We start from the raw sequence: 230686 nt of genomic DNA, 5'->3' as shown, positions 1-230686 counted from the left end.
CGTTCTGTATAATCGAGCGGGACATGAAATAAAAGGTAAAATAGGAGAGCGTGGCAATCGTAAAGACAGCAATGACCGAGAAGATCAGGATCATCTTCACGAACAGATTATTGCTGATGTAGTTGCGATAAATCTTACCCAGCCGCATGAACGTCCTCCTCCCAGCCACTTTTTATAAAAGCAGCACCCTGTCCGCATCCCTCCATCATAACGTGATTGGCGGCATTAAAATAGGTAGAGATTAAAGGAATCCTGTCTAAAATAAGGTTTTCCTTCCCCAGTATTCACTTCTGTGCCCTGCCTTATCCTGACAGTTGTCGGCCTGTCGGCTTGCGGCTCCCTCTGTCGTTTGTCTGCTGATACCTGACGGATTCCGACTGCTGGCTGCCTCTGACGACTCCGTTCGGCTCCCGTCCATTCAGGAAATCTGTTATCATAAACTACATGTCAAGCGGATCACACTCACATATCCACCAGGAAAGGATTTCACGAACCATGAGCGTTTCTCTGACCCACAGGGTCATCAAGTTGTTGTGCGGCCAGATTTCTTACGATAGAGGTAAGGCCTGCTACCGGTCAGGAAAAGTAGTCCTTCATACCTTCAATCCCGAAGAGCCCGTTTATGAGGCTACCGTCAAGGACGGCGGCAGCTGCCACGTTCACATCCGTATCGATGAGGAAGGCGTTGTCCACGCCGCCTGCACCTGTCCCGCTCTGCCTTCCTATGACAAATACTGCCGCCATGTCGCAGCCGTTCTGCTGAACATTCACGATTTGCAGCAGGATGGACGGATTTCCGTTCCGGCATCAATGGCCAGGATTCAGCAATCCGAGAACGGGTTCCCCGATAAACCCGGCCATCTTCTTCCGCGGTACGATGGATCCGCCTCCCGTTCCACGGCAGAAGACAGCAAGCTCGTCAGCAGCATGCTGGGGCTGTTCGGAGACCGTCCGGTGCGTCCCACGGGCACCAGGCCTCTATTCGACACCCGGACCGTACTGCAGGTAACCTTTATCTTCAAGCCTTACGCCTATGGCTACGGCAAGCATATGCCGGGCATCGAAATCAGAACAGGCACCAAGCGGCTATATATTGTACAGCATATAAGAGGATTTCTGGAGTGTATCGACCGCAGGGAAACCTATGTGTTCTCCGGAAATTTCACGTATGATCCGCTTGTTCACTGCTTTCAACCGGCGGATGATGCCGTTCTCCAGCAGCTCATTGGGCTTCTTCATCAAGAGCAGCTCTACCGCGAATCGTCGGATGCTTATTCCAGCCCTACCCGCCCTGCAGGCGGTGATCGCATGCTGTTGATCCCCCCATCCTCCTGGGAGCCGCTTCATCCGCTTCTGGAAGCCGCGCCAGCCGTACAGGTCGAGCAGGAGGGGTTTAGCGTATCCGGGATCAGCCTCTCGGACGATAAGCTTCCCCTCGTCTTCCAATTCGACGAAGCCGGGACAGCCGGGTACCAGCTGAAGGTAGACGGGTTGGATCCGCTTATCGTGATGGAAGCTTATGGGATCGTACTTCTGGAGGGCCGGCTGCTCAAGCTCCCCGCCGAGCAATGCAAACGTCTGTCCGAGCTGAAGCGGATGCTTGATGCCAAGGGTACAACACAGATGCAGATTCTGCCGCAGCAGATGGAGCCCTTCATGGAGAAGGTTATCCCCGGCTTAATAAAGCTCGGTACCGTGCATATTTCGCAAGCCGTTTCCGAGCGTATGGTGCACTCTCCTTTGAAAGCGAGGCTGTACCTGGACCGTGTCAAACACCGCCTGCTTGCCGGGTTGGAGTTTCAATACGGGGATATTGTGATGAATGCCCTGGAAACAGCCGGCCAGCAGCGCGGCGAAGGCCGCATTCTTATGAGGGACGGCGAACGGGAAGGACAGATCCTGGAGCTGATGGAACAAAGCTCCTTCGTTCCAACGGAAGCCGGTTATTTCATGGAGGATGAAGAAGGGGAATATGAATTTCTGTACCACATCGTGCCACAGCTGGAGAAGCTGCTGCAGATCTATGCGACCACGGCCGTCAAAACCAGGCTTCACCAGGGAACGCCTCCCCGAATCAAGGTGGAACTGGAGGAGCGGACGGACTGGTTGGCCTTTACCTTCGAGATGGATGGCATTGCCGAAGCGGAAATTCGCAGTCTGGTGAAGGCGCTCGAGGAGAAAAGCCGATACTACAGGCTGCCGGGCGGAGCGCTTATGCCGCTGGAGACTGCGGAATTCGAGGAGATCCGACGCTTCATTAACGAAACCGGGCTCATCAAGCAGGATCTTACAGGCTACACATTCCGCGTTCCGGTCGTCCACGGCCTCTATATGATGGATCCTGATGCAGCTGGACAAGCCGTCAAGCTGGGCAGGTCCTTCCGCCGTCTTCTGGAAAATATGAGAAATCCCGATCATCTGGATTTCCCGGTGCCGGAACGATTGGAGCCTGTCCTTCGCGATTACCAGAAATATGGATTCCAATGGATGAAAACACTGGCATATTATCATTTCGGCGGTATTCTTGCCGACGATATGGGGCTGGGCAAAACCTTGCAGAGCATCGCATTTCTTGTCTCTGTTCTGCCGGAGATCCGCAGCGGAAAGCAGCCGGCAATCATCGTCTGCCCCTCTTCCCTTGTCTATAACTGGCAGAACGAGCTGAAGAAATTTGCGCCCGAGATTCGCAGCATCATAGCCGACGGTCCCCAGGCAGGGCGCTTCGCGGCGCTGAAGAAAGCTTCCCGCACGGATGTCCTTATCACCTCCTATCCGCTCCTTCGCCGGGATATCGAGGTCTATGCCGCCCAGTCCTTTCACACGCTTATTCTGGATGAGGCGCAGACCTTCAAGAATCATTTCACGCAGACGGCACAGGCCGTAAAAGGGCTTGCCGCCCAGTATCGGTTCGCCTTAACGGGAACGCCGATAGAGAATCACCTGGAGGAGCTGTGGTCAATCTTCGATGTCGTGTTTCCCGGGCTGTTCAAGGGACTTCGGACTTTCCAGGATCTATCTAGGGATACGGTCGCCAAGCGGGTCAGACCTTTCCTGCTGCGGCGGCTGAAGTCGGATGTGCTTAAGGAGCTGCCGGAGAAAATCGAGTCTGTGCAGGCCTCCAAGCTGCTGCCGGAGCAGAAAAAGCTGTATGCCGCTTACCTGGCACAGCTGCAGGAGGAGACTTTGAAGCATCTGAACGATGACAGCTTTCAGAAGCACCGCATCAAAATCCTGGCCGGTCTGACAAGGCTGCGCCAGCTGTGCTGCCATCCTGCCCTTTTCGTCGAAGATTATAAGGGGAGCTCAGCCAAGTTCGAGCAGCTGTTGGACATTATCGAGGAATGCCGCAGCTCCGGGAAACGGATGCTGGTTTTCTCGCAGTTCACCAAGATGCTGGAGCTGATCGGCCGGGAGCTCGGCTATCAGGGAGTGCCCTTCTTCTACCTGGATGGCCAGACCCCGTCATCCGAACGCGTCGACCTGTGCAGCCGGTTTAACGAAGGGGAGCGGGATCTGTTTCTGATCTCGCTGAAAGCGGGGGGAACCGGCCTGAACCTGACAGGGGCCGATACGGTCATTCTCTATGATCTCTGGTGGAATCCGGCTGTGGAACAGCAGGCTGCCGACCGCGCCCACCGGATCGGGCAGAAGAAGGTCGTTCAGGTCATTCGTCTTGTTGCGCAGGGCACCGTCGAGGACAAGATGTTTGAGCTTCAGCAGAAGAAAAAGAATCTCATTGATGAAGTCATCCAGCCCGGCCAGGAGGCGCTGTCCACGCTGACCGAGCAGGATGTACGGGACCTGTTGATGATGAATGGAAACCAATAAAACTCGAAGCCCCGGTCTGCCGAGATATTTTCTCGTGACGCAAGGGCTTTGAGTTTTTTAGTATAGGCCTGGCGGACGCAGACTGCCTGCAGCAAATTGGTTCTTCCAGCTCACACTCCCACGTCCCGCCCGTTTCCCTGCTTCCCTCGGCTGCAGCAAGGTTTTTCCCGCTTACAGCGATTCATCTTCTATCACGCATGCTGCAGCAAGGTTTTTCCTGCTTATAGCGCTTTATCTTCCCTCACGCTTGCTGCAGCAAGGAATTTCCGGCTTACAGCGCCTCTTCTTCCAATACGCTTGCTGCAGCAAGGTTTTTCCGGCTTATAGCCCCATGGGCCGCCTGTTCCGCCGCTTCCACCTGCTGCAGCAAGGAATCCCCGGCTTACAGTGCTTCATCTTCCCTCGCGTATGCTGCAGCAAGGTTTTTCCGGCTTACAGCCCCATGGGCCGCCGTCACCGTGTACGCAATCCCCTCAATATTATCCTTTCACAATAGTCTCTTCCCCCAATAAAAAAACACCGCTTCCGGTTACGAAGCGGTGTCAGGTGAGCCATGAGCGGCTAAAAATTTAACATGGTGTGTAATTACGCAAATCAGTCAGCGATTCATAAAGTAAAGCCAAACCAATTCGGCTTTATAAGCGGATCCTGCAATCTCGATATCCTATTCTGAGATATCAGTCACAGGATGATCCATATCGCTTTTTGCTAGCCTTTTAGCGCTTTGGCCGCAATATCCGTGCGGCTGTGCATGCCGTCGAAATGAATGGCGGATGCCGCCTCATAGGCATGGGCGCGGGCTTCGGCAATATCCTTGCCGCGCCCGACGATGCCAAGCACGCGGCCGCCATTGGTCACAATCTCGCCGTCACGCTCAGCGGTGCCGGCGTGGAAAACAAGTGCTCCTTGTGCTTTGGCGGCATCCAGTCCCGTAATGACGCGGCCTTTTGGATAAGCGGCCGGATAACCCTCGGATGCGGCGATTACACAGACGACCGCCTCATCACTCCAGGTGATGTTAATTTGGTCCAGGCGGCCGTTCAGCGAGGCCAGAATAATATCCAGCAGATCCGTTTCCAGACGCGGCAGCACGACCTGCGTCTCCGGATCGCCCATGCGCGCGTTGAACTCGATTGTTTTGACGCCGCCCTTGGTGATCATCAGACCGGCGAACAAGACACCGCGGAACGGGCAGCCTTCGCTGACCATCGCTTTGGCAGTCGGCTTGATGATGTTCTCAATGGCATCCTCGACAAGCGCCCGGTCGATATGAGGAAGTGGGGTATACGTTCCCATTCCCCCGGTATTCGGACCTTTGTCCCCGTCGAAGACCGGCTTGTGATCCTGGGCCGGCACCATGGCGCGGACATTCTCCCCATCCACAAAAGCCAAAATGGACATTTCCTGCCCCTCCAGGAACTCCTCGATCACGACACGTCCGCCTGATTCGCCGAACACCTTGCCGACCATCATATCATGCAGAGCCTGCTCCGCTTCCGCTAGCGTATAAGCGACCGTAACGCCTTTACCGGCCGCAAGCCCATCCGCTTTGACCACAATAGGTGCCGTCTGCTCGCGAAGATAAGCAAGCGCAGCTGCATGATCGGTGAACGTCTCGTATTTAGCTGTCGGGATGTTGTACTTCTTCAGCAGGTTTTTCATGAAGATTTTGCTGCCTTCAATGGCCGCCGCGTTCTTGCGCGGACCGTAGATCGGAATATTCCGCTCCTCGAAGGCATCGACGATCCCGTCCGCAAGCGGGTCATCCGGTCCGACAACAACCAGATCCACCTCATTGTCGCAGGCGAACTGGATCAAATCTGCAAACCGGTTAACCGTGATTGGAACACATTCCGCCAGTTCTGCAATTCCGGCATTACCCGGAGCGCAATAGATCTTCTTCACTTTATCGCTTTTATTCAGCGCCCAAACGATGGCATGCTCTCGCCCGCCGCCGCCGATAACCATAATCCGCACAGATAACCCTCCCCCAAAGTTAAACCCAATCCAGACCTCTTCTTAATGTTTAAAATGACGGACGCCCGTCACGACCATCGCGATATTATGGGCATTTGCCGCTGCGATGGATTCTTCGTCTTTGATCGAGCCGCCCGGCTGGATAATAGCCGTGATGCCCGCTTTGGCAGCCAGTTCAACGGTATCGCCCATCGGGAAAAACGCATCCGATGCCAGCACCGCTCCCTGCGCTTTTTCGCCTGCCTGTTCAATAGCAATGCGAGCAGCACCTACCCGGTTCATCTGACCCGCGCCTACGCCAACCGTCATGTTATCGGCTGCTAGCAGGATGGCATTGGACTTGACGTGTTTCACGACTTTCCAGCCAAACAGCAGCTGCTTCAGCTCTTCATCCGTCGGCTTGCGGTTGGTAACGACCTTGATATCCTCCGGCGTCAGGCTGTGCACATCGCTCTCCTGAACGAGCATGCCGCCATCTACGCTGGTGACCAGCCATTCCGGCTTGCGCTCCGCGGCCGCCTGCAGCTCACCGAGCTTCATCAGGCGGATATTCTTCTTCTTGGTCAGCACGTCCAGCGCCTCAGGCGTAAAGTCCGGAGCGATAACAATCTCCAGAAAAATCTCGCTGAGCAGCTGTGCGGTTTCCACCCCGATCGTGCGGTTTGCCGCGACGATGCCGCCGAAGATGGAGGTCGGATCGGCCGAATATGCTTTTTGATAGGCTTCGTGAATATCGCTGCCGATGCCCACGCCGCAAGGATTCATGTGCTTGACGGCCACTACGGCCGGCTCATTGAATTCCTTGACAATGGCAAGCGCTGCGTTGGCATCGTTAATGTTGTTGTAGGACAGCTCCTTGCCATGCAGCTGCCGGGCTGTCGTAATATTGCCTTCAGCGGCCAGCGGCTTGCGGTAGAACGCAGCCTGCTGATGCGGATTTTCCCCGTAGCGGAGGTCCTGAACTTTCTCGTACGTCACGGTATAACGCTCCGGAAGCGGCTCGCCGCCCAGCTTGGAGAGATAATCGCCGATCAGCGCGTCATAAGCGCCGGTGTGGCGGAATACTTTGGCCGCGAGGCGTTTGCGTGTTTCAAGCGTGGTGTCGCTTGCCGTCTTGATTTCCTCCAGCACGCCTGCATAATCGGCAGCATCCACGATGACGGTCACAAATGCGTGGTTCTTCGCAGCCGAGCGGAGCATCGTCGGTCCGCCGATATCGATGTTCTCGATAGCATCCTCATACGTAACATCGGGCTTGGCAATCGTAGCCGCGAACGGATAAAGATTGACTACGACCATATCGATATAATCCAATCCCAGGTCTTTCATCGCCTTCTGGTGTTCTTCATCGTCACGGACAGCAAGCAATCCGCTGTGGACAGCGGGGTGCAGCGTTTTGACACGTCCGTCGAGAATTTCCGGAAACCCCGTCACGTCGGAGATCCCGACAACCGGAACGCCTTCCTTCTCCAGCAGGCTGGCGGTGCCACCAGTTGAAATGATTTGCACGCCAAGTCCCGCCAATGCCCGCGAAAACTCCACAATGCCCGTTTTATCCGATACACTAATTAACGCTCTGCGAATAGCCAATAGGGTACCCTCCCAAAAGTATAATTGCGACGCGATATACTAAATCCTGCTTCTCTTCCGTAGAAGCCTTAGACGCCTGCGATGCCTTCCTTAATCCTTCAAAAAGCCTCCATAAAGGCTGCTTATAAAATTAACTCCCCTGCAGTCCTTTAACCGCAACATGCCTGCCATCAAGCGAAACCGCTCCCGCGGCAATACGTCCGACCACCCAAGGGAGCAGCTCTTGCTCCGCCGCGTGAATTCGCGGGGCAAGCGTTGCTTCCGTATCGTCATCGTGCACCGCTACTGTCCGCTGGGCAATAATCGGTCCGCTGTCCATGCCGCCGTCTACATAATGAACCGTGACCCCCGTCACCTTCACGCCGTAGTCCAGCGCCTGCCTGATCCCGTTTACGCCGGGAAAAGCCGGCAGCAGCGCCGGATGCACGTTGATCATCCGTCCATAATAGGGCTCCACAAGCACGGGTGTAATAATACGCATATACCCGGCCAGCACCACAAGCTCAATTCCGCGCCGCTGCAGCTCGTCATGGATTTCCTGCTCATAAGCTTCACGCGAAGAATAATTCCGCGGTTCAAACAGATGCGTCTGAATGCCCGCGCGCCGCGCCCGGCCTACAACCGGCGCCTGGGGCTTATCACAAACAAGAAGCTCGAGGCTTGCGCCCTCGAGCCTTCCTTGTTTGGCCGCATCCGCGAGCGCCTGGAAGTTCGTTCCCTGCCCCGAGGCAAATACGGCCATCCGCAACTCAGCCATTAGACATCCGCTCCTGTAAAGGTCACGATGCGGCTTCCTTCCGTAACGCGTCCAATGCGGTAAGCCTGCTCGCCAAGCTCATTCGCCGCACGCAGCGCTTCTTCTGCCTGATCCGCAGAGACGACCACAATCATTCCGACGCCCATATTAAACGTGGTAAACATATCGCGGTTGGTGATATTGCCTTTCTCCTGCATCAGGTTGAAGATCGGCTGGATCGGCCATGATCCGTATTCCACTTCCACATTCACGCCTTGCGGCAGCACCCGGGGAATATTCTCGATAAATCCTCCGCCGGTAATATGCGCCATGCCTTTAACGCTCACGCGTTTAATCAGCTCAAGCGCCGATTTCACATAGATTCGCGTCGGCTCAATAATAACATCGCCGAGCTTGCGTCCTTCCAGCTCCGGCAGCTCCTGGTCAAGCGAATAGCCGCTCTTCTCAAGCAGCAGCTTGCGCACCAGAGAGAACCCGTTGCTGTGGATACCGCTGGATGCCAGGCCAATTACAACATCCCCGGGCGCAATCGTCGATCCGTCGATGATTTTCTTCTTGTCGACGATACCAACGGTAAACCCGGCGATATCATATTCTTCCCCTTGGTACATGCCCGGCATTTCGGCTGTCTCGCCGCCGATCAGCGCACAGCCGGACTGCACGCAGCCATCGGCGATGCCTTTGACAATCGCTTCGATCTTCTCCGGCTCCACTTTGCCGCAGGCCAGATAATCCAGGAAGAACAGAGGCTCCGCCCCTTGAACCACAATGTCATTTACGCACATCGCGACCGCATCGATACCGATCGTATCATGCTTATCCATGGCAAAGGCGATTTTCAGCTTAGTGCCGACACCGTCGGTTCCCGAGACCAGTACCGGTTCCTCGTACTTGTCTTTATCCAGTCCGAACAGGCCTCCGAAGCCGCCAAGCTCCGTCAGGACTTCCGGGCGAAACGTTTTCTTTACATGCTTCTTCATCCGTTCGACCGCTTCGTTGCCCGCCGCAATGTCAACGCCGGCTTCTTTGTACGCTTCTGCCACCAGAGTCACTCCTTACGCTTAGTCAATTAATCCCGCTTAGGGTTAATTCCATTTATTATACATCCCGTCCATAACCAAACTTATCAAAGCCTCGTGAACCGTCAAATTCATTCATTCGCCGGTTTAGCAGCTGCAGCTTTTCTCCGAGGTTGGATCGACAGGCGTCGGATAATCATTGTCGAAGCAAGCCATGCACATGCCGCGGTTAAATTCTCCGTCATTCCCGCCCACAGCCTCAATAAAGCCTTCATGACTCAAAAAGGTAATCGAATCCGCATTGATGGCCTGCCGGATCTCCTCGACCGTTTTCTGTGAAGCGATCAGCTCCTTGCGGTCAGGCGTATCAATCCCGTAATAACAAGGATTCATAAAAGGCGGCGACGTAATCCGCACATGCACTTCTGTTGCCCCCGCTTCGCGAAGCAGGTTGACGATCCGCAGCGAGGTGGTGCCGCGCACTATGGAATCGTCGATCATGACTACTCGCTTGCCTTCGACCACCTTGCGAACAGCCGACAGCTTCATCTTGACGCCTTTCTCGCGAAGCTCCTGGGAAGGCTGGATGAACGTGCGGCCGGTATATTTATTTTTGATCAGGCCAAGCTCATACGGGATGCCGGTCTGCTCGGCGTAGCCGATCGCGGCGGAAATACTGGAATCCGGTACCCCCGTAACCACATCCGCATCGACAAAGGATTCAAGCGCCAGCTTCTGCCCCATCCGTTTGCGGGCGGAATGAAGGTTAATCCCGTTAATATCGCTGTCCGGCCGGGCAAAATAAATATATTCCATCGCGCAGGTCGCGCGGCGCTCCAGCTTCTCGAAACGATCGAAACGAATGCCGTCGCTGTCCAGTATGATCAGCTCTCCCGGCTGCACATCCCGCTCATAAACAGCTCCGCAGGTCTCCAGCGCGCAGGTCTCGGAAGCGAACACATACCCTTCGCCAAGCTTGCCCATCACCAGCGGTCGCAGTCCATGCGCATCAGATGCCACAAGCAGCTTGCCGTTAGTCATAATCAGAAAAGCGAAACCGCCGATAAGACGCTGCAGCGCATCCTTGGCAGCCGAAACAAAATCCTTGCTGGAGCGGGCAATCAGATGCGCGATCACTTCCGTATCGCTCGTTGTCTGAAAGATGGAGCCCTGCTGCTCCAATTCCTCGCGGATGGAGGGAGCATTGACAATATTGCCATTCGTCGCAACGGCCAGATCGCCGTCCCGGTATTTGAAGATAAGCGGCTGCGCATTGCCCAACTTGCTCTCACCCGCAGTCGAATACCGGACATGCCCGATGACGCGGTCCCCAGGCAGCCCGTCAAGGCGCTCCTGATTGAATACTTCCTTGACCAGCCCCATGCCGCGGTAGTAATTGAATGATCCGCCGTTCCTGGAGTCCACCGTGCACATCCCGGAGCTTTCTTCGCCTCTGTGCTGCAGGGCATGCAGGCCGTAATAGCCAAGAGACGAAGCGTCGGGGATATTGAAAGCCCCGAACACGCCGCATTCCTCGCGCAATTTATCAAAAATGTCGTCCCGTCCTATGCCCTCATTATAATGAGAGCCCGTCCACAGCTGTGAAAGCTGCATTACTTCATCAGACATGGAATCGCATCCTTCCAGACCTTCTCCAGTTGCTCAACCGGCTCATCGATGCCCGGTTTGCCATTGATGTTCAGGGTCAGTCCGCTGCCACGGACAACGCCGATTGCAGCGTTAGGTACGCCTTGCTCCGTCAGATAGGCCGTCAGTTTCGCCGCCTGCTCCGCGCTTGCGGAAAGCAGAATACGCGACTGGGTTTCGCTGAACAAGGCCACATCCGGGCGAAGGTCCGTTGTCAGGTTAACTTCAGCGCCAAGCTTGCCGCTGATGCAGGATTCCGCCAGCGCGACTGCAAGACCGCCTTCTGACAGGTCATGCGCCGAAGCGACAAGTCCCTGCTGGATGGCGCCAAGTACAGCGCCTTGCAGCTTCTTCTCGACCGCCAAATCGATCTGTGGCGGACGGCCTTCGGCTTTGCCATGCAGCACATGCTGAAGCTCACTTCCGCCAAGCTCATTCTTGGTTTCGCCAAGCAAAATGATCGAGTCGCCGGCTTGTTTGAACCCTTGCGTCGTAATATGGTCCACATCATGGATGAGACCGACCATGCCGATTACCGGAGTCGGATAAATCGCGCCTTTGGCATTCTCATTGTACAAGCTGACATTGCCGCCAATGACAGGCGTATCCAAAATCCGGCAGGCTTCCGAAATCCCGTCAGCCGCTTTCTCAATTTGCCAGAACACTTCTGGTTTCTCAGGATTGCCGAAATTCAAATTATCCGTGATGGCGAGCGGCTCAGCGCCGGAGCATACGATATTGCGCGCCGCTTCCGACACAGCAATCTGTCCGCCAACTTCAGGATCAAGGTAAACATAACGACCGTTGCAGTCTGTTGTCATGGCAAGTCCTTTGCGGGTTCCGCGGATGGTCACAACCGCCGCATCGGAGCCAGGCTGTACCGCCGTGCTGGTACGAACCATATAGTCATACTGGTTATATACCCATTCTTTGCTGGCGACAGTCGGCGAAGCCAAAACTTGCTTGAGCGCTCCCGCCAGATCCGTTACTTCCGGATAAGCCGTGGTATCCACGGACGCATTCTCTCCGTAATAAGCCGGCTCCTTTGAAGGTTTGTTGTACACCGGACATTCGTCTACGAGCGCCGTAACCGGCATGTCCGCGACTTCCTGCCCTTGATGGAATAGACGAAGGCGGCCATCATCGGTTACTTTTCCGACCTTGGCGCAAATAATGCCCCAGCGCTCGAAAATCTCTCTCGCCTGCGCTTCATGCTGCGGCTCAACGACGAACAGCATCCGTTCCTGCGATTCCGACAGCATCATTTCATAAGGGGTCATGCCGGATTCCCGCTGAGGCACCTCATCCAGGTACAGCTCCAGGCCGTTGCCAGCCTTGGATGCCATCTCGGCGCTGGAGCAGGTCAAGCCTGCCGCTCCCATGTCCTGAATACCGAGCACGATGCCTGAATCAATCAGCTCGAGCGTCGCTTCCATGACCAGCTTCTCCATGAACGGATCGCCGACCTGAACCGCGGTACGCTTCTCTTCAGACTCCTCGGACAATTCAACGGAAGCGAAGGTCGCGCCGTGAATACCGTCGCGCCCTGTAGCCGGGCCTACATAAAAGACCGGATTGCCGACGCCTTTGGCGACGCCGCGCTGGATTTTGTCATGGTCGATCAAACCGACGCACATCGCGTTAACCAGCGGATTGCCTTCATAGCTGTCGTCGAACACCACTTCTCCGCCGACCGTTGGAATACCGATGCAGTTGCCATAGCCGGCGATGCCGCTGACTACATGCTCAAACAAATATTTCGCGCGCGGATTCTCCAGCTTGCCAAAACGCAGGCTGTTCAGAATCGCAATCGGGCGGGCGCCCATGGAGAAAATATCACGGATAATGCCGCCCACGCCTGTTGCCGCGCCCTGATAAGGCTCCACTGCCGATGGATGGTTATGCGATTCAATCTTGAATACGACAGCCTGATTATCGCCAATATCGACAATCCCTGCTCCTTCGCCAGGTCCCATCAGAACGCGGGGGCCGGTAATCGGGAATTTCTTCAGAATCGGCTTGGAGTTCTTGTAGGAGCAGTGCTCGGACCACATTACGCTGAAAACGCCGATCTCGGTGTAGTTGGGTTTGCGTCCAAGAAAGCCGCAAATCAGCCCGTATTCCTCGTCCGTCACGCCGAATTGCGTATAAATCCGCTGCTCCGCAATTTGCTCCGCTGTCGGTTCTTTAGCTGTTAACTGCTGCGCCATGCTGTTCCCTCCATGCGTTCAAAATCGATGTAAACATCCGTTTGCCGTCCTCCGAACCGAGCAGCTGATCCACCGCGCGCTCCGGATGCGGCATCATGCCGACCACATTGCCGCGCAAATTTCTCACGCCTGCAATATCTTCTGTGGAACCATTCGGATTCGCTCCCGCTTTATAGCGGAATACGATCTGGTTGTTTGCTTTGAGCTGGGCGAGCGTCGCTTCGTCACAGTAATAGTTGCCTTCGCCGTGAGCGATCGGAATATCGATGATCTCGCCTTTGGAATATTGATTGGTAAACGCCGTCTCGTTGTTCACCACTTCAAGCAGTGTCGAGTGACAGCGGAATTTCATGCCGCTGTTGCGCAGCAGCGCTCCCGGAAGCAGACCGGCTTCCGTCAGGATTTGAAACCCGTTGCAAATGCCCAGAATATACTTGCCGGCATCGGCTGCTTTTTTCACTTCATTCATGACAGGGGCAAACTGCGCGATTGCGCCGCAGCGCAGGTAATCGCCATAGGAGAAACCGCCCGGCACCAGAATGGCGTCAAAGCTGGATAAATCCGTAGCCGTATGCCACACATATTCAACCTTCTGGCCGATCGAGTCCTCCACCGCCTTGAAGCAGTCAATGTCACAGTTCGATCCCGGAAAAACGAGTACCGCGAATTTCATCGTTTATCCCTCCAATTCAAAGCGGTAATCTTCGACTACCGTATTCGCCAGCAGCTTCTCGCACATGTCCTTCAAACGGGCTTCCGCTTGGGCGCGATCGTTTGTATCCAGATCAAATTCCAAATACTTGCCAATGCGTACCTTATCGACTTCTTCAAAACCCATAGAATGAAGCGCGCCTTGTACGGCGCTTCCTTGCGGATCCAGTACGTTTTGCTTAATGGTCACATAAACCTTTGCTTTCATGTGGATGATTCGCCTCCTGAACTTGTGGGTCGGCCTTAGTGTAAAAGATAGGCTGCGCATGCGGAAACGTCTTTCGATACTCGCAAGTGTTACAAGCGAAATGCCGCTTGTCACTTGTCGAGATTGCTGTTGTACCTCTGAATTTTTTTAACTTGAATACCTGGTAAATTCAGGGTACAAAGGCGAACGCTTCGCTTCTCCATACTGTTTCCGCCCGCTCCGCCCTACTCCCATTTCACACGGCCTCATTTTGTGATGCCTGGTATTACCGATCGCTTGCCATTCGCCGCTCGCGTTGATGTATAGGGTGCGGGGCATCTTTGCTTGCCCCGCGGGTATTTTAAGATTAAGTTCAAGATCAAGAATGGACCTTATTCAGTCAGATAAGAGCCTGTTAGACGATGGTAGATGTTCAGATAACGGCGCGTCGTTTCATCGACGACATGCTGCGGAAGCGGGGCAGGCTTACTGTTCTTATCCCAGTCGGAATCAAGCAGATACTTGCGGACCGGTTCCTTGTCCATGCTGTCGATTTCAGTATCGTATTCATAGCTTTCTTTAGCCCAAAATCGGGAAGCGTCGGGCGTGAAAATTTCATCGATAAGGATGATCTCGCCATCAATCAATCCGAATTCAAATTTGCAGTCGGCAAGAATAATACTCCGCTCTTCACAGTACGCGCGTGCGAATTCATACAGCCGGATACTGCGGTCGCGAAGCTCGTCGGCAAGCTCAGCGCCAATCATCTCCTGCATACGCGCAAAAGGAATATCCTCGTCGTGGCCAACGTCGTTCTTCGCCGCCGGTGTGAACAACGGCTGCTCCAGCCGTTCATTCTTGCGCAAGCCTTCGCGCAGCTCAATTCCGTTAATCGCGGACGTTTGAACATATTGTCTCCAACCGCCGCCTGTGATATAGCCGCGCACCACACATTCAATATCGATACGCTCCGCTTTGCGGGTGACCATGATCCGGTTTTTCAGAAGCTCCGGCTCCGTTATGATGTCGCCAAGCTTATACACATCGGTGTGCACCACATGGTTGTTCTGGATTGATGCCGTCTGCTCAAACCAGAAGGCGGACAGCCGATTCAGCACATTTCCCTTCTCCGGAACGGCTGGGTCCAGTACATAATCGAACGCGCTGATTCGGTCTGTTACAACGATCAGATAATGCTCGCCCAAATCATAAAGCTCCCGCACTTTTCCTTTATAAACCAGCGGAGCTTTAACGTAATCCACAGCGGTGGACAATGCAGGTGAAGTCATTGTTTATCTCTCCTTATCTACTGCAACCGTCAGCTGCCAATTCTGCAGCTCGGTTGGCAGTAATACTGCAATCGTACTGCTACCGTCAGCTGCTGGGTGCGCAGCTCGGTTGGCAGTGTTAGCTGCGATTTGTGCGGATCGGCTGGCGGTAATACTGCTGCCGTTAGCTGGCGATTTGCGCTGCCCGTTGGGAGGCGGCAGCTGCGAAACCGCACCTCCGTGATACGGTAGCATCGGGCTGCCGTTTTAGATCAGTTCGAGCCGCTTGAAGATAGTATCCACATGCTTCAGATGCCAGGTTGGATTGAACGCGTCTTCGATATCTTCGGGTCCAAGTACCGCTGTGATTTCCGGTGTAGCTTCGATAATTTCGCGGAACTGACGCTGCTCTTCCCAAGCCTGCATGGCCCGGGGCTGTACCGTGTCGTAAGCCTGTTCGCGGCTGAAGCCATTATCGATCAGCTTCGTCATTACGCGGCCGGAGAACGGCACGCCATAAGTGCGCTGCATATTGCGTTTCATATTCTCAGGGAATACGGTCAAGTTTTTGATAATGTTGCCCAGTCGATTAAGCATATAGTTCAGCAGCATCGTCGCGTCCGGTATAATAACCCGTTCGACGGAGGAGTGGCTGATGTCGCGTTCATGCCACAGCGTAACGTTCTCGTACGCGGAAATCATATGGCCGCGGATAACGCGGGCCAGGCCGGAAATATTTTCGCAGCCGATCGGATTGCGTTTATGCGGCATAGCCGAGGAGCCTTTTTGGCCTTTGGCAAATGCCTCTTCCACTTCGCGGACCTCGCTCTTCTGCAAGGCGCGGATTTCCGTCGCGAACTTGTCCAGTGAGGTGGCGATAAGCGCCAAGGTTGCCATATATTCGGCATGGCGGTCGCGCTGCAGCGTCTGCGTGGAGATCGGCGCCGGCGAGATGCCGAGTTTGCGGCAGGTGAATTCCTCTACGAAGGGATCGATATTCGCATAGGTGCCCACAGCTCCAGAGATTTTACCGAACTGCACGCCGTTTGCCGCATGGCGAAAGCGTTCCAGATTCCGTTTCATTTCCTCGTACCAAAGCGCTACCTTCAGACCGAATGTGGTCGGCTCGGCATGAACGCCGTGCGTACGCCCCATCATCGGGGTATCTTTATAAGCAACCGCTTGTCCGCGGAGGATTTCAATAAAATTCGTAATGTCGCGCTCCAATACAGTGTTGGCTTGAAGCAGCAGATAGCCCATCGCGGTATCCACGACATCCGTGGAGGTCAGACCATAATGAACCCATTTGCGCTCCGGACCGACTGTCTCGGATACCGCCCGTGTGAAGGCAATGACATCATGGCGCGTTTCCAGCTCGATTTCGTTGATCCGGTCAATATTGAAGGTTGCTCCCTTGCGGAGCGCCTCCACGTCACCGCGGGGAATAACTCCAAGCTCCACCCAGGCTTCGCAAGCGCAAAGCTCCACTTCCAGCCAGGCTTTAAATTTATTTTCCTCGGTCCAAATGGCTCTCATTTCCGGTCTGCTGTAACGTTCTAACATGAATTTCAAAACCTCCAAATGTTTGTTTCGGCGATCCAGGCAAGCGCCGTATCGACGTCTTTCGCCAACACGTTAACATGCCCCATCTTCCGTTTATGCTTGGCTTCATGCTTTCCATACAAGTGCACCTTCGGCGCGACATTCAGCCGCTCTGCGGCGTCATCAGGCCGGGCCATACGTTCCAATAGCGGCTCCATATGCTCGCCGAGCACATTGACCATGACAACCGGAGTCAATAACGCGGGATCGCCCAAGGGCAAACCGCATACCGCCCGGACATGCTGCTCGAATTGCGAGGTCCGGCAAGCCTCCATTGTGTAGTGGCCGCTATTGTGCGGCCGCGGAGCGAGCTCATTAACGAACAATTCACCTTCCGCGGTGAGAAACAGCTCTACAGCAACCAGTCCGACAACGCCGAGCCCTTCGGCTATCCGCGACGCCAGCTCCTGCGCCTTCCGGCCGACAGCCTCATCCACTCTTGCCGGAACGATTGACAGATGCAAAATGTTGTCCACATGAACATTCTCGGATATCGGGAACGTTCGGATTTCACCCTGCGGGCTTCTTGCGGCAATGACGGACAGCTCTTTGTCGAATGCGATGAATTTCTCCAAAACAAGCTCGGTCCGCGCCAGACTGAGGGTCTCGTAGGCTTCTTCCACTTCCGATTCGCTGCGGATCACCCACTGGCCTTTACCGTCGTAGCCGCCCGTTGCCGTCTTCAGCACGCATGGCAGACCGAATCTGCCCACTGCCGCTCTCAGTTCATCCACGCTTCCAATCTCGGAGTAAGGCGCGACACGCACCCCGGCCGCTTCAATCGCCCGCTTCTCGCGAAGACGGTGCTGCGTTGTATACAGCAGTTCGCTGCCTTGGGGCACATACGAGGTTTTCGCAAGCATCGCCGCTACATCTGCATCCACATTTTCGAACTCGTACGTGATCACATCAGCGCGCTGCGCAAGCTCCGCCGCTGCCGCATGGTCGTCATAGGCGGCTACGATCTGCTCGGCTACCTGGCCGCAAGGCGCATCTGGCGTGGGGTCAAGCGCAACAAACCGGTAGCCCATCGCGCTGCCTGCACCCGCCATCATACGGCCCAATTGGCCGCCCCCGAGAATTCCGATCGTTGATCCAGGCAGAATGACCTGGTGCTTCGGTGAACCGGCAGTGGCTTCTTCAAGGTTCTCCGGTCCGCATCCATCCACCCCGCAGGTGCCAAGGGCGCCTTCTAATTCCGCAAGGTCCAAAGGCTGCAATGCGGGTGGCTGCTTCTCCTGTTCACTCATAAGCTCTCACTGCTTTCCAGCACTTCACGCTGGATACGCTCACGCCTTGCCTGGACACGATCCTGCACATCCGGCTCAAACGCCCCCAGAATCTGCGCGGCCAAAAGCCCCGCATTGGTGCCGCCTGCTGGACCAATCGCAACCGTGGCGACAGGGATGCCGCCAGGCATCTGCACGATGGACAGAAGGGAATCCAGGCCGTTCAAGGTCGAAGACTTAACGGGCACGCCAATAACCGGAAGAATCGTCTTGGCAGCGACCATACCGGGCAGATGTGCGGCACCGCCAGCCCCGGCAATAATGACTTTGAGTCCCCGGGATGCGGCAGTTTCCGCATATTCGAACATGAGATCCGGCGTACGGTGCGCCGATACGACTTTTTTCTCGTAAGCGATTTGAAGTTCGTCCAGAACGTCACAGGCCAGTTTCATCGTCTCCCAATCGGACTTACTGCCCATAATGACGCCTACCTTCGCTGACATACGATTGATAACCACCTTTTATATGAAATGTACTTTCTAAAAGCCTGGAAGAAGAAAAAAAGCCCCTCAGCACTTGTTCCAATTTGGAGGAACGCTTCGGGACATGAACATCCATGAATGAAGAAATTTGTCTTTCCTTTGTGTAATTCCAACCCCCTGCACGGCCATTAAGGGCAAGAAAAGCAGCAGGGATAGGACAGGATAAAGACAACATCAGGCTGCCCCTGATAGGCGGCAACCTGCTTCTTTAATTCCGTGGGCTCATAGTCCGAAAATTATCGGTTTCCGGGTAGGTACTCTTGGGCCATATTCCCAAGGATATACGAGTCTTCATCATTAATCGACAAATCACTTTCAAACCTCTTCTAGTGTAACAATCCCATGTCAGATTGTCAACGTAAAAACACGAACATTAAACTTCAATTGAACTAAATAGTTCGTATTTAACCCATAAAGACCGATTGGTTTTAAGGCCATTCTTCACCCCGATGACACTCATCTGTTCCCGAGTCAATTACAGAACGAACAGCACCGATAAAATGAGCCTCATCAGGAAACACCAGCTGCCTGCGCGAACCGGAAACGGGCAAAAAAAAAAGAAGACAGCGCCGGTCCAGCGTTGTCTTCCTTTTTTGCTCCCCTTTAGCCTGCGCTACCGAAGAAAGCATAGCGGGCAATAATAAGGATCGCTAAAACCCACATCAGCCAGTGGACTTTGTATTTGCTTTCACCTTTGCCGGACAGGTTGGCTACCGTCGCAAGCAGCACATACGAAACGATACCGAACGAAACCCCGTTTGCGATGTTGTAGGTAAAAGGCATCATCGCAATGGTCAGGAATGCCGGGATGGCATAGACCATATCCTTGAAGTCGATATCCTTCACAGACTGCACCATCAGCACTCCGACAATGATCAGCGCTGCCGCTGTTGCCGAGCCTGGAATGAGCGAGATAATCGGCCACAGGAACAACGCAACCAGGAAACCAACGCCGGTCGTTACGGCCGTAAGGCCTGTCCGTCCGCCTTGGGCAATCCCTGCGGAACTTTCGACAAAGGCTGTTACCGTGCTTGTTCCAAGCATTGCGCCGCCGCTTACGCCGATTGCATCGACGAACATCGCTTTACCGACGCGCTTCTTGCCTTCTACCGGATCTTTCATAATGCCTGCGCGGTTCGCCGTACCCACAAGCGTTCCGAAAGTGTCAAACAATTCTACAAACGTAAAGGTGGCGATAACGGAAATCAAACCGGTTTCCCATACGCCTGCGAAGTCAAAATTCCAGAAATTCAGTTCGCTGAAGTTCGGTGCCCACGATTGTCCTTCAAGCGTTGCACTCACGTTCACATCGCCGGTAATGATTGCGATGAGCGTGGTGGCCAGGATTCCCCACAGGATCGCTCCCGGGACGCGAAGGACCATCATTACGGCGATCAGAGCAAGACCAATCAGCGTCAAGTATACGACTGGATTTCCCAGGTTCCCCATATGAATGACCGTTTCGAAGCTGAGAACGTCCGTGAATACGCCTTTTGGAATATCCGTAACCGCATTCTCGACACCGATTGTCAGAAGTCCGCTGTTCTTGAGCCCGATGATGGTAATAAACAACCCGATTCCGACCGTAATCGCATGCTTGAGGCTGTCGGGAACAGCAGTGATCAGCATTTGCCGGATTTGCGTCAGCGTCAGCAGGAGAAAAATAAGACCGGAGATGAATACGGCCGTAAGGGCCATTTCCGGGGTGATCGGCGAGTCCGTAGCTGCGGATGCCAGTACCACGGTTGCAAAATAAGCATTGAGTCCCATCCCTGGAGCCAGAGCGACCGGGAAATTGACAAACAAGCCCATCGCAATCGTAAAAATACCGCCCGCAAGCGCTGTGGCCAGGAAAACGGAATAAGCATTAAGCCCTGCTCCGCCGAGAATTCCCGGGTTGACAGCCAAAATATAAGCCATCGTCATGAAAGTCGTGAGGCCTGCCATAATCTCTGTCCGTACATTTGTTCCGTTTTCCTTCAGACGAAAGAAACCATCCATTTTTTAATAACCCTCCCCAAAAAATGTGTGCAGAACAGCAAGAAACCTGAAAAAATATGCCTTTGATCGGCATGTTCTCCCAGGTTCCGCGCAAAACAGGAAAAAAGGACTTACGGGCTGTCCCATTGAGACAACGCCGCGTAGTTTAGGCAAGGTGGACCGATAACCTTGCTTCCTCTTCCTGCTTTTCGTAGCCAGATCATTTACGGTGACCTCGTAGAGACTCCCAGGCCGATTCCTGAGATTATACGAAAATGTATGCAGTTCTCCATTATTCTATAGAGGGTGGGACAAACCTGTCAACAAGAAATGATAAACAACATTTTACAGGATTGCCTGTCCGCCGTTTAACCGAGCGGTGAAGTCCCTGCGAGGCCAACCCTCTTTGATTCAGGTTATTAAATGAAAAAACAGCCTGTCTCCCTAAGGAGAAGGCTGCATGATTATATCTTATTCCCACTCAATCGTCGCTGGCGGCTTCGATGTGATATCGTAGACGATACGGTTAACGTTATCAACTTCGTTGACGATACGTACCGAGATCTTCTCAAGCACATCCCAGGGGATGCGGGCCCAATCGGCTGTCATGCCATCAATGGAGGTAACGGCGCGGATGCCTACGGTATAGGAATACGTACGCATATCGCCCATAACGCCAACGCTCTTCATATTCGGCAATGCCGTAAAATACTGCCAAATCTCGCGGTCCAGACCCGCCTTGGCGATTTCATCGCGGAGGATCGCATCGGATTCGCGCACGATCGTCAGCTTCTCTTCCGTTACCTCGCCAAGCACGCGGATCGCAAGGCCTGGTCCCGGGAACGGCTGGCGCCATACGATTGCATCCGGCAGGCCGCATTCTTCGCCTACTTTGCGCACTTCGTCCTTGAACAGCGCCTTCAGCGGCTCGACCAGCTTGAATTTGATATCTTCCGGCAGGCCGCCGACATTATGATGCGATTTAATGGTTTGGGCCGTCGCCGTACCGCTCTCCACAATATCCGTATAGAGCGTGCCTTGTGCAAGAAATTCAAAATTCTCGAATTTATCGGATTCCTCCTGGAACACATAAATGAACTCGTTGCCGATGATTTTGCGTTTCCGCTCCGGATCGTCAACGCCCGCCAGCTTGCCGAGGAAACGTTCACGGGCATCGATTTTGACAACCTTCATATCGAATTTGCCCACGAAGGTCTCCATGACGCCGTCCGCTTCGCCTTTGCGCAGCAGCCCGTGATCGATGAACATACACGTCAGCTGATCGCCAATCGCCTTATGCAGCAGAATCGCCACTACCGAGGAATCGACGCCACCTGATAAGGCGCACAGCACCTTGCCGGTGCCCACTTGGGCGCGAATATCGCGGATCGTATCCTCAATAAAGGTTTCCATGCTCCATGTGCCTTCACATTCGCAGACGTTATAAAGGAAGTTGCGGATCATTTCATTGCCGTAAACAGAGTGGCGGACTTCCGGATGGAACTGAACCGCAAACAGCTTGCGCTCCGCGTTGCTCATCGCTGCGATGGGAGCATGCTCCGTACTGGCATCCACGCGGAAGCCTTCAGGCAGCTGCACGACATGGTCGCCGTGGCTCATCCATACCGTTTGCCGGCTTTCGAGACCCTGGATCAGGCCGGCATCCATCACAAAATCCACATCGGCTTTGCCGTACTCGCGTTTGCCCGCGCGTTCAACCTTGCCGTTCAGTTGATGGGACATCAGCTGCATGCCGTAGCAGATGCCGAAGATCGGCAGCCCCAGCTCATAAATGGCGGGGTCCACAAGCGGTGATTTTTCCTCATAGACACTGGCCGGTCCTCCCGAGAACACGATGCCTTTCGGCTGCAGTTCGCGGATCCGCTCCACCGGTGTGTTATAAGGGAGCAGTTCGCTGTAAACGCCCAGATCCCGAATACGCCTTGCGATTAACTGGTTGTATTGTCCCCCGAAATCGAGAACAATGATCATTTCATTTGGCTTGTCCATTGCCGAGCCTCCTATAGGATGTATTGCTATACTTCAGATATCTGATCCTGCGGGCCAAAAAAACATCCCGCTTCGGAAGCATATACGGGAAAATCAATTGTGATCATTATATATAACGTCGTTTGGGACAGTCAAGGCGTGGGGCAGGCGATTCCCCCGGCACCTCATGGAAATGGAACGGGAACGCCTGCCTCCGGGCGGCTTCCGGAACACGCTGTCCTTTTTTTATTGCCTGATTATCCTTCCAAGGCATCCAATCGCGCAAAGCGCTCCCTCTGCTGATGGACAACGCGAGCCAGCTTGTTTCTGAGCGTCGTCAACCAGATAGGTTCACCATTATGCTCCTCCACGTCCAGTACCTGGAGCAGCTCCGCAAAGCAGTAGATCTGATCCATCCTCCTGAACCATTCCAGCTCTTTCAGCAGCTCAGGATCGAGTCTCTTCTCGGACTCATAGCCGGCGAGGAACGCTTGCACACCCGGATGCCGGAGGTCAAGATCGTCCTCGTTCTCGGATAACCCGCCCAGCGCATTGGCAATATCCGCTGCATACCAGTGCCGGCAGCAATCATCGAAGTCCAAAATTCCGATGGCAGTACCATCCCAGCGGTAATTGTCCGGCTCCAAATCATAATGGACAAGGCCATATTGGTCATTGCCGTCAGGAAGCTGCCGGGCCCAGGCCGTTACACGGGCCAGCTCTCGCAAGGCTGCTTGTTCATGAGGGGGCAGGTTGACTGCCGCGGCATTCATGCGGTCTTCCCAACCGGGACGGTTATCCCGCAGGGATTCCGGCATCTTGTGAAAGCCGGCATGCAGCCGTCCGACAGCGCAGCCCCACATCCGGAAATGCGTTTCATCCATTTCGCTGATGTCGGGATGCTCACCCGGCAGCGCTTCAAAAACAACCGCATGGTACATGCCGATGGCAGTCGATGCCGTCTCGACAAAGTTGCCGTTTATGGAGAGTACGGGCTGGGCAATCCGCAGAGACCCATTGTCCAGATGCCGCAATATGGCGATTTCGGATTCAATCTGCTCGACAGAGCGCTCCCCGTCTTCATTAAACCGCAAATAATGAAGCACGCCGCCCCGGCGGCAAACAAATACAAAATTAGCGCTGTTTCGCAGACAGAGCACCGTTCCAGGATCGCAGTTCCATGGCTCGGCGATTTGCTCGGCTACCGGGCTCCACCATTGATCATTGACCGTATCCATTACAGCTTTCATTGTGCTTAATTTCATCATCTTCAGCAAAACCTCCATCAGGAAAGTGTTGCTGCCGTCACTTCTGCGTACGGATTTAATGACAAGGCGAATAGGCGCTCAACCTGGTTATCCTTGGGGCTGGATTGTCAAAGGGCTCGCAATATAAGCGATTCGCGGCGCGTGAAATGTCACGTTTCATGATGGAGGGCAAAACATATACTGGTGCATGATAGGGTACTGAGCGGCAAACGCAGCCCTTAATGCGGCTTCGGGAAGAGAAGGCTTTGGCTTTAACAGCGATACAAGCCATGAAGCGTGGGCAAACTCAGGGGCAAGGCTGTTTTCGTTAAGAAAAGCTCCTCTCGCTCTCGCCCCCCCCTCGTTATTCGATCCAGCCTCACAACAGGTCCATAATTCCCCCATCTTGTTGCTGCAGCAAGGAAAATCCTGCTTGCATTCGCTTTTCCACGGATTTCTGTCTGTAAGAAGGAAATGCCTTGCTGGAGTGCTATCGGGGCTGCCTCTTCATGAATTCCGCCTCTGCAACAAGGAAAATCCCGCTTGCATGCGCTCCCTTTCCGGTTTCCCGTCTGTATGAAGGAAATTCCTTGCTGGAGCCGACACACCCTCCGCGGTCCCGCCCCCTCCATGTTGTGCCAGTACTCCCCCTATTCCACCAAACATCCCCCGTGGACTTATCAAAGATAATATCCTGTATAACCAGTAGAGAAGGCTATAGCCGTCCTAAGGAAGGTGATACGCGCTTTTTTTCCAATAATATAAACATCGTGTAAGCCGGAAAACTTATACGTGCTCATATTAAAAGCCCGGGCGATTATCGCCCGGGCTCAACTATTCTTCGCATCACAAAAGCTCCGACCGTAGAAGTGAGAGGCAACAAAGGGTACATCCATGTAAACTCAGGCTGGCTGCATTCATCATTACGGGTTCTCACTCCCTTCATAAATAGATATTTCCAGTATACGCCTTGAGGCTTGCGTGTCAATAAATTCCTTATTGCGAGGCATTTTCCAGCCACGGCTGTGAAACATTTGGCGCTCTCATGGCTTCTGCGGCTTGGCGGCTGATTCCGGAGCCAGTCTTCGCTGCAGCCCCTCTTGCGCCTGTATGGCTTTAACGAGCGAACCTTGCTGCACAATGCTGATCAGCTGCTCAAGCTGGTCCACAGAAGGCGGCTTTATCCAGTCGTCGTTATACCTGGCCTCTTCATCCCAAGAAACGAAATCGGCGACTAGCCGCGCCTCTTCCGAATGCGGCGGCAGATTCAGCGCCGCCGCATACTCGCGTGCCGTGCGGCCGGCTTCTCTGGCGCCGCAGCCGGCCTGCAGCTCGCGCCAGCAGGCGTCCGCGAGCGCGAGGAAATACGCGCGGGCCGCTATGCGCCGGCCCGCTTCCTGCGCGCGGCCGTACTTGCGCAGCGCGGCGGCCAGCGCATAGCGTTCGCGCCTGCGCCACGCCGCCGCCAGCACCGCGGCAGCGGCAATGGCGCCAGCGGCCAGCGCGGCTGTGGCCCATAGCCGCCCCGCCGCTGCGCTGCGGACCGCTTGCGCGAGGGCAGCCGCCTCGCGCGCCGCGGTATCGGCGGCCCGCATCGCGGCCGCCTGCAGCTGTGCTGCCGCGCGCATGACGCGGCCGGGTGCGCGCGCGCCGCTGTCCGCTGCGGCGGCTTCGCCTGCCGTCGCGGTCATGCCCTGCTTCAGGGCAGCTGCAGAATCGGCCGCCGCTGCCCCTCCGCCCCCGGGGCCGGGTTCGCCCGCCGGCCCCGTGAAACCCGGGGTCGGCTCAAAAGCCACCCAGCCGACCCCCGGGAAGTAGACCTCCACCCAAGCGTGCGCATCGCTCGCAAGTACGGTGTAGCTCTTCAGCTGCGCACCGGTTCCACTCTCGATGCCAGCTGCCGCTGCATCCCCGTTTCCGCCGTGATTACCGCTTCCTGCTCCAGCCGAATTTCCCGTACCAATCCCCTCCGCGCCAGCAGCCCCGCCGTCCGCTTCCCGCTCTGCCTGCTCATCCGCCCTCTGCCCCGCCTCCAATTCCTGCTCTGAAGAGGCGGCAAAACCTTTCACATAACGCGCGGGGATGCCCTGCGTGCGCAGGAGCACCGCCATCGCCGTAGCAAAATGAACGCAGTATCCCTGCTTTTGTTCAAACAGGAAATGATCGACGAAATCCTCTCCTGCGGGGGGAGTCTTCGTATCTTGCAGGGTATAACGGTAATGACTGCGCAAATACGCCTCGACTGCCTGGACAATCTCATATCTTTCGCCGTCGGCTGTAGCTGCGATCCTACCTGCCAGTTCGCCGACGCGCGCGGGCAGGGATGCCGGCAGCTGTGTATAGTCGCGCACAATATCCTCCGGGTCAAGCAGGACGGATCCACTGGCCCCTGCCGATTCGGCCCGTAAATTCGGCAGCTTCGTTTCCACGGTATATTGGCCGATCCGCTGATTGTCCGTTTCAGGGTAAAGAGCCCCGGCAGCCTCGTCTGCCCGGTAACCCCGAGCCGCCGGCGCATCAGACCCAACTGGCTGCAGCGAGATTACTCTGGCGTCGGCGCCTGCGCTGAACAGCGGCCAGCCCGGGGAAGGATATAAGGCGGTGACCGTCTGACGCAGCACCGGGCCGCTGTCTTCAGCGCCATCATCTGTTATACCGGCAGCCCGGACAGCGCTGCCAGCAGCCGCAATCAGAGGGAGAGGCAGCCATTCCAGCCGCTCCCTGCTTTGCGTCCAGCCCTGACCCTCATAGGTATCCTTGCTTTCTCCACGCAAATAAGCGCTCCGGGTCGCGAGCACCTTAAACAGCTCCGTGCGATCCGGACGGATCGACTCGCCCAGGTAGCGGTCGTCGAAGCTATATCCGGTCAGCCCGCTTCCACCTAGCCCCGAGCCTGCCTCCGGGGTTCCTTCTTCCCGGCTGTTCATGGCTGTCTCCGTATTCCTGTCAAGCAGCCGGTTTGTTCCCCAATCTATGGCATCCACCGCCCAAGGTGCCTGCTTGTCGGATGGCTCGGCCCGGTAAGCGGTCCACAATCCGCCGGCCATCAGCAGAACGACTGCCCAGGCAGCAGCGCTCCACCAGCCGGACGGCCAGCCTGCCAGCTGCCTTCCCCGCCCTTTAAAGCTGTCGATGGGGCCAAGCAGCCGCTCCACCCGCGGTACGGTCAGCAGCATCCCCAGCACCAGACCCTCCACACTGGTGCGAATCAGCCCTGGCAGGACGTCAATGCCGAATATTGCGGATAAAGCCAGCAAATACATTCCCGTCAGCAGCGCAAGTCCTGGTCCCCATTGACGCAGCCAGACGAGGGACTGGATCGCGGCCGCCATCATGCCGATCCCCGTGATCAGCATCAGGGTGCGCGTTTCGCCGCTAAGGCTCAGCGTCCCTTCAAGCACCCCGGCCGCATCGTCCCGCAGCGCCGCAACAAGCTGAACGAAAGCATCTGCCAGCGATGGCGTCTGGACGCCGAACAGCAGCAGAACGGTCACCAGGCATACCGCCGAGTTCAGCAGCAGGGAAATCCAAAGAGGCGGCACCAAAAGTCCCACTGCCAAAAAACAGCCGATCGCCGCAATAACCGGACTGATCCGGTAAAGCTCGGTATAGGCCGTCAACTGCCTCAGCGGAAGCAGCCACTCCGTGAACAGACCAAACAACAGCAGGCTGGTCACCAGTCTGCGCGGGCCGCCGGCAAAAAAACCGGCCTCCTTCGCGGCATCCCCCTTGCTGTCTATGCGATTGGCAGATGAATCAGATCCGGGTACCGGCATCGTCAATTCCCCCTTCCCGGATTTCGGGCAGCTTCCGGTATTCTGGCGGAAGCGGCAGCAGTACAGCCCGGCAGCCGCTTTGAATCAGCTTTGCCTGCTGCTGCAGCTCATGGTCTGGCGCAATGCTCGTCGCTGATGCGAGCAGCACCGTTAATCTCCCCCGGCGGGCGGCGGCAAGCCGGGCAGCATAGGCCGCCCAGGACGTTTCTTCCCCATTATCCGTAGCGCTGCCACCGGGACCGGCTGTGCCGGATTCAGCCGCTTTTCCGCGTCTGCCATAGGCTCGGGCAGCCGCCGTTCTGTCTGCAAGCTTCGCACCGCGATTAGCCGGAGCAGCGCTCCCATTCAGACTCTTGCTCCGATCAGCAGCGGTGATACAGACAACGCCAGATCCCCGGGGGACCTTGGACATTATGCCCGCAAGCTGTCCTGCAAGCGGCTTTCTGCCATCCGGCCGCATGCCAAGCAGCTGTTCTTCTGCCGCCTGCAGTCTCTTCCGGTTCTGGGCAGGAACATGGATCGCCACCGTGTCTTGACCGGTGAATAACAAGGTTACGCTGTTGCCTTCATAGACCGCATGGCGCATCGCCAGCGACGCCCGTCCGCAGTTGGCGTCAAACAAGCGCCCATCACCCGCATAAGCGCCCGCGCAGCCATCAAGAATAACGATAAGTCCGCTGGGGACATCATTCTCATCCAGCCGCGTTTGCATGCCAAGGCCTCTTGCCATGGCACGCCAATCAATACGCCACAGCGGATCGCCGGGAATATAACCGCGCGATACTGCCCCCGACCCGGAGCGTGCCCGGACAGCGCTTCCGGTTTTCCCCGCCGAGTCTGCCGGACGGTGCTGATTAGCCATTCTCCCCTCAAGCGATACCGGCATGCTCCCGATCTTCTCTCCCTGAGGCGCTTCCGCTTTCACCTTTACTCCTCCTTGCACAGGGAGCGTAAAGCTGCGTACATTAACACCAAGCAAATCTCCTGCGCTGATTTGTACCGGGAGAAATTTCCATTCACCCCTCTGCAGTCCACTGATGGAATAAGTGAACGTATGGCTGCGCCTGAACCAGGGAATTTCCATTATCCGCCGTTTCACCGATGTCTGGCTATCGCTTTTGTTTACGCCGGATATATTCAACAGTTCCTCGGATACCGTGATCCACATCAGCGGCAGCGGTTTTGAAGTATTCACGGTCAGTTTTATCTGTATTGCGCCACCGTCGACAAGAGGGCCGTCCTCCTGAATGTGCCGCACCGCCGTTATACGGCCAATAGCAGCATAGGGAAGGATAAGGCACCAGACAGCAACAGCACCCATCACACAAACCAGCAGCCACTCAGCAGAGCTGCTCCGGGACTGCAGGGCAAGCAGGCAGAGCAGCGGCAGCATCAAGAGCATCACCCGTGCAACAGGGCGTGCACCCGGTTTGACAGCGTGATGCTCGTCTCCGTTTCGAGCTTCCGGAGGCCGCTTCACATTCCGCTGCGAGCCGCTGCCCAGTCCCGATTCTCCCGGCTGGATATCCCAGACCCCGGCTTCATCCGGGACACCGGAACCTGCACCTGCCCGGTTCATCCGTTTCGGCCTCCTTGCGAGGTGGGAGCCGGGACAGCGGCCTCATCCAGAATCCGTGACAGCAGGCTGGCAGCGGAATGTCCTTGCGCCAGCGCCTCATCCTTTACAATAAGCCGATGGGCGAGGACAGGTCCGGCAGTCGCTTTAATATCCTCCGGTATGACAAAACGCCGCCCCGCCACATAAGCTGTCGCACGCGCGGCACGCATCCAGTCGCGGGTTGCCCGGGGACTTGCTCCCAGCAGCAGCTCCGGTGTGGATCTTGTGGCATGAATGACCATCACCGCATAGGTCAGCAATGCGGTGTGGATATGAACGGATTGCGCATCCTTCTGCATGCGCAGCCATTCTTCCGGAATAATAACCGGTCTGAGCTCCTCTGCCTGCAGCTTTCCTTCTCCGCATTCCAGCATGAACAGCTCGTCTTCCGCAGACGGATAACCGACCGACAGCCTCATCATGAACCGGTCCAACTGCGCTTCCGGAAGCGGATAGGTGCCATCATCACCAAGCGGATTCTGCGTCGCCAGCAGCATAAACGGCTTTGGCAGCCGCATGGTTTCCCCATCGGCCGTCACGCTGCGTTCCTCCATCGCTTCAAGCAGCGCCGATTGGGTACGGGGCGGCGTGCGGTTGATTTCATCGGCCAGCACGATATTGGCCATCAGCGGCCCCCGCCGGAAAACAAGCTCTCCGCGTTTCCCATCCCATACCATACCCCCTACCACGTCAGCAGGCATCATATCGGAGGTGAACTGAATCCGGCGGAAATCCCCGCCCATGACACGCGCCAGCGCCTTGACGAGCAAAGTCTTGCCAACGCCAGGCACATCCTCCAGAAGGATATGGCCTCCGGCAAGCAGTGCTGCCATCACTTGCACGACAACCTCGTTCTTGCCAACAAACACACTGTTGATTCTCGTTATCATCAGTCTCAGAAGGCCGCTTGCGGTCTCCGGCCAGCTCTGTGCATCACCGGGGGACTGGAATACAGAAGTATTCTGCTCATGGGTCGTTTGATTGGGAATCATCACCGATCACGTTCCTTTCATCGCTTTATCGCCGCGATTTGTCTAGTAACTATCATTTCCACATCCTCTCCTGTTTAATCTCATAGTTTGCGAGGGCAGCATAAACTTCATAGCTATCCCCACCGCTCCTTATGCAAAAGGAGCAGCTGTACCAAGACCGCAGACAGAGCAAAAAATCAGACCGCGGTCCATAGGGATTTCAGCCCCCGGCCCATCACGTTCTGCTTGGCCCTTCCCTTAAGATGAGAGTAATCATACTCAAACGGAAAGGGTGTTTCATGAATGAGTCAAATAAGAGGAACGAGTCCGTCAGCCCGTTTATTTGTGGGAGAGAAGTGGCTTGTGTTAACCGGACTGCTGGGTTTTGGACTTGCGGGGATATGCGCGGTCTGGGTCTTGATTTACGGAGGCCATACGTCTCCCGAGGGGGATGTCTCCAAAGCGATTTCCTTTGATGCGGCATTGGGGATTTTTTTATTGTCCACGGCAGCGGTCATCCCTTTATCCGGGATGGGGGCGGCTGGCAGAGCGGTCTTCCGATGGTGCTACATCGCACTTGCGCTGTTCTCTTACTTTGCGGAAACGGTGCAAAACTTCCGCGGCGTCAATCCGAGATTCGTCAAGGGCGGTTCGCAATTCGATGTAACGGTAGGCTCCGTTTTTGCTTTCGTCGCGCTGCTGCTCGTCCTGTTCTATCTCTTCCTGGCCATTCAATATTTCCGCCGCAAAACCCGCAGGCTCCATCCGGAACTGGTGCTTGGCATCCGCTATGCGATGCTGGCTGTCCTACTCTCGTTTGCCGCCGGCATCTGGATTTCTGTCAATCAGGGCCGGTTTACCGGCATGGCCGGCAATATTATCTGGCTTCACGGTCTTGGCTTCCATGCTCTTCAGGCATTGCCGTTCACAGCCTGGCTAACCGGGCGCTCATCGTTAACGGAGATCCAGCGCAGAAGAATGATCCATACCGCTGGAATCGGATATTTTCTCGGATTGGCCGCTCTCGGCTGGCAAACGTATATCGGATCTTCTATTCTGGAACTATCCGTCCTGCCTCTTCTTGCCTTTGGCTGTTTCCTGATTGCCTTGCTGCCAGTAGCCGTGCTGCTGCTCAAAGCCGGATCGCCTGCTAGGAACGAAAGATCTCATGTTCAATAAGAATCAGCGAGCGGTGTTCTTTATCTGAGTGTGAGGCTTATTCCCGTCCTTAAAATAAAAAGAAATGCCGCTCTGCCAGAATCGGCAAATCGGCATTTCTTCCAAACCTATCCCCGTATGCAGTCGACCGCCGGAAGCTGCACCCCGTGAGCACTTAGAGATTCCGCGCAGCTTCCAGCACCTGCTGCACATGGCCCTTCACCCGCACATTGCGCCATTCCCGGGACAGCTTTCCCTTCTCATCAATGAGAAAGGTGGAGCGGACCAATCCCATATATTCCCGGCCGTACAGCTTCTTCAGCTGCCAGACGCCATATAGCTCGCAGACTTCATGCCCGGTATCGGCAAGCAGCTCAAAAGGCAGCTCGTATTTAGCGGCAAACTTCTCATGCTGCTCCGCCGTATCCAGGCTGATCCCCAGCACGACTGTCCCGCTCCTGCCGAATTCGGCATAATGATCTCGATAATCGCAGGCTTCCTGCGTGCAGGCGGGCGTCATATCCTTGGGATAAAAGAACAGCACCACCTTGTGGCCGATATAATCGCTCAGCTTCACCTGGCGACCCTGAGCCGCCATTAAAGTGAAATCCGGAGCTAGTTTGCCTGGGCGCAAAGGCGTTTTTTTTGCCGGCATACTCTTTCTCTCCTTTCCAGGAAGAAACGGCTAATGCCGTCCTTTGCGGCGAGGCAAGTTTCTTCCCTTAGAAATATAAGCATGGTATAGGTGCCAAAGCTGGCATTTGGGCTAGGAGCCCGCCCCGCGGTAACGTTTGACACCGACGTTCCAAACTGTCAGTCCAATCCCCAGGAAAATCACGCCCATAACCGGCGTCAGCAGCGACAGCGCGGACAACCCGTCCTCCTTGCGGTCGAGGAAATAGGAAGCCGGGATCACGCCGACAAAGGCGAAGGGCAGCAGCCAGGTCAGAAGAAACCGGATGGTTTTATTATAGATGCTGACAGGGTAACGTCCATAGTTCTGAAGATTGTACATAAGCGGCAAGATCCCGGTCGGCGCATCCGAGAAGAACGCTATCGCCGTGAGCGAGATATAGATTCCGGCATAGATGAGCACGGCCCCCAGCGTAAACACCACCAGCATCAGCACATCCAGCAGCTCGAACGGAAGACCCAGCTGCGACCAGCTAATCGCCATAATAATAGCGCCGACCAAAGATCCGAACACGGAAGGCGGATCCATATTTTCCAGCAGCACCTGGTACAAATTATAGGCTGGCCGCGTCAGAATGCGGTCCATCTCGCCTTTAACAATATAACGTTCGCTAAATCCCCATAAATTAAAGAAAATCCCGAAAATGCCCGAAGGCACCATAAAGAATCCGTACACAAACACCACTTCAGCCTCAGACCAGCCGCCCAGGGATGCGGTATGCTGGAACACGACCAGTATGAAAATCAGGTTCACGGCCTGAAACAACAAATCCGACAGCACCTCGACCCAGAAGTCCATCCGGTAGGTGAGCCTGGTCTTGGCATAGTTCTTCATATATTCCGCGCATAAGGACCAATAGAATCGCATTTGCTTCACCCTCCCTGGACGAACAGCCGGTAACGCGCCTGCCGCCATACCCATGCGATCGGAAGGATCAGCACGAGAAACCAGATTAATTGGACACCCAGTACCCGGATAATTTCAGTCCCTGCCACTCTGCCGGTAAATACCGAGCTTGGAAGATAGGTAATCGCCTGGAAAGGCAGCCATTTCATCGTGACCGCAAGCCAGCCGGGGAAGAAGGAGATCGGTACGATAACGCCCGAGAACAAATCCACCAGGACGCGTTTCATCCGCAGCATTCCCTGGTTATTTTCCACAAAAAAAGCAAACAGTCCAGTCAGCATATTGATCTGGGTATTAATCAGAAAGCTCAGCACCAGCATAACAAAGTAGATCGCCCACACGCCAGGATCCTTGGGCAGCTGAACCGGGAACAGGAAGCAGGCGATCATAAGCCCCGGAACCATAAACAGCAGCAGCCGGAAGATCCCTTCGCCGAAGCCCTGCATCAGCTTGACGATCAAATAATTATAAGGACGGATAAACTGGATTGCTACGCTGCCGTCCCGGATTTCGTTTGCGATTTCATTATCCAGATTGTTGAAATAAAAGGCTCTGGCCATCCACGATACCGCTACATAAGTCGTCATCTGCCCCAGCGTAAATCCGCCCAGCACCTCTTGATCGCCAAAAATCGCTTCCCAGAGAAAGTAATACGCTCCGATATTAATGGCATAAATAACGATACCGCTGTAATAGTTAACCCGGTAAGCAAGCATCATCAGAAAACGGATCCGAATCAGATCCAGATAGGCGCTAGTCATGATTGCACCGGCTCCTTCTCGCCGGCTTTTGCATCTGCCGCAGCTTGCCCGTCTTTGCCTTCGATGCTTTCCTGCGACTTATCGGCTGGCGTATAGGAGCTCAGCTTGTCCGCCGCCTCTTGCGAAGCCGAACCGGATTTATAAATTTCGCGGACGATCTCATCCGTGTTGGTTTCCATGATTTTAATATCGCGGATATCGGCAGCCCCGCCGACCACACGGGAGAGCGCATCGGACACATTGATTTCATGGGGAAGAAACATCGTTGCCGTCAAATCGCTCGCGACCGACCAGCTTACCCCCTGCAAATCCTCCGTCAGCTTCTTAAGCGTATGGACATCCGGCTGCTCGCCAAACTGGAACTGGATTTCCCGTCCTTTGCTCCAGCGCGACTTCAGCTCATCCAGTCCGCCGTCATAGATAATTCTTCCATCATCGAGCATGATCACCCGGGTACAAAGCGCTTCAATATCCTGCAGGTCATGGGTGGTGAGGAGAATTGTCGTGCCCTGCTCACGGTTGATTTTCTTCAGAAAATCCCTGATTTCGGTCTTCACGACAATATCAAGGCCAATGGTTGGCTCGTCCAGAAAAAGGATGGAAGGATTATGAAGCAGCGAAGCCACCAGCTCGCAGCGCATCCGCTGGCCAAGGCTGAGCTTGCGCACGGGACGGTTCAGCAGCTCACCCAATTGCAGACGCTCCACCAGCTCATTCAGCCGCTGTTTGAATTCCGCCTCCGGAACCCGGTATACTTTGCGCAGCAGCTGGAAGGATTCAATCACTCCGATGTCCCACCACAGCTGGCTTCTCTGGCCGAATACGACTCCGATGCCATTGACAAATTTCTCCCGCTCCTTAAAGGGAACGAAGCCATTGACCTGAATATGCCCGGATGTGGGCACAAGAATACCGGTCAGCATCTTGATCGTTGTGGATTTGCCGGCGCCATTCTCTCCGATATACCCGCAAATTTCACCCTGCGGAATAGAGAATGAGATATCTTTGACCGCTGTAATTTCGTTATATTCACGCTTGAACAGATCCTTCAGCGCTCCTCCAAGCCCTTCACGGTTTTTCTGCACACTGAACTGCTTGCGCAAATCTTTGACATCAATCGCTAGCATTGCAGCAGCTTCCCCTTTTCTCTTCGACATTTCCTGGGAAATGTTCGGCATTATTTTCGATTTCTCTATCTATTTATACGCTCACCAGCCTATCCGTTCAAGCAGGAAAATCAATGATTCTTCTTCCTGCCCGTTTTTTTTGGCGGGAAATGATGCAGCTTTCCACCTATTCTGAAAAAACCTTAATCCTTTTCACCCAAATATTTCCTATATCTAAGCGGGATGATGAGGTAAAATGTAGGGCAGGAAAAGAAGGAATTGTCCGCCGTTGCAAGCTTTCACGCCTGTTTCCAGCACGAAATTAACGGATAAAGAGCTGAGAATCCGATTTAGAAGATAAAACTTGCGTCTATACGATAAAACATTTTATAATTTTATGATGAAGAGCAGCTACAACCGATTTCCCGTTACCAGGGAAGAACTGCCAGGATACGTTCTTTTCGGCGATGCGCGCAATCTTCTTCGATCAGATGCGGCCGGTTGCAGACCAATCTAAGCAATTCTAATAAATAAGGAGGAACTAACAAGGATGCCGCGGCTGAAGGAAAAAAAGAAAAGACCATGGTTAAAACCACTCATTATCGTCTTGTCCGTCCTATTTGTTGTCGTGGGAGGCGTGGGCGCCTACGCTGCTTATCAGGGATATGGTATATATAATTCATTGGATACGCTTCAAAAACCGAAGGAAGAATCCCGGTTTGGCCAGTTTGAGGAGAAGGAAGCCGAGAAACCGGCGGAGTGGGAAGGAACGGAGCGCGTCAACATTCTGCTGATGGGCGGCGACAACCGCGGCCTGGAGAAGAATGAGGCGGCACGGTCAGATTCCATGCTTGTCGCTTCGATTGACCCTGTTACGAAGAAAGCCCATTTATTTTCTGTCCTGCGTGATACCTACGTGCCGATCGAGGGACACGGCGAGGGCCGGGTGAATACGGCGCTTGCGCTGGGAGGGCCGAATCTGGCCATGAAGACGATTGGCGAGATGCTCGGCCTTGATATACAATATTATGTTTATACGGACTTTGAAGGCTTCAAATCGTTGATCGATGCGATCGGCGGCATTGATTTTGATGTCGAGAAGAATATGAACTATGTTGATAATGCCGATGGCAACCGCTACGATATCCATCTCAAAAAAGGCTTCCAGCATCTGGACGGCGAACATGCGCTTATGTATGTCCGTTTCCGCCACGATGCCATGAGCGATTTTACACGCACGGAGCGCCAGCGCAATTTCCTTGATACGGTAGCTGACAAGCTGAAGAACGGCTGGAATTTGCTGCGGATGAAAGAGATTCTGGACAGCGTGAACCCCTATATCGAAACGAATCTGGAAGTATCCGATATGATGAAGCTGGCCCAGCTCGGCGTCAAGACCCATTTGGCCGGCCAGGCCCAGGTACCTCCGATGGATAATATCGGAGACCGGAAGGTTTCAGGCGCTTCCGTTCTTTCGATCCGCAATGAAGAGGAGCTCCTGAGCTATGTGCAGCAAGTTTTGACCGAGGATAATAAAGCTGCGGATCCGGCAGGCGAGCCCGACTCCGGCAGCCCTGCAGCAAACAATAGCGATTCAGAGGCAACAGCGAAAGCAAATAAGTAACACGGCTTATACACAAAAGGGTGAATTCGCGAGCGGATCGCCCTTTTGTTGTGTGATCCTATTAGAAACGCAGGAGGTATGAACCCATGACATTGAATCATAGCCGTTCCGAGGCGCTTTATAGCGATGCACTGGAACATATTGTAGGCGGGGTGAACAGCCCGTCGCGCTCATTCAAGGCGGTTGGCGGCGGCGCGCCCGTATTTATGGAACGGGCCGAAGGGGCTTATTTCTGGGATGTCGACGGCAACCGCTACATCGATTATCTATGCGCATACGGACCCATCATTACGGGCCATGCCCATCCCCATATTACGGAAGCGATCATTCGCGCTGCGCGCAGCGGCACCTTATACGGCACACCGACCGAGCTGGAAATCCAGCTCGCGCGTATGCTGAAGGCTGCCATTCCTTCGATGGACAAGGTGCGTTTTGTCAATTCCGGCACGGAAGCGGTCATGACGACCATCCGGGTGGCGCGCGCGTATACAAAACGCAATAAAATCATCAAGTTCGCCGGCTGCTATCACGGCCATTCCGATCTGGTGCTTGTGGCCGCCGGATCCGGCCCTTCCACGCTCGGTATTCCCGACAGCGCAGGAATTCCTCCCAGCATCGCCAGCGAGGTTATTACGGTTCCTTTTAATGATCTGGACGGACTGCAGCAGGCATTGGCGCGCTGGGGCGATGATGTCGCTGCGGTAATGGTGGAGCCGATTGTCGGCAATTTCGGCATGGTGATGCCGGTTCCGGGTTTTCTGGATGGCTTGTGCCGGATGACGCGGGAAGCAGGCGCACTGGTTATTTATGATGAGGTGATCAGCGGCTTCCGCTTCCATTACGGCAGCGCGCAGACTTACGACGCATTCCCCGATCCGCAGGCGATTGAGCCCGATCTTACGGCGCTCGGCAAAATCATCGGCGGCGGCCTGCCCATTGGCGCTTATGGGGGCCGCAAGGAAGTGATGGCCCAGGTGGCGCCGCTTGGGCCGGCCTATCAGGCGGGGACAATGGCGGGCAACCCGGCATCCATCTCGGCCGGAATTGCGTGTCTGGAGGTTCTTCAGACAGCGGGTATCTATGAGCAGATGGACAAGCTTGCCGTAAAGCTCGGTGCTGGCCTCAAGCGGCTGGCCGATGAGCATGGCATCCCGCTTACCATCAACCGGATCCGCGGGTCGCTTTCCACCCACTTCTGCCCGAGTCCGGTGACGAACTATGAAGAGTCCCAGCTTGCCGACGGCGAACAGTTCGCCCGGTTCTTCCGGCTGATGCTGGAGCAGGGGATCTGCCTGGCCCCCTCCAAGTATGAAGCCTGGTTTCTGACCACGGCCCATACTGAAGCGGATATCGACCAGACCCTTGCCGCAGCGCGGATTGCCTTCCAGGCTATGAGCCGGGATTCGTAGCAGGTTCACTCTTCTAATGTGCATGACCTGCCTGCCAAGGCAAAGCGGCAATCTCCGTCTGCGGTGAGGCAATATATAGGTGAAAAAAGCCTTCCGGCAGCGGAAGGCTTTTTTACGGGGACAATTCAAATGTTGTTATCCGAAAATGGCGGAAATCGTAATGATGATAACAGGAAGCAGCAGAATGCCGCCCAGCACAACCCAACTGACCGGATGCGCCATATTCATGGTCCATCCTACTCCCAGACGTTTATCAACCATTATGGACGGATCGTCGGGATTATAATAGATAATGCCCCCGCCCTTCCAATGATGATCTTCGCTCACAGCAGCCGACGATTGCTGATCGAGACCTTTTTTTCTAAGGACCACCATAAACCCGATGCAGGAGCCAATCAGTACAATTGGCAGAAAGACCGTTATTTTATTAAGCATATCCTCCGACCAGCCATAAAACATAGATGCCTGGATATAACTGAAAAGAACAATTATAAACAAACAAAGAAAGTAGAGAAACTGGGAGTTCGAGCGTCTGAACTTCTGCTGCTTCATCATGGATTCGTCCGGCTTGGCAGGATCCAGCTGCTGTTTGGCGGTACGAATCGTGAAACTTGTAAAGAGAAATAAACCAATCATCAGCAGTTGGATCATATTCAGCATAAACACGGATCCGAAACCTTTTTCAGAGAATCCATCCGCTTCAAAACGGGCATTATAATGAGTGGTTATGATATCGGGAATACTGTCCCAGCGGATAACCGCAGCAACTACGGAGATGACGACGATCAACAGCGGGATCAGATACCAGCGGTTGCTGATCGTCAAGGGCTGCTTGCGGAAGTTCAGGTTGGCCACGCGCTTCGATTGCGGCAGCTGAGCCTCCCAGCCTTTCTCCTGCTTGAAGCGCAGTGCCTTGCGGTATCCTGCTGCATGAGCCAGAACAAAACCGATGATTTGCACAAGCGTTGCGGCAAGCAGGACGGTTTCCGACATCTCTCCCCGCCACCAGCCGACGATCCCGCCGACTGCAGCCGCACACAGCATAACGATAGCCGCCATGGCCAAATAACTGCCGCGCGCTTCTCGAACCGCTTGGTCTTCGCGGTATTGTTCGGGAACATAGACACCAAACAGCAATGAACGGGAGCTTGCAAGCGGTATGAAAATAAACACAGCACCCATGGTTAAAAACATCACAATCGAAAAGATCCAGATCCCCCACATTTGATCCATATGCCTTATTCCCCTTTTTGTTGTAAGTTATTGCTTCGGTAAACCTCTTGAGCAAGCTTCAGGAATTCCGATTCGGTCATTCCCCGGACGATGGCTTCGGCGGACAAGGCCCGAAATTGCTGCCGCAGCTTTGCAGTAAACTCGGCGGTTACGCCGGGCATCGTATCGGGCTGCACGACAACGCCCTGCTTGCGGTGAACCTGGAGAAAACCGTCCTGCTTCAAGGTTTGATACGCTTTATTCACGGTATGCAAATTGATTCCAAGGTCTGACGCCAAACTTCGCACAGACGGTAGCGGTTCACCCGGCTTCAACTGCCCCCTAGCGATGCCTTCAATGAGCTGCTCCGCAATTTGCGTGTAGATTGGCGTTTCCGATTGCAAATCCAACTCAATGAACATCATGGTTAGCCTGCCTCTCTATAAAAACGAAAAAGAACATTCACTCCAACATCTGTTATACAACAACTATAACAGATGACATTCAATCACGCAAGAAGCCCGATAAAAAAACAAAAAAGTGTATTCCCCGAACATCGTCAATCTGTCGGGGAACACACTTTTATGCGCTTACTAAATGATCATTACGCGGCTGTCTTACACTTTGGCCAGCTCGTCTACAAGCTGCTCATGAATCGCTCCATTTGTCGCGATCACATTGCGCACACCCAGGTTGTAAGGATCGCCTTTATAATCGGTCACGCGTCCGCCCGATTCCGAGACAAGCAGGGACCCTGCTGCCAAATCCCAGGAATTCAGGCCAATTTCCCAGAAGCCGGTAAGCCGCCCGCACGCCACATATGCCATATGCAGCGCAGCCGACCCACCGGAGCGGATATTGCGCACCTGAGGGGCCAACGCCTGCAGCCCCTTCATATTGAGCGGCAGCGCAACCTTCTGATCGGCCGGGAAGCCCGTTGCCAGGAGACTTTCGCTGAGCGTGCTTTCCGTTGATGTCCGCATCGGCTTGCCATGGACATAAGCGCCTTTGCCTTTTTCGGCCACAAACAACTCGTCCCGCATGGGATCATACACAACCCCGACGATCACTTCCCCCCTGTACGAAAGCGCAATGGAGACGGAAAAGAACGGGAATCCGTGCACGAAATTTGTGGTTCCGTCGATGGGATCAACCACCCATAAATATTCGGCATCGCGAAAACTGTTGAGCGCTTTGGCTGAAGCCTCCGGACCTGGCTCCACGCCTTCCTCGCCGAGAAACGAATGGTGGGGAAAATGAGTCAGCACCAGATTGCGTATCATCATTTCCGAGCCTTTATCCACCTCGGTCACAAGGTCGGTGGGAGAGTATTTTAACGACAAGCTCGTATAATTTCCAATTTTGGTTTTGATCCATTCGCCCGCTTTGGACGCGCAATTAATGGCCACGGCGGTAAAGCTTTTGCCCCCGATTACAGGCCTGTTATACTCATCGCTCACGGTCTATCACACTACTTTCCTATGAGTTCCTCTATTTGTATACTCTATAAGTATACGTTACCATAACTTCAAAGTTTCGCCTAAGTTCTCTGCGTGCAGGGCTACAGCTTTGCCGCTCCCTCGACCATTAATTCAACCGACAACAGTAGGAGTGTGATCCGCAGCAGCCACATCAGCCCTCTGCCGCTCATGCGGCTGGCAACATGCGCTCCAAGCTTCCCACCGATCCACGCTCCGGGTACTAGCGCGAGCACGATCCATAGATCCACTTCCCCCAACCACAGATGAACGCCGCTGCCCAGGAGGGAGGACAGAAAGATGACAAACATCGAGGTCGCCGCGGCCAGATGAGGCGGAAACCGGAACAGCAGCACCATAACCGGGACAAACAAGGAACCTCCGCCAATCCCGAACAGACCCGAAATCAGTCCCACAAAAAAACCGATGATCAAAGCGGGCGCAACCGCATACCCGTAGGTGTGCTCCATCCCTTCCTGATCGATGTAGCTGCGCTCCACCGGCCATTTGCGCGAGACCGGCTTCAGGAAATCCCTGGCTACCAGGAGTGCAGCCATTAACAGCATAAACAAGCCGAATACAAGCTGAAAGCTGCCATCCTTCAAATAACCGGTCAATGCCGAGCCGATCATCGCCGCGGGTCCGCTCGTCATAAACAGCAGCCACCCGCTTCGGAAATCGACTCTGCCCTTCTTCGCGTACGCCAGTGTTGAAGCAAGCGCTGTCACAATCAGGGCGCACAAGGATGTGCCGACTGCCGTCGTATGGTCGATCTGCGCCCCGGTGAGCTGCGGGCCAAGGAGTACAAGGGCAGGAACGATAATGATCCCTCCGCCCAGTCCGACAATACTGCCGAACATCGCGGCGATCAGTCCCAGAAGCAGGAGCAGCCCAATCTCAAGCATGCCCGATCCACCCCATTTTCCCCTATCATTCGAATCAATTTCATCATTGCATTTTCAGCTTAATCTTTCACAATAGGTTGATTGTATACATCCAACTAAACGACACGCCGTGAAGCTTAAGCGATTTTCCCTAATTATGAAATGGATTCAATTATGTATATATTATACCCTAATTTTTTCACGTCAAGACTTCGGCTGTTTGCTGCCCGTCAGTTTCGATCATGGAGGGGGGCATAACGAATAGCCGGGTACGTAAGAGGATCGATACTGCAATGATCCTCAATCGTATCCCGGCCGGCTTTGTTCACTGCGTGTGTCTCTTTACTTACAAGTTCAGGTATTGGATGGCTACTCCTTCAAGGAGCCGACCATGGCCCCTTTGATGAAGTATTTCTGAAGAAACGGATACACCATCAGAATCGGAGCTGTGGCGAACAAGGTAATCCCGGCCTTCAGCATTTCCGGTGTCAGCAAGCTGACCAGCTCTGTCGTCGTTGCCATCTGGTTGGCCTGTTCTTCCATAATCAGATTGCGCAGCAGCACCTGCAGCGGCAGAAGATCTTTATCGCGAATAAACATTAAGGCGCTAAAGTAAGAATTCCACTGTCCAACGGCATGGAACAACGCAATTGTTGCGAATACCGGACCGGACAACGGAACGGCTACCCGCCATAGAATACCGAGCTCGGAGCAGCCGTCAATCTTGGCTGCCTCGAACATTTCGCTGGCAATGCCCTGAAAGAAGGTTTTCATAATGATGACATTAAAAGCGTTCAAAGCGCTGGGAATCATAAGCGCCCATAACGTATCCATCATCCCCAGCGAGCGAATCAGCAGATAGTTCGGAATTAACGGCGCCGAGAAAATAAAGGTCAGCACAATTCCCCGCTGCACCCATCTGCGGCCTTTCATCTTCGGCCGCGACACGGCATAAGCCAAGGTTGCGGTAAAAACCAGGGCGAATAACGTACCCAGAACCGTTATCGTAATGCTTACACCCATCGCATTCCACATATTTCCCATGCCGAAGATGGTTTTATACACTTCCACATTGAAGCCTTTGGGCCAGAAGCTCACCAGCTTTGCATTCGCATAAACAGGCGAACTGAGCGAGACAGCGAGCAGATGCACGATCGGGGCAATCATGCTCAAGCACAAAATGATGAAGAATATCCCATTGACTGCAGGGAACAACTCTATTTTCTTTCTGCCGGGCATAAGACCGCTCCTTCCTGGGGTTGGAATATGGAATTTAGTAAATGCTCTCCCCCGTCGTTTTGCGGCTCAAGGCATTCAGTCCGACAACCAGAATCAGACCGACAAGCGATTTGAATATCCCGATTGCCGTAGTCAGACTGAATTGCGAGCTGAGCAGCCCTACCCGGTAAACGTAGGTATCGATGACTTCCCCAACGTCGCCAACCAGCGGATTCAACATAATAAGCACCTGCTCCACATTGGAATCGAGCACATGACCGACGCGCAGCAGCAGCAGGACTACGATTGCCGGCATGAGGGAAGGCAGCGTAATGGACCACATCTGACGGAGACGGCCGGCACCATCAACCTTGGCCGCTTCATATAAGCTTGGGTTAATGCCGGATAAGGCCGCCAAATAAATGATCATGCCCCACCCCATCTCCTTCCAGATTCCCATTCCGACAATGATGCTCCGGAAGTATTCCGTCTGCGTCACATAGTCGGTATTGGGAAGTCCTGTCCATCCAAAAAGCATGTGAAGGAATCCGTCCTGCGTCAGCAAATTGATGAAAATGCTCCCCACAATAACCCATGACAGGAAATGTGGCAAATACAGCAAAGTCTGCACCCAGCGTTTGAACCATGTTTTGGCAATCTCATTCAACAGCAACGCAAGAATGAGCGGTGCAGGGAAACCAAACAGGAGCGAATATAAGCCGAGGAGCAGCGTGTTTACAATAATTCGATAGAATTCCGCGTAGGTGAACATGTTCTCGAAATGCTTCCATCCTACCCAGGGGCTGTCCTTGATTCCGGAGAAAATGTTGTAGTCCTGAAAAGCGATCACATTGCCAAACATCGGAACATAGCGGAAGAGGACAAAATGGATAATACCGGGCAGAGCAATCAACCAGAGCAGCAGCAGGTCGTTTGATTTGATTTTGTTCAGCATGATTGAACTCCCCCCGTGCCTTTATTCTTGGTGAAAGTCATTATACCAGGCTGTCGCTTCCTGAATCATTTCGGTGCCGCCGCGCCGTTTCCACTCGGCTACAAAGTTATCGAAAGCGGGATCAATTTCTTCTTTGCCGGTGATGACTTTGGCGAACATATCCAGAAACAAAGTACCTGCATTTGTCCCCGGAACCAGCTCGGGCTTGGTTTTCATACTTTCCAGGATCGGCATATGCAGCGCGTCGTTTTTGACGACATTTTTAGCAGCTGTCTGGATGCCTCCTCTCAAAATTTCGGAGTATGGTGCCACATCCAGCACTCTGTCCATCATTCGGCCGTCTCCGCGCGGGTTAATCGACAGCTGATAGAATACGGCTGCATCATTATCTTTGTTCTCAGGAGCACTGGCATCCCACTTGGCTTTATTGTCGGCTATGGTGTAATTGTAGTCCTTGATGCCCATTGCGAAGAAATCGTCGGCTTCATCCGACCAGGCCCAATTCAGGAACTTGATGGCTTCCACGGCATGATTGTTCCGGGCCGGCATGACCCAAACAAAGTAAATTTGATCGCCTTGCGCCACGAGACCCTTTCCTTTAGGTCCTTGCGGAGATTCAATCATCGATATTTTGACATTCTTCTCATTGGCAAAAAGGTCCGGGTTCCAGTTTGAGCTGAAGTTCGCAACATCATGGAGCCAGGTTCCTCCTTTCCCCTGCTTGATCCCGGCTTCCCAATCGGCCGATTTATTCGTGAACAGATTGGGGTTGATGTAACCTTTATCGTATAAGTTCTTCCAGAACTTCAAAGCGTCCTTGATTTCCGGCTGAATCATTCCCGGCTCCAAATTTCCGTCTTTCAGATACCATATATTTGGATCCGCGCCAAATTCGTTGAAGAACAGGGCGGAGTAGGTCAGGTTCTCCCGGACATAAAGACCATACTCATCGTCCTTATCTCCGTTGCCATTCATATCTTCTTTCTTCACCGCTTCAAAATAGTTCAGATAATCGTCCAGCGTCTTGGGCTGCTGCATGCCAAGCTTGTCCAGCCAGTCTTGGCGGATGTACACCACCCGCGAAGAGGGAAGTGCGGAAAGCGCAGGAATGCCGAATATTTTACCGTCTTTGCTGACCTTTGGGCTTTTCCATGCTTCGGCCGGAATTTTCTTCTTCAGGTTAGGCCCGTATTTCTCAATTAGCGGGGTCAAATCTTCAAATACACCTTGATCGACTGCTCCCGGGTGCATGGTTGATATAATGCTGTCGGTCCGAATCATATCAGCCAAATCCGCTGAAGCGAATCGAACGGTCATTTGCTGGGTGAAGTCATTGGAATGTCCAAGGAACTCGACATCAAGTTTGGTCCCCGATAATCGGGACAACTCTTTCAAATATGGATCATTTTCTTTTGCCTGCATCGCATATTTGCCATTGGAATGGGATAACAGAATGCTCAAGCTTTCTGCGCCCTGCGCCTCGCTTCCAGCCGCGGTATTCTCTTCATTGCTCTTGCCGCAGCCCGCCAGTACACTTGTTGCTGCAATAATAACAGCAAATACACCAGCCATTGTTCTCTTGGACTTATTCATCGAAGCACGCTCCTCTAATCCGGTTGAAAGGGTATCCCCTTCCCTGCCATAACTTTACGTTTTCTCGTTTTTGCGGGCTATTGTCATTTGTTTGGGTGGCTGACAGCATATAATGATAAAGAAAAATACTGGTGAAGATAACGAACATGGGAGGGGAATGCGACAGATATAAACTTTTCAGGTCTAATCGCGTCTCCATTTGCGAAATTCGCCTGGCGGAACGTCAAACCATTGCTTGAACGTCCGGGTAAAATTTTGCACGCTCGAATAACCCAGCTTGCTGGAAATTTCTTTGATCGGAATATCCGTATGCTCCAACCATTGTTTTGCTTTTGCCATTTTCAGGTCCAATATAAACTCGCTATAGGTTTGACCGGTCTCTCCTTTGAATATTTTACTTAGATAAGACACAGAGAGATTGAAATGGTCTGCAACCATTTGCAGCGAAAGCTCATCCTGCATGCGCTCCTGTACAAATTGAACTACCTGTTTCACTGTACGGGCCTGCTTCGAGACCGCTTCCTTCTCCAGCTGCATCTTCACATCCCGGAACAGCTCATCGTTCAACCAATGTTCCAGTTCGGGCAGCGACCGAAGCCGGTACAGCCGTTCATGGACATCTTCCCCGGTCGCCTGCTGAAGGTCGCAACCAGCCTGCTGAAGCAGAAAGTCCAGCTCCCCAAGCATGTAGGAAAATAGACCGCGGACTGTTTCCGGCTTGAGCTGAACCCGCTGGAGCTCTGCTACCAATTGGGAGAGCAAAGAGGCGGATTCATCCAAATTGCCATGCACAACATTGAAAACGATCTGCTTTTGCAGCTCCACCATCTGGCGGCTTGAACGGAGCAGCCTTTCATCCGCATAACCCGCGACAATCGTAATATCGTCTCCCATCACGAGGCGATAACTTAATAAACCGACAGCCTCCTCAAATCCTTTGCTGATCGAGGAGAAGCCCGGCTGGGAATTGCTGATGGCAATGCTGAGCGGAATCCGTAAATATTGCCGCGCGTTGCCGCGCATCTCATCCGCACATTGACGCAGCCGCTCCCGCGTTTCCGGATTGTCCTCGTCGCAGCCGACAATCAGCACAATTTGTCCAATCTTGGATGCAAACCCTGTGCATCCGGGAAAAGAATGAAAGGTTTCCTCCATCATTTTAAGCATCCCGTAATGAATGACTGCCCGGTCATTCTCCCGGTATGTACGAAGAAAGGCAGGGATATCGTCAGCTTCGGCAACGCATACAAATACCTGGGAGCCCTGAAGCCGCATATTCGCTTTGTCCGCAGCACGCAGAAATTTCTGCTCCGTCAGTTCTCCGCTAAGCAGCATCTGAAACACGCCTTGCTTCAAATAAGGGAACTGTTCATTCAGCCGGTCAAGAAGCTTGCTGTTCGCTTCCGCCAGTTCCACCATATAGTTGTCGAGAGCAGCTAATCCGTCGTCTCTGCGCAGCTTTTCACCTTGAAAGGGAGGCATCACCTTATCCGACAGCCGCTGGATCGGGACATACATCCATCCGCTTCCGATTGCGGCAGCCAAAGTCCAGAAAACAGCCAGAAGACCAGCCACAATCCAGGTTGTAAGCTTGATGTGTTCGGATTTCGAAGTAAGCTCCGCCATAGGTGTCATTGCAATGAACGTCCAGTCATTGTGCGATGACTTCTGCGCATGAACTTTATAGGATACCTCATTAATCTTCAACGTTTTCGAGTTGTTTCGTTTGTTATCGAGCAGCAAGGACTGTGGTACGATTGCATCCAGCGTTTTGCCCATTTCATCAAGCTTTGAGCTGATGATAATTTGATTGTTGTTATCGGCTACCAGAATGCGTGTGCCTTGGTTTTGCTCCAACGAACCTACGAACTCAAGAATATTTTCAGGAGCGACTTGCAGAACAAGCACCCCTTCGGTGTAATAAGACGATATGGGTATCGGCCGAAAATGAAGCAAATTGGCTTGGTCATGAAAGGTATGGGCGGGAACAAAAAAGGATTGATTCGATGAGGGCTTCATTTTGTCCAAAATGTTGTAGAGCCCGGTTTGAGCGTAGGAAGTCGGATCGTATTCATCGGAAAAGATAAAATTATTAAACCGCTTATACAAGATGGAAATGTGATACTTGACAGGCGAAGTGCTGCGGATACGCCGGATTGTCTCATTCAGCTCCAGCGTCTCCGCCAAATTCTCGATGCCTGGTCCATTCTTGACGGATTTCTCTACATTGAGGTTCGTCGCAATATAGATCGAGGCCATGTTCAAGCTGTTCGTGAACTGATTCAATTGCACCTGAATTTGACTCAGCATATACCGGTTATGTTTGTCGACTTCCGTCTGGATACTTCGCGAGGCTGTGTAGGAAGAGAAAAGCCCTACTGACAGAACCGGAAATATACTCAGAACAATAGAGTAAAGAAGCAGCTTTCTCTTGAATGAAACGCCTGTCATTCTCACAATCTTTACAAACTGACTTCTTCCCAACATATACTTCCCCCTTTCGATGTCTTAAAAACAGAGTAGGCAGAGGGAGGTTGGATGAATTAGGCTATGAAATGTCCGCAATCCGCTCGGATGACCTATAATTTCACTGTGGCTCCGCTGCGGCGGCTTTGATTCGCGCATTCCAGGAAACGGATGATCTCCAATGTTTCTGCCGGGTCGATATCAGACTGTCCAGAATGAAACATAGACATGATGCGCTCCAGCATCCCTGCGTAGGTTGGCTTTGGATGCGCACCGGCCTCCACAAGACGATTTGTTTTAGAGCGGTGAATCAGTGCTCCAAACTGGTTGTTGCCTTTCCTGTTCCCGCGGACAACGCCAATTCGTCCATCCTCCCAAGTCCCTGTAATCACATCATAATCTTCATTGGTCGTAACGGAAAGAGAAACACAGCCCTTGCCCATAATCCGATACAGGATTTCCACCGAATGAATACCATACCAGAAAAAATCCGGAAGTGCCGATTCAATCGTCATGGGACCGTAACAATCGGCTCCAAGGATTTTATCGTCATCCTTCGCTCCCGAAAGTTCTTCTGTCAAGGCTTCCGCATAACGAAGCGAAGAACAGCTCATGAGGGGAACCTTGTACTGCCTGGCCAAAGCAAATATTTCTTCCGCCTCCCTGCTGCTGACTGCCAGCGGTTTATCAATGAAAACAGGCTTGCCGAACGATACGATCCTCTTGAACAAATCCAGATGTACTCTGCCGTCCACGGAAACAAGCAGCACCGCATCACTCTGCTCTGCAACCGCTTCAGCCGATTCGAGAATGGCCACACCATATTTGCCGCTTAACTCCTCGGTATACTTTCCTATCCGGGAATAGCTTAACTCAAAATCCTGCGAGGGAATCCCGGGATACGCCACTTCGATTCTGCCGCCTGCAACATGGTAAGGATGATCCGGATCATTCAATAGAGCCGCAAATGCGGAAACATGGGAGGTATCCAAGCCGATCATTCCGAGTTTTAATGTTTTTGACATGATGAGTTCTCCTTTTTTAGACGCTTTGGTTAATCTGCGATCATGCTCTGTTCGCTATTTTTCTTTGGCGAGCAATTTCCGTATCCCCTGTAAAGTTAAAGCTGAACCTTCTGCCGCTGTGCCGCCCGGAGGCACGTAGTGGGTCTCAATAGTGAACAGGCCTTCATAACCATCCTGTTCCAACGCCTGCAATTGCCCGATATAATCCACCTGTCCCCGTCCGACCGGGACACACGAAGCTTCTCCGGGTCCGCGGAAGACCGCGTCTTTCAGATGCACATGAGCCAATTGATGCTTTACTGCTTCATAACCATCGGGAAATGCTTTACGGCCCAAATAGACTTCGTTTCCGGGATCCCATAACACTTTGAGCGCTGGAGAAGCCGTTTTTTTCGCTAAACGGCCTACTTCCTCCGCACAGCCTCCGTTGCAGGACGGTTCATTCTCCAGCAGCAGAAGCTTGCCCTGCTTATCGGCCGCTCCGGCTGCCTTCTTCAAATAATGGACAATGCTATCCTCAAACTGTTCCGGCATTTCCTCGCGCCAGAATGAAAATATCCGAATACGTGACGTATCCAGCAGATCGGCAAGCTCAAAGGCCCGCTCGAGCAGACGCAAGTGAGCGTCTGCATCCTCCTCTGCCGATTGCCCGAATGTATCCCCACTGGCAGTTGGACGGTTCCGGTCCAGCGGACACTTAAACACAGGCGAAGCAATGGCGGAAACATACAAATCGTGAGCCTCCACACGCCTTCGCACGCTGATAGCCTCTTCATCCGTCAGGCTCATGATGTTCTTCCCGTCCACCATGCGGATTTCTACATGACGAAGACCTTTTTCCTGTATCCATTGCAGGGCTTCGTTGAAATCAGGCGAAACCTCGTCGGTTATAATTCCTAATCGGTCAAGCATCTCTGGCATCTGCTCCCTGTTACAAAATAATTTCCTTGCCTGCCGCCGCAGAAGCGCCTATTCCTTGAATAAGCTCGACCGCTTGTTTGCCATCCCGGCCGGTGACTCTCATCGGACGATTCTGTTCCAGACTCTGCACAATCTCTTCGAGCTGCATCTTATGATACAGGTGGGAAATATCGAGCGGACTTGCGGAACCGTCACTCTGCAAACCTTCCGTGTCCGCAGGTGCCTCAGCTCCCTCCACAGACCAGTGCACAATCGATTGCCCCTGAATCTTAACGGTGCCCCTCTCCCCATAAATATGAATAAAAGGAGGGAATCCGGGCCGGATACTGGTCGAGGACATGATCGTGCCTAATGCGCCGCTTGCGAACTTCACGATGGCTACACCCATGTCCTCCGCCTCCATCACATGTGTCATCGTTGCCGTTTTCCCATAAACGGAATGCACCGGTCCGCCGAGCCACAGCAGCAAATCAATTTGATGGATACCCTGATTCATGAAAGCTCCCCCATCGCCGGCATGCGTTCCCCGCCAATCCGCTGAATCATAATAGTCCTGGGTACGAAAGTAAGGGGTTCCTGCTTCAATCAACAGAATCTTACCCAGCTTCCCTTCAAGCATGATCTGCTTGAGATGGACGATAGGCGGTTCAAATCTGCGCTGGGAAATAACCGATAAACACAATCCTGAAGCCTCCGCCAAATCAATCAATTTCTGCGCTTGAGCGGCCTGCAACGCAATCGGTTTTTCCATGACCAGATTTTTCCCGGCACGAAGAACCGCCTCGCCAATATGGAAATGACTGCCGCTGCTTGTCGTCACACAAACTAGATCCAGATCTGCACGGTTGATTAACTCATGATAATCGGTGGTCCATTCACAATCCGATGCCTGCGCAAATGATTTCGCCTGTTGTTCCGTCCTGCTGGAGACGCATACCAGCCGGGCGTTCGCGATTTCCCGGATGGCGTCGCGGTGAAATGCCGCAATCCCTCCACAGCCTATAATGCCAAAGTTCCACATTCTCGTCACTGTTGTTTCTCCCCCAAACCAATCGTTTAACCCCGCATCACAGCGCCTTTTTCTGGAACATGCTCCATCCGCCAAGAACCGGAGGATTTCCTTGATCCCCAGCCAGCAGCTCCTCGTAGTTCTCTGCCACTTTGCGGAAAGCTTTCGCATATTGCTCGATCTCATCCTTGCGGAAATGCTTGAACCAAGGGATGACGTACAAACGTGCGGAAACCGCGTTTGTTACGGGCAGGTCAGCATCGAGCAGCCTGACATCACGCGAGCTGTTGGCTATGCGTGTAGGTCTGCCGTGATGGTAGACATCGGCATCTTGAAATAATGGATGGTTATGGAGCGGGATATTGCAGCCAGGCGAACACATCGTCACCCCTTCCGCGCGGACGGCTTCGGCAAACCGGGTCACCGACAGTCCGCCAAGCTCCTCCGGCCGATAATGGCCTCGCGCTGCGTACCAGCCTCCCATACGGCTTCCGGAGTCCTGTTCCGGACGATGCGCACGCAGCCCCGGCACACCCTCCAGCAGATCCCAGAAATAGTTCATTGCCAGGCCGATCTGCTCTTGCCGCGCCTCGTAATGCCGGAGTTGAACACGGCCTACAGCCGCGCTGATCTGATGCATGCGGAATTTATATCCTCCCAGCGGCAGGCCCGCATAGGGCTGCAAGTCTGCCGTCTGGATATCGCCGGTGTAGCGCTCGTAATGCCCCATCGCGACAGCACGCTCATAAATCTCCCGGTCATTGCTGACCAGCATTCCGGCTTCCCCGACCGCTAGCGCCTTGCCCGACATAAGCGACATTCCGCCGACATGACCGATCGTCCCAAGCTTCCGGCCTTTGTAGATGCCGCCATGCGCATGCGAAACATCTTCGATGACTTTCACATTATATTTGGCGGCAATAGCCATGATGGCATCCATATCGGCAGGATAACCAAAATAATGGACAACAACGATCGCTTTCGTCCGCTCGCTGATGCAGCGTTCCAGATCCTTCGGGTCCAGGCACAAGGTATCAGGGTCGATATCCGCGAAGACCACAGTGGCTCCAAGTGTATAAGCGGACGTGCATGAAGCCCAGAAGGTGATGCTCGGACAGATAATTTCATCGCCGACTCCCACCCCGCAGCCAAACATAGCAGCAAGCAATGCATTCGTTCCGTTATTGAAGCCCAGCGCATAGTCCACACCAAGCCAATGGCGAAAATCCGTCTCGAACTTCTCCGTCACGTCCGTTCCGGACATTGCCCCTTTTCGCAGCACATCCAATGCGGCGTCCTCGTCTTCCTTCGTAATAATGGGCCAGGCAAACAGATCCCCCGGATCTGTCGTAACTGCTTTTTCTCCGCCTAACAATGCCAGTTGAGTACTCTTCATCTTGCTCATCCTCTCCGATTTTCGCTAGAGCTCTCTGCCATTTATGGTATAATACAATCAGGCAATCAGCTTGCCAAAACCGAAATTCAACCAGTCATTTTATAACCGGAGGCCAAGAGAATGATCGTTTCTCCACGCTATGAGGATGTCAAAGCCATCATGGAATCCAAAAAAGGGAACCTTCCTCTGTATATAGCCGTACATACCGTCCGCAGAACTACTCTCCATCATCATGGTTTTGTCGAGCTCTCTTATGTCATAGAAAATAGAGGGACAGAAACGATCAACGGCGTCAGCCATCAATTGCAGCCCGGCACGGCCTCCTTCCTGCTTCCCCATCATATCCATGAAATTAAAAGTGAGCCTGACCGGCCGATCGTGAAATATTGCTGTATGTTCGATATCAACATCCTGCTAGGTTCGTCCTACGAATCCGAGCTGGCCAGTCTCATTTTCCAGGTTGGCTCTGCAATCCCTTCCTTTGTTGATTTTTCTCCGGCTATGGCCCAGCGTATGAGCAGCATTTTTGAGCTTTTGCTGGAAGAATACAACCGTCAGGACGGAATTGGACGAAGCAGCCTGATCCGCGCCAAGCTGACAGAGGCCATGCTGATGTTTATCCGGGCTTCAGATGCCAGCCAGCCGCTTGCGCTTCAGGAGGTTGAGCCTGATGAAAAAATAAACTTCTGGAAAATCGTGCAGTACATTCATGTTCATTATGCCGAAAAACTTACGCTAGATTGGCTGTCCCGTCATTTCCGCGCCAGCACCCCCTACATCAGCCGCTCCTTTAAGAAGCATCTTGGCCGCAGCTTTCTCGAATATCTGCATACGCTGCGGGTGGAAAGCGTCGTAAGCATGCTGCTGTCCACCAATATGCCTCTTATCGATATCGCTGCTGAAGCCGGCTTTGAATCGTACCGCAGCTTCTCTCGTGTATTCCGCGAGGTGCACGGGCAATCGCCTAGCGACTACCGCAAGGCTTATAAATCCGTTAATGAAGGCTAATGCTGCCCGAAGTGTGAAGGCTGCTGCCAGAATCAGTAGAGGGCCTTGCAAAACAGTGCGTTTTCTTGCCGGTTGACTCCTATCCCATAACAAAAGAACCAAAAGGATCCCTGCTCGAGCAGCAGGGATCCTTTGGTTCTTCATGAATTTAGTGGTAGGGAAGAGCATGCAGTCAATTCACTTCAATGCTCGCACCGTCGATAATCCGGATGCCCGGTTCCTGCAAAGCCAACTGGCTAAGATCCTCCATCAGCTTGAATAAAGCGGTGTCTTTGCCTTTGGCCTCCAACATAACGTCCAGCCTTGCTGTCGAGCCTGCTGTCTCCTGCAGAAACCTCAGCAGAGGCCCCGCCTCAATGAAGTCTGCATGACTGCGCGGATCGTTCGCGCTTCTGGGACTGGAGGCGTGGATCTTCGGCGGGAGCACAGCAACAACAGCTTGTCCGCCTTCAGACGCCATGCCCGCCTGCCCTGCAGGCACTCCTCCGGACTCAGGCAGCACATCGGCCATACGATTCCATGTCCGCAATACACGGGGCCACAGCTCTCCATACACCGAAGCTTCACTCTCATTCCCGTCATTGACGGCATGATGGTGGATATCCAGCACCATGGGGGCGCCGACCGCTTCTGCCGCTTCAAGCGTTTCGCGGACGGTAAAGGTTTTATCATCATTCTCAAGCGTAATCCGGCTTCGGATCTTTCCTGGAAGACCGCCGAATTGTTTCACGAAACGCTCGGCAGATGCCAGCTTGTCCCCGTAGGCACCGCCCACATGAATATTGCATTTGGCTTCTTCGCCCAGTCCCATCGCTTCCAGCATCTGCAGATGATAAAGTAAATCCGCTTCAGACTTCGCCAGCACCTCGGCACGCGGAGTGCTCAGGACACAGAAATGATCCGGATGGAGCGACACGCGCATTCCTTTCTCCTTCACGAAAGTCCCCACAGCCGCGAACGCCTCCGCAAGCGCCGGCCATGGAGACCAGTCCTGCAGCTGTTCATGCGTAGCTAACGGGATAAGCTTCGAGGACATGCGGTAAACCATAATATCATGGGCATAACTGTGACGCAGCAGACGCAGCGTAGTTCTAATATTCTCTTCGGCGATGCGCTCCAGTCTGCGCAGAGCGGCCTCACGATCCGGCAGTTTCGAGAAATTGGCGTAGGTCATCGTGCGGGAAGGTGAGGCGTTCTCAAGCTGCAGACTCATCGCGACAAAGCCAAAGCGGACAATCATGCATGCTCTCCAAAAAACATCTCATAAGCTAAAGCCGTTTGCACCCGTGCTTCCTCATCTGTCAGCTTGCGGATCAGTTCCATTTCCACCTGCGTTATTTCTTCGCCCTGAAAATTAATTTCCGCAATCGAAACCAGAATGCGTACTATGGCAATAGCTTGATTATTAGGCGTGTACGCAATCACCTTCTGGCCGGTCGGATAAACGCGAAATCCGCTCTTAACCATTTTGCTGCGGCCGTATTCAAGCAGTTCGTTCAGCTCATTGTCATTTTTGAACTTGCAGACCGAATTAAACTCCGACTGGAATCCCATATCCAGTTTCCCCCTCCCGATTATTTGTAGCTGAATCCATAAATGACGCTTCATCCAGGGGCCAAGCCACCCGATCCGGCGATAATCAGACCGGGTCCGCTCCCCCGTACTCAATACGCTGCTTCTCCGCATGGCGCGCTATCGCAAGTCCAATCAGGGTATCCAGCAGCTCCGAATAGGGAACGCCGCTTTCCTTCCACATCAGGGGGTACATGCTGAAAGGCGTGAAGCCCGGCATTGTATTGACCTCGTTGATAAAAATCTGGCCGTCGCTTTTACGCAGGAAGAAGTCCGCACGGGCGAGGCCCGAGCCGTCGATCGACAGAAAAGCGCGCACGGCCATTTCCCGGACGGCCTCCGCCGTTTCCGCCGGGATATTGGCGGGAATATGCATCATCGATTTGCCGTCGATATATTTCGCCTTATAGTCATAAAATTCACTGGAGGAGGTGATCTCTCCTACCACGGATGCGCGGGGTTCGTCATTGCCGAGCACGCTCACTTCAATCTCGCGGGCATCGACAAATTCCTCGACGATGACCTTGCGGTCGAAGCGCAGGGCATAATTGACGGCGGTGATCAGTTCCTCGCGGTTGCGGGCCTTGGAAATGCCTACGCTGGAGCCCAGATTGGCCGGTTTAATGAAGCAAGGATAGCCCAGCGCGACCTCGATTTCCATAATAAAAAAGCCATGATCCTTCTCCCATTGGGTCCGGTTGAAATAACGGTACACACATTGCGGAAGGCCGTCCTGGGCAAATATTTTCTTCATCGTTATCTTGTCCATGCCAACGGCCGATGCCAATACGCCCGCGCCCACGTAAGGGATGTCGGCCATCTCCAGCAGCCCTTGAATGGTGCCGTCTTCGCCGAAGGTTCCATGCAGGAGCGGAAAAACCACATCCATAAAGGGACCCTCCCCCTCACTGGAATCCACAGAAGTGACGACACTCGCTTCCGTGCCGGCCGACAATCCGCCGAATACCGGCATTAGTGCTTCCGTACCGGAAGCGGCCCCGGCGCCGGCAAGACGAAGCGGCTCCAGCTCTTCGGGCGGGGACTGGAGCTTCTGTCCCGCCCGCCATTTGCCCTCTTTTGTAATATAGAAGGGAATAATTTCGTAACGGGTATAATCAAAAGCTTTCATGACTGCCAGCGCAGTCTGCAACGATACCTCATGTTCGCCCGAGCGGCCCCCGTAAACGAGTCCGACGCGCACTTTCTTCGCCATAGCTAATCCTCCGGTTACAAATAATTTCCCATTTCAGAAGCATTATCATACATTAAAGGTTGTATTTGCGACGGCGTTAGACTCAAAGCTCATCGGAAATATGAAAAAAGCGGTATTTCGTTTGTTCTGTCCAGGCATATGAATCCCTGTAATCCCAGTAGCGGTGGCGGCTGGGTACGGTATTGGCATTAACCAGCGGCATTCCGGCGGCATCGAAGGCCGTTACGATCGTGCTGTGCTGGTAACGGTTATCCCCGCTCCAGTCATAAATGATGACATCTCCCAGCTCCAGCTGATCGGCCGAATCCACAACCGTTGCCCGCAGGCCGCTTTGGCGGACTCCCGACAGGAACAGCTGCAGCGCGCCGGCAACAGCCCAGCTGTAGCTCCAATTTTCACGACCGGCGTTCCGCTCCCGATACCACCAGCCCGCTTCCCTTTTACCAGTATAGTTCATCGGCGCGTGGCCTGCAAAGAGGCACTGGGACACATAATTCGTGCAATTCACCTCAAAGGTTTCGTAAGCCGGATTCGGTTCATTCCACCACTGGTCGGCATAAGCCGCCGCCAAATCACGCCGGTAACGAATTCCAGTACGCCCTTGTTTGAACTGAGGCATAACTTCATAATTTATATAAGGCATGGATTTCGGCTTTTCTTCATCTTCCGACAGCTGCCCGGCGGTCAGCTGAGAAACAAATGAATCGGACATACTGTATTTGGGACGCCGCTCCATGACAAGCGGTTCAATGCGTATAATCCGGTAACTGCCGCCATCTTGCGCCAGCCACAGCCTCTCCCGCTCCCGCCTGTCCTCTGTGTAGGTGCGGCCAAGCTGCTGAACCGTGCGCTTGATCTTCAGCTCAATCATCGCTGTGGCTTCCGCCATCGATTCGGATGCGCTCATCCGAAGCAGCTCCGCGCTCGTTTCACTGCGCAGCGGGAGAACGCCCCGCCGCAGCTCTTGCTCGCGAAGACGGGAAAGCCTGCGGCGGTATCGGGACATATGATCCAGATCGGTCACAATTCCATCCGCGTCCGGATCGAAACGGTCAATCTCCGCCTGGTTCAACCATTGGACATAACGATGCACGGATGCCTTCCATCCGCCTGGTTCGGACTTTAAGGGCCTCGGAGCATCCTGCGGTCTCTGTGCCATCCGTTCGCTGCGGACCGCTGCCTTGCCGGGCGCTTGCCCCCCCTTGCGTTTTCGTGCACCCGTCCGCGATCTTGCTTGCGGCATCATGATTCCCTCCTTGCATGATTTGGCTGGCAAAGTTGGTTCATTATATGAGACCCGGGACGATTTCATGTGAGGAAGCGAAACATCCGAAGCCAAAAAAACAGAATGCAGATAAATTCCAGCGGCTTCGGGAGAGATTATACTTTCTAAACGGACAGAAAAACGGTATACTTAAGAAAAGAAGCGATTTTGAAATTGTGTTTTATAGAGTGAAACAAGAAACCGGATTTTCCTTTAAATATCACACGGTCATGCTAATGCCATTATTTGATATTTTTGAGGGGGAGGCGCCTTGCGCGCTTGAAGAGAACGGCATGATTCTCAGAAAACTTGTTTTCACAGCCCAAGAGAGCGTTACGGACCATTCTTCTTGGAAAATCGCCCATTATTCTTCAACTTATCTCACAAGGAGGCGTCATTGAATGACATTAAAGAACGATTATTCGGTTCGCGAGTCGCTTGAAGTCGGAGGTAAACCTTACGTTTATTACCGTTTGCAGGGTCTTCAAGAGCAAGGACTCGGAGATATCTCCAAGCTGCCTTTCTCCATTAAAGTGCTCCTGGAAGCGGCCGTAAGACAGTTTGACGGACGCGCCATTACGCCTGAGCATGTCAAGCAGCTGGCAACCTGGGCGGACGGACGCGAGGATAAAGAGATTCCTTTCATCCCGGCACGTATTGTGCTTCAGGATTTTACCGGGGTACCGGTTGTTGTTGACCTGGCTGCCATGCGTGACACCGTTAAGAAATCCGGCGGCGATCCAAAGCAGATCAACCCGCTTGTGCCCGTCGATCTGGTTATCGACCACTCTGTAATGGTGGATGCTTTCGGTTCGCCGGAAGCCCTTGAGTATAACATGAACATTGAGTTTGAGCGCAACGAAGAGCGTTACCGCTTCCTCCGCTGGGCCCAAACCGCTTTTGACAACTTCCGTGCGGTGCCACCGGGAACCGGTATCGTCCACCAGGTCAACCTGGAGTATCTGGCATCGGTAGCCGCAACCAAAACCAAAGACGGCGAAACTGTCGTTTATCCGGATTCCCTGGTCGGAACGGATTCCCATACGACAATGATCAACGGACTTGGCGTTGTTGGCTGGGGCGTTGGCGGCATCGAGGCGGAAGCCGGCATGCTGGGACAACCGCTTTATTTTGTCACTCCTGAAGTCATCGGCTTCCGTCTGACGGGCAGCCTGTCCGAAGGCGCGACCGCAACCGACCTTGCGCTCACCGTAACGCAAGTGCTCCGTAAAAAAGGCGTTGTCGGCAAGTTTGTCGAGTTCTTCGGCCCGGGCTTGTCCAATATCGGACTGGAAGACCGTGCGACAGTTGCCAATATGGCTCCCGAGTATGGCGCAACCATCGGTTTCTTCCCGGTCGACACTGAAACGCTGCGCTTCCTGCGCAATACCGGGCGCACCGAGGAGCAAATCGAGCTGGTAGAGGCTTATTACAAAGCACAAGGCATGTTCCGCACCGACGATACGCCGGAGCCGGTATTCTCCGATATCGTGGAGCTGGATCTGTCGACGATCGTTCCATCGCTTGCCGGCCCTAAGCGTCCTCAGGACCGCGTCGAGCTGACAGCTATGAAAGAATCCTTCAACGGCATTATCCGTACGCCGATCGACAAAGGCGGTTACGGCCTTTCCGACAGCAAGATCGAGGAAATGGTTGAAGTCAAACATGCGAACGGTTCTGTCAGCAAAATGGGAACAGGCGCCGTCGTTATTGCCGCTATTACCAGCTGTACGAATACGTCCAACCCGAGCGTTATGATGGCCGCCGGTCTGGTCGCCAAAAAAGCGGTGGAGCTTGGCCTCACAAAGCCGGCTTACGTCAAAAGCTCGCTGACACCAGGCTCGCTCGTCGTGACCGATTACCTGGAGAAAGCCAATCTGCTTGCGCCGCTTGAAGCACTCGGATTCTATGTGGCAGGGTATGGCTGCGCGACCTGTATCGGTAACTCCGGCCCGCTGCCGGACGAAGTCAGTCAGGCCATTACGGACAATGACATGACGGTTGCTGCCGTACTTTCCGGTAACCGCAACTTTGAAGGACGCGTTCATGCCCAGGTTAAAGCCAACTACCTGGCATCACCTCCGCTTGTTGTGGCTTACGCGATTGCAGGGACGGTTAATATCGATTTGGCTAATGACCCGATCGGTTATGACGGCAAGAACCAGCCTGTCTACCTGAAGGATATCTGGCCGTCTTCCAAAGAAATTTCCGATGCCATTGGCGTAGCCATGAGCCCGGAAGCCTTCCGCGATAAGTACGCCAATGTCTTCACGCAGAACGAGCGCTGGAATCAAATCGATGTGCCGCAAGGCGAAAGCTACGAGTGGGATGACAAATCGACTTATATTCAAAACCCGCCGTTCTTCGAGAATCTGGGTCCTGAAATAAACGACATTACCGACATCAAAGGCGCAAGCGTCCTTGCCCTGCTTGGCGATTCGGTTACGACCGACCATATCTCTCCTGCCGGCAACATCAAGACGGACAGCCCTGCAGGCGAATACCTGGTCAAGCATGGCGTCGACAAAATCGACTTCAACTCGTATGGCTCCCGTCGCGGAAACCATGAAGTCATGATGCGCGGAACGTTCGCCAACATCCGGATCCGCAACCAGGTTGCTCCGGGAACGGAAGGCGGAGTTACCACTTATCTGCCGACAGACGAGGTTATGTCCATTTATGACGCTTCGATGCTGTATCAGAAGAAAAATAAAAACCTGGTCGTTATCGCAGGTAAAGAATACGGAACAGGCAGCTCGCGCGACTGGGCAGCCAAAGGCACAATGCTGCTGGGCGTGAAAGCTGTTATCGCCGAGAGCTTCGAGCGTATTCACCGTTCGAACTTGGTCGGAATGGGCGTTCTGCCGCTGCAATTCCAGGCCGGTCATGGCTGGAGCACGCTCGGAATCACAGGCCGCGAGACCTTCGATATTGTCGGTGTGAACAATGATGTGAAACCGGGACAGGAAATTCATGTCGTCGTTACCCGCGAAGATGGTACTACGTTTGAATTCCCGGCGATCGTTCGTCTGGATTCCATGGTAGATGTGGATTACTACCGCAATGGCGGTATTCTGCAAGCTGTTCTGCGTCAAATGATTGCCAATCAATAAGAAATGACAACCGGCTGCTTTCCCGGCAGCCGGATGTCAAAAGGGCCGTGTCAGAGCAGTTTTTACTGCTGACACGGCCCTTTCTCTATATGACGAAAAAGAAACAGATCCGGACGCCCTCCGTCCAATCCCCTCTCCGCTCCAGCAAGGAAAAACCTTGCTGGAGCCTCTCCCTTATCTGTCTTCCGTGTTCCAAGAAGGAAAAACCTTACTGCAGAAGTTGTTGAGCTTCCTGCACCGGCGCACAGCTTCCATCGGGTAGCGGGGCGATACGTGTTGGCAGTCGAATCGACTTACCGGCTGCTCCCTTCGCCGCTTCAGCAGTTGATCTCGGACGGCTCCCATAAGGGCCGATTGAGCATATGTGATCATCCATACAATTTACGGCGTCATTCACCAGACCTACCAGATGAGGATCAAGAATTCATTGGCGAGTAAAGGAAGTTCATGCTAATGGAATGCACAAAAAACCGTCTCCTTTTAAATGGCTGGGCGATGCCTCCATTTTACTGAGAAACGGTTTAGAATAAAATTTCTGGTTTACCTGGGGTCAGGCAAGGACGCCCTTTCCAATAAGGCAGCAGCGTTTTCAGCTCCTGGTCGGCATTACTTCAGCATAGATCCGATATGGTTAGCGGCTTCAATAATCGCTGACGCCTGCTGACGCATAATCTCAGGGGTCAGCCGGTTGGCGGGCCCCGAGACGGATAACGCAGCCACAAGCTTGCCTGCGCGGTTGAAGATCGGCGAGGAGACCGCCGCGGCGCCCTGCTCCCGCTCTTCTATGCTTGTCGCGTATCCCAGCTTGCGGATGTTCTCGATCTGCTTGCGGAACTGCACCGTATCGAAGAACCCCGGCCAGGACGGATCATGCAGCAGCTCCTCCCGCATCAGCTGGTCCTCAAATGCGATGAGCACCTTGCTGGAGGCTCCCACATATAGTGGCAGACGCACGCCTACTGGAGCTACTCTGCGCACCGCCTGATTGCTCTGGACAGCCTGAATCCGGATCCGCTCATTGCCATCGCGCAAATACAGGCTTACGGTCTCGCCAAGCATATCCCGAAGGCGCTCCATCTCGGGCAATCCCAGCACTGCCGGGTCGTCCGTACCAGACATATTGGCGGAAAGCTCCCAGATACGCAAGCCCAGCCTGTAGCGCTCGGATGCCAGGTCGCGGATAACAAACCCTTTATCCTCCAGCGTTGCGAGCATCCGGTGAACCGTACTCTTGTGCAGGCCGACACGATCCGCAATTTCCGTCATCGGCCACTCGTTTTTGACTGTGAAACAAAGCAATATATCAAGCGCCCGTTCTACGGCGCGAACGGTCGATTTGCCATCCTCGGGCATAAAGCTTCCACCTCTTTATCAGTTTCATTCAATGAAACTAAGTTACAACTAGTATAACTCATGACTGGCTTAAGCGAAAGCGGGAGGAGATATTTTCTATCTATTTTTACAGTCAGATTACAAGTTACTAACAATACGCCGATAATCATTGACAGGCACTTGTTCCCACCCCTATCATAGGATTAAAGGACCACAACCCGGTGCTTCAAACATGCAATTTGATTCCAGCTGCTCAGCTTGCTCAGCTGAGGATTCGACATCGGACGCCTGCGTCCAATCGGGCGATAGGAACCTTGAATATCAATTATTAAGCGTTTTCATTTTATACTTCTAAGGGGGACTTCATCATGAGCACATCTGCTATTCCGATGCTGCCTGCCGGATTTACGCCGGAAGGCTCACTCCCATCCCCTCGGCATTCGCTTCAGCCTGCAGGCAAGACTATCAGCAGGGCGCGCCGCCGGCATGCCGCGATTGCTGTCGTATCCGCATTTATGGCTCTGCTGCTTGTCGCTATTGTTGCTTTCCATGGCTATGTGGCCTGGATCATCGCCCATCCCTATGTCGCGCCGCTGACCTCTAATCCTCAAATCGCCAAAGGGCTTGATTATAAAGATGCGAATTTTCCCAGCAAGAGCGGCCGCACTACCGTTCACGGCTGGTACATCGGCGCTAACGCCGCCGCAGCGCCGCCTGTTTATAAGACCGCTGCTGCTTCCACCGACCAGAATGGCCAGGTAGACGCCGCGTCGCCAGCCGCCTCCAAACGAACCGTGATCTTCAGCCACGGCTACGGGGCGAACCGCGAAGAAACGTGGGTGCCGATGTATGAGCTTGCCGCTCTGCTGCACCGTCTGCATTATAATGTTCTGATGTTCGATTATGGTTATGCGTCCGAGCAGGACCGTTCGCCGGCGACCGGCGGCATTGAGGAAGCGCAGCAGCTGCTCGCTGCCGTCCAGTACGCCCGCGAGCAAGGGGCCGAGCAAGTGGTGGTATGGGGCTTCTCGATGGGAGCCGGAACCGCCTTGCAGGCAGCCCTGCAAACCGATGATTCGGATAAAATCGATGCGCTGATCCTTGACAGCCTGTTTCTGCCCAGTCCGGAATCCTTATTCAATAATGTCAGGCAGTATCTGGACCTGCCCCGCTTCCCTTCCCTGCCGCTGGTGCAGATGATGCTGCCCTTCTGGACAGGGACCAGCTTCAACCAGATTCCGGCTCAGCAGGTAATGCAGACCTCGTATACGATCCCAACGTTTATTATGCACGGCACGGAGGATCTGAAGGCGCCGATTGCAACCGCGGAACATATCGCATCCAGTCAGGCTAATCCTCTCTCCCGGGAATGGATCGTCCAGGGAGGCAAACATGAGCTGTTGTTCCAAACCCGCCCGAAAGAATATATTCAACGTGCCGCCTTGTTTCTCAGCCAGGTGGACGCGGATTGGAACAGCAATCAGCCCACCTTAACGGCTGATGCGACATAGGATAAGCCGCAGCGGAATACATCTAGATTATGGATGCATTCGGTTATGGCAGTCATGAAGAGCCGTCCGGCTTCCCGGGCGGCTCTTTATTTTGCGCCAAGCATGAGAGCGTGATTATCGCTTCCGTATATTCAACGCTGGCATGCCGCTAGTCCATCGGATGATTAAAGGAGGGACGGATGCTGTGCTGTTTGTTTACAGGAATTATATGCCGCTAAGAGTGCTCGAGGAAATTCAGTTTTGGAAAACGCAGGAGAAGGAGCATACGGTCGTCATCCGGGAAATCACTCCCCTTTTGGAGCCGGCTTATGTACAGCTGCTTCAGGCATGGGAGCCGGTTTTTGCCCGCACGGAAACGATGGCCGAGAAGCTGCTTCTTAAGGCGTTGGAAGATCCGGAGGCCATCCCTCCCGATCTGGTCAAGGCGACCGAGGAGCTGCTGAAGGTATCTGCCGTACAGTCGCGCAAATTCGTTTCCCAGCTAACCGCCTTGCTGGAGAGGAGTCCGGCCGTTGCGGCCAGCCCGTTTGTACGGACGGTCATCCGTCATATCATACGGGAATCGGATTATTTTCTATGCGTTCTGGAATCGCTGCTTGAGCCGCTATCCGTGCAGAAGGAGGAGGGGCATCACCCGGATCATTCTGGTCAATCTGTCATGGAGAACGAACAGGACCTCATTGTGACGATCCCGCAGCATGAAGAGCTGCACAGCAAGAAGAACAGCAGCTCCGCCTCCGTCAAACACCTTGCGGAAAAGGCACATCTGCATGACTGGAGCGACACACGTGGAGCCTCTACGGTTCCTCCAGGCGGCCACACGCTTCCCCCGCTTCCGTATGGATATGATGCCCTGGAGCCTCATATCGATCAAGCAACGATGCAGATTCATCATGATATCCATCACCAAAGCTATGTGGACGGTCTGAATAAAGCAGAGAATGAGCTAAAGGATGCCCGGGAGAAGAATGATTTTGAGCTTGTGAAGCATTGGGAGCGGGAGCTTGCGTTTAACGGGGCTGGGCATTATCTCCACACCTTGTACTGGAACGTCATGTCTCCCCGCGGCGGCGGGGAACCTACCGGTTCGCTCGCCCGGCAAATCCGCAGGGATTTCGGCAGCTATGACGCCTTTAAGAACCATTTCAGCGCTGCAGCCGAGAAAGTAGAAGGCGGGGGCTGGGCGATTCTGGTCTGGAGTCCCCGCAGCAGAAGGCTGGAAATTCTGACTGCCGAGAAGCACCAGAATTTGTCCCAATGGGATGTTGTGCCCGTTCTTCCTCTCGATGTGTGGGAGCATGCTTACTACCTTAAACACCAGAACAAACGCCCGGAGTACATCCAGGCTTGGTGGAACGTTGTGAATTGGCCTTATGCCAGCGGCCGTTTCTCCGAAGCCAGAAAGCTGGTCTGGGAGCCTTTTTGAGAATGCTCCATACCGCAAGGCAGACCGATAACCTTTTGATGATTGTTTCGGGAACAAGGGAACAGCTCATAAACGAAAAAAAGATTGCCGCCCCCTTTGAAGGAACAGCAATCTTTTTTGTTTGCGTTAAGCGTATCGAGGCATCCGCTTCCATGTACATCCATTTTTCGTTTCTATTGCTTTAGCAGCGATAGAAATTCGGAACGCAGTGCCGCGCTTGTACGAAACTCCCCGCGCACGGCAGATGTTACAGTGGTGCTTCCGGTCTTTTTGATACCGCGCGCGCACATGCACATATGCTCGCCCTCCACGACGACCATCACTCCGTGGGGTTGGAGAACTTCCTCCATAATATCCGCGATCTGGGAAGTAACCCGCTCCTGCACCTGCAGACGCTGTGTAATGGCATCTACGAGCCGCGCGAGCTTGCTCAGACCGGCAATCTTGCCACTCGGAATATATCCGATATGCGCTTTACCGAAGAAAGGGGCCATATGGTGCTCACAATGGCTGTAATACACGATATCCTTTACAATAACAAGCTCTTCATGCTGCTCATCGAAGGTTACCCCCAGGACTTCACGCGGATCGACCTCGTAGCCTGAGAAAACTTCCTCGTACATGCGGGTTACCCGCGCAGGTGTTTCGAGCAGTCCTTCCCGCTCGACATCCTCGCCTAAAAGGCCCAATATTTGCTTGATATGATATTCAATCTGTTCACGGTTACCCGAAACGACAGAATTGACGTAATCTTTTTTACCCGCCATTCCCGATCGTTCCCCCTTCCCTGCAAGCGGCGTGCTGATTATCGGCGTCCGCCGCCCGGACGTTGATTTTTCATCATGCTCTGTGCTTTTTGGAGCTGCGATTTGTTCATATTATAACCCATCTGCTTGGCCATCTTCTGCAGCATTTCCGGATCGCTCTGCATCTTCTCAAGCTGCTTGCGCAGATAGAAAACACCGATAAAAAATCCGCCGACCGCGCCCGCCAGAAGCGTCAGAATCGGAATGATGATATTCCACATCTTTGCCAATCACCCAACCTTTGTTATTCGATATTGATATACATATTGCAACTTATCATAGCATGTACTAGTGCCCACCGCAAACCCTTGTTTTCGTCCTGCAATTATCCCATGACCTGCTCGATAAACACAGTATTCTCCTTGGCCAGGTCGATTTCCCGACTGCCGATGGAATCGTCGCCCTCGCGCTCCAGGAGCCGTACGACAGGCCTTCCCGGCAGACCTCGATGCTGTCCGACCACCACACCGGATTCCCGGGTGGAAAGGCGCACCGATACCCCGTTGGGGTAAACCGACACAACCCGCATAAACTGGACGACGACCTCATGGTCCAGCTCTTTACCCGACATCGCCAGCAGCCGCTCGCAGGCAATATGCGGAAGCACGGGTTTGCCGTTATGAACTTCCTGCAGCAGGTTGTCGTAGGTATTGGCTACGGCCACAATCCGCGAATACAGATGAATCTGCTCTCCGGCAAGGCCCCGCGGCTCTCCGCTGCCATCGATATGCTCATGATGCTGCAGCGCCACATGCGCAATGAGCAGGCTGAATTCCCGTTTGGCCTTCAACAGCTGGAAGCCCCTCCAAGTGTGATGCTTGGCCTGCTGTTTATTCTTCGCGGCTTCGTCGTCAACCGGCTCGAAGTCGAACTCGGGCTCATCCTGCGGCTTGCCCAGATCATGCAGCAGCGCGCCGATCGCCAGCTCCTTCTGCTGAACCTGATTGAGATTCATATGAATGCCAAGAAGAGCTGATATCATACAGACATTCATCGCATGGACAAAAGCCGCGTTGTCGCGCGTGCGGATATCATTCAGATGAAGAAGCACATCCTTGTTCCGCAACACATCCTCCAGCATATCCTCGACCGACAGGCTGACCGAGCGCGAATTGAAGTCCTTTCCCGAACGGATCGCATCTAACGTCTCCGACATGCTTCTGATCAGCGAGCGCTTGGTCTCCTCCGAAAGCAGTTCTTCCTCGATCTCGATATCCTGAAACTTCGGATCCGTAATATATAAATTGGTCACCCCGATTCGTTTGAGCGTACTGATCATAAATACGGTAATCTGAACGCCAGCCGTCAGCAGAATAGTTCCGTTTGATGCGTAGATCGTTTTCCCCAGCAAATGGCCGGGCTCAACCGAATCCATATGGATATATCTCATGTGCTCCCCCGATCCCTACTGCCGTTCAAGCTCCAACAGAGAGGTTTTGATGTCCAGCCCGCCCCCATAGCCGACCATTGCGCCTCCCGCTCCGATTATCCGGTGGCAAGGAACAATGAGCGGTACGGGATTGCGGTTATTCGCCCCTCCAACCGCACGGACTGCCTTCGGCTGTTCAATGGCCCCGGCGATGTGCTTGTACGACCGGCTTTCTCCGTAGGGGACTTCCAGCAGCGCCTGCCACACCCTCGTCTGGAAAGGCGTTCCCCGCATGTCCAGCTTGACCGTAAATATTTGAAGCTCTCCGGCAAAATAACGCTTCAGCTGTGCTTCTGCCTCTTTGAGAATCACATGCTCCGCAGGCTGATCCTGCGCGATTCCGGTTCCTTTCGGAAACCAGGAATTGATCCAGTTCCGCAGCTTATCCTCCCGCTGCGCGAACCCGCCGAATTCAATCTTGCAAAGCCCGGAATCCGTTGCCATCAGAACAAGCGGCCCGATCGGAGATGACATTTCAGTCCAATAGATCGTCGGATGCATCATTTACGTCCTCCTTTAAATGGCGGCCTCCCTGCTGCAAACTCCAAATGGTCCGTAGCTTGACGGAAAGAAATGAAGCTTTTATTTATCGTTTAACGCTCTACAAGCCGTCTATAGGCCTCGTAACGATCTCATCAGTAGATTTATGCGGTTGAGCTGTCTTATCCTCCAAAAGCTCTCCAGTGCCTTCCGGATCTCCACTCGCATTCAGAACATCCAGAGCTGCATATATCGCATCAAGGACAACCTCATCACGTTCCTGCTCCAAAGCCGCGGCAAGCGCTTCGCGGGCGGCATTGCCGCCAATACGGCCAAGCGACCAGGCTGCTGTCGCCCTCAGCTCAAACCGGGGATCGCTTTGGAGGACGTCAATTAGTGGCGGAACTCCGCTTGGATCCTTGAAATTGCCCAGCGCGATGACTGCATTGCGCTGGATCGGTTTACGGCCGCGCCATGCCGAGGCAGTAGCCCCGTAGGCTTCCTTGAATTCGCGGTTGCCCATCGACAAGAGCGGAACCAGCAGCGGCTTGGCCTTTTCGTTGTCCGGCTGAAGCTCCGGCTGATGGGTCCAGTTTTTGCCCCGGTTTTTGGGACAGACGGTCTGACAGGTATCGCATCCGTAAAGGCGGTTGCCGATCTTCCGCATAAGCTCGTCCGAGACAAGCCCCTTGGTCTGCGTTACAAATGAAATACACCGCTGTGCATTCAGCTGCCCCGGCGCAACCAGCGCGTCCGTCGGGCATGCATCGATGCAGGCGGTGCATTCGCCGCAGCTCTCTGTTATGGGTTCATCCGGCGGCAGCGGCAGGTTGGTGATCATTTCACCCAAATACACCCATGAGCCCCATTCCGGTGTAATGATCGAACAGTTCTTGGCGCTCCAGCCGATACCGGCGCGTTCGGCGACTGCCCTGTCGGACAGAGCGCCGGTATCGACCATGCTCTCCGCCAGCAGAGTCGGTACACGTCCTTTCAGCCAGGATTCCAGCTTGTGCATCCGGTCTCGCAGCACCCTATGATAATCTTCTCCCCAGGCCGAACGCGACATGATGCCGCGCCGCTTACCAGGCTCGGACTTGGGAGGATTCTTCAGCTTCGCCGGATAGGCGACTGCTATAGCAATAATGGACTGCGGATTCTCCAGCAGCAGCTCCGGGTGCGTCCGCTTGTCCAGATCCGGCTCCTCAAAGCCAGACTCATATCCCAGCTCACGGTGGCGGATCAGGCGCTGTTTCAGCTCCAGGAAGGGACCCGCCGAGGCTATTCCGATCTTATCGATCCCCAGGTCCGCTGCCGCAGCTTTCAATTCATGCTTCAGCTTTTCCCAGGATGTTATATTGTCCACTGCGCAGCCCTCCTTCGAACTTGACTTTCAATCAGCATTTAGAGACTATTTAATTTCGTGATGGGCCACAAAATATAATCGGCGCGGCCCCGAATCATGGTTTCAGGTACCGTACCGAATGAACGGCTGTCTCGGCTCGCCCGCGCATGGCGGTTGTCTCCCATCACAAAATACCGGTCCTTCTCCACAACGAACGGCCCATAATCAATATCTTCAATGACCGTATCCGTAAATCGCTCCACGACCAATTCTCCGTTGCGGTACAGCTGCCCGGTACGAATTTCGATCTTGTCCCCCGGTACCCCAACTATCCGTTTCACCAGATACTCTTTCTTCTCCGAACCTTCGGCAGGATCTTTCAAAATAATCACATCTCCGAGCTGAGGCGATCCGAACCGGTAGGAATATTTGTTCACGAACAGCCATTCCTTCTCGTAAAGCGTCGGTTCCATGGATTGGCCTTCAACAGTGGATAAGTTAAACACAAAGAAATGGAAAAGCAATACGATAGCGACCGCTGCGATAAGCGTGCGGGACCAATCCCACACTTCTTTGACCCAGCCTGATTTTTCCCGGGAAGGCTTTTGCGGCTTGACGGGCTTCCCTGTGTCGATTGATGAGGATTTGGATCGTTTGCGGGAACCGACGGAGGCTTGCTCCGCTTCTTGAAGTGTATCCGAATAATTGTCCATACTTCCTGCACCTCGCCCGCCTATTTATGCATATCTTGAACTTTAGCCGCCTGCTTTTATGTTCGCAGCACTATTATAACATTGACCGGGCATGTTGAACGAGCATCTGATGATAAAAAAAAGCATATCCGAGTGCCAAAATCAATGGCGTTCGAAATATGCTTGTCCTTCATGGTTATTAATTTCATAAAGAGTGCGTATTAACCTGCGACAATACTCAGTTTCTGGAACGACCGGAAGAAATCCGATGCCGCGTAACCAAGCGATTCGTAAAGCGAGAGGATCGGCTCATTATGCTCGTCGGCCGAAATCATAATCTTAGATACATTGCGCTGCTCGAAACGCTGTTTAAGCCCTCGAATCAACGACTTTCCAATTCCTTGACGCTGGTAATCCGGGTGAACCGCAATTCGGTAATAATAACCATTATTATTATCGATTGTTCCAATTACAATGCCGGCTACTTCATCATTAATCGCAGCCACCAGCACCAATTCGCTGTCCCACGATAGCTGACGACCAAAGGCTTCCATCGTCAATTCGTAGCATTCAGCCGACAATACCGTTTCTAGCAGTTGGGTAACAGACCGATAGTCAGATAATTGGAAAGCACGAACGTCCATAACTAAAACCCCTCTATACGCAGTATATAAAATGTAGGTAAAGTTAATAATACGACAAATTCAGCGGAATTCCTTCTAAAAACTTAAAATAACCTTAAAAAATTCACGAAATCTCTGTTTTCCTGTTGAAAGCGCTTTATAGTAAGCGTTTACAACATTTATATTCCATTTCTTGTTTCAATATGAGTCGTTAATAGGCTGGAAGATAATCATCAGCCTCCTCACGAGGTGAGGTATTGTGCTGCATGAAAGGCCGTCGCCCGCTAGGCGGCAGTTCCTAATGCCTGAGGTCAAATTGTCCCCTAGTTGCCACATGTAAAAAAAGCTCCGGATCATCTCCAGAGCTTTCCTATACCATTCCTTCGCTTCGCTAAATCGACATGCCTTTACCTTTAGCCGCAGCTGTCGCATTCAGCTTGTCCCATATTTTGCGGTGCATGCTGAACCGGATGCAGAGTCCTTGCGGCAGGCTGCGGTATCGTTTGCCCAGCTGGTAACCGAACAGCTTCGCTGCCGATTCCGCAAACAAACGGGGCATCCAATGCCATTTGCGCTGCCGGTGCAGAGCGTTCAGTTGCGTCTTAACAAGACGCGAGCCTTCTTTGCCGACGGCCGAATACTGGAACACCCAGTCATTGTTGCGCATCGAAACCCCATTGTCGAAGAAGCGCCGGAATTGCTGGATGAGCGTGTAATCATGGGAATGCACAACACGGGCTTCAGCCGCATAGGCCACCGTGTAGCCCTGAAGGATGCATTTCGCCGCGAAGAACAGGTCCTCATTAAAGATGACCGGCTCCGGGAAACGACCCAGCTCCAGGAAAATATCCTTGCGCACAGCCGCGCATACATTGGAGCAGAAGAAGGTCTTGATTCCCATGCGTGGGATATCGCCTTGATCCTTGACGGAAGACTGCTCCGGATAATTAAAGCCACGCGACAGCCGCTCCAGCACATTCGCATCGGGCCTTGCAAGCTGCCTTCCGTACACGCATGAGATCTTCCCGTCCTGAAACGGCTTCACGAGCTCCTCCAGCATAAAGTCGTTATCGGGAATCGCGTCCTGGGTCATGAAAACCAGTACATCGCCCTCCGCGAGACCCGCCGCATAATTACGGGTCCCGCCGTGATCGAATTCGCTTTGGAGTATGGAGAAAACCCGTACACCGGCACGCTGGGAGCGTTCGGCCGTCCCGTCCGTCGACGAGGAGTCCACCACTATAATCTCATGCGGCGCCAGCGTCTGTTGCTGCAACCGTTCCAGCAGCCCGCCAAAATCCGACCCGGCGTTGTAGGTAGGGATGATGACAGAGACACGAGGTACAACTATTGCAGGTTGGGAATCAATAAGCATTTTTATTAACAAGACCTTTCGTTATCGTCTTCACGATGATTTTGAGATCGAAGAAAAAGGTCCAGTTTTCGATGTAGAACAGATCGTGCATAATACGGTCGTGAATGGAGGTATCGCCGCGCAGCCCGTTGGTTTGTGCCCATCCGGTAATGCCGGGGCGGATATGATGCTTCACCATATATTTCGGGATTTCCTCCTTGAACTGCTCCACAAAGAACGGACGCTCCGGCCTTGGACCCACGACGCTCATATGCCCCACGAGCACATTGAAGAATTGCGGCAGCTCGTCCAGGCTGGTTCTGCGGATAAAGCTGCCAAAACGCGTTCGCCGCGGATCATTCTCCACCGTCCACTGCGTGTCCGATGTGCCGGGGTCAGAGATATGCATCGAGCGGAATTTGTACATATTAAACGTGCGCCGGTCAAGACCCATGCGCTCTTGCTTGAACAGAACAGGTCCTGGAGAAGTAAGCTTGATCCCGATATACACCCCCAGCATGATCGGCGAAACGATAATGATGGCCAGCAGCGAGAAAGCAATATCAAACGCCCGCTTCAGCAGGCGGTTGCTAAGCTCGTCCAGCGGAATGTCCCTCACATTAATCAGCGGAATCCCTGCAAAATTATCGAAGAACGGCCTTGCGGGCAGCATATCGAAGAAATCGGGTATGATCAAGGTCTTCACGCCCGTCTTCTCGCATTGATCGATGATATTCGCGTATTTCTTATGCGCTTTGAGCGGCAGGGCAATAATGACCTCGTCGATCATAAATTTGCTGAGCATTTCATCCAGCTGCTCCGTCGTCCCGATAATGGGCTTGAATCCGCTGTTTGCTGCCGCATGCTCTGTCTGGAAGTCATCCAGAAAGCCGAGGACCTCATAGCCCAGCTCAGGATGCAGCTGCAGACTGTCGTAGAAGCTGCGTCCAACCGATCCTGCCCCGAGAATAAGCACGTACCGTTTGTTGAAGCCTTTGCGGCGGAGCCGGGTGAGGATGGTCTTCACCGTATAGCGGTAAGCGATCATGCCTACGACATTGGCCGCAATGAAGATCGCCAGAAACTCACGGGAAATATGTACTTCTTTGGCTATAAACAGCATGCTCAGCAGGCCAAGGAAACTTAATCCGTGCACCTGGAAGATTTTCAGAATGTCATAGGAGAAGCTCTTGCGCCGTCTGGGCGCGTAGAAACGCACATAGAAGCCGACAAGAATCGCAGCAAACGAATATATGGTTCCCCAGAGGAGATAGCTTTTGAGTGGAAGATTATTATAATGCGCCAATAGCCCGCTGTTGAACTTGAGCCAATACGCGGCCAAGAACATAAGCAGGGTGCATAATAGATCCGATAATACATAGATTTGAGTCAAAAAACGTTGGTTCTGTCGGATCATAGTCTCTCATTCCTTACGATCTAGTATTCGAATGGCGAATCTACCAGTATTGTATCAAAAAAACGAGAGGGAACCAACCCTCTCGTTTTTTATCTTTTCCCTTTTCTCTCAGCAATTCGGTGCTTGAGAGCGGCACGCTGCCTCAGCAGCACTGGAAGCCGGCGGAAAATGTTCGACCAGCAGCGCAATAATCCCCGCTCGAATACAACTATGTACCCGATCTGCAGAATCTCGAGGCCTGCAAGGCGCGGGATCGACAAGATCATTTTCCAACTGGCCGGTTCATTCTTGATGATCGTATAGATCCGGTTCTGGTAGGAATGACGTCTTAAGAACAACGGGATTTGCTTGCGGCTGCGGCGTCCCTCATACTTCCAGCCCCGCTCATGAAGAGCCTTGGCTTCTGCCAGATAATAGGACTTCCACCCCAGCAGTTGGGCGCGCCAAGCCACATCGACATCCTCTTTGTAGGCAAAGTAAGATTCGTCGTAGAATTGACCGTCCATGCTGATGTCCTCAACCATCCTCCGTCTGTAAACGGAAGCGGCTCCAGAAACACCAAAAATATAGCGGGATTGTTCCCATTGGGAAGCCGGTTCGCCTCCACCCAGATCCCAGGCTTTGCGCGTACTACCCATTTCGATGCCCGCACTGTCCATGATGTCCTGATTCGAAGCGAGCACAAGCTGTCCGGTCACGCTGCCAACGTCGGGATGCTGCTCCATGAAATCCACAATGCGGGCCAGATAATCCTCTCCCAGCTCAACATCGGGATTCAACACCAGTGCATAATCGGAATCCGTCAGCCGAATCGCCTGGTTCTGGCCGGCCGCGAAGCCGACATTCACACGGTTAGCGACAAGCATAACCGTTGGTTCCTGAATTCCGCTCACGATCTTGCATGTATCGTCAGTAGAGGCATTATCCACCACCACAATACGCGCAGCCGGAAGCGTCTGCTGCAGGACTGCCTGAATGCATCGCTCAATATCGGAACCGCTGTTGTAAGTCACGATGCACACGCTGGCAGTCGCAGCTTTTTTCATTACTGATCATCCTCTAAATAATGATTGAGCGCCTCCCGCCATGGCCTTAAGTCCGTTAAACCGTTCACGCGGATGGATGAATGATCCATCACCGAGAAGGCGGGTCTTGGAGCCGGGCGCGGGAAGTCACTGGTTGCACAAGGTTCAAGCTTGATGGCGATGCCGCTCTCCTCGAAGATCGCCACGGCGAATTCATACCAGGAGCAGACACCTGTATTCGAGGCATGATAAATGCCGTAACATTCTGTCCGGACAAGCTCTAGCAGGAAAAGAGCAAGATCAAGCGTATAGGTTGGGGAGCCGATCTGATCATGCACGACCTTAAGCTCATCCTTCTCGCGGCCGAGCTTCAGCATCGTTTTCACAAAATTTTGGCCGTATTTACCGTATACCCAAGAGGTACGGACAATAAAATAACGGTCATGCAGAGACGTTACCGCCTGTTCGCCCGCAAGCTTGGACTTGCCATATACCGTCTGCGGGTTCGTGCGGTCGATTTCATTGTAGGGGATCTCACTTGTGCCGTCAAACACATAGTCGGTGCTGATATAACAAAGCTTGGCTCCCACTTCCCTTGAAACGATCGCCAGATTCCGCGTTCCGGCCGCATTAACGCGAAAAGCCTCGTCCCGTTCGGACTCGGCCTTGTCAACGGCAGTATAAGCGGCACAGTGGATCACAGCATCCGGACTGAACTGTGCCATGACCTGCCGGCACTGCCCGAGGTCCGTGATGTCCAGCGCATCACGGCCGTATCCTTGAATCGTATAACCATCTGCAGAGAGATGAACGAGTTCAGCTCCCAATTGACCATTTGCGCCGGTGACGAGGATTTTCAGGTTCGCGCTGCCTGCTGTCATGAGTTTGTTCCCAGCCGGTCGCCATACTGCGTCTTGAAATAATCCTGGTATGCACCAGAAAGGATCTGCTCCATCCACTCGCTGTGCTCCAGATACCAGCGCACCGTTTCCTTGATGCCGTTCTCGTAATCATATTTGGGCTGCCAGCCAAGCTCATTGCGGATCTTGTCGGCATCGATCGCATAACGCCGGTCATGGCCAAGACGGTCGGTTACATATGTGATGAGCGATTCCGGTTTGCCCAGCTCTGCAAGAATGGTACGAACCACTTGAAGATTATTGCGTTCGTTGCGTCCGCCGACATTGTAGACTTCTCCGGAACGTCCCTTATGGAGTACCAGGTCGATCGCACTGCAGTGGTCTTCGACGTACAGCCAGTCACGGACATTCAGGCCGTCGCCGTATACCGGAAGCGGCTTGTCGTTAAGGGCGTTCTGAATCATCAGCGGAATCAGTTTCTCCGGGAACTGGTACGGTCCATAGTTGTTGGAGCAGCGCGTAATATTGACGTTCAGGCCGAACGTTTCGTGATACGCGCGAACCAGCAGATCCGCCCCTGCCTTGCTGGCGGAATACGGACTGTTCGCCGCAAGCGGCGTCTCTTCCGTGAAGAGCCCCGTATCGCCGAGTGTACCGTATACTTCATCGGTGGACACTTGAACAAACTTGGAGATGTTATACTTCTTGGCGAGATCCAGCAGCGTCTGGGTCCCCATAATATTCGTGCGGACGAAGATTTCCGGTTCCAGGATGCTGCGGTCCACATGCGATTCAGCGGCAAAATTCACCACAATATCGACACCGTCCGCAAGCAGCGGTTCCATCGCCGCGCGGTCCGCAATGTCCGCTTTGACAAAGCGGTAGTTCGGATGCTGCTCAACACTGCGCAGATTTTCCAGGTTCCCCGCATAAGTGAGCGCATCGACGTTAATAAGTTGGTAATCGGGGTAGTTCTTTGCCATGTACAGGACAAAGTTGCTTCCAATAAAGCCGGCACCGCCGGTGATTAACAGTTTCATCGCGTTATGACTCACCCTTCATAAACAAAATTCATCTCGGCATCCGCCAGCAGCGGATGCTTGGTGTCTTTATCTGACAAAATCGGATTGGACGTTGGCCAATCGATTCCTAGCGCAGGATCATTCCAGGCGATGCCGCGGTCATGTTCAGGGGAATAGAGGGCATCTACCTTGTATTGTACTTCGCTGTTGGGAACGATGGTGCAGAAACCGTGGGCAAAGCCTTGGGGAACAAGAAGCTGCCGTTTGTTCGCTGCGGTGAGGACGAAGCCTTGCCATTGACCGAATGTCGGAGAACCTTTGCGTATGTCAACGATAACATCATAGATTGCTCCTGCTGTTACACGGACAAGCTTTGTCTGTGCTTTGGGATTTAGTTGATAGTGCAGACCGCGCAGCACGCCTGTCTCTACGGACAAGGAGTGGTTATCTTGAACGAAAGCTTGGCTAATTCCATTGGCTCTGAAGGTGGCTTCATTATAACTTTCCGTGAAAAAGCCCCGGTGATCGCCGAATACAGCCGGTTCAATCAGTTTCACACCAGGAAGCTTTGTATCTATGATTTTCATATGCATCTCACCTGCTTTTTTTCTACAATTTTAGTTTTCCAAATTCTTCTCCAAATATGATATCTTTCGCTAGTTCGTTAGCTTTGGTCAGTGAAGCATGCGTACCCGCATCCGTCCACCATCCTTGCAGAATGTCGTAGGAGAGTTCGTTGCTTTCGATATAAGCATTATTCACATCAGTAATTTCCAATTCTCCACGTCCAGATGGCTTCAACGTCCGCACGATTTCAAACACACGGCTATCATACATATATATTCCCGTTACTGCATAACTGCTTTTAGGTTTCTGCGGTTTTTCTTCAATTGAGAGAATTCTGTCCCCGTCCAATTCCGCCACACCATAACGCTGCGGATCATGAACCTCTTGAATAAGAATCTTTGCGCCCTTGTTTTGTTGACGAAAGTTATCAGCAAAGGTTGCGATACTATCATTGAATACATTGTCTCCTAAGATGACAACCATTTGGTCACCGTTGACGAATTGCTCAGCCAGACCCAATGCTTGGGCGATACCGCCGGCTTCGTCCTGGACTTTGTAGGTGAAGGTCATACCGAACTCATGTCCACTGCCTAATAAATTCACAACATCGCCCATATGATCTTTCCCCGTGACAATAAGTACATCCTGAATATCTGCTTCTTTGAGTTTGGCGATAGAGTGAAAGATCATTGGGTATTTGCCGACTGGCAATAAGTGTTTGTTGGTTACTTTTGTTAGGGGATAAAGACGTGAGCCTGTACCGCCTGCTAGGATTATGCCTTTCATGTCAACCTCCAATTTTATTAATTGATATAAAATTCAACGTTAAAATCTCAATCCGCTGCTATAAATACAACTCCAATCATTATAATACCCATGCCCATCCATTTAGCCAGGGAAACTTCTTCATTAAATATAAATAGCGCCGCAAGAATCCCTAAAACATAAGCAAAACTTTGAATAGGATATGCTAAACTCAATGGCATTCTCGACAAAATAATAAACCAGAGTAGTGTAGCTATTACATACATAACCAAACCTATAATAACCTGCGGTACAAATAATGCCTTCCACGCATTACTTATGTTAACACCACCCATTTGTTCCAGCCCTAATTTAAAAAACACTTGCCCACATGCAAGAAACAAAATATTGATTAACAGCAGCAAGTAATTCATTTATACAAACTCCTAACGAACAAAATCATTGTTCTTACTTTCTAATTGTTCAATTTGATATTTTAGTAAGCCTATCTCCTGTGACATTTCTTTTATTTTTATAGTAGAACGAGACACAGTAGCGGTTAGCGAGAACATAATTAAAATCAAAATAAATGAAACTAATAAAAATAATGCATTAACTGGCATTTCGATTCCCATAACATTTGAGATAAGAACAAAAGCATTTGGGAAGACAGATAGAATAAGTACAACTAGCATTATGAAAAGCCAGAGCATGGAGTACTTTAATTCAAGTCTGTACTTTCTAATTAAATTAACGAGTACAAAGAAGCAAACGATAGATCCTGAAAACAAAAGTATTTGAAGCTTCAATGTTATCATTTATTTTCTCCTATACGATTTGTTTACGCATCTTATCTATTAATATAGCTAGTGAAACTTTAGTCATGTAATAAACAGATTTTAAAGAACTTATGGATGAAACTCCCCCCATTCGGGCTTTCATTTGGACAGGAATTTCCTTGATAATATATTTATTTCTTTTTAAAAACATGATTGACTCTGGTTCTGGATAGTCAACAGGATATCTTTTAGAGAATAACTGTATCACTTTATCGTTGCATGCTCTGAAACCAGATGTTGGATCTGTTATCACCTGGTTCGTTAATAGATGCAACAACTTGGAAAAGTAAATAATGCCTATACGTCTAAGTTTGGTAGATTGAAAGCCTTCTTTGTTAATATATCTTGATCCAATTACCATATCTGCTTCATTGTCAAGTATAGGCCGGATAAGCTCTTTTATATACTCTGGCCTATGTTGCCCATCACCATCAACTTGAATTGCAATCTCATACTTATTTTTCAAAGCAAATTTGTAGCCAGTTTGTACCGCTCCACCAATTCCTAAATTACTTGGCAAATTAATTGTTCTTACTCCTGAATTTTTACAGACAAGTTCAGTGTTATCGGTCGAACAATCATTTATTACTAGTATATCTAAATTAATATCTGCTACCAACTTAATTTCTTTCACCAGATTTTCAATATTATATTCTTCGTTAAAAGCCGGAATAATTATCAGGATCTTGTTCATCAAGCCCTCATCCTTTCACAAACGTTTAATAATTTAAAAAAACTATTGAATTGGTGCATTAGAAATCCAATATCGAATAACCAATATAAACGTTGTTAATAGACACGTGTATATAGCAATTGTTGGGATAAGTTTAAGCAATTTATCTCTGATTGCATTTACAATCTTCAAATGAATTAACTTATTTGAATATAAACATACTAAACCAATTATTGCAAAAGGAATAAAGTAACGGCCTTGAACACCTATCACAATTGAATTTCCGATTCCACCGTTACTCGGAATTGATGTCCATATCAAGTAGAGTGATGTCTCAAGTAGAACTACAATAGTTATCATGATGGCCAAAAACAGTAACTTGGATTTATACAAAATTCTAATATCTTTATCTACATCAATTACAGCGATAACTATCAATAAAAGTGCAAATAATAAAATAAAGATATATGGAAATGGCGTATCTAGCCATCCAAGATTACCTATGAAACTATTTAAATAAAATGAGTATAAATGTTTGAAAGTTCTAAGTATCACTAAAATAAAATCAAATGGATTAGTTATAATGTAATGCAACTGATCTGATATATACTTTGATGAATCTCCTACTGCTGCTACATATAAATTGGTAGTCATAATCCATAATAAATGAGATACGATTCCAGAAAAAAACATATAAACAAACTTAAGGATGTAATCTTTTTTTGTGCTAAATTTATTTTTTGGAATCAAAAAAAATAAAAATAAAATTGGATAATAAATACTTTTCAACTCAATTAATGCAACTGCAAAAAGACATAAAATTATTATTTCTTTTCGACCAATTACTTTAAGATTGTTATCATATGCAAATTTAAAAAATGTTGCAATAAGTAGAATTGAAATGCCAATTACCATACCATCATAACTTACTGAAGCAGCAAGTGTTAGTGTCATCGGCATAATTCCTAACAATAGTATTAAGTTCTTATAAATTGGAGATATACGAATCGCGAAGTAAATACAAGCAATGAAAAAAAGTAAATTTCCTAATCTACCTGCATATAAGTACATACCTGGAGTCATAAGATTATGATCATATATTGTGAGGACCTTTATTATTCCCATCATCAATGATTGAGGTAAATATAATAATGGGTGGGTCTTTGAGGTACTATAAGTAATAAAGGTCTTATCACTATATGACTTCGGTGCGGAAAAGTCAGATAAAAATTTACTATAATTATATTTATTATCCACGCTTCTTATAAGATATGTATTACTATCTTCAAATTCCAGCAGTGAAGATGGATAATAACTTCCAAATTGTCCGTCCTTCATTTCTGGTAGTAATTTTAAATTCGATACCAAATAGGCTTTTTTAAAATGGTTTCCTTCGTCAGCGACTTGAATAGGAGGGATAATAAAGATATATAATAACCCAAAAAGAAGAGATAATTTAAGAAAAAGATACTCCGTTTTATTTGACTCATTCATGTTATAAGGGTCTCCATCCATTCCTAATATTAAATTCTTTAGCTTTTATTAAGTAGTCTTGCATATAATTTCCTCATCAATTCATTACTCCTACCACCTTTTATATAGGATATCGCCTTAATTGCTAAGTGATGTGTTCTTCCTTTAAGTAAGTTATTAAGTTTGTAGGTTCTAGATTTTCCAATCGATTTTCTTGGATGTTCACAATAATCAATTAATGGTAATATTGAATTTTCCCAACTCATTCTATTTACTAGTTCAGAACCACCCTTAATAAATATATCGTTTTGTGAAAACACTTCTTCCACAGCTGTCGCAAATTCATATGGATCCTCCGGAGATATTACCCTCCCTAGATTATTACTGTGAACAAACTCAGATAGTACATCGCCCTTAGTTGTAATAATTGGGAGACCACACCATATGTAATCCAACATTCTTGTCCTATAAGAAAACCTTGTTTCAATATGATTGTAGTGCAAATTCAACCCAATATCTGATTCAAGTAAATAATTATGCCTATCGTTGTATTCCGTCCATTTGTTAAAAAAAACAATGTTATTTGTAAGTCCTAAGGAATCACTTAAATCAAGCGTTTTTTTTACATTCTCCATTATAATTAAATTTGAATTAGGTGGATTAATACCCATGAAGAATAGCTTGATATCAACACGTCTCTTACTTAAAATATCCATTCCTCTAATTGCAGTCAAAGGATCAAGCCAATCCCATATCCCCCCTCCCCAAATAATCACTTTATCATTTTTTTCAATACCTGGAACTATCCCCTTTAATACCAACCTGTTTTTATTAGGTTTAATAGACTCCATTCCAAAGGGGACAACCCCAATCAGATGATTAAACGTCTTATCCAATTTATATTCAATGGGATTGATACGATTAATAGCAGCCAACATACCTAACCAAAAATCCTTTTGTTTCTCAGATGCACAGATAAAGTAGTCTCCAAAATACAATTGATCCATCAATATAGAGAGAGAGGCGCGATGGGCTTGAATATCATCATTAAATATCTCGATATTTTCAAAAATAAAAGGATCGTATAAATCAACAATAATGGATGCATTATAATTTCTAATATAGGAATGATTCCAAAGTGTCATTCCTTGTACGATTATACAAGTAGAATTATTAAGTTCTTCTATCAATTGACTTTTATTAATGTTTTTAATTACGAAATCTGCTTCCAATTCACAATGATTGGGGGTGAACAATACTACTTCAAAATATTGAGACAACACCTTAGCAAAGTTCCAGTACCTTATGCCTGGACCTGCCATATTTTCTCCAATAACATCTGAGGAAACAATTATTATCTTCTTTTTTTCCAGAATAACCACACCTAATCTAATTTACGATTTGTCTTACTGCTTCACCCCATCGGTGTGCAGATACATCTAATGTTCTGTTTGTTTTGGTATACTTATATACATTGTCTGCTAGTCTATCTCGAACATCCTTATTCCTAATCATAAACTCAACAGCCTCAAACCAATGTTCATTATCATTATTAGTTAAATAACCATTCTGGAGATGCCTCACATTCTCTCTATAGATACTTACATCACTATAAATCCCAGGGATCTTGAGAATTCCATAATCCAGCACTTTAATATCGGATTTACATTTAGAGAAACGATTTTCTTCCAGTGGGGCAAGTGCAAAATCCCAATTCACAGTATTCCCCATCCATTTTCTAAATTTAGGATATTCAACATTTCCGGTGGTATTTAAAAGTTTCACGTTTAAATTACCAAACACTTTATTTATATATTGTTGTTCCATAACACCAATAATTTCAAATCTGACATTATCATTCTTTGTTAATACTTCTCTGATAGCTGGCAAAATCATCTTAAGGTCAGCTTCATGAGATGGAGTTCCCATATATCCAAAAACAACCTCATCAGAAGGCTGGTCTTTCCTAACCATTTCGACACCTTGCAGTTTATCATCAATCGCATTCTCTACAACTATAACTTTTTTATTGAATTTATCAAATCTTTCTTTAAGTGGTACTGTTGATACTATTACTCCATCCGCTTCTTTTGCAAATAAGCGAATGATATTTTTTTGCTCATTCGTGGGCCAAATCGCTCCTCCTCGGTTAAATGCCAAGTCCAAAAGGTTATCATCTAAAGTATAAATCAATTTTTTTCTAGCCCTTTTAATTCTTTTTATCAGATTTTCAGCCATATTCAGGTTAATATCTGGTCGCCACAGTCTTTCAACAATATAAACATCAGAAGCAAGATCATCGATGTCTGTCCCTGACGTAACTGTGATTAATTCATTTGATTTGTGTTTAAAGGGCAACAAAAGTCTTATATAACTAGTGCCGTAAGGAACTAAGTCTAATCCGTATTCATACATAATATGCGCCTTCAAAATTTGCCCCCCCAGGGTCTAAGTGATTGTTTCTAAAAATTTGTTAACAACTTTTTCTACCGAAAACTGACATATGTCTTTAATGGCATTCTGTTGCAGTTTTGTTCTAAAATCATAATCATCAACAAGTTTCTTCAATGCCTTTAAACACTCTTCTTTAGATTCAGTATTTACTATTAGTCCATTTACTTGATCTTCAACAAAACTGTTAGTACCACCATTCTGGGGAGTAATGACAGCAGCACCACAAGCCATAGCTTCCATTGCAGTTAACCCCATTGCTTGGAATGAAGATAGATCTATAAAGATATCTATCTCGTTCAGAAGCCACGCTAGTTCCTCACTTGCTAGTACTCCAGCATTAATCCATTTGAAATTATGGGGTAGTTGCTGAAAACCATGATCATCTGTATCACATCCGAACAAGATTACTTCAATCTTATCACCGTGTAATTCTGTAATATTTTCCAATACTTCCATGGTTAGTTTGGGGTTTCTCCGTGGTGTACTAGGTCTTATCATGGCAGCTATTCTTAATGGTCTATTAGGCCATTCCGAACCCACCCGTGTTCTTGGCCTAAACAGATCTAAATTTACGCTGGCACCAATCACAGAAGCACCAACACCAATTTGCTTATTTATTTCTTTCATATTCCATTCTGTTTTAGTGACACGTTGAAGATCAGGGAATAATTGATAGGAGTCCCATGCTTCTTTATAAGGTGGAGAATTAATTTCAAAAAAATATGGTTCAAAATCCTGAATGTAATAAGCTCTCGTGGATTCAACACCATCAAGCCATTTGACAGAATTATAAGATGTAGCCACAACGACATCAAACTTCTCAACAATTGACTTTATGTCTGACTCTTCATCGGCAAATATAATAGGTACCTTATTAAGTAGCATATTGTAACTTTTAGAGAACGTATCCTGATGTCTGGTCAGATTTATTATCCTTACGTCGATCCCCATTTCAAGCATTGCCTTGGATTCCTGAATGATTACATTGGCCCCGCCACTTACTTCAATAATAGGTAGCACAATCGCAATGCTAAGCCCTTCCCATTTCTCTTTACCTTTACTAATAATCTGCTCTCTTTCAAACATTTGCAATACTCTAGCTCTTATTCCTTCAAGAACCCGGTCATGGTGGCATTTATGAACACCCTCAAGAATAACAGAATGCCCATGTTTATTTATTAGTGCAGCATCAGCTTGTTGAGCAAGTATTTTTCTTTTTTCATGTGAGTAACTTTTAGATTGAGCATGGAAAATATAGACATCATCTGCAATTGCGAGCTCCCAACCTTGCTTGCGAACACGGATACAATAATCGTTTTCTTCTCCGTACCCTCTTCCAAATGTTTCCTCATCAAAATAACCTATTCGGTCAATTACCTCACGTTTTATCATTAAACAAAACCCATTTAAAAAAGAAATTCTTGGGTAAGTATGTGCAGAATATCTTTCTATTAATGTTCCCATCTCTGATATCGAAATCTCTGGGGGCAATTCATTATCCGACCAATCTTCATCTTGTTCAATTTTTGGAACAGACTGCCAAGAGGCTGTGTTTGAAAGAGGTCCTACCATTCCAATACTCGAATCAGATTCTGCACACATTACCATTTTATCAATCCAATACTCGGTAACTATAGTGTCACTATTTAATAAAATCACATAATTTGCTTTTGAAGCTTTCAAGCCTTGGTTTGCTGCAAAAGTATACCCTTTAGCTTTGTCATTACGAATCAATGAGGAAATATTTTGAGAGGATAACATTTTTTCCAAGAACTGTTTTGTTTCCGATTCACTCCCATCATCCACCACAATGATTGAGTATGGTTGATGTGTATATTGAATAATAGAGTAGATACATCTTCTTATATCCTCTAGAGCGTTATGAACACAAATAATTATTTCTACAACTTGTGATCGTTCTTTTAGAACGAGCCCCCCGTGCGAGAAACTTCCTACTTTGAAATAGTCAGGTCTTTTCTCTTTAGAATCTACCATGGGACTGATAGCAATATTATCTGTAACGGCTTTATTTATTAAAATTCTATTTTTTATTCCAACAAATCCTTCTTTACGAACCGCATTGACGGTTTTATAAGAAAGGACAAAAGGACCTTTCACGATTCCACCATTTTTCTTTAATAAATGCTTTATAAGTCTCATTTTATTTGATGATGTTCTTTTTTGAGCGGACATCCACCTTAGAACTCGGGTAACTTTCCATGACGTTGTATTAAAGACAGTTACCAACTCATTATTTTTCTCATGTATTAAAGTATCTTTCCAACTGAGTTCTTCGTTTTTTAATTGAATAGCAACACCTTGCTCGTTGAGTTTGATGTTATGTTGCTCAATTGTATTCTCCAGATTCTTAATCTTTTCATCTAGTCCATACTTTTCATTATTAATTAATTCTATAATGGATCCTTCTTTTTCAAGCAACTTTTTATAATTTTCATTTTCAAGTTTTAAAAGGTTACTTTTCTGTTTTATTTCCATTTGTTCAAGTTTTAACTCATTTAAAACAGACTGTATATTACTATTCTCTTCTTGAACAGCATAATAAGCCTCACCTAACTTCATTTCTCGAACATATACTTGCAAACACAATGCTCCAGTAATTTGATCTTCATTCATATATAATTGGCCATATCTATTCTTTTGTGAATAATATAACGATACTCCTGGAGTTTCACTTAACTGCTCTATTGTAATAATGTACTCACTATTATTTGAATCGAATAAAGGAACGAAATCAAAATACAGCCATTCGTTGTCTACTACATGACCAAGCTGGATCGTTCGATTATATATTTCTTTCATTGATTTAGTTTCGTTAATGTTTACCTTTAAGGTTCCAGATATTTTCTCTTGATAGGTAGCACATAAAACACCAATTCTATGCATACTATTGCTGTTACAAAAAAAGGTTTGTTTAATTTTCGTATTTCTTGACATTCTGTCAAGAGTATGCTCCGGATTAGAATAAAACAAATCAAGTTTACTTTTATGTTCATTATCTTTTTTTAGTTGATAGAGATTAAAAACCGATGCAAAGGGCAATTCTATCTTAAGTGATTTTTTCTTCTCGGAGTTTTCAAGAAAATTTCTTTGTAATAATTCATTATTTTGTTTTTTTGAAATAATGAATGTTGATCGATAACCTTCTACCAAGTTCATTTCATCGTCAAAATGAAACTCATTTGTATATGAGTCAAACAATCTTACTGTTTCATGATCTACACCCCTGCTGTAAAGCTCATGCCTGAGCATCATCAAATAGATCCAGTTATCAATACTCCCTGAAAAATAATATTTGTATTTAAATGGATGATCCGCAAGAATATTCTCAACTTCATTAATAGAAGGCAAACCGTATTTAATATGTTCTCCCAGCATTTCATGCTCATGATTTAATGCAGTAACTAAAAACTCATACAACATTTTTTCAGCTGACACTGTTTTAGTTGTATAATGTGGATTGTTTAAGATGACATAGTCATTACTTACTCGAATAAGTTCAATTAAGAAAGTAGCTCTATCAGCAGGAGGAATATGTTCAAATACATCGTTGGATATAACAAAATCAAAATGATCATCCTTAAAAGGAAGATCTCTACCATCCGATTTCATATAATTTTCAGTTACCGCTTCGAAAGTATCGATCACTAAAACCTCGTGATTCTTCAAAAAGTGGACAGCTGGTAACCACGGACTGCCATCTTCGTTAAAAAAGAACCCACCAACATCTAAAATTTTTAATTTTTTGTTCTTGTTCTGAACTTGATTACAATAATCGCGAATAAGTCTCGAGCATATCTCATAGCGCTGATATTGATCAAATGGAATCTCGTATAGATTTTTCACAACATCAAATCCTCTACATTAAAATAACCAATCACAGTTTAATTTTACTATTCCATATTCTTCTCTATTGTTAACAATTGAAAATTTAAATTGTTTATCCCTGTAGTCATAGGGTTCTTTGCATTCATAATCATACGCAGAAACGGTTAAGTAATAAGTCCCTTGCAGCAAAGCTGGTTCTCTTAGTATTACACGCAAATTTTTAGTATCTTCAATAATGTTTATTATTGATCCATCTTGTTTTGAGTTCGGTCCGCTTAAATGGACCCCCTTCTCATCATATAGTGCTAAGCCTATAACTACATTTTCTTCTTTCATTTTGCTTTGGAGTTCTATATTTATACTAATGTCTGACCCTGTATTGAATACGCTTTGAACAATACCCTGCGTGTCAGAGAAATAAACTTTGTTGATTACAAGGCGTTGATTTCCCCATCTATTATTCGAATCGTTATACGCTTCGTAATTTACATGTTTTTTAAATTCATCTATTTCCAAGATATCAATATCTTTTAGGTCGTTTGTATTAAGAGCAGCTTCCCCACCATAAATTTTTGTGTAGTACAAATTTACTAAAGTGTCCGTTTCACCAAAAGTTGTTTTTCCATTTTTATCAACGAAAACTACACTGTCACACAAATCCCTGACTGATGACATATCATGCGATACAAAGACAATAGTTTTTCCTTTGTTTTTGAACTCTCTAATTTTATCAAAGCATTTTTTCTGAAAGTTTGCATCTCCAACAGCTAAAACTTCATCAATAATTAGAATATCGGGATTGACATGAATTGCTACTGAAAATGCAAGTCTCATGTACATACCTGATGAATAGTTTTTAACTGCTGTCTCCATAAAATCTTCAAGTTCTGAAAACTCAACAATTTTATCATAGTGATTTTCAATATATTTTTTTGTTAGGCCTAGTATAGTGCCATAAAGATAAACATTTTCTTTCCCGGTCAGATCAGGTTGAAATCCTGCTCCTATTTCTAATAAAGAAGAAACAGTCCCATTAACTTCAATGCTGCCTTCATCCGGTGGAATTATATTTGCAATGAGTTTAAGCGTGGTACTTTTACCAGCACCATTTCTGCCAATGATTCCAACTGTTTGTCCTGGTTGAATATCAAATGAAGCTTTTTCCAATACCCTATGCTCAATTATTTCCATACGATTTCGCTTCAATATTTTATTTATGAACTGCTCCTTTAAAGTTGAAGGCCTGTTTTTGTAAATTTTATAGGATTTGGATACTCCACTAAATGATATGGCATAATTAGACATCACTACATCTCCTACTTTATAGTTCTTCTGCTAAACGACTCTCCCGCTTATTAAAGATAAAATAACCAAGCAATAGAAAACAAAGACTATACAATAACGCTCCCCAGAAAAGGTCTCCACTTGGAACCACTCCATCTAAAACAATAGATCGAAACATTTCAACTATTAACGTAAGAGGGTTTAACATTATATAACGATGATAAGGCTCCGGTATCATAGCAGCATTATAGATGATTGGAGTTAAATAGAACCACACCATGAAGAATATCTCAATGAGATGTGATAGATCTCTAAATTTAACTGTAACGGTTGAGAAAAATAAGCCTAATCCAATAGTTAGGAGTAATGTTGGAATTAACACCAGCGGCAAAAAAAACAGCGCTGTTGTAAATGGGATTTTAAAGAAAAACAAACCAAGAAATAAAATAACAAAATTTATAAGCATGGTAATAAAATTCGAAAGGACTATTGAAAGCGGGATAATAATCCTGGGGAAATATACTTTTTTCACTAAGTTTTGATTGTTAATAATTGAATTAGCACTCATGGTTACTGCTCCAGATACGAACATCCAAGGTAGAAGGGCAGTGAAAACAAAAATGGCAAAGTTCTCAATCTGCATTCTAATTATTATTTTAAAAGCAAAAGTATAAACAATAAGTAACAAAATGGGATGTAAAAAAGACCATAAAAAGCCAATGACAGAGTTTTTGTATTTTAGTTTTAATTCTTTCATTGTAAGATTAAATAGAAGGTCTCGATAATGGTAAAGGTCCTTAATATTGGTTGTCATATAATATTACTCTCTTCTTTCTGAAGGGCTTTATTTAAAAAAATCAACAAATCTTCTCTCAAATCTGTTCTTGATAGAGCCATTTCAATAGTTGTTTTTATAAATCCTAATTTTTCACCAACATCGTATCGTTCTCCGAGGAAATGATATGCATACACATCACATAACCTATTCAATTCTCGAATAGCATCCGTTAATTGAATTTCCCCACCCACTCCACTATCCTGCCGTGATAGAATTTCAAAAATTTCTGGAGTTAATATATATCTCCCCATAATTGCGATATTTGATGGAGCTTCATTAATTAAAGGTTTTTCAATCAAATTATTCACCTTATAAAATCGATCAGAGATTTTCTCGGCATCAATGATTCCATAACGACAAACTTCTGTTCTTTCGACCGGTTTCACCCCAATAACCGGGGCTTGATATTTTTCAAACAGTTCTATTAGTTGTTTCAAGCACGGTCTTTCTGCCTGAACAATATCATCTCCCAGTAATACCGCAAAGGGTTCATTCCCAATAAATTTTCTAGCACACCAAATTGCATGCCCCAGACCTTTAGGTTCCTTCTGACGAATATAATGAATATCAGCCATAGTCGAGGATTTTTGAACCTCATTTAGCAAATCAAACTTACCATTTTCTCGCAAATTAAACTCTAGCTCAAAACTATTATCAAAATGATCTTCAATTGCCCGTTTACCTTTTCCCGTTACAATAATAATATCCTCTATGCCGGAAGCCACTGCTTCCTCGACAATGTACTGAATAGTCGGTTTATCAACGATAGGCAACATTTCCTTAGGCATAGCTTTGGTAGCGGGCAAAAACCGAGTACCTAGTCCCGCTGCAGGTATAATTGCCTTTCTTATTTTCATTAATTCAACAAACCTCCGAACTTTCGTCAAATTTCTACTGCTTATCTTACCAAAGAATCAACAGAATTGTAATATGTATACACTTGCTCATAAGAGAGGTAAATGACGTTTTCATCATTTGCTAGTAATTAGACTTCCAAACCTCCAAAAAGTTCTTCTAAAACTCGGACCTTCCATTCATTTACTCCCTCGAGTAGCTTTACATAATACTATTTGCTAAAATAATACCTGCACAATTAAGGATCCCAGCATTTCCATACAAAGGAGCACTTTCATGAAAAAGCAAGATTCGTCAATATCCAGCAGCAATTCCGAATTTTCCTTACTCCAATGGGCAATTCTACTCGGCACCTGTTTGTTTCTCTTTATATTCCCCTACCAGGTTGCTTTGTTTAACGGTTTTCAATTCTCTTTCGAGGGCAGCTTACTGGAAGCTATGATTTACGTATTTATTCTACTCGTAATTGTTGGCATACGATTGCTGCGAACCTGGCAGTTGACTGATTACAGATCGATACTGTCGATTGTTGTGTTGCTTATTCCAATCATGTATATGCTCTCGTCAATCAATGCTGTCGCTTCCTACAATGCCAAAATCATGCTGCAGCTCGAGTTTATGTATGCCTCTTTCTTCATCATAGGCTTATACATAGCTGTAAAGCAGCTGCATCAGGAAATCGTCGGATTATCGATCCAATTGTCTGCTTATGGCGTTGTCATTTTCGGATTTATGAATTTGTTCGGCCAGACCTATTATAATAATGCTCTGTGGGCAGCGGACAATGGCTACCGGCTGACTTCTGTTTTTCAATATTCCAATTCTTACGCAGCTTTCCTAGTTGCTATATTTCTTGCTGCTCTTTTCTCTGCCGTCCACGTCAAACAGTGGTATTGGCGTGCCGCTCACAGTTTAATGCTTGTTCCGATATGGATCTCGCTTATGCTCACCTATTCAAGGGCGGCTCTCGTTTTCATCCCATTCTTGGTGCTCATCATTCTTCCTTTCATGAAAATCAATAAACAAATTTCTTATCTAATATACATGTTTTTGGCTGTTGTTTCATCTTTCGCTATTCTGAGTAAGGTAAAAGTAGCTGCGGACAAAATATCTGCCCTTTTAGATCCTGGCTCTCAGATGGGCAAAACCATATCGTTATGGGAGCCAGTCCCACTGGGCGGATGGGGGATCTTGTTGGCGGCTTCTGTTATTATTTCGCTGCTCTTCACCCTACTCCACGATAAACTCTCCAATTGGCTTGAAGCTAAAACAACTAAAATTTCAGACACAAAACGTTCATTAGTCATGGTGCCGATCCTATTTATTGTTGTTGGCGGTCTTGCAGCTGCTCTGATATTATCCAGCAGCGGCGTTCGTAGTCTGCTTCCTCCAAGTATTGCGGAGCGTTTCGAGAATATTAATCTGCAACAGCATAGCGTTCTGGAGCGGGAAACTTTCTATAGAGATGCTATGAAGGTATCGGCGGACTATCCGCTAATCGGCGCAGGCGGCGGTGCGTGGGCCGTAATCTATGAGAAATACCAGAATAACCCCTACACCAGCAACCAGGCACACAGTTATTTTTTTCAAACCTTGATTGAGGTCGGCTGGCTGGGCTTGCTGATTGTTGTTGGATTTTTTGTGTGGGTCTATTATCTGTTTATCCGGGCTTATATTAAAAATCCTGATTTAAGAGGCAACTCTCTTTTATTTTTCATCCTTTCCTTGGCTATTCTGGCACATAGTGCCGTCGATTTTGATATGAGCTACGGGTATTTGTCCATACTTGTCTTCTTATGCCTTGGAGCTATGCTCGCTCCTTTCCATAAGGTGCTCGTGATTCCTGCTCTGGAGACCTATAAAGATAAACCATGGCGCTTCGTCTATCCCATCGCGATCTCTTTATCGGGCATTATCCTTTTCGCTCTGGTTTATAGAGAATATGATGCCAATCTCAGCTACCGACAATCCTTGTCACTCGCGATTGAGCAGAAGAAACCACTCAATGAGCTGCTGCCTTCAATCGATCATGCCATTTCAGTCGCTCCTGATCATCCGGAATACACCATGCGAAAAATAAATTGGATGGAGCAGGCCTTTAATTCGACCCAAGATCCTGCATATAGACAGGAAACGAAAAGATTAATCGATCAGTTGAAACCTTTTGCCCCTTTTGATCGTTCATTATTGTTGGAGGAATATAAATATTACAAAAATATGGGCGAAACGAATACGGTGCTTCAGGTTCTCGACACCAGTGTTGCCAGTTTCCCATGGAACATGAGCTTCTACGAAGCCGCCATCATGGAATATTTTATTGCCGGACAACAAGAAGGTTTAACCTCTTCAGAAGATAAAGATTCGAAGTGGAATCACTCTCTCGAACTGTACCAGCAAGTTCTCGACCGCATTGAACATTTGAAGTCTCTACCTGAAGGGCAGCTGCAAGGAAGAGAGTTTATCGTCACTCCTTTAATGCGCCAAGCAATTGGTCAAATAAATTACCGCAACAAAAACTATGAAGCTGCGTATAACCTTTTGAAAGAAGATATTGCAGGCGATTTAACCAATGATAGTATACGGGTTAATGTCAGATTCTACTTGGCCTCTTTGCACGCCTTAGGGCAAAAAAATGAGGAATTATTACGCAAATTGGTAGAAGCTGACGAAAATGAAAGTACAGCGGTACAGCAGCTTGTTGACAGCCAATAGATAACCTGATATTATAACCCAGTATTTCACTTATTTGAAATACTATTTTCCAAAAATGATGCTTTCTTTCCTATCAATCATAAGATATAATTGTTTTTCGATAGGTTTACTCATCCTTCATTGAAAGGAGGTGAAAACAAAATAATGAAAAAGATTTTTGCAAGCAAAATTTCAGCACTTGTCGCTTCGTTGATGATTATATCAATGCTAGTGCCTGTCCTTGCTTTTGCTGATGCTAGAATCGAGAATGTTAATCATGACACAAACACTGGAGATGTTACAGGTTCAGTGTATGTATCGGATGACGTTTATTCTGAACTAAATGATAAGACCATGGTTCCCGTTTACGTTTATGGGCCTAACGCAGTAGAAGCTACTTATGTTGCCGAAGCTGTGTATGTAGGAAATGGATATTATGAGTTCAAGTATAATACATCATCTGTACCATGTGTTACATACCAAACTCTGTACTCTGTTACAGGACAAGTGTATGGTGACCAAATCACACCAAATAGTTCCTATTGCGGTGGTGGTGGTGGTTTCCCTTGGTTCCCGGGTACTGGTAACATTATCGATGCTAACGGCAAAGTAGACAGCGCAGCACTGATCGCTCTCTTCGAAACGAACAAGAATGCTACTATTACATCCACTTCCGATGTAGTTACGATTCCTGCTTCTGCACTTATCAAAGGTGAAACTCTTACGATCAAACTGGAAGATGGTACTTCCATCACCCTGCCGATCGCTGCTTTGAAACTGGAAGAGAAAGCAAAATCCCTCGGGATTGAGCTGAGCGCTCTGGAAATCAAAGTTGAACTTAAGAAGCTTACTGGCGATGCGGAGAAGCAAGTAACGGATGCTGTATACGGAATTGGTGCGAAACCACTGGCAACGCCAGTTGATTTCAAAATCATCGCTGTTGGCGGCGGTAAAGAGGAGCAGTACCACAATCTGGGTGTTTACTTTAATCGTACACTTCCAGTGAATGGCGCTGTTGACTCTAAAAAGGTGACTGGTGTTGTGTTTGACCCAGCTACGAAAGAGCTGAGCTTCGTGCCAGCTACATTCGGAACTGAGAACGACAAAACAATCGCTACCTTGCTCCGCAACAGTGTAAGTATCTACACTGTCATCCAATTGGATAACGTATCCTTCAAGGATCTCGCTAACCACTGGGCACAGGAAGATATTGAAACTCTCGCAGCTAAGTTGGTTGTTGAAGGAACGGGCAAAAACATGTTCGAACCAAAACGCAACATTACTCGCGCTGAGTTCGCGGCTCTGATCGTTCGTTCACTCGGTCTTGATGCTACTGCAACATCATCTAAATTCTCGGACGTAAGCTCGAGCAAATGGTACGCTGGCGTTGTAGCTACGGCTGCAGAAGCTGGTATCGTACAAGGTGATGAAAAAGGTAAATTCAACCCGAACGCTAACATCACCCGTAAAGAGCTGTCGGCTATGGTCGTTCGCGCCCTGGCTTATGCTGGTAAGGAAGTTAAACTGACAGATGCGGAAGCAACTGCAGCTTTGGCCGCCTTCACTGATGCAGGCAGTCTCGGCTGGGCGAAAGGTGAAGTCGCTGCAGCAGTTAAGTCCGGTATTGTTCTTGGCCAAACTAGCACGAAAGTGGTAGGTAACGCCAGCGCAACCCGTGCTGAATCTGCTACAATGGTAATCCGTTTGCTCGGTAATGCTGGATTTATCAACAACTAATCCGGTGACTTAAAAACGACCTCTCGAGGTCGTTTTTTTGTTATGTCTGCATAGTTTCTTCCAGCATGTTCATCCTATACCTGTCGAAGAAGAGAACCTTTGATTACAGACTTTCTAAACATTTTTGTTGATTTATTATTAGAGAAGATGGATAATGGGTAATGAATAGAGACAATACATAAATAGGAGGTTTTTTGAACATGGCACATCAACTACCCGCTTTACCGTATCCCAACAATGCACTTGAGCCCCATATTGATGAAACAACGATGATGATTCACCACGATCGTCATCATAATGCTTATGTGACAAATTTGAATGCCGCTCTTGAGTCCGCTCCGGAACTGCAAAACAAATCGATTGAAGACCTTCTGAGTGACTTGAATAGTGTACCTGAATCCATTCGCACCGCTGTACGCAACAATGGCGGCGGCCATGCGAACCATACCCTCTTTTGGGAAACGATTGGACCTAATGCAGGCGGAGCTCCTACGGGTGCCCTGGCTGACGCAATCAATAATGAGCTTGGCGGTTTTGACAAGTTCAAAGAAGATTTTGCCAAAGCGGCAGCTACTCGCTTCGGCAGCGGCTGGGCTTGGCTCGCGGCTGACAAAGCCGGCAAGCTGAAAGTATACAGCCTGCCTAACCAGGATAGCCCCATTTCGGAAGGCGATACGCCTCTCCTTGGTCTTGATGTCTGGGAGCATGCCTATTACCTGAACTACCAAAATAAACGCCCTGACTATATCGCAGCGTTCTGGAATGTTGTGAACTGGTCTGAAGTTGGCAAACGTTACGAAGCAGCGAAATAAGTGATCCATGAGAGAACAGGACGATGGCTTAAAGCCTTCGTCCTGTTTTTTTGTGCATCTGATCTTTCTCACCGAATAGGCGATTGCCGCATAAGCTTTAACATGATAAATGCCTATACGCTCTGAGAAGGAGACGAATGTACATGTGGAATAACTTTAACAGTCCGGTTCCCGTGCAACCTGGATACACCATTGCCTATATTCCCCCTGCGCCTGCTGGCCGGGGCTGTGGCTGCGGCGGTCCCCGAGGGATGATGGGCGGACAGGGCGGCATGCTTCAGCCTGTTCCCGGTGGAGGCGGCCCGGGAACCTTTCCCCCGGGACCGGGTCCAGGACCCTTCCCACCCGGACCTGGCCCCTTCCCTCCAGGTCCGGGACCTTTTCCTCCAGGCCCATTTCCACCTGGTCCAGGGCCTATACCGCCATTCCCGATACCATTTCCTCCATTTCCTGTGCCTTTGCCTAACTTTGTAACGGTGGTCATTAACGGAGGGCGTTTCTTCCCATGGGTTACGCAGGCCTATAGAGTGCGCCATTTCCCGGGAATGTCTGTTTATCAGGCTTTAGCTGCAACCGGGGTTGTCCAATTCAACCGCAATGGCCAGATTGCTTTTGTAAATGGTGTGGCAGTAGCCGGAGATGTAGGTACTATCGTGAGCCTCAATGGCCGCCGGATCCCCCCTTCTTTGTTCTATCTTCCCGTTCAGGCAGGCGACTCTGTCGGTCTTGACCTGATCCTGACCGGCTCCGGCACTGTGATTCCGCGTACCCTTCCGGACACGCCATATGCATTGCCCTACAACTTGGAGATCGTTAATAATTATGATCACATAACCGACGATCCACAAGATCAATAAATAATTCCCTCCCCAACTTCCCTGTATATTTAATTATCTTTAGCCAGGTAAACAAACTACAAAAACACCAAGAGCCCGATAAGCCGTCAATGGACGCTTACCGGGCTCTTCAATTAGCTCCAACCGCTTAATGAACGCTGGCTTCTTCTTTAATCGCTTTCAACCGTTTCATCACATCATTGGCACCACGGCCAAAATAATCATGAAGCTGGTTATATTCGGCGTACAGCTTATCATATACGGCGACATTCGCCGGAATGGGCTTGAACGTCTCCTCCCGTATACGGGCCATAGCGGCTGCTGCGTCCACGACGTTATCATAACCGCCTGCCGCCGCTCCAGCAGCCACAGCGCCAAACATAGCCGCTCCCAGCGCAGGCGTTTGCTTAGACGCCGCAATCTTGATTTCGCGATTCGTGACATCCGCATAAATCTGCATGAGCAGCCGGTTCTTCTGCGGAAGTCCTCCGCAGGCATACAGCTCATCGACGGCTACACCATTGCTGTGAAAAGCCTCGACAATTTTACGCGTTCCGAATGCGGTCGCTTCCAGCAAAGCCCGGTAGATCTCATAAGGTTTTGTGAGCAGGGTTAGACCGACCAGCACCCCCGTCAGATCGGTATCCACAAGCACGGAACGATTGCCGTTCCACCAGTCGAGCGCAAGGACGCCGGACTCACCAACGTTTAGCTCGGAAGCTTTTTTCTCCAGCCACTCATGAGTGCTGATGCCTTCCTGCTTTGCCGCTTCAACAACATAGGCCGGGACAGCCTCTTCCACATACCAGGCGAAAATATCGCCAACAGCGGATTGTCCGGCCTCGTATCCGTAATAGCCGGGAATGATGCCGTCTTCGACAACGCCGCACATGCCTTCGACCTGCTTCTCTTCCGAGCCCAGCAGCATGTGACAGAGGGAAGTCCCCATCGCCATAACAAGCTTCCCAGGCGTGACTACGCCTACAGCCGGAACGGCGGCATGCGCGTCCACATTCCCGACCGCAACCGCTATGCCTGGCGCAAGGCCCATTTGCGCGGCCATATCAGCCGTCAGCTCGCCCGCTTTGGAGCCGAGCGGCAGAACGTCGCCACGCAGCTTCGTGTCGGCGAGATGTTCAAGCTTCGGATCCAGCGCTTTGTAAAATTCACGGCTCGGATAGCCGTCCTGCTTATGCCAAATGGACTTATAGCCGGCGGTACAGCTGTTGCGCACGATGTTGCCTGTCATCTGGCCCACGACCCAATCCGTCGCTTCCACGAATTTATCCGCCACTTCATAAATATCCGGCGCCTCATTCAGGATTTGCCAGGACTTGGCCAGCATCCATTCGGAGGAGATTTTTCCGCCGTAGCGAGGGAGGAAGGTCTCACCGCGTTTCGCCGCAATTTCATTAATCAGGTTCGCTTCTTCCTGTGCCGCATGATGCTTCCACAACTTTACCCAGCTATGCGGATTGGCTTTGTACGCCGCATTGAAACAAAGCGGCTGCCCTGCCTCATCAACAGGCAGCATCGTACAAGCCGTGAAATCGATGCCCAGTCCAATAACTTCGCTGGCATCTACGCCCGATTCCTTCATAACGGCAGGCACCGACTGAGTCAGCACCTCGATATAGTCAGCTGGATGCTGCAGCGCCCAGTCATGCTCCAGCTTAAGGCCAGATTCCGGTAGTTTCTCATCAATCACATTGTGGCGGTAAGGCGTCACATGCTCGGCAATTTCCGCACCATCGCTCAGACGCACGAGGACCGCGCGCCCGGATTCCGTTCCATAATCCACTCCAATAGCGTACTTGCTAATCATGATCTGAGGGATCCCCCTTTTAAAATAGTCCATGCAAACGATTACTTCTGTCCATAATAAGCATTTTTACCATGTTTGCGCAAGTAGTGACGGTCCAGTAAATGCTGATCCATCGGCTGAGCATTGGGATTTAATTGCAGGGTATGGAGTGCCATTTTGGCCGCTTCTTCCACGACGACTGCATTGTGCACCGCATTATGCGCATCTTTTCCCCAACAGAAGGGAGCATGGCTGTATACCAGAGCAGCCGGCACCTGGTTGGGATCAATTCCGCCTTTAATGAAGGTATCGATAATAACATGGCCTGTTTCCAGCTCATACTCGCCTTGAATCTCGGCTTGGGTCATGGGCCGGGTACAGGGGATTTCCCCGTAAAAATAATCGGCATGCGTCGTTCCGAGTGCGGGAATGGCCCGTCCTGCTTGAGCCCAACTAGTCGCCCATGGGGAGTGGGTGTGCACGATGCCGCCAATCCCCTCAAATGCGCGATACAAGGCAGCATGAGTAGGTGTATCCGAGGATGGGCGAAGCTTGCCTTCGACAACCTTGCCTTCCAAATCGACAATGACGATATGCTCCGGCGTCAGCTCCTCGTAGGGAACACCGCTTGGCTTAATGGCCACGAGGCCCCGCTCACGGTCAATACCGCTGACATTACCCCAGGTAAACGTAACAAGACCATACTTGGGCAATTCCATATTCGCTTCCCATACGGCTTGTTTTAAATCATCCAGCATCACAGACTCTCCCTTCAACCGCTTCCAAAGCTCCGAGTTATACCTGGTCACTGCTCTCATTATAACTTGTACGTACAAGTGTGTCACGATAATTTATATTGTTTCCTTTGAAGGAGCGGTAGACTCCCGGATAATCAGCCTTGGATCATATACGATATCCGCTTCCGGTTTTTTCCTGCCTTTCTTTGCCATCAGACGCATCAGAAGCTTGACGGCATCCTCGCCCATCCGTGTCTTCGGGTGCTCCAGCGTGGTCAGCTTGACCTCTGTGGCCGTTGCCAGAGTAGCATCATCGAAGCCTACCAGGGACAGGTCCCCGGGGACAGCCAGCCCCTTGCTCCGCACCACATCGAGCAGTCTTACGGCCAGCTCATCGTTATAGCAGACAATGGCTGTGGGACGTTCATCGGTGCTTTTGTCCAGCAAAGCTGCAAGAGCACCCGCGGGTCTGCCATGCTTTTCCTCTGTCGTATAACGGATCAGATACTCGGCATGAAGCGCCAAATGGGACTCGCGCAGTGCACGGAGAAAACCGCGCATCCGATAGATGCCCTGAAAATCATCCGTCTTGAACAATCCGGCTATCCGGTGATGTCCAAGCTTGATCAGGTGTTCGGCAGCACGATAGCCGCCAAGCTCGTCATCGACCTTCAGACATGGCGCATCCAGATCGCTGTAGCGTTCATTAAGCATGACAAAAGGAATGCCGCGCGACTCCAACGACAGATAATAGTCCAGATTCGGGTTTCCCTCCGCACTTTTGGTGGGCTCGATAATCAGGCCATCGGGCTGCTGCCGGAGCATCGATTCCAGGCTTTCCCGCTCCTTGTTCTTCTCATTGTCCGTGCTGGCCAGCAAGAGCCTTGCTCCCTCCGTTCGAAGCGCCGACTCTACGCCCCTTACTATCGTGGGAAAAATGTAATCGGAGATATGCGTGGTCATTAAGCCGATGGTCAGGCCGTGTTTGGATGGATGAGTGGCAGCAGCCCCTGATGACTCCGCAACAAAAGTCCCTTTCCCCTGCGAGCGGTAGAGCCAGCCTTCCGCTTCAAGCTCGCCTAGCGCCTGCCTTACGGTCTGACGGCTGAAGCCGTACCGCGCAGCAATTTCGTTCTCCGACGGCAGCTTGTCATGTGCCTTGAATTGATCAGTCGTAATCCAGGACAAAATTTCTTCTTTCAGTTGTATATATTTGGGTGGAAGCTGTCCATTCATGCGGCACCTCAATTCCATTGCTTAACTTGTATGTATATATTATATCACGGGATTAACTTGTACGTACATAATAGCATCTCATTGCCCTTCTTCCGGATCGCCCCGCAATAAACTTTTGACAATAAACCCGTTTATCCCTAACATATGGAACATAAAGAATCGCCAAAGGGAGAGGGGCCTATGCGATGCCAATAAATCAGGCTGGTGCGGATCATTTGACGGAAGCGGAAATGAGAGCCAAGCAAATCGGGACAAGTTATATTAGGCTCGCTATCTTTCTATTAGCGGCTCTTTTTGCTCTCTCTGTGGTTATGCAGGTATTTCTTGCGGGAATGGCCTCTTTCGCCGATCCGGCGCATTGGCGGGATCACCGCTCATTCGCTTATTATTTCACCCCGCTGCCTTTGGCTATGCTCGTTCTGACCTTTGTCGGCCGCACCGGCAAAGTGACCCGCTATCAGAGCCTCGGGATGTTTATACTGATCATCCTCCAGTACGTCACTGCTTATATGGGTGATCATATGCCCATGCTGGCCGCACTGCACCCCGTGCTGGCATTGTTGTTGTTCTGGATCTCCATCATTTGCACCAGGCAGGCTTTCACCGATTGGCGAAAAGGCCGGGTATGATCAGGGAACTCCATTATAGGTGAAACTTTTAAATTCTATAAGGTACAAAAAGCCATTATCCGGGGGATTCAACCGGATGAATGGCTTTCTTATTCTCCCCTTGCTTTTGAGAATCCTGCGCTGGATTTGAGTTAACGAACTCCCGTGCCAAGACGCTGGATCATATACCTTCTGATCTCATCGGATAAATCTTCTCTTTCCAACGCAAGATCAATCGTCGCCTGGACAAAACCAAGCTTGTCCCCGACATCGTATCTGCGGCCATTGAAGCGGAAGGCGGTGAGCGGCGATTGTTCATTCAGACGCTGCAAACTGTCCGTAAGCTGGATCTCGCCGCCCTTGCCGGGCTCCGCATGCGCAAGCAATGGGAAAATAGCCGGGTCCAGCACATAACGGCCGACCACTGCCAGATTGGAGGGAGCTTCGCCGGGCAAGGGCTTCTCCACCAGACTGCGGACTCGGCCATGCGCCGCCTCTGCGTCCAGCTCAACAATACCGTACTTATGCGTCTGATCCCAAGGGACCTCCATGACGGCTACGACAGAGGAGCTGCGGGCTTCGTAGACATCTATCATCTGCTTGAGGCAAGGTGGCTCGGACAGAAGAATATCATCTCCAAGCAGCACTGCAAAAGGCTCGTCCGCAACAAAGCTGCGCGCACATAACACCGCATGTCCAAGCCCAAGCGGCTCCCGCTGCCGCATATAGCAAATATCCGCCATATGGGAGATGCTCCTGACCAGTTCCAGCATTTCTGCTTTGCCATGCGCTTCAAGCTCGGTCTCAAGTTCAACGGACTTGTCAAAATGATCCTCAATCGCCCGTTTATTTCGTCCGGTTACAATCATAATATTTTCAATGCCGGAGGCGACTGCCTCCTCTACAATATATTGAATGGCAGGCTTATCGATCAGCGGCAGCATTTCCTTGGGCTGCGCTTTAGTGGCCGGCAGAAACCTTGTCCCAAGTCCTCCTGCGGGTATAATGGCTTTTCGCACGCGTTTTTCCGACATGAGTGTCCTTCCTCCCATAACCGTTGTATCATTCCATACTTTCTTCCATCATACCTTCTATCGGACAATCGTACCATGCCCAAATAACCAGTTCAATCGCGTTTGACACCAAGCTTGCCTTCATGCCACACTAAAACAAGAGACATCGCCTTCAAACCTAGCCGACAAGGAGGGCTAATCATGCTTATTAACCGGTCATTGCGCACATCCCGGCACGATGAAATGATTGATATCACCCGTGAAATCACGGCGATTGTCAGCAAAGAAGGCGTTCAAAGCGGCCTGGCCGTCATTTATTGCCCGCATACAACCGCAGGCATTACAATCCAGGAGAACGCCGATCCCGATGTAAAGCACGATGTGCTGATGCGTCTGGATGAGGTCTATCCATGGGAGCATCCGAAATACCGTCATGCGGAGGGCAATACTGCTTCCCATCTGAAAGCGATCACTACCGGTACCTCGCAAACGGTCATTATTGATCAAGGCCGCCTGCTCCTGGGCCGATGGCAGGGCATTTATTTCTGCGAGTTCGATGGACCGCGGTCACGCGAATATTACATCAAGCTAATTAAGGAATAAAGCGGCTGGCATGAAAGGTGAAGATCGCTTTTTCATCCCTAAATAAGAGACTTTATAAACGCATTCTCAGTTGGCACGATCCTTCTTGCGCAAGCAGGGACAGACGCCTCTTTGAGAATGCGTTTTTTCAGCATGGGCCGTTTCGTCTCCACCCTTCTGCCAGTCCCGCAGCAATGCTTTGTCCTTAAAGACTGCCCGTTAAGAACCCCTTCCCCCATCGCATCGCGGATAAGCTCTCAGCGTGCAATTTGATTATGCACGAGAGCGGCTGAACGTGCCCTTATCTTTTCAAATGAGTATTGACATCCTCTCTTAATTATAATAATTTTAATATAGAAATTATTATCGATATGGTTTCAAAACTAAAATAGCTTGGTTAAGAGAGGAGAGAGCGATATGGAGAATATCGTTATTGTAGGCACCGGACCAGCCGGGCTGACAGCTGCCATCTATCTGGCGAGAGCGGGCTTTAATCCGCTTGTTCTGGAGGGGCCGCAGCCAGGCGGCCAGTTGACGACGACGACCGAGGTGGAGAATTACCCTGGTTTCCAGGATGGCATTCTCGGTTCCGAGCTGATGTCCAACATGCGCAAGCAGGCACAACGATTCGGTGCACGTTTTCAGACCGGTTGGGTCGATGAAACGGACTTATCCGAACGTCCCTATAAGTTGAAGCTGGACAACGGCAGCGAAATTATTACGAAATCTGTGGTTATTTCTACCGGTGCTTCGGCAAAATATATGGGAGTGCCTGGAGAGCGTGACAATATCGGCCGCGGAGTAAGCACTTGTGCAACATGTGACGGATTTTTCTTCCGCGGAAAAAAAATCATTGTCGTCGGAGGCGGCGATTCCGCCATGGAAGAAGCCTCTTTCCTTACCCGGTTCGCAACCGAGGTCAGACTGGTGCACAGACGCGATGAGCTCCGCGCTTCGAAAATCATGCAGGACCGGGCAAGAGCCAATGACAAAATTGTCTGGAGCCTGAACGCAACCCCGCAGGAGGTTGTTGCTGGAGAATCCGGTCTTCAAGGACTTCGTGTACGGGACAATGCGACTGGCGAGGACATGCTGCTTGAAGCGGACGGCGTATTCGTCGCGATCGGGCATACACCGAATACCGCCTTTCTCGGCGGTCAAGTGACAACGGACGATCAAGGCTATATCGTGGTCCAGCCTGGAACGTCAAGAACCAATCTCCCTGGCGTGTTCGCATGCGGCGATGTGCAGGACCGCCATTACCGTCAAGCTATTACGGCTGCGGGCAGCGGTTGTATGGCAGCTCTGGATTGCGAACGGTTCCTGGAAGACGCCGATGCGGCCGCAATGAATGCAGACCCGCTGCTCGTTACTCAAGAAGTAGCTTTCGGAGATTGAGGAGAAAACGTTTCGTTGATAATTTTCCGGCATGGCTGGAGATTCATCAAATAGATAATAAAAATTAAGGAGCGTGTTTTCAATGACGAAGCTGCATGATATTTTAAACAAGCAAATTTCTACCTGGAGCGTTCTTTATGTCAAGCTGCACAACTTCCACTGGTACGTCAAAGGCAACCAGTTTTTCACCCTACATGTGAAATTTCAGGAGCTGTACGAGGAAGCGACACTCGTCGTTGACGATTTCGCAGAACGTCTGCTTGCACTGGAAGGCAAGCCTGTCGCTACGATGACGGAGCACTTGAAGCTCTCCAGCGTCAAAGAAGCTACCGGCAAAGAAGAAGCGACGCAAATGGTTGAATCCCTGATCAGCGACTTCACCCTTGTCGCAGCCGAGCTGAAAGAAGGCATGGAAGAAGCCGAGAAAAAAGGCGATGAAACAACCGGCGATATGCTCCTTGCGGTTCACAAATCGCTGGAGAAGCATCTGTGGATGCTCAAAGCCTTTAACGGAAAATAATTGCGGATTGACCCTCGCGTTAGAAGACCGGACAGGCCAGCCCGATGCGGCAGGTAAACATAAAAGCGCCAACTTCCTCATTTGGAAGACTGGCGCTTTTTTTCTATTCACTCAAAGGGAGGATCAAGAAAAAGGAATCACATGGTCCGGCAGGCTGATTGCCCTTAACAGCCGCTCAGGCCTTATTTTTTCTTACTCTGCGCGATCCGCTCCTCCAATTCGTTCAAATACGTCCACCGGTCCATCAGCTGCTCCAGGCGCGCTTCCTGCTCCCCCCGCTGGGCGATAAGAAGCTGAAGCTGGGCGGAATCGCTGGAAGCAGCCTCCATACGGTTCGTGATGTCTTCCAGTTCCTGCTCCGCTTTGGCTATATCCTCGTCGATCGTCTCGAACTCGCGCTGTTCCTTGAACGTCATCTTCAACGGCCGTCCCGCACTGCCGCCTTGCGGAGACTCCGCTCCGCTGCCTGCACCGCCGCCATCCGGCGTCTGCTGGCCTGCGTTTCCCGAACCCGGTGCATCCGGATCGGCCTGGCGTCTTGCGCCACCCTCAGTCGATAATCCGCCGCTGCGGCCAGCCCCGGAAACTCCGGCTGCGGCCTGGACCTGTTCGTAATCGGAGAAATTGCCGACATGCTGGGTGATGACACCCTCGCCTTCAAAGGCAAAGATGCGGTCCACCGTCCGGTCCAGAAAGTACCGGTCATGGGATACTACAAAAACAACGCCCGGGAAATCGTCCAAATAGTCCTCCAGTACAGTCAGTGTACTGATATCCAGATCGTTGGTTGGCTCATCCAGCAGCAGCACATTGGGCGCTTCCATCAGCACGCGCAGCAGCTGCAGTCGTCTCTTCTCACCACCTGAGAGCTTGGCGATCGGCGTCCATTGCTGTGCGGGGGGAAACAGAAACCGCTCCAGCATCTGAGAGGCGCTCACCGTTGAACCATCTGCGGTCGTTACGCGTTCCGCGCTTTCGCGGATATATTCGATTACGCGCAGCTGGTCGTTCATCTCTTCCCGCTCCTGCGAGAATACGCCCAGCCGCACTGTCCCTCCGAGCGACACGTCGCCTGAGTCCGGTTCGAGCTTACCGGCAATCAGCTTCAGCAGCGTCGACTTGCCGAGCCCGTTGCGGCCTACTATGCCCACTCTGTCCTCCGGTACGGCAATATAACTGAAGTCGCGGATAACCGTCCTGCCCTCAAACGCTTTATGGAGCGACGCAAGCTCAATAATTTTCTTGCCAAGCCGCGATGAGGCGACGGACACTTCCAGCTTGCCGCCCGCTTTCTCGGGCGCGGCATCCTGCAGCGCTTCAAAACGCTGGATACGTGCCTGCTGCTTGGTGGAGCGGGCTTTTGCGCCGCGGCGCATCCAGGCCAGCTCGTTCCTGAGAAGGTTTTTCCGTTTGGCTTCCGATGCTGCCTCCCGCTCCTCGCGGTCCAGCTTCAGTTCCAGAAACTGACTATAATTGGCAGTGTAGAAATACGCCTTACCCCGGTCCAGCTCCAGCATCCGATTGCTGACGCGGTCGAGGAAATACCGGTCATGGGTTATCATCAGCAGCGCGCCTTTGCGCTTCTGGAGCATGCCCTCCAGCCAGGCAACCGATTCGTTGTCGATATGGTTGGTCGGCTCGTCCAGCAGCAGCACATCCGCAGGCTGTACGAGCGCGGCCGCCATGGCGACACGTTTGCGCTGGCCGCCGGACAAGGTGCCCAGCTGCGCATCGAACCTGGCTATGCCAAGCTTGGTCAGCGCCGTCTTCGCATCGCTCTCCAGCGTCCAGGCATCCAGCTCATCCATCCGCTGGTTGGCCCGTACCAGCTGCTGCTGCAGGTCGCTGTCTCCAGGCATCCTCTCCAGCGCCTGGAGTGCCTGCATGGAGGCGCGCACGGCACGCATCTGCTCGGAATCGCCGCTCAGCACATGCTCCAGCACTGTAAGCTCCGGGTCAAAAACCGGATTCTGCGAGAGCATCTGTACCGTTGCCCCGCCAGCAACAAGAATAGAGCCCGAATCAGGGGGCTCTAGGCCTGCAACAACATTCAGAAAGGTCGATTTGCCGGTGCCGTTCACACCGATAATTCCGATCTTGTCGCCCGTTTCAACACCGAACGACACATCTTCAAACAATATCTTCTCACCATAGCTTTTGGCAATGTGATCAATCGTTAATACGTGCATCCATAATCCCGCCTAACGTGAAGTCAATCACAGAAAATGCAAGCTGCTGCATATTCTGTCCTCTATCCACTTTAAACGATAAGCTAAGCTTCAATCAAATCTTTCTTTGAATAAGCCCCTGCGGACTGCTGCGCTTTGAAGGCAATGGCAGCCATTGTGCGGACCGCTTCTACCGGATAACTGCCTGAAGCGGTCTCCCCGGAGAGCATGACCGCATCCGATCCGTCCCATACGGCATTCGCGACGTCGCTTGCTTCCGCCCGTGTCGGACGTGGCTGGCTCTGCATCGACTCCAGCATTTGCGTGGCGGTGACGACGAATTTGCCCGCTTTGTTGCAGGCGGCAATCATTTGCTTCTGGGCGATCGGAACATCTTCCAGCGGAATCTCTACACCCAGATCCCCCCGTGCGACCATGATGCCGTCCGAAGCCTCGATAATCGCCTCCAGCTCCTCAAGCCCTTCCTGGTTCTCAATCTTGGAGACGATCCGGATATGTCCGGCTCCCTGCTCGGCCAGCATGCGCTTCACTTCAAGCACATCCTCGGCGCGGCGCACGAAGGACATCGCGATCATCTCCACGTTCATTTCAATACCGAACCGGATATGCTGCTTGTCCCGCTCCGTCACGCCAGGCAGGCTGGTGCGGATGCCTGGCAGATTCACGCCTTTGCGGGATTTGATCACGCCACCGTTCTTGATGACGCATTCGACTTCCGTGCCTGAGACCGAGACGACCCGAAGCTCAATCAGACCGTCATCGATCATGATCCGCGAGCCCGGCGCGACATCCTGCGTCAAATCATAGGATACCGAGATTCGTTTGTCCGTGCCGATAATCGGCTCTGTCGTCAAGGTCAGCGATTCTCCGCTCTGCAGCAGATACGATGGCTCCTGCAGCAGGCCGGTGCGGATCTCAGGCCCTTTGATATCCAGCATCATCGTAACCGGCGTTTTCAATTTTGCGGCAACGGCGCGCACGTTTTGAATCCTTTCACGGTGATCGCTGAGCTCCCCATGCGCCAGGTTCAACCGGGCAACGTTCATGCCCGCCTGAATCATTTCTTCCAAAATCGCATTGTTGTTGCAAGCCGGTCCCATTGTACATACAATTGTTGTTTTTTTCATCCGTGTCACTCTCTCTCCTTGTATATCTCTGTTCTTTCATTGTAAAAGAACCCTTGTCCAAGAGCGATTCACTATAGTACAGTAATTGTATTATAGTATGACAGAATCCGGCGGTGGCTCATGTTTCACATTTTTGAAATCTCACAGGACCGCGGCATACCCGCAAGAGAAAGAAGACCGCTCGGCAGCGACTGCTATACGCTCGTCTGGGTACGCTTTGGGCAATGCAACTTTGAATACCGGGGCAGCATTGCGCTCTGCCGCAAGAATGAATTGCTCCTCATCCCGGCAGGCGTTCCCGCCGCCGAGCTCCGCGGAGCCGGCGGGATCCGCGAGAGCATCACGGTCCGCTTCAGTCCGGCAGGCAGCGAGGCCGCCAGCCTGCTTCCCCTGCTCGCGCGAAGAGAGCCCTTGCGCTGGATCACCCACATGCCGGAGCTCCTTCTGGATAAGCTCCTCCAGCTTGCTGAGCATTGGACCGAACGCGATCCCTATTTCACCGTCATGTGCGGGGCTTTATTGACGGAGCTGATCGTGACCGTCAACCGCGAGGTCGATGAAGGGGAGCAGGCTCCTTCCTCCATCCGTCATATTGAGCGGATGAAGCATTATATTGAAGAGCAGTACCGCAGCCGCGTTACCAAGACGGAGCTGGGTGCATGCATCGGAGTGAGCCCCAATTATGCGGCTTCGCTGTTCCGCAAAGTGACTGGACTTACAATAAGCGAATACGTCCATCTCAAGCGGATGAAGACCGCCCAGTATATGCTCCGCCACTCGCAGCTGTCCGTGCAGGATATATCCGAGCATCTGGGCTACAGCGACCCCTCCTATTTCAACCGGGTGTTCAAGCGGATCGTCGGCAAGCTGCCCTCCGAACTGCTGGACGAGCGGGAATCGACGGGCAGGGAATAAAAAAAAGACCGGCAAGGAGCCGCGAAGGCGACCCTTGTCAGTCTGCTGTGTAATCCTGTTCCCTTTGCTTCATATGGGCGTCGTAGAAGAATAAGGTTCAAGATGTATATTGGAACACGCTAAATGGATTGTATGATTTGACTGATTTTTCTATCAATAATGGAATCGTCCGATGCATCCAGATACTGCGGCTTTAACAATTGGTATTTCTTCAACCTGTAAAAATCCATAAGCGCTTGTTTCAACGTAAGGTCATAATGTATGGAAAAGGATGATTCAATGATCCGCCGCAGCACAGCATCATCTTGAATCATAAACAGCACGGCGTTCATTCTGTTGAAAATCCCCTGCTCCATACCGGATTCAAAAAACACTTGTAAATTTTTATTGCGAATTTGCTCGGCGGCAGCAAGTTTTTCAAACAAGCCTGGATAGGATTCTTTGAGATCTTGTAAAAACAGATCAGAAACATAAATCACGCATTTCAAAGATTGCTCATATGTTTTCTGAAACCGTTCGATATAAGAGACGGAATCGTCCTTCACAAGGATATCAGCCTCAAGCAAGTAGTTGATATAATGCTCGACAACCACCTGGATCACGTCATCCCTGGAGGAAAAATGCTTATAAAGCGTCACTTTACTGATATCCATATGCCTCGCGATATCATCTATCTTAAGTTGGCTAAATTTCATTTTTCTAAGAATCGGTTTAATTTTATCAATGTATATTTCTGCGCTAACCGCTTTTCTCACCAAATGAGCCTCCTTTGCTGTTTATAAATCATCTTACATCGTAATCTCGGCCAATACAAACTATTTTAACAAAAATAATTAAATTAACTATTTTTATTAATTTAGTTTACTTTGTTTTCTTTTCGTTGTATGCTTTTCCTGTACCTGCTAAAACGAGGGAGGAAAAACAATGAAAACCATATTAATCACAGGTTCTTCATCCGGGATAGGAAGAGCTGCAGCACAATATTTTTGGAGGCAAGGATGGAATGTGGTCGCAACAATGCGTTCTCCGGAGAAGGAGACCGAGCTGAGCCGGTTGGATCGCGTATTGGTTACAAGACTTGATGTCCTCGAAAAAGAAACGATTCATCATGCTATCGCAAAAGGTATCGAGCATTTCGGCAAAATCGACGTTTTGCTGAACAATGCCGGTTATGCTGCAATTGGTGCATTTGAAGCCGCAACTGATCTTCAGGTAAAAAGGCAATTTGATGTCAATGTGTTCGGTACTTTCCATACAACTCAAAGCATCCTGCCTCACTTCAGAAAAAATAAAGGAGGTACGGTCATTAACATTTCATCCGTAGGGGGGAGAATCGCCTTTCCGCTTTTAACCCTTTATCATGCGAGCAAATTTGCTGTCGAAGGGTTTTCGGAATCGCTTTTCTACGAACTCGCGACCCAAAATATTAAAGTGAAAGTGGTAGAACCCGGAAATGTCACTACGGACTTTACAGGCCGATCCATGGAGATACTAACGGACGATGACTTGGATTCTTATCGAACTTATACAGAAACAGTAGTGAAGAAGCAAATGGAGAGCTTTCAAACGAACATCTCCTCGCCGGAATTGATTGCTGAGACGATCTACGAAGCCGCTATCGATTCATCGGATCGTTTTCGATACGTAGTCGGAGAAGATGCCCAATTTCTATTGAAAATGAGAGCGGAATCTACGGATGAGCATTTTATGGAGGTTATTTCGAGTAACTTTAGTTAGGGGAGAACGCATCGTTTGGGCGACACAAAGATGCCAGGGGATGAGTCCCCTGGCATCGGCTCATAGAAGTATTAAGCTGCAGATGCGTGGTGAGCTTTCCGATTCGGTTACTGAATTTCCAGCACGCCGTTCATGAAGTTGCCCTGCCGGTACAATTTCTGCTGCAGCGCCTGGCCGGCAACCCCCTTCAACGCATGGGGATAGCTGTTCTGCGGATCGTTCATCTGATTGCCTGTATATACGAGCGACTTTAGGCTGCCGGGATCGATCAGGATCATCCCATCGTGCTGGTTCGGCTGGTTAGTCGTGATCTGGTTGTTCGCGATCGTCATCTGGCTGCAATGCGGCAGCCGCATGGTGTAATCCGTCGATTGTTCAATGAAGGCCTGATTGCCGGAAATATCCACGTTTACTTCCCGTGCTCCGGACGCCTCCGCCCGGAGCATGATTATATTGGAGATTCGTTTCCCGTGCACGATATTATTTCTAATCTGCAGATTTCCACGGTTGCTGCGGAAGTACACATGAATCGCATATGCGTCCCCGGCCCCGATCCCGAAGTCGGAGAAGATGTTTCCTTCAATGATGTAATTGCGGTTATCTACAGGCTGCGCGGAAGCAGGATGCGGACCGATATCGATCCCGGTAATCCATGTGTACGGCGCGGGGATTCCGATCGTCTCACGGTTCATCCCGGAGATGATGTTGCCGCGAATGATGATATTCCCCGATTTGTTCCCTACCGAATAAATCCCGTACAACCGGTTCGCATGACAGATGTTCCCTTCGATCACGGCATCGTTCCCCGCGTGAAGGTCGATCCCCTTCCGGTAGTTGTAGGAAGCCCGATTGCCAAGAATCTGAATGTGGTTCGGCAGCTCACTGCTTGATCCCGCGCATCCATAACCGGTCCCCCCATCCGGAACGGAGCCGTTATAATCCAGATCACAATCCGTGATGCTGATATGATTCACATTCCCGAATACGATCCCGGCGATCCGATTATGATGCAGGTTGCACTGGTGGACTTTAAACCGTTCGGCGTATTGGGCCGAGTTGCCTGTGCTCTGCATAATCCCGCTCGCGTTGAACCCCGAAGCTTCCACATTCTCAATCAACACATCGTAGCACTGTTCGAACCGAAGACCTGCCACTCGGCCAAAATTGCTCTTCCCTACCTCCGGGAAGAAGCTTCCGGTATAAGTCAGCCGCAGATCGCGAACAGTAACGTAGCGAATTCCGCTCCGGAACACAAGCAGGCTGGCAACGGAGTGAAGGTCTCCCTCCATTTGCTCATAGGAGTAGACGATATTGGAATGTCCGCCTTGGCCGAGGATCGTCGTAGCATCGTAACGGACACTCAGGCTCCGCGTGATTCGGTAAGTTCCAATCGGGAACAACACCGTGCCCCCCTCCGGAAGCGCGTCCAGTGCAGCTTGGACGGCGACCGTATCATCCGCGACTCCGTCACCGACAGCGCCGTACTTTCGCACATTCGAGACTTCGTCCAGCTCCCAGCCTTTTTTCTTAACCTTCTTGCCCTCTATCTCGTTCTCCCCTGCGGCCATGACTCGGCGCACACTACCGGGAATCATATTATCGGCAACTACCGCGGCTCCCGTCAGTCCCAGGGAAGCCAGCATAGCTCTCCGGCTCATCAAAGGGTTCGGTAATTCGCTCATATTCATGCCTCCGATCGAAAGTTCCGTACTGATCTTGCTTAAGTGATTGCGCTTCCAATGTCAGTTCCTTATAATAATCACACAGGTTTAATACATCTGTCACACATGTTATCAGGGGGGGAAGAGTATGTCCCGTTTTCCAGAATACCAAGATGCGTTCACGTTCAACATGTTCGGCAGGAACGATCTGCCCTTCTATGTGATCATCAGCCGCTTGACGAAGAACTACCCGCTGCATTACCACAATTTCGCCGAGCTGAGCTTCGTCATCGAAGGCTCGGGCGAAGAAATCCTGAACGGCAAGCGCCATGCCCTGAAATGCGGGAGCGCCTCCCTCCTGCTCCCCAACCACATTCATGAAATCCGGATGCCGACCGGCTCGAAGCTGACCAAATATTGCTGCATGTTCGACATCGATCTACTCCTGTCCAATACGCTTGATCCCCAATTTCGCTATAAAATCCTGAAAATCGGCAGCGAGCTGCCTTCCCATTATGATGTACCTCCAGAGCACCTCGACTATTTCACGTCATTAGTTGAAGAAATGTTCAGGGAGTACCATTCCAAGCGGTTCGGCACGAAGACGATTATCCAGTCCAAGCTGTCGGAAGCGATCGTGTTCCTGCTGCGCATGACCCAGGAACACGAAGAACAGGACTCGGCATTGAACTTGGACAAGACCAGCGCCGTCATGGAAATGTTGAAGTACATTCACCTGCATTACAATGAAGAGCTGAACCTGCCCCTGCTCTCCGAACGGCTGGAGCGCAATCAGAAGTACCTAAGCAGCGCGTTCAAGCGCTACGTTGGAAAATCGTTCGTCGAATACCTGCATCATCTCCGGGTGGGTCGCGCAACGAGCATGTTGTTGACAACGAATCTGAACATCTCCGACATCGCCCTGGAGATCGGGTTCGACAATTTCCGCACTTTCTCCCGGGTGTTCAAGGAACTTCGAGGCACGACCCCGCAGGAATTCCGCCGTCATGCTCGGGACAATCCGGACACAGCCCTGTAGGAGGCTTTACAGCGCGAAAGATACCTGTATATCTCCGTCCGGTACTGGACAAATATTCCGGTACCGTATGGCCTCCGATCAATGGGTGTACATCGTCATGCCCCCCTCAGATTGCTGGTCGTAGACACGGAACCCATGAAAATGAGAGTACCGCATACAGAGAGCACCGACTTTTTGACATTTTCATTCATCCCCTCTTTTCTTCTGTTATCTTAGCTTTTCTGTTCCCGTACATCTTAAACTTAGCCGACTGAGGCTGTTCACAAGGTTCATTTTGTTTTGTTTATGTTCAATATTGTTAGGAGGAGAGCGAAAAAGGGAAAGACCTGTTTGGAATATCCGATCCGAGCTGGTCTTGGTTGCATACGGGTAAGACATCACCCCGCATAAGACAGGCGGCTTTTGCGCGAGGAGCGTAACGCATACACTTTGTTCGCCGGTAAATAGAAAGAGGACATCGGACCTTAATAGGGAAATTGTTGTGCACCACATATCACAATTTCCGATAAAGGGGATGTCCCGCTATTGTTTTCTAAACCCCAATGGAATCACAGGGCTATGAATATGAAGGTCAGGTAAGCATAATGGCTCCCTCTATCCAAGGCTGATCCAGGTATCGAAGTGTCGCTCGCCCTCCTGCAGGCGGATAATACGGGCTCCTCGTTCAAGGCTGCCATAGGTATTGTATCCGGTGACGCGACCGAAGCAAAGACGGATGCCGTGAAGCGTTCCGCAATAATCATTGTCATGATCATGCCCCGCAAAAGTCCCCGCCACATCGCCTCTCTCCGCCATAGCGGCAAACAGGCCGCTGTTGAGCTTCGGACAGCATACCTCTTCATACTTATTGCCGCTCACCTGTCCATGCTGCCACACGTCATCATATTCCGGAAGCGGAATATGAAAGAATGCCAGAGCCGGCAGGCTTCCATGCTCGTTTTGCAGCCTCAGAGACTGCTCGTTGTACCAATTTACCTGATCGGTATGAATCCATTCGTAACCGCCGATCGATTCCGGCGCCATCGCGCCAGAATCGAGAAAATAAAGGACCGCCGCTGCCGAAGAGGACTTCCCGCTCTCGATCGTCAGGATGTAGTTCCCGGTTCCGTTTATGTCCTCCGGCCCAGCTTCCGACAAACACCCGCTTTGCTCCCGGGATACTTCCATCAGCTCCTCGCGCGTCACGTTCTCTTCGGAATCATGATTCCCAAATATATGCGCCCAGGGAATTCCCGACCGGACAGCAGGGGCGATCGCCCTGCGCAGCGCAGCCGCAGGATCCTGCACGCCGAGGCTCGAGATCAAATCGCCGGTAAACACAATCAAATCCGGCTTCTCCCCGGCAATTAAACGCTCGGTCAAGGCGATCGTTTTCAAATCCTTTGCATTATTGCTGTCCCCGCCAATATGCATATCCGTCAGCTGCAAGATCTTAAAAGAGCCGTCCCCGCGAAACTTTACATTCCGGTTCATTATCATTACCTCCATCTTCTCTATGCTTCAAGTGCGTCAAGGGGTGGATCGTAAGGCGCGTTCTACTTGCCGGCCCGTATCGTCTTGCGAACCCGTTTCTCAAAATATACAAACTCCTCATAACCTGTCAGCAGTGCCAGCTCCTGCGCCTGATCCAGCAGCATGCCGATATCATCGGGAAAATGCGAATCGGAGCTTAATGTAATCGGCACACCGTGCTTGTGGAGAATGTTCAGGAACGCCGGGCTTGGACACATTTCTTTGACCGGGTAACGATAAGCCAGACCTGTATTGATTTCAGTTGCCACATCCGCTTCTTTCATGGCAGCCGCCACCTCCTCATACATGGGGAGAAGCAGTTCCTCCTCGGGACGATAATCAAACACCTTCAAATTGTCGGGATGTGCAATAATATCGAATAATCCGCTCGCAATCGCGCCCTTCACATAAGCAAACAGCTTGGCGTACAGCTTCACGAGGTCCTGGCCTTCAAATATATCCTTCGTTTGCGGATTATCGAAGCCCCAGCCATCCAGAAAATGAACCGATCCAATCACATAGTCCAGATCGTAACCGTTCAGCAGTCTTCCCAATTCATCCTCCCCGCCTGGAAAATAATCTGCTTCCACCCCAAGCGATATCGGCTGCCCTTGTGCCTGAGCCAGCCGGATCTGCTGCAGGTACGGCTCAATGGAGCCGATGCAAACTCGGTCCAGCCAATATTGCTGCAGCCGGCCCAGATCGCTATCATCCATGAGCATATGGTTCTCGTAGTAGCTGCGGAATTCGGTAAACCGGTATAGATGATCAACGATCCCGAATCGTTCGATGCCCCGTGACTTGCCCGTTTCCAAATAAGCGTGCAGCCATTCCTGGGAGAAGCATCCTTGCTCCATACGCAGCGCCAGCTTTCGCTGAAGGACCTCGATCCATTCCCGTGAATAACGTCTCGTATTTGTACCTTGCTTGCCCTCTTCCAAACGTTCAATCGCCTGGGCCGTTCGTTTCAGCCAATCCAGCGAATACGGGCCTTCTTCCAAATGAAAGTGAAAATCAATATGCATATCCGCTTGTCCCTCCCATCTTTTTAAGATATATGATCTAAACAATAATAACGATCAAGAGGTTCGTCAAGCTTTATCATCCTGGATTACGGCTTGTGCAAGAAGAAACGGCTGTGCCGTCCTCTGGAGGCAAAGTTAGTTTCTTCCCTTAGAAATTATAGAAATGGATAAGAGTGAGCGATATACATTCTATATGGTGAATAAAAAAAGCAAATCCCCCTTGATAGAGGAATTTGCTTATCGGTTGGTTACAGCTTGAAGCGATGGGCCAGTGCCTGCATCTCCTTGGACATATCGCTCAACGTTTCGGCAGAAGCGCCGAGCTCCTCCATCGAAGCCAGTTGTTCCTCGGCGGAAGCAGAGATGCTCTGCGCCAAATCATTGCTTTTCTCGGATAAACGGTCAATTTCTTGAAGCGAAGCGGCAATTTCCTGCGAGCTGGCGGACATCTGCTGCGCAGCCGCAGAGGATTCCTGGACCTGGTCCACCACGCTTCGCGTCGCATCCAGAATCCGGGTTAATGCTTCGCTTGTTAACTGGATGGACCTCGTGCCTTCCCGCACCTCGTGCTCGCCTTTCTCCATGGCGGCACCGGCATGGCCGATGTCCGCCTGAATAGTCTGGATCAATTCGGCAACCTGCTCCGCCGACTCTCTGGAACGCTCAGCCAGCTTCTTCACTTCGCCTGCCACGACAGCAAACCCTTTGCCATGCTCGCCTGCCCGCGCCGCTTCGATCGAAGCGTTCAGCGAGAGCAGATTAGTCTGCGTTGACAAGTCTGTGATGACCTCGACAATCTCACCGATCTGCTGGGAGCGCTCCCCTAGCTTGGTCACCATGGCAGCCAGTTCATCGACTGTTATGTTCACCGAGGCCATTTGCTCCGAGCTTTGCGCAAGCAACAGGCTGCCCTGCCGGGCTTCCTCGAGCGTCATTGCCGAAGATTCGAAGGCCGCTGCGGATGTCGCGGCCACGCGCTGAATGCCTGTCGCCATCTCCTCCATCGCTTTGGAGCTTTCCCTGATGCTGCGGGCCTGCACTTCGCTGCTTGATGCGCTCTCCTGCACCGACTCGGCGATATGATCGGTCGCCTGTGTCGTCTGCTCAATCGCCCCGCTTAATTCGCGGGCAGATACAGCCAGCGAGTCTGATCCCTTCAGCAATCCGGAAGCCAGGTTTCGGAGACTGCCGTACATCTCCTGAAAGGAAGCGGCAAGATCGCCCAGCTCGTCTTTATTGCCCACGTGCAGATCGGCTGTCCGCAGATCGCCCGTAGAGAACAGTTTGGCTTGACCGGCCAGCTTGCGGACCGGCATGGAGATATGGCGGGCAAAAAGCGTCATGAGAACAGAACCCGCCACCCAGCAGCAGATCAGCGTAATAATAATGGTATCGCGAATATTCTTCTGTCCTGTATTATAATCCTGCATATAGGATCCCGCCGCTATAATCCAGCCCCAATTGGGACTGGCTTCGGCATAAACGATTTTCTCCGCTTCTTTGGTCGAACCCGGCAGCGGCCAGTCATAGAAGGTAAAACCACCGCCGCTCAACCCCTTTTCAATAACATCCTTGATGTAGAAAAATCCGTCGCTTGTCTGTTTCTCAGCGATGTTCTGCCCTTCCATCTGAGGATGCGCCAGCAAATCCCCCGTCTTATCAAGCACGTAGAAATAACCGCTTTCCCCCAAATCGAGATAGGAATTGATTTCCCGTTTATCGCCTTGCTTGGGTCCAAGCAGCAGCTGCTTCATATGCTCCTGCGCTTCATCGTTCGTTATTGTGCCCTCCTTCACTTGCTGCTCAAGCGATGCGGTCATCTCAATAGCCATTCGGACACTGTTAGTCAAATTTTTTCGGATCAGCCTGTCGGTTTCCTTATACGTGACCTGGTAGCTGATAATTCCGAGCGTCAGAACAGGCGTCATCAGAAGCAGCAGAGAAACAAGGAGCAGCTTGAAACGAATCGTTACTTTCTTTTTTTTCTTGGTTGGAACCATGACCATGATGGATTACTCCCCTTTATGAGAGATAAATAGATCGTATGTCCTATATCTTACTATTTATATCGACCATTTTCGCTAATTTTTTCCTTCAAGTTCGCACTTTTTTATGAATATTCCAATTCGCACCAAAAAACGAACCGGCAAACGCCATACCAGCCGCGTTTTCCGATTCGTTTGGTTTCGGGGATCACTATTCCAGGCTGTTTCCATTCCTTTACCCACCTCTTTCCCTGTTAATGAGTCCTTCCCCGATGGATTCATTAACAAAACACGGCAAGCCCGGCAACCATTGCGGCGCCGGGCTTTAGTTTCAACTATGCAAGAACAAGCGCCCTAGATAACCTCGGGACGAGGGGACTCGAATTCCACTTTATCCGAGCCTGAGGCAGAGAGCGGGATGCTCAGCATGCGCATGACATCCATCGAGCGCAGCATCGGATGCAGCGGAGAGAGCTCAACGCCGTCCTTTTTCAGCCAATTGTCGATGTCCTCCTCCTCGAGAATAGCGGGCATCAGCTCCTGAAAAGGAGAAACAAGTCCATTGGCCCTTGTCATAAGGAGCGTGCAGGTGCGCATCTCTCCTCCCGACGCCGAACGGAACACATCGTAAAGGCCCGCAATCCCGAACGTCCCGCTGCGCATCGTGATTTTAACCCGCTCCGTTTCTTTGCCTTCTGTCCGGCTCAGGTAGAAGCCATTGCATGGAATCACACAACGCTGTTTCTTCACGACCCGGTCAAAGATAGGTTTCCACAGCATCGTCCGGCTGTCCATCCATAAGGAATCCTTCGCCCAGAAAGGCATCAGCCCCCATCGGCATTCATCCAGTACCCTTTTTTCTTTATGCTCGAAAATAGCGGACAACGATTCCGTCGGTTTGATTTCACGGCGGTTTGCCGTATGAAACAACACGTGTTCGATTTGAAAGCGATCCGTCAATTCAGGCGCTTCCGCCATAATAGAAATGGACTGGCACACGCAAATCACCTACCTCTTCATGTTTGAAAAATAGTATTTGCCTGTTTCGCCCATTCCATGTACGAGAATAAAAATTTGCATGTTCGCTTCAACTTCACCTTATTCTTCATTATTCCAAAGGTCCGTCGATATAATAGGTACAACTATCGCAAATCACGTGCAATTTCAGCGGGGGGAGGGAAGCTTGATGATTGCGTTCGGCAACAGAAGGGGATCTGCGTTTCTGAGCCTGCTGGGTTTAAGCCTGATGCTGTTTATATGGCGGTCCGACATGGTCCGGGCAGCTGACGCTACCGCTGCCAAGCCTGGCGATTTTCAGAAGAAGCTTGAAGCGGCCCTGAAGAACAAACCTGCCTCCTGTACGATTGTATACACAGGCGGAACACTGGCCATGAATGTGCTGGAGAACATGCTGAAGGACATTTATAAGAATGACGATTATCTTCATTACAGTACCAGGGAGTACCGGATCGCCACATCCACCGACGGCAAGCGGACAACCGTCAAATATACTTTCACTTATTGGGAAACGCAAGCCCAGTCCAAGCAGGTGAGCTCGAAAGTCGACGAGGTTCTCGGGAAGATCATCACCCGCGGCATGAATGACTATCAGAAGGAAAAGGCGGTCCACGACTGGATCGAAATCAATCTGGCTTATGACACGTCGCTGAAGGAGCATTCTGCCTACGCCGGCCTTTTTGACCGCAAAAAGACGGTGTGCCAGGGTTATGCGCTGCTCGCTTACAAAATGTTATCCCGGGCCGGGCTGGAGAACCGGATCATCGAGGGAACCGCCGGGGGCCGGCTGCATACCTGGAATCTCGTCAAGCTGGAAGGCAAGTGGTACCATCTGGACACGACCTGGGACGATCCCGTTCCCGATGTGGCGGGAAAAGCAGCCTATGATTATTTCAATCTGACTGATGACCAGATCCGCTCCACCCATACATGGAAAAAGTCGCCATCCTATTCGGAAGCCACCGTGCCGTTCGATACCACGCTGATGTTGAAGGAAAAATCCGATCCCGGCAATGCCGGATTTTATCAAAACCTGAAAAAAGCGCTGGGGCTCCACTATCTGGAAGCCGCGCATACGGCAGGCGATGCAGTGGGCCTGACGCGACTTATCGAGCGTGCGGTCAAAATACGCCAACCCTCCTTCACCATCCGCTACACGGCCAAAAGCACCCTCGCAGCGGATCTCAAGAAGGCAGCCAGCGGCTTCTCCACGTTGTCGGCATACAGCTACCAGTATTCCAGCTTTGCACGCAGCCCTTCCAAAACCGATGTCCTGGTTACGATCACCCTGACATTCCGGAAATGACAAGGCGGCTTGATCATAAAAAAAACCGGCTGGATCTGCTCCAGCCGGCCTGCATTTATGTAGCTTGACCGTATCTTCACAGCTTCATCGCATGCACCAGCGTCCAATCCAGCAAAGCCACTGCCAGGAAACCAACAGCAAGCTGCTTCTGCCCTGCTGCATACAAGGCCGCTGCGGCAAGCGTAAAAACAATCAGCTGAAGCAACGCACGAAGCGGCAAAGAGACCGGAATGGACGCTTTAGGCGCAATGAAGGTTCCCCAGATGATGGCAACCACAAGTGGTGTGCCGATGCCCAAGAGGATTTTCATCAGCATCCCTTTGTCCATATGGAACCCCCAGTAACCAAAAGCCGCCAGTGAGCCCAGTTCCACTAGAAACAGTACAAGCAGCAAAACAGATTGAATCATAATCATCAGCATTTCCTTCTTTCTTCCGCACGCAGTTGTAACCAATGGTTATAATATAACCGATGGTTACAAAACAGTCAACAACATTCATTCAGCAGCCATTTGCCATAAGCCAACCCAAGAAGAAACGGCTGACGCTTGCTGGCGCCATACGTTTCTTCCCACAGGAATATCAGAAAAGAATAAGCCAACATTTTATACGTTCTGATATTTTTAAAAAACTGGGCGCCGATTTGGGGCTGGGCTGCTGCTGCCCCTCGGTCTGCAGACCGAGAAAAAATCATCCTGAAGCATACTTTCAAACCTTCATAGATATGGTAAGATTTAAATAATCATGAGACGAACGGAGGAGATAAGTTATGAATAAAAAAGCACCGCTTGGCATATTGCTGATTATGGTCGGGATATTCTTGTTCACAAGCCGGGATAATGTGATGGGACCCGGTAAGGTGATTACGATTTTCTGGCCAAGTTTATTCGTCATCCCGCTTGGCCTGCTGTTTCACTGGATGTACTTTTATGCCACGGAGCGCCGCGGCATCGGATTATTGATCCCCGGAGGCATTTTGTTCGGCGCCGGCATCGTCTGCCAGATCTCGATGCTGTTCGATGCCTGGGCTTATATGTGGCCGGGATTTCCGCTCGCGGTGGCATTCGGCCTGTTCGAATTCTACTGGTTCGGCAAACGCAACCGTTGGATGCTTGTCCCGATCTTTATACTCGGCAGCGCCTCCATCATTTTCTTCATCGCGTTTACGCTCGGAACGATCTTCAGCTTTCATTTTATCGGACAGACCACTGCGGCGATCGCGCTTGTCATCGGCGGCCTGCTGCTCATGCTCAAACGAAAATCCGACGATCAATCCTCCTATTGAGCTGCGGATACACCAGACTCCCGTTTCCCGCAAAAAGGGACTGTATGCGTAAAGTCATTCCCATGACTTTACGCATACAGTCCCTTCATTTGTATAACACACCCTCAATCATTCAACTCCGCAATCGCTTCGGCCTTCTCGCTGCTGGCCACCACAATCAATACGGCGATCAGGCAGCCAATAATAAGTGACATCCCCATAGGACCTCTCCTCTACACATTGGATGCTCTATCCTATGTAAGCGAGTCTAGTTATATGAGTAGTTTCACCATTCATAGCTTAAATATACGTGAGGCGCTACCAGCGTTTGCCCGATTTGCCTTTGAGATCAAAATCGTCCAGACTTCCGAGCCGCTCATAGGTATCCTTGTAGATCCGGATCAGGCTCTGCACCTTGTTGAATTCGGTATCCTCCGGCCCATAGCCGTCCATATACATCCGCTGAATAATATCCTGATAAAAAGCCAGACGCTCCTGCACCAATTCCTTCTCCAGCTCCAGTATATCCTCAAAGCTGTGCTCCTCGATAAAATCGGTTTTCTCATCGCGGGCCTGCCGGCTGGATGAGGGACGATTATCCTCGGCGCTATCCGGTCTGAGATCAATGGATGTCCGCAGCGAGGACAACGTAATATTCTCCCTGGCCAACAGAACGTGAAAATCCTTGTTTTTCAGCAGTTCAGTGACTACAATAGCGCACATTTCCTTATTTTGCAGCAGTATACCGTCAAACGGGTGCAGCGTCCATTCCTCGTCACGCACAAATAACGTAAAAATAAATACCGTGCTCCCATATTGATAATGAATATTTATCATGGAATCGTCAATCAACTCAAAAGAAAAATCCAGCACCGGACTTCTCCCCCTTTATTTGCGTGGTAACCCGTTCACTTATTCTACCAAAATGATCCACACAAATACAGCAGAATCCCCGCCTTAATGACCTTCCATCCGCCAACGTGCACAAGCCGGAATGCTGCCTTCTGGCGCAGTTCCGGCTTGTCCGTTCGCCTTTCATGGAAGCAAGTCCTATTCAAGGAAGCTGCTGACATCCTTGGATACGGCAATTTCCCGATTGCCCTGGGAAGTTTCCCCCTGGTTCAAGCCCAGACGGTCGCTAAGCTGGCCGTTAATGGTGGTCATACGGTTTGTATAATCGTTGCAGCTGTCAATAATGCGGCGGTTGGATTGCTCCGAAGCATCAATAGCAGCCATCAGATCGCCAATCGCCTGATTGACCGATTCCATCGACATCGCGGGCTTGGACAACAGCTCGGTTGTTTTCTCCGTCGTGGTCCGCAGCAGCCTTGCATTATCCTTGAACTGCTCCTCAATCGTCCGGTTGGTTGCGTCCACTGCCGCAATCACCTTCTCCTGGTCGCTCAGGGCCAGTGCAATCATGGCCGACACCGTAATCAGATTGACGGTTTTGTCAATGGCGTTGCTGACGGAATCGATCAGCTTGTCATTATTGTCATTAATAATATCCGTGGCGGCAATCGCCTGGTTATAGAGCATAATCATCTCGGTCATCGATTGAATGCGGGTCACCACTTTGCGCAGGCCGCGCTCCAACTGAGGCTTGCGCGATTCGCGGGCGGGATTTGCGATTTCTGCTTCAAACAAATGCTTCAGCTTATTGCCGAAAGCGATCTTGGTCTGCAGATTGTAGATTTCCGCGATCGCGGATTTCTTCAGCTGCCGCATATTGATAATATTTTCTTCCAGCGAATCCTTCCCGTCGCGCAGGCCGGCGACGATGACATCGACATTGGTGCGGACACTCTGGTATTTGTAAACATAATTTTTGAGCGGACTTTTGCGCAGTATCTTGCCGAAGAAGCTGACGTTCTTGCTCTGCTGCAGGCTTTCGCATTCGCTGCGCAGCTTCAGGATCATATTGGACACTTCGGCGCGATCGCCGGACATCAGGTCATTGACCGGACGGTCCAGCATTTTCAGCGTCTGGCCGGCTTTCTCCTGCGTCTTGGCTCCCAGCTTGCCAATCTCGTCCATAAGGGAGTCGAGCTCCATGGTGTCCGTATGCGCAACCTTCTGAATGAGCATTGACGCTTCCTCCGACACCTTCTGCTGGTCTTCTTTTTTGAGTTCAACAAGTTGAGCTGCCATCTGGCCATCTCCTCCACTTATAATTCGGAACTGCTGTACCGTTTATGAATAAGGTCCGCTTTAGCCTGAAGTTCAAGCAAATCCTTGTGTTCGACCGTAGACACAATATCCGATATCTTCGTATCCACATCCTTAATGCCGTTAAGCAGCATTCGGCGGTTGCGTGTCTTCGCTTCTCCGCTCAAACGGAGAAAAGGATTCAAAATACCGTTCAGATCCTTAAGAATCAACCGCCTTACAGTGTGATTCACGTTGCTGTCCCGGAGCTCCTGCAGGAGAGGAATAACCCGCTGCAGCCTGGCGAACAGAGCCAGCGATTTCTGCACGATTTCATCATCGAGCGTGTTCTTCTGCCCTTCGGATATAACCATATCCTCCAGAACTTCCAGGTATTCAAGAACGGGGGCAAATTCAGGACTGATCTCCCGCCTTTGGCCTCCCTGTGACGAAGAATGTTCGGGAAGAGGCGGGCCGCCCGGCTGTGAGGCCGAAGAAGCTTCATTGCCCGCTCCAAGGTTCCCGCCGGATGAACGGGAAGTGGCTGGCAGAAATTCCGGAGTAATAGCCGGTACCGGATTCCGCTTCTTTCCAGAGGGGATCAAGCTGCCGATTATCGCGGCTATAACAGGAATGAGCAGCGAGAAGAGCTCCGGCAGGAGAGGACTGGTTACAACAGCTGCGACGTAACCGATTGCTGCAGCAATAAGCATATTGGATTTGACAGGCATGAGCCTGCACCCCCTTTATTTAAGGACTGGCTTACCTATATTGTAGGAACTCGCAGGAACCCTGTCAACAAAGCAGACCGCTTCGCCCCTTTTCCATTAACCAGTCGATGAAAGCTAAAGGCCGGACCGCCGGCCCCTATGCAAGAATAAACGGCTGCGCCGTCCTCTGGCGGCAAAGTTAGTTTCTCCCTTTAGACCTTATAGAAATTTATAAGCGTAAAACTTGTCAATTCTATAAGGTCAAAAAAACCGCTGCCTGCAGCGTGCAGGCAGCGGACTGCTTATCGAGAATTATAGCAGTATGTTACGACCAGTCCGTCATAAGCATCGGCTGTTCGATATGGCTTGCCAGGATATCATAATCCGGCGTGAGCGGTCCTGCATCCCCGTCGAGAGCTTCCTTCACAGCGAGGTAGGGAAAGTTAATACCCGACAGGCAGGTGACATGCAGTCCGCCCGACATGCGCGGGTTGATTTCCAGCAGTTTGGGAATATCTCCGTTATATTTCATCTGAATATTGAAATTATAGGGAATGCGGTAGGTCCGGGCAACCTCTTCGGCAATGGCCAGCAGCTCTTCATTGCGCTCCAGAAGGCGCAGGCGCCCTCCTGCCTTGCGCCGGGGCACGGCTGCGAGCAATTCACCCTCCCGGCTTGCCAGGCAGTCAATACTGTACTCCAGACCTGTAAGCTGCTCCATCACCATCAGGTTCGGGAACTCGCTTACGCTGCTGAGCGCCTGGTATGCATCGCGGAAGGAGACCAGTCTGGTCGAGAGTCCGAACAGCTCCGCAAGCGGGTCCCGGGTATCGTCAATAACGCGGAAGCCCAATCCGCCTTCTGAATTGGTCGGCTTGAAGCAGACGCGGTGACCAAGCGCAAGCAGCTTTTCGTACGCCTGCTTGAAGCCTTCGGCATCGCGGACCACCTCATAATCGGGAATCACCATCACGCCGGTCGCTTTGACCGATTGATAGAACTGATCCTTCTCCATCAGCATCTCCAGCAGTTCCGTGTCCCGGCAGACCACAACGCGCGTGCCCATTTCCTCGAAGAGATGGATATGGCGGGCGATATCGAGCATATTCAGTCGCGGAATAAAGACATCGATCTCGTGCTTCCGGCAGAAGTCCAGACAGAACTGCACATATTCCATGCCTTTGAGCGCCGGTTCCATTTCCGCATAATCGCAGGCCTGAAGCGACATATGCCGGGGATCGGGATGGGTGCCGAAGATCTTGACCTCCAGACCGTCAGGATTATTGCGTATGAGGTTCATATAATGATAAGCCGTGGAAAACCAGCGATTGAAATAAATATGAACGTTCTTTTTCATAGTGAACCTTTCACCGCTTCCTTGGTCTGATAAACGCTGTGAACATAATCCAGAATTTCATCGGCCGCAAAAATTCCCGATCCCGCTGTGAAGCGCCCCGTGACCGCCCCGGGATTACGCTGCTTCTCGCGGAACAACTCCCCGTGGCTCGGGGCAATCGCATAATCGGCAAGCTCAAGCAGGCATTGGTCCAGAATGGAATCGCCGGACGCGATCAGTTCGTTAATGCCCAGCCGTCTGCGCACCTCATTCACGGCGTCCGCCTTGTTGACGACCGAGGGGACAAGATAAATTTTTCTCCCCTGGATGGAAACCTCCCACCCCAGTGCCTTGACCTGCTCCGCCTTCTCCATAACCGCCTCAAGCGGCATGAGGTCGCGTTGGATGACAAATGCGTAGAACAGCTCGTCGCAGAACCGCTCCCCCACAACCCACTGGTCATTCATGAGCGGTTCAAAATAACTTCTCGCCTCAACCGCATCGGCTGCCAGAGCGGATACCTTCTCGCGGATCATCGCCCGCCACTCCTCATCCACCTGGCCATGCAGCAAAATATTGCCGCCATTGCTGGTTACGGCATAAGCAGGCACGACATGATCGCGAAACAGATGAATCCGCTCATATTGCGCAATCGTACGCGTCGTAACCGGAACAAACCCCATCCCGGGTGGAAGCGACTGCAGCAAGGACAACGTGCGGCGTGACATATACGAAACGATCTTCCCGTTCACCGACTCTGCAGGCAGGATATCATGGGAATCCAGCGGCGCGCCCATAGAGCGGGTCGAATAGATCAGGGTCTGGTCCAAATCGCTGGCATAGATCATTCCTGTCCTCCTTTCAGCGGCTTGATGATGCCGCAGCAGGAATAAGTCAGCCCCGGGTAGACTTCAACCGGTACGCCCCGGTCCTCAGCCAGCAGCATGATATGCCGCAGGTTGGGGTTGTCCATCCGGTCCACAAGGATCTTCCAGGGGACCCGGCGCAGCAGCACCCTTGTCGTTTCGCCAACACCCGGCTTAACCAGATTCACATCTTCAATGCCGAAGCTCTGCTGGATCGCCCGGATATCGGCAATCCCTTTCCAGGATGCCTCCGGTGGCTGCTCTGCCGTCGAAGCCGCCTTCCGGAAGGCGGCTTCCGCGACGGCAGGGAAGAACGCCGATACCGTGTCCACGAACAGATTGGACAGGTCGTCCGCCAGCCATTCGCGGTAAAACTTGGCACCATGAAATTCGCCCTCGCCGATCAGGTCGTCCCGCAGCACCGTGCGGCTCATTAAGCCGGACACGGTGGAATTCAGGCACGCGCTGGGGATCAGAAAATCCTCGCGTGTGCCATAGGTTTCACTGCAGAAGCCCGGATCGGCAAGCACAGCCAGATCATCGTCCAGCCGGTAACCGTACTTCCGCTGAAAATCCTCGGAAGCCTGGACAAGCACCTGACGAATAGCGCCCTTGCCTGTCCAGCCGTCCACAAACTGCAGATACGAATCCAGTCCGTGCTGCTGCAGCATATAAAGCACGGCATTCTCGTCAATGCCTTTGCCGCGGATGATGGAAATGCTGTAGTGGGGCAGATCCGCTCCGTAGCGCAAAGCAATGTACCGCTTGATCAGAATACCGATCGGCGTTCCCGCGCGCGCCAGAGATACAAGCACGCCCTTCAGTCCGCGTTTATGCACAATCCGTTCGGCGGCGACGGCTGCCGCAAGCGCAACCTTCTCCGCCGACTCCTGCAGCGTGCTGTGAAACAATGCGATATACTCAGCCGATGGCTGGTATTCGACCGGCAGCATTTCCGAATAATGCACCCCGGACTGAATCGCCTCTTCCCGGTCCTCGGTCGGCCGCTCCAGCTGGACGCCGCTCAGATCCTTGAGCAGGAAGATCACATCCGACAGCGAATAGCTGCCCATAGGCTCCGGGGGAGCGATACGCGTCTGATTCATGTCACTGGTTACCGTCTTCTTCATCTGTCGAACGTCTCCCATCCATGAACATTTTCCGTTAAAAATACGGCAAAAACCTTTTTCCCTGCCAGCTGCTTCAGGATATCCAGCATCGGCTTCACACGAGCGGGCGGCATGTCCCGCTCGAACAAGACAAAGATTTCGTCGTATTGTCCGGGTGTTACGTTATAAATAAAATGGCTCACTGCCTCGTCTTCCGGCGAAGGATACCGATAACCGCTGGTAACCGCGTATTCCGGGAGATTGGCAGCATAGATGGGACTTCTTGTGGTGGATTGGTAAGAGATGCCTTCCCCCATCCCGGCGGCAATCCGCATGGGCATATACATGAATTCACCTGTGCCCATAACGAGTGCTCGGGAGCCCCCGCGATATGCCTTTAACCAGTCGGCAAGAAGATGGATTCCGGCATCGGCAGCTTCAAGTTCCGCCGATTGCATCCCAAAACGGCCTGTATGCTTCAAATAGGGGGCGGAATTACATTCACCGCCGGAGGATACGGATACAGCCTTGATTTGTTCAGCGGCTTCGGCATGATGCAATACAACCAGCTCGGCAGCCGTTCTATTAGAAGTCAATGCAAGAGCATTCCCGGCTTCAAGCTGCGGCGAACCAGCAACCCCCATCAGACCCTTCAGCAGATGGACGGACTGAATGTCGATGTCAAGCTCCTGCCGCAGCTGCCGCACCTGCTGTTCGTTATCGGCATTACGCCAATCCAGCAGCGAAGCAATCACATATTGTTTTCGTGGGAATTTGGACTGAATGTCCCGGATAATGTTGAGCGCCGTTTTACCGGTTGTCATTTCATCATCCACAAGCACAACGGTCTCCCCGCCCGAGAAGAAAGCAGGATCCAGAGCGTAACAGCGATGTGAAACCGCATGGGAATGCTCTTCGTCGAAATTGATCAGGGAAGACCGCTGAGGAATATGTTCTCGTGTGGTATGCATATAGGAGGCACCGCCCGCGAACGTGTTGAATACACTGTGCCCCAAAGCAGTCGCCGTTTCGGCAAAACCTATGCACAGGAGCGGTTCAGGCAGCCGCGGCTTGTGCGCCGCAAGAAATAAATAAGCTTCCTTCGCCTGATCCGGAGTCCGCAGGCCGCTGAGCACCTGCTCCAGAAGAGCTTCCGAGGTTTCCCCGAATTGCGGAAACAGCCGCTTCTGGATAAGCAGCGCAAGCGCCGCACCGCTTAGAAGGGAAGTATAAGGATTGACCGGAATATGCTTGCCTAGCAGTTTGCTTACAAATAGAAAGGACCGCTTCTTATTCACCCGCGCCGCCATGGAGAACAAACACGCCACAGGAAGCCCGAATGGGTTGTCCGTTTCTGTAATGCTCACCTGCAAGTCTTCGAAGAGCTTATACGTATGCGCGTTCGTTCCGATGGAGCAAGGTGATGAAATGCTGTTGTTCATGTAACACCCCGTATACTTGAGATCGCAATAAGATTCGTTTTGCCCAGTTCTGATGCGGCTTCATCTCATTCATTTTATTGGCATACTGGCTTTTGAGCACGCCATGATGACCATCATTATGGGCAATAATACTGGCCGCGTCGGCATATTCCTCATGTGTGACGGCATACAGCGCCTGCACCGGCTTGATATGAGCGGGGTGGATAATCGTTTTGCCGATGATGCCGTTCTCCTTGTCCATCATGACCTCGCGGATCAGTCCTTCCATGGCATCCTTGCCCGATCTGGACATTAACTCCAGACCTGGACTTCCGAAGGACTCCTCAACAGGGGCAACCCGCAGCTGCGGCTTCATCGTCCGCTCCTTCTTGGGAAAATACTCCCACACGGAGCCGGAGATCACGTACCCGGCTTCCACCCTGCCGAACAGATTAATAATATCCGCGATACAGTCCCGGATCGGCGCAAGCTCATAAATCGTCCTGTCGGAACTTCGGCGCAAGCCAAACAAACTGGAGAAATCTGTGGAACCGATCCGGACGTTGAGTACGTAGTCGTGAAAATGATCGAGAATGGCTTTAATGGCAAGCAGCGAATCCAACCGGCTTTCACGGTAAATGATCGAGGCGCTTTCCAGTATGGGCAGACCGTACAAGACTGGCGTTCCGGATGCCCGGTTTCCGTTATAAGCCGCAATCAGCTGTAAATAATCCTCCCCGTTCTCCTCCGTAAATTTGGGGAGTACGAAGCCTGTAATCAATGGGAGGGTGTCGGCCATTCGGACCAGAAGACGTTTGAGCTGAACGGCGGAGCGGATTCTTATAAAAAGCAATGGGACATCCGATTCTGCCAGCGTACCAATCTTCATATAGGAAGCAATCAAAAAAAGCTGCTGCATCAATGATTCTTCCGCCAGCTCCACCTGCTGATCGCCAATGGCATCTTCCAAATCAAGCACAACGCTAACCAATCCTTCATGTTTGCCGGAAATAACATCATCCGCGATATTCGGCCTGGTCGCCGGCATATACAAAGCAGCCCCTACCGCATGGGCTAACAATTCCTTATCGGAGGAGTGACTAAACGAAATCGGCGGGCTGAAAAACAGCGATTTCTCTTCTTCCCGGGACAAATAATTAAAGTATCTCAGCCTGATCTCCTCCTTCTTGCCTCTAATCTCATTCGATGCGGCGATAGCCGGTCCTATCGGCAGAGCGACCCGCTCATGCCGAAGGCCTGCCTGTCATCAGGATTTCTTTGCTGCTTCTTTCTTTTGACGACTTAAGCTGTAAACGATCGTCCCGCCAAATACCGCAATAATAATAGCAAAGAACCAGTAATGCGACATATGAAAACCGAACGCACCTGCCAGCATTTTCGCGGCAATGATTGCAATCAGGAAGAAAGCGGCTCTTTCCAGCTCGGGAAATTTGTCGATAAGCTTGAGAAACACCTGGGCAATGCCACGCATCATCAGGATGCCAAGAATTCCGCCGACGTACAATACCCATACCTCGGTGCTGATACCGAATGCAGCTACGACGCTGTCGATACTGAAGGCGATATCCATAAGCTCCACAAACAGGACGGTTTTCCAGAAGGAGTAGCCCTTGTTGACCGTTTCCTCTTCGCCATGCGATTTCTTGAAAATCCCGGTGTAGGCAATGTACAACAGATAGAGTGCACCAAGCACTTTGACCAACGTAAAGGAGACGAGGAAAGTCCCCAATCCGATCGCAATAAAGCGGAAAATATAGGCGCCCAGGAGGCCGTAGAACAGCGCCCTCTTCTGTTGCTCTTTGGGCAAATGCTTGACCATAACCGCGAGTACCAACGCGTTATCTGCGGACAGGAGTCCCTCCAGCAGCACAAGGCTGGCAATAATCCCCCAGCTTACAGGGTCAGAAAGCGTTGTAGAAATGGCATCCCACGAGAAAAACTGCCCAAAATTATCAACAATACTATTGAAAAAATTCGTAAACCAATCCATGTGATGCCGCCTCTCAATCGTTATTATTTATTCCCTGCAACCCATCTCAGGCCCCAGGAATAAGCCGCATCCAGTTCCTTGTGCCCGTTGAAAAATTGGACGAGCCGTTCGATACTGAAGGTTTCGTTATTGACATTGGTAATCATGGCAATCGCGCACATTCCCTTGCTATTGTCATGCTCGTTCATATGAACTACAATCTCCGGACCGCCGCTCTGTTTGATAGAGACAACGCCATCGGCGTCAGACCAGTTCTTGACCCCTTCATATATAAACGTGAAGACTACAATACGCTCGATATCTGTAATCCGGGCCCCATTGATTCTCAGGTTCTCCCCTGTCGATACCGTACCGGTGCGATCGTCGCCATCCAGGGCGATAAAGGGAGGCCTGTCCAGGGAACCGAAAGAGTTGCCAAGTGCCTGAACGACACCCTTCTGGCCGTTCTTGAGCTCATACAAACAAGCGAGATCCAGATCAATCCCTTTGCTGCGGCTGAAAAACCCGCCCCCGCTTTTCTTCTGATTCCAGTTCAGATTGATCAGAATTTCGCCCAGACCGCCTGCCGATTTCTTGAGATTAATGGTATCGCCTTTCTTCTTCAGCTCAATCTTGCTCAGATTAAGCGGAGTGGGAGCAGGCGCCGGAATCGGCGGTGGTGCGGGAGTCGGTGCCGGGGTTGGCGTTGGTGCGGGAGCCGGCGGAGTTGGCGGGGTTGGAGGTGCCGGCGGAGGCACAGGAACCGGTGCCGGCTGTGGAGCCTCTTCACTGACTTCAATGCCGAAATTTCCGCACAGCGCATTCAAGCCGCCGGAGAAGCCCGCCCCAATGGCATTGAATTTCCATTGGCCGTTGTGGCGGTAGAGTTCCCCGACTACAATAGCCGTTTCAACCGTAAAATCATTGGCCAGATCATACCGCAATACCTCGCTGCCGTTCTGATTATTCAGGAATTGAATGAAAAGCTGGCTTGTTTGTCCAAAATTCTGCCTCCGCTTTTCCCCCTCGTAGATCGTTAACGTGAACGCAATTTTCGATATGTTCTCTGGTACCCGATTCAGATTGAGTTTAAACTGCTTCTGGACTGGCGCAGCCTGTCCTTCCTGATAATCGATAAATGGCGTTGAAGGATTGTTATAGAAAATAAGATCATCATCGCTGGAAACCTTACCGCCTGCGCCAAGCAAGAAAGCGGAAGTGTCGAGCTCAAGCGAGGCTTGCGAACTCCAGCCAATGCCCACCGTGATGTCATTCAAGCCTGGCACCGCAGCAGTCAAATCCGCCTTCTGCCCCCTGATTACATTGCTTCCCATTAAGCGTCCTCCTTGCCTCTCGTTGATAGATTGAAGAAGAAAGGATGGCACAGTCAGTTTGACTCGCCACCCTAAAATACTGGAATTATTAAACGTCAAGCCCATAGTTTCTGCAAAGAGCCGCAAGCCCTCCGGCGAATCCGCTGCCAATCGCCTGAAATTTCCACTCGGCTCCATGACGGTAAAATTCACAGAAGACTACCGCGGTTTCCGTTGAGAAATCCTCGCCCAGATCAAAACGCAGAACTTCGCGGTTAGAAGACTCATCCATAACCCGTACAAAAGCATTGGTCACTTGTCCGAAATTCTGGGCACGAGCCTCACTATCGTGAATGGTTACCGTGATGCCGATACGATGGATGGAAGCCGGTACCAGGCTTAAGTCCACTTTAATCTGCTCGTCGTCTCCATCGCCCTCGCCCGTACGGTTGTCACCCGTATGAATAACGGAGTTATTGCCCCCGCTCATATTGTTGTAGAAAATGAAATCGTCCCCGCCTCTGGCTTTCCCATCCTCATATAACAGGAATGCCGATGCATCCAGGTCGAAATCCTGACCACCGCTGTATTTATTCGTATCCCAGCCAAGGCCGACAATAACCTTGGTAAGCCCCGGGTTCGTTTTCGTAAGATCAATACGTTGTCCTTTTGAAAGATTGATTGACATGGTATTCTCCTTCCTGGTTATTAGCTCCATTCGTATTTAACAAACTAGTGGAATAAACAAGACCGCCCGGGAAGGCGGCCCGCAATTCACCTTTTCTTAGGCAAGTCCGTAGTCGCGCGTCAGGCCGGCAAGCCCGTCTTTATAACCGCTGCCGATTGCATTAAACTTCCATTCTGCGCCATTGCGGTACAACTCACCGACCACGACACCCGTTTCAATAGAGAAGTCTTCGCCCAGATCAAAGCGGACCAGTTCCTCTTGATTGGCGTCATTGACGATACGCGCATAGGCACGGGAGACTTGTCCGAAATTCTGGCTGCGCTCGGATGCTTCATAAATCGTGATAGTAAAAGCAATTTTTTCAACATCGGCCGGTACGGAGCTCAAGTCCACTTTAACCTGCTCATCGTCGCCTTCGCCCTCGCCGGTAAGGTTATCGCCCGTGTGTACGACCGAGCCGTTTTCGTTCTGCTTATTGTTAAAGAAAATAAAGTTCTTATCGCTGCTGACTTTCCCCTCTGCATTGGTCAGAAATACGGATACATCAAGGTCAAAATCTTTGCCGCCATCGTATTTGTTGGTATCCCAGCCCAGTCCTACTGTAATTTTGGAGAGACCTGGATTGGATTTCGTAAGATCGATCTTTTGGCCTTTGGATAAGTTAATTGCCATCGAACAAACACCCGCTTTCGTCATTTTGAGTTATAGGGTAAATCCGTATTACCTGTAGCGTGCTGCCAGATCATTGATATGAGGGGCTTGCGCGCCTTCACCGATTGCAGCGAACTTCCATTCCGTTCCGTTGCGGTAAAGCTCGCCGCAAACCAGAGCGGTTAATCCGGAATAATTGTCGGACAGGTTGAATTTGATTAATTCGTTATTGCCGGACCCATCCAGAACACGGATATAAGCCGATTCAATCATGCCGAAATCCTGCTTGCGGTTCACACAGTCGTAAATGTTGACTACTACAAGTACTTTGTGCACATCGGATGGGATTTTCAACAAATCGATCATGATTTGCTCATCGTCGCCATCGCCTTCACCCGTAATGTTGTCTCCGGTATGGACGACGGAACCGCACGGGCTTTTCAGGTTATGGAAACAAATGACATGTGTATCTTTGGAGAGCTTGCCTTCGCTGTTCAAAAGAAGCGCGGATGCATCGCAATCGACATTCTTCTTTTTGCCTCCGAAAAATCCTTTGGATTTAACGGGATCCCAGCCCAATCCGACGACAACTTTCGTCAAGCCGGCATTACCTTTGGTTAAGTCAATTTTTTGGCCCTTAACCAGATTTATGGAAGCCATTGTTTGCCATCAACCTCCCTTTCAAATTTGAAACCTGGCCGAAGTAGATTCGACCGGATACTAGACTTGTACGCAAGATACAGTTCAAGAGTTTCAAGTGATTGATAGAATATTTTAACAGCTTAATTATTTACAGACTAAATTCACCAGGATTCAGGCTCAGCACATTGCAGATGTCGCGCACAACCGCTTGCTCCTGCATATCGAAATCGCCGTCTGCCGCTCCGATTGCGCAGCAAACGCCGACAATAACCCGTCCAACCTCAGGCTTGGACTTGAATTTGGCAATGGCTTTCAAAGCTTCCTGCTTGCCGATCTCGCGGGAGAATTCATAATTGCCGATATAAAAGTTAAAGCGGTTAATCACATCACCCATATCAAATACTTTCAACTCTTCGCTGAGATTGATATAGCCGGCCATTTTGTTTTTCTCTTCCGCGTCTACCTTGCCATCCGCGTAAGCCACAACCGCACAACCTGCCACGACAGCATCCATAAAATCCTTATTTTTGAATTTTTTCACCTGATCGCCCAGGTTTTTTTTGGAATTGTTCAACCAATTTTTAAAATTACTCATGCTGTTCCTCCTCGTCTCATCAAAAAAATAATATCCGACATTCTTAATAGTACCGCAAATTACAACAGATTTCACATGATTCGACAAGAATTTATATTCATTTAATGTTTGGTCTCATGTAAATTTGCATTACCTGTCGGGTTTTGGAAATGCTCCATTTGTTTATTACCCCGCTTGAATCGTTTTCTATCTCTTTTTTACACATTTGCAAAAATTTTAGCATTCGGTAATGCGAGCCCTCGACGGGTTAGAAAAATCGGCAAACAAAAAAGCCTTGACCCGTTTACGGGCAAGGCAGATAATTGACCTATTTAGCTAACTGAGGACCGGAGCCGTCCCATCTCGTGATCGACCACCTTAGTCAGCTCGTCCTCATATCCGCCCATAATCCGATACTTGCGGATATAATCCTTCACGAATTTCCGTGAGTCCTTGGGTTGAAAAATTCTGGTCAGTTCCTGCAAACTTTCTTTGACTTCATTGTGGCTGCGTTTAGCCATGAAATCCCCTCCCTATCATCGGTTGGTGGTCCTAACACTTCATGTACGAATGCGCACACGGTTCAATGAAATACCCGCGGCTGGCACTCCATCTGTATCGAACGTTCCGGTTGATTTGAGGCGGCGAGCTCATAGACTGAGAAAAAGATTGATTTATCAGTTAATTATAACATTTCTGAATTCGTTAAGAAAGCGAACACTCCATACATTTTCTGTTAAGAATTTTTAATGTTGTTTAAGCATGTCGTATCAGGCTTGTCTTTAGCTCTTGTCGGTTCTATCCTTGGCGGATTCTAATTCCGGCTCCAACAGGGCCGGGGAATCGGTAACGGACTCAATCGGCTGCTCCGCGGCTTCCGGGGCCTGGGAGGACGACCAGGCGACTTTTTTGTACATGCGCAAATAGGCAACCACACCAACGATGGCAATAATTACACCAAATGCAATAACACTCACGGTTACCCATTCTTTAACCACCTTTCGCCCTCCCTAATCATTTAGTATGAACCATTTCGGTATCTAGGCTAAGTATAGGGGAAAGAGAGAACGCTTTCAATCCAATGCGCAAGCTTGCTACAATATTGTAACATTGTAATATGCTGTCACACCTGCTTAGCTTATTCCGGGTTGTGCGGAAATAGTACGAAGATAAAATAAAAACCTTCCGGACCAGCCGGAAGGATGTGTCAATTATAGAAATGAGGGCTTCATATAGGCGGCTTTTCTGGAAAAAACGACGATGCCTTCCTTGTCGCCATCCGTAGTGGGAACCGAAACGACAGCCGGTTTCTCCCGCCTTGCCGGTAGATTGGAATCACGGGCGGTATAAACAGGGATGTCCTTCGTGCCATGCTTGCGGTCGAATGCTCTGTTCATGCCCAATCCCCTCCAAATAAATGATGTATCATTCCCATCAGTCCCTGATTGCGTTCAAACAGCTCTTCAAACTCTTTGGGCCCAACAGGAGAATGACCGGTAATATGAATGCTGATCACATGCGTGTTGCTTATAGGATAGCACAGCAAATATTCATTTACAATGTCCTGGCCGATCTGGATGAACTCAATTTTGCTGTTGAGATAGGCATCCACCACCAGTTTCCGCGGCTCTCCCGCTCCCAGCTTGTTATTGGCTTGTATAGAGTATATGCGGTCTTTCCCTACATTACCCGCAGTTTGCCGGATTTCATCAGAGCTGGCCGCCCATAGCGCCGCACCCTTCACTTTATAATGGATACATCCGGCCTCAAAAGCGTTCCGCACCGCATCGATCAACTGGTTCTCGTGTCCGTTTCTGCCCAGAATCCCTTTGTTGAAATCCCGGTAGAAATGGACCACTGAACGAAACATCGCGAGCTCCTGTCTTGCCGTTTCGAGCGCCTTCTCCGGTGAGGGGAAGATACCAAGCTCATTCATACGCCCCAACATGAACGAGCATGCTTGGCTGAGAGCAGCGATGCGGTTGGAATCGGTCCGGCCCGCTTCGTATTTCAACACCGTCAGCCCGTCCAGATCGCTCGCCAGACGATAGTCGTCCACAACCTCCCCGTCCCGTGCGGCGGGAACCTGGTCGGGAATAACGAAGAACACGCGCCCCCGGCGGAGCTTGCCCCAGAACAACCCCATTTCAAACATCGTATTGTCCCGCGCGGCAAAATAGGTTTTTCCCCTCATACGGACGACATCATCGGGAGATAATACAAAAACGGCAAAATCATTGGAATCCAGCTGGCGTTCCAGCGCCTCCATCGGATAATCATTTCCTTGAAAAACGCCCGCATGCCAAGGTGTGACTTCCGCGGTGTACGATAGACGTTCATGAATCGCTTCGACATAAGCGATCGCTTCGCGAGACGAGCCGATAAAAACTTTCGGTTTCAGGTTCACCATAGATACTCCTTTTCTATAACAGCAGCCGGTGCGTAATCCGCTCGCCTGTGGATTCCGGTTCAAAACCGAGGGAGCGGTAGAATAAATCCGCTGCCGGGTTCGAGGTGCGTAGCGTGAGGATCCGGGTGTTTAACCGGGCAAAATCTATGATGGCCTCCATGAGCAGCCTTCCAGCGCCAAGTCTTCTGCAATCGCGTGCCACATAAACGCGACGTACGCGCCCGGTGCGGATATCCCCTTCAACCTCCATATTCAGGCCTCCGACTGCGATAACGCTTCCACTGCGAATTGCGACAAACAAAGCTTCTCCCAACCGGTCAAAACGGTTGCTGTCATCCGCGTAATCGTTCACCAACCGGCTTATATGCCGATACCCCTCCGCCATGCTCTGATGCAGCAGAGCGGTCAGATCATACTCGTTCAGATCTGACGCGACACATACCGTTATTTTCATCAGCCGACCACCTGACTTCATGGATGATGGAATGACCATTTCTAGCAAATGCAGGTTTTTTTCTTGACCCCTATTTTCCCCCGCGCTTTAACTTTCTGAATGTATGCATCAGCCGGCGGCACCTTGCAGGCGGTCTGTCCCATATTCACCTGGACCTTGCCTATCCGGCCCGCAGCCGCTAATGCCTCTTCATGCAGAGAGGCAACTGCCGAGCCCGCTATAATAACAAATCCGTTCATCGTATAACGAACGCGGTTCCGCTCGCTATGAATTGTCTGCTCCGCTTTATCCAACAGGGACCGTATTTCATTCAAATCCAAATCGGCATCGGGCGTTACGGATATATAATTTGCGTAGGTGCTCCACCCGCAGGCAGCGATCAGCTCCTCGTCCGAATCCATCCATTCACGGGCCAGCTCCAGCGCGTAAGGACTCTCCGCCGCTACGCCGGCCACCGTATATTCGGAAAGCATATACCAATTGGCCTGCTTCACCCAAGTCTGCAGCAGCTCTTTCTTTATAGAAGCCGGATCTATCGCAAGTCCCGCCAGGTACATAGCATCGCTGTTACCCGTAGCATACAGGGCGGCCGCCAATTGCTGATCCTTGCGGACCTCCTTGACCAGCTTCTTCAAGTCGCCGATTTTCACGCCGAATAGCGGTTGACTTGCACCATGATTCTGAAAGGTTCGTCTGGTTTGTTCGGTTCCCATCTGCTCCAGTTTGTTCATGATTTCCGCCGTCGTCATCATCTGCCCCCATCCTGCTGTTTTTTCTTTTTCTTAAAAATCGCGGCTACCAGTCCATCCGCTTACGCAGCGAAGTAATATGCGTCGTATGATGGCGGTTATGCCAGGCAAAGAAAGCTAAGGCATCATCAAGCGACCACAAGCCATTAGCTGGATGATTATATGACCGCTCGAAGCTTCCCGCCGGTATCGATTTGAGCAGCATCACCCAGCGCCGGTGCAGCCGGTCATGCAGGGTCAATGAGAGCTCGATCGGCGCATTCTTCGTATCCGGAAGCTGTGCCCAGCTGTCTTCATCGAACGGCTTGACCATAGGCTGCTCTTCCGTCAGAAGAAGCTTGGTCCGGATGTAGCCGTTCATGCTGGCGTCTGCCAGATGATGGACAACCTGTCTCACTGTCCAGCCATCGGGCCGGTAGGGGCTGTCCTGCTGCTGCTCCGTCAGTCCTGATACCGCCTGGGACAGCAGCGCCGGAGCCTGGGACAGCATGCCGATCAGACTTGCCCTCGCCAACTCATCCAGCTTGCCTTCACGCTTGAATTCCCCGATAGGATACCGCAATTGTTCCATATTCGCACGCCCTTTCCGATACATCTATTTGCCATCAATTATAATCCATTATAATGTAAAAGGTAACTACAAGAAGAGGAGAGCATCGATTCAAATTTCAATTTCATACCTGATTCATCTATCCTGTCTGAGGTAATTTCAATTCATGTCCGCCAGTATGTTGGCAATAGAAGGGGTTGTTCAAAAGTCATGCTGAGTCATTATCGGTTAAGCAAGCGGGAGAAGGTCAAGCTGATCGGCTATGACCCCGGGGATACCGCGTCAATCGGCAGCAAAGAAGACATCCAGGAAGAATTTGAGCGCTTAAAGGAAGAATTGCAGGAGGAGCAGGAAAAGCTGTTCGCAAGCAAAACGAACGGCGTTCTGGTCCTGTTCCAGGGCATGGACTGCAGCGGCAAGGATGGGGTCATCAAAAAGGTGCTGGCGAATCTGAATCCCCAAGGCTTCCGCGCAGAAAGCTTCAAGACGCCGACCGCGGACGAAGCCGCGCATGATTTCCTCTGGCGCACGCACAAGGTTACGCCGGCTAAAGGCTATTTGACCTCATTCAACCGTTCCTATTACGAGGATGTTCTGATTACCCGCGTCCACGGCAAGATAGGCGGGAAAGAAGTCAAGTCGAGGCTGAAGCATATCCGCCATTTCGAGGATCTTCTGCAGGACAGTGGCGTGAGCGTCATCAAGATTTTCCTGCATATCTCCCGCGAGTTCCAGCTGAACAAGATTAAAGACCGTTTGAAAAATCCCGAGAAGCTGTGGAAATTCGATCCCGCCGACCTGGAAGAAAGGCGCTATTGGAACGATTATCAGCAGGCCTACGAGGATGTTTTTGCCGCGACGGGAACCAAAGAATGCCCCTGGCATATCGTGCCGTCCAATAACCGCTGGTTCCGCGATTACCTGGTGCTGAAAATTATCGTCAAGGCGATGCGCGACATGAACCTCTCTTACCCCAAGGCCGATATCGAGGCCACAAGCCTGTTTAGCGCAGAAGAACAGCAGAATTGAACTTATTTCCGCTGTACATACAAGCCGCCGTCCTCGGACCATTCGGCATATAAGACATCCGCCACCCTGTTGATGCCCTGTGCCTGGAGCTCTCCTATCAGCCAGCCTTCATCCCGTCCGATTTCATGGAGCTCATCCTTCTCGATGAAGCCTTTATCGATGAGAATCCGGCTCAGATACACCGGCTCGGGCGGAAGCTTCAGGTCCCCCCGGGTAACACTCTCGGCTGCAGACGTCTTTAATACGCTCAAGTTGCCGTTTGTTTCAAAGATGGCATACGCCACATCCCGCAAGCTGAATACCTCCTGCTCCCGCAGCAGCATGCCTATCTGATGCACATCCAGGTTGTTGCGTTTCATCGCTTTCTCATCGATCCTGCCGCCCCGGATAATAATGTCCGGTCTGCCGCTCAAGGTTGTGGACAGCCGCGGGAACAACTCCACCATTTTTTCAAGAGACAAAGACAAGACCATCCAAAGGGCAAGCGCAAACAGGAGTTGACCGTAATGAACCTCCCGGTCATAAATGGTGTTTCCGACCAGCTCGCTCAGCATCAGCGACGAAATAAAATCAAACGGCGTCAGTTGTGAAATTTCTTTTTTTCCCAGCAGTCTGGTCATGATCCATAGTCCTGCAAAGGCAGTGATCAGCTTTACCGCAATATAGATATAATCCATCGCGTTTCTCCATTTCCGGTTTCTTTAGCATCCTATACCCCGGCGGCGGAGCTGCTGAACCGGAACTTTCCCTGCTTCCCCATTAAACAACAAAGACATGAAACCCAATCAGGTTCCATGCCCTTATTTCACACCCTAGTTATGTATAGCCGCCATCATCCCGGAGACATTCAGCTCGCAGGCGGCTCGACGTATACATCCAGATCTGTGATTTCCACCCGATAGCCAAGCGGCTCCAGGGTCTCTTTAAGCGGCAGCGCCGTCACGCTGCGGTAGCGTGGAAGATAATTGATATAATGATAGCCTGCCCAGATTCTTTTCTTGCTGGACTTTACTTGAACGGATTGTCCGTCCTTGCCGGCCTTAACAGAACCGCCATCCTTCTCAAGCTTTAGACCAAGCGTCCGGGTATAGAAGGCTTCATCGGCAAAAATCTCGCCGTCCTTCCCGTAGATCAGGCCTCTGTAGGTGAAGGTCTGGTCCGCGCTGGTGCCCTGAACGCTCGCAGGCTCTACCTTTTCCAGATATTCCGGACGGCTTATCGCCCCGCTGTATGCGGCCAGCACTTCCTTCTCCGTCGTGACGGAATAATCATTGATCCTCCGCTTTGCGTTGTACTCGGCCGTATTATTGACATCGAAATAAAAGACAGCCTTCACGCGCGGGTATTTGTCCGGCAGCCCCTGATAGAAACGGCTGATTTTGTCCGCCGCAAACCCGTTGTCCGTCTTCTCGTCCGTAACCGTATAATGGGTCGCGCCATACTCCGACACCATGATCGGCTTGGTGCGGCTGAAGCGGTCATAAACAAAATTAAGCAAATCGAGCGGATCTTCAAAATCCGCGGCGTGGAGCCGGCTGTCGTTATGGTATTTAACGCTGTACACGTTCACTCCGACCCAGTCGACGTAGTCGTCGCCGGGATAGAAGCTCTCGACGGTTTCCTCGGGAACGGACAGCACCGCCCAGGTCATGACGATATTGGGCGCCCGTTCCTCGAATATGCCATGCACCAGTTTCCATTTCTCGATATACTTGACGGGATCGCCGCTGTAAGCTGTCCAGGTCCCGTTCATTTCAGAGGCGAAGCGCATAAAGACCGGCACGCCGGCTTTGCCTGCCTCATCGGCGAATTGCTGCAGATACGCATTATCCTGGACCTCGTCAAGCCCTCCATTGGGCTCAAAAGCAATATGCGGCACGGCCCCGACGGATTTCACCTGTTCCACCCATTTGGCCGGAAACGGCTTGCCATACCCGACATATTTGAAAAAGCTGGCATGAGGCCGTCCTGTCCGTTCATTAAACGTCTTCATGCTGAAATCGATGGATGGGTTCTGCAGCACATAACCGCCCAAATAAACGCCCTCGACCGGCTCGGCCTTAGCCAGCGGATAACCACTGAGCCGGGTATGAATGGTCCAGTCCTGCTTGTCAACGACACGGTACTGGTTGTACCCGACATAACCGAACATCGCCAACTGGATCAGCATGACCACTCCGCACAGAATCCACAGCCAGACCGATCTTCTACGGCGCTTGATATTTATTTCTATCACAGTTTATCCCCCTACTAGTATCTGTATGGTTTGTCGCTCCGTCTGAATAAAAGGAGATAAATCGTAAGCCCGATAAGGCCGCCGAACAGAGCGCCGGTCCATGAACGGGTCAAGGACACGGCAAGCGGGGAATGCAGATGCGTAAAGGTATTCATCATCGAGCACAATCCGATGGCCGCAACAGGAAGAATAACAGCACCTCTATTCCGGCAAGCCAGCAGGCAGGCGGCAGCCATGAGCAGCGGATGGCCGATCAGCCATTCTTTCGTCCGCGGCCGAATGCCGAACCAGTCTGTCAGCAGCTGCCGCAGCTCTCCTTCATAAGGAAGCACCAGGTCGCTGTTGCCTGTACGGACCAGCAGGAAGACCAGCAGCGCAGCGACGGCAAGCAGTACCGTTCCGCCCAGCCAAATCCTCCGGCGGCCGGATGCTCCGCCTGCAGCCGGGAAGGATGGTCTTGGTTTGGAACGCATGCCCTGCCAACCGCCGTCAAGCAGCAGACAAGCGGTAATCAACGCGATTGGACCGACATAGAGCAGCTTGACGCCGCGGAACAGATCCACATATGCCAAATAGGAAATATCGCTTAGCAGCGAGGTCACGTAGACGATACCAGCTGAAGTGATCGCCAATGCACCGATATAAGCCGCAATGGCCGAAAGGAGCCCCATACCACTTTGCCCGTCTGATAACCGGGAGTCATGGCGGCGCTTCAACCGCTCGCGCAGCCACAGCACTGCGGCTGTTGGGGCCGATATGGCACCCCAAAGGGCGATAACGCTCTGGGTCCGTCCTGCCCAGGGATCGGGAGCGAACAACCAGGCTGCCGTTAAGAGAACCGTGGCAGCCGTTACCGCGATGATAACGGCACCCTGCATCGTTCTGGACAAAAAGCCGAACAGGCAGCTGCCCAGCAGCAGAAATAAAGCGCCGATCCCCATAACCGGGAGGATCCGCGCAAGCTTTCCTGGCGTTTCCATAAGTGTCGATATGGGCGCTGCACCGCCAAATCTGTAATTTTCGCCAAGCTCCGTGCGCAGAGCTTTTATGATGTTCCCCGCATGTTCTTCATACGCGGCGGAAGATACGCCGCCATCGCCATCCGGTGCGTTTCCCTCGCCGGAGCTTCCAGGCATGAAGGTAATAAGCCTAATCCCGCGTTCGCGCACGCCAAGCTCAAAGGCATCCGCCGCCTCTCTGACGTTCATGGCGCTGAGCTTTGGCCTATCAAAGAACAAGCTGCGGATGGACATATAATCGCTTTGACGCGAAAGCTCCAAAGCCCCCTTCTGGCTCTTCACCAGAACGGAATGCAGCCCATGTCCGGAAATAGCGAGGCCAAGAGGCTTCAGTTGATCCGGGTATCCCGGAATTTCCATCCCTGCGAATTGAACGCGGTCAATGCCTGCTTCGAAGAGCCCCTGGAACATTTCGTCCAGTTGCGGCTCATTCACTGGAACAGCCTCCGGGCGGACATAAGCCGTCACCTGCAGTCCTTCCTGACGCAAAGCGGCGGCGGCTGCCCGGTAAGTCTCCGGCAGCTGGCCATCCAGGCCTCGCGAATCCGCCGGCAGCGAGGAGTTGTCCAGCATGACGGTTGTCGCTCCCCCCTGTTTCCAGCGCTTCGCCTGATTGATGTCAACTTTACCGTCCGGCCCCAGAATCCAGGCTCCCGGAACGGCGAACTCCACTTTATTGTCGCTGTGCTCGGCCTGCCAACGCTCCGCAAGCAGCGGCAAGCAGCCGATTACCGAAACAATCATTAGGATAAATGCGATTATTTTTGCTTTTTTTGTCAAAACCACACCTCAAATATACAAAATTATGCCCATTATAACATAGTACGACATACCGATCATCACGTTATCAATCGCTATCAAAATCAGCAATCTCGTTTTCCAAGCCTCATTTGCCCCTCATCAGATAACACCATGGCTCCTTACATCCAGTCTTTTCGTTCCCTTTAGCAGCTGTTTTCTTTTTCATGCGTACATGCTACAATTAAAGAACCGGACATTCGTACCTATATTAGAGAGAGAAAGGATGGATTAAATTTGTATGAACAAATTACGTTCAGGACAGAAAATTCCGCTTTACGTTCAAATTCAACAGATTATCGCAGAGGATATCCGCAACGGCGATTTAAAGCCGGGACAAGCCATACCGACCGAAACCGTCCTGTCTGACCGTTATTCGGTCAGCCGCGCTACAGTCCGGCAGGCAGTCACAGAGCTTGTGCACCAGGGCCTGCTCGTCCGCCAGCAAGGGCGGGGGACCTTTGTGAACAAACCGAAAATCGAAACGAAGCTGCGTAATTTGTACAGCTTCTCGCAGGATATGATCGAACGCGGACTGAATCCCGAGCATCGGATCATCGAATTTGAATGGGTGCTGCCAAAGCCCGCCATTCAAGAAAAGCTGGATCTGGACGAAGGCGAGCCTGTCATCAAGCTTGTACGTCTGCGTCTGGTTGACGGGGAGCTGATCATGCTGGAGACAACCTTTTTGCCGCAGCGCCACTTCGGCCGCCTCACGCAGGAGGAAGTGCAGCAAACCAAGTCCTTGTATTCGTTATTCGAAGAGAAATATGAGATTAAGATGGACCATGTCGTCGATTATTTCGAGCCTGTGCTTGTGGATGATTTCGCTTCGCGGATGCTGGACGTTCCGGTAGGTGCGCCGGCTCTGTATATCGAAAGGATCGGTTATTTGAACAATAACAGCCGCGTGGAGCTTTCCCAATCTATCGTACGCGGGGACCGGTGCCGTTACTTCGTGGAGCTGTTCCGCGTATAACCTGCCCCCCTTTTTTCACCTGCTAAAGCCTTTGTATCCAGCCGATGTTGAGCCGGATTCGGAGGCTTTTTTGCGCAGATTAAACATTTTTTCAAAACGGGACTAGCCAACTTATAGGTACAGATGTATAATATTTTTGTACGGATGACCTAATGAAACGTACGTATCAATTTTAACCCGTCTGCAGCGGGCATCGGATCGATAACGGAGGGACAACAATGAGCAAAGTGCGTGTGGCTGTGGTGGGCTGTGGAAATGTTGCAACCTGCTACATCCCGAACATGAAGAAAAATAATCAGTATGCCGAAGTCGTCGCCGTGTGCGACAGCCGGATTGAACGAGCCAAGGAACTTGCGGCCACTTACGAGATCGAGCGTTATTACGGAGATTTCGAACAGATGCTTAGAGAAGAAGCTTTTGATTTGCTTGTCAATTTGACTTCCATGCCGTTTCACGAGCCATACAGCCGGCTCGCGCTGGAAGCAGGCAAGCATGTCTGGGTCGAGAAACCGATCTCAACCGAACTGAAGTCGGCGCATGAGCTTGTCGCTTATGCAAAGCAGCAGGGACTGGGACTGTGGTCGGCTCCGAATACGCCGGCATCCCCTGCATTCCGATATATGTCGGAGATGATCGAATCGGGAGCAATCGGCAAACCATTTACCGCTCAAGGAATTTATGGAACCGGGGGTCCTTCATGGGGCCAATGGTTTTACAAAAAAGGCGGCGGGTCATTGTTCGATCTTGGCGTTTATAACATCACCACCCTGACGGGACTGCTGGGCCCGGCCAAATCGGTCGTAGCCATGTCAGGCATCGCCATTCCCGAACGTGTCGTCGAAGGCGAAGCGATCACCGTCGAAGCTGATGACAACACAGCACTCATACTTGACCATGGAAATGCCGTCTTTTCCGTTGTGCAAACCGGTTTTGTTTACGGTAACCAAATGGAGGACTGGTCTGTGCAGATCATCGGCACGAAAGGCGCGCTGGCTCTGGAAGGCTTCGATTGGGAACCTCGCGGAGTCCGTGTTATGGGCGGCGCACCGGGTCAATGGGAAAGACAGTGCCAGGATCAGGGAAGTTATGCCTGGGATGGCGGCGGCAGTTACATCGCCGAATGCCTGGCCACTGGCAAGAAGCCGCTCATGTCGGGCGAGCATGCGGTACATGTGCTGGAAATTATGGAGGCTACACACCGTTCCGCTCTGACCGGCAGAAAAGTCGGCGTGGAATCCGTATTTCCCAAGCCGCTTGATCTCTAAGCCTCCGACTCGCAAGTTCGACCGGTGAGCCCTTTACCCGCGAAAGGAAGTGAACAACTTGAACCTGGGTGTTTTTACGGAATATGTTGCGGCCGATACCATTGAGGAGCTGGCCTTCAAAATCGCCGGGCTTAACTTGAACAGTGTCGTATTGAGCTCTTATCCGGGCTTGGATATCGACTTCGAGAATCCCTCGCCTGCTGTTTGCAAACGCATTGCCAACGCATTCAGCCAAGCCGGGGTGGTCATTACAGCCGTATCGGGATACAGCAATTTGCTTCATCCCGACGACAGGCAGCGGAGCGCCATTCACCGCCAGTTCTCCGGTCTCATTCGGCTCTGCCAGCAGACGGGAGTCCCGATGCTCTGTACGGAAACAGGCACATTTCATCCCCAGAGCGAATGGGAATGGGACCCCTCCAATTCCACCGAGCAGGCAATGGCATTGCTGGTGGACACTTTGAAACCGTTTGCCCAAGAAGCGCGCGATCAGGGAATCGAGCTGGCGCTGGAGCCTTATGTCATGAACGTGGCCTATTCGCCCGCGCGGGCAGTTGAGCTGATGGAGCGGATTGGCCAAAGCAATGTCAAACTGATCGCCGATCCGGTGGGCATGCTGACCCGAGTCACCCTCAATGAGCAGGAACTGGTGCTTGCCGATATGTTCCGCCGCATTGCGCCGTATATCGGCCTGGTGCATGCCGAAGATTGCCGGCCCGATCCGCAAGGTCATTTCAGTTGGCTTGGCGCTGGCGAAGGGGCAATCGACTATCCGCTGTTTATGGATTTATTAGTCGGCTGCGGTTATGAAGGACCCGTAATCCTGGAACATCTGAAGGAAGATCGGATCGCATCCTCACGGAATTATGTGCTTGCGCAATGGACCGAAGCCCTCAGACGATCGAAGAAGGAGCAATGACAATGATTCGGCATCTTATTGTGTTCAATATTCGCGAAGACGCGACCAACGAGGAATGTTTGGCTGTTATCGCAAGAGGCCGGGAGCAGCTGTTGCAAATTCCCGGTGTCACCCGGTTCTCCTTTGGAACAGCCGTCAAGGACGACGCACGTTACCGTTACAACCTGGCCGTGGATTTTCAGGATGAAAGCGTAATCGAGCTTTATAAGCATCACCCCATCCATGTCGCTTATGCGGACGATTATTTCCGGCCCCTTGCGACAGACCGCATTACAATCGATTACAGACTGGAAGATTGAGGTTGCATATGAAGCTGATCATTGTTGATGGATACGAGGAAATGAGCGATGCGGCGGCGGATATCGTCGCTTCCGTCATTGCCGATAAACCATCTGCGGCGCTTGGTTTAACGACAGGCAACACGCCGATGGGCTTATACAAGCGGCTGTGCGCGCGTTATCGCGAAGGCCGGTTGCCTTTACAAGATATACGGGTATTCTCGACCGAAGAATATCTCGGGGTGCCTCCAGATGACCGCCGCAGCCTGTACGCCTGGCTCAAACGCGAGCTGCTTGAGCCTTGCGGTATCGGGCAGGATCGGGTATTTCGAATGAGCGGCGAGGATCCCGAGCCTCAGCTCGCCTGCGAGCGGTTCGACCGGCTGCTCCAGACCTCAGGAGGCATGGATTTGATTGTGGAAGGCATCGGGCGCAATGGCCATATCGGCTTTAATGAACCCGGCTCGCTGCCTGCAACCCGGTCCCGGATTGTGGCACTGACAAATGAAACGCTGGATCATAATTACGAATACTGGAGTGACGCGGTACCGCAGTATGGCATGACAATCGGCATGGCCAATATTTTATCCGCGAAGCGGATATTGCTGATGGCTTCCGGTTCCGCGAAAGCAGAATCGCTGTTGAAAGCGCTGCATGGACCTGTTACGTCAGCTGTGCCCGCTTCATTTCTGCAGGAGGCCGGAAATTTGACCGTGCTTGCCGACAAGGAAGCCGCGAAGCTGCTTGTTTCGTCCGAAAGGCAGGGATAACAACGGATGTCGATCTACGTAGGCGTGGATATTGGGACCTCGGGCGTGCGGGCGGTCGCCTTCAGCGATCGCGGAGAAACGATTGCCGAAGGGCGCTGCGCGCTGCACACGGAATATTCAGAAGGCGCGCAGGCGCAGCAGCGGCCCACCGAATGGCTGGACGGAGCGGTCGCTGCGATGAGGGCTCTCGCGGATCAATTGGGCGAACGCATTGGTAGCGTTCGCGCAATCGGCCTCACAGGGCAATGCCCCTCGTTCACGCTTCTGCGTCCGGATGGTCAGCTGTTTCATACCGGCTATATCTATCAGGATAACCGCGCCATCCGCGAAAGCGAGCTGTTGATCGACACATTCGGCGCGGCGGAGATTCACCGCCGGACCGGGGAAGCGCCCAGCCCCTTCTATGTGCTGCCGAAGCTGCTCTGGCTGCTGGAGCATGACCCAGAATCACTCGCTCCTGGCAGTGCCATCCTTCAACCCCGGGATGCGGTCGGCTGGCATTTGACCGGTACGATCGCGACGGATCCCACACACGCCGCCTGCACGCTGGCTTTCGATATTCACGCCGGCGAATGGGCATGGGACTGGCTGGAGCGGCTCGGCCTGAAGGAGCTCCATTGGCCAAACATCGTGCCATCATGCGAATCGCTGGGCATGTTGACGGCAGAAGCTGCAGCGGCAACGGGCTTCCCGGCCGGCATTCCCGTTGTCAATGGAGCCGCCGACAGCCTGTGCGCCGTTTACGGCGCGCAGGCTGCGGAAGCAGGCGTCCTCTTCGATGTCAGCGGAACATCGACTTGCCTGCATATGGCAATTCCCCATCCCGTCTCTGACTATGCCATCAATACCTATCCTCATGTGGAAGAGGGAGCATGGATCGCAGAGGTGGGCATTAACACAACGGGAGCCGCCCTGAATTGGGTCGCCGGGCTGTTCGGAAGGACGCACCGGCAACTGCTGGACGAAGCTTCGGGCATACCCGCGGGTGCGGACAATCTGCTGTTCCTGCCCCATCTGGCCGGAGGAGAACGGGATGATCCGGGCAGGCCCGGGGCGTTCGTCGGCCTGCATATGGGACATACGCCGGGGCATCTGGCCCGTGCGGTGCTGGAGGGCGTGGCGCTGGCATTGCGTCAGCGAATAACGCTGCTGGAGCGTTCCGGCTACCCTGTGCACACCGTCGTCGTTAGCGGCGGAGGCGCGCGCAGCGGACTGTGGAACCAGATCAAGTCCGATGTGTTTGGCCTTCGACTGTCAGCCTTGGCCGAACCGGACTCGACTGCGCTCGGGGCTGCCATGACAGCGTACCGTTATAGAAATAGCGAACCGATGCGAGTAGCTGGGAACAGAATCGAATATAATCCCGATCTGTCCAAACAAACCATTTACGCTTCCCATTTCGCACGTTTCTGCGAGCTGGAGGAGCGTCTGAAGCCATAAGGAGGAAAACACAAAATGGCACTCGTCAATATGAACGATATGCTGAGCCAAGCCAGACAAGGCCATTACGCCGTTGGAGCCTTTGATCTGATCAATCTGGAATTTGCCGAAGCCATACTCGCTGCGGCAGAAGCGCAGCGCGCACCCGTTATTCTGAGCACCGCAGCCGTCCATTTCGACTACGTGAACATGAAGGCGCTTGCTCCCAGCCTGGTCCGCCTGGCTGAGGAGGCTTCCGTGCCCGTCGCCCTGCATCTTGACCACGGGACAGACCTTGCAATGGCCGCGCAGGCGATACGCCTCGGCTTCACCGGCGTGCAGGTCGATACGGCGCATCTGCCTCTTGCCGATAATATCGCGGTGACCCGCGAAGTCGTCAAGCTTGCCCGGGCTTTCGACGTGTCCGTCGAAGGCGAGCTCGGGTACGTAGCCGGCCATGAAGGCGATCATGGGCACCGCGAGATCGGCGACGAGCCGATCTACACGGAGCCGGATGTGGCGGCTGTTTTCACTGAAGCAACAGGTATCGATTGTCTGGCGGTTTCCGTCGGGACCGTGCACGGTTTATTGAAAGGCGAGCCGCGCATCGATTTCAGCCGACTGAAGGAAATCCGCGAAGCCACACCGGTACCGCTGGTCATACACGGAGGCTCGGGATTATCGCAAGAGACTTACGGGCAGCTGGTGGAGAGCGGCATGTGCAAAATCAATTTCTATGCGGAGCTGTCCAGGACCGCAGCAGATTCCATCCGGGAGCGTCTGCGTCAGAAACCCGATTCGGATAACATTACACATCTGCTTGGCGGTATGCGGCAGGCAGTCCGCCAAGCGGCTGAGAACAAAATCCGTATCTGGGGCAGCGCCGGGAAAGCCTGAACCGATGGCAAATTCCATGGAGGTTCGCACATCGGAAAGACTAATCGGTAATTCGGCGCTATCCTGCCGGATCCATCTCCCGGACTCCGGCAGGAACGCCTTCCATTCCCTGCCGGGCATCCTCCTTGTTCCGGGCTTCGCGGATACGGCGACAGGCCCGCATAATATGCATGTGCAGCTGGCAACCCGCCTTGCGCATGCGGGCTTCGCGGTTGTCCGCTTCGATTATCGCGGGCTCGGGGAGAGTGAAGGCGATTTCCGCGACTTCACGATAGGCAGCGGCCTGGATGACGCCGCTTCCGCCCTGGACCTGCTGCGCAGCCTCGATCAGGTTGACCGGCGCCGGATCGGAATTGCCGGATTCAGTTTGGGCGGCGCTTATGCGGCGGCTCTTGCCGCAGCACATCCGGACATCAGTACGCTGGCGCTGCTGGCTCCGGTCGCTTTCCCCCACCTTGTCTTCCCGACCTTCTTCCAGGCGGAGCATCGTGCCCAGCTTGTCAGGTACGGCTGGATGGATTGGCTGGGATGGCCGGTAGGGGCCGGCTTCATGGACAGCCTGAACAACCTTGATCCGCTCGTTGCCTTCCGCAGCGCAGCCATCCCTGCGCTGGTGATTCACGGAACCGGCGATCAAGAGGTTGCGCCTGAAAACGCTTACGCCTATGAGGCCCTGGGCGCGCAGCGCAAGACGATAGATGAGGCCGATCATCTATTCAGCGGTGTCCGCTTCAAAGAACAGCTGTTTTCCCTGATTATTGAATGGTTTCTCAAGCAATGCCACAGGCGATGCAACGATGATACGATAACGGGAGGGTTTTCAAAATGAAAAAGACAAAGATGATAGCACTGGCGCTGGCCGCGGTTACGTTCGTTACGACAGCATGCTCGGCCAAGACACAAACAACCGATCCGGATACAACAGCCGTTGACAAGGACAAACCTTATGCAGGAACGGAGATAAGGACGATTTTCCATTCCAACATGGCAGCTTCTTTCGAGAAACGCCGGAAGGAGTTTGAGGACAAAACCGGTATTATCGTGAATGGGGAAACCATGGGATATGGCGACATTGAATCGAAGACGACGAACTCCATGCTGAGCGGCGGAACAGCCTACGACGTCGTTTTCGTGGACGATATCTATCTGGCCAAATTCGTCGAAGCCGGATGGATGCTGCCGGTCGACGAATTCCTGGAAGCTGACCCTGCGCTAAAAAACGATATTATGCCCTTCGCCGACAAGCTGATCAAATACAAAGACCACTATTACGGGCTTCCGATGGAATCCTCCTGGAAGTCGTTCGCCTATAACAAGGAGATGCTCAGCAAAGCCGGCTATGAGAAGCCACCGGTTACATGGGACGAATTCATTCAAGTCAGCCGTGACCTGCAGGAGAAGGGAATCGTCAAATACGGTTCTTCCTGGAGCTGGATGCAGCACGAAGCGCTCATGGTCGATTTCTATGCCATCGTCGCTTCGATGGGCGGCCAGATTTTTGATGACCAGGGAAATGTCAAACTTACCGACGAGAAAACCGTAGCTTCGCTTCAAATGATGGTCGACATGCTCAAAACGCATAAAATCGTCGATCCTTCCTCACTGCAATACTCGGAAGGCGATGTCGAGGAAGCTATGCAGACAGCCAACACCGCATTCGAATTCCAGTGGGGCGTCCCGCTTCCTTCCTTGAACGACAAGGAAAAATCCAAAATCATCGGGCAAAGCGAAATGTCGCTGCTGCCTGTCAGAAGTACGAACGAGAAAAGCGCCACGACCATCGGATCCTGGGTGCAAGGGATTTCTTACGGCTCCAAAAACAAAGGAGCGGCATGGGAATTCATCAAATTTATGAGCGGACCTGAGGGCACGATGAATCTGATGGTCGAGACCAATTATGTCGGTACCTTCCCCGGCTACCAAAGCGTCTTTGACAAACCGGAGCTGAAGGAGAATATGCCGGGCTACGATGTCGTGCTGAAGCAGGCCGAGAATGCGGTTGTCCGTCCGCAGGTGCCTTGGTATCAGGAGTGGTCCGCGATGATGCAGGTACAGCTGCAAACCGCGTTAACCGGGAGCAAGACGGCCGAGCAAGCGCTCAAGGACGCGGATGCCGAGACGCGCAAGATGATAGAGAAATATAAGGACTAAGAGTCAACGATCAGTGGAAAACGGCGATTTTTCCTTGCGGAATGTCGCCGCTTCCCGATACCTGAGGAGGACAACAGATGAGTTCCGCTGCCGGTGCGAACAAGAAGCCGCGCAAGATGATATCGGAAGGGAAATTTGCCTTTTATCTTTTACTCCCTATTATCATCCTGTCATGCGCTTTGATCCTTTATCCGTTCCTGTATTCCATTTACCTGAGCTTTGTCGAACTGAACCTGATGCGGCCGCAGCTTGGACCTGAATTTGTCGGCTTGCAATTCTTTGGCGAGGTATTGAGAAATCCCGAATTCTGGACCAGCCTGCGCACCACCTCTTATTTTTCCCTGGCCAGTGTACTCGGCACCTTCTTCATCGGACTTACAGCCGCCCTGCTTCTGAACAATAAATTCGCAGGCCGGGGTGTCGCCCGTTCATTCCTGCTTATCCCTTGGGCGATACCGACCATTATTATCGGGATGATTTGGAAAATAATGCTGAACCCCAACACTGGCGTCATGAATGCCGCTTTGTCCCAGCTTGGCGTCATTGATCAGTACATCGGGTGGCTGGCCGATCCGAAATGGGCTTTTATCATGCTAACCCTGGCCCAGATCTGGAAGTCGTTCCCTTTCGTTACCCTGCTGTACCTGGCAGCCCTCCAGTCCATATCGAAGGATCTGTATGAGGCCGCGAGGGTAGACGGATCGGGAAGATGGAGCGGATTCCGTCATGTGACATGGCCGCTGCTTATGCCGACTACGCTTGTGCTGCTCGTCCTTCAGACGATCGGAGCATTCCAGGCATTTGATCTCATTTACGGTCTTACCAAAGGCGGCCCGGCCAATGCGACGCAAGTAATCGGGCTCCATATTTATACGCAAAGCTTTCAGTTCACCAAATTCGGTTATGGCGCAGCAAGCAGCTATATCATCACCTTCTTTATCCTTCTGCTGGTGATTCTCTATATGAAACTGCTGCGCGAAAAAGACTTGTATTAGGGCGGGGATACGATGACTAAGACATACGGAAACAACCGGATATTCACAGCCGCCATCTATTTGCTCGTCCTGTTGACGATGTTCGTTGCGGCTGCTCCGTTCTTATGGCTTGTGATGGTCAGCATCACACCCATGAAATATATCAACACGGTTCCTCTTCAGTGGATTCCGCCGGAAATCAACCTGCATTACTATGTCGATGTGCTTTTCGGTTCAGCCGGCGTTTCCGATTTTTTCCGTTCGGTGCTCAATAGTCTGACGATTTCGACCACAACGGTTGTTGTTTCACTGGTGTTCGGTTCGCTCGGCGCTTACGCATTCGCCCGATTAACGTTTCCGTTCCGTGAACGGCTTGTTCTGTTCGTGCTGTTTACTCAAATGATTCCCGGCGTCGCCGTACTCATTCCCATTTATACGATATTCAAAAACATTGGCATGCTCGATACGAAAATGGCGATTGTGCTGACGAACATCACCTATACGCTGCCTTTTGTGATTTGGGTCATGCGGGGATATTTTTTCTCCATTCCGAGGGAGCTGGAGGATGCGGCGTTTATTGACGGCACCGGCCGGCTTGGCGCCTTGTTCCGGGTCGTGCTGCCGATTTCGACACCCGGCCTGTTCGCCACCGGCGTGTTCGTCTTCCTGAATTCATGGAACGAATTCACAACAGCCCTTACGCTGTCAAACTCCATCCAATCACAGACGATCCCGGTCGTTATCAACTTTTTTGCCGGAAGGTACACAGCCGACTTCAGCCTGATGGCTGCCGCAGGCGTCATCGGCTGCCTGCCTCCAATTGTGCTTTCCTTATTCTTTCAGCGTTATTTAATCGATGGTCTCGCTTCCGGATCTTTGAAAGGCTGACCAAGAGATGTCCCACTGGCGGAAAAACGGGAACAACCCCAAGCTGGCGGCGGAGGCATGCGCGATTAATCGCCTCAACTCCGTTCCGGCTCTCCGCTGCTGCTATGCTTTTCCGACAGAACGCCGCGGTAGCGGAAATGCTGGGGCGATACGCCGTGGATATGCTTGAACAGCTTGGAGAAATAGAATAGCTCCGAATAGCCGACAGCTTCTGCAATCTGCGTGATAGTCATGGAGGTTTCACAGAGCAGCACGGTCGCCCGTTCCATACGGACCCGGGTTATATATTCCTTCAGCGAAATACCCGTATACTGCTTGAACAGTCTGCTTAAATAGCGGGGAGAGCATTGAAATTCCTCCCCTATTTGGCTGGGAGTCAGCCGCCCGCGGATATGTTGGCGCATATAGTCGGTCACCTTCTGAATCCGCTGCCGGTTCATCCGGGAGACCGGCGTTTCCTGCTGTTGCAGCTCCATTTCCCTCATCAGACGGATCATAATCAGCTTGAGCAGCAGATTGAACTCCTCTTCCTTCCATTTGGTCTCCCAACGATCCACCTCCAGCACCCGAAGCAGGTACATTTCCAGCCACTGCGGCTCCTCCAGGCGCATATAGCGGGGCATCCCGGCTTCTGCGGCTGCAAGTCCGCCGGTCCCCTCCAACAGGAAATGAATATATATGACCATCAACCGGTCTTCCGGATCGTGGCGCGCTTTAATGACATCTCCGGGGTAGAGAAGCACAAGGGTACCCCGTTTGACGTCATAACCGGTTCCGTTGATCGTGATGGCACCCTGCCCCTCCATCACATACCAAATGTCGTAATCCTCCATGGGACCCGGAGGGTCCCATCTCCATTCCGGTTCACACACCGCTTTGCCGCAAACGCCCGGATTGCTGAAGTACCAGGTATTCACATCCTCTGTAATGCCCTCTGTCAGATCCGCCATCCAGTATCCCTCATTTCTCACTCTCATGCCGTTTCCTACAAAAAGAAATCCCTTCCCGCCATATGGAACATCTACCCGATGAGTTAAATTATAAATAGATGAACCACAATTAGCCAAGGGGAGTTGTAGCCCATGAGAAAGCAGTCCGTCAACCCGCAAGAAATTAATGAACGCCTGTATCCGATCCATAGCGTGCATACACCGCTTTCTTCAGCCGCTGAATTCAGCAGTGAACAGATCCGGCAGTTCAATGAGCAGGGGTTCCTGGCTATCGGAAACATACTCCATGCTGCGGAAATCCAATCCGCCAAGCAGGCGATCTCCGATATTATCCAAGACCCGGAGACGAAGGCGCAGGTGGAATTTGTCAAACCTCGGAGCGAGCTTACGCCCGGCATGGACATGGAGCTTTCCGTACGCAAGGTGTATAACTTTGTCGATGTGGACCCGCGGCTGGGGATTCTGGCCCAGCATCCTGCCATCCTGGCGATTATGGAGCAGCTGCTTGGCGAAACGCCGAAGCTCACGCAGGACATGGCCCTGCTGAAGCCCCCCCAAGGCGGCGGGGAGAAGCCCTGGCACCAGGATATGGCTTACGGCCCGCTGGCCTTCGACAAGCCGGTCATCGGCGTGTGGATTGCATTGGACGATGCCGGAATCGATAATGGCTGCATGCATGTCATTCCCCGTTCGCATATGATCGGCGCAACGCCCCATTATGCCGTCCGCGACTGGCAGATCTGCGACACCAGTGTTCCCGTCGAACGTGATGCTGCCGTACCGCTGAAGTCCGGTGGGGTTCTATTCTTCCATGGACTGATTTACCATGGTACGCCGTATAACTTCTCGGACAAACGCCGGCGCGCGCTCCAGTTCCATTACGCTCCGGAGTCGGCGGTCAAGCTCAGACCGCAGGAATACAAACGGATCTTTACCAACGAAATGACTAAAGCGGAATGTTAGAAGCCAGTCCTTGCCGAGAGGAGCGATACGCCTACTGCTCTCACTCTACAGGCCTTCTGGCCGCTCTTGTCCATATGCAAAAAGGGTTTATGCGGCCGCAAGCCTGACCGGGCTCGCCCTGCATAAACCCTTTATTTTTTCTCCATGCACGGCTCCCCGCTTACGCAAGAGTCATGTGCAAAGGCGCGGCTGAAAGCCGTCAACACGGCAGTCAAATAATCACGGGCCTGTCCATACTGAGCCGTTGTTTCCAGGTGCTCCAGCAGCAGCGGAACATCGCCGGGAAGCTTGTCCAGCTCCCGCAGATAGGATCTGTAATCGAGGTTCCCCGTTCCCGGCAGCGTTTCATCCAGGTGAAGGGACAGCCGGTTGTCCAACCTGATATCCTTGGCATGGCAGCTGACGATATAAGGACCCAGCAGGTCGAAGCAGCGCTTGATCAATTCCCCGTTATTGAAATATTGACGCGGCGTCAGAATAATATTCACCGGGTCCAGATGCGCGGCAAACTGCGGCCGGTCAACGGCCTTAATCAGATCCAGGCAGGCCTCAGGACTGTCCGGCAGCACCCACTGCATAAATTCCAGGGCAAATTTTGCGCGCTTCGGCTTTACCGTATCGAGCACATTCCGTATCGTATCGACCGCAAGCTCGAAGCCTTCGGGAGACAGATTGAACGGATGCGGATCATACTGCGAGTTGGCCGCAGCCGAGCCGATATAAGTAACGCTGCATAATGCGCCCACTTCCTCTGCCAGATTCAGCCGCTCATAGGCATAATTCAGGCTTCTGCGCCTGCCCGCTTCATCCGGATCCACCAGGTTGGACCAGCAGCCCACCTCGGCGATCAGAACGTCTTCCCGGTCAAAAGCTTCCCGCACGCTGTGGATAACGCCGGAGTCCTTGCTGTCAATCTCCGGGCAGACCGCAGCACGATATCCAAATTCGCGGCACGCCCGCGCCAGCAGCAGGGGATCACTGCCCGTCTCCGGTATAGGGCCTCCTAATCGGATCATCGGCATACCTCCCTAATCCACGGTAATCGTATCATGCAAATGGATAATCATTGTGTTGTCTTCCGCCACTTCGTACCGCTCCAGATGCCACGCGCGCAGAATGCGTTTGTAGCCTTTATCCGCAATCCAGCGGTGCAGCTGTTCGTAGGTTTGATAGACCTGCCGGATCGGTCCCCGATGTTCAATGACGGCATAGGACTGTGGCGGCACCGTCACCGACTCCATCCCTTCGGGAACAACCAGGCTTTCCTCCACCTCCGCACAGGCCCAATATCCATCCTCCTGCCCGGATTCATCGCTGGCATAATAAGCGCCGTACAGCCTTAACGGTTCCACCCGGACAGCAATTTCACTCAGGCGTCCCTGAAGCCGCTCGAAAGCCAGCGGAATCTGTTCCTCATACCCTTTCGCATCTCCGGCCACGACGCGGATCCCGACCAGCTTCAATTCCGGCAGCACAACCACCTTCACTTCCCCGCCTTGCATGGCGGGCTGAATTTCATCTTGACTGCTCATAGCACCGAACGCTCCTCTCTCGCGGCTTTGCCGCCTTCAGTGGGTCTATCTACTACTACCCCTGCAAGAGCTGCCTGGAAGCAGCCCCATCAGCCTTGCTGCCCGTCCGGTTTGTCTGAGTTCCGGGCGAACCAGGCTTCGATTCTTTTGCTCAGTAGGATTGAAACCACAATAAAGACAATCACATAAAGGATCTGTACCGGATGCTCCGTATAACGCGAGAGGTCGTACCCGATATAGGAAACGGCAAACACCATAATAGCCTTGCCAATCGCAATCGCTGTGACAAAAGAGCGCAGGCGCATGCCTGCCAGAGCGGCCGCGATGTTAATGACAACAAAAGGGCCAAGCGGAAACAGACTGAGCAGCATCACATAGCTGAACGCGTTCCGGCGAACCCATTCCATGCTGCGTTTCACCTTGTGTTTGCCCGAGAAACGAAGCATATAAGGGTGCCGGGCGATCCGTCCCACAATCAGAAAGGTCACCGTACAGCCCAGCACAAGACCCAGCCAAGAGTAAAGAAATCCAAGCCACAGGCCATAAGCGGCTGCGTTGATACCTACAATAACAAGCGTCGGGAGCGGAGGAATAAAGGATTTTAAAAAGGTCAGGAGAATACCGGGAAGCGGTCCGAAAGACCGGTATCTATCCATCAGTTCATACAGTTTATCTTCCGTAAACCAAGAGGAAATATCCATTATGCGCACATCCTGTTCATCGTTCGAACGATACTTCCTCCATCTTATCAAATTAGCCTGCGAAAAAGCGACAGGTATCATTGTCGGGATGTGGATTTCATGCCATTCCGGCTGCGTTAAGCATTTGGGACCGGCATTACAAGCATCAATAACACAACCGCCACTATAATGACACCAATGATAATGAATACGCTTCTTTTCATCTCTCTTCCCCTTTTCTCGCAAACGGATTTTTACATTATTTAATTTCTTTCCGGCGAAATGCATTCAGACCCAATACCGCAAAAACAGCGAAGGTTGCGATCGGCATAACGGCAGACCAAATCAGATCGCCATGATCCACCCTGTATTCCATCGCCGTCCGGAACAGCTTGAAAAGCGAAATGTCATATAGCATCTTGAGGAGAGGAACATAATTCCCAAGAGAAGCGAGAACCTGGTCAACGAAAAGAAAAAACACGATGGAGAATCCGATCGTTTTGCCATTATCGGCCAGTATAACGGCGACATAAGCAGCGATGGAAGCGAAAGCGGCCGCGAACAGAACCGTGAATCCAAGTGTCCTTAGCACATACTCCGGCACGGAATTCCCTTCAGGCTGTCCGAATTCGGACAGCAGACCAGCCCCGTTCATCACACTTCCGATGAAGATGTTGAGAACGGGGACCAGTATGGATATAATGGCTACGCCGAGCGAGTATATCGCAAGTTTTGACATATAGATTTGCCATCTGTGGTTTCCAACGGATACCGTCCTCTTCAGCACACCGGATGAATATTCACCAGAGATGAAAAATCCGGCCAGTAGGCCAAGAGAGATTTTGAGAAAGAAATCATTCATCGTTAGACTATTGACATACAGCTTCATTCCGGTGAGCGTGATTTGGCCGTCTCCATCCTTCGGAAAGCTCCAATAAATGAACAACGGGAAAAGGAATGCCACGGCAATCATAAAATAACAGAGAATCCGGAACAGGTCGTTTTTCCGCAGCTTATACCATTCAGACGCTATTAGATTGATCATGCCCCATACCCCCGATCCGCCGGACAAAATAACTCTCCAGATGCTCGCCCATCGGCATGAATTGTTCAATTTCAAGACCCGCAGCCGCAAGCATTGAAGAAATTTTGCCCGGGTGCTCCGTATAGCGGAATAAACGGATGATGCCATCTGGCATCGCTTCGATTTCGGCTGCCGGAAGCTCTCGCCCAATCACCTCTGCCGCATGAACGGGTTCGTTCACCTTGATGTGCAGATACTGGCGGCATTTCTTGTTCAACTCCTCCACCGTCAACTGCTCCAGCAGTTTCCCCTGGTGAATGATTCCGTAATGGGTAGCCAGCAGATGAAGCTCGCTCAGAATATGGCTGGAGATCAAAATGGTCATCCCGCATTCGCGGTTGAGCTTCTTTAACAGTTCTCTCAGACCCATGACACTCATGGGGTCCAATCCGTTCGTAGGCTCATCGAGGATAAGAAGTTCCGGTTGCCCCAGCAAAGCGATTGCAAGATCAAGACGCTGTTTCATTCCCAGGGAGAAATCTCCCGCCGGTTTTTTGCCGGTCCCCTGCAGACCGACGATTTCAAGGGTTTGATAAATAGCCTCTTTTTCCCTGATTCCTTTCTGCAGCCGCTGCACTTCCATGTTCTCATAGGCCGACATGGACGGAAACAATGCCGGGCTTTCAATGGTCGTACCTATGCGTACCCTCGCTCGAACGATTCTCTTGGCATCACTTTCCCCAAACAGCTCGATCGAGCCGGATGTCGGAAAGGCGAGCCCGGTTACAATCCGCATTAGCGTAGATTTGCCCGCTCCATTCTGCCCGATAAAACCATAAATACTGCCCTTGTGAATGGACAGATCAACACGGTCCAGGGCGCTGTGCTCCCCGTATTCCTTGGATAACTGATTCGTTCTAAGAACGCAGATGCTCACTCTGACGTCATCTCCTCTCGTGTCACGGCGTCCATGCCTTGACTCCTGTTCTTCTTCCCAGCATCCATAATAGCTTGTACAGGTTAAGAACAAAGGGCGATACGGTTAAATTTGGTTTAATTTTGCATCAATTTCATAATTCTTTTGCATAAGAAAAAGAGGCTGAAAACCAGCTTCAGCCCCCATTTTCCTGTATTCGTTTGCCAATAAGAATCTTCGTTCCGCCTGCATTCGTTTCAAATTCCCAGTGGAGCTTCATTTCCTGACGCATCAAATCCGCTATCGAAAGACCGATTCCGGCTCCTTTTTCAGCCGATTCACCGTTCATTCCCGGCCCTCGGTCTTCGATAATAATCCGCTGCAATTTCGTTTCAACTTGTATTCCTATATATTTTCCGTCTTTCGCATGCCGGAGAATATTCTGAAACAGATTGTCCAGCATCCGTTCCATCCATTGGGGGTCAACTTTCCATTTAAATGTGGTTTCCGGTAATTCCAGCTCGATGCAAAAACCCATATTCTCAAAGACGGGATACCACGCGGCAAAGGATGTTCTCACCAATCGTACGATATCGCTCTCTACCGGGCGGTAAGGATACTTCCCCGAAGTCAATAACGTATAAGAGAGAAGATTTTCAATCAATTGCCCGAGATGGGTTATTTTCGTATCTATGGAGTCCAGCGACTCCTGACCCTTCACACTTAACGGTTCTTTCTTCAAACGATAGGCATGACCTCTGATGGCGGTAATAGGCGTTCGTAAATCATGCGACAAGTTCGCAATCAGCTGTCTTCTGAGGCCTTCTTCCTCTTTTTCTCGGTGCCGGCTGGTCTCAAGTTCCTGGATCATATTGTTGAATGAGACCTCCAGCTGACCAATCTCATCCCTCTTCTCGATAGAGACCGGGTGAGGAATCCCGTTATCGGACTGTCGTGCCATTGCTCCCTGCAAACGCAGCAGCCTCTTTCTTATTCGATAAAAAAATAGCCAAGAGATCAGTATAAAGGTTCCCAAAATAGATCCGATAAGGATGATGGAACTATGATATTGCGTGGCGCCTCCTTCTTCCAGCGCCGTTGGAGAAATGCCGGTCATTACAATCAGAACAGAAAAGGGCAGAATGGTTACCGTCAAAAAGTTAAACAATAAATATTGATTCAATAATGATTTTTTCGGCTTCATTGCTTCACCCTGTAACCGAGACCGCGGATGGTTTCCACAATTTCCGGTGAGCCGGGATTCAATTCCAGCTTTTCTCTGAGATGACGGATATGGACCAGCAAGGTTTTATCGCCTTCTATAAACGGCTCTCCCCAAACCGCCTCATAAATCTGCTCTTTCATTAGAATTTGATTCGGATGGCGCAGGAAATACATCAATATTTGATGCTGCTTGCCTGTCAATATGACTTCTTCCCCTGTCCGTTCATCCCGGATTGTGTTCTCGGACAGATTAATGCAAATATGCCTGAGCGTCACCGTATTCGACGAATGGGAAGCGTACCTTCTCAGCAGGATGTCCATTCTTGCAGCTAGCTCGTCAGGATAGAACGGTTTGGTCAAATAATCGTCTGCAAACTGCAATCCCTGAAGCTTATCGTCTACAGCCGTTCGGGCTGACAGCATGATAACAGGCGTTTTCGGAAATTCTTTTTTCAAGCGTTGTCCAACCGTGAAACCATCCAAACCCGGCAGCATGACATCGAGGATAACAAGATCATGGCGGCGCACTTCCATTTCCGCCCCATCTCCCGAGAGCAGCCATGTTACCGTATATCCCCTTTGCTCCAGCTCTTCCTTAACCCATTTTCCGATTTCCAGGTCGTCTTCTATGTATAATATTTTTTTCATTTTCATCACCTGCAATTATCGTATCATATCACGTCCCCGCGAAGATATTGTAATTCCGGGAATGAGCCCAAGCGGCTGCCAAAAGGGCCGATTATGCTTATTAAAAACTGAAATAAGACACCCCGGCAGGGCGCCTTGTCTCATCATGTTATTAGCCAGAATCATCAATACCTTCTTCTTAGGTCCGCAGCCGTCTTCTGGCGATAAATTGTTTGTACTGAAAATAAACGACGCAGCCGATGCAGACTCCCATGAGGGCGGCGCCTGCGGCAGCAAGTAGCATCAATGCAAACACATAACCCGCAATCGTCCAGCCCAGGGCAAAGGCGATGAGCGACAGCGTCAGGAACAGGACCGCCAGCGTATTGTTGAACCGTTGCAGCTCCAAAGCCTGTGTCTGGCGGCCTGACACGGCAAGGTAGGGTTTGGCGATCCGTACGAATAAATTCCATTGTCCGCCAAGCAGCAGGCCTGCAGTCTGGATCACCCATAACGCTGCCAATATCCATGGCTCGCGAAATGCCAATGCGGCAAGCACCAGAATGACAATCCCCGCTTGATTGGCTTTAATATAGGGCATCGGTACTTCTTTCACTCTCATCACCCCGTTCTTTTCATTAATTCCAACTTAACCTGTTTGAATTAAAATTGCCATCCTTATTTATCTGGAAAGATAGGGAAGCCCGGATATTTGACGACCGGCCACTTCTCCTTGCGCAGCGCATCCAGCACTTCCGATCCTACGCGCACATTATCTCCCACGAGTTCGCGTGGTGTCAGCGCCATCCATTGGTTGAGAGATACATCGGCAAAGCGGTCGCTCTTGAACATCTCCAGGAACCATAACGTTTGACTGCCTGTGTTCTGGATATAATGGCCGTAAGCAAACGGGACGTAGCCTACATCCCCTGCCCGATAGTCGAAGGTGCGCGCTATCCCGTTGCCGGCAAATACGGTCATACGTCCCTTCCCGGTAAGGTAATACTGCCATTCATCATTATTGGGATGCCAATGCAGCTCTCTCATTGCGCCGGGCTCGATCTCAACCAGCGCGGCCGCAATTGTCCTGGAGATTGGAAAGTTCGAGGAATCCACAATCCGCACGCTGCCGCCTGGCGTCTTGACCGGTGTCTGGGCAAGGAGGCTATGGGTAAAGCTCTGCGGTACCGTTCCATAAGGCGACTGAACCTTCTGGCTCTCCAGCGGGCCGGGAACGACATCCTGATAGATATAGATCTGCCCGGAGGGGATGGCGTCAAAGGCACTTTCCGGCACGCCGAAATTAGCCGACAGCACATCCTTGGGCGTGTGGGCGAACCAATCGGAAATTGAGAGGGTATTCAGATCGGAGAAGCTCCCGTCATCGAAGACCAGCAGGAATTCGCAGCCATCTTCAAGACCCTGGATGGAATGGGGGATCCCTGCCGGAAAATACCAGAGGTCTCCGGGACCGACGTCAGCAATGAAATTACGCCCTTCCTGATCAACGGAGGTGACACGGGCCCGTCCCAGAAGCATATACGCCCATTCCGCCTGCTGATGCCAGTGCAGCTCGCGCACCCCTCCCGGAGTCAGCCTCATATTCACTCCCGCAAGCGTGGTGGAGACAGGAAAATCCCGGACTGTAATTTCCCGTGACCACCCTCCGTGATTCAGCTGCATATGGGTATCGGAGAACGAGAACTTCAGGTTGGGCAAGAGCCCTGCATCCGTCTCCGGAGGTACCAGCATATCCGGATTCTCAAGATCGCGCATCCCATCGCGCGGTCCCCTGTCTGTCGCCCCGGCTCCATCGCTGCGTATCGGCTCCGGCATATTGTTCTTGACTTCGCCCGGCAGGTGCTTTGATGAATCCTCCATAAACAATCCCCTCTCCATCCGGATATGAATACCCGTCTTCCGTAAACGGCGAGAATAAACAAATTCCTGATATTTATATATATTTCTGTTTCTGGTATGGGCATTTAAGTAATCTATGAATTCTGCTTGAAGGATATGCAAGAATAAATAAAATGGACGGCGACCGCCGTTTCTTGCTGGAAGAACGCCTCGATTAGCGGCAATTACCGGTTGACAATTCACAGCTGCCGGAGTATAACAATAATAACTGATTTTCATAGAAATTCGCTGATGGGAACACGTGCATTTGAACCGGGCAATCCACAGAGAGTTGGCATACCGCTGCAAGCCAACGTTTGCCGTCAATTGACACATCCTCCCGAAGAAGCCGTGCTGAACATTTCCCACATGCGCTGATGCGCCTTTCCGTCCTTTCGCAAGGGCTGAGGGAAACACTAAGCCTGGACGGAATCCGCCGTTATACGGAGCGCGTATGTTGGTACGCGACTAAGCGCCGTCCTTGCGCGCTCCCTGGTGGGGTGGCAAGCGGAACTAGGGTGGTAACACGAGATGCATCTCGTCCCTTATGGGGCGGGTTTTTTTGTTTTTTATAGAGGAAAACCGACTGCAGGAATAAGAAAGCGAGGCGAGAGGCAATATGACGAACGAACCCCTTCAAACCAATAACTATACCGTCGGCCTTACCGAAATTGCGCAGGCACAGATGCATATCAAGGAGGTGGCTGCCAGGACTCCCCTCCTCCACAACCGCGTGCTTTCCGCCCGTTACGGGTGCACCGTGCTGCTCAAGCGCGAGGATCTGCAGGTTGTACGATCCTTCAAGCTGCGAGGCGCCTATCATATGATGAAGTCGCTGCCGGCCGAACGGCTGGCCCGCGGCGTAGTCTGCGCCAGCGCCGGCAATCACGCGCAAGGAGTGGCGTACTCCTGCCAGGCACTTGGAATTCCGGGCAAAATCTACATGCCCAGCACCACGCCGCGGCAGAAAGTCAATCAGGTGGCATTCTTCGGCGGTCCCGATGTCGAGATCATTCTGACCGGAGATACCTTCGACGATGCCTTCAATGAAGCAATCGAAGCCAGCCGCAAGGATGATCTGGCCTTCATCCATCCCTTCGACGACCCGAAGATCATAGCGGGGAACGGGACGATCGGCAAAGAAATTATGGAGTCGGTGGAGACAGCGCCGGATTTTATCTTCCTGACGGTCGGAGGAGGAGGTCTTGCGGCAGGAGTCGGCGCTTACGTCAAGGCGGTTTCGCCGGGCACGCGCCTGATCGGGGTCGAGCCGGAAGGAGCGCCATCCATGCGGGTATCGCTGGACGCGGGCGAGGTGCGGACGCTTGAGACCATCGACAAGTTCGTAGACGGTGCCGCGGTCAAGCGGGTCGGCAATATGACCTTCCGCATGTGCCGCGATACGCTCGACGATGTGCTGCTTGTACCGGAAGGCAAAGCGTGTACGGCAATGCTGGACCTGTACAATGAGAATGCCATTGTAGCCGAGCCAGCCGGAGCGCTCCCGATCGCCGCGCTCGACCTGTACCGTGATCAGATAGCCGGCAAAACGGTTGTTTGCATCATCAGTGGCGGCAACAACGATGTGGACCGGATGCAGGAAATCAAGGAACGCTCCATGATGTTCGAAGGATTGAAGCACTACTTCATGGTTAATTTCCCGCAACGGGCAGGAGCGCTGCGCGAGTTTCTCGACGAGGTGCTCGGGCCGGAGGACGATATTGCAAGATTCGAATATACAAAAAAACACAACAAGGACAACGGCCCCGCGCTGGTGGGCATCGAGCTCAAGCACCGGGAGGACTACGAACCGCTGGTCGAGCGGATGCGCAAGAAAGACCTGCAGTTCCTGGAGCTGAACAAGGATCCGCTGCTCTTTAATTTGTTGATTTGAATAGGAGGCGCAGCATGGCGTCCCGCGTTAGACCTCCTTCATTCGTACGAAGCGCAAGCGTTACTGGCAGCTGCCTGCGGGATGAAAGAGCCCATGATGCCAATAATGCGGGAAGCCGTCTTACGGCATGCCGCCAAACAAAGAGGGTCCCCCGAAGTGCCAGCAGGGGGACCCTCTTGTCCATTTTTCCTAGCGTTCTGTTTGCTGCCCGATCGGCCGCATCGGCCAGATATCCATGGAATGGATGAGCGCCTCGGCTCCCCGGGGAACTCCTATGTACACACCTTCGCTGCTCTCCAGTACAGGATAAACCCGAGCCGTTATACATTGTCTGCCGTTTACAAATACCTCCACGACAGAATGATCCACGAATAACCGCAGCGATACCCTGCTGCTTCCCTCCAGATCGATCCGCCCTGTTACATCCGTCTTATGGGGCTCGGACGATAGGCTGGACCTGGTACGCGAGATTGTAAAGACGCCGTCAACGGGATCGATCGAGAAGACGGTCTCTTCCTGTCCGTCCGGGGAACGCAGCACACTGATACCAATCGGTCCCGACAACAGCTCGAACTCTGCGGCGATTTCAAAGGCTCTTCCTCTCACGCCCGTATCCCAATCGGGTCCACTTAACCTCAGGTCCCGAAGCGATACCGGAGTCCCGCGCAGCACGGCAAGCTCGGGGGCCGGCTCCATGCGCAGCCCGCCTTCACCGTCCAGGGAGAGAATACGCGGCAGCGACTGCGCGCCCGACCAGCCTGCAGCCCCCTTGAACTCGCCGCGCGAAGCTTCTGGCAGCCACCCCCACAGCACCCGCCTGCCTTTATCATCCAGCAGACCGTTCGGGGCATAATAGCCCTCCCAGCCGCTGAAATCGATTATCCCGCTTTGCTCCGGGGTAAAGGTCATATCCTCATTGAAGCTGCCGATACTATACTGCACCGGACCGTTCGGGGAATAAATCAGTACATGCTTATCTCCAAGAGGGAAGAAATTGGGGCACTCCCAGATCTGCTCCGCCCCTTCATGTAAAATATGCAGGAAGGTCCAGTCCCTCAAATTATCCGAACGATATAATAACGCGCATCCCCGGCCTTCATGACTGCCTCCGACGACCATCAGCCATACCCCGTTCTCCTTCCAGACATAAGGGTCCCGCCATTCTGTTACAACCATTCCCCCATGAATGTCGGCCGTCATGACTGGGTTTGCAGCCGGTTTCTCCCAAGTGAGCATATCGTCATGGCTGACCGCCATCCACTGCTCCGCGCCTGTGGCAGCATTCCGCTCGCCGATTCCGATACTGGTATAAAAAATGACAGGAAGTCCATCGTCGCCGATAACGGCACAGCCGGAGAAACAATGATGCTCCCCACGATCATTTGAAGGCGCTAGCGCAACAGGCAGATGCTCCCAATGGATGAGGTCCCTGCTCCTCGCATGCCCCCAGTGCATCGTGTCCCATTGATCGGAATACGGATTATGCTGGTAGAACAGATGATAGTCGCCTTTGTAAAAAAGCGGACCGTTGGGATCGTTCATCCAGTTCCGCTCCGGCATAAAATGATAAATCGGCCGATAAAGATCCATTTACATTCGCCCCTTGTCAGATTGGTCTATTCTATAATGAACTATTCCACTTCAACATGCGGCGCTCCTGCTCTAAATCGCTATTGTTTTCGGCGTTCCGGTAAATTTTCAACGGTGAATGAATTTTTAATAAAAAATGAAGCTTATTTTCCTTTTCTTTCGTTTAATATATAATCACTCCATTGCTTCGGGGATGCTCTTTCTTGGACTTTTGCCCCGACTTGCATATAATGGTAGAAGCGCCCTTCCTGCAAAGAGCGGGTAATCGGCTGAAAATTCCGATACCTCTATAAGCACCGGCGCTGATTCGGACCTTTTAGGAGTGAGTACGATACGCAAACGATGGTTTGGACCGGAAATCATTTTATTTTCGGTGATTTTATTTCTGGTAGAATTTGTGCGTGGCGCCATGTTGATCAGCTTTCTGCCTATATTCGGGGAAAAAACGCTTGGCCTCACACTTGATATAATAGGTGTGGCAATTACCGCCCACTACCTGATTGATACGATGCTGAAAATGGCCATCGGGTATTTGCTGGACCGTTTCTCCATCCGCTTCATCGTCCATACCGGTCTGTTATTCTCTTTGGCCGGCGTGCTGCTATTCCAATTTGCCTCCCAGCCGTGGATTTTCATTGTAGCGGCAGGCGTCTATGGCGTAGGCATTTCCCCGATATGGATCGTATGCCTGACAAAGGTCTCCGAGGAACAGCGGGCCACACAAATGGGTTTCCTGTATACGATCTGGTTTATCGGACTTGGCTCCGGACCTGTCGTTTGCAATATTTTGCTGGATTACAGCACGAAGTTTCCCTACTACTTGCTTCTGGGACTCTCCTTTGCCGCCTGGATTCTCTCCTTATTCATCAGCAACCGGCAGAATAATGCGGTCACGTCGCTGCCTCTGCGTGAACAGTTCGCTATCCTCAAGGAAAGACTTGGCCATATGCGCCTGCTTCTTCCCGGCATGGTGCTTCAGACGATGGGAGCCGGCATGCTGGTACCGATTCTGCCCAGCTTTGCCGAGAAGCACCTGGGGATGAGCGGTACGCAGTATTCCATGCTGCTGCTGGCAGGGGGAGCCTTCACGGTGCTTAGTCTGATTCCGCTCGGGCGCTTGTCGGACAAGCTTGGCGGCAAGAAGTGGTTCCTAGTGCTCGGGTTCGGCGGCATTGGAATCGCGCTGTACTTGATCGGCATGGCACCTCCGTTGTGGGAAAGCATTCTGCTGGCCTGCGTGCTCGGCTTTTCTTATGCCACGCTGCTGCCCGCCTGGAACGCGCTGCTGGCTAACTATGTGCCTCCCATGCAGCAGGGTCTTGGCTGGGGCATCTTCTCCACGGTCGAAGGGGTCGGAGGAATGCTGGGACCTGTCGTGGGCGGAACGCTGGCCTCCTGGCACGGTGAATCGCTCGTCATCTGGGCGAGCGCAGTCATGTTTGTGGTTATCGGATTTTTCTATATATGGTTCCCGTTCCGTGCGTTCGCGGATAATGGCACCCGTGTGAAATAGCAGGAGGAATGGGTTTATGGGTCAACTACATGAATGGATTCACCAGTTGAAGCAGATCGATCTGGAGCATCTTCAACGCACATTGAGAAGCTACTCTTCTTATGGACCGCTACCGGGCATTTTCCTGCCGTTTCTGGAATCGTTTCTTCCCATTCTGCCGCTGCTCGTCTTCGTGGCGGCCAACGCCAATATTTACGGTTTCTGGCTGGGTTCGCTTTATTCATGGATCGGCGTATGCGCCGGCGCCTTCCTGCTGTTCTGGCTTGCCCGCAAGCCGGGAAGGCGGTTTGGCAGCTGGATCCGGAGGCGTTTTCCAAAAAGCATCCGGTTTTTCGAATGGATTGAACACAAAGGCTTCACGCCTATTTTCTTTCTGGCCTGCTTCCCTTTTTCCCCTTCCGCACTCATTAATATTGTATCCGGGCTCAGCAACGTATCCTTCCGCTCTTTCATGCTGGCCATCATGCTGGGGAAGGCGGTCATGATTCTCAGCGTCTCGCTCCTGAGCTTTGATATCAGCAGCATCGCCGAGGAGCCCTGGCGCCCCGTATTGACCGTTTTACTGATTCTCGGAATGTGGCTGGGCGGCAAAAAGGTCGAAGCCCGCTATCATTTGAAGTAGGAATACGTGACAAGAAGGCGGGGAATGGGATTTGAGCAGAGGCTTCTTTCCGCTAGTAAGCCTGATGGGCAGTATAGCCACCGGGATCGTGCTGCTGGTTGTCGGGGCAATGGTCGGAGGGATGGTCTTCATCATCCGGCTTATGAGTGATGATTCGGACAAATTCAAGGAAGTGAAGGCCTACATGGAGACCATCTTCGGCACGCCTGCCCATCTGCGCAGCTCAGAGGATGAGACGGCCCAAGAGAAGGATGACGGCATGCCGGCTTTATTACAGAAGCCCTTCAGCGATCTCTGTCCCGCTTGCGAGGAGCCCGTCACGCATGAGAATGCCCAGTGCCCTGCATGCGGATTGCGCCTTCTGTAAGAGTCCTTCCCTACTGCCAGGCCTTTCAACAGCCAAGGCGCCGTTTAAGTTCCGATTGGTCATCGAGATCATTCGGGGCTTCTTTTTGCATGCTTCGCTTCTAATTAATCTGCTGTAAACTTTGCCTTCGCCTACATAGTTTTCCTTTGCAAGCGGCAAGCTAACAAAGGAATCCGCCGGCAGCCGCGCTGTCTTTTTTATGAACATTGTAAGCAAGCAGCCAAACTATGATGATTCCAGGAGGAAACGAAAATGAGCGATGAGCGTCATCATGAAATGGACCCGATGTCGGGTGAACGGGTAGAAACCGAGGGCGTATACCGCAACCAATGGGGACGCGAGGAGAAGCTTGCGCGCGGCGACCTGTTTCCCGCCGATCCGCAGCTGGGCACATCGGAGTGGGAGCTGGTCGAGTTTGCCTTTGACAACCATCATGAAGGGCGTACCGATCCCAGGCTTGTGCCGAAGAAGGAAATCACCCAAAAAGAAGCGCATCTGCAGCATCCCCGCCGCCATCCCGATACAAATAAAGATTGATGAAGAAAACAAACGCCCATACCGTGCAGACGCTGTTATCTGATCGTCCGGTATGGGCTTATTTTGCATTTATGCGCCTTTATGAAAGCTCCGCGGCGGGCTTCTCCTGCTCCTCCCGCTCAATCACCTGCTCCGCCAGCCGGTCCAGCCGGCGCAGATGATAAGCGTATTCGAAGAGGGATGAGGCGACAAATACGAGCCGCTTATGTTCATTCAGATCGTCGCTGAAATAATCCGTCAGCTGCTTCACCAAACGCGCCTCCCGCTCCTCTTCCGGCTCGATATCGGCATGCGGCTTCATCTTTCCTTCCAGCTTGAGGAGAAGCTGCTCATGGTATTTGGTCAGCTCTTCGATCTGCTCGTCAAACCGCTGCGCCCACTCTCGTGATCCCGGCGTAGCAAAATAATGCTCCTCCACAACCTCAAGCAGATCCGCACCCTGCTGCAGTGCCCTGATCATCTGCTTGGACAGCAGCAGCTGCCTGATCCGCGCCTGCTTGCGCTTGGGAAGCAGCGAGCGCTCTTCCTCGAACAGCTTGTAACGCTCTTCGAGCTTGCGCAGCGTGCCATGCAGTTTCTCTTTCTCCTGCCGGTGAATATCCTCCTTCATTTCATTGGAGATCGCCATACGCAGCAGCAGCGAGAGCTGGCCGAAGGCGTCATGAACCTGGATGACAAACTGCCGGCGCGGTCTTGGCGGGAATACGATCACATTCACGACAAAAGCCGCCCCCATACCGGTGAGGACCATCGAGAAACGCTCCACTGCGTACAGCCAGCCCTGTCCGTTTGCCTCCATGATAGCCACGACTGTCACCAGTGTAAGCCCGATTGTCGTCTCCATCCGCAGCCGGATACAGCATAAAATAACGATAATACAAACAAGTCCAAGTGAGATTGGCGTATTACCGAACAGCCTGACTGCGGCAAGAGCGATTACGGCGCCGAGCACATTCGTCTGAAGCTGATCCAGTACTTGCCGCCAGGAACGTGAAATCGAAGGCTGGATCGTGAAAATAGAAGAGACTGCGGCAAGGATGGGCGAAGGAAATCCAAACAAGCCGCTTATGTATACGGCGAGAGCAACCGCAAGGCCTGTCTTCATAACGCGCGCGCCGATTGTCATGTCGCGCCCTCTTCTGCCGGGGTGCGGTTATCTTCCTCCACAAGAGTAATCTGAGCCGTGGCCACCGGCCTGCCGCCTACCAGCAAATGAAGTTTATGAACTCCAGGATAATGCTTGCGTGTAGTGAGTTCCTTCCAATCCAGCTTTTTCATTCCCGTTATCCTCGTGTCTGCGGAGACAGCCCGGTCTGCGACCAGGAAGCGTTTTTGCGATATTTTACCGCCGGCCTTCACATAGTCCACTCCCAGCTCGATGCGCAGCCGCAGAGGCGTACGGATCTGAAGCTGCAGTTCATAATCCAGCTCCGAGAAACCTCCCATCCTGGCCGAGGACTCCCTTGGCGTCAGACGGGCGCCGCTTATAGCTTCAGCTGCCGCAGCGCCGTCATATCCCAGCAGCGCCATGGTAGCTTCATCATCCGCGCGCAGGAGCGTCCTGCAGCCGCGGCGCACGATCCAATCCGTTAGCGGATGCCTGCCGCTCCACTGCGATGCTATACGGCGCACAAGGTCCGGATGGTCCTTGGCGATATCATTAAGGTTGTTCGCTACGCTTTTGCGCACATAAAGTGAATCGTCGCATTTCAGCTTCTCCAGAATCGGCAGAATCGGCGACGGATCAAGCTTGAACATGCCAAGCGCTGAAGCCCAGGGCAGACGCGGACGGCAGCCTTCGCTGGCCAGGCGCCTTACATGCTCGCTCTCATGTTCTGCCCACTGCCGCATGCGTTCCATCGTCCGATCCGTCTGCGCGAGCAGAAACGGCCGGATGGCAAACTCCGCCGAGGATTTGGACGTGAATCTCTCCAGCGCCTCCATCGACAGCTCCCAATGATCCATTCCATACACTTCCACAAAATCGGGAAAAAACAGGTACGGAAAGCCGACGCATTGTTCATCGATCCGGTAAAGAACATCCAGCGCGGCGGCAAAATCCGGAGGCAGCGTGGCTCCTAGCGATTCGGTTATCCGCCGGATCCGGCCCTTCAGCTCGAGCTTGTCCCAGTCGTCCCGGGTCACAAGGCGGACAAAACGCTCCTCTTCGAAGGAGGACCACCCGGAATGGACAAGCACTCCAAATTGCCGCAGGAACGGCAGGTCAAACATATTTTTCAAAGGTTCTGCCATTTCTCTTATCTCCTCCTTACGTTATTATATCTTAAATACCCCACTCTTAAGAAGAAGCACCGCTGTGGATGCTTTTCTTAGCAGCATGAAAGAAAAACGGAAGCCCCCGGCTCCCGTTTAACCCACCTTTGAACGGATACTTGCTGGCAGCTAGAGATCTCCCTCGTCCTGCCGGTTGCGATGAATCCGGGTTACTTTGCCGGAGCCGCCGCCTGCTTCCGCTGCCGGTTCACAATAAGGGAGCACGATCTCAAAGGTCGTACCCTCCCCCAGACTGCTGGTCACATGAATGCTCCCTTGATGATTGTCCACGATCTTGTAGCTGACCATCAGCCCAAGTCCCGTTCCCTTTTCCTTCGTGGTATAGAATGGCTGCCCGATCTTGGCCATCTGCTCATCGGGAATGCCCGGCCCGCAATCCTCAATCCGCACGGTAATCTGATCGCCCTGCCGGAAACATTGAATACGAATTCTGCCGCCATCAATCATGGCTTCGATGGCATTTTTGACCACATTAATAAATACCTGCTTCAATTGGTTCTCAACGCCGCGGATCCACAGCGGCTCCTCGCCGGTATTTAATTCCATTTCAATATTGTGCAGCAGCGCCTGGGCTTCCAGCAGGGTTACCGTTTCGTTCATAATATGGCGGATATCCTTGTGGGAAAGCTCGTAGATCTGCGGCTTCGACAGCATGAGCAGCTCACTGACGATCGACTCGATGCGGCTGAGCTCCGATTTCATAATATCGAAATAATTTTTATTGTTTTGCCTGCCTGACGCGAGCAGCTGCAGAAAGCCCTTCAAGGAGGTCAGAGGATTGCGGATCTCGTGCGCGATGCCTGCGGCAAGCTGGCCCGCCACATAGAGCTTCTCCGAGTTGATGAGCAGCTCTTCGTTCTTCTTGCGCTCGGAGATATCGCGGACAATCACCTGAAAGACTGTTTCGCCCGACATTCTCGTACGGGTCTGGACGACTTCCGTGTACAACGGCTTGCCTTTTACCGTGTTCCATTCCAGCTCCACCGGACCTTGCTCCGTCCCTTGCGCCGTTACCTCTAGCATCCGCTTCATATCCATATGGCATTTGGTCTGCAGATGCGTATAAATCGGCTTGCCCAGCATATCGGCTTCCTCGTCCGCTTCGAACATGCGCAGCCCTGAGCCGTTGATATACTCCCAGGAGTCTTCGCGGATGATGGCGATCATATCCATGGAGTTCTCCACCAGCTGCTTGTAACGCTCATTCATGGCGTTGTAACGACGCTCCACGAAGCTTGCAAGCAGGCTGAAGGCGAAGATAACCAGAGTCGTAATGCCTAGAATGACCGCAAGCAGACGCATATACTCATTTAACCGGTCGGTTGTCAGCACAATGGAATAGAGGACGGTAATCGCAAGCAGGCCAAGCAGATGCGTGGCAAACCCCGACAAGCCAAGGAGCAATCCCGGCAGCATCCGATAGGTGCCGTTCTTTTGCTGGAAGAGGAAAAACGAGTAAGCCGTTCCCATGAAGCTTAGAATGTAAGCAAAGCAAACAAGCCCGGTCTTGACACTGTATTCTTCGACCTGATCGCTCAACAGGCTGGTATAATCCAAAAATACAGTGCCTGAAGCCATAATCAAGCTGCTTAGAAGCAGTTTCATCACGAAGGGGCGTTCCGATCCGAGCAGCCATAAGGAGAAATAGGCACACAACATAACACCGAACAGGTTAATGACGGATGTCCAATCGATTACGATCATATTGTCGGTTGCAATCAGAACGATGAAGTGGCATACCCACAGCCCAAGCGCGTAAACGGCAGCCCCGCTCAGCAGCCAATAATGCCGGAGTTTCCTAACCAGCTTGAAGGGGCCGATCATATTATACATTGTAAAGGAGGCAAATAGATTAATAGCCAATGCCAGAAGCAGGAACATCCATTTGTCCGAAACGATCAATTCGCTCATACCTGTCCTCGATTACCCAAAATTCTGTTATATTCATGTGACAATTCGACATTTTTCCAGATAATCCTTTTTTCTGTGACATTAAATGTAGGAATTAGGATTTTGAGCATGCTTTTTTGTCGGGAGCGTATATAATAGAATAGAATACATAGAGAGATTTACAGCTTAAGGAGAGGACATGTCCATGATGAAGATTTTAAAAGAGTTTAAAGAATTTGCGGTTCGCGGCAATGTGCTCGATCTTGCTGTCGGTGTCATTATCGGTGCCGCCTTTGGCAAAATCGTCACCTCGATGGTTAATGATATCATTATGCCGCCCATCAGCAAGATCCTTGGCGGCGTTAATTTCAAGGACAAGTTCATAGAACTGTCGCTGGATCCGAAATACAGCACATTAGCCGATGCCCAGGCCAATTCCGCACCTGTTATCGCTTACGGTAATTTTATTAATGTGATCCTTGATTTCACCATTGTCGCATTTTGTATTTTCCTGATGGTGAAAGGCGCCAACTCGCTCCGCCGGCTGCATGCGGGAGATCCTGAGGTGATTGTAGAGCCGACGGAAAAGGTATGTCCTTACTGCTTGTCCAAAATCCCGATCAAAGCAACCCGGTGCGGCCACTGCACCTCCCATTTGGAGCATGAAGAGCAGGACGGCGTACAGGAAGGCCTGTCCTGATATGACGTCAAATGAAAACCGGCAGCCCGCGGCGCCGGAGGAACGCTTCGACATTTACGATGAATCGGGAACGCCGGTCGGCACGGCCACACGGAGCGAGGTGCATTCGGCGGGCTACTGGCATCGCTCGTTCCATTGCTGGCTGGCACGCCGGGAGGGTGCCCGGCGTCTTGTGCTGTTTCAGCAGCGGCAGGTAAGCAAAGACACCTATCCCGGCTTCCTGGACATTACGGCGGCTGGACATCTGACAGCCGGCGAAACCATGGAAGAAGCCGCCCGGGAGCTGGAAGAGGAGCTTGGCGTGCATGCTCCGTTCTCTTCACTTATCCCGCTCGGTACCGCCCGCAAGGAAGCGGAAGGAACCGCGCAGGGCATCCCCTTCATCGACCGGGAAATCAGCGAGGTGTTCGGGCTTCTGTACGATGCCCCGCCGGATTCCTTGCGTCTCCAGGGCGAAGAGGTGGCCGGCGTGTATGAGGCGGAGCTCGAACAGATGATTGAGCTGTTCGAGGGGCGCCAGGGCAGCTTGACCGCACAAGGCGTAATGACAGGACGCGATGGCCGGAATCGGCGCTCTTCCGTTGTGATCAGGGCGGAGCATTTCGTACCGCGGCCGGCGCCTTATTATGCCGATGTGTTCCGGGCGCTGCTCTCCCGCTTCTAACGCGCTGCCCTGCATGACTATGACCTGCCGGTATCCGCGGGGAAGTTCCCGGCTCCGTCCTGCCCGTAACCACAAGGGAGAGCCCGGTGCCCTGGACCGGGTCTTAAGGAATTGTCCGTCTGCCTCTGCCGGCCAATCTTCTTGCCGTGAGCGGTCGTTTTGCGGCAGAGGCTGTCTTCCCTTCCCCTCCTTTTATTCGGAGCTGGGGCCTGGCTGCAGGCCGCATCCACAAATTCCCCTTCACCTTGCCTGGCTTCCGGTTTCCGGTTGTCTGTCCCGGCTTGCCGCCCACTCTGCGCCGCAGCTTTCCCGCTCCGGAGCGCCGCAGGAGCTTGCTCTTGCGGCGTGCCGCACCTCGCAAACCGCCTGTCCTGCGTCCGGTTAACCCGCTATCGCGCTTTTTCGCGCCACGCACACTGTTCAGCCGCAAGCCCTTGGCGCGTTCCCAATTCTGATACCATTGCTCAATCATGCCGTGTATGTTATAGAATATCGTGCTATGCGGAGCAACATCGAAATCGTTCAAATCCGGTTCCCCGTAAAGCGCGGCCCCGATCTCATGGATACAGCCATGCAGATTGGAAGCCTCCAGAAACCGGCCGAGCTCGTCGGCGGTGGCAAAGGATTCGGGATTGTTGCGGATCCGCATTTCCGCGGCCCGGTCATAGCAAGGCGCGCTGCGGATCTGCTCCGGCACTTCCTGCCACGGCGCAACAAGTCGCATATCATAACCCTGCTGTTGATACCAGGGCAGAACCTTGGCAAGATACTGCCGGTGAAAATCCAGGAAATTTGCCCCGTAGCCTATGGGCAGGCTTGCGGGGTTGTTGTGGTGGTTTACATGATGCCACCGGCGGTGCTCCTCCAGGAACGACGCCGGGAAATTCGGGATAAAAGGCATTACCGTCTCCTCCTGCCGCGCATGGCGTTTCACCTTAGCTTATGCAGCAGTCAGCCTAACGGTTCGTTTCATGTATCCGTACATTCCAAGCGCTCTGGCGTCAATCAGGCCGCTCTCCCGCTTCCCATTCGGCAGCTTCGACATCGGCGATTCGGAACCAATCCCCATTGACCATAAACCGGCTTTCCCAGGGGTCGATCCGTTCCACAATGCCGATCACGGACAGCTCCTCCAGGGCGTCGAACAGCTTGATGCGAATCTCCCGGTGCTCATGCAGCGACCCGCTAAAAAACGGGGCGATTTCGCTCCACTGTGGCTCGCCAGTCACCTTCTGCTCCCGGAGCTTCAGCTCCTGCTGATGCCGGTTATGCCCGTGCTCATGCTCGGGAAGCCTCATCCGGCTGTCTTCCCACATCCAGTTGCCGCCAGCCATTCGTTTTTTTGTTTTGCTCATCGCTAACCGCCCTCCCTATTTGTAATGGCCGCCAATCTTGCCGGCCCGATCGGCTGCCTGACCGGCAGGCATTACCGAGGCGGCGTGTATGACAATCGGCAGCGTCTAGGGCGCTCACCTGCATGCATGCCCGGCATCACCTGCGAAACAGAAGCGCCAGAAAAACTGTTCATTATCTAGATGGCATGACGTCTCGCCGGCTCCGGAACGATAGCCAATATCTGCTCGCGTTTCAAGATTCGATAGGCTCCGGCCTTCAGGCAAAATATGCGTACATGCGCGCCATCCAGCGAATAGACGAATACCCGACGCTGCGATATTTGATTTTTGGCATCCTGGTAAATGATCTGCGCATATCGCCCCACGTATTTTTTGAAGTCCACCCATAATCCCCTCCCGTACGAACGTATATTCTTATTATATACAAGAACACGTGTTCGTAAACAGGAAATAATTGGCCCTTTTACTTTGCAGCGCATTCAGACTGTCTATCCTACGATCGGGCATCGTTTACGAGGTGAATGAAAGAAATACAAGCCCCGATTCCATTAAAGAATCGGGGCTTGCGTTCATAGTTGAAGGATTTGTGCTCCCGGAAATCCCCTTTCTTTCAAAAGCTTGATGAACAGGCCGCCAACTACGCTGCGATGCTGAAAATTGAGCTGCCTGGCTGACCCGGTGTCATACCAATCCGAAAAGGGTACCCGATCCGGCGTTTCATTCGCGAAATCCCACAGCGGTTCGATCAGGCGGATGAAATCCTCGCGCCGGGATGCCATAGCAGCGGCCCAGACCAGCCAGTCGGATTTCGTATACGTCGCCCGGCTGTCCAGAGGAACACCATATGTCCCGCTTTTGCTCAAGTACCAGGCAACCTCCTGCTCCGCGATTCCTTCGGAAAAGATATGTGTTTGCCAGAGTACGTCCCAAACCAGATTATATTTAAGGCTCCAGGTACCGGTGGATCCGAAGGCGAGCTGATAGCGGTTCTCGTCCTGCGCCAGCCGCTCCCATTCCACAGCCATGGTCTTGGCAGAAGACCAGAATGACTCCGCTTCCTTCGCATGACCCATCAAATCCAATACAATGGCGTAGCCTGCGATTCCCATGATGGCTTTGATCGACAAGTTAGCATTTCGTGCCTGGTGGCCGGCGAAATCGTCTGTACATAGTTGTTCGGCAGGGTCGAGTCCATTGTCCATCAGATAACTGGCCCACAGGGCAAGCAATTCCCTATTCTCTTCTGCAAATTCCGTGTGACCGTCCGCGAGGGAGACTGCCGCCGTCATGATCAGCATATTGCCGCACTCTTCGATCGGCATTTGCTCCTCCAGCCGATTCTCTCCGTATACCTGACCATTGGCCAGCGGATATTGACCGACATCATGCGGGGCGAACGGGTAGATCCAGGCATCACTTGCCGCATACTTGAAAATCGGACGCATGATCGCCTTGACCAGCTCGGGATTGTAGAGCAAGAACAGCGGAATCGAAGGGTAGCTCACGTCGACCGTCGCGATGCAGCCGTTGCTGTAGCATTCCTTGGAAAGGAACAGCAGCTTGCCGTCCCGGTCCAACACCAGTTTGTGGGCGGCAATAGCTTGCCGGTAGGACAAAGTCAGCAGTTCCGCATATTTCTCTCCCCCGGCGCGGGTCGCTTCCTCGGTCAGCTGCCGGTCGAACGCCTCGCAGCGCTCCAGAATATCCGGGTATTCCGCGAAGGCATCCTCAATCATCCGATGCGTCGAGACGCCAGATGATTTCCAAAAGGCCTGCAGAGGCTCGCCGAAATATTCAATCGCGTACACATCGTCATAGGCTAGTACCAGCAGCTCGGACTGTTCCTCCGATTCCACCGTTTCCGGTTCCCAGACGCAGGCCATCACCGGCATCGATTCCCGCACGGTTTGCGGCATAGACCATTTCGCATCCTCTTTGAACATCCCATGCCTGACGAATTCCTTGCGGATGGACGCCGGACCTATCCCTGCACGGATCAGCGGGCTGCTGGCTGCAAGGTAAAAATCCCCCCAATCAATGCGCACATCGTCCCCTGACCGATTCAGGTGTCGCTGCTCCTCATTGCTCATTTTCAAAAGGGATAAATCCCCCTTCTGTTCCCGCTGCCATACGACCTTCTGATCGCTTGTATCCACGCACCATTCGCCCGTAACGTCGAAGTAAACCTGGACTTGGTGCGGCTTTCCATCCACAGATCGGACGGATAGGGATACATAGGAGACCGGCCGGGAGAGCAGATTCAAGTCGTCCACCAGCAGCGGGCTCGTGAACTTGACCGTCAGAACCACGCCTGATTGTTCGTACACGTACGTCGTGGTCAACGGGGACAGTTCAAATTGCTTCTGACTCATTGCCTGTGGTTCTGTATAATAATTTTCGGGATTCGGTTCCACAAGTCCGGCAAAACGCCATGTTACGTTGTCGATCCGGATCAGTCCCGTCATGGCATTCCGCTTTCCTGTCCAGTGCCTGGTGAAATCGTCCGTCAGCCGGTCTGCCATTGACCATACGCTGAAGTAGGGATCGATGGTCACCAGCGGCACGGCCGGTGGTCTGAGACTCTTCTGCATGCTATGCACCTCATTTTCCGTCAATTTTCTGAGTTGATAGGTATGATGATTTCCGCTATTGAAAGCGATTACCTGTATAGTAGAGCGATTTTCTCCTATTGTCAACTATAACGTTATACGTTAACCTATTAGTTAACTAATAGAAACCATAAAAGGATGATGCGTCTTGGAAATCGAGTTCAGTACCAAGCATATGAAATTATGGGAATGTCTCTCCTCATCAACCCGGGTGCGGATGATCGAGCTATTAAGAGATAAACCGATGAATTTGAGAGAACTGGCGGACAAGCTTGGCATTTCAACAGCAATCATATCCCGGCATGTACAGCAGCTGGAGCTGGCCGGACTTCTAGCCTCGGATTCGGCTCCCGGTGAGCGCGGCCGTCAGAAGATCTGCCGTTTGCTGCATGATCGCATAACCATCGTATTCCGCCAATCTGCTGAAGTAGCCCTGGATGTTGGCCCGATCGACGAAGAGAACGTCTACGGCGTCTCTATCCCGGTTGGTCATTACTCCAACTTTCAGGTAAAGCCGACCTGCGGACTCGCTTCTTCGAACAAACTTATCGGCATGGTCGACGATCCGAGGTATTTTGCCGATCCGGAGCATGTGGATGCACAGCACCTCTGGTTTGCGAGCGGCTTCATCGAATATCGGATTCCGAATTATTTAATCTCCAAAACAAAACCGGTTTCTCTCCGTGTCACGCTGGAAATCGGCTCCGAAGCTCCCGGTTTCAATGAGGAATGGCCTTCGGATATCGAATTCTCGGTGAACGGTATTCCGGTCGGCAAATGGACGAGTCCAGGCGATTTCGGCAGTTCCAAAGGACTCTTGAACCCCCCTTGGTGGGGCAAGGGCGATTCCCAGCACGGCTCCCAGAAGACGCTTCTGGTGGCGGAGGAAGGCGCTTTTATCGACGGCGTGATGATTTCGAACGTCTGTATTTCTGATCTGGGTATCCAACCGGGCGGAGAAATAAACTTTCGGATCACCTCTTCCGAGGCGGCCTCGCACCCCGGAGGGGTCAGTCTATTCGGGAGGCAATTCGGCAACTACCCCCACGACATCGAAGTGATGATCCGTTACGAGCCTTATTGATGGATGTGTGATATTAGTGTCCAATAATATTAGTATTTACTTATATGTAGGTCGATGTATAATAAAATTAATCGCCGACGAATGATGCCAGCAACGAAAGGAGTTCCCGAAATGATCAACGTCCAGGAGATGTCCGAATCCCTCAAGCTGCTTGCCGACAAAAGCAGATTGACCATCCTCGCTCTCCTTACAGAACGTGAAATGTGTGTCTGCGATATCGTCCACATTCTCGAAACCACGCAGTCAAACGTCAGCCAGCATCTCAAGAAATTAAAAAAGGGCGGCCTTATTAACGAAACCAGACGCCGGCAGTGGGTTTATTATTCATTGAATTTGGATGACAAGCCTTATTTGCAGGAGCTACTGGCCCAACTGCCTCCCATGAAAGAGAAAATAAACGCATTACGTCCGCAAAGCTGCGACTGAACCCGGAGGATTTATGTTACCCATCGCTTGTCTCCTTTTTTTCGTAACGCTTGTCTTTGTTATTTGGCAGCCGAAAGGACTTAGTATTGGCTGGTCTGCATGCGGGGGCGCCATGATCGCCCTTCTTGTTGGCGTCGTCAGTTTCCAGGATGTTTGGGATGTCACCCAAATCGTCTGGAATGCTACGCTTGCCTTTGTAGCCATCATCTTGATCTCGCTCATCCTGGATGAAATTGGTTTTTTTGAATGGGCAGCATTCCATATGGCGCGTTTTGCCAAAGGAAACGGCAGGCTTATGTTTGTTTACGTCATTCTGCTTGGGGCGGCGGTATCAGCATTCTTCGCCAATGACGGAGCTGCACTCATTTTAACGCCGATCGTCCTGGCTATGGTGAGGGCCTTAAAATTTGATCAGCGGATGATCCTGCCCTTCGTCATGGCGAGCGGATTCATTTCCGATACGGCTTCCCTGCCTCTTGTCGTGAGCAATCTGGTCAATATTGTATCAGCGGACTTTTTCGGCATCGGATTTGTGGAATATGCCAGCCGGATGATTGTTCCCACCTTCTTCGCCATCGGGTCCAGCATACTGGTTCTATACCTCATGTTCGGCAAGGATATTCCCAGGCACTATGATCCCGGTCAGTTAAATAAACCAAGCGATGCCATTAAAGACAGGCGATTGTTCCGCATTTCCTGGGTTATCCTGTCGTTACTTCTGATCGCTTACCTGAGCAGCGAATTTATCCATGTTCCGGTGTCCATTATGGCGGGAATTGCAGCCCTTGTCTTTCTTCTCCTTGCCAGACAAAGCAAAGCCATTCATACGTGGAAGCTTGTAAAAGGAGCGCCATGGGCGGTTGTCGCTTTCTCGATCGGTATGTATGTCGTTGTCTACGGCCTTCGCAATGTCGGACTAACCGATGAGCTGGGGGCTTTATTCAAGTGGGCAGGCAATCAGGGGCTCTTCGTGGCGACGGTTGGCGCTGGTTTTATCGCGGCTATACTCTCCTCCGTCATGAACAATATGCCTACGGTCATGATTGACGCGCTGGCTATTCAAGGCACGGACTCAACCGGTGCTGTTCGCGAAGCCTTTATTTATGCCAATGTCATCGGATCTGATTTGGGACCGAAGATTACGCCAATCGGCTCTTTGGCTACACTGCTCTGGCTTCATGTCCTATCCTCGAAAGGCGTTAAAATTTCGTGGGGTTATTACTTCAAAATCGGTATCGTGCTCACGGTTCCCGTCCTGTTCATTACACTTGCCAGTCTCTATGTCTGGTTAACCATAATCAGCTAAATGAAGCTGCGATATAAGGAGTGATTTCGATATGGAGAAAGAACTAATCTATTTCCTGTGCACAGGCAATTCCTGCCGGAGCCAGATGGCAGATGGATTTATGAATGCGTTCGGGGGACATCGGTATGAGGTGAGAAGCGCGGGATTGGAGGCTCATGGCTTGAATCCGAGGGCTGTGGCCGTCATGGCCGAGACTGGCGTTGACATTTCAGCTAACCTATCCGAAACCATCGACCCTGATACTTTAAACCGCGCGGCCTATATAATCACTCTATGCGGGCATGCCGATGAGCATTGTCCTGCGATCTCCAACCCTGATGTCATCAAATGGCACTGGGGTTTCGACGATCCCGCTAAAGCGACCGGCACGGAAGAAGAAATTATGGACCAATTCCGCTCTGTACGTGATGCGATCAAAACCCGGATCGAGGCATTTGTCAGAGATGGCCAATAACCCCGGATTACGGGCTACTTACCGATTGTCCGCCCGTTCAGCCAACCCTGTCTTTTCGCACCGCGCACAGTTCCAGCTATATCTTAACCTTTGCGGTTGGATACAATTTCTGTTTTGATTTGTTTCAGAACATCATTCAATTTCTTTCCGCTAATCTGATCATGAATATCAAGTGGTTCGGCAACGAATTCCATAATATCGCCATTATTAGCAGTAACCGTTTTGTTCAAGTCTGTCTTGTTATACATGAGCTGAGCGCTTTTATCTGCGTCAATCTCAATTTGGAACGGAGCTGATGATGGTGAATAAATGTTCATCCCAGGGACTCCCTTCAAAAACAAGATGTATAGTTTATGTTGATCAGGCTTTAAATAATGCGGCTCCTCTATGTCTGCTTGAAATTTAATTCCATTAACAGTCGCCGTTTTCCGAGAGAAATGGGGCATATATACTTCGATTTCAGCAGGAGTGGAACCTAGAAGATGATCTTCAACTACGAATCGGTAGGTATCCGCTTCTGAATAGTAAGTACCGCTTCCATTTGTGTTTTTAATCGTTTGAATCTGATTTTCATAATGTCCAGTAACAACAAAGTCTGAAATCCCGACTAGTCCCTTCAAATCCCCAAATGTAGCCCGGTCAGCAGTGATTTCAGTGTAGTTATGCCGGGGAGTATTCGGCTGTACAGCATTTGCAGCAGTATTTTCTGAAGTATTCTCTGACATAAAGTAGAAGAGTAATAGTGCAGCTGCACAAAGGATGCCAACGGACAAAACAACCTTTTTGTTTTTCAAGCGTGTAATCAACTTGGCCCCCTTAGTTTGGATAGATTGTTGACCTCATTAATATCCATTGGTGGTGTAAGCGGATACAGCATTAACGGAATTGATGACGACAATGTTGCAGCAGCGATTGCTCCCCTTGCACGCTCTCTTAGAAAATAATTTCCAGTGTGATTCGGGGTCAACTCGCATAATGACCGGGTATAGATATCATGGAGGTGACGCGTATGTGCGGAAGGTATACGATTTACGTAGGTATCGATGAACTGATAACATTATTCGCAATTGATGATGCCGATATCCGGTACGAATACAAACCGAATTATAACGTGGCTCCAACGCATACGGTGCCGGTTATTTTAAACGAAGACGGCCGACGTGTAGTCGATGGATTCCGTTGGGGGCTTGTACCATTTTGGGCGAAAGACGTAAAAATCGGATTTAAAATGATTAATGCGCGTGCGGAAACAGTCGCGGAAAAGCCAGCTTATGGAAGATTGCTGAAGAGCCGCCGCGTCATTATACCGGCCGACGGATTCTACGAGTGGAAAAAGGAAGGCGCGGAGAAACAACCGTATCGATTTACGTTGAAGGATGAATCTCCTTACGGATATGCCGGCTTATGGGACGAATGGACACAGCCTGACGGGGAACTGCTACGGAGTTGTACGATCATTACGACGACGCCGAATGACCTCGTAAAAGACGTGCATGACCGTATGCCGGTCATCCTGCCAAGTGATGCCGTCGATACGTGGCTGGATCCGGAAATCTCGGATAAAGAGACGCTGCAATCGCTGCTCGTTCCGTATCCTGCCGATAAGATGGCGTGTTATGCCGTCTCTAAGGACGTTGGCAATGTGAAAAATTCCGGCGTGAACTTGATCGAGAAAATCACGGTAAACAGCAAATAGAGCATCGACGAACATCCGTTATAAATTTCATTTCGCCTCTTCTGTCCGCTTCCGCATGAGCGTTTTTCCTTGCCGTATAACAAAAAAAACCTCCCGCTAAGTAATCGCAGGAGGCTTCATATTTATCCGTATTTCAGCGCCAACGTTCATCCGTTTTTTCATCAAGAAAACGTTCATCATACGGGCTTTTTACGTGTATGGTGCTGATGAAGGGAATTGAACCCCCGGCCTACGCATTACGAGTGCGTTGCTCTACCCCTGAGCTACATCAGCGTAATCACCGTCTTAGCGACGCGACTTTTATAATATATCGTAAAATCAAATAATTAGTCAAGCCTTCGAGAGATGCCAGCCATCCTTGGAGGAGAGCAAGCTATGGCAGCGCAGAATGCTGAGGTGCGAGAGTATATATCGAGACTCACAGCTTTATTGTATTTTTACAGCGGCAAGCTCCTTGTTTTTCCATGCCTTCTTCGGAACAATTATTACCTGCAGTACACTCATGATTACGGTTATTACAATGAGTCCGATAACGGCAAGGGAGAAGCTTTGCGTAGCATCGTTAACCCAACCAATCAGGATCGGTCCGGCTGAACCTATGATATAACCGCCAGATTGTGTCATGGCCGCCCAAGATGCAGCGTCCTCTGCATTTGAAGTTGCATCGATAGGAAGCAGCAAGCTAAGTGCGAATAGCATCCCCGCTCCGAAACCTATTAAAGCGGCGGCTAACCAAGGCAGCAGATTCAATAAAACAAGTATTAATCCAATGAATTCAAGGGTAGAAGCAGCCAGAAGCCAAATGAGCCGGGACGGAAATCGTTTGAGCAATGTTTTCAAAACCAAGCCGGCGGGAATCTGGACAACCGCAAAGATGGTAAGCAACGTTCCCGCATAGAGTTTTGAATATCCCATGCTTTGCATGATTGGCGGCAGCCACGCCGTAATTGAGTAAAACCCCATCGCCATCAACCCGAAATGCAACGTTAATAGCCAAGCATTTTTATTTTTCCACGGGAGCCTGGTCATCTGAGATGAGCTGGTTGATCTGGTGTGGTGAACACCGTATTTTCCAACTATTCGCAGCCACACTGGTAACGCAAGGATGGCAAGGGCCCCCCAAGCGGCAAGTCCGATTTGCCAGGAATCGGTTTTCGTTTGTAATGGAACGGATAATACGGAAGCAAGTGCAGCGCCAATGGTTAGAGCCATCGTATAAACCGCAATCATGGAAGGTACATTCGAAGGAAAATAGCGTTTTATAAAGCCAGATAGCAGCGGCCCTATAGAGGCGATTCCAATACCCGCGAGGACGGCCGTTAAGATTAAAAAGAATGGCGAGTCTGTAAACCATCTCAGTACTAATCCTGCTCCTATTAATACCAAAGACCACATAATCGTTTTTTCAATTCCCCATCGCGTTCCGAGCTTAGCTGCAAGCGGGGAGAATACCCCCATACAAAGAACAGGAATCGCAGTCAGCAGGCTCGCTGCGGATGCGTTCATTCCAAGATCTAAACGAATGGATTCGAGGATAGGAGCGATCGAATTTATCGCGGGACGAAGATTTAAAGCAGCTATAAACAGCCCCATTACTGCCAGAATTCCTGCCGATTTATTTCCAAGCATGATCATTCCTCCGTTTCTGTTGTTCTGTTACATGTGCTATTATGATACAGAATAGAAATTGATGGAAGAATGCACTTTTAGGATATTCAGTATCATAAAAGATACCAAGGAGTGTGGGTTTAGTGGAAATTCAGCCGTCCCTTTGCAATGTCGAGGATACCCTTTCTATAATAAATGGCAAGTGGAAAGCCATCATTGTTCTGCATTTACTCTACGGAGGGACCAAACGATTCAGTGAGTTGAAAAGGCTTGTCCCTTCCATTACTCCAAAGATGTTAACCAGTCAGTTACGTGAATTGGAGGAACAACAGATTATTCAGCGAGTGGTCTATCCAGAAATCCCGCCCCGGGTCGAATACTCCATTACCGAGTATGGCCATTCCTTAAAGCAAGTTTTATTAATGCTCCATCAATGGGGGGCCACTCACCTGGATCATATGGGGAATAAATATCAACAGGGATGAAGAGTTTGACAAGATTGCGGCAGCAAGGACAAACTCCAGCAATATAACTCCGAAAACCGGTTACATTCAAGGGTTTTCGGAGTTCTTTTTAGAGTCAACCCAATGCAGGGCTGGTCTTTATTTCATAGATTTTTAGGAGCGTTTGGAGAGGCTTCGTCTTCTCGTCATCGTCCTCTGTGTGGAGATACCACTCCACAAGCCTGTAGCCGAATACGAGAAGGATCAGTTCGTAGATGCAATGATCGGCGATAGGGGATACATCCGCATACTCCGAAAAGCCTTTGTAATACGCGGGGACGCATCCCTGGTAGTATTCGACCATGTGATCGATATCCGCTTCATCCGCTATCAGGCTTGCGAGATCCTCGCCAAGGTAGCCCCATCCGCTGGTATCCCAGTCGATAAGCGTGATTTTCCCGTCTACATAGATCAGGTTGGTCACCCAGAAGTCCCTGTGGCATAGCACGAGGGGCAATTTCTCGATGCGGGCGAGTATCTCGTCTGCGTGCTCATCGATGTCGATGAGCATTTGCCGCACGTGCTGCGGGAATTCACAGTCCTCCGAGCGTATATAATCGTAGACGACCGGCCATGACCGGTAATGCAGATACCTATTCTTCATGAAATCCGCATGGCTCAGGTTGGTCAGGCTCTGCAGCACAGCGGGCTGCTCCGCATACAGCTTGCCTTGATAGCGTCCTAACTCCAGTGCGGCCTGTTCATACATATCACCGGTCAAGTCTAAACCGGTTACGCCATCGATATATTCCAGCCACAGCTGGAATTCATTTTCTGCGGCATTGATCTCGGCGTGATAACATGTCGGCCAGCGGAAGGCATCCGAAAACGTCGCTCCCAAGTCAGATACATAGAGATCATATTCCCGACGCCATGAACCAGGATCGCCGTAACGCTCCCATTTCTTCTGGATTTTCAGCACGATACGGTACGGCAATTTTTCGCCATCCGCGGTTTCGGCGATCCCCGTTACCAGGTACACCTTTCCCACAGTTCCGCCCTGTAACGGCAAGGTTTGGCAGTCGGCGGAGATGATATCCTTCTTGAACCGTTGTCTTAAAGCATAGAGCAACATTTCGAGTTTAATTTTCATTTCTTCCATCCTCCATTTTTTTCATTTAGGTAGCTCGTTATATCCTGGACATACTTTGTTCTCATGCTGCTGGGCAACATAATGCTCCAATCGTTCACGCGGCAGCGAACCGTTGATAAGCGCGGCGAGAACGGCACAGCCCCGAAGCTCCGTCACGCTGTCGAGCAATAATTCGTCGGGAATTGCTTCTATTTCTATGTAGCCATAGGTTTTCATAGTCATTTTTTGGACGCAAAAATGCCACGGACAAGCAGCCTCAAAAGAAGCTGCAGTCGCGCGGCATCAAAACGCAAAAAAGATAAGATCTTCATCGTATCCTGCAACAGCAATATTCACGAAAGGTTACTTTGGATGGCATAGCAAATAATAAGGGCGTTTTCACGCCTTTTTTGCGTATGCCTGCTATTCAGTTTTAAGACCAAACCACCATATAAGTAGTTGCCATTAAAACACATCTCCCTTCGTGCCAGGAACTTGCTTATCGCTAAGCTGTCTATAAAATAACGTATCTTAGCAAAAAAATAAATGCCGGACAGCGCAGATTGTGCCGCTGTTGTCGCGGCTTCTTCGGCCTTTCATCCGCAACCTCTTGATTAGCGCCAAGGCTAAGTGCACCAGCTAAAAGCATATATGTTCAATACCCTTTTGCGGCTAGAATAACTGGCTTGTGACTCAATACCCATTGAACTTGATTTCATTCACGAGTTCATCCTCATGATAGAACACCACGCTCACAAGAATCGCTTCGCTTGGCATCGGAATCAGGAATCCGGGTTTATTTCCGACCGGATAGGTCGAATCACTCAACTTGCCTTGTTCCCCGCGATAGATGACTTCTACTGAGTCGATGTTCGCTTTAGCCGCATTGTCGTGAATGCCGATGCCCAGATAATCGCCATACGAGCTGACCGTCAAGCCGTCCTCGGGCATGTCCACCCCGTAACGAACGCTCTCTTCGCCGAACCCACCGTTCTTGAGCCGCTGAATCAAGAACATCGACACGTCCAAATCGGTTATCTGCAGAACCACTGCCGAGTATTTCGAAATGACCGCATAGTCGACGATCGACGTATTGCGCTGCGCGATATACGTATCAATCTCTTCTTCCGTAATTGCATTCCCGGAAAGGTCGTCATCCGGAAGCGGGTATTCGCTCAGCCAGGCCGCCCATTCTTCGGCCGATTCAAGATTGCTGCGGTATTCGTCGTTCGTGCGCAGATTTACGGCATTCGTGCTCACATTCCAGTTTACAGACAAGCCGAGCCGTTCCGCAACGAAACGCAGCGGCACGAGCACGTTACGGTTCTGCTCGAATGGGACCGTGTCTCCTAAGTCCCCCGACTCTGGAGTATCGCTATCCGTGCCTGTGCTGCTATAGAAGCTTTCACCAACACGCAGCGAAAGGGATGTCCGATAGTTGTAGATAGCCAGATCGCGATTCCCCTTATCGTCCTCCCAAATCGAGAATTCCGCTTGAATGTCCGGATGGTTAAACAGCTCGAGCGGTGCATAAAGCCGATTCCCCGCACCCCATACAACCGATATACCCGAAATCTCAACGGGCTCGCCGTTAATGGTCAGGCTCACCTGCTGCTTCTCCTGCAACCGAATGCTTTGAGCGGCAGCATGCCCCGGGTGCGGCACTCCCACCGCTATGCCTGCGGCAACGATCATCGCCAAACCCAATTTCAACCCTTTCATTCCCATCACTCCACTCCGATAATCGTAACCTCTTCTGTCTACTTATCGGTTGGAATGCTCCGTTCTTTTACTAAACGTTGAATAGGCGCATCCGTCGTGCCGCGCGGCATCTGCGCATCAACGCAAACCCGCCCCAAGCCTTCCCTTTGGAAGAAGGCTTAGATCATTAAATAATAAAGAATACAACAAATCCAACAACTGACGGATGAAAAAAACCGTCAAGTCCCCTGCTCTTGCGGGGAATGTCCGCCCTGTTTGGGCGGGCGTAAGGGCAAATGCAGCATGAAAGAGCTGCCTTTGCCCTTCTCGCTTTTCAGCGTAAGCGTGCCGCCCAGCAGATGGGCCAGCTGCAGGCTGATGGAGAGCCCCAGCCCCGTTCCGCCAAATTGGCGGTTAATGGCCCCGTCCTCCTGCTGGAACGCTTCGAAGATAACCTGCTGCTTATCGGGGTCGATGCCAATTCCTGTGTCATGGACGGTGAAGACCACCCGCTGCGGGCTTATATGCCGCGCCGGAGGCCGCATCCAGGTAGCCGGATTCCAGTTGACGATACGCCGCCTGCCCTGCGGGCCGGGCTCAATGGCAGGAGCGCCGCCCTCCATTCGGACGCTCAGGCGGACAGAACCTTTTTCGGTAAATTTAAAGGCATTGACAAGCAGGTTGCGAAGAATCTGGTTAACCCGCAGGGCATCGGTATGCAGGCTGGCCGGCACATTAGGCGCGATGACCGTTTCGAAGGCGATTTTCTTCTGATCGGCAACCGGCATAAACTGCTGCTGCAGCATCTGCGCCAAATCATGCGAGGATACCGGCTCAAATACGATATCCATTTTGCCGGCTTCTACCTTGGATAGGTCCAGTATATCGTTAATGAGCTGAAGCAGATCATTGCCGGCTCCATGGATCAAGTCGGCGTAGCGGACCTCTTCTCCTTCGTAGCGTTCATCATCGTTATCCCGGATAAGTTGTGAGAGCAGGATAATGCTGTTCAGGGGCGTTTTCAATTCATGAGACATGTTGGCAAGAAACTCCGATTTATATTTCGAAGCAAGCAGCAGCTCGCGCGCTTTCTCCTCGACCTCCCGCTTGGCCTGGCGCAGCTCGCGCGTTTGCCGCCTCAGGAGCATATTCATCGTGCGCAGCTCGTCCACACGAATCTGTTCCTTCTGAAAATCACGAATAATAAACACCAGCAGGCTGCTGAAAACAATACGGATCGGCAGCGCATACACACCAATGTCTATCCAATAATCATAAGGGCTCATCGTGTTGGTAACATAGAGGACTACCGTTGAGAATATGGGGTAGATGACATTGAGACTGCCTACAGCCAGCGCGCTTTTCCAAATAAAACGCCAGCGCACCTGTCTCAGCCAAATATTAAGGGCCGTACCTAACAGCCCAAGCACCCCCATATTCAAGGCGGCCAGCCAGCTGTTGGCATCATAGTCGATAAACAGCCGCCCTGCTCCGATCCCTACGCCAATAACCGCAATCCAATAGGGATTGGGCATCATCAGAACGGCGATTATGAGAGGAACGAAACGCAAATCAAGCAGCGCGGTCCCCGCCATTTTATTGCCGAATACCATGACCAGCCAGCCGGCTATAATAAAGACGGAAACGGTCAGGACATATTTAATTTTCACCGACGCATGTTGAAATATATATTTATAGCCCAGATTGAACAGGTAAGCCAGCGCAATCAGAAGGCTGAAATTAGCAAAAAAAACCTTGGCAAACATCATGCGCCATTCCTCCTGCATTAGTGAGCTCTACCGCTTCCTTCCGTCGCAAACCCGCACACAAAGCGTTCTTTTTGAACAATCGTCCCGCATACATTTTGGATAGAATATCCTTACAGGAGTTCGCTTGCGCCGCCAACAGCACTTACCTTTGCAGAATGGACGCTTTTATTAAAATCCAAACCTGTGTTCAGATATGAAAAGATACGAACTTCTGGTCATTACCCTTCTTCATATCCCGTGACACAACAGGCGCTAAAGGCAAGCGGCGGCCGTACGTTATGAGCTGGCGTTCTTTGTGCTGACCTTTCCGTTCAAAGAATTATTCCTTCTTCGTTTTATTCGCCAATTAATTTCTGCAAAAACTATTAATCGCCAAAAATTATCGCAAATTCAGAGCCAAACCGACATATTAAGGGTAAGTAATAAATGTTAGGCCCGTATTAGCAAAATAAACATATACCTCATGCCTCTTTTACAAGAGATTAAATAATTTGGGGTATACTAAGTTTAATTCAAGATCGGAGGTGTATCACAATGACCAAAATCATTACCTTTAAGAAGCATTCCGTTCCCGTACACTACCCTTCCGAGCAAGTAACCTACATTGACCTCCTTCACACAAAACTGCTTGAGATGGAATACAACTTTGATTTCCGCAAAAAATGGAAACGTATATCGTCCGTGGAAATGATACGCGATGTGGCGATTTTACAATATAATGACGGTACGAAGCTTTATATGGAAGTTTGCTGAATCCCGATTGGCAGAAAAAAAAGGACAGCCCGCACGTTCCCTTCCTACAGAAAACTTGGGAAAACTTGCAGTCTGTCCTTTATTGCGCCGATTTGCTTTTGCCTTCGCTTATACGCAGGCGACTTTATTCTCTTCCCCTGATTGTCATTTGCCTTCGCGTTTGGACTCCACCCGGTCAAGCCGTTCCTGGAACCGCTCTTTCATCTCCAGCATGCCGGCGACCTTCTCTTCGATGAGCGAAACCTGCCGGCCCAGAAGAATCGCGGCCTGATCCAGCAGACTGTGGCGGCTCGAATCCGAATCTTCCTGATGGTAGGATTCGCGAATGACCGTCAACTGCTCCTCGGCATCCAGAATCGCCCTGATTTCCTGCAGCGAACAGCCCAGAATATTTTTCAGCCGCAAAATATGTTCCATCTCTTTCGTCACCTGCTCGGAATAAAGACGGTGACCGCCCGCTGTACGCTCCACTTCGCGGATCAGACCGATTTCTTCATAATAATGCAAGGTTCTTGCGGTGACGCCCAAACGCTGCGTTACCTCTTCGATGCTGTATTTTCGATCACCCATTTCATCTCTCCTTGCGGCGCAGTAAGTTTCTTCCCTCAGAAATATAAGCCTCGTATAGGTAAGAGCGTATTCTTTTATTTTAAAATAAAAGGCCTTCTTCGCAAATGTGCGAAAACAGGCCGCAATGTCCTTCCCGTCCTTCTCAACCATCGGATTCTGTCATATATTTATAGCCGACTCCCCATACTGTCCGAATAAATTTGGGCTCTTTGGCATTTCTCTCCACCTTGCGGCGGAGATTGACGATATGTACGTCAATGGCCCGTTCGGTTACAAAGGAATCAAATCCGCGAATAGCATTAATTAAATCTTCTCGGCTGAATACTTTTCCGGGATGAGAAAGAAACAGCTTCATGAGCTCAAATTCGGAGAAGGTCGTATCCACGCCAGTCCCGCGGACAATCAGCAGCCGGCGCTCCGCATCAAGCTGGATCGCCTCGGAAGGCGGCGCTTCGGCGCTTGGCCCTTCCACGGAAGAAGCGGTGGCGGGAACTGTCTGCATCATTCGTGTGCGGCGGATCAGCGCTTCCACGCGCGCAGTCAGCTCATGCATGCTGAACGGCTTGCACAGATAATCGTCAGCTCCGGCCCGCAGGGCCTGAACCCGTTCAGATACCTCCGATTTCATCGATACAATCATGATCGGGACGCTCGAAAATTGTCTGATCGTGGAGCACAGCTTCGTCCCGTCCCAGTCGGGCAGCATCAGATCGAGCAGCACCACATCGGGCGAAGACAGCTCCAGCAGCTTCAATCCACTGTCGCCGGTAGACGACTGCCTGACCGCATAGCCTTCTTCCGACAAATACATCGCCAACATGTCGCTCATCATGACGTCATCTTCGATTACGAGTACCTTATTCAATGAATTCACCTCGGAATGGAAAAGCATTTTTGATGATGGCTTCTCCGACAACGTTATATTCAATATACAATAAGGTTCGACCCGTCAACAATAGAATGTTAGAAAAATGTTAGGAGATTTTGTCGAATACGTTATTTCTCCCGATTTAGAAAAGCTACCATCGGACCGAGAACAATCTGTACGCATGCGGCTGCCGAAGCGATAACGATGGGATCGCGGGATTCCACGGGCAATTTGAGCAGTGTTTCCAGCTGATCAGCCATAGCCGCAAGCTCCGCTGCGGATAAATTGCCTGCTACCCCCTTCAGCGTATGGGCCATCCGTCTCGCCTGCGTATAATCGCCGCTTTGCAGCGCTTCGCGCAGCCTCACCTCAAATTCCGCATAATCGCGGGCGAACAGTTTAAGCATATGGACGAGAATATCGCGTTTTCCGTTCACACGCGCAAGCGCCGCACTTATATCCATTCCTGGCACCTCCGGAGGCAGCTCCTCTTCCTGTGCCAGAATCGGTTCATAAACCTCCCGCTGCTGTTCAATGCTGGAGGAAGACCAGCCCAACCGGTTTTCTCTGCCGGCCAGCACCCACTTCTCAATCATTTGAAGCATGAGCTCCGGCTGGATCGGCTTGGTCAGGACATCATTGATGCCCAGACGGATGTATCTCTCGTGATCTTCCCGGATAATATTAGCAGTAAGTGCAATAATGGGCATCCGGTCATACTTGGAATCCTGGCGGATAATGCGGGCCGCCTCATCCCCGTCCATCTCCGGCATATGGATATCCATCAGGACGAGATCCCAACGCTGCTCTTGCAGCTTATTGAGTACCTGCAGTCCGCTCTCGGCAACCTCCACCTTAAAGCCCCAGTCCCGCAGCTGCTCCAGCGCCACCAACTGGTTGATCTTGTTGTCCTCGGCCAGCAGCACGGACCCCCCCGGCGGTTTCGCCATTTCCACGGCGGAAGCCGTCTGGTCCGCCGCGGCCGAATCGGAGGGGCGCTGGCATACCGCAAGCAATGCCTGATACAGACTGATCCTGTCGGCAGGCTTTACAATAATAGCGTCAGGACGGTCGGCCTGCGGCATCTTGAGCAGCTCCTCGCGGCCGAAGGCCGTTGTCAGCGCAATAGTCGGAACCTGCGCATGTTTCGCCGTATCGTGGAGCAGGCGCCAGGTATCCTCTCCGAACATATCAGGCATTTCAAAATCCAGCAGCAAGGCGTTTGGCAGAATACCGGCACCCGCCCGCTGAAGCCGTTCATAAGCCGATTTCCACGAACGGTGCTCCATGGTCAAGAACCCCATCGCTTCCAGCTCTGCGCAAAGATGCCCGCTCATTCCGGCATAGTCCTCGATCACCCATACCATCAGCTCGCCGCTTTGGCTGATCCGGTACCGGTCCGGTTGCGCCCCATTCTTAACGGGGAGCTCCAGGGAAAAGGAGAACCGGCTGCCCTCCGACTCCCGGCTGTCGACGACTACGGTACCGCCCATCATCCCCACCAGGCTTTGGACGATCACAAGTCCCAGCCCTGTTCCCCCGTATTTGCGGCTCGCCGCGCCATCCACCTGCATAAACGGCTCGAACAGCATGTCCAGCTGCTCGCTGGACATACCGATTCCCGTATCCTCAACAAGAAACAAAATTCTTGCTCTGCCGTCATCCGTTATGTCTTCAACTTTCAGCTGCAGCCGGACATGGCCGCGTTCGGTGAATTTGATGGCATTGATACACAGGTTAAGCAGAATTTGCTCCAGCCTCTGGGAATCGCCTGCAAGCATCGTCGGCATATCCGGGTCGATCTCGATAATGAACTCGAACTGCTCCTTGCCCCCGACAAACACGGCCAGCAGCGCCGAAAACCGGTGAATCATTTCCCAAGGGTCAAAGGGCATGTCCGTCAATTGGATTTTCCCGGCCTCCACCTTGGCGAAATCCAGAATATCGTTAATAATGCGCAGCAGTACCTCCGACGAAGCGCGGACCTTGCCCAGATAATCCTGCTGGATACCGTTCAGCTCCGTCTTGTGAAGCAAGCCCGCAAGCCCGATAATGCCGGCAATGGGCGTGCGGATCTCATGGCTCATACGAGCCAGAAAATTGCCTTTTGCGGTATTGGCCTCTTCTGCCTCACGTTTGGCCTGGAGAAGCTCGGCCTGCGCTTTCTTCTGCTCGGAAATGTCCCGCGCAATACAGGAGTAGAACGTATCGCCTGTCTGATTATCCCGGTGTGCCACGACGATTTTGGAGACCGGCACCCTCTTGCCACCCATTGTAGTCAGAAGCGCCTCACTCTCGTGAAAGCCCAGCTCCTTGGCAATGGCAAGCCCATGCAGCAGCTCCTTGATCGTCCGCTGCGAAATCAGCTCCTGAGGCGGGGTGACATAACGAAAATCAATGCCCAGCAGCATCTTCCCGGCATTATTCATATAGAGCAGCCCGCCTAATTCATCAAAGGTGGCAATTAAATCCTTGGCGGCTCCCATCACCTCAAGCTGCTGACTGCGGGCTTTCTCGGCCTGCTTCTGGGCCGAAATGTCCCGGGCGACGCCGGCCACCCCAATGAACCGGCCATCCCGGCCGCGAATGCCATTGGAGCTGTGGGCAACCGGGAAACGGGTACCGTCCTTGCGGACATAATTCCATTCCCGTTCATACGTGAACTGCTCTCTTCTCAGCTCGCGGAACACGGACAAATCGGCGGGAACCGTGCGCAGCAGCCTCTTGCTCAGACGCTTGGCCTCAGCCTCCAGGTCATCGGGATCGATGAATGTGAGGGCTGTTGCCTTGTGCAGCACTTCCTCAGCCGTGTAGCCCAGCATCTTTTCAGCAGTTTGGCTGAAATAAGTGACCCGGTACTGGTCATCAAGCACAATAAACGCGAATTGGTTCTGATTGATGATCGCTTCCAGCCGCCCGAACATGTCCCGCAAATGAATCCGCATATCGTTCACCGACTGGGAGAGCTGAGCGATCTCATCCCCGCCCTTCTCCGAAAAGGCCTGAACGTCGAAATCCCCTCCCGCTGCAGCTTCCGTCGCTTTGAGGACTTTTTTGATCCGCTGCACAATCCGGTTCATCATGATGAAGAGCAGCAGGATGATAACCGCTTCGGCTGCCGCGATCAGCAGAACCGTCCTCCACCGCATGGAGGAAAGCGGCTTCTCGAATTCATGCAGAGGCACTTGCAGCGCAATCCGCCATGTGGTGCCAGGCACCTTCGCATAGAAGAGAAACGACTCTTTCTCCGGACCATCCAGGCGGATATATCCGTCCCGGCTGCCCAGCATTCTACTGGCTGCGGGGCCAAACGGGAGATTCTTCGCATAAATAGATGAAGCGGTAGGATAAACATTGTCTGGCGCGTGGAGAATATCGCCTGAGTCGTTATACAGAAAAATGGCATCCGTCCGGCTTATATGAAAATTCAAATGCTCGCGGTACATCCGCTCCGTCAGAATGGAGGCATCCGTAACACCGACCACCCGGTTCGCATCATCAAAAACCGGCGATTGAAAAACAACAACCCCGTTATCGGTAATTTCGCTGAAGAAGGGATCTGTGACAACCGATTCCCCCTTCATCGCTCTTTTAAAAGACGGCTCTTCTGCAATATTGACCTGCTTGCCGTTCGATAATGTCAACTGACCGCCGGCATCCGCAAAACCGATCGTCACAAATGCCGCCGCCTCCCGGACTGTCTCTTCGCGGAAATAATGCAAACGCCCGGCATCCGACCCGAAACGGACAATATCGGTGCGGCTCATGAGTTCCACTTCCGCGCTCCTGGCCTTCAGCCATTCCCCCAGACTGTCCGCATTGTTCTGGACTTTGGCCGAAGCCTGGTCAATGACTCCCGAAATTACGGTTTGCCGGGTCATCTCATAATTATTATAGCCGACGATGGCCAGCGGAATGGAGGTGATCAGCACGACGAGAACCAGGATTTTAGTACGCAGCGATATCGTCTTCAACAGGTGTTTCCCCTTTCGCGGGAGCAACTTTTATGAAGCTATTATACCTTTCCCAGAAAAAGCTTCATAGTGCGGCATATGCCGAAATACCCGCGGGAATAGGGAGTTCAGAAGAAGAAAATACGGCAGTTTCCTATTCTTGTATGGTTCGTCTATCCGAGGATGTGTCCAATGGTAGATAACAATACCAGAGGAGGACCTGTTATGAATAAAAGAGCTATCTCCTACGGCATCGTCGGTTTTATTCTTACGACCCTGCTCGTTTCGCCGTTCGTTTTTGCCCAGGTGCTGCCGTTAAGGGCACAAGAATCATCCCCGGCTGTTTCCGCCAAGAAAGCGGATTCGACGCGGCTTGAGCCTGCCATTGAAAGTACGTCCTATGACTGGGCAGAGCGGGAGCCTCTCATCGCTCATGCACTTGGAGGCATCGGCGAGTATATCGGCACCAACAGCGTCGAAGCACTGGAGAATGCCTACAATAAGGGGCTGCGTATTTTTGAAACGGATATCGCTGTAACCTCTGATGGCCAACTTGCGCTTCGTCATGACTGGGAGGCCGGCACCTATAATGTGCTTGGCCAGAAGATTCCCGATTCCCTGCCTCTTACGCCGATGACCCTGGAGCAGTTCAAATCGATAAAAATTCAGCAGCACTATACGCCGATGACCTTCAAGGAGCTGGCGGCCTTTATGTCGGAGCATCCGGACATGCTGCTCGTCACCGATACAAAGGAATCCAATTCGGCCAAAGCCGCCGATATATTCAAACGGATTGTCAGCGAGACGAGGCAGGTCGATGAGCAAGTGCTGCGCCGATTGATTCCGCAGCTTTACAAGCAGGATAATTTTGAGGCGTTAAGCGGCGTTTATCCATTTAAACAGTATATTTATACCTTGTATATGAACGGCGATTCCATGAAGGATGTGGTGGACTTCGCCAGCGCCAAAGGAATCGGGGTAGTCGTGATGGATGAGAACCGCTACACCCCGGAATTTGTTCAAAGCTTGAAAGATAAAGGCATTTATACGTACATCAATACGATTAATGACGTGAACCGGATCCATGCTTTGATGAAGCAAGGGGTACAAGGCGTCATGACCGACTTTGTCGTTCCCGCTGATTTATAAGAAACGCTGGCGGAGAAAATACCGGGAAAACAAAAAGAAAACCTCCAATCTCCCTTTTTTCAAGCGGGATGGAGGTCTTTGCTCTGGGCTGCGTAGAAAAGGGCCGCCGCTTTTCCTTCAGGAGCTTTTACCTAGCTTAATGGATCCGGTACTGTCGGCGATCTCAAGGAAGAAGGATGCGTCATCCTGCGACAGCCGAACCCATATGTCGACGCAGAGCGGATCAAAATGAACGCCTCTGTCCTTTACAATGATGGCCATGGCATCTTCATGCGACATAGCCGTCCGGTACGAGCGGGATGACGTCAGCGCATCATACACATCGGCAACGGCTGTAATGCGGGCCAGGAGCGGAATATTCTCCCCAGCCAGGCGATCGGGATACCCGGTCCCATCCCATTTCTCGTGATGCGAACGGATGACCGAGAGCTCATCCTGGAGAAAGCCCAGCCGTTTGCACATGTCATAACCCGACACAGGGTGCAGCTCTATCACCTTGCGCTCCTCGGGCAGCAGCTTGCCGGGCTTATTCAGAATTGAGTCGGGGACTTTGATTTTGCCGACATCATGGACAACCCCTCCCTGGGCAATTGCCCGGAGCTGCTCCGACGTCAGCTTCATCTCCTCCGCCAGACGCAGCGCATAGAGGGCGACACGCATATTATGGCCGGCGGTATAAGCATCCCTGACCTCAGTTGTCATAATCAGCGCGCGTACGCTCGGTGTTATACAGGCTTCAAGCCAGGCGCGCGGATCGGACTGGAACAATACTTTCAAGGAAGAGGCAAAATTGCCATGGGAGAAATACTGCCGGAGCAGCCCGCTAATCATGATGATCATCGACCCCAGCAGCAGCCCGTGATAAAACCACCAGCTAAGCTTCCACGTACTGCCGTCAATGATGATATATTGCGTAACAAGCAGCCAGCCGGAGCTGTATACAATGGCTTTCTGGAGCGGAAACTGCGCGACCCGGTAAGAAGTCCAGTAACGGTACATCGTCCATAAGCACCCCGCTCCGGTCAGACAGGCTGCAATCCAATTATAGGGCTCGCGGGCGAGCGGGATTTTGTCTATCAGATCGGGGCGGGCCAGCGTAAACGCGGCAAGTGACCCGAGCAGCAGCACCCAGCCGGGAATCAGCCAGCTGCGCCACTTGGCCAGCAGCCGGACTAGGGGATGATCGGAGGAAGCTGCCGACAGGCAGAGCCACATCGCAGCAAGCAGAATACTCAGCTGTGCGGCGATGCCCGCAATATGCCGTTCATGCATCAGAAATCCCGGTGTGGACAGACCATGCAGAACGAATATTCCTGCCATGGACACATAAGACAAGGACAGAAAACCAACCTTGATGTTACGCAGTCGTTGTCCGGTGTAGCCAACCGCTACCGCGACGACAAGGGCTAGCGCAGCGATGATGCTGACAATGTAAAAGTGACCCGTAGGAGTGTGCACGGAAATATCCGCCTTTTGGGATCCCTTAAGCAGCTCATAAATCAGAAATGGGAATATGATGCTGCTCAGCGGCCAGATGATCGACTTCCCTTTACCTTGCATGAAGCTTCCTCCTGATTTCCTGATTTGTGCTTGATATCAGATAGAGTGCAATGCCGGGATATTTACAATGTAGTAAGCAGGTTAGTAGATGTATATTAAATATCGGTTTTCCGTACCCAATAATTTAGGTCTATAGTCTCACAAAAGAGTAATAAAATGTTAATATCCCGCTTTCTTTCCCATATAAAAAAACAGCCACACTTCTTCCCGCTGACGGGAGACATGCAGCTGTATTTTCAAAAAGCTTTTCTTTCGAAGAAACCATGGACCGACAACTACTTTTAGCAGTCTAGCGCTCGCCTAGTCTCAAATTGCCGGATCCGGTATCGACGATTACCCGTTTTCCGCCATCGCCGAAGATGATTTTTTTGTCGTCGTCATCTCCGGACTGTGATCCCACGTTCCATTCATTGCGCAAGCTGCCAGATCCGGCGCTGAATGTTACCAGGACATTATCCGGCTTCTCATCCGTGTTGATCGTCACGTCGCCACTCCCTGTTGATATTTCCATGGGATAGTTGATTGCGCGCTGCTCGGTACGAACATTACCGCTGGCCGTCTCTACTTCAAGCTCAGCTTCCACATCGTACATCTTGACATCGCCGCTGCCCGTATCAACCGACAGTTTCCTGGCCGTCAGCTTCTCAATGGTAATGTTGCCAGAACTGGCACCCAGTTCCGCTGTATCTGCCGATAACCCGGAAACTTTGGTATCGCCGCTCCCCACTTCCACAGAAACCTTACTCGATGCCAGATCCTCCAATTGAATATTGCCGGAGCCCGCATCAATTTCTACGGTCTGCACAGACAGACCCGCTAAGCTGGTATCGCCGCTGCCGATGTCCAGAACAAAGGAATCGTACTGCTGCGCAGGCAGCTCCAGATCGAGCTTAACATTGAAAATACTGACTCCGAATGTGAAGCCGTTATTCGTTTCCACGGCAACCTTGACCTCATCGCCATCCCGAATTAGCTTCAGATGGGTTTTGTCAATAAACTTCTTGCTTACCTTGCCGGTAAGGGAAGCTTTAATTTCATTTGTAGTTCCCTTCACAACCGTTATATTAGCGCTGTCCAAAGCCAGGGCAATTTTTTTTGCGTCCGTACCGTCAATCGTCTCATGCTGCTCAATCTCCACGCTTCCTAAATCAAACATACCTTTTCCCATGGTGCTGCCCATACCTATCAACCCGATTACGAGTAGGATTGCCGCAACTATGATCCAGTTTCTCATTGCTTCTTCACCCTCATCATTCTGAAATTGAATTTTAAATATTTCAATGTTACTCTCGATACGGCGCGCGTCAGCCAATGCGACAACGCACCCAGGAGCATGCCCACTGCCAGCAGGGCGATCGCCACGAATATCCCTTGCGTCGAGGACCAGGCATCTCCGAAGACCCCTTCATAGATGGCGGCCAAAGAAGATAGTCCGACTGCGATGGATGTGGCCCAAAGCGCCAGCAAGATGCCAAGAAGACCAATAAAAGGCCCGAGTACAAAAACCAGATTGAAAAATCCAAGGCTTACCGCCGCAAACACCGCACGCGATACATGGGTAATGCCACCATTCCTGATCTCAGCCTGCTCCACACGGTAGCCCAGCAGCATTTCCTTGGCGATCATGCGCGGGTCGCCCAGTTCATGAGCTGCTTCCTCCTCGGACTTTCCATGCTCTGCCGCCTGCCGGAAATGCTCTTCATAATCAAACATCAAATCGCGGCGCAGCCGTTCGGGAATCGGAGTCAACAGCTCCCAGAGCTGCCGCAAATATTGCTCTCTAATCATCGCTCGACACCTTCCTTAATCAATTGGTCCACAGATATGGAGAATGAACGCCATTCCCTGATAAGCTCCATCAGATGCTTGTGCCCATGGGGCGTAAGCTTGTAATATTTGCGCGGCGGACCTTCTGATGACTCTCTCAAATAGGTGGAGAAATACCCCTCAAGCGTCAGCCTGCTGAGCAGCGGATAGACGCTTCCCACCGCCACTTCGAATTTGGAGGAAATCGCTACCGCGAGCTCATAGCCATAACGGTCTTCCCATGCGGTCAAAGCGAGCACGCACAGATCCAGGACGCCCTTTTTAAATTGAACATTCATTCACAGCGCTCCCTATCACATATTGTCTGGTATTCATCATTAAAGAATAGCGTGGCAAAAAAATAAGATCTTTTGCTATACTATAACATCTGCTATTCGCTTATGCAATATAGCTGAGCAACTTTACCCAATCTTTAACATCTTTCAGTTTCACACGGGCATGTGCTTTTGTATTCATACCCGCATCAGCTTACCGCTGTCCAGCACCCATTTGGCCTTCCGCCGTGGGTCCGCTCGTAGGCGGGCATTCTCCAGACGGAAGGCCCCTGGCCGGCAAATGTACCTCTAGAAACGAATGTCGATGCTGGAGCCCAAGTGAGGCTGAACGCTCCGTTCCATCATCTGAACGAGATGCTGGGCGTTCTCCTGGACCATATCCAGCGTGCTGTCCAGAAGAGCAAGTTCCACCTGCTGCTGCTGCGGCCCGCCTGACGGCTGTCCGGTCAACAAAGCTCCGATCCCTGCGATGTTCATAATCATCCTCCAAACTCTTGGTTTACTGTCTTACCGGTATCCAAGTACCGGTAACGGTAATATCGGCTAGACTGCCGCACTACTTTAGAGAGCAGGCACAATATGGTATGCTTGGCCCATGGGATCGGCAGGACCAACAAAATTTTTGCAAGTGGAGGCATGAATGATGAACAGCAATTATCAAGTACATGTAAGGGAAGATATATACACCCTGTATACCCTTCAGGATTCAGCCACCGATTCGTCGGTGACCGTTTGCCCCGAGCGCGGCGGAATCGCCATCAGCTGCAGGCTCAAAGGCGAGGAGCTCTTCTTTCTGGACCGGGATACGTTCATTGACACCGAGGCTAATATCCGCGGCGGCAACCCGGTGTTGTTTCCGATATGCGGGCAGCTTGCGGAAGGAAGCTATGAGTGGGACGGCGTTACCTACTCAATGCGTAATCATGGAGTCGCACGCAACCGCGCCTGGGAGGTTGTATCTACCTCGACGGAGGGAGAAGCTTCGATGACATTGCGCCTGCAAAGCGGTGAAGGCACGAGGGTTGAATATCCATTCGATTTCGAGCTGCTGTTTACCTATGCTCTGGTTGACGGGACACTTCAGATCCGCCAAAGCTACCGCAATCTGTCGGACAGTGCCATGCCGTTCTACGCCGGCTTCCATCCTTATTTCAGGACCGTCTCCAAAAACCTTGTCTACGGGACGGATGCCGCGCGTTATCTGGATTATAATGACCATGTGGTCAAGCCTGTCCATGGCAGCATCGATCTGGACGGACTCAAGGAATCCGTCGCGCTGCTGGATGCCGCCAGGCGCGAAATCACCTTCCCCGGTCCTGAAGGCAGCGGGCTCGTGCGCATTTCCTACAGCGATGTATTCAAGTACGTGGTGTTGTGGCAGGTGGACGACAAACCTTTTGTTTGCGTAGAGCCTTGGATGGCGCTTAATAAGGAGCTCAACCGCAAGGATGAGCTGTTCATGCTGCCCGCCGGTGACACGCTCGATGCGCAGCTTTCCATTGGATATAGCCGCGATTAAAGGCTGCCGTGCTGCTTCATGCTGATTATAGTTCTACGTTGAAAGGCAGGGATGAATATGGCTGAAGGTATCTTGCGGCCGCTTGGCAGTTCCGATCTGCGCCTCTCGCCGCTTGGTCTGGGGTGCTGGCAGTTCAGCAAGGGGCGTGGCCTCGTCGGGAAATTCTGGCCCGTGCTTGAAGACAGCGTCATCCGCGATATCGTGCGGACAAGCTGGGAAGGCGGCATAAACTGGTTTGACACCGCCGAGGCCTACGGCGGCGGCCAATCCGAAGAAATGCTGGCCGATGCCCTGAGTGCGCTGGGGGAAGCAGGAAGAGGCGCGCATGTCGCTACCAAGTGGTGGCCGATTATGCGAACGGCGGGCAATATCGGGAAAACGATTGATGAGCGATTGCGGCGCCTGAAGGGCTGGCCGATTGATCTGTACCAAGTCCATCAGCCTTATTCCTTCTCCTCAGCCGCAAGTGAAATGCATGCGATGGCCAAGCTCGTGCAGCAGGGCAGGATCAAGCATGTAGGGGTCAGCAATTTCACGGCGGACAAGATGGCCGAAGCGGACAAAGCACTTCGCGAGCACGGACTGCGCCTCGTGTCCAATCAGGTCAAATACAGTCTGCTGGACCGACGCATCGAGCGCAATGGGATCATGGAGGCCGCCAAGGAGCTGGGTGTCGCGATTATCGCTTACTCCCCCTTGGAGCAGGGAATTTTGAGCGGCAAATTTCACAGCAATCCCGAGCTTGTCAAGCAGATCAGCGGTCCGCGCAAATGGTCCAGCGGCTTTAAGCCGGAGGCTCTGAATCGTACCCGTCCGCTGATTGACCGTTTGAACGAGCTGGCTGACAAATACGGCGCTTCCCCCAGCCAGGTGTCGCTGAATTGGCTCATACACGCCCATGGCGAAACCGTATTTGCCATCCCCGGCGCATCGAAGCCGCATCATGCGCAGGAGAACGTCAACGCAATGCGGTTCACCCTCAGCCAGGAGGAAATCGGCGAGCTCGCCGAGCTTGCCGACCGCAGCAAACGTTAGCGGCATGCCTTGCGGTCAAAAAAAGGGGTATTCGGATTAATGTGTTGACTCCGTATAGGCGTTTGTGACGGGATGATCGAAGGTATGCCAGATCATTCTTGCTATGCTGAATTCAAACATTTGGATACGGGAGACGGAGCATTGATGCCTAAAATACTGATCGTGGACGATGAAGCGGATCTTCGAAAGCTGCTGACCGATTATTTTGAAATCAACGGGTATTCCGTCATGACGGCCAAGGACAGCGGGGAGGCCCTGCGGAAAGTGGAACAACAACCCGATCTCGTTTTGCTAGATATCAACATGCCTGAGCAGAACGGCCTTCAATTATGCGAGAAAATCCGAGACTTCGTCTCTTGCCCGATCATATTTTTAACGGCTCGAATCGAAGATGCCGATAAAATAGCCGGATTTCGGGCCGGAGGCGATGACTATATCCTGAAACCTTTCAGCATTCGCGAGCTGGGGGCCAGGGTCGAAGCACATTTGCGCAGGGAACAGCGAATCCAAACCAAATCCTCGGTGAGGTTTAACGATGATTTGGTCATTGACTATACGGCCCGGGAGCTCTACTACCGGGATAAGCGAATTCCTCTGGCCAAAAAAGAGTTCGACATTATCGAATTGCTGTCCACACATCCCGGCATGGTGTTCGGAAAGGAACGCATGTACGAAAATATTTGGGGCCTGGACGATCAAGGCGACAGCAGCGTGATCGCGGAGCATATCCGGCGAATTCGCTCCAAATTGAAGGAATACGGTTGCGATAACCGAATCGAGACCGTTTGGGGAGTAGGATACAAATGGCCAAGCTCATGAATGGGCTGCTGCTAAAGCGGTTTACCTTACTGCAATCTTTTATCCTGTTATGCGTGGTCACGCTCATTGTCGTGCTGGCCGTCATAACCATGGAGTTCACCTGGGCGGAGAACCTGCGGCTGCGTTTCGGAGAAACGGATTGGGTGCTGCCCTCCCTTGTCGCGGCGGTGTTGCTAACCGTGGCCGCCGGAATTGTCACCATGGCCGTTCTATTTTACAGATGGAAACTAAAACGCCCGCTGGAGCTATTAAAGCGAGCATCCGAGAACATTTCGGCCAACGATCTAGGCTTCCGCATCTCCTATGACAGCCGGGACGAGATGGGCGAGCTGATCGCGGCATTTGAAAACATGCGCTCACAATTGGAGAAAAACGTAAAGACGCTCTGGCGTTCGGTTGAGGAGCGCAAGCAGATCAATGCGATTTTTGCCCATGACCTGAGAACGCCGCTGTCGGTGTTGAAAGGAAACGCCGAGCTTCTCGCCACCTATCTGCCCGAGAAGAAATTGTCGGAAGAAAAGGTGCTGGACCTGATTCACACCATGAACCTTCACATCGTGCGTCTGGAGAGCTATGCGGAGGCCATGAACTCGATTCAGAAGCTGGAGGATGTCCCGGTGCATCGCCAGTCGATGGATACGATCTCATTGACGGCTTTGCTGAACGACAGCGCCGAACAAATCGCAAGGCAGTTAGGCAAACGCTTCGTCTCTTCCATGGAATATGATAATGCCGCAATAAACGTGGATCCCTATATCGTCATGCAGATTTTCGAGAATGTGGTGGCCAATGGGGCGCGATACGCAGCAAGTCAAGTGAACGTTCGCTATGACATTCAGGAAGGCTCTATGAAGATTACCGTCTCAGACGACGGGCCTGGTTTCTCGGACGAAGCCCTGCACAAGGCTGTGCTCCCTTTTTATCGCGGCGAGGTGTGGGATGCGACCGAACATCGCGGGCTGGGCCTTTACGTTTGCAAGGTTTTTTGCGAAAAACATGGAGGAAGACTGCAGGTCGAAAATGGACCTTACGGCGGCGGAAGCGTGATGGCAAGTTTCGGGACCAAAGTTGATAAATAGTTGAAAATTATCTGATAGCATTTCCTTATCTTGAATTCAAGGAGTGCTATGATGCTAAAACTGAAAAAAAGAATGTATATCGCAATCAGCTGCTTACTGTTGTTATGTTCCGTGTGGGTGAACCTCGTGTCCGCCACGGAAGCCCGAGACAGGACAGAAGTCCTGCGGGACATCGATGAATATATGAATCGGAGCATGAAGGCCAATCACATCAAGGCCGCGTCACTGGCAATTGCCAATAACGATGAGGTCTTCTACGCAAAAGGCTACGGAACATTCGCAGATGGCCAAAGCGTTACGGGCAACACCCTTTTTCCCATTGCTTCGTTAAGCAAGTCCTTTACCGCTTTGGCCGTTCTACAGCTGGCGGACAACGGCCGGATTGACCTGGATGCGGCTTACGCTTCCTATTTTCCCGAGCTTTCTCCACGGGATCCCCGCGTTCATGACATCACGGTCCGTCATTTATTGAATCAGACCAGCGGTCTCAATGACAAAATAAATCCCGATATGACGAGGACTCCGCAATTCCAATCCTTGCATGAAGCGAACCGGTTATTAACCGAGGTTCAACTTGACCATAGCCCCGGAACAGCCTACAGCTATCATAATCCCAATTACGTGCTGCTGGCGAACCTCGTGGAAAGCGTCAGCGGAGAGCGCTTTTCAGATTACCTGAATAGCCATATTTTTGAACCGCTAGGAATGAACCATACCTTCAGTGTCAGCACGACGCAGCAATTCTATGGGAATGAAACTATTCCGCTAGGACATTACTTGAATTTGGGACGTTCCGTAGGCCAATCGGAACCGCTGTGGTTCATTGACGGCCCCGCCGGCATCGTTTCAACCGCGGAGGACATGTCCCTGTGGATGCTTTCCCAATATCACGGCCGCCTCCTTTCCCCCGCGCTGATGAAACAATATCATGCAGCCGGAGCCATCGGTCCGTACGGCATGGGCTGGCTTGCAGACCAAGACGAATCCGGCGGCCGAACGATCTCCCATAGCGGCATTTTCTGGACGTACAAGTCGGAAGAAATGGTTTATTTGGACGAGCAGATGGGCATCGCGGTGATGTTTAATTCCGGTTTAAACGCTTTTGTAAATTACTCGGCTTTTATCGATGGAATCGAGGATATTATGAGGGGGGAGAAGCCCGAAACCTCTTTTCTGAACGGCCGAAACATGGAAACGATCATGATTGTGCTGATCCTCGCTACGCTTGTATGGGGCGTGTATGCCTATTTTCGCATCCGTCGGAGGAACAAACGCCTAACGATCAGCAAATTGATTTTGATAACGGTCGGAAGGCTGATCCCTATCCTAATTCTCTTGTCCCTGTCCCCATTGGTGACGTTTATCGGCGGAGGACGCGTGCTGCCTTGGTTCGGCATCTGGACTACCCTGTCGTCTCCAATCATATGGCTTGTTGTATGGTCGCTTGTCAATTTCGTGCATTTGGCTTGCTATTATTACGTCTATGTTCAGAATACAAAGAACGGCCGTTTGGAGGCCGACTACCGATAATGCCACAAACGCTAATGCATATCACTAAAAAACGAACCCACACTTGCGGATAAAATAACGATTGCGTGTACTAACAACACGATATTCCGATTTTAATTCAGATTTCACCCTTTCGATTTCAACACGATTTTCCGAATATCCAAAAAAGGAGCACGGCGCTGGCGCTGTGCTCCTCTTTATGCTGGCTGTGCGTGAGGTCACGCTTCTAGTCTCCGCCTGCTTGAAGATAGGTGCGGAACACAATATCCTGGTCGTAGTTGCCGAATCCTTCCCCGTAAATCGTCAAGCCGCCAACATGAACAGCGCTCTCGGGCACTGCCAGCTTCAGCATCCATTCATTGCGCACCTTGACGATATCCTCCAGGGTGACATCCGACAGCCGCTGGCCGTCCAGATACGTTCCATCCGCTGTCACCCGTATGATCTTGAGCCAGCCATACTGGTTGACCGTCCACCAGGCCGGGGTCAGTCTCCCCCTGCCGTCGCCGGAATCGCCGGGGCTCGTCCATACTCCAAGCAGCGTATCGTTCAGATAAAAATGAATATCCGAAGGCCAGTCCGCAAGGACGCCCGGCGCTTCCGACCCTATTTCCAGCGAAATCTCGATTTCCTCCAGCTGCTGGCCTCCCAGCACATAGTTCGGAATCCGGTATTCCACATATCCCTTGCCGAACCACAGAATGCGGGCATGCATCCGCTGCGGCTCATGAAAGTATCGGGGATCATCGTACTGGCCGATGATGTGCGCAAGCGTTGCCAGCCCGCAGGTCGGATGCACCTCAAAGCCGGAATAATGGCCAACGGGAACGGAAACCTCCTGATATTCACGCTTCGTGTCTGCTTTTTGCGGAATACTCAGCTCCACCCGGCTCACCGCCAGCGAACATATCTTGTGCGTTCCTCCGCCGCGCCGGATCAGTTGGGTATTAATGAGCCCTCCCCTCTCCAGCTTCTTCGTATGCATCGTCACGATCGCGCTGCTAAGTCCAAGCGCGGCTGCCAGCTCCTTCACATTCATGGGCTGCTCCGCCAGCAGCTCCAGAATATGCAGACGGACCTCGCTTGCCAAAGCCTCATATAAGGGCAGCCATTTGCGGTCTGTATTTGCGCGTATCATTCCATATTCTCCCTCTACCTGTCTAATTAACAAAATCATTAATTCAAATGACTTCCAAAGAAAAGCTTGAAACGGCTTTCATTTTCGTGTTTAATAGGGGTGCAGATATTTATTTATATTAACCGATTTATATATTTATTAATTTAACATGAGGTGATAACCATGTCAAACAAAGCGAAAATGGTCGTGGACAAGGATTTTACAATCGGTGAAGTGGACAAACGAATCTACGGATCGTTTATCGAGCATTTGGGAAGAGCTGTTTATGGCGGTATTTATGAACCGGGCCATTCGTCCGCGGATGAACAGGGTTTCCGCGGCGATGTGCTGGAGCTCATCAGAGGCATTGATGTGCCGATTGTCCGTTATCCGGGAGGCAACTTCGTCTCCGGCTACAACTGGGAAGACGGCGTAGGACCGGTCGAATCCCGCCCAAGCCGTCTGGAGCTGGCCTGGCGGACCGTGGAGCCCAATCTGTTCGGACTGAACGAATTTGCGGATTGGTGCCGCAAGGCGGGCACCGAAGCGATGATGGCCGTCAACCTCGGCACCCGCGGACCAGAGGAAGCCCGGCAGCTGGTGGAATACGCCAACCATCCCTCAGGCACCTATTGGAGCGACCTGCGCGCTCAGCACGGCTATAAAGAGCCCCATCATATCAAAACCTGGTGCCTCGGCAATGAAATGGACGGCCCTTGGCAAATCGGCGCCAAAACAGCAGCCGAGTACGGCAGAATCGCAACGGAAACGGCGAAGGTGATGAAATGGGTCGACCCCTCCCTTGAGCTTGTGGCCTGCGGCAGTTCCAATCTTGGCATGCCGACCTTCCCGGAATGGGAAGCTACCGTGCTGGATCTGTGTTATGACCATGTCGACTATATTTCACTTCACACCTATTACGGCAACCGCGACAAGGATTCCGCCAATTTCCTGGCGCAGTCCATGGGCATGGATTCCTTCATCAACACGGTCATTTCCACAGCCGACTATATCCAGGCCAAGAAACGCGGCAAGAAGAAAATCAATCTCTCCTTTGACGAGTGGAACGTCTGGTATCACTCGAATGACGCCGACAGGCAAATCGAGCCGTGGACCGTCGCGCCCCCGCAGCTTGAGGATATTTACAATCTAGAGGATGCGCTGCTTGTCGGCTGTATGCTGATCAGCATACTCAAGCGCGCCGACCGGGTCAAAATGGCCTGTATTGCCCAACTGGTCAATGTTATCGCCCCGATCATGACAGCAAACGGCGGCGCGGCCTGGAAACAAACCATCTATTATCCGTATATGCATGCCAGCATCTTCGGCCGGGGGACGGCACTGGTGCCGCTGATTCATTCACCGAAATATGATGCCAAAGATTATACAGATGTTCCTTACCTGGAAGCAGTAGCCGTTCATAATGAAGAGCAGAGCGAGGTCACGATTTTTGCGGTCAACCGCAATCTTACGGAATCCCTGCCGCTGGATATTGATCTGCGCAGCTTCGGCAGTTTCACTCTCATCGAGCATATCGTGCTGGAGCATGACGACCTGAAGGCTGCCAACACGCTGGAGACGCCGGACCGCGTGGCTCCCCACCCCAATGGCAGCGCAGTTGTAACCGGCAGCACCGTCGAAGCCCTGCTCGGCAAAGCTTCATGGAATGTCATTCGCCTCAAGCTGGCTTAAGCTTAAAGCGGTCATGGCGCAGCTAAATAAAGGCCCCGCTCGTTTAAACAAGCGGGGCCTTTGGCGTTTCCCTCGTTCAGGGCCGCTCTTTCAGTCCGATGGGAGTCACAAGTCCGTCCATGCTGATCCTGTTTTTCTTCTGGTGATAGGCTTCAAGGCCCTCTTCCCCCTGCTTATCCGCCCACAGCTTCAGCGTATTTCGTTCGCCCTCGTAGGAGAAGAAGGGCACACTGAAGCCGCAGGAGGTCTTCACGGTTTCAACAGATACGTGCACGATCTGGCGTGCGCCCGGCATCATCTGAAAGCTGCCGATTAACGCCTGCCATTCCTCGGTTCCAGGCAGAACGACTCGCCCTCTACCGTACAAGCGGAGAATCATCGGCGGGCCCTCCACCGCAATAAACATCAGCGTAATACGGCCATTCTCCAGCAGATGCGCGCTTGTTTCATTGCCACTGCCGGTCAGGTCGAGATACGCCACCTCGTTCGGCGAGAAGATACGCAGCGCGTCGTAGCCTTTTGGCGAAATGTTGACATGCCCATCCTCCTGCAGCGGAGCAGAGCCTACAAAAAATAAGTGCTGTTTGCGGATAAAGGCCTCATGTTCCAGAAGCATAGCTTCAAATTCTTTTCCCATAGCCAATCACCTCATTACAGAAAGTCATGCCTTTATTATGAGGGATAGGATGCTACTATTGAAGTATTTAAAACATACAATCTTTATAGACATCTCCTATAGATGGTCGTCTGTATATCAGGCTGCCTTCAGCATGACGCTGAATCTGACGCCGCGGGGAATATTCTCGATAAGATAGGCAGCGCCATGCGCATCAAGTACCTTACTGACAATATACAGGCCCAGTCCGCTGCCCCCCGTTGCCCGGCTTCGCGACTCTTCGGTCCGGTAGAATGGCTCGAACAGCCTCGGCAGCTTGGCTTCATCCAGATGAGCGCCAGTATTCACAACCTCCAGCCTGTACTGCCGCTCCCGGGGGCCCTCTCTCCTCGATCCGTCTGCAAGGCAGTGCGCGCTTCCTCCGATTCCGGCAGGTGCATCCAGCGATCCCGTCTCTTTTACGGACTCCGCCACTTCTATAATGCGTACGTAAATCCGCTCGCCCTCGCCGGAATATTGAACCGCATTGCCGATAATATTGGCGACGGCCTTGGCCATCAGCCGTTCATCGGCGGCAATGATCGCTTCGGAAGGCAGCTCGCAGGCGATTTCCATGTCCTTGACCTCGGCCAGATAGCTGATGTTGTCCACTGATTCGCGGACCAGTCCCGCCAGGTCTATTTGCTGCATCTGCGGAAGGAAATCCCGGCTCTCCAGCTTGGACAGATCCAGTATCTCATGCACCAGCTTATCCATATCGCGCATGATTTTATAGGACTGCCTCAGATAGGTATCACGGTCGCGGTAAATCCCTACATTGCCAATCATCGCTTCCAGTTGGCCGCTGACCGCGGTGATGGGCGTCTTCAGCTCATGCGAGATCGTCGCGACAAATTCACGCCGCTTCTTCTCCTGCTCGCGCTCCTGTTCAATATCATCCTTCAATTGGGCGTTCGCTTCCTGCAGCTCCACCATGGTCGAGCGCAGATTGATCGCCAGCTTGCTCAGGCTCTGCGACAGCTCCCCAATCTCGTCGCTGGATTTCAACGGACTTGCAGCCGCGGAGAAATCGAGCTTCGCCAGTCGGCGCGCCACATTATTCAAACCCAGCAGCGGACGGGCAATCAGCCGGGAGTAAATGGATGCTCCTCCGACAGCAATAAGCAAAATGGCAATCAGCATGTAAGGGAGAAAACGCAAAATAACATCCGAGGCTTCATCGATAGGCTGCAGCGGTGAATTTACCGTCAACGTGAAAGACTCGTCGCTTTCGGCAAAATGAATCGTCCGGCTGACCGTCAGCATATTCATGCCTGAAGCAGCGGCCCGTTCCGGGCCAAACCGCTCCTGGTTCGGCCGCAGCTTGCGAAAGCCCGGAAAATCAAACCCGGTTCCCGCTCCTTCAATAAACCGCATCAGATCGGAAGGCAAGAGCATCTGTCCGTTGGCATCCCGCACCCGCAGCATCGCGTTATGCTCCTGTCCGAATTGCAGAATAAGCGGAATCGCATTCTCATAATCCTTGCCATCTACGTCCTGAACAAGTTCGTTCACGCCGCTCTCCAGCCGTGACTGCTTGAAGGACTTATAATAACCGGGCAGCAGAAAATACAGCGTCAGGTAGATCAGCAGTGCGGACACCACAAGCAGCGCAGCGGTAATGGTGAAGATTTTGATCGTAACGCCCCCGCGCCTCATCCTTCCACCTCTGCGGGTGTATTCTCCCATGCATAACCGACCCCTTTGACCGTCCGTATAACGGAAATACCGAGCTTCTTGCGGATGTTCTTGATGTGAGCGTCTACAATTCGGGAATCCCCAAAATAATCGTAGCCCCATATTTTGTCGAGCAGCATATCACGGGTCATGATACGTCCGGTATTGGTCAACAGTACATTCAGGATATCGAATTCTTTGGTGGTCGTATCGATTAGCTGTCCATCGACGTAAACCTTATAGGCATCGGCGTCCATTCGCAGCCTGCCGCCATAAAGCAGCTCGCTTTGTTTCAATGTGCTCTTGGTGCGGCGAAGAACGGCCTCGACCCGCTTCATCAGCACCTGGAAGGAAAATGGTTTGACGACATAATCATCGGCCTGCATTTCAAAAGCCCGCAGCTGATCCTTCTCTTCGCCAAGCGCCGTCAGTACAATAATCGGCATGTCGGACTTCTCCCGGATCATCCTGCAGACGGTATAACCATCGAGATGAGGCATCATAATATCAAGAATGACCAGATCATAAGTCTGCTGCTGAATTTTGTCCCAGCCTTCGCGGCCATCGCTGGCGACCTCCACTTCATAGTGCTGCGAGCGCAGAAATTCTGCGATCAGCTCCTGAATATATTGATCGTCTTCAATGACGAGAATTTGTGACGGCATAAACGATAGCCCCTGTCCTCTTACTGGAATAGGCACATTATATCCCCTTAATATGAAAATGACATGAACATCGGCTAAAAAAGGACTGAGTGCCCCTAAGAATCGATCTCAAAAACCGGCAAAAAAACCGTTAGAATATTCTAACGGCCTTTTACGGAATCAACCATTTAACAGGATGCATAATTCAGCGGGTTAAATCCTTTATTAATGGATTTCCCCTTATTGCCGCGGCTCCTTGGCCAGCTTCTCCTGCGCCATCCGCACCAGTTCCCTGACCATGGATCCGCCTATGCGTCCCCCCACATGTCCCACCGATTCCGTAGTCAGCTCGCCATTATCCCCCTGCTGAAGAGGAACGCCGAGAGATTTGGCAACCTCATATTTCACATCGTCCGGACGGCTCGGGTCGACGGCATAGCCTTCCCTGCGCATCACTTCCGCTTTAAAGGCGCTCATCTGCTGGCTTACTCCGGGCACAACATGGTTTCTTCTGCCTCTTCTGGCCATTTAGGCTCCACTCCTTTTACCGGGTTGATCTTCGGTTAGCTTTCCCCGGTCCAGCGGAATCATGCGGCTACGCAAAAACATCCACCCTTTCACCGGTTAAGGCATGTGGAGTGGATGCGTCTTTTGGAACAGTCCTTTTAATCGAACCATCCTTTTTTCTTGAACCAGAGATACATACTGACGCCAAGCGCGAGCATGATCAGAAGAACCCCGAAATATCCGGCATTCCAATTCAATTCAGGCATGTTGTGAAAATTCATTCCGTATACGCCGGCAATGAAGGTGAGCGGCATGAAGATCGTCGTAATGACCGTCAATGTTTTCATAATAGTATTCATCCGGTTTGCACTGAGCGACATATAGTGATCCCGCATATCGGATGTCATATCGCGGTTGGAATCCACCATCTCCGAAAGCTTCAGCAGATGATCATGAATATCAGTAAAAAACATCAAATAATGACCCATTCCATCAATCCGCTGCGTGTTGATTACCCGGTACAGCAAATCCCGCATCGGCAAAACCGTTTTGCGCAGCTTCAGCAGCTTGTTCCGGATATCAAAAACTTCACTGAGCTTTCCCTGAATCTCCACATCATCTTCTTCCGCCTCGAATTCAAGCAGCTGGTCCTCAATGGCTTCCACAGCCGGAAAATAATGATCGACCAGCTCATCCATAACCAGATAAGCCGCATACAGCGGGCCATGGTCTTCAAACTGGGGCTTGCGCAGCATCTTGGACCAGGCTTCATCGATCTCCGGCAGCGGTTTCCAATGGAAGGTGACGACAAAGCCCGGACCTACGAACATATCCACCTCCACCGGCCGCAGCGCTTTATCGTTCATCGCATGCATAACGAAGAAATGAATATCTTCATAGTGATCCATCTTTGGGCGCTGCATATGAATCAGACAGTCTTCAATCGCAAGCGGGTGAAAATGAAAATAGGAGTCGAGCAGTTCCACTTCTTCTTCGCTCGGCTTGCAAAAATCCACCCAGATCCATCTCGCCTGCTCCCGGTCGATATCCTGTACAGGCGTATGCTCGATCAGCTGCCGATCCTTCGTAACCACTAACGTACGAATCATATGCGTACTCCATCCACTATTTTCTTACCATTGTAGCATTGGCGATTTGCGGGAAGCAATTTTAGCCAAATCCGGACAGGTTCATATCCCTCCCGCCAACCACCCGGCTCCTTAGCTCTTGAACCGGAGGTACCATCATCCAACGCTGTCCGGGCGCCGATCCTTCCCTCTACTTGCTCTCGACCCTACTAAACTGCGGCAAATAGTCCGCATTTGCGCGAAGGATTTCATCCAGTACCGCCTTCGCCACCTGCTCGTCGCCCACCAGCGGATGCACTGTCAGCGCCTGCAGAGCGGAGCGGTAGTCGCCGTGAACCGCCGCTTCGATCGTTAGTTCCTCGTAAGCTTTCACCACTTGCAGCAGCCCTCGGATTTGCGGTGGCAGCGGCTTGCTCAGCGCCAAAGGATGCGGTCCGTCGGACTTGATGACGCAGTTGACCTCGATCGCCACATCATCCGGCAGACAGGCAATGATGCCGTTGTTGCGAACGTTCACGACCTGAATGTCGCCGGTATCGTTGTAGATCGACTTCATCAGCTGCACCGCCGCCTCCGAATAATAGGCACCCCCGCGCTTCTCCAGCTGCGGCGGCTTTGAGGTCAGCTCCGGCCGCTTGTAGAGCTCGAACAGTTCGGCTTCCACTTCCTTCACGTCATCCGCTCTCGTCTTGCCCGTCTCCCGGTGTTTGACGCTCATCTCGCGGTACATTTCATCCTTCATATAGAAGTACCGGTGATACGCGCACGGGAGCGCCCCCAACGAACGAATGAACTCCGCATCCCACTCCAGATCGGGAATGTTCTTCATCGAGATGCCGCTGGCGCCCGCCACCCGCTCCAGGAAGTCCGCCGTCTGGTCCTTGCCGTCAATGACGAGCCGCATCGTCCAGTTCAGATGATTGATGCCGGCCATCTCAATGAACAGCTCCGACGCGTCGACCCCGTAAAGCTCGGCGATCTGCATTTTCGTACTGATCGGGAGATTACATAGCCCGACGCTCCGTATTTTCGAATACTTGGAGACGGCCTCCGTGACGATGCCCGCAGGGTTGGTGAAATTGACCAGGAACGCGTCCGGCGCCAGCTCCTCCATCTCGCGGCAAATGTCGAGAATGACGGGAATCGTGCGAAGCGCCTTGGCGAAGCCGCCTGCGCCCGTCGTTTCCTGACCGATCAATTGATAGGCCAACGGGATTTTCTCGTCCCGGGAGCGGGCGTCGAGCATGCCGACGCGAATCTGCGTGGACACGAAATCGGCCCCGCGGATCGCTTCCCGCCGGTCAAGCGTGACGTGCAGCTTGATCGGCTTGCCACTCGCGTCAATCATGCGTTGCGCCAGCTCGCCGATAATGCGCAGCTTCTCCTCCCCCGGCTTCACGTCCGCCAAATACAGCTCGGAGACCGGAAATACGTCATGATAACGGATCAGTCCTTCGATAAGTTCTGGCGTATACGACGAACCACCTCCGATTACCGCGATTTTCAGCTGTTTTTTCTTCATTTCGAATGTCCTCCAAACTGTTCATAGTTCGCGATGATCTCATCCGTTGCGGGAATGCCCAACCGGTCCATCGCCAGCAGGACCGAGCCGAAGACAGGGGCCATCTTCGGAATGACGAACGAGCAGTTCGAGTGCTCCGTGCCCGCTTCCTTCATTAATGCTTGCAGCAGCAGCGGATTGCGGCCGTTCTGCAAAATGCTCCCCGTCAAAACGACCGGAATAGCCGCCCCATCAAAATCGCCTAGCTTCCGAATGACGGTTGCGGCGGACTTGCCGAGCTCCAGGCCCATCTCTGTCAGCAGCTCGCGGGACAGCCAGTCGCCCCCCGCGGCCGCCTCGTGCACGATCAGCGCCAGCTCCAGCGGAGCTTCGGCGATGTTGTCGTCCAGATAACGCTCAATCATCGCCTCCATGCCGGTGAAGCCGAGCCCCTCTGGCACCTTCCGGATCAGCTCGCTATAAGGCTCTCTGCCCTCCCACGACCGGATCGTGCGGCCGAAAGCCTGCCGGGCCAAATAGTAGCCGCCCGCCCGGTCGCCGAACAGCTCGTCGAAGCCGCCGACCTGGACGACCGCGCCTGCGCGGTTCCGGCCTGCCGCGTTCGTGTTGCTCCCGCAGACGAGAACGACGCCCGTGTAGGCAGGACTGCCGATGCGCAATCCTTCCATCGTGTCGCACACGATAGCCCACTGGCGCAGCTCCAGCTGCTTGGCGATTTCCGGCTGAAGCTTCTCCAGATCGAAGGGACGATCGGCGCCCGCTAGACCGAACTGGACGAATTCCAGCTCCTCCTCGCGGATCCCTGCCTGCCGCAGCGCCTGGCGGAGCGCATCGCTCATATTCGCCACCGCGGCGGAGGCGCCGATCATCTGATGATTGCCGCAGCCCGATAATCCTGAACCCAGTACGGAGCCGCGTTCATCCGTTACGATGGCGAACGTCTTGCTGCCGCCGCCGTCTATACCCGCTAAATACATGCTGCCCGACTCCTTTGCTATTGTGACTGTGCCTACGCCGCGCAACCGTTTGGCGTAATCGACGTTTTCATACGGAACAAATCTCCCATATTTGTTACTACCAATAAATGAATACTAATATTCATCACTATAAATGTCAATATCATTTCTTTTTGGAGCCGGTTATCGACCGCACTATCGATGAATCCCCTTCCAGCACCGGTTTTTGTTTCTGCGCTTTTACAATAAAATCAATATCTCACTTTCATTAACGGATACACGAGCAAATAACGATTATCACACAACTTGAATTTATTTAAAATTCAATAATAAAACAAAACAACTCCGCCTAATTTGTTACTACAATATTATTGTTTTGTTCCATCGATTGTCTATGCTATAATGAACCGAGTCTACTAGCGGAGGGAATTTGTAATGACAAAGAGAAAAAACAATTCCTTGTATTTTAATATTAAGGAGCAATTGCTCAAACAAATCCAGTCGGGCGTCTACTCGGTCGGTCAGAAGCTCCCGACGGAAGCCGACCTGTGCGAATTATACAGCGCCAGCCGGACGACGATCCGCCTTGCCCTCAGCGAGCTGGAAGTGCAGGGCATTCTGGAACGGATTCAGGGCAAAGGCACCTTCGTGAAGCGCAAGGAGCTTCAGCTCATCCAGACGCGCAGCTTCACCGAAGACGTGCTGATGCAGGGCAAGGAACCGACGAGCAGAATCGTCGAGGCCAAAGTTATCCCCGCCGAAATGCCGCTGAACGAATTCCTTCACGTTCCGCAGGATGCTCCGGTCAACCAGCTGCTGCGGGTGCGCTACGCCGACAACGAGCCGCTTCTCTACGAACATACTTATATCGCATGGAGCCTGGCTCCCGGCCTCGTCAACGATTATACCGATGGCTCGCTGTTCTCTTTCCTGGAGACGAAGCACAACCTGAAGGCACATCGCTCGGTGGAGCAACTGAAGCCGATCCTGGCCGACAAGACGGCCAAAAAGCTGCTCGGCATCAAAGAAGGCTCACCCTGCCTGCAAGTGAAAACCTTCACCTACCTGGCGGACAATACGCCGCTCGAATACAGCTTCGGCGTCTTCCGCGGGGATTTCCCCAGCTACACTATCGAAAGGCATTTCTAATCCTCGAAGGGCTGGACAACTGAGCAGCCCGAATAAATCCGAAGCTAAAGAAGATCGCCTTCGTCGGCGATCTTCTTTATTGTCGCGCCTCGGAAGAGGGGGAATCACCCCTTGGGTCATCCCCCGCCGCCGCTTTCCAGTCCCGCGTCTATTCCTTGATGATGCCGAAGTAGCGGCCCATCCAGTATGGCAGCGTGAAGACCGAGCCGGCCTCCATCGTGCCGCCATTGTAATTGTAGTTCGGGTTAGGTGCACCAGCTTGCTCGTCCGCAGAGAACGGGTTGCCGTTGTTCTTCATTGTGCGCCGCTCGTCCGGCGCCAACACATAATTGCTCTGCTTCCGATCTTTATCGCGGTCACCAGGCTCGATGTAGAAGACGTCCTGACGGTTATTCTGAACCGGGAACGTAACCTGAAACTCCGGCAGCCGGTACAAGTAGCGCACGGCCGCCTGCAGATCGATATCCGTCCGCTCCGGATGCGCCAGCTGATACAGGAATGTATAGAACGGGTTCTCCTCGCGCTTCTCGTTCTCGAACCATTGATCGAAGGCGCTCACGATCTGCTGGCGTTTGCCGGGCTCCTGCTCATGGGTGACCAGAATGAAGAGCGCGAACCAAGCCAATTCCTCGTCAGAATAGTTGATATATTGCGTCCAATCGTTGTGCAGCGTAGCATTGGCGTTCGTGTTATACTCGGTCACATTGTCCCGGTTTACGACCTTGTTGTCGTTGTCGTTATAGGCGTTCGTCGCTTGCCGGACCAGCCTGCGTTCGATATATTCGTTGGCCATGCCGATATAGCCTTTACCGTTCACATAGGGCTCTCCCTTGCTGTATTCACCGTCGAAAGCCATATTGTATGCGGCCTCGTATTTCGCCGCATCCGCCGGGAATTTCGCCGCCGTGATGAAGTTGGCCGCCTTCAGCGCCGCCATGACCTCCAGCGCGTTCAGCGGAGCGTCCTCGTAGCCGTAGGAAAGCGCGTCATTGCCCGCTCCGTCGACGCCTACATGGAATTTCCATTGTTCCTGCTGCTCCATGACCGCTCTGTTGTCGTTGAAATATTTGCCAAACCATTTCGACCACTGCGTCGATTTACCCGTTGCATCTTCAATATAATAGTGTTCGTCCTTCAGAATAAGTTCCGTCATGCGATGCGTCGCTTCTTCGACGTAGTCCTTCAGCTGCTCCAGTTCCGGGTCGTTGCTGTTGCCGATGAAGTATTTGTAAGCTGCGTAGAACAACGCATAATGTCCGATTACTTCATCTGAAGACGTGTCCGCCTTGTAGACGATCTGGTTCATGTCAATATGACCATCCAATATCGCCGTATCCGGGAACAAATCGTTGAAGAATGCCGGAATTTGCTCGTACACCGGCACCGTCAGTTGGAACAACGGCTTGTTGTCAACGCCGGTCGTCTTGTCAACTTTGACAAGCACGTTGTTCGTAGCTGCTGTAATGACAGGAAGAACCTGAGATATCATTTCGTCTTCCTGGCCCTCATTTTCGATTACTCCAACAATTGTTTTAATATCCTCCCCAAGCTTCTGGCCTTCGGGGCGGGTTTTGTTCAGCTCTGCGATAGCCTCGTGGCTCAAGCCGAGACCGTTGTAGTTCATGACGTCTGTCCCGCCTGACGGAAAGAGGGTATCGCCTTTCTTCTTCATGGCATCTTCAGTCACGCGTACCATCGCATAGCCGATCGGTGCTTTGTCCGTCCGCTTCATGCTCGGAATAATGCCATTCGGATTGACCGCATCCGGTCCCACGAAGTGTTGGAACCAGAAGCCATTCTGACTTTGGAAGCCATAGATCGAATTGCCCGTCGTCTGTGCATGCGCCTCGGAAGTAAGCATGTACGAACGCGCCGGGAATCCGTTGCCCCGTCCGGATACATAATCCAGCAGCAGCACCGCCTTCGTCGCTCTCGTCGCCGATTTCTTCGCATCCGCAATTTCCTGGAGCTGCTCCGGCGAGGGGCTGGCGCCGTACTGCTCCTGCAGCGCCTTGTACCTGAAAATCTCCCCGATGGCGTACATGCTCGTCCACAGCCCGTCGTTGTCGTCCGTCTTCGGAGTACCTTTGAACACGCCTGTCGATGAATTATAATCGACCGCGTCGAAACCGGGGTTCGTTTCCGTAAAGGTAAAGGGCGTCCCGGTAATCATGCCACGCCGGTCATTGACGGGCGTGATCAGCTTCTCGTACGTAAACGACTTGTCGTACAACGTCCGCTTCGGCATGGCGATATGCGTTACGCCGCTGGCGGTCCGGACCCATACCCCGCCAGCACCGTCGCTGGCCAATCCCGTCACGAGGTCGTCTCCGCCGTATAAATAACGCGGCCCTGCCATATACTGCACGATGTCCTTCGCGTCTTTTTCCTTGAAATTGACCCGCTGCAGCCCGTTCTTCGTACCAATCCAGTAAACGCCATCCGCATCCTTCACTACGCTCGTGACATCGCCGATCACCGAAAGTGGCAGAAATTCGAGGGCATTCGTATCCGTTACCCATTGAATCGTGGCAGGGATGGAAGAGGAGCCCGCCTTGTAATAAGTCATTTCCTTCATCTGCACCGGTTCCAGTTGGACGGTGGAATATCCGGCGGCCGGGTCCTTCGCCGCATAGGCCGGCATCACGGGGAGCGTGAACAATACGGAAGCCGCCAATACGCCCGCAATCAGTTTGCCTTGCTTCTTCATCATGAACATTGAGAGATCCCCTTTCTCTTACTGGTAAATATGCGATACACCGTTCTTGGTTATGGCGTAAACGCCGGTGCTTCCGTCCGCAATGAGCAGCAGCACCTTATTATCTGTCAGTTGACTGTTGTCTGTCGTGTAACTCTTCATCGCATTATTCGCCAGGCTGATTCGCGTCACGCCGTTGTCCGTGCCGATCCAAAGCGTTGTCCGCGCACCGTTCAGAACGGAGGTGTTGACGCCCCGCAAGGATGCGAAAATGGACGGTTTGATATCAAAATCATGGTTGACGAAGGTGGTCGCATTCGTCATGTCGGGCATGACAACCTTCGGATTCGCGGTAGAAGGCTTATAGGTCGGGTCCTGAATGAAGGCGATGTATTGCTTGACCAGCCCTTCCGCTCCCGTCTCCGCGAATGCGCTCAGCGCCTCGTCGTAACTGTACAGCCGTGTCGGCTGCTCTATTGGCGGATTTGTACCCGGCGTTTCCGTACCCGGTGTTCCCGTGCCCGGATTTTCCGTGCCTGGCGTTTCCGTGCCTGGATTTTCCGTGCCTGGCGTTTCCGTGCCTGGCGTTTCCGTGCCCGGCGTTTCCGTGCCCGGTGTTTCCGTGCCCGGCGTCCCTGTGCCTGGCGTTCCCGTGCCCGGCGTTCCCGTGCCTGGCGGCGTCGTCGTTTCGTTCCCTTTGGTCACTGTTTCGCCGCCGATCTTAACTTCACCCGCCGTCAAGTTCAGCTTGCCGGGCTTCTTGGCCAGCGCGACGCCGGGCGCATTGACCGTCGCCGTCCCGATTTCACCTTCGCCGGTTACGGTGGCACCGGCGTTCGCCGTGAAATTTTTAACCTTTGCCTTTGCGCCAAGAGCGATGCGGCTGCCGCCTGCACGGCTCGAGACCCTCAGATCGGCAATGGTCGACTCCCCCACGTTCAACGAAGCCGCCGCATTCACGTTCAATAGCTGCACCGGTCCGGACACACCCACTTCATTCGCGCCTTCAATGTTGAAGCTCTCGATGGGGTTCTCCGTTCCGTTGTCTACCTGGGCGCCGGAGATGACATCCACGGCTGGAACCGAAGAGCTACCGCTCAGTGCGACTCGCACAGGAGCGGAGCGCTTGTTCACGGCGATTCTGCCCGCCTTGACGTTTTTCAGCTTAATGCTGTGGCTTCCCCCGCCATTGACGTAGATCGTACCGCCGATCTCCGCATTCTCGATCGTGAGATCGCCTTCTCCGACGCCTGCCGTAATATACAGATGACCGGACAGTTTTACACCCGATAAGGTGCCGCCCGCAGTATTCACCACGAGGTTCTTGCCTGCAAGATCGGAATGGGTGCCCGTATCCGCGACCAGCTTGCCCATTACGTTATTGATCATCTTAACCGCTTCGGCTCGGGTCAGCGCTTTCTTCGGCTGAAACGCGCCCTCCGGCGTCCCCGTCACATAGCCGGCTTCCTTCATTGCGTATACGGCTGCCTTGCTCCAGGAAGCGATCTTGGTATCGTCCTGGAATGGCTCTACTTCCTTGACTGCAGGAGAAACGGTGAATACCCGGTAGAGAATAAGTGCGGCTTGCTCACGCGTCAAGGTTTCGAGCGGAGATATTTTGCCGTCGGTGCCGCCTTCCAAAGCACCCGACGCCACCGCCTTGGCGATCTCCGAAGCGTACCATGCGTTCTCCGGCACGTCAGGGAAGGTCCGATCGCTTTTCTCCGTGAAATTAAACACCCGGTTGATGAAGGTGATGAATTCAGTTTTCAGGACGCCGTTGTTAGGCAGAACATAACCGTTCTCATCCCCTTTAAGCAGACCAAGCCCCTTCCATTCGGCAATCTCCGCGCTGGCCCATCCCGGAATAGGCTCTTGCGCCTTCGGCGCCGATGCCGCCGCCGAGACGGATGCGAGCGATAGCGTCATCACCGATGTCAAGGCGATTGCGGTCATGCCTTGCTTCCATTTGTACTTCATGCGTCTTCCTCCTTCAAGTTTCGTGAAGCTGGTCTCCATGGCTATCGACATAATAAATTTGCTTCCAAAGCCTGCAATTGGCGATTCCCGGTTTCCTCATTCGTTTCATGCCCTTCCCCTGCTTGTGCTCTACAATACCGAAAGCGATTACATCGCATTCAGCCGCCTGTCCTTGCCCTCACCTCCCTACCGGATTCGATTATCCATTTTGTAGTAACATTTCAATCACATTGTATTTTTAATAATAACAAATTGTCAATATGCTAATTTGATAATAACAACATTAAGAATGAAAAATCGCGGCCAGCCCTGACCTGCCTGGATTTTCAAGAAAGAGGCCAGATCGGCGTCTGGCAGGAAGGAAAAATAATGAACGGCATTAACCACTAACCCCGTTAGTTTTCTTCCTATTCCTCGCGTTCCGCTGTATGTTTCTCCCATTCCTCCATCCCCTTCCGGCACAGCCCCTGTGTATCCGTGCTCCTGGAAAAACCGGCAGCCCTCTGTTCGATATTTCACAGCAATTTCAATAAGCTTTAAAGAAATACATTGACATTATGTTGGTATCATTAATAATATTAAGATGAGTTGTTACTACAAATCGTCGAAACGATATACAAGTTGCACTCTTGCCCCGGGGGGCTGCCGGATCACCGGAGGAATGCGTTTTATCGATACGTACAAGGGGGGGTGTCCGATGTCTGTAACTCTGTAGCCAGAGGCTTCTGGCGGGAATGAAAACGCTATAATCCGACATACTCCTGCCTCTATCCGACCGACGCACCGCTGCTCGCGGAAGCGCTCACCCGCTTCGACTTCGAGTATGGCTACGGCGACCGGGACGAGGCGATGCTGAGCTGGCGCAAGTCGCGGACGAGATGGCCGCCGCCGCCGAAGCGCTGCGCGCAAACAGTGCGGACGACTCGGCCCTCCTGCAGGAGCTCGGACGCTGGCTCGATAAGTACGCCGAAGGCTGCTCGCTACTCAAGGATGGAATTGACTCTCTGAGAGGCGGCGGGGATTAGCGGGGACTGACCTCCATTCTGGCACGATACGACGCCTACCGGCAGGATCGGACCTGCGTGTTCGGCGATGTTCTGATTGCATTCCTGACTAAACTGGCGGAACAAGGCTACACCCTATAAGAGGTTGTTCAAAAAGTCCGCTTTTGATGACGAAGTCATTCAGGAAGTAATGCGCATCGAATCTTGAATTCAGCCGGGACTAAGTGTATGCTTCCGAAGCTGGTTTTCTTACGAAAACCCTCAGGTGCTCACGTAGGTTTTGCCTACGCTACGCTCCTCATTCCCTAGCTTCTTTCAACCTTCTCGGTCCTGAAAAGTCTACTTTTTGAACACGCACTATAGATAGAACAAGTAAAAATTAAGGGAGCGATTCACGATGGGGAAATGGATAATGGGACTGGCGGCAACCGTACTGGCCGGCGGAATAGCGGGTTGTTCCGGCAACTCGGACAATGGCGGTAACGCAGGCAGTGCCGGAAATGAAGCTGCCTCAGGCAAGGATAAGTCCGTTACGCTGCGTATCGCCATGGGCTCGCCCGGCGAAGGCTTGATCAAGGTGTGGGAGGATATCGGCAAGCAATTCGAGAGCCAGCACGGGAACGTGAAGGTGGAGTTTAACTTCCAGGACGACGATACGTATCAAACGATCGGCTTGCCGAACCTGCTGAGCGGCAAGAACGCCCCCGATCTGTACTTTGAATGGGCCGGCGAGCGGCTGAAGACGAAAGTTAAGGACGGTTTCGCCGCGGACTTGACGGAGAAGCTCAAGAGTTCCGGACTCGGAGACATGTTCGAAGAAGGCACTTATAACGGCATGGTCATCGACGGCAAGACGTACATGATTCCGACCGCGGGCGACGTGACGAATGTGATGTTCTACAACAAGAAAATCTTCGCTGATCAGGGGCTTCAGCCTCCGACGACCTGGGACGAGTTTCTCGCCCTCTGCGAGAAGCTGAAGACCGCCAACATCACGCCGATCGCGGCAGGCAACAAAGATCTGTGGCCGGCGGGCAACTGGATCGCGCATCTGCTCTCCCGCGTTGTGGGCGAACAGGCTTACAGCGAAGTGCTGCAACTGAAGCAGCCGTTTAATTCACCGGATTTCGTGACCGCTTACGGCTATGTGAAACAGTTGTGGGACAAAGGCTACTTGAACGACAGTGTCAATGCGATTGCAGACAATGAGGGCGACATGCTGTTCTTCAACGGCAAGGCGGCCATGCATCCGATCGGCAGCTGGCTCGTGCCTACCGCCGTGGAAGAGGCGCCGGAGCTGGAGCTGGGTTATTTCAACCTTCCGTCCATCGCTAGCGGCAAGGGCGACCAGAACAGTGTCATCGGCGTTTTGAACGGCATGGTGGTCAATAAAAATTCCAAGCTCCTCGACGAAGCCATCGCGTTCATGAAGCTGTACAGCTCGGACGAATCGTCCAAGAAACTGACTGCGGCCGGCGCCGTACCGATTACGAAAACCGGCATCGACAAAACCGCGATGCACCCGCTGTCACTCAGCCTGAACGAGTTGATGCAGAATGCGCCGACGCTCATCTCTCCTCCCGATACGGGATACGCCATCGAAATCGCCAATGCGCTGAACATGGCCACGTCCCAGGTGCTCGGCGGCGTAAAGACGCCGGAAGCTGCTCTGGAAGAGCTGGACAAAACGCTGGCTCCGCTTAAAAAATAGAAAACGCCCAAGGAGGCCTGCCGGCCTCCTTGTTACACGCTTTATGGAGGTGGGTACATGTCCCGCAGATTCAGCTTTTCTCCTTATTTATTTGTCGCCCCCGCCGTCCTCTTGTTCGCCTTCACGATTCTCGTTCCGATCGTCATGACGTTCGCTTTCAGCTTCTATGACTGGAATGGCTTCGGCAAGATGAACTTCGTCGGGTTCGACAACTACGCACGCGCGCTTCAAGACCGGATTTATCTGAATTCCTACTGGCATATTCTGATCTACATCGTCTCGACGGTGTTCCTTGAGGTACTCGTCGGACTTGGCCTCGCAGGTCTCATTACGATGGGCCGCAGGGGCAGCGGACTGTTCCGGGTCGCGTTCTTCATGCCTGTCATGCTGCCCATGATCGTCGTCTCCTACCTGTGGAAATTCGTCTACAACTCGGATTTCGGACTCATCAACTCCTTGCTCAACGCCATCGGGCTGGAGAGCTGGACCCGGGTATGGCTCGGTGATCAGCAGACGGCTCTTATCGCCATCTGCATCGTGTCCGGGTGGGTGTACGCCGGCTTTTACATGACCATTTTCTACTCCGGCATTCAGCGCATCCCCAAGGAAGTCTATGAATCGGCTTACCTGGATGGCGCAAACGAATGGCAAATTTTCACGAAAATCAAAATTCCGATGATCCGCAGCCTCGTGGACACCGGCATTATGCTGTGCGTGCTCACCGGTTTTCAGGCTTTCGATCTATTCTACGTCATGACGAATGGCGGGCCTTACAATTCTACGGAAATCGTCACCACTTACCTGGTTAAAGTTGTGTTCAACCATACGAACATCGGCTACGGTTCCGCCCTGGCTGTCCTGATGACTCTCGTCATCGCCCTGATCGGCCTGATCGCCAACAAGCTGCAGCGGAAAGATTCCGGTACGCTGGAGTATTAGCTCGCGATTGGCTTGCATTTTAGAGAAAAGAGGTGCCGTCCATGGCGACTGCAGCATGGAACATAAACGACCGCAAGAACGGCAAGGGGCGAAACCTCCGAGGCAAGCGGTTCTCCAGTCTCTTGTATTACCTATTCATGATTGCCATCTCCTGCGTATTCTTCTACCCGATGTTATGGCTCGTACTCTCGTCCTTCCGCCAGAACCGGGAAATCTTCACGACCCCGTTCGCCCTGCCGGACCGGATTAACCTGCAGAACTGGGTCGATGCCTGGAACGTCGGCAATATGAGCACCTATGCAAAGAACAGCCTCATCGTGACCTCCGTCACAATCGTAGGCATCCTGCTATTCGCCAGCCTCGCGGCATTCGCGTTCAGCAAGCTGCATTTCAAAGGGAGCAAGCTGCTGCTGCTGCTCTTTGTTTTCGGCCTGTTTATGCCGCTTCAATCGTTTTTTATCGCACAAAGCTATATTTTCGACCAATTGAATCTGAAAGACAGCTATTTGGGCCTCATCCTGCCTTACATCGGCGTAGGGCTGCCGCTGGCGATCTTCCTGCTCAAAGCGTACCTCGATTCCGTGCCGAAGGAGCTGATGGAGGCAGCGCGGATGGACGGCTGCAGCGACCTCGTGCTGTATACGCGCATTATTTTCCCCCTGCTCATTCCCAGCATGGCGACGGTCGGCATTTTCTCGGCGCTGAATACGTGGAACGAGCTGCTGCTCGCTATGCTCTACATCCAGAGCGACGAGCTGAAGACGATCCCGGTCGGGCTCATCGCCTTCTCCAGCCGGTATATGACGGATTACAAGCTGCTGTTCTCAGCGCTGGCGATCATTACGATTCCGATGATCATCCTGTACGTGTTCTTTCACCGGTATATCGTAGCCGGTCTGACGGAGGGCGCGTTGAAGTAAAGCTGTGCAGGCATGCAGAAGCGAAGGACTTTCAGTAAAGTCAGGCTTAAGAGATAGTAGAGGGGCAAGACGGATATACAAACGCAATCGGGGAAGACAATGTCTGCAGGATAACCGATGCGAGCCCGGAGGGATGAAGATGAGAACAGCCGTTATACTGGCTGCAGGCGACGGGTCCAAACTATGGCCGTACGCGGAGATTCGGCCGAAGGCCATGGTTCCGATCGCCAACAAGCCCATTGCGGTGCATCAGACCGAACTGCTGCATGAGCTTGGCTTCGAGCGGATAATTATCGCTGGCGGACGGATGAGCGAGCAATTGAAGAATGCCTTCGAGCGTCACGCGGCAACCACCGGCATCCGCCTCCCGGTCACGGTCGTGCGAACGCAAGCGTCCGAGCCCAGGGGAACGGCCTACTCGTTGTATGCGGTGGCGGAGCATACCGGAGACGAGTCTTTCCTCGTTTTGTATGGCGATACGCTGCTGGAGAAATCCGATGTCTTGCGGCTCATGGACAGGTTCGCGGCGGGCGGGGGAAGTGCGGCGGCGCTCGTCTCTCCACTCGGAGAGCAAAATTCCCGCGATTGGCTGTGCTCCAAGCTGAGTGCGGCAGCCGATCCGGCGTCGACGGCAGCTGATCTGGAGGTCACGGGCATTATGGGACATCCGCGCGACGGCGGCTATACGCACCGCTTCTGTGCATTCGCCTTCGCCCAGCCGTTCCTGCGCTATTGCGCGTCCAACTCGGGCTTGTTCACAAGCGTACAGGTCGGCATGATGCCGCCGTCCGAAGGCCATCTGGAGATGTCGCTGGCCGACTGGATGGCAGACGGCCACCCACTGTTGGCCGTCGAGGTCCAAGGCGGCTTCTTCGATATCGACAAGCCGTGGCACATCCTGCAGGCCAATGACTGGATGGTGCGCCGGCTGTGCCGGTCGCTGACCGGCCATGAGCTGTCCGAAGGCGCGAGCATCGATGACACTGCTGCCGTGAACGGCTTTGTCCGTCTCGGCCCTAACAGCCGCATTGGCAAGAATGTCATCGTCAATGGCAATATCATCGTCGGCCGTGATACCGTGATCGAGAACGGGGCGATTCTGCAGGGCGACCATGTCATCGGCGACGAAACATATATCGGCAACTACTGCTATCTGTCCGCCGGGTCCACAGTGGGCAACCGCTGCGTCATCAATCATTGCGCGGAGCTGGACGGGATCATTATGGATACTGTTTATTTGTATCATTATATGGAGTTCTACGGCATTATCGGTACTGGTACAGATCTGGGAGCGGCGACGGTCTGCGGCACGCTGCGCTTCGACGACGGCGACACTTCGCATCGGATCAGGGGCCGGCGTGAAACGCCCCGGGAACATGCTAATGCCGTCTACCTGGGCGATTATGTCCGCACCGGCGTCAACGCGATCCTGATGCCCGGCGTCAAGGTCGGCATCAACAGCATCGTCGGTCCAGGCGTCCTCCTGCAGGAAGACGTCCCGAACCGGACGATCATCAGTTTGAAGCAGGAGCACGACGTCAAAGCATGGGGACCCGAGCGGTATGGGTGGTAGGAGAATACCTTATCCACGGGTCTTATACAGCAGACCCTGTCTGACCATTGAGCAAGCTGCTCCAGCTGCTGTATTTCGAGCTCGTGGTTGCCCTTTAAGCCGGACGCTTCTTTCGAGCGGCAGGTCGTTGCAATCGGCATACAAGCGGATTACGGACTGGTTTTTGGACGGGCATAAGAAATAGAAAAGGTGTCGGGAAGGGAACGCGCGGAATTTGTTAACCTGAAGAGCCCCGTGAACCGGATTCACGGGGCTTTTTCCAGAACTATTTTCTTAGGATCATGGGCAGTGCCCTATCGACCCGATTTCAGCATATCCAGCACGCTCTGGCGGTTATGCTCGTAGATTTCTCCTGCCAGCTTCCGATTCGGGAAACCCCGCTCAAGCAGCTTCAAGCCTCCGGCCGTGCAGGACAGGTGATGATGGAATTTGTAGAAAAGCATCCGGTCCGGATCCAGGTCATCACGCCGTAGATACCGGTCATACAGCGCCCCGAAGCGGAATTGCAGAAAGCTGTGTTCATGCTCAATATCAAAATACTCTGACCCCTCGATGTCAATGAGATAGGGCTCCAGCCGTTCATTGACAAGTACATGGTCCGGGCCCAGCTCGCCATGGATAAACCCATATTGTCCGCGCGGCCTGATATTGGCCAGCAGCCGATCCAAATGCAGCCGAATTTCCTTCTCCTCCCAGTCCGCATGATCGATCCGGGCAACCGTAAAAGCAAGCTCACGCAGGGCATTGTCATAAATCCCCGAGTGGCAAGGGGCCGCTGCTGCGGTTTCCCGGTTCATCCGGCCCTCTGCCGCTTCCCCCCATACCGCACTTCGGCTTGCATGCATCTTTCCCAGCATCCCCGCAAGCTCTTCATAAATGCGGTCACGCACAGCCGTATCGCCCTCTTCATAAATCATTAAATTCGGGCCGTGAATATATTCGACAATGGCATAATCGAAAGGATAACGGTTCCTCTCTCTGCTGATGTACCGGATTGCGGGCACGCGAACCCCCATCCCGCTTAACAGATGTGTATTTCTCTCAAACTGTAGCGCGCCATAGGACTCCTCGGTTACTCCCGCTTCCCGCCAGTCCTGTTCGAAATAATTGGCGGAAAGATCCCAAACAAACAGCATTAGGTCCGGCCCGCCTGTACAATTCAGCTTATAGACTGCTTTCTGCGCGCCCCCATCGCCGATTCGCCGAATATCCCTCAAACGATAGCGGCTGCCTCCGAACTCCCTGATATGCTCCTCCAAATCCGCATGATTGATGTGTCCGCTGCTGTTCTCCTGCATGGCTTTCGCATCTCCTTTCTGTAATAGATTCCGACTCCAAACCCCGAACAGCAACAACCAGCAGGCTCAAGCAATCCCGCTCAAGCCTAGCCTTTATCCGGGACTATCGTAATCAAAAAACAGGTAAAAATATAGACTGTTTCGCGATCGAATGTTAAG

At 51.6% G+C, this 230686-nt stretch carries 206 protein-coding genes, 1 tRNA gene, 1 pseudogene and 2 riboswitches (1 of these 210 running past the window's edge); of the genes and pseudogenes, 61 read left to right on the top strand and 147 right to left on the bottom strand.

Annotation, left to right across the window (positions count from 1 at the left end; all coding sequences use genetic code 11):
• On the bottom strand, nucleotides 1–148 hold the 5' end (the start) of the coding sequence (locus IEY46_RS26190) for a sensor histidine kinase (RefSeq protein ID WP_188996764.1). 1667 nt of this gene lie to the left of the window's left edge; the window shows 148 of its 1815 coding nt (coding positions 1–148); it begins with the start codon at nucleotides 146–148; its stop codon lies off the left edge, out of view.
• A gap of 347 nt (nucleotides 149–495) precedes the next feature.
• Between IEY46_RS26190 and IEY46_RS26185 the strand changes: the two genes are divergently transcribed.
• A complete protein-coding gene (locus IEY46_RS26185; RefSeq protein WP_188996762.1) occupies nucleotides 496–3828 on the top strand; it encodes a DEAD/DEAH box helicase in 3333 nt (1110 codons plus the stop codon).
• Nucleotides 3829–4536: 708 nt separating this feature from the next.
• On the opposite strand, the gene purD is transcribed toward IEY46_RS26185, so the two are convergent.
• The 19 genes from purD to IEY46_RS26090 form a co-directional block, all read right to left on the bottom strand.
• Entirely contained in the window at nucleotides 4537–5805 is a 1269-nt protein-coding gene (gene purD, locus IEY46_RS26180) for a phosphoribosylamine--glycine ligase (protein ID WP_188996760.1), read from the bottom strand.
• A gap of 42 nt (nucleotides 5806–5847) precedes the next feature.
• Entirely contained in the window at nucleotides 5848–7395 is a 1548-nt protein-coding gene (gene purH / locus IEY46_RS26175; RefSeq protein WP_188996758.1) for a bifunctional phosphoribosylaminoimidazolecarboxamide formyltransferase/IMP cyclohydrolase, read from the bottom strand.
• A 130-nt stretch (nucleotides 7396–7525) separates the two neighbouring features.
• Nucleotides 7526–8152 carry a phosphoribosylglycinamide formyltransferase gene (purN, locus tag IEY46_RS26170; RefSeq protein ID WP_188996756.1) on the bottom strand — a complete coding sequence of 209 codons (627 nt, stop codon included), beginning with the start codon at nucleotides 8150–8152 and terminating at the stop codon, nucleotides 7526–7528.
• A complete protein-coding gene (purM, locus tag IEY46_RS26165; protein ID WP_188996754.1) occupies nucleotides 8152–9195 on the bottom strand; it encodes a phosphoribosylformylglycinamidine cyclo-ligase in 1044 nt (347 codons plus the stop codon). Before purM ends, purN begins: the two co-directional genes overlap by 1 nt.
• A gap of 123 nt (nucleotides 9196–9318) precedes the next feature.
• Nucleotides 9319–10800 carry an amidophosphoribosyltransferase gene (gene purF, locus IEY46_RS26160; RefSeq protein WP_188996752.1) on the bottom strand — a complete coding sequence of 494 codons (1482 nt, stop codon included), beginning with the start codon at nucleotides 10798–10800 and terminating at the stop codon, nucleotides 9319–9321.
• Nucleotides 10785–13028 carry a phosphoribosylformylglycinamidine synthase subunit PurL gene (purL, locus tag IEY46_RS26155; RefSeq protein ID WP_188996750.1) on the bottom strand — a complete coding sequence of 748 codons (2244 nt, stop codon included), beginning with the start codon at nucleotides 13026–13028 and terminating at the stop codon, nucleotides 10785–10787. The genes purF and purL overlap by 16 nt, the downstream gene beginning before the upstream one ends.
• Entirely contained in the window at nucleotides 13006–13701 is a 696-nt protein-coding gene (gene purQ, locus IEY46_RS26150; protein ID WP_188996748.1) for a phosphoribosylformylglycinamidine synthase subunit PurQ, read from the bottom strand. The genes purL and purQ overlap by 23 nt, the downstream gene beginning before the upstream one ends.
• 3 nt (nucleotides 13702–13704) lie before the next feature.
• Nucleotides 13705–13947, bottom strand: a complete 243-nt coding sequence (gene purS, locus IEY46_RS26145) for a phosphoribosylformylglycinamidine synthase subunit PurS (protein WP_188996746.1) — start codon at nucleotides 13945–13947, stop codon at nucleotides 13705–13707.
• A 371-nt stretch (nucleotides 13948–14318) separates the two neighbouring features.
• Complete coding sequence (locus IEY46_RS26140; RefSeq protein ID WP_188996744.1) at nucleotides 14319–15215, bottom strand: phosphoribosylaminoimidazolesuccinocarboxamide synthase; 897 nt, start codon at nucleotides 15213–15215, stop codon at nucleotides 14319–14321.
• Between the two features lie 3 nt (nucleotides 15216–15218).
• Nucleotides 15219–15449 carry a hypothetical protein gene (locus tag IEY46_RS26135; RefSeq protein WP_188996742.1) on the bottom strand — a complete coding sequence of 77 codons (231 nt, stop codon included), beginning with the start codon at nucleotides 15447–15449 and terminating at the stop codon, nucleotides 15219–15221.
• 12 nt (nucleotides 15450–15461) lie between these two features.
• Complete coding sequence (gene purB, locus IEY46_RS26130; protein ID WP_188996740.1) at nucleotides 15462–16757, bottom strand: adenylosuccinate lyase; 1296 nt, start codon at nucleotides 16755–16757, stop codon at nucleotides 15462–15464.
• A 5-nt stretch (nucleotides 16758–16762) separates the two neighbouring features.
• Nucleotides 16763–18046 carry a 5-(carboxyamino)imidazole ribonucleotide synthase gene (purK, locus tag IEY46_RS26125; RefSeq protein ID WP_188996738.1) on the bottom strand — a complete coding sequence of 428 codons (1284 nt, stop codon included), beginning with the start codon at nucleotides 18044–18046 and terminating at the stop codon, nucleotides 16763–16765.
• The gene (gene purE / locus IEY46_RS26120) at nucleotides 18043–18528 is read right to left on the bottom strand and encodes a 5-(carboxyamino)imidazole ribonucleotide mutase (protein ID WP_188996736.1); all 486 of its coding nucleotides are present in this window, start codon (nucleotides 18526–18528) and stop codon (nucleotides 18043–18045) included. Before purE ends, purK begins: the two co-directional genes overlap by 4 nt.
• A 244-nt stretch (nucleotides 18529–18772) precedes the next feature.
• Nucleotides 18773–18874: riboswitch (purine riboswitch) on the bottom strand.
• A gap of 296 nt (nucleotides 18875–19170) precedes the next feature.
• Nucleotides 19171–20568 carry an NCS2 family permease gene (locus IEY46_RS26115; RefSeq protein WP_188996734.1) on the bottom strand — a complete coding sequence of 466 codons (1398 nt, stop codon included), beginning with the start codon at nucleotides 20566–20568 and terminating at the stop codon, nucleotides 19171–19173.
• Between the two features lie 171 nt (nucleotides 20569–20739).
• Nucleotides 20740–20840: riboswitch (purine riboswitch) on the bottom strand.
• Nucleotides 20841–21018: 178 nt separating this feature from the next.
• Entirely contained in the window at nucleotides 21019–22557 is a 1539-nt protein-coding gene (gene guaA / locus IEY46_RS26110) for a glutamine-hydrolyzing GMP synthase (protein ID WP_188996732.1), read from the bottom strand.
• A 236-nt stretch (nucleotides 22558–22793) separates the two neighbouring features.
• Nucleotides 22794–23804 (bottom strand): phosphotransferase enzyme family protein, encoded by a 1011-nt coding sequence (locus tag IEY46_RS26105; RefSeq protein WP_188996730.1) that lies wholly within the window; start codon nucleotides 23802–23804, stop codon nucleotides 22794–22796.
• Between the two features lie 1022 nt (nucleotides 23805–24826).
• Nucleotides 24827–27559: a transglutaminase domain-containing protein gene (locus tag IEY46_RS26100; RefSeq protein ID WP_188996728.1), complete on the bottom strand. Its 2733-nt coding sequence runs from the start codon at nucleotides 27557–27559 to the stop codon at nucleotides 24827–24829.
• A complete protein-coding gene (locus IEY46_RS26095; protein WP_188996726.1) occupies nucleotides 27540–29138 on the bottom strand; it encodes a DUF58 domain-containing protein in 1599 nt (532 codons plus the stop codon). Before IEY46_RS26095 ends, IEY46_RS26100 begins: the two co-directional genes overlap by 20 nt.
• Nucleotides 29135–30169, bottom strand: coding sequence for an AAA family ATPase (locus IEY46_RS26090; protein WP_188996724.1), 1035 nt, complete (start codon nucleotides 30167–30169; stop codon nucleotides 29135–29137). The genes IEY46_RS26095 and IEY46_RS26090 overlap by 4 nt, the downstream gene beginning before the upstream one ends.
• Before the next feature lie 282 nt (nucleotides 30170–30451).
• Here IEY46_RS26090 and IEY46_RS26085 point away from each other — a divergent pair, with 282 nt between their 5' ends.
• Nucleotides 30452–31327 (top strand): hypothetical protein, encoded by an 876-nt coding sequence (locus tag IEY46_RS26085; protein ID WP_188996722.1) that lies wholly within the window; start codon nucleotides 30452–30454, stop codon nucleotides 31325–31327.
• A gap of 154 nt (nucleotides 31328–31481) precedes the next feature.
• Here the strand turns inward: IEY46_RS26085 and bcp are convergent, their stop codons facing one another.
• From bcp to IEY46_RS26065, 4 genes are all read right to left on the bottom strand, one after another.
• The gene (gene bcp / locus IEY46_RS26080) at nucleotides 31482–31961 is read right to left on the bottom strand and encodes a thioredoxin-dependent thiol peroxidase (RefSeq protein ID WP_188996720.1); all 480 of its coding nucleotides are present in this window, start codon (nucleotides 31959–31961) and stop codon (nucleotides 31482–31484) included.
• Between the two features lie 111 nt (nucleotides 31962–32072).
• The gene (locus IEY46_RS26075) at nucleotides 32073–32867 is read right to left on the bottom strand and encodes an ABC transporter permease (protein ID WP_188996718.1); all 795 of its coding nucleotides are present in this window, start codon (nucleotides 32865–32867) and stop codon (nucleotides 32073–32075) included.
• A gap of 5 nt (nucleotides 32868–32872) precedes the next feature.
• A complete protein-coding gene (locus tag IEY46_RS26070; protein ID WP_188996716.1) occupies nucleotides 32873–33667 on the bottom strand; it encodes an ABC transporter permease in 795 nt (264 codons plus the stop codon).
• Nucleotides 33664–34794, bottom strand: a complete 1131-nt coding sequence (locus IEY46_RS26065; protein WP_188996714.1) for an ABC transporter ATP-binding protein — start codon at nucleotides 34792–34794, stop codon at nucleotides 33664–33666. The genes IEY46_RS26070 and IEY46_RS26065 overlap by 4 nt, the downstream gene beginning before the upstream one ends.
• A gap of 529 nt (nucleotides 34795–35323) precedes the next feature.
• Between IEY46_RS26065 and IEY46_RS26055 the strand changes: the two genes are divergently transcribed.
• Entirely contained in the window at nucleotides 35324–36397 is a 1074-nt protein-coding gene (locus tag IEY46_RS26055; RefSeq protein ID WP_188996710.1) for an LCP family protein, read from the top strand.
• An 86-nt stretch (nucleotides 36398–36483) separates the two neighbouring features.
• Complete coding sequence (locus IEY46_RS26050) at nucleotides 36484–37806, top strand: glutamate-1-semialdehyde 2,1-aminomutase (protein WP_188996708.1); 1323 nt, start codon at nucleotides 36484–36486, stop codon at nucleotides 37804–37806.
• A 135-nt stretch (nucleotides 37807–37941) separates the two neighbouring features.
• Here the strand turns inward: IEY46_RS26050 and IEY46_RS26045 are convergent, their stop codons facing one another.
• The 12 genes from IEY46_RS26045 to IEY46_RS25990 form a co-directional block, all read right to left on the bottom strand.
• Nucleotides 37942–39039, bottom strand: coding sequence for a DUF1648 domain-containing protein (locus tag IEY46_RS26045; RefSeq protein ID WP_188996706.1), 1098 nt, complete (start codon nucleotides 39037–39039; stop codon nucleotides 37942–37944).
• Nucleotides 39040–39044: 5 nt separating this feature from the next.
• Nucleotides 39045–39443 carry a GntR family transcriptional regulator gene (locus IEY46_RS26040; RefSeq protein WP_308422844.1) on the bottom strand — a complete coding sequence of 133 codons (399 nt, stop codon included), beginning with the start codon at nucleotides 39441–39443 and terminating at the stop codon, nucleotides 39045–39047.
• A gap of 192 nt (nucleotides 39444–39635) precedes the next feature.
• Complete coding sequence (locus tag IEY46_RS26035; RefSeq protein WP_188996704.1) at nucleotides 39636–40478, bottom strand: inositol monophosphatase family protein; 843 nt, start codon at nucleotides 40476–40478, stop codon at nucleotides 39636–39638.
• A 101-nt stretch (nucleotides 40479–40579) separates the two neighbouring features.
• Nucleotides 40580–41401 carry a sulfite exporter TauE/SafE family protein gene (locus tag IEY46_RS26030; protein ID WP_188996702.1) on the bottom strand — a complete coding sequence of 274 codons (822 nt, stop codon included), beginning with the start codon at nucleotides 41399–41401 and terminating at the stop codon, nucleotides 40580–40582.
• 348 nt (nucleotides 41402–41749) lie between these two features.
• Entirely contained in the window at nucleotides 41750–42619 is an 870-nt protein-coding gene (locus IEY46_RS26025; RefSeq protein ID WP_188996700.1) for a carbohydrate ABC transporter permease, read from the bottom strand.
• Between the two features lie 34 nt (nucleotides 42620–42653).
• The gene (locus IEY46_RS26020; RefSeq protein WP_188996698.1) at nucleotides 42654–43553 is read right to left on the bottom strand and encodes an ABC transporter permease; all 900 of its coding nucleotides are present in this window, start codon (nucleotides 43551–43553) and stop codon (nucleotides 42654–42656) included.
• A gap of 21 nt (nucleotides 43554–43574) precedes the next feature.
• A complete protein-coding gene (locus tag IEY46_RS26015; RefSeq protein WP_188996696.1) occupies nucleotides 43575–45146 on the bottom strand; it encodes a type 2 periplasmic-binding domain-containing protein in 1572 nt (523 codons plus the stop codon).
• Between the two features lie 183 nt (nucleotides 45147–45329).
• A complete protein-coding gene (locus tag IEY46_RS26010) occupies nucleotides 45330–47633 on the bottom strand; it encodes a helix-turn-helix domain-containing protein (protein WP_188996694.1) in 2304 nt (767 codons plus the stop codon).
• A gap of 92 nt (nucleotides 47634–47725) precedes the next feature.
• Nucleotides 47726–48637, bottom strand: coding sequence for a Gfo/Idh/MocA family protein (locus tag IEY46_RS26005; protein WP_188996692.1), 912 nt, complete (start codon nucleotides 48635–48637; stop codon nucleotides 47726–47728).
• A 54-nt stretch (nucleotides 48638–48691) separates the two neighbouring features.
• Nucleotides 48692–49549 (bottom strand): sugar phosphate isomerase/epimerase family protein, encoded by an 858-nt coding sequence (locus IEY46_RS26000; protein WP_188996690.1) that lies wholly within the window; start codon nucleotides 49547–49549, stop codon nucleotides 48692–48694.
• A gap of 19 nt (nucleotides 49550–49568) precedes the next feature.
• Nucleotides 49569–50579, bottom strand: coding sequence for a Gfo/Idh/MocA family protein (locus IEY46_RS25995; RefSeq protein WP_188997215.1), 1011 nt, complete (start codon nucleotides 50577–50579; stop codon nucleotides 49569–49571).
• A gap of 46 nt (nucleotides 50580–50625) precedes the next feature.
• A complete protein-coding gene (locus IEY46_RS25990; RefSeq protein WP_188996688.1) occupies nucleotides 50626–51963 on the bottom strand; it encodes a DegT/DnrJ/EryC1/StrS family aminotransferase in 1338 nt (445 codons plus the stop codon).
• 120 nt (nucleotides 51964–52083) lie between these two features.
• On the opposite strand from IEY46_RS25990, the gene IEY46_RS25985 reads away from it, so the two are divergent.
• Nucleotides 52084–52971, top strand: a complete 888-nt coding sequence (locus IEY46_RS25985) for a helix-turn-helix domain-containing protein (RefSeq protein WP_188996686.1) — start codon at nucleotides 52084–52086, stop codon at nucleotides 52969–52971.
• 172 nt (nucleotides 52972–53143) lie between these two features.
• On the opposite strand, the gene uvsE is transcribed toward IEY46_RS25985, so the two are convergent.
• The 4 genes from uvsE to IEY46_RS25965 form a co-directional block, all read right to left on the bottom strand.
• Nucleotides 53144–54211 carry a UV DNA damage repair endonuclease UvsE gene (uvsE, locus tag IEY46_RS25980; protein WP_188996684.1) on the bottom strand — a complete coding sequence of 356 codons (1068 nt, stop codon included), beginning with the start codon at nucleotides 54209–54211 and terminating at the stop codon, nucleotides 53144–53146.
• Entirely contained in the window at nucleotides 54208–54525 is a 318-nt protein-coding gene (locus IEY46_RS25975; RefSeq protein ID WP_188996682.1) for a hypothetical protein, read from the bottom strand. The genes uvsE and IEY46_RS25975 overlap by 4 nt, the downstream gene beginning before the upstream one ends.
• An 85-nt stretch (nucleotides 54526–54610) precedes the next feature.
• Nucleotides 54611–55756, bottom strand: coding sequence for a D-alanine--D-alanine ligase (locus IEY46_RS25970; protein WP_188996680.1), 1146 nt, complete (start codon nucleotides 55754–55756; stop codon nucleotides 54611–54613).
• An 82-nt stretch (nucleotides 55757–55838) separates the two neighbouring features.
• The gene (locus IEY46_RS25965) at nucleotides 55839–57002 is read right to left on the bottom strand and encodes an amidase domain-containing protein (protein ID WP_308422843.1); all 1164 of its coding nucleotides are present in this window, start codon (nucleotides 57000–57002) and stop codon (nucleotides 55839–55841) included.
• A gap of 14 nt (nucleotides 57003–57016) precedes the next feature.
• Between IEY46_RS25965 and IEY46_RS25960 the strand changes: the two genes are divergently transcribed.
• Together IEY46_RS25960 and acnA are read left to right on the top strand one after the other, a co-directional pair.
• Nucleotides 57017–57421 (top strand): hypothetical protein, encoded by a 405-nt coding sequence (locus IEY46_RS25960; protein WP_188996676.1) that lies wholly within the window; start codon nucleotides 57017–57019, stop codon nucleotides 57419–57421.
• A complete protein-coding gene (gene acnA / locus IEY46_RS25955; RefSeq protein ID WP_188996674.1) occupies nucleotides 57422–60133 on the top strand; it encodes an aconitate hydratase AcnA in 2712 nt (903 codons plus the stop codon).
• A gap of 606 nt (nucleotides 60134–60739) precedes the next feature.
• Here acnA and IEY46_RS25945 read toward each other — a convergent pair.
• On the bottom strand, nucleotides 60740–61486 hold the full coding sequence (locus IEY46_RS25945; protein ID WP_188996670.1) for an IclR family transcriptional regulator: 747 nt from the start codon (nucleotides 61484–61486) through the stop codon (nucleotides 60740–60742).
• Nucleotides 61487–61833: 347 nt separating this feature from the next.
• Between IEY46_RS25945 and IEY46_RS25940 the strand changes: the two genes are divergently transcribed.
• Both IEY46_RS25940 and IEY46_RS25935 read left to right on the top strand, forming a co-directional pair.
• Nucleotides 61834–62976 (top strand): alpha/beta hydrolase, encoded by a 1143-nt coding sequence (locus IEY46_RS25940; RefSeq protein ID WP_188996668.1) that lies wholly within the window; start codon nucleotides 61834–61836, stop codon nucleotides 62974–62976.
• A 184-nt stretch (nucleotides 62977–63160) separates the two neighbouring features.
• Nucleotides 63161–64402, top strand: a complete 1242-nt coding sequence (locus IEY46_RS25935) for a Fe-Mn family superoxide dismutase (protein WP_188997214.1) — start codon at nucleotides 63161–63163, stop codon at nucleotides 64400–64402.
• A gap of 173 nt (nucleotides 64403–64575) precedes the next feature.
• On the opposite strand, the gene folE is transcribed toward IEY46_RS25935, so the two are convergent.
• The 24 genes from folE to galU (IEY46_RS25815) form a co-directional block, all read right to left on the bottom strand.
• Nucleotides 64576–65169 (bottom strand): GTP cyclohydrolase I FolE, encoded by a 594-nt coding sequence (folE, locus tag IEY46_RS25930; protein WP_188996667.1) that lies wholly within the window; start codon nucleotides 65167–65169, stop codon nucleotides 64576–64578.
• A gap of 38 nt (nucleotides 65170–65207) precedes the next feature.
• Nucleotides 65208–65429, bottom strand: a complete 222-nt coding sequence (locus IEY46_RS25925; RefSeq protein WP_188996665.1) for a YneF family protein — start codon at nucleotides 65427–65429, stop codon at nucleotides 65208–65210.
• 104 nt (nucleotides 65430–65533) lie between these two features.
• Nucleotides 65534–66598 carry an HD-GYP domain-containing protein gene (locus tag IEY46_RS25920; protein WP_188996663.1) on the bottom strand — a complete coding sequence of 355 codons (1065 nt, stop codon included), beginning with the start codon at nucleotides 66596–66598 and terminating at the stop codon, nucleotides 65534–65536.
• A 15-nt stretch (nucleotides 66599–66613) separates the two neighbouring features.
• Nucleotides 66614–67141, bottom strand: coding sequence for a methylated-DNA--[protein]-cysteine S-methyltransferase (locus tag IEY46_RS25915; RefSeq protein WP_229750549.1), 528 nt, complete (start codon nucleotides 67139–67141; stop codon nucleotides 66614–66616).
• A gap of 97 nt (nucleotides 67142–67238) precedes the next feature.
• Nucleotides 67239–68483 (bottom strand): tRNA epoxyqueuosine(34) reductase QueG, encoded by a 1245-nt coding sequence (queG, locus tag IEY46_RS25910; RefSeq protein WP_188996660.1) that lies wholly within the window; start codon nucleotides 68481–68483, stop codon nucleotides 67239–67241.
• A gap of 38 nt (nucleotides 68484–68521) precedes the next feature.
• Nucleotides 68522–69175 carry a signal peptidase I gene (gene lepB / locus IEY46_RS25905; RefSeq protein WP_188996658.1) on the bottom strand — a complete coding sequence of 218 codons (654 nt, stop codon included), beginning with the start codon at nucleotides 69173–69175 and terminating at the stop codon, nucleotides 68522–68524.
• Between the two features lie 200 nt (nucleotides 69176–69375).
• Nucleotides 69376–69798: a GNAT family N-acetyltransferase gene (locus IEY46_RS25900; RefSeq protein ID WP_188996656.1), complete on the bottom strand. Its 423-nt coding sequence runs from the start codon at nucleotides 69796–69798 to the stop codon at nucleotides 69376–69378.
• 370 nt (nucleotides 69799–70168) lie between these two features.
• Nucleotides 70169–71152 carry a glycosyltransferase family 2 protein gene (locus IEY46_RS25895; protein WP_188996654.1) on the bottom strand — a complete coding sequence of 328 codons (984 nt, stop codon included), beginning with the start codon at nucleotides 71150–71152 and terminating at the stop codon, nucleotides 70169–70171.
• A complete protein-coding gene (locus IEY46_RS25890; protein ID WP_188996652.1) occupies nucleotides 71142–72548 on the bottom strand; it encodes an undecaprenyl-phosphate glucose phosphotransferase in 1407 nt (468 codons plus the stop codon). The genes IEY46_RS25895 and IEY46_RS25890 overlap by 11 nt, the downstream gene beginning before the upstream one ends.
• Nucleotides 72549–72637: 89 nt before the next feature.
• On the bottom strand, nucleotides 72638–73594 hold the full coding sequence (locus IEY46_RS25885; RefSeq protein ID WP_188996650.1) for a glycosyltransferase family 2 protein: 957 nt from the start codon (nucleotides 73592–73594) through the stop codon (nucleotides 72638–72640).
• Nucleotides 73594–74433, bottom strand: coding sequence for a dTDP-4-dehydrorhamnose reductase (gene rfbD / locus IEY46_RS25880; RefSeq protein ID WP_188997211.1), 840 nt, complete (start codon nucleotides 74431–74433; stop codon nucleotides 73594–73596). The genes IEY46_RS25885 and rfbD overlap by 1 nt, the downstream gene beginning before the upstream one ends.
• Nucleotides 74434–74450: 17 nt before the next feature.
• Entirely contained in the window at nucleotides 74451–75473 is a 1023-nt protein-coding gene (rfbB, locus tag IEY46_RS25875; protein WP_188996648.1) for a dTDP-glucose 4,6-dehydratase, read from the bottom strand.
• A gap of 11 nt (nucleotides 75474–75484) precedes the next feature.
• Nucleotides 75485–76042, bottom strand: a complete 558-nt coding sequence (rfbC, locus tag IEY46_RS25870; protein ID WP_188996646.1) for a dTDP-4-dehydrorhamnose 3,5-epimerase — start codon at nucleotides 76040–76042, stop codon at nucleotides 75485–75487.
• Between the two features lie 22 nt (nucleotides 76043–76064).
• On the bottom strand, nucleotides 76065–76808 hold the full coding sequence (locus IEY46_RS25865) for a sugar phosphate nucleotidyltransferase (protein ID WP_188996644.1): 744 nt from the start codon (nucleotides 76806–76808) through the stop codon (nucleotides 76065–76067).
• A gap of 47 nt (nucleotides 76809–76855) precedes the next feature.
• Complete coding sequence (locus tag IEY46_RS25860) at nucleotides 76856–77200, bottom strand: EamA family transporter (protein ID WP_188996641.1); 345 nt, start codon at nucleotides 77198–77200, stop codon at nucleotides 76856–76858.
• 12 nt (nucleotides 77201–77212) lie between these two features.
• Nucleotides 77213–77584 carry a DUF2304 domain-containing protein gene (locus IEY46_RS25855; RefSeq protein ID WP_188996639.1) on the bottom strand — a complete coding sequence of 124 codons (372 nt, stop codon included), beginning with the start codon at nucleotides 77582–77584 and terminating at the stop codon, nucleotides 77213–77215.
• A 10-nt stretch (nucleotides 77585–77594) separates the two neighbouring features.
• Nucleotides 77595–78299 (bottom strand): glycosyltransferase family 2 protein, encoded by a 705-nt coding sequence (locus IEY46_RS25850; protein WP_188996637.1) that lies wholly within the window; start codon nucleotides 78297–78299, stop codon nucleotides 77595–77597.
• A 42-nt stretch (nucleotides 78300–78341) separates the two neighbouring features.
• Nucleotides 78342–79772, bottom strand: coding sequence for a DUF2142 domain-containing protein (locus IEY46_RS25845; RefSeq protein ID WP_188996635.1), 1431 nt, complete (start codon nucleotides 79770–79772; stop codon nucleotides 78342–78344).
• Between the two features lie 38 nt (nucleotides 79773–79810).
• Nucleotides 79811–81073, bottom strand: a complete 1263-nt coding sequence (locus tag IEY46_RS25840; RefSeq protein ID WP_229750548.1) for a glycosyltransferase — start codon at nucleotides 81071–81073, stop codon at nucleotides 79811–79813.
• A 67-nt stretch (nucleotides 81074–81140) separates the two neighbouring features.
• Nucleotides 81141–82181 carry a glycosyltransferase gene (locus tag IEY46_RS25835; protein WP_229750547.1) on the bottom strand — a complete coding sequence of 347 codons (1041 nt, stop codon included), beginning with the start codon at nucleotides 82179–82181 and terminating at the stop codon, nucleotides 81141–81143.
• Between the two features lie 18 nt (nucleotides 82182–82199).
• Nucleotides 82200–86069, bottom strand: coding sequence for a glycosyltransferase (locus IEY46_RS25830; protein ID WP_188996629.1), 3870 nt, complete (start codon nucleotides 86067–86069; stop codon nucleotides 82200–82202).
• Between the two features lie 18 nt (nucleotides 86070–86087).
• Nucleotides 86088–87356: an ABC transporter ATP-binding protein gene (locus tag IEY46_RS25825; protein WP_188996627.1), complete on the bottom strand. Its 1269-nt coding sequence runs from the start codon at nucleotides 87354–87356 to the stop codon at nucleotides 86088–86090.
• Nucleotides 87357–87372: 16 nt separating this feature from the next.
• Entirely contained in the window at nucleotides 87373–88149 is a 777-nt protein-coding gene (locus tag IEY46_RS25820) for an ABC transporter permease (RefSeq protein ID WP_188996625.1), read from the bottom strand.
• Entirely contained in the window at nucleotides 88146–89030 is an 885-nt protein-coding gene (gene galU / locus IEY46_RS25815) for a UTP--glucose-1-phosphate uridylyltransferase GalU (protein WP_188996623.1), read from the bottom strand. The genes IEY46_RS25820 and galU (IEY46_RS25815) overlap by 4 nt, the downstream gene beginning before the upstream one ends.
• Before the next feature lie 598 nt (nucleotides 89031–89628).
• On the opposite strand from galU (IEY46_RS25815), the gene IEY46_RS25810 reads away from it, so the two are divergent.
• From IEY46_RS25810 to IEY46_RS25795, 4 genes are all read left to right on the top strand, one after another.
• Nucleotides 89629–91740 (top strand): O-antigen ligase family protein, encoded by a 2112-nt coding sequence (locus IEY46_RS25810; protein WP_188996621.1) that lies wholly within the window; start codon nucleotides 89629–89631, stop codon nucleotides 91738–91740.
• A gap of 144 nt (nucleotides 91741–91884) precedes the next feature.
• Nucleotides 91885–93456: an S-layer homology domain-containing protein gene (locus IEY46_RS25805; protein ID WP_188996619.1), complete on the top strand. Its 1572-nt coding sequence runs from the start codon at nucleotides 91885–91887 to the stop codon at nucleotides 93454–93456.
• Nucleotides 93457–93656: 200 nt separating this feature from the next.
• Complete coding sequence (locus tag IEY46_RS25800) at nucleotides 93657–94268, top strand: superoxide dismutase (protein ID WP_188996617.1); 612 nt, start codon at nucleotides 93657–93659, stop codon at nucleotides 94266–94268.
• A gap of 143 nt (nucleotides 94269–94411) precedes the next feature.
• Nucleotides 94412–95125 (top strand): hypothetical protein, encoded by a 714-nt coding sequence (locus tag IEY46_RS25795; RefSeq protein WP_188996615.1) that lies wholly within the window; start codon nucleotides 94412–94414, stop codon nucleotides 95123–95125.
• Nucleotides 95126–95252: 127 nt separating this feature from the next.
• Here the strand turns inward: IEY46_RS25795 and IEY46_RS25790 are convergent, their stop codons facing one another.
• The 3 genes from IEY46_RS25790 to IEY46_RS25780 form a co-directional block, all read right to left on the bottom strand.
• The gene (locus tag IEY46_RS25790) at nucleotides 95253–96929 is read right to left on the bottom strand and encodes a ribulokinase (protein WP_188996613.1); all 1677 of its coding nucleotides are present in this window, start codon (nucleotides 96927–96929) and stop codon (nucleotides 95253–95255) included.
• Between the two features lie 41 nt (nucleotides 96930–96970).
• On the bottom strand, nucleotides 96971–97666 hold the full coding sequence (araD, locus tag IEY46_RS25785; protein WP_308422842.1) for an L-ribulose-5-phosphate 4-epimerase: 696 nt from the start codon (nucleotides 97664–97666) through the stop codon (nucleotides 96971–96973).
• 93 nt (nucleotides 97667–97759) lie between these two features.
• Nucleotides 97760–98881: a GntR family transcriptional regulator gene (locus IEY46_RS25780; RefSeq protein ID WP_188996611.1), complete on the bottom strand. Its 1122-nt coding sequence runs from the start codon at nucleotides 98879–98881 to the stop codon at nucleotides 97760–97762.
• A gap of 185 nt (nucleotides 98882–99066) precedes the next feature.
• Between IEY46_RS25780 and IEY46_RS25775 the strand changes: the two genes are divergently transcribed.
• On the top strand, nucleotides 99067–99510 hold the full coding sequence (locus IEY46_RS25775; protein WP_188996609.1) for a DUF6220 domain-containing protein: 444 nt from the start codon (nucleotides 99067–99069) through the stop codon (nucleotides 99508–99510).
• Between the two features lie 131 nt (nucleotides 99511–99641).
• On the opposite strand, the gene galU (IEY46_RS25770) is transcribed toward IEY46_RS25775, so the two are convergent.
• Nucleotides 99642–100523 (bottom strand): UTP--glucose-1-phosphate uridylyltransferase GalU, encoded by an 882-nt coding sequence (gene galU, locus IEY46_RS25770; protein ID WP_188996607.1) that lies wholly within the window; start codon nucleotides 100521–100523, stop codon nucleotides 99642–99644.
• Between the two features lie 180 nt (nucleotides 100524–100703).
• Here galU (IEY46_RS25770) and IEY46_RS25765 point away from each other — a divergent pair, with 180 nt between their 5' ends.
• The 3 genes from IEY46_RS25765 to IEY46_RS25755 all read left to right on the top strand — a co-directional run bounded on the left by IEY46_RS25765 (nucleotide 100704) and on the right by IEY46_RS25755 (nucleotide 103002).
• Nucleotides 100704–101105 carry a secondary thiamine-phosphate synthase enzyme YjbQ gene (locus tag IEY46_RS25765; protein WP_188996605.1) on the top strand — a complete coding sequence of 134 codons (402 nt, stop codon included), beginning with the start codon at nucleotides 100704–100706 and terminating at the stop codon, nucleotides 101103–101105.
• 396 nt (nucleotides 101106–101501) lie between these two features.
• On the top strand, nucleotides 101502–102482 hold the full coding sequence (gene trxB, locus IEY46_RS25760; RefSeq protein ID WP_188996603.1) for a thioredoxin-disulfide reductase: 981 nt from the start codon (nucleotides 101502–101504) through the stop codon (nucleotides 102480–102482).
• Between the two features lie 82 nt (nucleotides 102483–102564).
• Nucleotides 102565–103002 (top strand): Dps family protein, encoded by a 438-nt coding sequence (locus IEY46_RS25755; RefSeq protein WP_188996601.1) that lies wholly within the window; start codon nucleotides 102565–102567, stop codon nucleotides 103000–103002.
• Nucleotides 103003–103184: 182 nt separating this feature from the next.
• On the opposite strand, the gene IEY46_RS25750 is transcribed toward IEY46_RS25755, so the two are convergent.
• Together IEY46_RS25750 and pyk are read right to left on the bottom strand one after the other, a co-directional pair.
• Nucleotides 103185–105191: an ABC-F family ATP-binding cassette domain-containing protein gene (locus IEY46_RS25750; RefSeq protein ID WP_188996599.1), complete on the bottom strand. Its 2007-nt coding sequence runs from the start codon at nucleotides 105189–105191 to the stop codon at nucleotides 103185–103187.
• 95 nt (nucleotides 105192–105286) lie between these two features.
• Nucleotides 105287–106318 (bottom strand): annotated as a pseudogene (pyk, locus tag IEY46_RS25745) (pyruvate kinase); the annotation flags it as partial.
• Between the two features lie 120 nt (nucleotides 106319–106438).
• Here pyk and IEY46_RS25740 point away from each other — a divergent pair.
• A complete protein-coding gene (locus IEY46_RS25740) occupies nucleotides 106439–107233 on the top strand; it encodes a helix-turn-helix transcriptional regulator (protein ID WP_188996595.1) in 795 nt (264 codons plus the stop codon).
• 119 nt (nucleotides 107234–107352) lie between these two features.
• Here IEY46_RS25740 and IEY46_RS25735 read toward each other — a convergent pair whose 3' ends face one another.
• Complete coding sequence (locus IEY46_RS25735) at nucleotides 107353–107988, bottom strand: TetR/AcrR family transcriptional regulator (RefSeq protein WP_373288889.1); 636 nt, start codon at nucleotides 107986–107988, stop codon at nucleotides 107353–107355.
• Nucleotides 107989–108157: 169 nt separating this feature from the next.
• Between IEY46_RS25735 and IEY46_RS25730 the strand changes: the two genes are divergently transcribed.
• The gene (locus IEY46_RS25730; RefSeq protein ID WP_188996593.1) at nucleotides 108158–108970 is read left to right on the top strand and encodes an SDR family oxidoreductase; all 813 of its coding nucleotides are present in this window, start codon (nucleotides 108158–108160) and stop codon (nucleotides 108968–108970) included.
• 107 nt (nucleotides 108971–109077) lie between these two features.
• On the opposite strand, the gene IEY46_RS25725 is transcribed toward IEY46_RS25730, so the two are convergent.
• Nucleotides 109078–110652, bottom strand: a complete 1575-nt coding sequence (locus IEY46_RS25725; RefSeq protein WP_188996591.1) for a right-handed parallel beta-helix repeat-containing protein — start codon at nucleotides 110650–110652, stop codon at nucleotides 109078–109080.
• A gap of 127 nt (nucleotides 110653–110779) precedes the next feature.
• Here IEY46_RS25725 and IEY46_RS25720 point away from each other — a divergent pair, with 127 nt between their 5' ends.
• Entirely contained in the window at nucleotides 110780–111670 is an 891-nt protein-coding gene (locus IEY46_RS25720; protein ID WP_188996589.1) for an AraC family transcriptional regulator, read from the top strand.
• Between the two features lie 594 nt (nucleotides 111671–112264).
• On the opposite strand, the gene IEY46_RS25715 is transcribed toward IEY46_RS25720, so the two are convergent.
• From IEY46_RS25715 to IEY46_RS25700, 4 genes are all read right to left on the bottom strand, one after another.
• A complete protein-coding gene (locus tag IEY46_RS25715) occupies nucleotides 112265–113143 on the bottom strand; it encodes a metallophosphoesterase family protein (protein ID WP_188996587.1) in 879 nt (292 codons plus the stop codon).
• 62 nt (nucleotides 113144–113205) lie between these two features.
• Nucleotides 113206–114207, bottom strand: coding sequence for a PHP domain-containing protein (locus IEY46_RS25710; protein WP_188996585.1), 1002 nt, complete (start codon nucleotides 114205–114207; stop codon nucleotides 113206–113208).
• Between the two features lie 248 nt (nucleotides 114208–114455).
• Nucleotides 114456–116213 (bottom strand): methyl-accepting chemotaxis protein, encoded by a 1758-nt coding sequence (locus tag IEY46_RS25705; RefSeq protein ID WP_188996582.1) that lies wholly within the window; start codon nucleotides 116211–116213, stop codon nucleotides 114456–114458.
• A 333-nt stretch (nucleotides 116214–116546) separates the two neighbouring features.
• Complete coding sequence (locus tag IEY46_RS25700) at nucleotides 116547–117191, bottom strand: SOS response-associated peptidase (protein WP_229750546.1); 645 nt, start codon at nucleotides 117189–117191, stop codon at nucleotides 116547–116549.
• 187 nt (nucleotides 117192–117378) lie between these two features.
• Between IEY46_RS25700 and IEY46_RS25695 the strand changes: the two genes are divergently transcribed.
• Complete coding sequence (locus IEY46_RS25695; RefSeq protein WP_188996578.1) at nucleotides 117379–118515, top strand: transglutaminase domain-containing protein; 1137 nt, start codon at nucleotides 117379–117381, stop codon at nucleotides 118513–118515.
• 76 nt (nucleotides 118516–118591) lie between these two features.
• Here the strand turns inward: IEY46_RS25695 and IEY46_RS25690 are convergent, their stop codons facing one another.
• A complete protein-coding gene (locus tag IEY46_RS25690; protein ID WP_229750545.1) occupies nucleotides 118592–118930 on the bottom strand; it encodes a YrdB family protein in 339 nt (112 codons plus the stop codon).
• A 353-nt stretch (nucleotides 118931–119283) separates the two neighbouring features.
• Between IEY46_RS25690 and IEY46_RS25680 the strand changes: the two genes are divergently transcribed.
• Nucleotides 119284–119799, top strand: coding sequence for a hypothetical protein (locus tag IEY46_RS25680; protein ID WP_188996572.1), 516 nt, complete (start codon nucleotides 119284–119286; stop codon nucleotides 119797–119799).
• Nucleotides 119800–120096: 297 nt separating this feature from the next.
• On the opposite strand, the gene IEY46_RS25675 is transcribed toward IEY46_RS25680, so the two are convergent.
• The 21 genes from IEY46_RS25675 to IEY46_RS25575 form a co-directional block, all read right to left on the bottom strand.
• A complete protein-coding gene (locus IEY46_RS25675; protein ID WP_188996571.1) occupies nucleotides 120097–120651 on the bottom strand; it encodes a hypothetical protein in 555 nt (184 codons plus the stop codon).
• 177 nt (nucleotides 120652–120828) lie between these two features.
• On the bottom strand, nucleotides 120829–121929 hold the full coding sequence (locus IEY46_RS25670) for a toxic anion resistance protein (protein ID WP_188996568.1): 1101 nt from the start codon (nucleotides 121927–121929) through the stop codon (nucleotides 120829–120831).
• A 17-nt stretch (nucleotides 121930–121946) separates the two neighbouring features.
• A complete protein-coding gene (locus IEY46_RS25665) occupies nucleotides 121947–122657 on the bottom strand; it encodes a hypothetical protein (RefSeq protein ID WP_188996566.1) in 711 nt (236 codons plus the stop codon).
• Between the two features lie 304 nt (nucleotides 122658–122961).
• Complete coding sequence (locus IEY46_RS25660) at nucleotides 122962–123993, bottom strand: ATP-grasp domain-containing protein (RefSeq protein ID WP_188996564.1); 1032 nt, start codon at nucleotides 123991–123993, stop codon at nucleotides 122962–122964.
• Nucleotides 123990–124820 (bottom strand): HAD family hydrolase, encoded by an 831-nt coding sequence (locus IEY46_RS25655; RefSeq protein ID WP_188996562.1) that lies wholly within the window; start codon nucleotides 124818–124820, stop codon nucleotides 123990–123992. The genes IEY46_RS25660 and IEY46_RS25655 overlap by 4 nt, the downstream gene beginning before the upstream one ends.
• Nucleotides 124817–125968, bottom strand: coding sequence for a cysteine protease StiP family protein (locus IEY46_RS25650; RefSeq protein ID WP_188996560.1), 1152 nt, complete (start codon nucleotides 125966–125968; stop codon nucleotides 124817–124819). Before IEY46_RS25650 ends, IEY46_RS25655 begins: the two co-directional genes overlap by 4 nt.
• On the bottom strand, nucleotides 125965–127389 hold the full coding sequence (locus tag IEY46_RS25645; protein ID WP_229750544.1) for a phosphoribosyltransferase family protein: 1425 nt from the start codon (nucleotides 127387–127389) through the stop codon (nucleotides 125965–125967). Before IEY46_RS25645 ends, IEY46_RS25650 begins: the two co-directional genes overlap by 4 nt.
• Entirely contained in the window at nucleotides 127334–128479 is a 1146-nt protein-coding gene (locus IEY46_RS25640) for an HpcH/HpaI aldolase/citrate lyase family protein (RefSeq protein ID WP_188997204.1), read from the bottom strand. Before IEY46_RS25640 ends, IEY46_RS25645 begins: the two co-directional genes overlap by 56 nt.
• A 156-nt stretch (nucleotides 128480–128635) precedes the next feature.
• Nucleotides 128636–129379, bottom strand: coding sequence for a TerC family protein (locus IEY46_RS25635; protein WP_188996558.1), 744 nt, complete (start codon nucleotides 129377–129379; stop codon nucleotides 128636–128638).
• Nucleotides 129380–129402: 23 nt separating this feature from the next.
• The gene (locus tag IEY46_RS25630; RefSeq protein WP_188996556.1) at nucleotides 129403–130692 is read right to left on the bottom strand and encodes a TerD family protein; all 1290 of its coding nucleotides are present in this window, start codon (nucleotides 130690–130692) and stop codon (nucleotides 129403–129405) included.
• Between the two features lie 88 nt (nucleotides 130693–130780).
• Nucleotides 130781–131359, bottom strand: a complete 579-nt coding sequence (locus tag IEY46_RS25625; RefSeq protein ID WP_188996554.1) for a TerD family protein — start codon at nucleotides 131357–131359, stop codon at nucleotides 130781–130783.
• Between the two features lie 96 nt (nucleotides 131360–131455).
• Complete coding sequence (locus IEY46_RS25620; RefSeq protein ID WP_188996552.1) at nucleotides 131456–132031, bottom strand: TerD family protein; 576 nt, start codon at nucleotides 132029–132031, stop codon at nucleotides 131456–131458.
• A gap of 48 nt (nucleotides 132032–132079) precedes the next feature.
• Nucleotides 132080–132670 carry a TerD family protein gene (locus IEY46_RS25615; protein ID WP_188996550.1) on the bottom strand — a complete coding sequence of 197 codons (591 nt, stop codon included), beginning with the start codon at nucleotides 132668–132670 and terminating at the stop codon, nucleotides 132080–132082.
• 130 nt (nucleotides 132671–132800) lie between these two features.
• Nucleotides 132801–133247, bottom strand: coding sequence for a tellurite resistance TerB family protein (locus IEY46_RS25610; protein WP_188996548.1), 447 nt, complete (start codon nucleotides 133245–133247; stop codon nucleotides 132801–132803).
• A gap of 311 nt (nucleotides 133248–133558) precedes the next feature.
• A complete protein-coding gene (locus tag IEY46_RS25605; RefSeq protein ID WP_188996546.1) occupies nucleotides 133559–133747 on the bottom strand; it encodes a hypothetical protein in 189 nt (62 codons plus the stop codon).
• Nucleotides 133748–134008: 261 nt separating this feature from the next.
• Entirely contained in the window at nucleotides 134009–134224 is a 216-nt protein-coding gene (locus IEY46_RS25600; protein ID WP_188996545.1) for a hypothetical protein, read from the bottom strand.
• Nucleotides 134225–134437: 213 nt separating this feature from the next.
• The gene (locus tag IEY46_RS25595; protein WP_188996543.1) at nucleotides 134438–134623 is read right to left on the bottom strand and encodes a hypothetical protein; all 186 of its coding nucleotides are present in this window, start codon (nucleotides 134621–134623) and stop codon (nucleotides 134438–134440) included.
• Nucleotides 134620–135633 (bottom strand): nucleotide-binding protein, encoded by a 1014-nt coding sequence (locus IEY46_RS25590; protein WP_188996541.1) that lies wholly within the window; start codon nucleotides 135631–135633, stop codon nucleotides 134620–134622. The genes IEY46_RS25595 and IEY46_RS25590 overlap by 4 nt, the downstream gene beginning before the upstream one ends.
• 16 nt (nucleotides 135634–135649) lie before the next feature.
• Entirely contained in the window at nucleotides 135650–136090 is a 441-nt protein-coding gene (locus tag IEY46_RS25585) for a GNAT family N-acetyltransferase (protein WP_188996539.1), read from the bottom strand.
• A gap of 41 nt (nucleotides 136091–136131) precedes the next feature.
• Nucleotides 136132–136839: a DNA alkylation repair protein gene (locus tag IEY46_RS25580; protein WP_188997203.1), complete on the bottom strand. Its 708-nt coding sequence runs from the start codon at nucleotides 136837–136839 to the stop codon at nucleotides 136132–136134.
• 46 nt (nucleotides 136840–136885) lie between these two features.
• Complete coding sequence (locus IEY46_RS25575; protein ID WP_188996538.1) at nucleotides 136886–137410, bottom strand: YfiT family bacillithiol transferase; 525 nt, start codon at nucleotides 137408–137410, stop codon at nucleotides 136886–136888.
• 189 nt (nucleotides 137411–137599) lie between these two features.
• Between IEY46_RS25575 and IEY46_RS25570 the strand changes: the two genes are divergently transcribed.
• Nucleotides 137600–138418, top strand: a complete 819-nt coding sequence (locus tag IEY46_RS25570) for a PPK2 family polyphosphate kinase (protein ID WP_188996536.1) — start codon at nucleotides 137600–137602, stop codon at nucleotides 138416–138418.
• 2 nt (nucleotides 138419–138420) lie between these two features.
• Here IEY46_RS25570 and IEY46_RS25565 read toward each other — a convergent pair whose 3' ends face one another.
• The 3 genes from IEY46_RS25565 to IEY46_RS25555 all read right to left on the bottom strand — a co-directional run bounded on the left by IEY46_RS25565 (nucleotide 138421) and on the right by IEY46_RS25555 (nucleotide 142453).
• Nucleotides 138421–139095 (bottom strand): DUF421 domain-containing protein, encoded by a 675-nt coding sequence (locus IEY46_RS25565; protein WP_188996534.1) that lies wholly within the window; start codon nucleotides 139093–139095, stop codon nucleotides 138421–138423.
• A 170-nt stretch (nucleotides 139096–139265) separates the two neighbouring features.
• The gene (locus tag IEY46_RS25560; protein WP_188996532.1) at nucleotides 139266–140654 is read right to left on the bottom strand and encodes a glycoside hydrolase family 26 protein; all 1389 of its coding nucleotides are present in this window, start codon (nucleotides 140652–140654) and stop codon (nucleotides 139266–139268) included.
• Between the two features lie 14 nt (nucleotides 140655–140668).
• A complete protein-coding gene (locus IEY46_RS25555; RefSeq protein WP_188996530.1) occupies nucleotides 140669–142453 on the bottom strand; it encodes a DUF5693 family protein in 1785 nt (594 codons plus the stop codon).
• A gap of 259 nt (nucleotides 142454–142712) precedes the next feature.
• Between IEY46_RS25555 and IEY46_RS25550 the strand changes: the two genes are divergently transcribed.
• From IEY46_RS25550 to IEY46_RS25500, 11 genes are all read left to right on the top strand, one after another.
• Nucleotides 142713–143450 carry a GntR family transcriptional regulator gene (locus tag IEY46_RS25550; protein ID WP_188996528.1) on the top strand — a complete coding sequence of 246 codons (738 nt, stop codon included), beginning with the start codon at nucleotides 142713–142715 and terminating at the stop codon, nucleotides 143448–143450.
• Between the two features lie 218 nt (nucleotides 143451–143668).
• On the top strand, nucleotides 143669–144715 hold the full coding sequence (locus IEY46_RS25545; protein ID WP_188996526.1) for a Gfo/Idh/MocA family protein: 1047 nt from the start codon (nucleotides 143669–143671) through the stop codon (nucleotides 144713–144715).
• 58 nt (nucleotides 144716–144773) lie between these two features.
• On the top strand, nucleotides 144774–145634 hold the full coding sequence (locus tag IEY46_RS25540) for a sugar phosphate isomerase/epimerase family protein (RefSeq protein ID WP_188996524.1): 861 nt from the start codon (nucleotides 144774–144776) through the stop codon (nucleotides 145632–145634).
• Between the two features lie 2 nt (nucleotides 145635–145636).
• Nucleotides 145637–145933, top strand: a complete 297-nt coding sequence (locus IEY46_RS25535; protein WP_188996522.1) for a Dabb family protein — start codon at nucleotides 145637–145639, stop codon at nucleotides 145931–145933.
• A gap of 8 nt (nucleotides 145934–145941) precedes the next feature.
• Entirely contained in the window at nucleotides 145942–146682 is a 741-nt protein-coding gene (locus IEY46_RS25530) for a 6-phosphogluconolactonase (protein ID WP_188996520.1), read from the top strand.
• Nucleotides 146683–146688: 6 nt separating this feature from the next.
• Nucleotides 146689–148122, top strand: coding sequence for a xylulokinase (locus tag IEY46_RS25525; protein WP_188996519.1), 1434 nt, complete (start codon nucleotides 146689–146691; stop codon nucleotides 148120–148122).
• A 15-nt stretch (nucleotides 148123–148137) separates the two neighbouring features.
• Nucleotides 148138–148998, top strand: a complete 861-nt coding sequence (locus IEY46_RS25520; RefSeq protein ID WP_188996517.1) for a class II fructose-bisphosphate aldolase — start codon at nucleotides 148138–148140, stop codon at nucleotides 148996–148998.
• A 4-nt stretch (nucleotides 148999–149002) separates the two neighbouring features.
• Nucleotides 149003–149827, top strand: a complete 825-nt coding sequence (locus tag IEY46_RS25515) for an alpha/beta hydrolase family protein (protein ID WP_188996515.1) — start codon at nucleotides 149003–149005, stop codon at nucleotides 149825–149827.
• Nucleotides 149824–151149: an extracellular solute-binding protein gene (locus IEY46_RS25510; RefSeq protein WP_188996513.1), complete on the top strand. Its 1326-nt coding sequence runs from the start codon at nucleotides 149824–149826 to the stop codon at nucleotides 151147–151149. Before IEY46_RS25515 ends, IEY46_RS25510 begins: the two co-directional genes overlap by 4 nt.
• A 77-nt stretch (nucleotides 151150–151226) precedes the next feature.
• Nucleotides 151227–152144, top strand: coding sequence for a carbohydrate ABC transporter permease (locus IEY46_RS25505; protein WP_188996511.1), 918 nt, complete (start codon nucleotides 151227–151229; stop codon nucleotides 152142–152144).
• A gap of 12 nt (nucleotides 152145–152156) precedes the next feature.
• Complete coding sequence (locus IEY46_RS25500; RefSeq protein WP_188996509.1) at nucleotides 152157–153011, top strand: carbohydrate ABC transporter permease; 855 nt, start codon at nucleotides 152157–152159, stop codon at nucleotides 153009–153011.
• A gap of 74 nt (nucleotides 153012–153085) precedes the next feature.
• On the opposite strand, the gene IEY46_RS25495 is transcribed toward IEY46_RS25500, so the two are convergent.
• Entirely contained in the window at nucleotides 153086–153961 is an 876-nt protein-coding gene (locus IEY46_RS25495; RefSeq protein ID WP_188996506.1) for a helix-turn-helix transcriptional regulator, read from the bottom strand.
• Between the two features lie 132 nt (nucleotides 153962–154093).
• On the opposite strand from IEY46_RS25495, the gene IEY46_RS25490 reads away from it, so the two are divergent.
• Nucleotides 154094–154924 (top strand): phytanoyl-CoA dioxygenase family protein, encoded by an 831-nt coding sequence (locus IEY46_RS25490; RefSeq protein ID WP_188996504.1) that lies wholly within the window; start codon nucleotides 154094–154096, stop codon nucleotides 154922–154924.
• A 131-nt stretch (nucleotides 154925–155055) separates the two neighbouring features.
• Here IEY46_RS25490 and IEY46_RS25485 read toward each other — a convergent pair whose 3' ends face one another.
• The 9 genes from IEY46_RS25485 to IEY46_RS25445 form a co-directional block, all read right to left on the bottom strand.
• Entirely contained in the window at nucleotides 155056–155940 is an 885-nt protein-coding gene (locus IEY46_RS25485; RefSeq protein WP_188996502.1) for a sugar phosphate isomerase/epimerase family protein, read from the bottom strand.
• Between the two features lie 12 nt (nucleotides 155941–155952).
• Nucleotides 155953–156456: a GyrI-like domain-containing protein gene (locus IEY46_RS25480; RefSeq protein ID WP_188996500.1), complete on the bottom strand. Its 504-nt coding sequence runs from the start codon at nucleotides 156454–156456 to the stop codon at nucleotides 155953–155955.
• Between the two features lie 89 nt (nucleotides 156457–156545).
• Entirely contained in the window at nucleotides 156546–157157 is a 612-nt protein-coding gene (locus tag IEY46_RS25475) for a TVP38/TMEM64 family protein (RefSeq protein WP_188996498.1), read from the bottom strand.
• A gap of 238 nt (nucleotides 157158–157395) precedes the next feature.
• On the bottom strand, nucleotides 157396–158181 hold the full coding sequence (locus tag IEY46_RS25470; RefSeq protein WP_188996495.1) for an ABC transporter permease: 786 nt from the start codon (nucleotides 158179–158181) through the stop codon (nucleotides 157396–157398).
• A complete protein-coding gene (locus IEY46_RS25465; protein WP_188996493.1) occupies nucleotides 158159–159097 on the bottom strand; it encodes an ATP-binding cassette domain-containing protein in 939 nt (312 codons plus the stop codon). Before IEY46_RS25465 ends, IEY46_RS25470 begins: the two co-directional genes overlap by 23 nt.
• Nucleotides 159098–159272: 175 nt before the next feature.
• Nucleotides 159273–160280, bottom strand: a complete 1008-nt coding sequence (locus tag IEY46_RS25460; protein ID WP_188996491.1) for a sensor histidine kinase — start codon at nucleotides 160278–160280, stop codon at nucleotides 159273–159275.
• Nucleotides 160277–160954, bottom strand: a complete 678-nt coding sequence (locus tag IEY46_RS25455; RefSeq protein WP_188996489.1) for a response regulator transcription factor — start codon at nucleotides 160952–160954, stop codon at nucleotides 160277–160279. Before IEY46_RS25455 ends, IEY46_RS25460 begins: the two co-directional genes overlap by 4 nt.
• Nucleotides 160955–161126: 172 nt before the next feature.
• Complete coding sequence (locus IEY46_RS25450) at nucleotides 161127–161543, bottom strand: DUF4395 domain-containing protein (RefSeq protein ID WP_188997201.1); 417 nt, start codon at nucleotides 161541–161543, stop codon at nucleotides 161127–161129.
• A gap of 62 nt (nucleotides 161544–161605) precedes the next feature.
• Complete coding sequence (locus tag IEY46_RS25445; protein ID WP_188996487.1) at nucleotides 161606–162808, bottom strand: oxalate decarboxylase family bicupin; 1203 nt, start codon at nucleotides 162806–162808, stop codon at nucleotides 161606–161608.
• 637 nt (nucleotides 162809–163445) lie between these two features.
• Between IEY46_RS25445 and ilvA the strand changes: the two genes are divergently transcribed.
• Entirely contained in the window at nucleotides 163446–164720 is a 1275-nt protein-coding gene (ilvA, locus tag IEY46_RS25440) for a threonine ammonia-lyase IlvA (RefSeq protein ID WP_188996486.1), read from the top strand.
• Between the two features lie 189 nt (nucleotides 164721–164909).
• Here ilvA and IEY46_RS25435 read toward each other — a convergent pair whose 3' ends face one another.
• Entirely contained in the window at nucleotides 164910–166310 is a 1401-nt protein-coding gene (locus tag IEY46_RS25435; protein WP_188996485.1) for a glycoside hydrolase family 32 protein, read from the bottom strand.
• 322 nt (nucleotides 166311–166632) lie between these two features.
• On the opposite strand from IEY46_RS25435, the gene IEY46_RS25430 reads away from it, so the two are divergent.
• The 4 genes from IEY46_RS25430 to IEY46_RS25415 all read left to right on the top strand — a co-directional run bounded on the left by IEY46_RS25430 (nucleotide 166633) and on the right by IEY46_RS25415 (nucleotide 169349).
• A complete protein-coding gene (locus tag IEY46_RS25430; RefSeq protein WP_229750542.1) occupies nucleotides 166633–167823 on the top strand; it encodes an MFS transporter in 1191 nt (396 codons plus the stop codon).
• Nucleotides 167824–167839: 16 nt separating this feature from the next.
• Nucleotides 167840–168445 carry a TVP38/TMEM64 family protein gene (locus tag IEY46_RS25425; RefSeq protein ID WP_188996484.1) on the top strand — a complete coding sequence of 202 codons (606 nt, stop codon included), beginning with the start codon at nucleotides 167840–167842 and terminating at the stop codon, nucleotides 168443–168445.
• Nucleotides 168446–168476: 31 nt separating this feature from the next.
• Nucleotides 168477–168812, top strand: a complete 336-nt coding sequence (locus IEY46_RS25420; RefSeq protein ID WP_188996482.1) for a hypothetical protein — start codon at nucleotides 168477–168479, stop codon at nucleotides 168810–168812.
• 252 nt (nucleotides 168813–169064) lie between these two features.
• On the top strand, nucleotides 169065–169349 hold the full coding sequence (locus tag IEY46_RS25415; protein ID WP_188996479.1) for a transposase: 285 nt from the start codon (nucleotides 169065–169067) through the stop codon (nucleotides 169347–169349).
• Nucleotides 169350–169428: 79 nt separating this feature from the next.
• Here the strand turns inward: IEY46_RS25415 and IEY46_RS25410 are convergent, their stop codons facing one another.
• The 3 genes from IEY46_RS25410 to IEY46_RS25400 all read right to left on the bottom strand — a co-directional run bounded on the left by IEY46_RS25410 (nucleotide 169429) and on the right by IEY46_RS25400 (nucleotide 173555).
• Nucleotides 169429–170475, bottom strand: coding sequence for an FUSC family protein (locus IEY46_RS25410; RefSeq protein ID WP_188996478.1), 1047 nt, complete (start codon nucleotides 170473–170475; stop codon nucleotides 169429–169431).
• Complete coding sequence (locus tag IEY46_RS25405; RefSeq protein WP_188996476.1) at nucleotides 170472–171602, bottom strand: DNA alkylation repair protein; 1131 nt, start codon at nucleotides 171600–171602, stop codon at nucleotides 170472–170474. The genes IEY46_RS25410 and IEY46_RS25405 overlap by 4 nt, the downstream gene beginning before the upstream one ends.
• Nucleotides 171603–171752: 150 nt before the next feature.
• Entirely contained in the window at nucleotides 171753–173555 is a 1803-nt protein-coding gene (locus IEY46_RS25400) for an ATP-binding protein (RefSeq protein ID WP_188996474.1), read from the bottom strand.
• Between the two features lie 178 nt (nucleotides 173556–173733).
• Between IEY46_RS25400 and mscL the strand changes: the two genes are divergently transcribed.
• Nucleotides 173734–174234, top strand: coding sequence for a large conductance mechanosensitive channel protein MscL (gene mscL / locus IEY46_RS25395; RefSeq protein ID WP_308422841.1), 501 nt, complete (start codon nucleotides 173734–173736; stop codon nucleotides 174232–174234).
• Nucleotide 174235: 1 nt separating this feature from the next.
• Nucleotides 174236–174898 (top strand): NUDIX hydrolase, encoded by a 663-nt coding sequence (locus IEY46_RS25390; RefSeq protein ID WP_188996472.1) that lies wholly within the window; start codon nucleotides 174236–174238, stop codon nucleotides 174896–174898.
• Between the two features lie 103 nt (nucleotides 174899–175001).
• Here the strand turns inward: IEY46_RS25390 and IEY46_RS25385 are convergent, their stop codons facing one another.
• The 4 genes from IEY46_RS25385 to IEY46_RS25370 all read right to left on the bottom strand — a co-directional run bounded on the left by IEY46_RS25385 (nucleotide 175002) and on the right by IEY46_RS25370 (nucleotide 178868).
• Nucleotides 175002–175799: a hypothetical protein gene (locus IEY46_RS25385; protein ID WP_188996470.1), complete on the bottom strand. Its 798-nt coding sequence runs from the start codon at nucleotides 175797–175799 to the stop codon at nucleotides 175002–175004.
• 100 nt (nucleotides 175800–175899) lie between these two features.
• Nucleotides 175900–176253 (bottom strand): YolD-like family protein, encoded by a 354-nt coding sequence (locus IEY46_RS25380; protein WP_188996468.1) that lies wholly within the window; start codon nucleotides 176251–176253, stop codon nucleotides 175900–175902.
• A gap of 176 nt (nucleotides 176254–176429) precedes the next feature.
• Nucleotides 176430–176636: a hypothetical protein gene (locus IEY46_RS25375; protein ID WP_188996466.1), complete on the bottom strand. Its 207-nt coding sequence runs from the start codon at nucleotides 176634–176636 to the stop codon at nucleotides 176430–176432.
• A gap of 186 nt (nucleotides 176637–176822) precedes the next feature.
• Nucleotides 176823–178868: a glutaminase family protein gene (locus IEY46_RS25370; RefSeq protein WP_373288886.1), complete on the bottom strand. Its 2046-nt coding sequence runs from the start codon at nucleotides 178866–178868 to the stop codon at nucleotides 176823–176825.
• Between the two features lie 142 nt (nucleotides 178869–179010).
• Here IEY46_RS25370 and IEY46_RS25365 point away from each other — a divergent pair, with 142 nt between their 5' ends.
• From IEY46_RS25365 to arsC, 4 genes are all read left to right on the top strand, one after another.
• The gene (locus IEY46_RS25365) at nucleotides 179011–179946 is read left to right on the top strand and encodes an ArsR/SmtB family transcription factor (protein ID WP_188996462.1); all 936 of its coding nucleotides are present in this window, start codon (nucleotides 179011–179013) and stop codon (nucleotides 179944–179946) included.
• 111 nt (nucleotides 179947–180057) lie between these two features.
• Complete coding sequence (locus IEY46_RS25360) at nucleotides 180058–180372, top strand: ArsR/SmtB family transcription factor (RefSeq protein ID WP_188996461.1); 315 nt, start codon at nucleotides 180058–180060, stop codon at nucleotides 180370–180372.
• Between the two features lie 13 nt (nucleotides 180373–180385).
• Nucleotides 180386–181678, top strand: coding sequence for an arsenic transporter (locus IEY46_RS25355; RefSeq protein WP_188996458.1), 1293 nt, complete (start codon nucleotides 180386–180388; stop codon nucleotides 181676–181678).
• Nucleotides 181679–181709: 31 nt separating this feature from the next.
• A complete protein-coding gene (gene arsC / locus IEY46_RS25350) occupies nucleotides 181710–182132 on the top strand; it encodes an arsenate reductase (thioredoxin) (RefSeq protein ID WP_188996456.1) in 423 nt (140 codons plus the stop codon).
• Between the two features lie 83 nt (nucleotides 182133–182215).
• On the opposite strand, the gene IEY46_RS25345 is transcribed toward arsC, so the two are convergent.
• Nucleotides 182216–182938 (bottom strand): hypothetical protein, encoded by a 723-nt coding sequence (locus tag IEY46_RS25345; protein WP_188996454.1) that lies wholly within the window; start codon nucleotides 182936–182938, stop codon nucleotides 182216–182218.
• A gap of 203 nt (nucleotides 182939–183141) precedes the next feature.
• Here IEY46_RS25345 and IEY46_RS25340 point away from each other — a divergent pair, with 203 nt between their 5' ends.
• Complete coding sequence (locus IEY46_RS25340; RefSeq protein ID WP_188996452.1) at nucleotides 183142–183828, top strand: SOS response-associated peptidase; 687 nt, start codon at nucleotides 183142–183144, stop codon at nucleotides 183826–183828.
• A gap of 198 nt (nucleotides 183829–184026) precedes the next feature.
• Here IEY46_RS25340 and IEY46_RS25335 read toward each other — a convergent pair.
• Both IEY46_RS25335 and IEY46_RS25330 read right to left on the bottom strand, forming a co-directional pair.
• Nucleotides 184027–184101 (bottom strand) — tRNA-Thr (locus IEY46_RS25335).
• A gap of 153 nt (nucleotides 184102–184254) precedes the next feature.
• Entirely contained in the window at nucleotides 184255–185457 is a 1203-nt protein-coding gene (locus tag IEY46_RS25330; protein ID WP_229750541.1) for an MFS transporter, read from the bottom strand.
• Nucleotides 185458–185579: 122 nt separating this feature from the next.
• Between IEY46_RS25330 and IEY46_RS25325 the strand changes: the two genes are divergently transcribed.
• Nucleotides 185580–185921, top strand: coding sequence for a winged helix-turn-helix transcriptional regulator (locus IEY46_RS25325; RefSeq protein ID WP_188996450.1), 342 nt, complete (start codon nucleotides 185580–185582; stop codon nucleotides 185919–185921).
• Between the two features lie 94 nt (nucleotides 185922–186015).
• Here IEY46_RS25325 and IEY46_RS25320 read toward each other — a convergent pair whose 3' ends face one another.
• From IEY46_RS25320 to IEY46_RS25305, 4 genes are all read right to left on the bottom strand, one after another.
• On the bottom strand, nucleotides 186016–187032 hold the full coding sequence (locus tag IEY46_RS25320; RefSeq protein WP_188996448.1) for an aminoglycoside phosphotransferase family protein: 1017 nt from the start codon (nucleotides 187030–187032) through the stop codon (nucleotides 186016–186018).
• A 21-nt stretch (nucleotides 187033–187053) separates the two neighbouring features.
• Nucleotides 187054–187254, bottom strand: coding sequence for a hypothetical protein (locus tag IEY46_RS36515; protein WP_229750540.1), 201 nt, complete (start codon nucleotides 187252–187254; stop codon nucleotides 187054–187056).
• A 450-nt stretch (nucleotides 187255–187704) separates the two neighbouring features.
• On the bottom strand, nucleotides 187705–188733 hold the full coding sequence (locus tag IEY46_RS25310) for a stalk domain-containing protein (protein ID WP_188996446.1): 1029 nt from the start codon (nucleotides 188731–188733) through the stop codon (nucleotides 187705–187707).
• Nucleotides 188734–188951: 218 nt separating this feature from the next.
• Complete coding sequence (locus tag IEY46_RS25305) at nucleotides 188952–190481, bottom strand: sensor histidine kinase (RefSeq protein ID WP_188996444.1); 1530 nt, start codon at nucleotides 190479–190481, stop codon at nucleotides 188952–188954.
• A 534-nt stretch (nucleotides 190482–191015) separates the two neighbouring features.
• On the opposite strand from IEY46_RS25305, the gene IEY46_RS25300 reads away from it, so the two are divergent.
• Nucleotides 191016–191234 (top strand): hypothetical protein, encoded by a 219-nt coding sequence (locus IEY46_RS25300; protein WP_188996442.1) that lies wholly within the window; start codon nucleotides 191016–191018, stop codon nucleotides 191232–191234.
• Between the two features lie 144 nt (nucleotides 191235–191378).
• Here the strand turns inward: IEY46_RS25300 and IEY46_RS25295 are convergent, their stop codons facing one another.
• The 3 genes from IEY46_RS25295 to IEY46_RS25285 form a co-directional block, all read right to left on the bottom strand.
• Nucleotides 191379–191804 (bottom strand): MerR family transcriptional regulator, encoded by a 426-nt coding sequence (locus tag IEY46_RS25295; RefSeq protein ID WP_188996440.1) that lies wholly within the window; start codon nucleotides 191802–191804, stop codon nucleotides 191379–191381.
• A 142-nt stretch (nucleotides 191805–191946) separates the two neighbouring features.
• On the bottom strand, nucleotides 191947–192669 hold the full coding sequence (locus IEY46_RS25290; protein WP_188996438.1) for a response regulator transcription factor: 723 nt from the start codon (nucleotides 192667–192669) through the stop codon (nucleotides 191947–191949).
• A 131-nt stretch (nucleotides 192670–192800) separates the two neighbouring features.
• Nucleotides 192801–196646: a response regulator gene (locus IEY46_RS25285; RefSeq protein ID WP_188996435.1), complete on the bottom strand. Its 3846-nt coding sequence runs from the start codon at nucleotides 196644–196646 to the stop codon at nucleotides 192801–192803.
• Nucleotides 196647–196850: 204 nt separating this feature from the next.
• Between IEY46_RS25285 and IEY46_RS25280 the strand changes: the two genes are divergently transcribed.
• Nucleotides 196851–197774, top strand: coding sequence for a phosphatidylinositol-specific phospholipase C/glycerophosphodiester phosphodiesterase family protein (locus IEY46_RS25280; protein WP_188996433.1), 924 nt, complete (start codon nucleotides 196851–196853; stop codon nucleotides 197772–197774).
• Nucleotides 197775–197891: 117 nt separating this feature from the next.
• On the opposite strand, the gene IEY46_RS25275 is transcribed toward IEY46_RS25280, so the two are convergent.
• The 5 genes from IEY46_RS25275 to IEY46_RS25255 all read right to left on the bottom strand — a co-directional run bounded on the left by IEY46_RS25275 (nucleotide 197892) and on the right by IEY46_RS25255 (nucleotide 201913).
• Nucleotides 197892–199334, bottom strand: a complete 1443-nt coding sequence (locus IEY46_RS25275; protein ID WP_188996431.1) for an HD-GYP domain-containing protein — start codon at nucleotides 199332–199334, stop codon at nucleotides 197892–197894.
• A gap of 289 nt (nucleotides 199335–199623) precedes the next feature.
• Nucleotides 199624–200568, bottom strand: coding sequence for a DUF4097 family beta strand repeat-containing protein (locus tag IEY46_RS25270; protein WP_188996429.1), 945 nt, complete (start codon nucleotides 200566–200568; stop codon nucleotides 199624–199626).
• Complete coding sequence (locus IEY46_RS25265; RefSeq protein WP_188996427.1) at nucleotides 200565–201122, bottom strand: HAAS signaling domain-containing protein; 558 nt, start codon at nucleotides 201120–201122, stop codon at nucleotides 200565–200567. The genes IEY46_RS25270 and IEY46_RS25265 overlap by 4 nt, the downstream gene beginning before the upstream one ends.
• Nucleotides 201119–201439: a PadR family transcriptional regulator gene (locus IEY46_RS25260; protein ID WP_188996426.1), complete on the bottom strand. Its 321-nt coding sequence runs from the start codon at nucleotides 201437–201439 to the stop codon at nucleotides 201119–201121. Before IEY46_RS25260 ends, IEY46_RS25265 begins: the two co-directional genes overlap by 4 nt.
• Before the next feature lie 285 nt (nucleotides 201440–201724).
• Nucleotides 201725–201913 carry a YjfB family protein gene (locus IEY46_RS25255; RefSeq protein WP_188996424.1) on the bottom strand — a complete coding sequence of 63 codons (189 nt, stop codon included), beginning with the start codon at nucleotides 201911–201913 and terminating at the stop codon, nucleotides 201725–201727.
• Nucleotides 201914–202076: 163 nt separating this feature from the next.
• Between IEY46_RS25255 and IEY46_RS25250 the strand changes: the two genes are divergently transcribed.
• The 5 genes from IEY46_RS25250 (at nucleotide 202077) to IEY46_RS25230 (ending at nucleotide 207418) form a co-directional block, all read left to right on the top strand.
• Nucleotides 202077–202955 carry an aldose epimerase family protein gene (locus tag IEY46_RS25250; protein WP_308422840.1) on the top strand — a complete coding sequence of 293 codons (879 nt, stop codon included), beginning with the start codon at nucleotides 202077–202079 and terminating at the stop codon, nucleotides 202953–202955.
• Between the two features lie 57 nt (nucleotides 202956–203012).
• Nucleotides 203013–203990, top strand: a complete 978-nt coding sequence (locus tag IEY46_RS25245) for an aldo/keto reductase (RefSeq protein ID WP_229750539.1) — start codon at nucleotides 203013–203015, stop codon at nucleotides 203988–203990.
• 144 nt (nucleotides 203991–204134) lie between these two features.
• Nucleotides 204135–204809, top strand: coding sequence for a response regulator transcription factor (locus IEY46_RS25240; RefSeq protein WP_188996418.1), 675 nt, complete (start codon nucleotides 204135–204137; stop codon nucleotides 204807–204809).
• Nucleotides 204794–205888, top strand: a complete 1095-nt coding sequence (locus tag IEY46_RS25235) for a HAMP domain-containing sensor histidine kinase (RefSeq protein WP_188996416.1) — start codon at nucleotides 204794–204796, stop codon at nucleotides 205886–205888. Before IEY46_RS25240 ends, IEY46_RS25235 begins: the two co-directional genes overlap by 16 nt.
• A 51-nt stretch (nucleotides 205889–205939) precedes the next feature.
• On the top strand, nucleotides 205940–207418 hold the full coding sequence (locus IEY46_RS25230; protein ID WP_188996414.1) for a serine hydrolase domain-containing protein: 1479 nt from the start codon (nucleotides 205940–205942) through the stop codon (nucleotides 207416–207418).
• A gap of 205 nt (nucleotides 207419–207623) precedes the next feature.
• On the opposite strand, the gene IEY46_RS25225 is transcribed toward IEY46_RS25230, so the two are convergent.
• Nucleotides 207624–208535, bottom strand: a complete 912-nt coding sequence (locus IEY46_RS25225; protein ID WP_188996412.1) for an ArsR/SmtB family transcription factor — start codon at nucleotides 208533–208535, stop codon at nucleotides 207624–207626.
• A gap of 162 nt (nucleotides 208536–208697) precedes the next feature.
• On the opposite strand from IEY46_RS25225, the gene arfA reads away from it, so the two are divergent.
• Complete coding sequence (arfA, locus tag IEY46_RS25220) at nucleotides 208698–210206, top strand: arabinosylfuranosidase ArfA (RefSeq protein WP_188996410.1); 1509 nt, start codon at nucleotides 208698–208700, stop codon at nucleotides 210204–210206.
• Nucleotides 210207–210282: 76 nt separating this feature from the next.
• Here arfA and IEY46_RS25215 read toward each other — a convergent pair whose 3' ends face one another.
• From IEY46_RS25215 to IEY46_RS25185, 7 genes are all read right to left on the bottom strand, one after another.
• Nucleotides 210283–210843, bottom strand: coding sequence for a pyridoxamine 5'-phosphate oxidase family protein (locus IEY46_RS25215; RefSeq protein WP_188996408.1), 561 nt, complete (start codon nucleotides 210841–210843; stop codon nucleotides 210283–210285).
• A 117-nt stretch (nucleotides 210844–210960) separates the two neighbouring features.
• A complete protein-coding gene (locus IEY46_RS25210; protein ID WP_229750538.1) occupies nucleotides 210961–212550 on the bottom strand; it encodes a sensor histidine kinase in 1590 nt (529 codons plus the stop codon).
• Complete coding sequence (locus tag IEY46_RS25205) at nucleotides 212517–213203, bottom strand: response regulator transcription factor (protein ID WP_188996406.1); 687 nt, start codon at nucleotides 213201–213203, stop codon at nucleotides 212517–212519. Before IEY46_RS25205 ends, IEY46_RS25210 begins: the two co-directional genes overlap by 34 nt.
• A 219-nt stretch (nucleotides 213204–213422) precedes the next feature.
• Nucleotides 213423–213710 carry an alpha/beta-type small acid-soluble spore protein gene (locus tag IEY46_RS25200; protein WP_188996404.1) on the bottom strand — a complete coding sequence of 96 codons (288 nt, stop codon included), beginning with the start codon at nucleotides 213708–213710 and terminating at the stop codon, nucleotides 213423–213425.
• Between the two features lie 137 nt (nucleotides 213711–213847).
• Nucleotides 213848–214798, bottom strand: coding sequence for a magnesium/cobalt transporter CorA (gene corA, locus IEY46_RS25195; protein ID WP_188996402.1), 951 nt, complete (start codon nucleotides 214796–214798; stop codon nucleotides 213848–213850).
• A gap of 169 nt (nucleotides 214799–214967) precedes the next feature.
• The gene (locus IEY46_RS25190; RefSeq protein ID WP_188996400.1) at nucleotides 214968–216299 is read right to left on the bottom strand and encodes a 6-phospho-beta-glucosidase; all 1332 of its coding nucleotides are present in this window, start codon (nucleotides 216297–216299) and stop codon (nucleotides 214968–214970) included.
• Nucleotides 216296–217276, bottom strand: a complete 981-nt coding sequence (locus IEY46_RS25185) for an N-acetylglucosamine kinase (protein WP_188996398.1) — start codon at nucleotides 217274–217276, stop codon at nucleotides 216296–216298. The genes IEY46_RS25190 and IEY46_RS25185 overlap by 4 nt, the downstream gene beginning before the upstream one ends.
• A gap of 414 nt (nucleotides 217277–217690) precedes the next feature.
• On the opposite strand from IEY46_RS25185, the gene IEY46_RS25180 reads away from it, so the two are divergent.
• Nucleotides 217691–218404, top strand: a complete 714-nt coding sequence (locus tag IEY46_RS25180; protein ID WP_188996396.1) for a GntR family transcriptional regulator — start codon at nucleotides 217691–217693, stop codon at nucleotides 218402–218404.
• Nucleotides 218405–218552: 148 nt separating this feature from the next.
• Here IEY46_RS25180 and IEY46_RS25175 read toward each other — a convergent pair whose 3' ends face one another.
• The 3 genes from IEY46_RS25175 to IEY46_RS25165 all read right to left on the bottom strand — a co-directional run bounded on the left by IEY46_RS25175 (nucleotide 218553) and on the right by IEY46_RS25165 (nucleotide 223523).
• The gene (locus tag IEY46_RS25175) at nucleotides 218553–221117 is read right to left on the bottom strand and encodes a hypothetical protein (protein ID WP_188996394.1); all 2565 of its coding nucleotides are present in this window, start codon (nucleotides 221115–221117) and stop codon (nucleotides 218553–218555) included.
• A gap of 24 nt (nucleotides 221118–221141) precedes the next feature.
• Nucleotides 221142–223082 carry an S-layer homology domain-containing protein gene (locus IEY46_RS25170; protein ID WP_188996392.1) on the bottom strand — a complete coding sequence of 647 codons (1941 nt, stop codon included), beginning with the start codon at nucleotides 223080–223082 and terminating at the stop codon, nucleotides 221142–221144.
• Between the two features lie 255 nt (nucleotides 223083–223337).
• Nucleotides 223338–223523, bottom strand: coding sequence for a hypothetical protein (locus IEY46_RS25165; RefSeq protein WP_188996390.1), 186 nt, complete (start codon nucleotides 223521–223523; stop codon nucleotides 223338–223340).
• Nucleotides 223524–224483: 960 nt separating this feature from the next.
• Here IEY46_RS25165 and IEY46_RS25160 point away from each other — a divergent pair.
• Genes IEY46_RS25160 through IEY46_RS25145 form a run of 4 tightly spaced genes read left to right on the top strand, consistent with a single transcriptional unit; the run spans nucleotide 224484 to nucleotide 229229 of the window.
• On the top strand, nucleotides 224484–225797 hold the full coding sequence (locus tag IEY46_RS25160) for an ABC transporter substrate-binding protein (protein WP_188996388.1): 1314 nt from the start codon (nucleotides 224484–224486) through the stop codon (nucleotides 225795–225797).
• A 57-nt stretch (nucleotides 225798–225854) separates the two neighbouring features.
• A complete protein-coding gene (locus IEY46_RS25155; RefSeq protein ID WP_188996386.1) occupies nucleotides 225855–226736 on the top strand; it encodes a carbohydrate ABC transporter permease in 882 nt (293 codons plus the stop codon).
• A 41-nt stretch (nucleotides 226737–226777) separates the two neighbouring features.
• On the top strand, nucleotides 226778–227656 hold the full coding sequence (locus IEY46_RS25150) for a carbohydrate ABC transporter permease (RefSeq protein ID WP_188996384.1): 879 nt from the start codon (nucleotides 226778–226780) through the stop codon (nucleotides 227654–227656).
• Between the two features lie 4 nt (nucleotides 227657–227660).
• Complete coding sequence (locus IEY46_RS25145; RefSeq protein ID WP_229750537.1) at nucleotides 227661–229229, top strand: nucleotidyltransferase family protein; 1569 nt, start codon at nucleotides 227661–227663, stop codon at nucleotides 229227–229229.
• Between the two features lie 293 nt (nucleotides 229230–229522).
• Here IEY46_RS25145 and IEY46_RS25140 read toward each other — a convergent pair whose 3' ends face one another.
• On the bottom strand, nucleotides 229523–230527 hold the full coding sequence (locus IEY46_RS25140; protein WP_188996382.1) for a phosphotransferase family protein: 1005 nt from the start codon (nucleotides 230525–230527) through the stop codon (nucleotides 229523–229525).
• Nucleotides 230528–230686: the final 159 nt, after the last annotated feature.

Source organism: Paenibacillus nasutitermitis, from assembly GCF_014641075.1.
GTDB lineage: Bacteria > Bacillota > Bacilli > Paenibacillales > Paenibacillaceae > Paenibacillus_Z > Paenibacillus_Z nasutitermitis.
The sequence above is the reverse complement of the archived record's forward strand: the minus strand, read 5'-3'. Positions and strand labels throughout refer to the sequence as shown.

What these genes read in the sequence shown, in the direction of transcription:
- IEY46_RS26185 (WP_188996762.1), top strand. Translation starts at nt 496, where the DNA reads ATGAGCGTTTCTCTGACCCACAGGGTCATCAAGTTGTTGTGCGGCCAG.
- purN (WP_188996756.1), bottom strand. Translation starts at nt 8,152, where the DNA reads ATGGCTGAGTTGCGGATGGCCGTATTTGCCTCGGGGCAGGGAACGAAC.
- purF (WP_188996752.1), bottom strand. Translation starts at nt 10,800, where the DNA reads ATGTCTGATGAAGTAATGCAGCTTTCACAGCTGTGGACGGGCTCTCAT.
- purL (WP_188996750.1), bottom strand. Translation starts at nt 13,028, where the DNA reads ATGGCGCAGCAGTTAACAGCTAAAGAACCGACAGCGGAGCAAATTGCG.
- purQ (WP_188996748.1), bottom strand. Translation starts at nt 13,701, where the DNA reads ATGAAATTCGCGGTACTCGTTTTTCCGGGATCGAACTGTGACATTGAC.
- purS (WP_188996746.1), bottom strand. Translation starts at nt 13,947, where the DNA reads ATGAAAGCAAAGGTTTATGTGACCATTAAGCAAAACGTACTGGATCCG.
- IEY46_RS26140 (WP_188996744.1), bottom strand. Translation starts at nt 15,215, where the DNA reads ATGACTTCACCTGCATTGTCCACCGCTGTGGATTACGTTAAAGCTCCG.
- IEY46_RS26135 (WP_188996742.1), bottom strand. Translation starts at nt 15,449, where the DNA reads ATGCTACCGTATCACGGAGGTGCGGTTTCGCAGCTGCCGCCTCCCAAC.
- purB (WP_188996740.1), bottom strand. Translation starts at nt 16,757, where the DNA reads ATGTTAGAACGTTACAGCAGACCGGAAATGAGAGCCATTTGGACCGAG.
- purK (WP_188996738.1), bottom strand. Translation starts at nt 18,046, where the DNA reads ATGAGTGAACAGGAGAAGCAGCCACCCGCATTGCAGCCTTTGGACCTT.
- purE (WP_188996736.1), bottom strand. Translation starts at nt 18,528, where the DNA reads ATGTCAGCGAAGGTAGGCGTCATTATGGGCAGTAAGTCCGATTGGGAG.
- IEY46_RS26115 (WP_188996734.1), bottom strand. Translation starts at nt 20,568, where the DNA reads ATGGATGGTTTCTTTCGTCTGAAGGAAAACGGAACAAATGTACGGACA.
- guaA (WP_188996732.1), bottom strand. Translation starts at nt 22,557, where the DNA reads ATGGACAAGCCAAATGAAATGATCATTGTTCTCGATTTCGGGGGACAA.
- IEY46_RS26105 (WP_188996730.1), bottom strand. Translation starts at nt 23,804, where the DNA reads ATGATGAAATTAAGCACAATGAAAGCTGTAATGGATACGGTCAATGAT.
- IEY46_RS26100 (WP_188996728.1), bottom strand. Translation starts at nt 27,559, where the DNA reads ATGCCGGTACCCGGATCTGATTCATCTGCCAATCGCATAGACAGCAAG.
- IEY46_RS26095 (WP_188996726.1), bottom strand. Translation starts at nt 29,138, where the DNA reads ATGAACCGGGCAGGTGCAGGTTCCGGTGTCCCGGATGAAGCCGGGGTC.
- IEY46_RS26090 (WP_188996724.1), bottom strand. Translation starts at nt 30,169, where the DNA reads ATGATTCCCAATCAAACGACCCATGAGCAGAATACTTCTGTATTCCAG.
- IEY46_RS26085 (WP_188996722.1), top strand. Translation starts at nt 30,452, where the DNA reads ATGAGTCAAATAAGAGGAACGAGTCCGTCAGCCCGTTTATTTGTGGGA.
- bcp (WP_188996720.1), bottom strand. Translation starts at nt 31,961, where the DNA reads ATGCCGGCAAAAAAAACGCCTTTGCGCCCAGGCAAACTAGCTCCGGAT.
- IEY46_RS26075 (WP_188996718.1), bottom strand. Translation starts at nt 32,867, where the DNA reads ATGCGATTCTATTGGTCCTTATGCGCGGAATATATGAAGAACTATGCC.
- IEY46_RS26070 (WP_188996716.1), bottom strand. Translation starts at nt 33,667, where the DNA reads ATGACTAGCGCCTATCTGGATCTGATTCGGATCCGTTTTCTGATGATG.
- IEY46_RS26065 (WP_188996714.1), bottom strand. Translation starts at nt 34,794, where the DNA reads ATGCTAGCGATTGATGTCAAAGATTTGCGCAAGCAGTTCAGTGTGCAG.
- IEY46_RS26055 (WP_188996710.1), top strand. Translation starts at nt 35,324, where the DNA reads ATGCCGCGGCTGAAGGAAAAAAAGAAAAGACCATGGTTAAAACCACTC.
- IEY46_RS26050 (WP_188996708.1), top strand. Translation starts at nt 36,484, where the DNA reads ATGACATTGAATCATAGCCGTTCCGAGGCGCTTTATAGCGATGCACTG.
- IEY46_RS26045 (WP_188996706.1), bottom strand. Translation starts at nt 39,039, where the DNA reads ATGGATCAAATGTGGGGGATCTGGATCTTTTCGATTGTGATGTTTTTA.
- IEY46_RS26040 (WP_308422844.1), bottom strand. Translation starts at nt 39,443, where the DNA reads ATGATGTTCATTGAGTTGGATTTGCAATCGGAAACGCCAATCTACACG.
- IEY46_RS26030 (WP_188996702.1), bottom strand. Translation starts at nt 41,401, where the DNA reads ATGCTTGAGATTGGGCTGCTCCTGCTTCTGGGACTGATCGCCGCGATG.
- IEY46_RS26025 (WP_188996700.1), bottom strand. Translation starts at nt 42,619, where the DNA reads ATGCCCGGCAGAAAGAAAATAGAGTTGTTCCCTGCAGTCAATGGGATA.
- IEY46_RS26020 (WP_188996698.1), bottom strand. Translation starts at nt 43,553, where the DNA reads ATGCTGAACAAAATCAAATCAAACGACCTGCTGCTGCTCTGGTTGATT.
- IEY46_RS26015 (WP_188996696.1), bottom strand. Translation starts at nt 45,146, where the DNA reads ATGAATAAGTCCAAGAGAACAATGGCTGGTGTATTTGCTGTTATTATT.
- IEY46_RS26010 (WP_188996694.1), bottom strand. Translation starts at nt 47,633, where the DNA reads ATGTTGGGAAGAAGTCAGTTTGTAAAGATTGTGAGAATGACAGGCGTT.
- IEY46_RS26005 (WP_188996692.1), bottom strand. Translation starts at nt 48,637, where the DNA reads ATGTCAAAAACATTAAAACTCGGAATGATCGGCTTGGATACCTCCCAT.
- IEY46_RS26000 (WP_188996690.1), bottom strand. Translation starts at nt 49,549, where the DNA reads ATGCTTGACCGATTAGGAATTATAACCGACGAGGTTTCGCCTGATTTC.
- IEY46_RS25995 (WP_188997215.1), bottom strand. Translation starts at nt 50,579, where the DNA reads ATGTGGAACTTTGGCATTATAGGCTGTGGAGGGATTGCGGCATTTCAC.
- IEY46_RS25990 (WP_188996688.1), bottom strand. Translation starts at nt 51,963, where the DNA reads ATGAAGAGTACTCAACTGGCATTGTTAGGCGGAGAAAAAGCAGTTACG.
- IEY46_RS25985 (WP_188996686.1), top strand. Translation starts at nt 52,084, where the DNA reads ATGATCGTTTCTCCACGCTATGAGGATGTCAAAGCCATCATGGAATCC.
- uvsE (WP_188996684.1), bottom strand. Translation starts at nt 54,211, where the DNA reads ATGATTGTCCGCTTTGGCTTTGTCGCGATGAGTCTGCAGCTTGAGAAC.
- IEY46_RS25975 (WP_188996682.1), bottom strand. Translation starts at nt 54,525, where the DNA reads ATGGGATTCCAGTCGGAGTTTAATTCGGTCTGCAAGTTCAAAAATGAC.
- IEY46_RS25970 (WP_188996680.1), bottom strand. Translation starts at nt 55,756, where the DNA reads ATGGCGAAGAAAGTGCGCGTCGGACTCGTTTACGGGGGCCGCTCGGGC.
- IEY46_RS25965 (WP_308422843.1), bottom strand. Translation starts at nt 57,002, where the DNA reads ATGATGCCGCAAGCAAGATCGCGGACGGGTGCACGAAAACGCAAGGGG.
- IEY46_RS25960 (WP_188996676.1), top strand. Translation starts at nt 57,017, where the DNA reads ATGATTTGGCTGGCAAAGTTGGTTCATTATATGAGACCCGGGACGATT.
- acnA (WP_188996674.1), top strand. Translation starts at nt 57,422, where the DNA reads ATGACATTAAAGAACGATTATTCGGTTCGCGAGTCGCTTGAAGTCGGA.
- IEY46_RS25945 (WP_188996670.1), bottom strand. Translation starts at nt 61,486, where the DNA reads ATGCCCGAGGATGGCAAATCGACCGTTCGCGCCGTAGAACGGGCGCTT.
- IEY46_RS25940 (WP_188996668.1), top strand. Translation starts at nt 61,834, where the DNA reads ATGAGCACATCTGCTATTCCGATGCTGCCTGCCGGATTTACGCCGGAA.
- folE (WP_188996667.1), bottom strand. Translation starts at nt 65,169, where the DNA reads ATGGCGGGTAAAAAAGATTACGTCAATTCTGTCGTTTCGGGTAACCGT.
- IEY46_RS25925 (WP_188996665.1), bottom strand. Translation starts at nt 65,429, where the DNA reads ATGTGGAATATCATCATTCCGATTCTGACGCTTCTGGCGGGCGCGGTC.
- IEY46_RS25920 (WP_188996663.1), bottom strand. Translation starts at nt 66,598, where the DNA reads ATGAGATATATCCATATGGATTCGGTTGAGCCCGGCCATTTGCTGGGG.
- IEY46_RS25915 (WP_229750549.1), bottom strand. Translation starts at nt 67,141, where the DNA reads ATGATGCATCCGACGATCTATTGGACTGAAATGTCATCTCCGATCGGG.
- lepB (WP_188996658.1), bottom strand. Translation starts at nt 69,175, where the DNA reads ATGGACAATTATTCGGATACACTTCAAGAAGCGGAGCAAGCCTCCGTC.
- IEY46_RS25900 (WP_188996656.1), bottom strand. Translation starts at nt 69,798, where the DNA reads ATGGACGTTCGTGCTTTCCAATTATCTGACTATCGGTCTGTTACCCAA.
- IEY46_RS25895 (WP_188996654.1), bottom strand. Translation starts at nt 71,152, where the DNA reads ATGCTTATTGATTCCCAACCTGCAATAGTTGTACCTCGTGTCTCTGTC.
- IEY46_RS25890 (WP_188996652.1), bottom strand. Translation starts at nt 72,548, where the DNA reads ATGATCCGACAGAACCAACGTTTTTTGACTCAAATCTATGTATTATCG.
- IEY46_RS25885 (WP_188996650.1), bottom strand. Translation starts at nt 73,594, where the DNA reads ATGAAAAAAGCTGCGACTGCCAGCGTGTGCATCGTGACTTACAACAGC.
- rfbB (WP_188996648.1), bottom strand. Translation starts at nt 75,473, where the DNA reads ATGAAACTGTTAATCACCGGCGGTGCCGGCTTTATTGGAAGCAACTTT.
- rfbC (WP_188996646.1), bottom strand. Translation starts at nt 76,042, where the DNA reads ATGAAAATCATAGATACAAAGCTTCCTGGTGTGAAACTGATTGAACCG.
- IEY46_RS25865 (WP_188996644.1), bottom strand. Translation starts at nt 76,808, where the DNA reads ATGAAAGGCATAATCCTAGCAGGCGGTACAGGCTCACGTCTTTATCCC.
- IEY46_RS25860 (WP_188996641.1), bottom strand. Translation starts at nt 77,200, where the DNA reads ATGAATTACTTGCTGCTGTTAATCAATATTTTGTTTCTTGCATGTGGG.
- IEY46_RS25855 (WP_188996639.1), bottom strand. Translation starts at nt 77,584, where the DNA reads ATGATAACATTGAAGCTTCAAATACTTTTGTTTTCAGGATCTATCGTT.
- IEY46_RS25850 (WP_188996637.1), bottom strand. Translation starts at nt 78,299, where the DNA reads ATGAACAAGATCCTGATAATTATTCCGGCTTTTAACGAAGAATATAAT.
- IEY46_RS25845 (WP_188996635.1), bottom strand. Translation starts at nt 79,772, where the DNA reads ATGAATGAGTCAAATAAAACGGAGTATCTTTTTCTTAAATTATCTCTT.
- IEY46_RS25840 (WP_229750548.1), bottom strand. Translation starts at nt 81,073, where the DNA reads ATGGCAGGTCCAGGCATAAGGTACTGGAACTTTGCTAAGGTGTTGTCT.
- IEY46_RS25825 (WP_188996627.1), bottom strand. Translation starts at nt 87,356, where the DNA reads ATGTCTAATTATGCCATATCATTTAGTGGAGTATCCAAATCCTATAAA.
- IEY46_RS25820 (WP_188996625.1), bottom strand. Translation starts at nt 88,149, where the DNA reads ATGACAACCAATATTAAGGACCTTTACCATTATCGAGACCTTCTATTT.
- galU (WP_188996623.1), bottom strand. Translation starts at nt 89,030, where the DNA reads ATGAAAATAAGAAAGGCAATTATACCTGCAGCGGGACTAGGTACTCGG.
- IEY46_RS25810 (WP_188996621.1), top strand. Translation starts at nt 89,629, where the DNA reads ATGCTGCAGCTCGAGTTTATGTATGCCTCTTTCTTCATCATAGGCTTA.
- IEY46_RS25805 (WP_188996619.1), top strand. Translation starts at nt 91,885, where the DNA reads ATGAAAAAGATTTTTGCAAGCAAAATTTCAGCACTTGTCGCTTCGTTG.
- IEY46_RS25800 (WP_188996617.1), top strand. Translation starts at nt 93,657, where the DNA reads ATGGCACATCAACTACCCGCTTTACCGTATCCCAACAATGCACTTGAG.
- IEY46_RS25795 (WP_188996615.1), top strand. Translation starts at nt 94,412, where the DNA reads ATGTGGAATAACTTTAACAGTCCGGTTCCCGTGCAACCTGGATACACC.
- IEY46_RS25790 (WP_188996613.1), bottom strand. Translation starts at nt 96,929, where the DNA reads ATGATTAGCAAGTACGCTATTGGAGTGGATTATGGAACGGAATCCGGG.
- araD (WP_308422842.1), bottom strand. Translation starts at nt 97,666, where the DNA reads ATGCTGGATGATTTAAAACAAGCCGTATGGGAAGCGAATATGGAATTG.
- IEY46_RS25780 (WP_188996611.1), bottom strand. Translation starts at nt 98,881, where the DNA reads ATGAATGGACAGCTTCCACCCAAATATATACAACTGAAAGAAGAAATT.
- IEY46_RS25775 (WP_188996609.1), top strand. Translation starts at nt 99,067, where the DNA reads ATGCCAATAAATCAGGCTGGTGCGGATCATTTGACGGAAGCGGAAATG.
- galU (WP_188996607.1), bottom strand. Translation starts at nt 100,523, where the DNA reads ATGTCGGAAAAACGCGTGCGAAAAGCCATTATACCCGCAGGAGGACTT.
- IEY46_RS25765 (WP_188996605.1), top strand. Translation starts at nt 100,704, where the DNA reads ATGCTTATTAACCGGTCATTGCGCACATCCCGGCACGATGAAATGATT.
- trxB (WP_188996603.1), top strand. Translation starts at nt 101,502, where the DNA reads ATGGAGAATATCGTTATTGTAGGCACCGGACCAGCCGGGCTGACAGCT.
- IEY46_RS25755 (WP_188996601.1), top strand. Translation starts at nt 102,565, where the DNA reads ATGACGAAGCTGCATGATATTTTAAACAAGCAAATTTCTACCTGGAGC.
- IEY46_RS25750 (WP_188996599.1), bottom strand. Translation starts at nt 105,191, where the DNA reads ATGCACGTATTAACGATTGATCACATTGCCAAAAGCTATGGTGAGAAG.
- IEY46_RS25740 (WP_188996595.1), top strand. Translation starts at nt 106,439, where the DNA reads ATGTTTCACATTTTTGAAATCTCACAGGACCGCGGCATACCCGCAAGA.
- IEY46_RS25730 (WP_188996593.1), top strand. Translation starts at nt 108,158, where the DNA reads ATGAAAACCATATTAATCACAGGTTCTTCATCCGGGATAGGAAGAGCT.
- IEY46_RS25725 (WP_188996591.1), bottom strand. Translation starts at nt 110,652, where the DNA reads ATGAGCGAATTACCGAACCCTTTGATGAGCCGGAGAGCTATGCTGGCT.
- IEY46_RS25720 (WP_188996589.1), top strand. Translation starts at nt 110,780, where the DNA reads ATGTCCCGTTTTCCAGAATACCAAGATGCGTTCACGTTCAACATGTTC.
- IEY46_RS25715 (WP_188996587.1), bottom strand. Translation starts at nt 113,143, where the DNA reads ATGAACCGGAATGTAAAGTTTCGCGGGGACGGCTCTTTTAAGATCTTG.
- IEY46_RS25710 (WP_188996585.1), bottom strand. Translation starts at nt 114,207, where the DNA reads ATGCATATTGATTTTCACTTTCATTTGGAAGAAGGCCCGTATTCGCTG.
- IEY46_RS25705 (WP_188996582.1), bottom strand. Translation starts at nt 116,213, where the DNA reads ATGGTCATGGTTCCAACCAAGAAAAAAAAGAAAGTAACGATTCGTTTC.
- IEY46_RS25695 (WP_188996578.1), top strand. Translation starts at nt 117,379, where the DNA reads ATGATTGCGTTCGGCAACAGAAGGGGATCTGCGTTTCTGAGCCTGCTG.
- IEY46_RS25690 (WP_229750545.1), bottom strand. Translation starts at nt 118,930, where the DNA reads ATGATTATGATTCAATCTGTTTTGCTGCTTGTACTGTTTCTAGTGGAA.
- IEY46_RS25680 (WP_188996572.1), top strand. Translation starts at nt 119,284, where the DNA reads ATGAATAAAAAAGCACCGCTTGGCATATTGCTGATTATGGTCGGGATA.
- IEY46_RS25670 (WP_188996568.1), bottom strand. Translation starts at nt 121,929, where the DNA reads ATGGCAGCTCAACTTGTTGAACTCAAAAAAGAAGACCAGCAGAAGGTG.
- IEY46_RS25665 (WP_188996566.1), bottom strand. Translation starts at nt 122,657, where the DNA reads ATGCCTGTCAAATCCAATATGCTTATTGCTGCAGCAATCGGTTACGTC.
- IEY46_RS25660 (WP_188996564.1), bottom strand. Translation starts at nt 123,993, where the DNA reads ATGAAAAAGAACGTTCATATTTATTTCAATCGCTGGTTTTCCACGGCT.
- IEY46_RS25655 (WP_188996562.1), bottom strand. Translation starts at nt 124,820, where the DNA reads ATGATCTATGCCAGCGATTTGGACCAGACCCTGATCTATTCGACCCGC.
- IEY46_RS25650 (WP_188996560.1), bottom strand. Translation starts at nt 125,968, where the DNA reads ATGAAGAAGACGGTAACCAGTGACATGAATCAGACGCGTATCGCTCCC.
- IEY46_RS25645 (WP_229750544.1), bottom strand. Translation starts at nt 127,389, where the DNA reads ATGAACAACAGCATTTCATCACCTTGCTCCATCGGAACGAACGCGCAT.
- IEY46_RS25635 (WP_188996558.1), bottom strand. Translation starts at nt 129,379, where the DNA reads ATGGATTGGTTTACGAATTTTTTCAATAGTATTGTTGATAATTTTGGG.
- IEY46_RS25630 (WP_188996556.1), bottom strand. Translation starts at nt 130,692, where the DNA reads ATGGGAAGCAATGTAATCAGGGGGCAGAAGGCGGATTTGACTGCTGCG.
- IEY46_RS25625 (WP_188996554.1), bottom strand. Translation starts at nt 131,359, where the DNA reads ATGTCAATCAATCTTTCAAAAGGACAACGTATTGATCTTACGAAAACG.
- IEY46_RS25620 (WP_188996552.1), bottom strand. Translation starts at nt 132,031, where the DNA reads ATGGCAATTAACTTATCCAAAGGCCAAAAGATCGATCTTACGAAATCC.
- IEY46_RS25615 (WP_188996550.1), bottom strand. Translation starts at nt 132,670, where the DNA reads ATGGCTTCCATAAATCTGGTTAAGGGCCAAAAAATTGACTTAACCAAA.
- IEY46_RS25610 (WP_188996548.1), bottom strand. Translation starts at nt 133,247, where the DNA reads ATGAGTAATTTTAAAAATTGGTTGAACAATTCCAAAAAAAACCTGGGC.
- IEY46_RS25605 (WP_188996546.1), bottom strand. Translation starts at nt 133,747, where the DNA reads ATGGCTAAACGCAGCCACAATGAAGTCAAAGAAAGTTTGCAGGAACTG.
- IEY46_RS25595 (WP_188996543.1), bottom strand. Translation starts at nt 134,623, where the DNA reads ATGAACAGAGCATTCGACCGCAAGCATGGCACGAAGGACATCCCTGTT.
- IEY46_RS25585 (WP_188996539.1), bottom strand. Translation starts at nt 136,090, where the DNA reads ATGAAAATAACGGTATGTGTCGCGTCAGATCTGAACGAGTATGATCTG.
- IEY46_RS25580 (WP_188997203.1), bottom strand. Translation starts at nt 136,839, where the DNA reads ATGACGACGGCGGAAATCATGAACAAACTGGAGCAGATGGGAACCGAA.
- IEY46_RS25575 (WP_188996538.1), bottom strand. Translation starts at nt 137,410, where the DNA reads ATGGAACAATTGCGGTATCCTATCGGGGAATTCAAGCGTGAAGGCAAG.
- IEY46_RS25570 (WP_188996536.1), top strand. Translation starts at nt 137,600, where the DNA reads ATGCTGAGTCATTATCGGTTAAGCAAGCGGGAGAAGGTCAAGCTGATC.
- IEY46_RS25565 (WP_188996534.1), bottom strand. Translation starts at nt 139,095, where the DNA reads ATGGATTATATCTATATTGCGGTAAAGCTGATCACTGCCTTTGCAGGA.
- IEY46_RS25550 (WP_188996528.1), top strand. Translation starts at nt 142,713, where the DNA reads ATGAACAAATTACGTTCAGGACAGAAAATTCCGCTTTACGTTCAAATT.
- IEY46_RS25545 (WP_188996526.1), top strand. Translation starts at nt 143,669, where the DNA reads ATGAGCAAAGTGCGTGTGGCTGTGGTGGGCTGTGGAAATGTTGCAACC.
- IEY46_RS25535 (WP_188996522.1), top strand. Translation starts at nt 145,637, where the DNA reads ATGATTCGGCATCTTATTGTGTTCAATATTCGCGAAGACGCGACCAAC.
- IEY46_RS25530 (WP_188996520.1), top strand. Translation starts at nt 145,942, where the DNA reads ATGAAGCTGATCATTGTTGATGGATACGAGGAAATGAGCGATGCGGCG.
- IEY46_RS25525 (WP_188996519.1), top strand. Translation starts at nt 146,689, where the DNA reads ATGTCGATCTACGTAGGCGTGGATATTGGGACCTCGGGCGTGCGGGCG.
- IEY46_RS25520 (WP_188996517.1), top strand. Translation starts at nt 148,138, where the DNA reads ATGGCACTCGTCAATATGAACGATATGCTGAGCCAAGCCAGACAAGGC.
- IEY46_RS25515 (WP_188996515.1), top strand. Translation starts at nt 149,003, where the DNA reads ATGGCAAATTCCATGGAGGTTCGCACATCGGAAAGACTAATCGGTAAT.
- IEY46_RS25510 (WP_188996513.1), top strand. Translation starts at nt 149,824, where the DNA reads ATGAAAAAGACAAAGATGATAGCACTGGCGCTGGCCGCGGTTACGTTC.
- IEY46_RS25505 (WP_188996511.1), top strand. Translation starts at nt 151,227, where the DNA reads ATGAGTTCCGCTGCCGGTGCGAACAAGAAGCCGCGCAAGATGATATCG.
- IEY46_RS25500 (WP_188996509.1), top strand. Translation starts at nt 152,157, where the DNA reads ATGACTAAGACATACGGAAACAACCGGATATTCACAGCCGCCATCTAT.
- IEY46_RS25495 (WP_188996506.1), bottom strand. Translation starts at nt 153,961, where the DNA reads ATGGCGGATCTGACAGAGGGCATTACAGAGGATGTGAATACCTGGTAC.
- IEY46_RS25490 (WP_188996504.1), top strand. Translation starts at nt 154,094, where the DNA reads ATGAGAAAGCAGTCCGTCAACCCGCAAGAAATTAATGAACGCCTGTAT.
- IEY46_RS25485 (WP_188996502.1), bottom strand. Translation starts at nt 155,940, where the DNA reads ATGATCCGATTAGGAGGCCCTATACCGGAGACGGGCAGTGATCCCCTG.
- IEY46_RS25480 (WP_188996500.1), bottom strand. Translation starts at nt 156,456, where the DNA reads ATGAGCAGTCAAGATGAAATTCAGCCCGCCATGCAAGGCGGGGAAGTG.
- IEY46_RS25475 (WP_188996498.1), bottom strand. Translation starts at nt 157,157, where the DNA reads ATGGATATTTCCTCTTGGTTTACGGAAGATAAACTGTATGAACTGATG.
- IEY46_RS25470 (WP_188996495.1), bottom strand. Translation starts at nt 158,181, where the DNA reads ATGATCAATCTAATAGCGTCTGAATGGTATAAGCTGCGGAAAAACGAC.
- IEY46_RS25460 (WP_188996491.1), bottom strand. Translation starts at nt 160,280, where the DNA reads ATGAAGCCGAAAAAATCATTATTGAATCAATATTTATTGTTTAACTTT.
- IEY46_RS25455 (WP_188996489.1), bottom strand. Translation starts at nt 160,954, where the DNA reads ATGAAAATGAAAAAAATATTATACATAGAAGACGACCTGGAAATCGGA.
- IEY46_RS25445 (WP_188996487.1), bottom strand. Translation starts at nt 162,808, where the DNA reads ATGGAGGATTCATCAAAGCACCTGCCGGGCGAAGTCAAGAACAATATG.
- ilvA (WP_188996486.1), top strand. Translation starts at nt 163,446, where the DNA reads ATGACGAACGAACCCCTTCAAACCAATAACTATACCGTCGGCCTTACC.
- IEY46_RS25435 (WP_188996485.1), bottom strand. Translation starts at nt 166,310, where the DNA reads ATGGATCTTTATCGGCCGATTTATCATTTTATGCCGGAGCGGAACTGG.
- IEY46_RS25425 (WP_188996484.1), top strand. Translation starts at nt 167,840, where the DNA reads ATGGGTCAACTACATGAATGGATTCACCAGTTGAAGCAGATCGATCTG.
- IEY46_RS25415 (WP_188996479.1), top strand. Translation starts at nt 169,065, where the DNA reads ATGAGCGATGAGCGTCATCATGAAATGGACCCGATGTCGGGTGAACGG.
- IEY46_RS25410 (WP_188996478.1), bottom strand. Translation starts at nt 170,475, where the DNA reads ATGACAATCGGCGCGCGCGTTATGAAGACAGGCCTTGCGGTTGCTCTC.
- IEY46_RS25405 (WP_188996476.1), bottom strand. Translation starts at nt 171,602, where the DNA reads ATGGCAGAACCTTTGAAAAATATGTTTGACCTGCCGTTCCTGCGGCAA.
- IEY46_RS25400 (WP_188996474.1), bottom strand. Translation starts at nt 173,555, where the DNA reads ATGAGCGAATTGATCGTTTCGGACAAATGGATGTTCCTGCTTCTGGCA.
- mscL (WP_308422841.1), top strand. Translation starts at nt 173,734, where the DNA reads ATGTCCATGATGAAGATTTTAAAAGAGTTTAAAGAATTTGCGGTTCGC.
- IEY46_RS25390 (WP_188996472.1), top strand. Translation starts at nt 174,236, where the DNA reads ATGACGTCAAATGAAAACCGGCAGCCCGCGGCGCCGGAGGAACGCTTC.
- IEY46_RS25385 (WP_188996470.1), bottom strand. Translation starts at nt 175,799, where the DNA reads ATGCCTTTTATCCCGAATTTCCCGGCGTCGTTCCTGGAGGAGCACCGC.
- IEY46_RS25380 (WP_188996468.1), bottom strand. Translation starts at nt 176,253, where the DNA reads ATGAGCAAAACAAAAAAACGAATGGCTGGCGGCAACTGGATGTGGGAA.
- IEY46_RS25360 (WP_188996461.1), top strand. Translation starts at nt 180,058, where the DNA reads ATGATCAACGTCCAGGAGATGTCCGAATCCCTCAAGCTGCTTGCCGAC.
- IEY46_RS25355 (WP_188996458.1), top strand. Translation starts at nt 180,386, where the DNA reads ATGTTACCCATCGCTTGTCTCCTTTTTTTCGTAACGCTTGTCTTTGTT.
- arsC (WP_188996456.1), top strand. Translation starts at nt 181,710, where the DNA reads ATGGAGAAAGAACTAATCTATTTCCTGTGCACAGGCAATTCCTGCCGG.
- IEY46_RS25340 (WP_188996452.1), top strand. Translation starts at nt 183,142, where the DNA reads ATGTGCGGAAGGTATACGATTTACGTAGGTATCGATGAACTGATAACA.
- IEY46_RS25330 (WP_229750541.1), bottom strand. Translation starts at nt 185,457, where the DNA reads ATGCTTGGAAATAAATCGGCAGGAATTCTGGCAGTAATGGGGCTGTTT.
- IEY46_RS25320 (WP_188996448.1), bottom strand. Translation starts at nt 187,032, where the DNA reads ATGAAAATTAAACTCGAAATGTTGCTCTATGCTTTAAGACAACGGTTC.
- IEY46_RS36515 (WP_229750540.1), bottom strand. Translation starts at nt 187,254, where the DNA reads ATGACTATGAAAACCTATGGCTACATAGAAATAGAAGCAATTCCCGAC.
- IEY46_RS25310 (WP_188996446.1), bottom strand. Translation starts at nt 188,733, where the DNA reads ATGAAAGGGTTGAAATTGGGTTTGGCGATGATCGTTGCCGCAGGCATA.
- IEY46_RS25305 (WP_188996444.1), bottom strand. Translation starts at nt 190,481, where the DNA reads ATGATGTTTGCCAAGGTTTTTTTTGCTAATTTCAGCCTTCTGATTGCG.
- IEY46_RS25300 (WP_188996442.1), top strand. Translation starts at nt 191,016, where the DNA reads ATGACCAAAATCATTACCTTTAAGAAGCATTCCGTTCCCGTACACTAC.
- IEY46_RS25295 (WP_188996440.1), bottom strand. Translation starts at nt 191,804, where the DNA reads ATGGGTGATCGAAAATACAGCATCGAAGAGGTAACGCAGCGTTTGGGC.
- IEY46_RS25280 (WP_188996433.1), top strand. Translation starts at nt 196,851, where the DNA reads ATGAATAAAAGAGCTATCTCCTACGGCATCGTCGGTTTTATTCTTACG.
- IEY46_RS25275 (WP_188996431.1), bottom strand. Translation starts at nt 199,334, where the DNA reads ATGCAAGGTAAAGGGAAGTCGATCATCTGGCCGCTGAGCAGCATCATA.
- IEY46_RS25270 (WP_188996429.1), bottom strand. Translation starts at nt 200,568, where the DNA reads ATGAGAAACTGGATCATAGTTGCGGCAATCCTACTCGTAATCGGGTTG.
- IEY46_RS25265 (WP_188996427.1), bottom strand. Translation starts at nt 201,122, where the DNA reads ATGATTAGAGAGCAATATTTGCGGCAGCTCTGGGAGCTGTTGACTCCG.
- IEY46_RS25260 (WP_188996426.1), bottom strand. Translation starts at nt 201,439, where the DNA reads ATGAATGTTCAATTTAAAAAGGGCGTCCTGGATCTGTGCGTGCTCGCT.
- IEY46_RS25255 (WP_188996424.1), bottom strand. Translation starts at nt 201,913, where the DNA reads ATGAACATCGCAGGGATCGGAGCTTTGTTGACCGGACAGCCGTCAGGC.
- IEY46_RS25250 (WP_308422840.1), top strand. Translation starts at nt 202,077, where the DNA reads ATGATGAACAGCAATTATCAAGTACATGTAAGGGAAGATATATACACC.
- IEY46_RS25245 (WP_229750539.1), top strand. Translation starts at nt 203,013, where the DNA reads ATGGCTGAAGGTATCTTGCGGCCGCTTGGCAGTTCCGATCTGCGCCTC.
- IEY46_RS25240 (WP_188996418.1), top strand. Translation starts at nt 204,135, where the DNA reads ATGCCTAAAATACTGATCGTGGACGATGAAGCGGATCTTCGAAAGCTG.
- IEY46_RS25235 (WP_188996416.1), top strand. Translation starts at nt 204,794, where the DNA reads ATGGCCAAGCTCATGAATGGGCTGCTGCTAAAGCGGTTTACCTTACTG.
- IEY46_RS25230 (WP_188996414.1), top strand. Translation starts at nt 205,940, where the DNA reads ATGCTAAAACTGAAAAAAAGAATGTATATCGCAATCAGCTGCTTACTG.
- IEY46_RS25225 (WP_188996412.1), bottom strand. Translation starts at nt 208,535, where the DNA reads ATGATACGCGCAAATACAGACCGCAAATGGCTGCCCTTATATGAGGCT.
- arfA (WP_188996410.1), top strand. Translation starts at nt 208,698, where the DNA reads ATGTCAAACAAAGCGAAAATGGTCGTGGACAAGGATTTTACAATCGGT.
- IEY46_RS25215 (WP_188996408.1), bottom strand. Translation starts at nt 210,843, where the DNA reads ATGGGAAAAGAATTTGAAGCTATGCTTCTGGAACATGAGGCCTTTATC.
- IEY46_RS25210 (WP_229750538.1), bottom strand. Translation starts at nt 212,550, where the DNA reads ATGGGAGAATACACCCGCAGAGGTGGAAGGATGAGGCGCGGGGGCGTT.
- IEY46_RS25205 (WP_188996406.1), bottom strand. Translation starts at nt 213,203, where the DNA reads ATGCCGTCACAAATTCTCGTCATTGAAGACGATCAATATATTCAGGAG.
- IEY46_RS25200 (WP_188996404.1), bottom strand. Translation starts at nt 213,710, where the DNA reads ATGGCCAGAAGAGGCAGAAGAAACCATGTTGTGCCCGGAGTAAGCCAG.
- corA (WP_188996402.1), bottom strand. Translation starts at nt 214,798, where the DNA reads ATGATTCGTACGTTAGTGGTTACGAAGGATCGGCAGCTGATCGAGCAT.
- IEY46_RS25190 (WP_188996400.1), bottom strand. Translation starts at nt 216,299, where the DNA reads ATGAAGAAAAAACAGCTGAAAATCGCGGTAATCGGAGGTGGTTCGTCG.
- IEY46_RS25185 (WP_188996398.1), bottom strand. Translation starts at nt 217,276, where the DNA reads ATGTATTTAGCGGGTATAGACGGCGGCGGCAGCAAGACGTTCGCCATC.
- IEY46_RS25180 (WP_188996396.1), top strand. Translation starts at nt 217,691, where the DNA reads ATGACAAAGAGAAAAAACAATTCCTTGTATTTTAATATTAAGGAGCAA.
- IEY46_RS25175 (WP_188996394.1), bottom strand. Translation starts at nt 221,117, where the DNA reads ATGATGAAGAAGCAAGGCAAACTGATTGCGGGCGTATTGGCGGCTTCC.
- IEY46_RS25170 (WP_188996392.1), bottom strand. Translation starts at nt 223,082, where the DNA reads ATGAAGTACAAATGGAAGCAAGGCATGACCGCAATCGCCTTGACATCG.
- IEY46_RS25165 (WP_188996390.1), bottom strand. Translation starts at nt 223,523, where the DNA reads ATGGGAGAAACATACAGCGGAACGCGAGGAATAGGAAGAAAACTAACG.
- IEY46_RS25160 (WP_188996388.1), top strand. Translation starts at nt 224,484, where the DNA reads ATGGGGAAATGGATAATGGGACTGGCGGCAACCGTACTGGCCGGCGGA.
- IEY46_RS25155 (WP_188996386.1), top strand. Translation starts at nt 225,855, where the DNA reads ATGTCCCGCAGATTCAGCTTTTCTCCTTATTTATTTGTCGCCCCCGCC.
- IEY46_RS25150 (WP_188996384.1), top strand. Translation starts at nt 226,778, where the DNA reads ATGGCGACTGCAGCATGGAACATAAACGACCGCAAGAACGGCAAGGGG.
- IEY46_RS25140 (WP_188996382.1), bottom strand. Translation starts at nt 230,527, where the DNA reads ATGCAGGAGAACAGCAGCGGACACATCAATCATGCGGATTTGGAGGAG.